The following is a 230,686-nucleotide window of genomic DNA, read 5'->3' as shown; positions in this document are numbered from 1 at the left end:
CACCGAACCGAGGCCCGCCTACAGCGGCTTCATGGAGCGCTTCTCCGACGCCTACGACGCCGAGATCCAGGCGTTCGTGGACATGGTCGCCGGCCGCCGCGCCAACCCGTGCCCGCCCGAGGACGCCCTGGAGGCGTTCTACCTCGCCGAGGCCTGCGAGATGTCGATGCGCGAGGGCAGGATCGTCGGCACCGAGGAAGTGCGCCGATGACCCTCAGCTCCACCACGGGCGACCCCGCCACGGTCTTCGACCTCATCACGATGGGGCGGGTGAGCGTCGACGTCTACCCCGACCAGGTCGGCGTCCCGCTGGAGGACGTCGAGTCGTTCGGCAAGTACCTCGGCGGCAGCCCCACCAACGTCGCCGTGGCGGCGGCCAGGTACGGCCGCCGCGCCGCCGTCATCACGCGCACTGGCGACGACCCGTTCGGACGGTTCGTCCACAAGGCGCTCCGGGGTTACGGCGTAGACGACCGGTACGTCACGGCCGTCCCCGGGCTGCCGACCCCGCTGGCCTTCTGCGAGATCTTCCCACCGGACGACTTCCCGCTGTACTTCTACCGCTATCCGAAGGCGCCCGACCTGGAGATCCGCCGGGACGAGCTGGACCTGGAGGCGATCCGCCGCGCGCGCATCGTGTGGGGCACCGTCACGGGCCTCTCCCAGGAGCCCAGCCGTGAGGCGACCCTGGCGGCGCTGGCCGAGCACCCCGGGCAGACCGTCATCGACCTGGACTACAGGCCGATGCTGTGGGACGACCCCACCGAGGTCCCGCACTGGGCAGGCCGCGCCCTGGAGCACGCGAAGGTCGCCGTCGGCAACCTGGACGAGTGCGAGGTCGCGGTGGGGGAGCGGGAGCCGGACGCCGCCGCCCGCGCGATCCTCGAACGCGGCCCCGAACTCGCCATCGTGAAGATGGGCCCGGACGGCGTCCTCGCCGCGACGGCGGAGGAGAGCGTGCGGGTCCCGCCGGTCGAGGTCGAGGTCGCCAACGGGCTCGGCGCCGGGGACGCGTTCGGCGGCGCCGTCTGCCACGGCCTCCTCGCCGGCTGGGACCTGCGGCGGCTCGTCGGGTTCGCGGGGGCGGCCGGCGCGATCGTCGCGTCCCGCATCGCCTGCTCGGCCGCCATGCCCGCGCAGGACGAGGTCGAAGCACTGCTCAAGGAGACCGGTTGACGTCCTCCCCCGCTTGAAGGCGAGGGATTCCAATCCGTCCCCTACGGAGAGAGGAGAGTGGGTTGAGGTTCGCGGTTCGCCGGCCGGGCCAGGGCCCAGCCTCCCCGCGCGGCTACCGTGCGTCCCACGGCGGTGTCTTTGATGTTGCGTGCGGCGTTGACGTCGGCGTTGGCCCGGTGCCCGCAGGCGACGCATCGGAACACCGCTTGGCTCTCGCGGTTGTCCGGGGCGCGGTGCCCGCAGGCGTTGCAGGTCTGCGACGTGTACGCCGGGTCGACCCGGACCAGGCGCCCGGGTGCCTTGTGCTCCAGGCGGGTGACCAGTTGTCCCCAGCCGTTGGCCAGGATGCCCCGGTTGAGCGCGGCTTTGGCGCGCACACCCGTGCCGGGTGCGTCGATGGTGCCGCGCGCCGACCGGGTCATGGCGGCGATGTTCAGGTCCTCGACGGCGATGACGTCGAACCGGCGCGCCAGGTCCGTCGAGGTCTTCTCCACCCAGTCCTTGCGGCGGTCGGCCTCACGCGCTTTGAGGCGGGCGATGGCGGCCTTGACGCGGGCACGCCTGTTCGACCCCCGGCGCGCGCGGGCCAAGCGGCGCAGCAGCCGCCTCAACCGCTCGGCCTCACCGGCCGTCAGGCCCGGCACGCTGCTGGTCTCGCCCGTGGACAGCGCCGCCGACACCGCCACGCCCCGGTCGACACCGACCGCCGCACCCTTGCCGGGCGCGGGGATGGGGTCGGGGACGGCGGCGAACGCGACATGCCAGCGCCCGGTGCGGTCGCGGGTCACCCGGAACGACTTCACCCCCGGTGGGACGGGCCGGGACCAGCGGAACCGCACCCACCCCACCTTCGGCACCCGCACCTCACCGGTACGGCGCGACAACCGCCGCACATCCCAGGCACGCCCGCGGGCACCGACAATCCGGAACCCCTCATGCACCCCCGCCTTACGCCAGGTGGGGCGCCGGTGCGTGCCGCCGAAGAAGTTCGCCATCGCCTGCGCGAAGTCCTTCAGCGTCTGCTGCTGCACCGTCTGCGACCCCGCCGCCAGCCACCCGAACGCGGCCCGGGCCTCGGTCAGCTGCCGGGCCTGAGCGGCATACCCCGGAGCCGGGCCCCGCCGCGGCGTCCACCACGCCTGCTGCTCCACGGCCAGGTTCCACACAAATCGGGCATGCGAGCAGTGCTCCAGCAGCCCCGCCTCTTGGGCGGGGGTCGGGCACAACCGGTACCGGGACACGCCCGCACCATACCGACCGCCACCGACACAACCCGGAGAGTCATTGTGCCGCATCGTTCCGCGTTTCCTCCCCGCCCTGAAGGACGGGGTTTCCACGCTGCAGGAATCCGATGAACCACCACCTGCCCGCCGGCACCGCCGGAGAGGGCCCCTACGGACTCGTCGTCACGCCCGAGTCGGCCGGCTGGACGCACTCCGCGCTCCGCGTCCTCGACCTCCCGGACGGCGGCGAGCACACCTTCGGCACCGGCGCGTTCGAGACGATCGTGCTGCCCCTGGCCGGGTCGTGCACGGTGGAGTGCGACGGCGCGCGGTTCGAACTGGAGGGCCGCGACGACGTGTTCAGCCGCGTCAGCGACTTCGCCTACGTCCCGCGCGACGCCCGGGTCACCGTGCGGGGGAGGGGCCGGTTCGCGCTGGCCGGCGCCCGCTGCGAGAACCGGCTGGAGCCCCGCTACGGCCCCGCCGAGAAGGTGCCGGTGGAGCTGCGGGGCGCGGGCGCGGCGAGCCGCCAGGTCAACAACTTCGGCACGCCGGACGGCTTCCCGTTCGCCGAGAAGCTGATCGCCTGCGAGGTGCTCACGCCGGGCGGCTGCTGGTCGTCCTTCCCGCCGCACAAGCACGACGAGGACCGGCCCGGCGAGTCGGTGCTGGAGGAGATCTACTACTTCGAGGTCGCCGGGGGCGGCATGGGCTACCAGCGCGTCTACGGCACGGCCGAGCGCCCCATCGACGTGCTCGCCGAGGTCCGCACCGGGGACGCCGTGCTGATCCCGCACGGCTGGCACGGGCCGTCGATGGCGCCGCCCGGCCACGACCTCTACTACCTCAACGTGATGGCCGGCCCGTCCCCGGAGCGGGCCTGGCGGATCTGCGACGACCCCGCGCACGCGTGGATCCGCGGCACCTGGTCCGGGCAGGAGACCGACCCGCGGCTCCCGCTGACCTCGGCGGACGGGCGGCCCTGACGCCCCGGGCGGGCGCGGCGGCCCCGGACGGTGCCGAATTGTGAGCGGGATCGCGCGCACGTCCGCCCCCATCTGTGATCAACTCCTCACACCGACACTTTCGGGGAGAAACGGAGAGCAGCCGATGAGAGGCGTTGTCGCGCGCGGTTCCACCCGGAGGCTCGCGGTCCTGGCCGCCGCCGGCCTGCTGGCGCTGAGCGCCTGCAGCAGCTCGGGCGGGAAGAAGTCCGAGGAGGCCCCCGAGGGCGCCGGCCCCCGGCTGAAGATCGCGATGGTGACCCACTCGGGCGCCGGCGACACGTTCTGGGACATCGTGCAGAAGGGCGCGAAGGCGGCCGCCGCCAAGGACAACGTCGAGTTCCTCTACTCGGCGGACCCGGACGGCGGCAAGCAGGCCCAGCTCGTCCAGGCGGCGATCGACAAGAAGGTCGACGGGATCATCGTCACGCTCGCCAAGCCGGACGCGATGAAGGACGTGCTGGCCCGCGCCACCGCCGCGAAGATCCCGGTCGTGTCGATCAACTCCGGCGCCGCGGAGTCGGTGAAGCTCGGCGCGGTCGCGCACTTCGGGCAGGACGAGTCGATCGCCGGTGAGGCGGCCGGCACCGAGCTCGGGAAGATCGGCGCGAAGAAGGCGCTGTGCGTCGTCCACGAGCAGGGCAACGTGGGGCTGGAGGCCCGCTGCGCCGGCGCGAAGAAGACGTTCGGCGGCGACCTGGAGAACCTGTTCGTCCAGGGCACGAACATGCCGGACGTCAAGTCGTCCATCACCGCCAAGCTCCAGTCCGACAAGGCGATCGACGGGATCCTGACGCTCGGCGCGCCGTTCGCCGCGACCGCCGTCGACTCGGTGAAGGAGACCGGCAGCAAGGCCAAGATCGGCACGTTCGACCTGAACAAGGACCTCATCGCCTCGCTCAAGGCGGGGTCCATCGAGTTCGCCGTCGACCAGCAGCCGTACCTGCAGGGCTACGAGGCCGTCGACCAGCTGTGGCTGCTGAGGAACAACGGCAACGTGCTCGGCGGCGGGCGCCCGGTGCTGACCGGGCCCGCGATCGTCACCAAGCAGAACGCGGGCGACCTGGAGGCGTTCGCGAACCGGGGGACGCGATGACGCAGGCGGTCGCCGAGCCGCCCCCGGTGGCGGGACCCGGCTCCGACGAGCGCCTGGCCCGGCAGTCGCCGCTCCGGCGGCTGCTGGGCCGCCCGGAGCTCGGCGCGCTGCTCGGCGCCGTCGCGCTGTTCGTGTTCTTCTCCGCGGTCGCGGACGCGTTCCTGCGCGCCGGGTCGTTCTCGACCGTGCTGTACGCCAGCTCCACCTTCGGGATCATGGCGGTCGGGGTGTCGCTGCTGATGATCGGCGGCGAGTTCGACCTGTCGGCCGGGGTGATGGTGACGTCGTCGGCGCTCATCGCGGCGCTGACCGCTTACCAGTTCACGCTGAACGTGTGGGCCGGCGTCGCGATCTCGCTGGTGCTGACGCTGGCGCTCGGCATGGTCAACGGCATCCTCTACATCAAGACCAGGCTGCCGAGCTTCATCATCACGCTGGCCACGTTCTTCATGCTCGCCGGGCTGAACCTCGGCGTGACGAAGGCGCTGACCGGCAACGTCGCCAGCGACTCCGTCCGCGACATGGACGGCTTCGGCTCGGCCCGCGCGGTGTTCGCCTCCGACGTCGACGTCCTCGGCGTCAACGTGAAGATCACCGTGTTCTGGTGGCTGCTGTTCACCGCGATCGCGACCTGGCTGCTGCTGCGCACCCGCGCCGGCAACTGGATCTTCGCGGCGGGCGGCGCGGCGGCCAGCGCCCGCGCGGTCGGCGTCCCGGTCGACCGGGTCAAGATCGGCCTGTTCATGGGGGTCGCGTTCTGCGCCTGGTTCTCCGGGATGCACCTGGTGTTCGCGTTCGCGACCGTCCAGTCCGGCGAGGGCATCGGCAACGAGTTCCTGTACATCATCTGCGCGGTCATCGGCGGCTGCCTGCTGACCGGCGGCTACGGGTCGGCGATCGGCGCGGCCATCGGCGCGTTCATCTTCGGCATGACGAACAAGGGCATCGTGTACGCCGAGTGGAACCCCGACTGGTTCCGGTTCTTCCTCGGCGCGATGCTGCTGATCGCGACCGTGGTGAACCTGATCGTGCGGCGCAGAGTGGAGCGGTCGTCATGACGGACGCGAAGGCGGCGCCGCTGCTCCGGCTGGCCGGCGTCGGCAAGAACTACGGCAACGTCATCGCGCTGCGGGACGTCGACATGGAGGTGTCCGCGGGCGAGGTCACCTGCGTCCTGGGCGACAACGGGGCGGGCAAGTCCACGCTCATCAAGATCGTCGCGGGCCTGCACCGGCACGACGCCGGGACGTACGAGGTCCAGGGCGAGGAGGTCTCCTTCGGCTCGCCCCGCGACGCCCTCGACCGGGGCATCGCGACCGTCTACCAGGACCTCGCGGTCGTCCCGCTGATGCCGGTCTGGCGGAACTTCTTCCTCGGCTCGGAGAAGCGCAAGGGCCTCGGCCGCCTGGACACCGGCTTCATGCGCAGGACCGCCCACGCCGAGATGGCCGCGATGGGCATCGACCTGCGCGACGTCGACCAGCCCATCGGGACGCTGTCGGGCGGCGAGCGGCAGTGCGTCGCGATCGCCCGCGCCGTCTACTTCGGCGCCAAGGCCCTCGTCCTGGACGAGCCCACCGCCGCGCTCGGCGTGAAGCAGGCCGGGGTGGTGCTGCGCTACGTCCTCCAGGCGCGCGAGCGGGGCCTCGCGGTCGTGTTCATCACCCACAACCCGCACCACGCCTACCCGGTCGGGGACCGCTTCCTGATCCTCAACCGGGGGCGCGGCATCGGCTACCGCACCAAGGACGCGATCACCCGGGAGGAGTTGACCGGCCTCATGGCGGGCGGCGCCGAACTGGAGGAACTGGCCCACGAACTGGACGCGGCGGTCTCCCCGGCCGAGCCGGCCGAGCCGGCCGACCCGGCCGGCGCCTAGCGGCAGGCCGGGGGTCAGGCGGGGGCGAGCCAGGCGCGGCACAGCCACCAGGCGTTGACGCCGCCGAACGTGTCGGACGCGTCGATCCCCGTCGCCTCCGTGAACCGCTGGACCCTGTTGCGTACCGTGTTGGGGTGCACGAACAGGGCCTCCGCGGCGGCGGTCACGTCGCGGCCCGCCTCCAGCCAGGCGCACACCGCGCGGGCGACCGGCCCGGCGTTCGCGCCGAGGTCCGCGCGGGCGCCCCGGTACCGGTCGAGCAGGATGGACGCGAGGTCGGTGCGGTCGGCCGCCGCCGCGACCACGGCCACCTCGGCGACGTGCACCACCCCGGTCCGCCCGGTGGCCTCGGCGGCGGCGAGCGCGGAGACGGCCAGGCGGCGCGCGGCGGCCAGGTGCTCCGCCTCGGCGGGCCCCGCGAGCCCGGCCGCCGCACCGTCCGGGCCCGCCGGCGGCGCGGCCGTCACCGCGAACAGCAGGCCGTCCAGCAGCGCGGACAGCGCCGGTGGCCGGACGGGCGGCGGGTGCTCGCGGCCGGCGCCGGACGGGCGGGCGGCCAGCACCCGCAGCGCGCCGCCGGCGGGCAGGCCCGCCTCGGCGGCGGCGAGCGCGGCGGCCGAGCCGCCGTCCAGCAGGCGCCGCAGCAGCACCGCGTCCCGCTCGCCCCGCCCCGGCCCGGCCCCGGCCCGCGCCTGCGCCCGCGCCTCCCGGTGCGCCCGGATCAGCCGGGACCGGACGGCCTCGGCCCAGTCGTCGTACAGCTCCCGGGCGTCCAGCAGCAGCTCCGCGCCGACGCCCTCGGCGGCGGCGACCTCCCGGACCCGCGCCCAGATCCCGCGCTCGGCGACGTGGATCGCGCTCAGCACCGCCTCGACCGGCACGCCCTGCCGGGCGCGGGTCACGCCGAGCTCCGCGACGAACGCCAGCTCGCCCTCGGTCGGCCCGCGCCGCGCCGCGATCGCGCGGGTGGCGGCCGCGAGCAGCGCGCGGGTGTGCCCGGCGATGTCGGCGGGCGGCAGGACCGACATCTCGCGTACCACGGACGTCACCCCGCCGACCACCGACGGCAGCAGATCCGGCCGGCCTCGCGACCGGCAAGGCCCTGCGCGACGCGGGCGTGGAGGCCGTGCTGTACGAGCGGGCCGGCCGCGCGGGCGGGCTGTGGGCGCGCGGCGCCGGTCTCTCGCCCGCCTACGCGTCCCTGCACCTCAACACCAGCAAGGGCCGTACCGAGTTCGCCGACTTCCCGATGCCCCGGCACTGGCCCGACTACCCGTCCGCCGACCTGGTCGCCGGATACCTCGCGGACTACGCGGAGCGCTTCGGGATCGTCCCGCACATCCGCTTCGGCAGCGCCGTCGCGTCCGTGGAGCGGGACGGCGCGGACGGCCCCTGGGCGGTGACCACCGAGGCCGGCGACACCGCCCGGTACGACGCCGTCGTGGTCGCCAACGGCCACAACTGGGACCCCCGGTGGCCCGACTCCGCGCCGCCCGGCGAGTTCACCGGCGTCCAGATGCACGCGCACGCCTACCGCGACGCCGAGCAGTTCCGCGGCAGGCGCGTCCTCGTCGTCGGCATGGGGAACTCGGCCATGGACATCGCCGTGGACGCCTCGCACGTCGCCGCCGGCCCGGTGCTGCTGGCGGCGCGGCGCGGCGTCCACATCGTCCCCAAGTACCTGTTCGGACGGCCGTCCGACGCGACCGGCGGCGCCCTCGCCGCGCTGCCGTGGCGGGTCAGGCAGCGCGTCGCCGAGGCGATGCTGCGGCTCGCTGTCGGCCGCCCGCAGGACTACGGACTCCCCGCCCCGGCGGGCGGGCTGTTCCAGAACCACCCCACGATCAGCGACACGATCCTGCACCGCCTGACCCACGGCGAGGTGGCGCCGCGGCCCGGCGTCGCCCGCTTCGACGGGGACGAGGTCGTGTTCACCGACGGCACCGCCGACCCCGTCGACGTGGTCGTCTGGGCGACCGGCTACCGGGTGAGCATCCCGTTCCTGTCCCGCGGCCTGGTGGGCGCCGACCCCGAGCGGCTCCCGCTCTACCAGCGCGTCTTCCACCTGGACGAGCCCGGCCTGGCCTTCGTCGGGCTGATGCAGTCCACGGGCGCGGCGCTGCCGATCGTGGAGGCCCAGGCCAAGCTGGCGGCGGCCTACTTCGCCGGCGGCTACGCGCCGCCGCCCCCGGCGCGGCGGCGGCGCGCGGTCGCCCGCGCCCTGCGCGCCGCGACCGAGCGGTGGGGCGACCGGCGCCCCATGATGCGCGTCGACTTCGACCAGTACGTGGCCGAGCTGCCCCGCGAGCTGAAGGCCGGCCGGGCCCGGCTCGCGCGGGGCGAGGCCCGGCCGTTCACCCCGGCGCACCGCGAGGAGACATCCGCATGAGCACACCCCGCCCGTCCGGCGGCCGCGACCCGCGCGGCCTGCGGGTCCTCGTGACCGGCGCGTCCGGCACGTTCGGCCGCGCGATCTGCGCCCGGCTGAGCGGCGGCGGCGCCCGCGTCGTCGGCCTGGACCTCGCGCCCCGGCCGGACGACCCCGTCGACGTCCTCGCCTGCGACATCACCGACGACGACGCGGTGCCCGCCGCCGTGGCCGCGGCGATCGAGCGGCTCGGCCGCCTCGACCTGCTGATCAACAACGCCGGGATCGGCGGGCCCGCCCCGGCCGAGCTGCCGCCCGGCGAGGAGGTCCGCCGCCAGCTCGACATCAACCTGCTCGGCGCCTGGCGGGTGACGTCGGCGTGCGTGGACGCCCTCGTCGAGTCGCGGGGGCGCGTCGTCATGCTGTCGTCCCGGATGGCCGTCATGCAGCTGCCCCTGGCCGCCGCGTACGGCGCGTCCAAGCGGGCGCTCGTCGCCTACGCGGACGCGCTGCGCATGGAGATCGGCACCCATGTCGGCGTGACGTGCGTGTACCCGTCGGCGGTCCGCAGCCCGATCCACGACTCGACGGCCGCCGCCGGACTGTCCCTTGAGGGCGTCAGCGTCTACGAGCCGCTGGACGGGGTGGTGGACGCGGTGCTGCGTGCCGCCCTGGCCCGCCGCCCCCGCCGGGACGTGACGACGACCCGGCGCGGCGCCGTCGAGTTCTTCCTCGCCCGGCACCTGCCCGCGCTGACCGACCGGATCGTCGCCCGCACGTTCGCCGGGCGCGTCCGCGCGGGCGCGTTCGCGGGCGCGGAGCTGGCGGCCGGCGTCGTCCGCCGGCACGCGGGCCGCCGATGAGCCGCCGATGAGCCGCCGATGTCGCTCGGCGCTGCCGGCCCTCCTCATCGGCGTGACCGCCGTCCCCGCCGCGGTGGCCGCGCCCGTCAGGCCCACTCCGCCTTCGCGAGGATCTTGTCGAGGCCCGGGGTGTTCCACTCGTCCAGGATGAGGAGCCTGGGCTGCGCCAGGTACCAGTACCGCTGGACGTAGGACGGCCCGGCGGGCTGGAACTGCCTGGCGCCGGTCATGAAGACGCAGCTGAGGCGCCATTCGCGGTACTGAGCCTGCCGCGTCCCGACGGCGGCGGTCGCGGAGCGGGCGGGCCGCTCGCGGTCGGCCTCGGTGCCGATGCCGTTGAGGTCGCCCCGGTGCGGGCAGGTGCGGAACGCCTCGGTCTCCGGCCCCCAGGGGCCGTTCAAAGTGAACCCTCTCCAACCGGTCGTCGCGTCGTTGTGCCAGGGCTCCGCGATCACCAGGAATCCGGGGCAGTTGTTCTGGTAGATCCGGGCGTCGCGCCCCTCGGGCGGGGGAGCCCCGATCGTCTGCGGGGAGCACGCGCCGGGGGTGCTCACCCAGTAGTTGCCCCGCGGCCTGCCCGGCACGTTCGTCAGCTCGGTGCGCCGCCATCCCACCGGGACCGTGACCGAGAACCCGCCGAACGACATCCGCTGCCCGGACGGCGACGGAGTGGCCGCGACGGCGGTGCCGTCGCGGTCGGGACGCGTCGCGGCGTAGACGCCGACACCGGCGGCGGCGCTGCCGGCGATCGCGGCGCCCGCGATCGCGACGCCCGCCTTGCCGCCGACCGCGGACAGGAGGCCGCCCGACCCGGACGCCGCGCCGCCCGCCCCGGCCCCCGCCGTCCCGGCCGCTCCGGCCGTGCCCGCGCCCGCCGCCCCGGCGGTGGCCGCGCCCGCTCCCGCCGGGACCAGCCCGGCGGCGGCGAGCGGGAACAGGGCGGCGAGGGCGGCCGCGGCGACGGCGAGGGCGCGCACGCCGCGCTGCTCCCAGTCCCGCCCGTAGGACTCGACGGCGATGCGGTCGAGTTCGGCCACGAACTGCGCCGCGCCCGGCGGCCGGTAGGCGGGGTCCTTGGCCATCCCCTGGAGCACGAGCGTGCGCAGCGGCTCGGGGACGTCGTCCGCCGGGACGGGCGCGGCGGCGTGCTGGCCCATCAGCGCCATCCGGTCGCCGGCGCGGTAGGGCCGCTCGCCGGTCACGCACTCGTAGAAGACGCAGGTCGCGGCGTAGACGTCGGTGGCGGGGGTGGCGGGCTCGCCGCGCCACTGCTCGGGCGCCATGTAGACCGGGGTGCCGGACCGGTCGCCCTCGCCCGTCCACACGGCGATGCCGAAGTCGATGAGCTTGCTGAGGCCGTCCGCGCGGACGACGACGTTGGCGGGCTTGTAGTCGCGGTGGACGACCCCGGCCGCGTGCGCGGCGGCCAGCCCGCTCAGCGACCCCTTCAGCACCAGCAGGGCCGCCTCCGGCCCGAGGGCGCCGTGCTCGGCGAGCACCCGCTTCAGCGAGACGCCCTCGACCGCCTCCATGATGAGCGCCGTGCCGTGCTCGTGCTCCACGAGCCGGTAGAGCCGCGCCACGTGCGGGTCGTCGACCCGGCCGAGCATCCGCGCCTCCTGCCGGAAGGCGTCCTTGGCGGCCGGGTCGGCGTCGGCGGGCAGGTACTTGATCGCGACGGGGGTTCCGGTCCGGGCGTGCCGGGCCAGCGCCACCCGGCCCTGCGCCCCGCGGCCGAGCTCGCGCACCTCGTCGAACTCCGAAACGCGCCACTGCGCCACGGGGCACCTCTTTCCAGTCCGTCCCAGATCGTTCCAGTCATGTGACGCGGCGGAACAGGGGATGGTTGGTCACTCTTTCGACACGAGGATGCCACGCGCGGTGAACGCCGTGTCGGGGTCCGGATGCGCGCGCAGGGCGCGCAGGACGTCCCGCCATTCGGGCGGCCAGCCGGCGCGCGGGCCGTGCCGGCCGGCGAGCGCGCACGCGAACAGGCCGCCCGCCGGGTCGCCGCGCCCGGCGAGCCGCTCCGCGTGCGGGCGCAGCTCGGCGGGCTCGGGGAGCGCGCCGCGCGGTCCGTCCGCGAGGGCGTCGGCCACCCGCTGGACGGCGAGGACCGAGGCGCCCGCGCAGGCGTCGGCGAGCGCGTCCACGGCCGGGCCGTCCCAGCGCAGGGTCGCGGCCGCCAGCTCCCGCGCGAGCTGCGCGGGAAGCCGCTCCAGGACCGCCCGCAGGACGGGTTCGGCACTGTCGCGGCGGTTCGCGGCGGCGCGCCGCAGCGCGTCGGCCAGTGCCGCCAGCCGCTGCGCCGCCGGGAGGTCCCGCTCGGGCTCGGCGTTCGCGGCGTCCCCGGCGCCGGCCAGCGTCGCGGCGGCGTCCGCGAGCGCGCCCGCCCCGGTGCCGCCCACCGCGCAGCCGACGAGCGTGAACAGCGCGGTGCGCCAGCGGCGCGTCTCACCGAGGTCGGTGAGGACGGCCGCCAGCCGCGCCGGGATCTCCGGTGCCCACTGCGCCCACCGGCCCAGCGCCGTCAGCGCCGCGTCGGACGCCTCCGGGTCGGGGGAGCGCGCCACCCGCACGACGAGCCGGGCGTAGTCGGCGCGGAACGCGTTCTCGATCTCGTGCGGCCACGCGCCGAGCACCTGGCGGGCGAGGTCGCGCGGCCCGCCCGCCGCCTCCCCGAGGATCCGCCGGGCGACCGGGTCGGACATGTGCGCCCGGACGGCGGACGCGATCGCCGCGCGCACGTCCCGGTGCTGGCCGGGGTCGTCCCACGCGGCGGCGACGACGTCCATCGCCTCCGGCGCGCGGGTGCGCAGCAGGATCCGCAGCGCCTCCTTCCGCGCGGTGATCTTGCCGCCGGCCAGGACGGGGCGCAGCAGCGCCGCCAGCGCCGGCGGCCGGACGAACCGCGCCGCGCGCCCCGCCGCGTAGACGGCCACGTGCGCGTCGTCGGACGAGGCGTGCGCGAGCAGGTCGGGCAGGACGTCCTGCGGGCGGGCGGTCCAGGGCGCGGCGGTCAGCGCGGCCCGGCGCAGGCGCGCGTCGCCGGACGCCAGGTACGGGCGGAGCCGGGCGGCGTCCACCCCCGGGACCTGCGCGATGGCCGCCACGGCGCGGGCCCGGTCGGCGTCGGGGAGCCGCGCGTCGCCCGCGACCCGGTCGAGGAGGCGCAGGTAGGCGGCGTGCTGCCGGGCCGTCCACCCGCGCGTCCAGCGCGGCTCCATCCACGGGACGTAGGTGACGTCGCCGCGCCGGAACCGCCCCTCGGGCGTGGACTCCGACAGGACGAGGTGCAGCAGGTCGGTCCGCTCCGCCGCGATCGCGGCGAGCACCGGCGGGAGCCCGACCGTGGACGGGTCACCGGCGACGACGCGCTCCACCCGCTCGCCGCGCGTCGCGGGCGGCTCCAGCCAGTGGGCGACGGCCGCGCGGATCACGCCGTCGTCGCGGGCGCCGACGGCCTTCTCCAGCGCGTCCTGGAGCGCCGGGACGCCGTGGGCGCGGCGCCCGAGCGCCCGGACGAGCATCAGCGCGAGCCCGTGGTCGTCGCGGCGCGCGCCCTCGTCGAGCAGCGGGGCGAGCCACTCGACGAGCCGGTGCTCCTGCCCGCGCCGCAGCACGCGGTCCAGCCGGCCGAGCGGGACGGGGGAGGAGCTGCCGATGACGCGCCCCAGCAAACCGATCCCGGTCACCGTCAGCTCGGCGTCGTCGCGGATCGCGCCCTGCCTGAAGAACGCGGTGCCGAGCTGGACGAGCGTCATGCGCGTCGCGTTCGAGCAGTCGCGGGCGTTCAGCGCGTCCTCGGCGAGCCGCTCGACGGCCGGCGCGTGCTCGGCCCCCAGCGCCGCGCCGGGGACCGCCGCCAGCGCGCGCAGCGCGGCGACCCGCACCGGCTCCTGCTCGTTGCGCAGCCGTCCGAGGGACTCCAGCAGCGCGGACAGGACGGCCGGGTCGCGCTCGCGTCCGGCGCACGCGGCGAGCAGCGCGTACCCGGCCGCGCGGTCGTCGGCGCCGGGCCGCCGGGTCAGCTCCTCCAGGACGGGCCGGGCCTCCTCGAACGGCAGGTAGGCCGACATGGCCTGCACCCGCTGCGGGTGCTCGGCGAAAGCGCGCAGGCCCAGCATCCGCCGCGCCTCGCGGACCCGCACGGCGCGCGGCAGGACGTCCATCAGCGCGTCCTCGAGTTCGCGCGCCGCCAGGTCGACGCCGTCCATCGCCGCGTCGAACAGGGCGCCGCGCCGCGCCGGCGGCACCGCCGTCAGCAGCAGCCGCAGCGCGGGCCCGTCCTCCCGGACGGCGCGCGCGACGGCGGCGAGCCCGTCCCCGCCGGCGCGAGCGAGCCGGTCCCGCATCGAGCGCCGCCGGATCAGCGAGACCAGCATCGTCCGGGCGCCGTCCGCCAGCAGCAGCCGCAGCGTCCGCTCCGGCTCGGCCTCCAGCAGCGCGCCGATCCGCGGGCGGAGCGCGTACGGCAGCCCGCCCGCGTGCCAGTAGTCCTCCAGCAGGCCGAGCACCCGCCCGGGATCGTGCCGCACCGCCGCCGCGACGCCCGGCCCGTCCCACTGCCACCAGGTGGAGCGCGCGCCCGGCGTCAGCTCGGCGAGGCTGCGTTCGGCGTGGTCCAGGAACGCCTCGGGGTGGGCGCCGCCCAGCGTGTGCCGGTTCGGGACGGCGTGCGCGAGCGGCCCGAGCCGCTCGGCCGCGCGCTCCGGGGTGCAGGCGGGCAGCAGCGCGGCGGCCTCGTCCACGCCCCACCGCTCCAGGACCGGTCCGATGAGCGCGTCCGCGAGGTCCGCGCGGCGGTGCCGGCGCACCGCCCGGTACGTCGCGGACCTGACCGCCTGCGGGGCGTCCGGGAGCCGCTCGGCGAGCGGTCCCGGCGCGGTCGCGTACCGTACCGCCAGCCGGGTCGCCCGCAGCGCGAGCACCGCGTCCGGGTCGCCGGCCGCCGCGACCAGGTGGGCGAGGGACGCCTCGTCCCGCACGGCGGACGCGATGGACAGCGCGACCGCCCGCTCGTAGTGGCCGCGCCCGCCCAGCTCGGCCAGCAGCGCGGCGAGCTCCGGCGCGCCTGCGGAGGCCCGCAGCGCCGCCAGGCGGCGGACGCGGGCGCGGTACGGGAGGGGCTCGATCTCGGCGAGCAGGTCATCGGCGCGCATGACGCGCCATCGTGCCGGATCCCCCGCCCGGGTTCACCCGCTTTTCCGCTCGTCGGGCACGGGCGCTGGCGCGGGCACGGCGCGGGAGGCGGTGATCTGGTCGGCGAGCATCCGGACGCGGGGCTCGTGCTCGTCGTAGCCGACGACGACCGGCGGCTCGTTGTAGGGCATCGTGTCGGACGAGCGGCGCAGCTTCACGTACTGGCCGCACGCGTCGATCGCGTACGGCTCCATGTCGTCCTGCAGCGCGCCGATGACCGTGATGCCGTGCGTCTCGCCGATCTTGCGGAACAGCGCGACGGCCTCCTTGCGGTGCTCCTTGCCCAGGTTGCGGCCCAGCTCGTCCAGGACCAGGCAGAGCCGCCCGCCGCCGGAGCTGGCGAGCGCCGCCGCGCACACCAGCTTGACGGCCTTCTCGTCCATCAGCGCGGTGTTGGCGCGCCGGTTGTAGGGGACGTACCGCTGCCCGTCCGAGCGGCGCCACTTCGGCGTGACCCGCCACCGCCACTCCTGCTCCGGGTCGCCCGGCTGCTCCGGCGTCGGGAACTCCAGCGTCGCGCCGTAGCCGCCGTAGGCGACGTCCAGCTTCTCGAACTCCTCCGCGACCCGCTGGAGCCGGGTGCGGATCGCGGCGGTCAGCGCGGTGCGGTGCGCCTCCGCGGCGCCCGCCGCCTCCGTCGCGCCCTTCTGCGCCTTGTCCAGGTCGGCGCGGCGTGCCGACAGCTGCACCTCGATCTGCCGCCGCTGGTGCCGCTCGTAGTCCTCCTGCCTGCGCAGATGCCCCTCAAGGGCCTGCGCGAGGCGGGCGAACGTGGCCTGCTCGCGGTCGGTGCGGCGGCCCTCGCCCTCGGCGCGCTCGCGCAGCAGGAACCGGATCTCCTCCGGCATGTCCTCGTCGGACGGCCCGTCCGGGAACACGCGGCGCAGCGCCTCCGACAGGTGCTTCTCGGCGGTGTGCCACCACTCGGCGGGCGTCCAGGTGGCCTCGTCCTCGTCCAGGCCCGACAGCCATTCGGCGGCGGCGTCGCGGGAGCCGCCCCAGTCCTTCTCCAGGGCGTCCAGGCCGAGCGCGGCGCGCTTTTCGGCCAGCTCGGACGACGCCCGGCGGATCCCGCCGCGCTCCCTCTCCCGGGCCTCCTTGCGCCCCCGCAGCCGGTCGATCTCCAGCGCGCGCGTGTCGGCCTTCGCCTGGAGCCGCCTGAGGGTCTGCTCCGCCGACCCGAGCCGCGGGCCCAGCCGCGCCTCCCCGCCCGCCAGCTCCTCAAGGCCCTCCCGCAGCTCCGCCATGCGCTCGCGGACGTCGTCCAGCTCCTCCGCCGCGCGCGCGCCGCTCAGCCGACGGTCGGCGAGCGCCACGTCGGCGGCGGCGTCGGCCGTGGCCTGCCGCGCACCTTCCAGCGCCCCGGCCGCGGCCTCCAGCGCCGTCCGGGCCGCCTGGACGCGGGCGACGCGGCCGGTGACGGGCTCGGCGAAGCCGCCGATGACGACCGTGCCGGTGCCGTCGCCGTCGAGCGCGCCGAAGAACCGCCCCAGCGCCTGCTCGCAGCGCACACCCTCCGGCAGCCCGTCGCCGCCCGCCGGGACGATCATGGAGCCGGGCAGCCCGGCGAGGGCCGCGACGGCGCCGTCCAGGTCGTCCGCCGTGACGACGACGGCCTCCCGGTACGGCCACAGCGCGGCCTCCCAGCGCTCCCGGACGTCCTCGGCCAGCTCGACCGCGTCCAGCAGGCCGACCGCCGCGATGCCGCCCGCCGCCAGCGCGCGGATCTGCTCCGGGGCGCTGCTCTGCCCCGCCTCGGCCTCGGCCAGGGCGCGCTCCGCGCGCGCGACGGCGCCCTTGGCCATCCCGTACTCCTGCTGGGCCTCGTCGCGGCGCGCCTCGGCCTCCTTCAGCTCGGCGCGGGCGGTGTCGGCGTCCCGGCCGTCGGCCTCCCGCTGCCGCTCCTCAAGCGCCGACACCTGCCGGCGCAGGTCGTCCATCCGGCCCCGGGCGACGGCCTTGTCCGCGCTCAGCTTGCCGGCCTGCCCCTTCAGCTCGGCGAGCGCCGCCTGCGCCTCCTGGACCTGCGCGTCCAGCGCGCCGCCGGTGAGCTGCTCGATCTCCCGCTCCGCGGCCTTCGCCGCCTCCGCCAGCTCCGCGCCCTCCCGGCCCAGCCGCTCCTGCTCGGCCGCGTGCGCGGCGTCGGCCTCCGCCGCGTCCACCAGCAGCCGCGCCCGCCGCGTCCGCCAGTGCCGCAGCGCCGCCGCCACCTCGTCGCGCGCGCGGTCGTGCCGGTCGAACGTCTTCAGCAGGCTCGCCGCGTCCCGCTCCCACCCGGCGAGCCGCTCGGCGGCCTCCGCCGCCTTGGCGCGCTCCCGGTGCTCCTCGGCGCGGGACCTGCGCTCGGCCTCCAGCTCCCGGTCCAGCCCCGTCAGCGCCGCGATCGCGCTGAAGATCCGCTCCGGGCTGATCTCGTTCAGCGGCTGCGACAGCAGGTTCGTCGCGACCTTCGACCGCACCGACGTCGACAGGAACGACACGCACCGGACCTGCCCCCCGTACAGGACGCGGGTCAGGTCCTTGGCGAGCAGGTCGCGGCGCCCGGCGCTGCGGGGCAGGCTCGCCCACAGCCGGTCGGCGAGCGCCACCCGGTCGGCCTCGGACGGCGCCGACGCCAGGTACACGCCCTGCCGCCACCGGATCTCCAGGTGCGGCGCGTCCGCGTTGACCCGCAGCCACACGGTCACCGCCGAACCGTCCTCCGCCGGCTCGGGGTGGTCGAACACGCCGATGATGTACCCGTGGTCGGCGCTCGCCCACTGGCTGTCGCCCTGCGCCGCCAGCTCCGCGTTGAACAGCAGCTCCGCGACCGCCCGCGCGCCCGACGCGAACCGCCACTGCTCGTCGCCGAGCAGCGCCGTGATGGCCGCGATGAACGACGACTTGCCCGCGCCGTTGGAGTCCTTCGGCCCCTGCCCGGCCACCACGATCAGCGTCCCCGGCACGGTCGGCACCGGATGCGTCGACAGCCGCGAGATGTTCACCGCCTGCACGGCCACGAGCGTCCGGTCGCCGACCACGTTCTCGGTGTCGCGCGCGGCCATCATCGGTTCGGTCCCGGCCGTCATCCGCTCTCCCCCCGTCCCCGCCGCCGCGCCCGGATCGCCGCGGCGAGCGGCGAGTCCGGCCCGGCGGCCAAGATCAGCTCTTCCTGCAGCCGGCGGCGCGCGGCATCGGTCAGCCGGTGGAACTGCGCCCCCGGCACGAACCCGCCGGCCTCGTCCGGACCCGCCTTCACCTGCGCCACCAGCCCCGCCAGCCGCAGCCGGCGCAGCGACGCCTCCAGCTCGGTGACCGGAAGCTGGGTGCGGCGGCGCAGCTCGTCCATCGGCGTCGGATGCGGCGACAGCCACGAGTCGTCGGCGAGCAGCCCGGCCGCCCGCGGGATCGCCACCGAATGGATCAGCACCAGCGTCAGCACGGCCCGCTCCCGCACCCCCGGGACGCACGCGGGGTCCTCGGCGAGCGCCTCCGCGACCTCGTCCCGGTACCCGGAGATCCAGCGCGTCTGCTCCGACCGGATGAGCGTCCGCCCGTTCAGCGCGAGCATCTCCTCGACCGCCCGCCGCAGCGCCGGCTCCCGCAGCGCCGCGAACCGCACCTCCGGCACCGGCTCCGCCGCGTGCTCGACCGCCATGTACGCCGCCACGACCTCGGCCCGCCGCCGCTCGTCGAACGTCCGCAGCACCCCTTCGAACAGCCCGCTCACGCGTCCCCCTCTCCAGTGCCCGGCTGGGGCAGGCGGGGGAGGAGGTCGCGGAGGGAGGCCAGGGAGGCCTCCGGCCACAGGGCGGTGCGGGGGCCCGGACGGGCGGTGCCGGCGGCCTCGTCCAGGATCAGCCAGCCCGTGTCGGACAGGCGGCGCAGCTCACCGGTGGCCCACCGGCGCGCCAGGTCGGTGTCGCCGCGCGTCATGTTCGCGTAGACCTCCAGGATCTCCGCGACCGGCGCGGAGGAGCCCGGCCAGGGGGCGTCGTCGAGGCGGGTCCAGCAGCAGCGCAGCGCGGCGGCCAGCACGCGGCGGGCCTGGCCCGAGCGGTCCAGCGGCATCGGGGCGGTCTCGTACTCCTCCAGCAGCGCGGGCGTCGCGCCGTCCGGCCACTCGGGGAGCAGCCACACGCGGCCGGCGTCCGCGGCGGCGACCACGCCCGGCGGGACGGGGGCGGACGCGGCGACCGCCGGGCCGCCCAGCAGCCGCGCGCGGGCGCGGGCCAGCACGTGGGGGTCGGCGCCCGCGCCCGGCCGGTCGGCGGTCACCGGCCCGTCCTTTCGAACCAGCCCGGCGACACCCAGGTCGGCGAGCCGTCGGGACGCGCGGCCAGGCCGTCCGACCAGGCGAGCCGGTAGGGCAGCTCGGGATGCTGGTGCGCGGCGGCCAGGTCGGCGAGCATGCGGCGGGCCGCCGCCCAGTCGCGGTCGAGGACGTCCTCGACCGCGACCCGGTCCCGGCCGCGCAGGATCTGCTCGGCGACGTCGCGGAGCCGCTCCACCGCCTCGGTGTCCGCGCCGGTGTCGCCCGACAGCCCCGAGTCGGGCACGGACGGGCGGGGCGGCGCCGGGCGCGGCGGCGCGGCGCGCGGGCCGTCCTCCACGGCCGCCACCACCGCGGCCGGCTCGTGCCAGGGCGCCGGGGCGTCGAACACGAACCCGTCCAGGACGGCGGCGAGCTCCTCCCGGGACGCCGTGCGCGTGAACGTCCGCCACGTCTCCGGCGGCAGCAGGGTGAGGTTGCGGGTGGTGCCCGCCGAGTCCGACAGGCGCGCGGCGGCGCGGCGGGACGCGTCGCCGTAGGCGTAGATGGCGGCGCGCAGGTCGGTGCACGTGCGGTCGAGCTGCGGCCACCGCCGCAGGATCGCGCCGTGCAGCCGCTCGGCGCGCAGCAGGATCTCCTCGGTGCCCCACAGCTTCGGCGCCTGCTCGCGCAGTTCCTCGATCGTGCCGTTGGTGAGGGTCACCAGCTCGACGCTCCACAGCCGGAACGCGCGCGAGAGCCCGTCCGCGCCGTCCCGCGCCTGCTCGGGCGTCATCCGGGGGTCGGCCACGTTGAGCTGCTCCAGCGCGAGCAGCCGGTGCATCTCGCTCTGCCCGCCGTCCAGCATCATGCGGCGGACGAACATCAGCCCGACCACGCTGGTGAACGACGCCCGGTAGCGCAGCTGGTTCGGCTTCGGGAACACCTCCCGGACCGCCCCGAGCCCCTTCAGCACCCGCAGCCGGTTCTCGAACACCTCCGGCGGGTAGCGGCGGCACACGTACCGCATCTGCTCGCGGCTCAGCCCGTCCTCGCCCGCGTCGGCGAACGCGGCGAGCAGCGTCTCGGCGACGTCGACCAGCTCCGGGTCGTCGACGACCGCGCCGCTGTCGCGGGCCAGCGCCGCGAACATCTGCCGGTACACGCCCAGCACGGCCTCGCCGACCAGGACGTCGTCCAGGCTGGCCGCCGCGTTCTCGGAGGTGGGGGACACGGCGAACTACGGTACGGCCCCCGCGCGCCCAACGTGGAATCGAAGCCGCCGCGGGGAGCACCGGGGACGAGTCCGCCGCCTATTTCGACGGCCAGGGCGCCCCGTCCGGCCCCGACAACGGCAGCGGGCTCCTCGTGGCCCTCAAACCGCGATGAGCGTCCATCACGCGTGGGTGGCCGCGCCCACGCCGACCTCGATGCGCCTGTCCACCCGCACGTCGGACGTCGCCTCGCTCCGCTGGGCCGTCTCGGCGTCCCTGGACCTCACCGCGCCCGTCCACTCAGCACCGGTCGTCCCCACCCCGAGGGCCTTGCCAAGCACCCGGTCACCGGCCTGGCACCCGCCACGACCTACCACTACGGCCTGGAGGCGGACGGCATCCTGCTGACCGACCCGCTCGCCCGCGGCCGCGTCACCACCCCGCCACCGGACGGAGAGGAGGCGGGGTTCCGGTTCTGGTTCGGCGGCGACCGCCGCACGAACCCCGACCACCCGGTCTACGACGCGATCCTCGCCCGCGACCCGATGTTCGGGCTGTTCCTGGGCGACCTCGGCTACGACGACCCGCAGCCGGAGGAGGTCACCCGGTACCTGTGGCACACATCCCCGGCGCAGCCCCGCTTCTCCCGCTTTGTCCGCGAGTGCCCGACCCTCTACACCTACGACCAGCACGACTTCTGCGGTAACGGCTCGTGGTCGGGTTCCGCGAACGCGGCCGTGGCCCACCGCTACGCCCGTGAGTACCCGGCCACCTACCCGCTGCCGGCCACCGGCCTCTACTGCACGTGGCGGATCGGCCGCTACCGCTTCGTCCAGCTGGACACCCGGACGCTTCGCAGCGACCCGGCGCTGCCGGACGGGTCGGACAAGACCTACATCGCGGGCATCCCCGGACTGGCCGGCCGGATGGTGTGGCTGTCGGCCGACATGCACACCCTCGCCGCCGACGACGGCTCGCACAGCCCGAACGGCTCCGTCCAGCTGGTGGGCGCGGCCCTCGGCCAGACCGGTTTCGAGGGCGTCGGCGGCCTGTACTTCAACCCCGGATCCTGGAACCGCGGCTGGCGCATCGCGGCGGACGGCGCGTACGGGCCGAGGTCGGAGTCGGTCTGCCGGTCGTTCCAGGCCGAGAAGGGCCTGGCCGTGGACGGGATCGTCGGGCCGGCGACGTGGCGGGCGGCCTGGGAGGCCCCGATCACCTGACCGGGGCCTCCGGCGCGCGTCAGGCGGACGGGGCGGGGTGCGGGATGGACTTGTGCTCCAGGTAGGCGTGCAGCCCCTCCGGGCCCAGCTCGCGGCCCATGCCGCTGTTCTTGTACCCGCCGAACGGGGTGTTCGGGTCGAGGGTGTACATGTTGACGCCGCAGCTGCCGGTGCGGATGCGGCGGGCGACCTCGACGCCGTGGCCGACGTCGGACGTCCAGACCGAGCCGCCGAGGCCGTAGTCGCTGTCGTTGGCGATGCGGACGGCGTCGTCCTCGTCCTCGTAGGGGATGAGGACGAGCACCGGCCCGAAGATCTCCTCGCGGGCGATGCGCATGTCGTTGCCGACGTCGCCGAACACGGTCGGGGCGACGTACCAGCCCCGGTCGTGCGGCCGGTTCAGCCCGCCGGTGATCAGCTTGGCGCCCTCGTCCTGGCCGATCCGGATGTAGTTCTCCACCCGCTCCTGCTGCCGCTTGGCGACCAGCGGCCCGATCTCGGTGCCGTAGTCGGCGGGGTCGCCGACGGCGAGCCCGCCGACCATGGTCGCGAGCGCGTCGGCGACCTCGTCGTAGCGGCGGCGGGACGCGAGGATGCGGGTCTGCGCGGCGCACGCCTCGCCGTTGTTCATCAGCGAGGCCAGCTTGAAGCCCTCGACGGTGGCGGCGAGGTCGGCGTCGTCCAGCACGATCGCGGCGGACTTGCCGCCGAGTTCGAGGGTGCAGCGCTTGAGCTGCTCGCCGCACACCGCACCGATCTTGCGCCCGGCGGCGGTGGAGCCGGTGAAGGAGACCTTGTCGACGTCGGGGTGGGCGACCAGGTAGGCGCCGACCTCGCGCCCGGCCGGGACGATGTTCACCACGCCGTCCGGGATGCCCGCCTCCTTGATCCACTCGGCGAGCAGGTAGCCGTCGAGCGGCGTCTCCGGGGACGGCTTCGCCACCACCGTGCACCCGGCGATCAGCGCGGGCGCGAGCTTGAGCATCAGCGTGAACTGCGGGACGTTCCACGGCACGATCGCCGCGACCACGCCGACCGGCTCCTGGGTGACCGTGACCGGCCCGAGCATGCCCTGCCGCTCCTCCTCCCAGGTGTAGGTGGCGGCGAGGTCCACGTAGTACTGCAGGACCATCTGCGGGATGGCGGCCTGGCCGAACACCGAGAACATGATCGGCGAGCCCATCTGGGCGGTGCAGAGGTCGGCCATCTGCTGCTGCCGCTCGGCGTAGATCGCCGACAGCCGGCCGACGATCTCGGCGCGCTCGGCGGGCGTCATCCGCGGCCAGGGGCCCTCGTCGAAGGCGCGCCGTGCCGCCGCCACCGCCGCGTCGATGTCGCCCTCGGTGCCCTCGGGCACCCGCCCGATGACCTCCTCGGTGTGCGGGGAGATGACGTCGATCGTGGCGGTGCCGGCCGGGGCGGCCCACTCGCCGCCGATGAACAGCCGATCGTGCTCGCGCATGGTGCTGTGCCTCCCTGCCCGACGGGCGAGTTCGGGTAACCGAATGCTTGCTTGGGCACAGCATCGCATGAGGTCCCCGGGCGTTGGCAAGAGCAATGAGACTCGCGTCTCACTCGCCGTCCAGGAGATGCCGGTTGGGTTCGCGGGCGCGCGCGGCGAGGCCGGGCAGCTCGACCACCGCGACGCCCGCCGCCTCCAGCAGCTCCGCGCCCGTCCCGGCGGCGAACAGCTGCGGCTCGCGCCAGGCGAACACGACCCGCGCCGCGCCCGAGGCGATGATCAGCTCGGCGCAGGGGCGGGGCCGGGACGCGCGGTGCCCGCACGGTTCGAGCGAGCTGTAGACGGTCGCCCCGTCCAGCCGGCCGGGCGTCTTGGCGAGCGCGGCCTCCTCGGCGTGGTCGTGCGGGTCCCGCTCGCGGGAGAACCCGCGCGCCAGCTCCCGGCCGTCCGCGCCGACGATGACCGCGCCGACGGAGAACGCCGTCTCGGACGGCGGGCACAGCGCGGCCAGGTCGCAGGCCAGCGCCAGCCAGGCGTGCTCATCCACGCGGGCCTCCGGCCCGGTAGCGCAGCAGGGCCAGGTCGCCGATCCGGGTGACCTCCGCCAGCCGCATCGGACGCTCCGGCGACTGCGGGAACACCCCGGAGCGGACGAAGCGCGGCGCGGCCGGGTCGCCGATGAAGAACGGCGCGACGACCAGCTGCAGCTCGTCCACGGCGTCGGCGGTGAGGAACAGCGTGTGCACCCCGCCGCCGCCCTCGACCATGAGCCGCCGGACGCCCCGCCCCGCGAGGTCGGCGAGCACCGCCGGCAGGTCGAGCGGGTCGCCGGCGGGGACGACCTCGGCCAGCCCCGCCAGCCGCGGCGCCAGCTCCCCGGCCGCGGCCGGCGGGGCGTACACGAGCTTCGGCGACTCGCCCGTCGTGAAGAACCGGGCGCCGGGATCCAGGTCGCCGCTCCAGGTCAGCGTCACCTTCACCGGGTCGGCGGGCAGCCCGCGCGCGACGCGCCGCTCCCGGCGCGCGGCGGAGCGGATCAGCAGCTTCGGGTCGTCGGCCCGCACGGTCCCGGCGCCGACCAGGATGGCGTCGCAGTCCGCGCGCACCGCGTCGACCCGGTCGAAGTCGGCCGGGCTGGACAGCCGCAGCCGCTCCGGCGTCGCGTCGTCGATATAGCCGTCCGCGGACATGGCGCAGCTCAGCAGCACGTAGGGACGATCACTCACGCCGCCACACTACGGGAGCCGCGGCCTGCGGCATTCCAAGATCCTTTGGGGTGGCTCGGCGTTTCTGCGCCGGATGTGTCGGAGGGGGTGCCTATGGTTGCTGCGACATGCGAATCCTGCACACCTCCGACTGGCATCTCGGCAGATCGTTCCACCGGGAGGACCTGCTGGCCGCGCAGGCCGCGTTCGTCGACCACCTGGTCGAGACCGCCGCGGCGGAGGACGTCGACTGCGTGCTGGTCTCGGGCGACGTCTACGACCGGGCGCTGCCCGCCGTCGACGCCGTGAAGCTGTGCGACGAGGCGCTGGTGCGGCTCGCCGAGCACGCCCGGGTGGTGCTCATCGCCGGCAACCACGACTCCGCGCGCCGGCTCGGTTTCGGGTCCGCGCTGATCGACGCCGCGGGCGTGCACGTCCGCACCGACTTCGCCGCCGTGGGCGAGCCCGTCCTCATCGGCGACGCCGCCGTCTACGGCATCCCGTACCTGGAGCCCGAACTCGTCCGCCACCCCTGGGAGCTGGACGAGCGCAGCCACGCCGCCGCGCTGACCGAGGCCATGCGCCGCGTCCGCGCCGACGCGGCGGGCCGCCGCGAGCGCTCGGTCGTGCTGGCGCACGCGTTCGTGACGGGCGGCGAGTCCAGCGAGAGTGAGCGCGACATCTCCGTCGGCGGATCCTCGCAGGTGTCGGCGTCGGTGTTCGACGGCGTCGACTACGCGGCGCTCGGCCACCTGCACGGCGCCTGGCGCATCACCGACCGCGTCCGGTACTCGGGGTCGCCGCTCGCGTACTCCTTCTCCGAGGAGAGGCACGTCAAGGGCTCCTGGCTGCTCGACGTCACCGAGGGCGGGGTGGCCGGGGAGTTCGTGGAGGCGCCGGTCCCGCGCCGCCTCGCGCGGCTGCGCGGCCGGCTCGACGACCTGCTCGCCGACCCCTCCTACGACGCGTTCGAAGACCGCTGGCTGCAGATCACGCTGACCGACCCGCGCCGCCCGTCCGCCGCGATGGAGCGGCTGCGCCGCCGCTTCCCGCACGCGCTCGTCCTCGGCTTCGAGCCCGCGGGCGGCGGGGAGGGCACCGCCCGCACCTGGTCCGAGCGCGTCCGCGAGCGCTCCGAGCTCGACGTCGCCCGCGACTTCGTCGCCGAGGTCACCGACGGCCCCGCGACGCCCGCCGAGCGCGACCTGCTGCACGAGGCGTTCGAGGCCTGCCGCCGCAAGGAGGCGCTGACGTGACGCGCACCGCCGTCCGGGCCGGGCGGCGCGGCGCCGGAGAGGGGATCGCGTGAGGCTGCATCGGCTCGAGATCGCGGCGTTCGGCCCGTTCTCCGGCACGGAGGCCATCGACTTCGACGCGCTGTCGGACGCCGGCCTGTTCCTCATCCAGGGCCGGACGGGCGCGGGCAAGACCAGCATCCTGGACGCGGTGTGCTTCGCCCTCTACGGGCAGGTGCCGGGCGTCCGCAACAACGTGAAGGGCCTGCGCAGCGACCACGCGCCCCCCGGCGCCGGGCCGCGCGTGGTGCTGGAGGCGACGATCCGGGGCCGCCTGCTGCGGATCACCCGGTCGCCGGCCTGGGAGCGGCCGAAGCTGCGCGGCTCCGGGACGACGACCGAGCACGCCAAGGTCGTCCTGGAGGAGTTCGAGCGCGGCGCGTGGACGGGCCTGACCACCCGGCTCGACGAGGCGGGCGACCTGGTGTCGCGCCTGCTCGGGATGAACGCCGTGCAGTTCTGCCAGGTGGTGCTGCTGCCGCAGGGCGAGTTCGCCGGGTTCCTGCGCGCCGGGGCGGACGAGCGCCGCAGGGTCCTGGAGCGGCTGTTCGCCACCGAGGTGTTCACCCAGGTCGAGAAGTGGCTGGCCGAGCGGCGCGCCGCGACCGGGCGCGCGGCCGCCGAGCTGGGCGCCGCCGCGGCCTCCATCGCCGACCGGATCGCCGAGACGACCGGGGCCGCGCCGCCGCGCGGGGAGCGGGCCGCCGTCCCGCAGCCGCGCCGCGGGGAGCCGGCCGTGGAGCCGTTCGCCGAGGTCGAGGCGCTACCCGCGTGGGCGGCGGAGCTGGCCGGCGGGCACGCCGACCTCCGCGCCGCCGTCGACGACATGCGGGCCGGCGTCACGCAGGCGCTGCGGGAGGCCCGCGTAGAACTCGACGACGCGCGGGCGCTCGCCGACCGGCGCCGCCGGCACGCCGAGGCCGTCGCCCGCCGCGACGCGCTGGCCGGCCGGGCGCAGGAGAAGTCCCGGACGGCGTCCCGGCTCGACGCGGCGGCCCGCGCCGACCGGGTCGTCCCCCTCGTGAGGGACGTCCGCGCCCGGCACGAACGAGCGGTCCACGCGCGCCGCTGGGCCGAGGAGACCCGCGGCCGCGTCGCCGCGCTGCTGCCGCCGAAGGCGCCGGAGGACGTCCTCGCCAAGGCCGAGCGCGACCGCCGCGACGAGGCCGCCGCGCTGGAGGGCCGCCGCCGCGACATCGCCCGCCTCAAGCGGATCGAGGCGGAGCGGGCCGGCGCCGCGCGGGAGCTCTCCCGGCTCGAACCCGAGGAGGCCCGGATCGAGGCGGCGCTCGCCGACCTGCCGGGCGCCATCGCCGCGCGGCGGGCCGAGCGCGACGCGGCCAGGGCCGCGGCCGCCGGGCTGGCCGGCGCCGAGGCCGCCGAGAACGCCGCCCGGCAGCGGCTCGACGCGGCCCGGCGCCGCGACCGGGTCGAGCAGCTCCTCGCCGAGGCGGAGGCCGCGCACCGCGACCGGGTCGACGCCGCGCAGGGCGCGCGGCAGCGGGTCCTCGACCTGCGCCAGACGCGCCTCGACGGGATGGCCGCGGTCCTCGCCGGCGAGCTGAAGGACGGCGAGCCGTGCCTGGTCTGCGGCTCGGCGGAGCATCCCGCCCCCGCCGCGTCCCTCGGCGTGCTCCCGACCGAGGAGCAGATCGACGCGGCGCAGGCCGCCGACGACCGCGCGCACGAAGACCGCGAGGAGAGCACGCGCCGGGTGGAGGCGCTGCGCACCGAGCGCGACGGCCTCCTCCAGACCGTCGGCGAGGCCACGGCCGAGTCGCTGAGCGGGGAGGTCGAGGAGGCCGCGCGGACCGTCCGGGAGACGGCCGCGCGCGCCGCGGAGGCCGAGCGGCTGGAGGCGGCCCTCCACCAGGACGAGCAGAGGCTCGACCAGGCCCGCGCCGAGCGCGACGAGGTGTCCGGCCTGCTCACCGAGAACCGCACGCAGGACAAGGAGCTGGCCGCCGAGCAGGCCCGGCTGTCGGCGGAGCTGGACGAGGCGCGCGGCGGCGACCCGACGCTGGAGGCGCGCATCGCCCGCCTCGGCCGCGAGGCCGCCGCGCTGGCCGAGGCCGCCGAGGCGCTGCGCGCGTCCGGCCGCGCCGACGAGGAGCTGGCCGCCGCCCGCGCGAGGGCGCGGCAGGAGGCCGCGGAGCAGGGGTTCGGGACGCCCGACGAGGTCGAGGAGGCCGCGCTCTCCGACGAGGACCAGGGCGTCCTGCGCGACCGGATCCGCCACCTCGACGACGAGGAGGCGCAGGTCCGCGCGCTGCTGGGCGATCCGGAGCTCGCCGCGGCGGCCGCCGCGCCCGCACCCGACCTGCCCGCGCTCGAAGCCGCGGTGACGGCGGCGGAGGCGGCGCACACCGCCGCCGCGAACGCCGCCGACCGCGCCCGCACGCGCTGCGACCGCCTCGCCGAGCTGCGTACGGAACTCGGCGCGGCGGTGCGCGCGTGGCGCCCCGCCGCCGAGCGCCACGAGGTCGCCGAACGCCTCGCCGGGCTGACGTCGGGCAAGCACGCCGCGAACCGGCACGCCATGTCGCTGTCGGCGTACGTGCTGGCCGCGCGCCTGGAGCAGGTCGTCGCCGCCGCGAACGAGCGGCTGTCGCGCATGTCCGGGGGCCGCTACGCGCTCGTCCACACCACCGACAAGGCGGCGGGCGACCGCACCAAGGGCGCGGGCGGCCTCGGCCTGCGCGTCGCCGACGCCTGGACGGGCCTGGAGCGCGACCCCGTCACGCTGTCGGGCGGCGAGTCGTTCATCACGTCGCTGTCGCTGGCCCTCGGCCTCGCCGACGTCGTCACCGCCGAGGCGGGCGGCGCCGAGATCGGCACGCTGTTCGTCGACGAGGGCTTCGGCACCCTCGACGAGGAGACGCTCGACGAGGTCATGGACGTCCTGGACGGCCTGCGCGACGGCGGCCGGGCGGTCGGCATCGTCAGCCACGTCGCGGAGCTGCGCGCCCGCATCCCCGCCCAGCTCCGCGTCACCAAGAACCGCGCCGGCTCCACCGCGGCGACCGTCGTCTGACCCGCCGGCGCCCCGCCCGGGCGGCTACGAGATGTACTGCAGGATCACGTTGTGGACGTGGTGGCTCTTGTCGCTGCCGCGGAACTCGACCTCGTAGGTGTGCGTGCCCACGTTGATCGCGATGGACCCGGTGGAGAAGTAGGACCCGGCCCACGACTTGTTGCTGACCACGCTCACCGAGGTGATCTTCGAGTAGGGCACGCTGGTGATCGCGTACTTCTTGCCGGCGAAGCTCTTGTCCTGGATGATCACGCGCCGGTCGGTGAGGCCGATGAACCCGGTGCCCGCCCCGACCGCGTCGTAGACGGCGATGATCTGCTCGCCGGGGATCAGCCCGCTCTCGATCTGCTTGAGCTGGCCGGACCTGTCGTGTTCGATCTCGTCGCCCATCGGTTCCTCCAGTGCTCGGTGTGCCGGTTCGACGGACGGGCGGTCCGTCCCGTTCCGTAGGGGAGTGTCTCAGCCGTAGGGGAGTGTCTCAGCCGTCGCGCGGGGGGCGGGCCGCTTCGAGGAAGCCGACGCAGCGGCCGAGCAGCGCGACGAGCGCCTCCCGCTCGGCGTCGGTGAACTCGGCGGCCAGCCCCCGCTCGACCTTGATCGCGCGGGCGTCGGCGTCCGCCAGCACCTTCTCGCCCTCGGCGGTGAGCCGGGTCTCCAGGATGTTGCGGTGCCACTCGTGCGGGGTGCGCTCGATCAGCCCCCGCTCCTGGAGGTTCTTCAGGACGGTGTTCATCGTCGGCGGCGTGACCAGGCAGGCGCGGGCCAGTGCGGCGGCGGACATGCCGGGGTTGTCGGACAGGTGGAGGAGTGCGGCGTACTGCGGCACGGTGAGCCCGCTCGGACGCAGCGCGGCGGTCTTGGCCCCGTTGAGCGCCTGGTTGGCGCGTTTGAGGTGGGAGCCGATCCGGTCCGAGGTGGGCATCGAGGTCATCTCCGCATGGTAGCGAGCCGCATGCATGAGCCGGTTGACGAGCATTAGGGTCCTAACTATCGTACGTATCCGTTCTAACGAATCAATCCGAACGGAGGACTCATGTCCCGCCTCCACCGCTCCACCGCGGCCGTCGCGGTCGCCGCCGCCCTGGCGGTCCTGCCCGCGTCCGTCGCGGCGGCCCCGCCCGCCGCCGCCCAGGCGGCATCGCACGGGGCCCGGATCTCCGCGGCCTACGTGCTGCCGGGCGACCGCGTCTACCCGGAGGGCATCGCCGCCGACCCCCGCACCGGCGCGCTGTACGCCGGGTCCTTCGCGGACGGCACCGTCTACCGGACGCGGCCCGGCCGCCGCACCGCCGAGGTCTTCCTCCCGGCCGGCGCGGACGGCCGGCACACCGCCAACGGCCTGGAGGTCGACCGCGCCGGGCGGCTCTGGGTGACCGACTCCTCGTCCGGTGTCGCGGTGTACGACACCCGGACCCGCCGGCTGCTGGCCGCGTTCACCGTCCCCGGCGACGGCTCGCGGTTCGTCAACGACCTCGCCATCGCCCCCGACGGCACCGCCTACCTGACCGACAGCGCCCGCTCCGTCGTCTACCGCGTCACGCCCCGCGACCTGGCCGCGGCCCGGGGGAGGACCGCGACGCTGGCGGTGGCCTTCGACCTGGACGACGTCCTCGACCCGCACGGCCCCGACGACTTCACCCTCAACGGGATCGTCGCGGACCCGGCCGGCCGGTTCCTGCTGACCGACGACATGCTCGGCGGCGACCTCTACCGGCTCGACCCGGCGACCGGCGCCGTCCGCAAGGCCGTCCTCCGGGGCGGCGACATGCACAACGCCGACGGGCTCGAACTCCAGCACGGGCGGCTGTGGACGGCCAACAACACCGACAACGTCATCACCCGCTGGCGCGTGGCGCCCGACGGCACACGGGCCCGGCTCGAACGCAGGCTGGCGGACCCGGCGCTGCAGGTCCCGACGACGCTCGTCCGCCGCCACGGGACGCTCTACGTGGTCCGCTCCCAGTTCGACAAGGGCGGCCCGCTCGGGGACGGCGTCCCTGAGACCCCGTTCACCATCGCCGCCGTCCGCGGCATCTGACCGGGCGGCGCTAAAAAACCAGTGTTTTTGGTGTAAACCCCTCCGGTGTGCGGCGCCTCACAGCGCATACCCCTGGACGCGCTCGATCTTTCTCCAATAAAAACTAGCCTGCTAGTAAAAAATAGGCCCGGAAGGGGTCGGCGGGATGGACGGAGCAAGATCGAGGGTGCTCGTCGCGGCGTTCGCGTTCGCGGTCGCGCTGACCGTGGCGCTGTGGACGCTCCCGCGCGGCAACCCGGCCGAGGCGTCGCACTCGGCCGGGTCCGCGCACGAGGCGGAACCGGCCGGGGCGGCCGCGTCGCCCGCCGCCGAGCACGACGGAACCTCGCACGAGGCGTCGGGCGCCGGCGGAGCGGACGGCTGGAAGGCCATGGACGACGCCATGGCGAAGCGGGACAAGAGCTTCCCCGCTGCGACCGAGGGCCAGGGCGGGCAGGACCTCGCCCCCAAGGTGCTGCAGGACGGCACCAAGGAGTTCCACCTGACGGCCAAGGCCGTGAAATGGGAGGTGGAGCCCGGCAAGGTCGTGGACGCCTGGGGCTTCAACGGCATGGTGCCGGGCCCGACCATCCGCGCCGACGTCGGCGACAAGGTCCGCATCGTGGTGAAGAACGAGCTGCCAGAGCCGACCAGCGTCCACTGGCACGGCATCCAGCTGCCCAACAGGATGGACGGCGTCCCGAACGTCACGCAGGACTCCATCAAGCCGGGGAAGACCTTCGCCTACGAGTTCCCCGTGACCCGGATCGCGGACACCTGGTACCACTCCCACTACAACGGCACCAAGCAGGTGAGCAGCGGCCTATGGGGTGCGATCCAGTTCGGCGACGTCCCCACCCCGCACAAGGAGAAGGTCGCGCAGAAGCAGATCATCCAGATCCAGGACGCGGGCGTGATCGGGATGACGCTGAACGGCAAGTCCTTCCCGGCGACGCGGCCGCTGAAGGCGCGGGTGGGCGACTGGGTGCAGGTCACCTACGTCAACGCGGGCACGATGGCGCATCCGATGCACCTGCACGGCGTGGACCAGGTGATCATCGCCAAGGACGGGTTCCCGCTGGAGCAGACCTACAAGGCCGACACGGTCAACGTCGCGCCCGGTGAGCGCTACACCGTCCTCATCCACGCCGACCAGCCCGGCAAGTGGATCTGGCACTGCCACATCTTCCCGCACTCCGAGGGCTCCCAGGGCATGTTCGGCCTGGTCATGGAGATGCGGATCACCTGATGACGGCCCGGCTCGGACCGCCCGAACCCCCATTCCCCCCGCACACCTGGAGTGAGTCCATGTCCACAACCCCTGAGCCGGAGCGTCCGGCACCGGGCAGACCGCCGGGGCCCGCCCGCAAGCGCTGGACGGCGGCGCTGAACGGATTCATGCCCGCCATCAGCGCGGCGCTCGCGCTCGGCCTGATCGTCGGGCTGCTCATGGTCGGCGCCGCCCCGACGGGCCACCGGCACGGCGCGCTGGCGTCGTCCGAGGACGGCGCCGCGACGTCCTCCGCGGGCGGCGCGTCCCTTCCCGGGAAGGGCAAGAAGGTCACCCTCGACTTCGAAGAGGGCGACATGTACATCAAGCCGAACAAGGTCACCGTCCCGGCCGGCGCCGACGTCACGGTGAACGTCGTCAACAAGGGCAGCCAGGCGCACACCCTGAGCCTGCTGGGCAGGACGAACAAGCAGCTCGAACCGGGCAAGTCCGAGACCCAGCACTGGGGAGTGCTCACCGAGTCCACCCAGGCGTGGTGCGTCATCCCCGGCCACAAGGACGCCGGCATGCTCGTCGAGATCACGGTGACCGGCGGTGCGGGCACCAAGGCGGCGGGCACCACCGCGAACGCGAGCGCGGCGGGGGCCGCCACCGCGGGCGGCACGGCGAACGCCGAGATCGACCCGGCCGCCGAGCCCGCCGCCGGATGGAAGCCGTTCGACCCGGCGGCGCCGGTCAACGACGGGAAGGACGTCCACGAGGCGACGTTCACCGTCACCGAGAAGCAGATCGAGGTCGCCCCCGGCGTCCGGCAGACCCGGTGGACCTACAACGGCACCGCGCCCGGCCCCACGCTGCGCGGCAAGGTCGGCGACACGTTCCGGATCAAGCTCGTCAACAAGGGCTCGATGGGGCACTCCATCGACTTCCACGCCTCGAAGGTCGCGCCGAACGTCCAGATGCGGACCATCAAGCCCGGCGAGACGCTCGTCTACGAGTTCACGGCGCGGTTCTCCGGCATCTTCACCTACCACTGCGGGTCCGACCCGATGATCTACCACATGGGCAACGGCATGCACGGCGCCCTGATCGTCGACCCGCCGGACCTGCCGGCGGTGGACAGGGAACTGGTGCTCATCCAGTCCGAGCTCTACCTCGGGCCGCAGGGCAAGCCGGGCGACCTGAAGAAGATGCAGGCGGGCGAGTACGACGCGGTGGTCTTCAACGGCTACCACAACCAGTACGTCCACGCCCCCATCAAGGTGAAGCCCGGGGACCGGGTGCGCGTGTGGGTGGACGACGGCGGCCCCAACGAGAACATCGCCTTCCACGTCGTCGGGACGATCTTCGACACCGTCTGGAAGGAGGGCGCCTACACGCTGCGGCGCGGCGACAAGGAGAAGGGCGGCGCGCAGGTCCTCGACCTCCAGCCCACCCAGGGCGGCTTCGTCGAGTTCACCCTCCCCGACGCCGGCACCTACCCGTTCCTCGGCCACCGGATGAAGAACATGGCCGCCGGCGGCCTCGGCGTCTTCCAGGTCGGCTGACCCGCTCCCATGGAGGTGACCATGACAACCACGGGCACCGCGACGGCCGTCCCGGCGGCCTCGCCCGCGCTCACGGCGCGGCGCGTCGCCGCCGCCGGATCCGTGCTCGCCGCGCTCATCCACTACGCCGTCGTGCCGGAGCACCTCGACGAATGGTGGGCGTACGGCGTCTTCTTCAGCGCGATCGGCATGTTCCAGCTCATCTGGGCCGTGCTCGTGCTCACCGGCGACGAGCGGCCGGTGCTGCTGTCCGGGCTCGCCGTCAACCTCGGCGTGCTCGCCCTCTGGGCGGTGAGCCGCACCAGCGGCCTGCCGTTCGGGCCCGAGCCGGGGGAGGCGGAGGGGACCGGCGTCCTCGACGTGCTCAGCGGCGCCGCCGAGCTGGTGCTGGTCGCCGGGATCCTGCTCGCCCTGCGCGGCTCGCGCCGCCGGCCCGCCGAGCCCCCGGCGGAACCCGCCGGGAAGGGCGGGTGACCGTACCCGTCCCGGCGCGCGGGCCCGCGGACCCGAAAGGGGCCCGCGGGCCCGCCCGTGTCCGGCCTCTCAGCGCTCGGCGTCGCGGGTGCGGCGCAGATGGGCGAGGCAGAGGTGCGGCTCGACCAGGGGGTCCAGCCGGTCCGCCGCCAGCGGTACGTCCATCTCGGCGAGCGCGCCCTGGATCAGGCCGAGGTGCAGCCGGCACACGACGTCCGCGTGCCGTTCGGCGACGGTGCCGAAGGGGCAGTTGCGGACCCGGACGCGCACCTCCTCCGGATCCGGGTCCGGGTGGGCCGCGTGCTGCTCGAACTCCGGGCTGAAGCCCATGCCGGCCATCATCCGGTCGAGGCGCTCCAGCGCCTCCGCCGTGCCGAGCCGCTGGAACGGGGCGGGCGGATCGGCGAGGTGGCGTCCCCACGCCCGGCCCGCCTCGATCGCGGCCGCCCCCGGATCGGGCAGCATCCCGGAGACGAGGCTCGCCAGCATCTCGGCGAGCAGCCGGTAGCTGTGCCGGCCGTCCGGCGCCTCCGCGCGGTACACCATGCGCGGGCGGCCGGGCCGGTCACGGCCCTCGGGCACCCGCCGCACGAGGCCGGCCTCCGCCAGCCCGTCGAGGTGGAAGCGCGTGGTGTTGGGATGCAGCCCGGCCCGCTCGGCGATCTCGCGCACGCCCAGCGCGGCGGCGCCCGCCTCGCGGATCACCCGCAGCACCCGGGCGCGGCTGCCGCCGAGCCCCGCCTCGGCCGCCGCCGGCTCCGCGTCCACCCATTCGCGGTCGTCCATGGCCCGAGTTTATGCATATCCACTAGTGAAAATCAGCGGCGGCGGGCGGGACGCGGTCAGAGGTAGAGGCCGGTGCCGTGCTCGGGGCGCTCGCTGGCGATCGCGTGCAGGTCGCGCTCGCGCATGACCAGGTAGTTCTCGCCCTGGATCTCGACCTCGTACTGGTCGCCGGGGTGGAACAGCACGCGGTCGCCCGGCTTGACGATGCGCACGTGGTGGCCGACCCCGCAGACCTCGCCCCACACCAGGCGGTTCCCCTGCTCGACGGTCGCGGGGATCACGATGCCGCCGGTGCTGCGGCGCTCGCCGCTGTCCTTCTCGATCTTGATCATGACGCGGTCGTGCAGCATCTGGACTTCGAACTTGGGCTCCGGCACGCCGGTGAGTTTAGCCGTCCGCGAGGGTCAGGGCGTCCCAGGAGCCGGCGATGATCTCCGGCAGCGCGGACCGCCCGGGCCGCCAGCCGAGGTCGCCGCGGATCGCGGCGGCGTCGCAGACCAGCACCGGCGCCTCCGGGCGGGCGGGCCGGCGGCGGACGGGCACCGGCCGCCCGGTCACCTCCTCGACCGCCGCGACGACCTCGTGGACGGCGGCGCCGGCGCCGCTGCCGACGTTGTAGACGCGGTCCTCGCCGGGGCGGACCGCCTCCAGCGCCCGCACGTAGGCGGCGGCGAGGTCGTCCACGTGCAGGTACTCGCGGACCGCCCGGCCGTCGCCGTTGACGTCCAGGCGCGGGGCGTGCCCGGCGGCCACGGCGAGGGCGGCCGGGATCAGCCGGGTCCCGTCGGGGTCGATCCGGCCGTCCACCGACCCGGCGACGTTGAAGGTGCGCAGGACGACCGCGCCGATCGCGCCCGTCCGGGCGTGGTACCGGACGGCCTGCTCGGCGGCCAGCTTCGACGCCCCGTACGGGCTGGCGGGCGCCGTCGCCTCGGTCTCGGGGATGGGCTGCCGCTCCGGCGTCCCGTACACCGCCGCCGTGGAGCCGAACACGACCCGGTCCGCGGCGACGGCCTCCAGCAGGTTCACCGTGCCCTGGACGTTGGCCGTGAAGTAGGGCAGCGGCCGCTCGAACGACTCGCGGACGCGGGTGAGCGCGGCGAGGTGGCACACGCCGTCGTAGGGGCCGCGCGGCAGCCCGTCCGGGGCGAGCAGGTCGCCGCGGACGGCGCGCACCCCGGGCGGCAGCCCGGCGTCCCGCCGCACCAGCCCGTCGACCTCGTGCCCGGCGGCGGCGAGCCGCCGCCCGACCGCGTACCCGATGTACCCCGCCGCCCCCGTCACCAGCACGCGCATGCGGCCAGCATCCAGCGTCGGCGCCCCGGGTTCAAGCTGCGGTCACGGCAGGGAGTCGAGCCGCGCGTACACGCCGGGGTAGCCGGGTTTCGCGCAGCCGTGCCCCCAGGACGTCAGCGCGGCGACGCGGCCGCGGACCAGCAGCGGCCCGCCGCTGTCGAACTGGCACGAGTCGGCGGTGGCGGACCCGGCGCACAGCATGTCGGACGGGTCGAACGCGTCGCCGTAGGCCCGCCGGCACGCCGCGTCGCCCGGCAGCGGGACGTCCGCCGCCCGCAACCGGGTGTTGAACAGGTCGTTCTCGCCGGTGAAGCCCCACCCGGCGATGCGCCCCGCGCGGGCCGCGCCGGGCGGGCCGAGGACGGCGAGCGGGCGGCGCACCGGCCGCGCGAGCGTGAGGACGGCGAGGTCGTGGTGGCCGACGGTCTCGTCCTGGAACGAGGTCTCCCGGTACCGCGGGTGCAGCCGCACCGACCGCACCCCGACCGTCTCGCCGCCCGCCCCGACCAGGTCGTCCCGGCCGAAGGTGGCCGTGAGCAGGCCGGGCAGCGACCGGAACAGCGTGACGCAGTGCGCGGCGGTGAGCACCCGGTCCGGCGCGATCAGCGCGCCGCCGCAGAACTGCCCGGACGGCCGGACGAAGAAGACCGGCGACCCGACCGCCGCCAGCCACGGGTAGGCAGAGGTCGAGGCGGGGGCGCCGCCCACGACGGCGGACGCGGGAGGAGACAGCGGGGGAAGGGCCAGGAGCGGGAGCGCCAGCAGCGCGCCGAGTACCCCCGTCAGGAGGGACCGGCGGGAGTGGAGGGCCATCTGGGCAATGTACGGGGATCGAGGGCGGCGTGCACGGTGTCGCGGGCGGCCGGTTCCGGCTCCTCGTGCCGGGGGAACAGCACGAGCGCGACCAGCGCCAGCACGAAGCCGCAGGCCCGCAGCGCGAACGGGCCCGCGTCGCGCGGCCAGTCCTCGCCGAACAGGACCGAGCTGCTGAGCAGCAGGTACGACCGGCCGATGACGGTGAGCACGACCGCGACGATCGCGATCCGGCAGCGCTGCAGCGCGACCTGGAGCTGCCCGAGCGCGATCGCCGCGAGGCCGATCGTCAGCCACGGGTAGGCCGACTGCAGCACCGCCTGGAGGCTGCCGGTCTCCTGGTAGACGATCGAGATGCCGCGGATGCCAACCTCGGCCAGGCCCGCGCACGCTCCCGCGCCGACGCCGTAGGCGACGCCCGCCAGCTTGCGGGCGTGCCGGCCGCTCGCGCGGCGGTCCCCGACCAGCCACACCAGCGCCGCGATGACCACCGCCGGCGCGCAGATCGCGATCATCAGCCACGGCCGGGCGAGGGTGCCGGTCAGCGTGGCGTCGGCGTGCAGGTCGCCCTCCTCGGTGGCGGAGAGCCCGATCAGCATCGTGGCGAGCACGAACAGCGCGACGCTCGTCCACTCGCGGAGGCTGAGCCGCTCGCCGAGGAAGCGCACCGCGTACGCGACGAGCATCACCAGCGCCACCGCGAAGATCGGCTGCGCGACGGCCAGCGGCATCGCCGAGAACGCCACCACCTCGTAGCCGAGCCCGAGGAACAGCAGCAGCCCGCCGCCGAGCCACACCGGGTCGGTGAGCATCAGCCGGGCGACGCGGAACGGGCGGCTGCCGCGCAGGGGCTCCATCCGGCGGGCGGACGCCCGGAACACCAGGAACGCGATGTAGTAGGCGGTGGTCGCGATCAATGCGAGCGCGGCATAACCCAGGTCGGAACCCATCGGGAGGGACCTCTCGGTGGACGGGGGACGGGGCATGTCGTTCGGCGCGCCATCGAATCGACCTGTCCCTGCAGCCTGCCCCTTCCGCCCCGTCGTTGCAAGTGACTGCTTATTTGACGCTCAGTCGTACCGGCGGCCAGTGGTGGACGACAGCCGGGTGACCAGCCCGCGCGGGACGAGCCGCGCGGCGCCCGCGAGCGCCTTGTACTGCGCGCCCGGGATGCTGACCGGCGCGCCGCGGCGCAGGTCGCGCAGCGCGGCGTCCACGACGTCGTCCTTGTCGAGCCACATGAACTCCGGCAGCGCCGACATGTCCATGTGGGCGCGGTCGTGGAACTCGGTGCGCACGTAGCCCGGGCACAGCGCCATCACCCGGACGCCGCCGCGCGACCGCTGCCGCAGGTCGGCCGCGATGCCCTGGCTGAAGCTCACCACCCACGCCTTGGACGCCCCGTAGGTGCCGCGCGTCGCGAACGCCGCCATCGACGACACGTTGACCACGGCGCCCCGGCCGCGCTCCACCATGCCCGGCAGGGCGGCGTGCGTGAGCCGCAGGACGGCCTCGCAGTGCACCTTCAGCATGGCCAGCTCGTCCGACACCGGGACGTCGAGGAACACGCCCCGGTTGCCGAACCCGGCGTTGTTGACCAGCAGGTCCACGTCCGCGCGGACGCGCTCCTCGGCCGCCGCCAGCCCCTCCTCGGCGGACAGGTCGGCGGGCAGGGCCTCGGCCCGGACGGCGTAGTGGTCGCGCAGTTCGGCGGCGGTGCGGTCCAGGCGCTCGGCGTCGCGGGCCAGCAGGACCAGGTCGAACCCGTCGGAGGCGAGGCGGCGCGCGAACGCGGCGCCGATGCCCGCGGTCGCGCCGGTGATGAAGGCGGTCGGCATGCCCCGAGCCTAGGCCGCCCGCCGCGCGGTGAAGTGCCGCGGGTCGGGGCGGCGCGTCGCGCGGCGGTAGGCGAAGGTGAACCCGGGCCAGTTGTTGACGACCGTGCCGTCGGCCGTCATGTACCAGCTCTGGCAGCCCGCCTCCCACACGGTCGTGCGCATCCGCTCGCGCATCTCGCGGGTGAAGGCGTCCTGGACGTCCGGCTTCACGTCGATCCAGGCGAGCCCGGCGCCGTGCAGCGCCGCCACGCAGCCGAGGACGTACCGGAACTGCGACTCCAGCATGTAGATGATCGAGTTGTGCCCCAGGTTGGTGTACGGCCCGTAGAGCAGGAACAGGTTCGGGAAGCCGCTGACGGTGATGCCGAGGTGCGCCTGCGCGCCGTCGCGCCACGCCTCGTTCAGCTCCCGGCCGTCCCGTCCGACGATCTTCATGGGGGAGAGGAACTCGGTGGAGCGGAACCCGGTCCCGTAGACGATGACGTCGACGTCGTAGGCGCGGCGGGCCGTGGCGACGCCGGACGGCGTGATGCGCTCGACCGGGTCGGTGACGAGGTCGACGTTGGGCCGGGCGAGCGCCGGATAGTAGTCGCTGGAGATCAGGATCCGCTTGCAGCCCATCGGGTAGCCGGGGATCAGCGCGTCCCGCAGCACGGGGTCGTCGATGCCGTCCTTGAGGGTGTTCTTGAAGCGGTTCTCCAGCATCGCCATCAGCTTCGGGTACTTGATGAAGCCCAGCGCGCGCGCCTCGTACGCCAGGTACGTGTAGCCGCGGTTCAGCTCCCAGAGCCCCGGGACGTTCGCCATGGCGGCCTGCTGCCACGGCCGGTACACCCGGTCCGGTTTGTCGATCACGTAGGGCGCGGACCGCTGGAACAGCCGCAGCTCCGCCGCCTCCTTCGCGACCTCGGGGACGAACTGGATCGCGCTCGCGCCCGTCCCGATCACGGCGACGCGCCTGCCGCGCAGGTCGGCGCCGTGGTCCCAGCGGGCGGAGTGGAAGCTCGTCCCGCCGAACGAGCCGCGCCCCTCGATCTCCGGCAGCACCGGCCGGTTCAGCTGCCCGCACGCCGAGACCAGCACCCGCGCCTCCAGGTCGCCACCGGTCGTGGAGATCCGCCAGAGCGCGGCGTCCTCGTCGAAGCGCGCCTCGGTGACCTCGGTGCCGAACCGGACCTTGCCCAGCACCCCGTACTTGCGGGCGCAGTGCCACAGGTAGTCGAGGATCTCCGCCTGCGGCGGGAACCGGCGCGTCCAGTCGGTCTTGCGCTCGAACGAGAACGAGTACAGGTGGGACGGGACGTCGCACGCCGCGCCCGGGTAGGTGTTGTCCCGCCAGGTGCCGCCGAGCCCGGCGGCCTTCTCCAGGACGACCACGTCGTGGACGCCCGCCCGCCGGAGCCGGATCGCCATCCCGATCCCGCCGAACCCGCTACCGATGATCACCACGCTGTGCGCCATGGCCGTCCCGAACCTCGTTCTGTTTGCGGTACCCCGAGCGTAGGTGACCATGAGGTCACTGACCAGGTGTCGTGATCGCCCGGTTTCTGTCGGTCCTGTCTGCCAGCATCGCGCCATGCTCTACGACATTCTCGTCGCCGAGCCTCGTCCGGACGACGGCCTGGACGGCGTGCGGCTCGCCGCCCTCGCCGACGCCCCGCTGGGCGCTCGACCTCCTCGCGCCCGTGGCCCGGCCAGAGCTGCTCGACCCCCGGCTCAGCCCAGACAAGGCGGACGAGCCCTGGTACTGCGGGCTGCCCGACAAGCGGCACGAGAAGCAGCGGGCCTTGATCCGCACGGAGTTCGGGAAGCGGCTGCCGTCCTGCCCGGACGCCGAGGGCAGGGCCTTCGTGGTGGCGTTCCTGCTCGCCGCCGACCACAAGATCACCGACCCGGCGATCACCCGCCGGCTCGACCGCTGAGCACCGCGGAACGATCACCGAAACACCGGCGACCCGCCGCGGCCTTCTGGAAAGATCACCCCATGTCAGACGACTCCGCCGACCTCCGGGCGCATCTGGACGCGCTCAACGCGCCGCGGCCGACCCGCGCCTGGCGCCGCCGCACGCTGGAACTCCTGGCCGCCCCCGCCGCCCGCGACGAGGTGCTGCGCCGGGTGCGCTGGTACGCGACGAAGGAGCCGGACCTCGTCGGCGGCCGGCCGTTCTCCGACCCGTCGCTGCGCGCCGAGCCGGGCGGCCGCGGCCGGGTGTGGGCCGCCGCGCTGCTCGGCGACCCGGGCGTCATCCCGCTGCTGGACGTGATCGCCCGCCGCGCCGCCGGGGTGACCCGCGAGTTCGAGCCGTCCGCCAAGCTCGCGGGCGGGGCCGTCAACGCGCTCGGCGAGTTCACCGACCCCCGCGCCCTGGACGTGCTGCGCGGGCTGAGCCGCGACGTCCGCTACCCGGGCCTCGGCCGGCAGATCGCCGCGGCCGTCGAGGCGGCGGCGGCCCGCCGCGGCATCACCCCCGCGCAGCTGGTGGAGCGCGGCGTCCCCGCGCACGGCCTCGGCCGCGACGGCTCGCTCGCCCGCGACATCGGCGCCTACCAGGCGGTGCTCGTCATCGCCGACCCGCTGACCGTCCGGCTCACCTTCACCGGCGCCGACGGCCGGCCGCTGCGCACCGTCCCCGGCGCGCTCAAGGTCCCGTTCGCCGCCGAGATCAAGGAGCTGAAGTCGCTGGTGAAGCAGGTCCGCGCGACGCTCGCCGCCGAGCGGACCCGGGTCGAGGCGCTGATGGCGGTCGAGCGCTCCTGGCCGTACGCCGAGTGGTGCCGCTACTACCGCGACCACCCCGTCACCGGCGCGGTCGCGCGCGGCCTGGTCTGGGAGTTCGAGGCGCCGGGCGGCGTCTGGCACGCGGCCACCCCCGGCGAGGACGTGCTGGTGACGGTGGACGGCCGGGCGCTGCCCGACCCGACCGCCGGGGCGCGCGTCCGGCTGTGGCATCCCGCGCGGGCCTTCCCGGGCGCCGTGCGGGCCTGGCGCGGCTTCGTGACCGGCAACCGGATGGCGCAGCCGTTCAAGCAGGCGTTCCGCGAGACCTACCGGCACGCCGGCCCGAACGGCCGCGCCGGCGCCGGCCCCGGCCCGGGGTTCGACGGCGAGCTGCGGCGGGTCTTCGCCGAGGGCGAGTGGCGGGTCAGCCACCACGACGGCACCCGGTTCGAGCGCGGGACCGCCGGCCGCTGGCGGGAGGTCCGCCCGGCGGACGTGCCGCCGCTGGTGTTCAGCGAGGGGACCCGGGAGGTGGACCTGTTCCTGCGGGTCACCGCGCTCGCCGAGGAGGAGCCGTTCGGCGCGCCGTCCGCGAGCGCGGAGATCCGCGGCGACGTGCTGCGCCGCGTCCTGCCCGGCACCAGGATCGCCGGCCGCTGCGCGGTCGACGGCCGGTTCCTCGTCGTCCGGGGCGAGCTGCGCACCTACAAGATCCACCTGGGGTCGGCGGGCGTGCTGATGGAGCCCGGCAACACCCGGCTGAGCGCCGAGCCCGCCCGCCTGCCGGGGCCGAAGGGGCTGTTCCTGCCGTTCGAGGACGAGCGGCTCACCCAGATCATCGGCCTCGCCGCGCTGCTCGCCGCCGACCACAGGATCACCGACGAGACGCTGCTGCGGCAGATCAGGAGGGGCGCCTGATGGACCTCGCCGCGCGGCTGCTGCGCGCCATGACCGCCCCGACCGCGGCCGACACCGAGGGGTTCCGCGGCTGGTACGGCGAGATCGGGCGGCTCTCCGACGCCGAACTCGGCGGCCTCCTGCCCGTCGCCTACGGGCTGGGCCGCGCGCCCGACCACGTCTCGACCTGCGTCCGGTTCATGGTGGAGGACGAGGTGAAGAGCCGCCAGCCGCGCTTCACGCCGGAGGCGTGCGAGCGGATGTTCGCGGCGCTCGTCGACGGGCTGACGGCCCGCAAGTGGGCCGACATCGCCCTGGGCGCGGCGGCGCTGGCGCGCTGCCACGGCCCGTGGCCCGATATCGCCGGCCCGGCGGGCACGCTGGTCGAGTTCCTCCTCGACCACGACCGTGCCGACAAGCCCTTCGCCATCCTCGCGGTCGGCGGGCTCGCGGGAGACGACGTCCTGCGGCGCACCGCCGAGCGCCTCCGCCGCGGGAGGAAGGGCGAGATCGCGCTCGACGAGTTCGACGTGGCCGTCCGGCTCGCGCCCGGGGAGCGGGTCCTGCTGGCCGAGGTGGCCCGGAGCCGCGCCTACGACTCCCCGCCGCCCCTCCCGGACGCCTGGGAGCGCGTCGCCGCGATCCCCGCCTACACCCGGTTCGCCCGCGGCGCCCTGGAGACGGCGGGCGCCCGCGCACGCGCGATCCAGGACGGCGAGGTCCCGTACCGGGCCGACCAGGCGTTCACCGCCGACGAGGTCGAGACGCTCGGCCGCGCCGCGCGCCTCGCGCTGCTGGCGGACGAGCCGTGGCTCCCCGCCTTCTTCGACCGCCTCCTCCCCGACGTCTCGATCGCGCCGACCCAGGCGCGGACGCTGCCGTCGCAGGCGCTGCTGTACGAGATCGTCCGGGCCGCGCTGGACTTCCCGACGCCCGAGCTGGTCGCCGCGATCCGGCACGTCCGGCGGAACGTCCGGCACGCGGGCGTGCCCAAGCAGCTCGACAAGATGCTCAAGAAGGCCGACGCGGCCCTGGCCGAACGCGCCGAGGTCGCCCTCCGCCTGCCCGACCCCGGAGTCCTGCGCCGCGATCTCGGCGGCTACACGGCCGAGATCACGGTCGCCGCCAAGGCCGAGCTGACGTTCGAGAAGGACGGCAAGGCGCTGAAGGGCGTCCCCGCGCCCGTCCGCCGCGACCACAAGGACGAGCTGAAGGAGCTGCGCGACCACGTCAAGCGCATCGGCGCCCAGCTCGCCACGCTCGTGCGCGCCCTGGAGGGCGGCTTCACCGCCGACGCGACCCACCCCTTCGGCCGGTGGCGGGACACGCTCGTCCACCACACGATCGCCGGTCCGGCGGTGCGCGGGCTGATCTGGGAGGTCGAGACCGCTCCCGGCGAATGGGAGGCCGTCCTGCCCGAGGCCGGCGGGATCCCGGACGCCGCCGAGGACGCGCCCGTCCGGCTGTGGCACCCGATCAGATCGGAGCCGGACGAGGTGCGGGCCTGGCGCGACCTGCTCGTCGAGCGGCGGATCAGGCAGCCGTTCAAGCAGGCGTTCCGGGAGATCTACCTGCTCACCCCGGCCGAGGAGGAGACCGGGACGTACTCCAACCGGTTCGCCGCGCACCTCGTCCACTACCGGCGGATGTTCGCGCTGTTCCGGGCGCGCGGCTGGACCAGCGCCCTGCTCGGCCCGTGGGACGGCGGCGGCGCGGACGAGGCGGCCCGGACCCTCGCGGCGGGGGAGTGGCGGGTCCGGTTCTCGCACGTCCTCGCCGACGGGGAGCACGAGCAGGAGATCGCCGGCACGAACCGGGTGCTGTTCGACCGCCGCGCGGACGGCGCCTGGCGGACCGCGCGGCTCGCCGACGTCCCGCCGCTGGTGTTCAGCGAGGCGATGCGCGACGTCGACCTGTTCGTCGGCGTGACCTCGATCGCCGCCGACCCGATGTGGGAGGATGGCGAGGCCCGCGACTACTGGGTCCGCGCGTGGTACGCCGAGCCGAACGAGACCACCCGGACCCGCGCCGACGCGCTGGCGCGCATCCTGCCCCGCACGAAGATCGCCGACCGCTGCTCGCTCGACGGCCGGCACCTGGTCGTCCGCGGCGAGCTGCGCACCTACAAGATCCACCTGGGGTCGGCGAACATCGTGATGGAACCGGACGACGCGTTCCTGTGCATCGTCCCAGAGCGCCGCTCGCCCGGCGCGGGGGTGTTCCTGCCGTTCGAGGAGGAGCGGCTCTCGCTGATCCTCAGCAAGGCGTTCCTGCTCGCCGCCGACGACAAGATCACCGACGAGTCGATCCTGACGCAGCTCAAGCGAGGTGCCTGATGGCCGCCGTGACGTTCAAGGACGAGACCGCGACCGGGCGGCCCGTCGCCGAGGTCCGGCTCGACGGGCTGCCGGAGCGGATGACCGTCCGCGAGCTGATCCGGCTCCGGGTCCGCGAGGAGGTCGCCCGGCACAACGCGCGGCCGTCCGACCGGTTCAACGGCCTCGTCCGGCCCGACGGCGCCGAGGCCGAGCTGAACGGCTACCGGCTGCGCGAGCCGCGCCGCGTCGACTGGGAGCGGCAGGCCGAGATCGCCGAGGCGGCGTTCCGCGCCAACGGGTTCTTCGTCCTCGCCGGCGACCGCCAGGTCGAGGACCTCGACGAGGAGATCGACCTCACCGCCGATCCCGACCTGGTGTTCATCAAGCTGGTGGCGCTCGCGGGCGGCTAGCCGCCGGGCCGCCCGCCCAGCAGGCCGAACTCGTGGGCCCGGATGCCGGCCTGGAAGCGGGACTCGGCGTCCAGCAGCGTGAGGATCTCCGCGACGCGGCGCCGGTAGGTGCGCAGCGACATGCCGAGCCGCCGCGCGGCCGCCTCGTCCTTCAGCCCCTCGCCGAGCAGCCGCAGGATGTGCCGGCTCTCGCCGGTCAGCGCGGGCGGCCGGTCGCGGCGGAAGTCGGCGAGGTCGGCCGCCGTCTCCCAGGACGCCTGGTACAGCGACACGACGCCCTCCACGACGCCCGGCGACCGGACCACCGTGTACTCGCGCACGCCCGCCGCGGGCGGGCCCGCCAGGATCGCGACCCGCCGGTCCACGATGATGGTCTCGTGCGCGAGCGGGGCCGTGCAGATCCGCACCTCGACCCCGGCGCGGGCCAGCTCCACCAGCCGCCGCTCGGACGCCTCGTCCGCGAGCGCCGCCGGGGTGTAGAGCTTGCGGACGTCGGGCCCCGGCCCGGCGCGGTGCCGCGCGGCGACGATCGCCTCCCGCGCCTCGGGCATCGCCCACGTGTGCATGTCCGTCGCGGCGCAGGCGAACTCCTCGCACGCCTCGAACAGCCGCCCGGCGCGCTCGACCAGCTCCGCCTCACCGCGCAGCACGACGTTCCGGTCCACATCAACGCTCATCCCCACCGAGTCTGCCACGCCGCCGCTGGCAGCAAGCTGCCAGCGGCTCGCCGCGCCCCCGCCGGCGCGGCACCGTGGAGGGCATGACGACAGACAACACCTTCGACATCGGCGGCGACCTCCGGGTGAAGCGCATGGGCTTCGGCGCGATGCGGCTGCCCGTCAGCTCCCTCAACGGCCCGCCGAACGACCCCGAGACCGGGCGGAAGATCCTGCGCCGCGCCGTCGAGCTGGGCGCCGACCACATCGACACCGCCGCGTTCTACTACCACCAGGACGGCGCCGCGGCCAACGAGCTGATCCGCGAGGCGCTGAGCCCCTACCCGTCCGGCCTGGTCATCGCCACCAAGGTCGGCCCGTACCGGGGACCGGGCGACCCGTACCCGTCCGGTCAGCTGCCGACGTCCGGGCTGCGCGCCGAGGTCGAGCGGAACCTGCGCGAGCTCGGACGCGACCACCTGGACCTCGTCTACCTCCGGCACGGCGGGATGGAGGAGCCGTCGGACGAGTCGATCGGCGAGCGGTTCGCGGTCCTCGCCGACCTGCGTGAGGAAGGTCTCATCCGGCACCTCGGCCTGAGCCACGTCAGCGCCGCGCAGCTCGCCGAGGCGCGGGAGATCGCCCCGGTCGCCGCGCTCCAGAACCGCTTCGACATCACCCAGCCGGAGGACGCCGAGCTGCTGGAGACCTGCGAGCGCGAGGGCATCGCCTACGCGCCGTACTTCCCGCTCGGCGGCTTCGGCATCCCCGACGACGCCCGCGTCAACGCCGTCGCCGCCGCGCACGGCGCGACCGTCCCGCAGGTGCTCCTCGCGGGCCTGCTGGCCCTGTCGCCGGTGATGCTGGCCATCCCCGGCACCGGCTCACCGGACCACCTGGAGGAGAACATGGCCGCCGCCGGCCTCGTCCTCACCGCCGCGGAACTCGCCGCGTTGCGGAGCTGACCCCCCGGCCCCGCCCGCACCGTCTACCCTGGACGGGTTTTGCCGATCAGGGGGAGATGATGTCGACGACGCGGCTGCTGGTGCTCGGCGGGGTACGGCGGTTCGGGCGGGCGCACGGCTACGAGGTGCGCCGCGAGCTGATGTCGTGGGGCTCGGACGAGTGGGCCCACGTCAACCCCGGCTCGATCTACCACGCGCTGAGGCAGCTCGCCAAGGAGGGCCTGCTGCGCGCCCACGACGTGGAGGAGAGCGAGGCCGGGCCGCCGCACACCGACTACGAGATCACCGACGCCGGCCGGGCGGAGTTCCTGCGGCTGCTGCGCTCGGCCCTCGCCACCGTCGACATCCGCCATCCGGAGATGCTGACGGCCGGGCTCGGGTTCCTCACCGAGCTGCCGCGCGCCGAGGCGGTCGCGCTGCTGCGCCGGCGGCTGGACGGGCTGGCCGGCTGGCGCGCGTCCGTCGCGCCGCATCTGGCCGAGCAGGACCCGGCCGACCACCTGCGCGAGCTGCTCGGCTACTGGGTGCACTCCGCCGAGTCGGCCACGGCGTGGACGCGGGGGCTGATCGAGCGGCTGGAGGCCGGCGCCTACACCATGGCGGGGGAGCCGGCGCGGGGGTAGCCGGTCAGGTGTCGCGGAACTCCTGCGGGACGATCACCCGCAGCGCGTTCCCGCGCAGCCTGATCGAGACCGGGGTGCGGCCGCGGATCTCGCCGTCCACGTCGACCGGCATCGGCGGATCGGTCTCGATCTCGACCCGTGCGGTGGTGAGGAACGCGTCCTCGCTCAGCGACCGCCACTGGCCGGTAAGGACGTGCCGGGCCGTCGCCGACGCCAGCCGCAGCCGCCGCTCGTCGCCGAGCCGGTAGACGGCCAGCAGCCGGTCGTCGGGGCTGGCGTCGCGGGCGATCCGCTGCCCGCTGTGGTGCGCGCCGTTGGCGACGTTCAGCTGGTGCGTCGCCAGCTCGCGGGTCTCGCCGTCGATCGTGACGCGGGCCGTGAACGCCTCGTGCCGGGGCAGCAGCCGCGCGGCCGTCAACGCGTAGGCGGGGCGCCCCACGACCCGCTTGAGCGCGTGCGGGACGTTCTCGGCCACCTGCACCGACAGCCCGAGGCTCACCATGTTCGCGAAGATGTGCTCGCGGTCGGCGCCGGGCCCCGCGCCCTGCGGGTCGCCGGTCGACTCGAACCAGCCGACGTCCACGTCCGCGACCTTGCCCGCGCCGGGCCGGCCGACCGCGAGCGTGCGGACCGCGCCCGGCAGGTCGAGCGGGAGCTCCAGGCTGCGGGCGAAGTTGTTGGTGGTGCCGAGCGGCAGCACGCCGAGCGCGATGTCGCGGTGCGCCAGATGGCCGACCGCCTCGGCGACCGTGCCGTCCCCGCCGCCGACGACCACGAGGTCGGGCTCCAGCGCGAGGACGTCGGCGAACAGCTCGCGCAGCCGGGTCGGGTCGGTGACCGGGAACACGTGCAGGAACTCCACACCGGACTCGCGCAGCAGGCGGCGGGCCGTCCCGTACAGCCGGCGGCCCCGCCGCGACCGGGAGTTGATCACCAGCACCGCGCGCCCGCCGCCCGCGATGGCCGACTCCAGCTCCGCCTTGCTCCGCATCTCGGCGCTCCGCATCTCGACCGGTCGCCCTCCCTCGTCCGCGTCACCCTACAAGGGGCGTGGACCGGAACTTCCGGCCCGACATTTTATAAACCGATTACTCAACGTTGAAACATGCCGCCGAGTGGGGATCCTTACAAGGAAAGCACTTCTGGTTGACCCGGGGCGAAAATCATGCGGCTGCGCGGTGTGGCGGGAGCGGGATTCATCGTTGCGGTCGCCGGGCTCGCGGCGTCCATCGCGGCGGGCGGCGCGGCCCCCTCGGCCGGCCGCGCGGGCGGCGCCGCGGTGGTCGGCGAGCGCCGGCGCCGCCGCCGCGTCCTCGACCTCGCCGTCCGCTCGCCCGTCCTGGACGACGTCGCCCGCGTGCGGCTGCTGCTGCCGCGCGGCTGGTCGCGGGACGCGGCCCGCACCTGGCCGGCGCTGTGGCTGCTGCACGGCGCCGGCGCCGGCCGGGACGGCCACACCGCCTGGAGCGACCACACCGACATCGAGGAGCTGACCGAGGACGCCGGCGTGCTCGTGGTCATGCCCGACGGCGGCCCCTGCGGCAATTACACCGACTGGTGGAATCGCGGAAGCGGCGGCGCGCCGCAATGGGAGACGTTCCATCTCGCCGAACTCCGGCAGATCCTGGAGCGCGGATACCGCGCCGGCCCGGACCGCGCCATCGCCGGGAACGCGATGGGCGGGCTCGGCGCGCTGGCCTACGCGGCCCGGCACCGCGGCCTGTTCCGGGCGGCGGCCTCGTTCAGCGGGCCGCTGCACACCCTGTACCGCGACCCGTCCGGGCTCGACGTCGCCGACCTCGTCGAGCTGGGCGTCGCGATCGGCGCCCCCGGCCTCGACTGGACGGACGTCTGGGGCGACCCCGACGAGCAGCGCGTCGTGTGGCGCCAGCACAACCCCTACGACCTGGCGGGCCGCCTCGCCGGCGTCCGCCTGCACATCAGCGCGGGCGACGGCGACCCCGGCGCTTACGACCCGCGGCCCGGGGCCGGGCCGGACGTGCTGGAGCGCCTCGCCCGCACGGTCGGCGAGGAGTTCGCCGGCAAGCTCGGGAAGCTGGGCATCCCGGTCACGACGCACTTCTACCGGGGCACCCACACCTGGCCGTACTGGCGGCGGGAGCTGCGCCGGGCGCTGCCGGGCCTGCTGGCCGAGCTCGGCTGACCGGCCACTAGGGTCGGGGCGTGGCCGAACCCCGTTCTGACGAAGCCGTCCCCGCGTTCTGGCGGGCGCTCGGGCTGCCCGGCATCATCGACGTCCACGTCCACTTCATGCCGCAGCGGCTGATGAGCGCGGTGTGGGAGTACTTCGACGAGGCCGGGCCGCTGATCGGCACCGAGTGGCCGATCACCTACCGGGAGTCGGAGGAGGAGCGGCTGGCGTTCCTGCGCGGCCTCGGCGTGCGCGCGTTCACCTCGCTGGCCTACCCGCACCGCCCCCGCATGGCCGAGTCGCTGAACGACTGGACCGCGCAGTTCGCCGCCCGCGTCCCCGAATGCATCCAGACCGCCACGTTCTTCCCCGAGCCCGGCGTCGAGGAGTACACGGCCCGCGCCCTTGAGGCGGGCGCCCGGGTCTTCAAGGTCCACCTCCAGGTCGGCGGGTTCGACCCGCGCGCCAAGGAGCTGGACGCGGTGTGGGGGATGCTCGCCGACGCGGGGGTGCCGGCGCTCGTGCACGCCGGGTCCGGTCCCGTCGCGAACGGCTACACCGGCCCCGGCCCGTTCGGGGAGGTCCTGGCCCGCCACCCGGGGCTGACGACGATCGTCGCCCACATGGGCGCCCCCGAGTTCGACGGCTTCTTCGCCCTCGCCGACGCCCACGAGGGCGTCCACCTGGACACGACGATGGTGTTCACCAGCTTCGCCCGGCTGGCCGACTTCCCGGACGCGCTGCTGCCCCGGCTCCGCGAGCTGGGCCTGGCGGGGCGCGTCCTGCTCGGCACCGACTTCCCGAACATCCCGTACCCGTACGCGCACCAGCTGGAGTCGCTGGCCGCGCTCGACCTCGGCGACGACTGGCTGCGCGCGGTCTGCCGGGACGGCGCCGCCCGGCTGTTCGGGCTGCCGTAGCGGGCGGCCCGCGCCCGTTTCACGGCCTTTCACGCCGGACGGCTGGTCATCGCGGACGCGGATCCGCGTTCTTGACAGCGTTCGCGGTGCCCGCGACTTTGGGAGCGCTCCCACACGTCGAATGAGGTTCCGCCATGAGAGCGCGTCTGAAGAGCTGTGCCGTCCTTGCCGCGGCCCTGCTGGCGATCCCCCTGTACTACGTGGCCCCCGCGTCCGCCGCGACGCAGCTGTGCGTCGCCACCGACACCACCCCGGTCGGCGGCGGCGCGTACATCGCGCAGAACAACATCTGGGGTGCCGACACCCCGCAGTGCATCACCGTGGACGGGACGTCCTTCACCGTCGACTCGGCCGGGCACAACAACGCCACCAACGGCGCCCCGGCCGCGTACCCGTCCTTCTTCAAGGGCTGCCACTGGGGCCAGTGCACCTCCGACAGCGGCCTGCCCGTGCAGGTCGGCGGCATGCCGGCCGTCACCAGCGACTGGAGCACGACGCAGCCGTCCTCGGGCTCCTACAACGTCTCCTACGACCTCTGGTACGACAGCCACCCGAGCACCGAGACCGACCCGGACGGCGCCGAGGTCATGATCTGGCTCAACCACCGCGGCGGCGTCCAGCCGGCCGGGTCCCGGGTCGCGAGCGGCGTCCAGATCTCCGGCGCCACCTGGGACGTCTGGTACAGCCGGATGAACTGGAACTACATCGCCTTCGTCCGGACCTCCGGCACCACGTCGGTCGACGACCTCGACCTGCGGGCGTTCACGGCGGACGCGGTGTCGCGCGGCTACATCGACAACGCCTGGTACCTCATCGGCGTCGAGGCCGGGTTCGAGCTGTGGCAGGGCGGAGCGGGCCTCGCGACGAACTCCTTCGGCGTCGAGGTCGGCGGCCCCACCACGCCGCCCACCACCGACCCGCCCACCACGCCTCCGCCGTCCTCGGACGGGTGCTCGGCCGCCCTGCGCACCGACAACGCCTGGAACAGCGGGTTCACCGCCACGGTGACCGTGACCAACGACGGGGACGCGCCGCTGTCCGGCTGGTCGGCGGACTGGACGTTCTCCGGTGACCAGCGCGTCGTCAACGGCTGGAACGCCACCGTGACGCAGAGCGGGTCGTCCGTCCACGCCGTCAACGCGAACTACAACGGCGCCGTGCCCGCGCACGGCTCCACCAGCTTCGGCTTCCAGGGCACCGGGTCCGCGCCCGGCGCCCCGGCCATCACCTGCACGGCCCGCTGACGGACCGGGAAGAGGAGAACGACTCATGACCGGATCCTCCACGGCCAAGCGCGCCCTCCTGATCGCCATGGCCGCGCTGCTGGCGCTGGTGTTCGTCCCCGCCGCACCGGGCACGGCCCATGCCGCCGGCACCGGCTACTGGCACACCAGCGGACGGCAGCTGCTCGACTCCAACGGGCAGCAGGTGCGGATGACGGGCATCAACTGGTTCGGCGCCGAGACGTCGAACTTCTCCCCGCACGGGCTCTGGACGCGCGGCTACAAGGACATGCTCGACCAGATCAAGAGCCTGAAGTACAACACGCTGCGGCTGCCCTACACCAACCAGCTGTTCGACTCCGGCAGCGCGCCCAACAGCATCGACTACTCCAAGAACCCCGACCTCCAGGGCCTGACCGGGCTGCAGATCCTCGACAGGATCGTCGACTACGCCGGGCGGATCGGGCTCAAGGTCGTCCTCGACCGGCACCGCCCCGACGCCGGCGGCCAGTCCGCGCTCTGGTACACCGACGCCTACCCCGAGTCGCGGTGGATCTCCGACTGGGAGATGCTCGCCCGGCACTACGCGGGCAACACCACGGTCATCGGCGCCGACCTGCACAACGAGCCGCACGCCCCGGCGTGCTGGGGCTGCGGCGACCAGAGCAGGGACTGGCGGCTCGCGGCCGAGCGGGCCGGGAACGCGATCCTCGCCGTCAACTCCAACTGGCTGATCATCGTCGAGGGCGTGGACGGCTACGACGGCGACAACTACTGGTGGGGCGGCAACCTCCAGGGCGCCGCGCAGTACCCGGTGCGGCTGGACGTCCCGAACCGGCTCGTCTACTCCGCGCACGACTACGCCACGTCCGTCTACCCGCAGCCGTGGTTCGACGACCCCGCCTTCCCGTCCAACATGGCGGCGATCTGGGACAAGAACTGGGGCCACCTCTACAAGAACAACGTGGCGCCCGTGCTGCTCGGCGAGTTCGGGACGACCCTCACCGACGCGCGCGACCAGACCTGGCTGCGCACGCTGATGGCCTACCTCGGCACGGGCGCGAGCGGGATGTCCTTCACCTTCTGGTCGTGGAACCCCAACTCGGGCGACACCGGCGGCATCCTCAACGGGGACTGGACGACCGTCAACACCGCCAAGCAGTCCTACCTCGACCCGTACCTGCTCGGCGCCTTCGACTCGGGCGGCGGCGACCCCGGCGATCCGGGCGACCCCGGTGACCCGCCGGGCGTCTCCTGCGAGGTCGCGTACCAGGTGCAGAACAGCTGGCAGGGCGGGTTCACGGCACAGGTCACCATCACCAACACAGGCTCGGAGGCGCTGAACGGCTGGACGCTCGGCTTCGCCTTCCCCGGCGACCAGAGGATCAGCCAGGGGTGGAGCGCGACCTGGTCCCAGTCCGGGGTCGACGTGACCGCGAAGAGCATGGACTGGAACGGCGCGCTCGCGGCCGGCGCGTCCATCACGGCCGGGTTCCAGGCGACGGGATCGGCGGCCGGCGCGCCCGCCGCGTTCGACCTCAACGACCAGCCCTGCGAGGCCTGACCATGGCGGCCAAGAGCAGGGCGCTGCTGGCGGGCGTCCTCGCGGCGGCGCTGCTGCCGTGGGCGGCGCCCACCGCGCGGGCGGCGGACGGACCGGCGCTGACCGTCGACCCGGCGGCGTCCCGCCACGCGATCAGCCCCGACGTCTACGGGATGAACTTCGCCGACGAGGCGCTGGCGAAGGAGCTGAGGCTCCCCGTGCGGCGGTGGGGCGGCAACGCGACCACCCGCTACAACTACCTCTACGACGAGACGAACCGGGGCTCGGACTGGTACTTCGAGAACGTCCCCGGCCCGGCCCCCGACCCGGCGGCGCTGCCGGACGGCTCCGAGACCGACCAGTTCACCGAGCAGGACCGCAGGACCGGCACCGGCACGATCCTGACCGTCCCGCTGATCGGCTGGACGCCGAAGGCCCGCGACTACACCTGCGGCTTCGGCATCGCGAAGTACGGGCCGCAGCAGGGCGCCGACACCCAGTGGCGCCCGGACTGCGGCAACGGCGTCAGACCGGACGGCACCAACGTCACCGGCAACGACCCGGCGGACACCAGCGTCCCCGCCGGGCCGGAGTACATCACCGACTGGCTGGCGCACCTGACCGGCAAGTACGGCCTGGCGAAGGACGGCGGCGTCCGGTTCTACAACCTCGACAACGAACCCGACCTCTGGCACGCGACCCACCGGGACGTCCACCCCGAGGGCGCGGGCTACGACGAGATGCGCGACCAGACGTACGCGATCGCGGCCGCCGTGAAGGCCGCCGATCCGGGCGCGAAGACGCTCGGCCCGGTCGGCTGGGGCTTCCAGTCGCTGACGATGTCGGGTCTCGACAAGCAGACGTGCGACCGCGAGGGCGGCGACTGCTGGTCGAACCCGCCGGACCGGGCCGCGCACGGCGGCGTGCCCTTCGCCGCCTGGTACCTCCGGCAGATGAAGGCGTACGAGCAGGAGCACGGCACGCGCGTCCTCGACTACTTCGATGAGCACCTCTACCCGCAGCAGAGCGGGGTCGCGCTCGGCGAGGCCGGCGACGCGGCCACCCAGGAGCTCCGGCTGCGCTCCACCCGCCAGCTCTGGGATCCCACGTACACCGACGAGAGCTGGATCGACCAGCCGATCGAGTTCATCCCGCGCATGCGCCGGCTGGTGGAGGAGAACTACCCCGGCACCAAGCTCGCGATCACCGAGTACAACTGGGGCGCCCTCGGCCACCTCAACGGCGCGGTCGCGCAGGCCGACGTCCTCGGGATCTTCGGGCGGGAGGGCCTGGACCTCGCCACGCTGTGGGCGCCGCCGGGCGCGTCCGACCCGGGCGCCTACGCCTTCCGCATGTACCGGAACTACGACGGCGCCGGGGCGTCCTTCGGCGACACGTCGGTCGCCGCGGCGAGCGCCGACCAGGGCGCGCTGGCCGTGTACGCGGCGGAGCGCTCGTCCGACAAGGCGCTCACGCTGATGATCGTCAACAAGTCGCTCACCGACGACCTGACCAGCACCGTCTCGATCACCGGGCGGTCGGGCACGGCGGCCGGGCACGTCTACCGCTACGGCGCGGACGACCTGGCGTCGATCGTCCGCGAGCCGGACGTGGCGCTCGGCCCGGACGGGTTCACCTCGACGTTCCCCGCGTCCTCGATCACGCTCGTCGAGATCCCGGCGGACGCCGGGCCGCCCGCCTCGGCCTGCAAGGTCGGTTACAAGGTGCTGAGCCAGTGGGGGAGCGGGTTCACGGCGGAGGTCACCGTCGCCAACACCGGCACCTCGCCCGTCTCCGGGTGGACGCTCGGGTTCGCGTTCGCCGCCGACCAGCGCGTCACGCACGGCTGGAGCGCGGCCTGGGCGCAGGACGGCGCGGACGTCACCGCGCGCGACCTGTCCTGGAACGCCGCGATCCGGCCGGGACGCTCGGTCGTGATCGGCTTCAACGGGTCGAGCGGCGGGACGAACCCGCCGCCCGCGTCCTTCACCCTGAACGGCACGCCCTGCCGTCAGTGATCACAAGGCGCCCCGTGATCAGGGGTCAATGATCACAGGGCGCGCTGCCCGCGTGATCGTGGGGCCCGCCGGCCTCCGCCACATGGCGGGGGCCGTGCGCGTCCTCGCAGTGCACGTGCGCGCCGCCCGCCCGCTCGGCGACGTGGTCGACCTCCAGCGTCGTGTGCGTGATCCCGTACGCGTCGCGCAGCAACTCCTGGAGGTCGCGGCGGACGGCGTGGCAGTCGCCCTGCGTGTCGACGAGCACGTGCGCCGACAGCGCCGGGTAGCCGGAGCTGACCTCCCACACGTGCAGGTCGTGGACCTCCTCCACGCAGGGGCGGCGGGCCAGCCGGGCGCCGAGCTCGGACGGGTCGAGGCCCGCCGGCGCGGCCTCCATGAGCACCCGGCCGGCGTCCCGCAGCAGCCCGTACCCGGCCTTGACCATCAGCGCCGCCACCACCAGCGAGGCGACCGCGTCGGCGCGGGCCAGGCCGGCCGTCCACACCAGCAGGCCGGCGATCGCCGTGGCGATGAACGCGAACAGGTCGTTGAGGATGTGCTGGAACGCGCCCTCGACGTTCAGGCTGCTCCGGTCGGCCCGGCTGATCAGGAAGGTCGCGGCGACGTTGACGGCGATGCCGGCGAGGGCCGTCCAGAACACGAACTGGCCCTCGACGTCGGGCGGCTCGATCAGCCGGCGGACGCCCTCGTAGCTGAAGTAGGCCGCGAGCAGGATCAGCGTCAGCCCGTTGAGCTGCGCGGACAGGATCTCGGCGCGGCGCAGGCCGAAGGTGTAGCCGCCCTTGGGCGGGCGCGCGGCGATGCGCATCGCGACCAGCGCCAGCGCGATCGCGAACGCGTCGGTCATCATGTGCGCGGCGTCGGAGATCAGGGCCAGCGAGCCGGAGATCAGGCCGATCGCCGTCTCGACCGCCATGAAGACGAGGATCAGCGCCAGCGCGCCGCCGAGCAGCCGCCGGTCGGCGCCCGCCGAGATCGCGTGCCCGTGCCCGTGGCCGTGGCCGCCGCTCCCGTCCGCCCTGCCGTGCCCGCTCATGTGCCTTCCTCCCCGTGGCCGATGTGGGTGAGGGCGAGGTCGAGCAGCATCCGGACGTGCGAGTCGTCCAGCCGGTAGTAGGCCATCCGGCCGGCGCGGCGGACCCGGACGACGCGGTTGGCGCGCAGCAGCCGCAGCGCGTGCGAGACCGCGGACTCCGAGTGCCCGCAGGACGCGGCGATGTCGCACACGCACATCTCGCCCCCTTCGAGCAGCGCGATGATCACCCGCAGCCGGCCGGGGTCGGACAGCAGCCCGAACACCTGCGCCAGCTCGGTGATCGTCTCCGTGCCCGGCAGCGCGGCGGTGACGATCGCGACCTTCTCGGGATCGACCACCCGGACGGCGCACGCGTCGGCGGGGCCCGCGGCGGGCGCGACATCTGACTGACTGCTCATATGAGCAAATGTAGCGCATTGCCCGTCAGGAGATCGCGGGGGCCGGCTCCGTGGCCGGCGGGAGCGAGACCGGGTCGCCCGGCCCGTCCCCGTCCGGTGGCTCCGTCCCGATGCCCGTACCCGGGTCGCCGGACGTCACGCCCGCCGACCCCGGAGAGGTTCCGGGCTCGGGCGAGCCGGTGCCGGGCGGCTCGGTGCCCGGCGATTCGAGGCCCGGCGACTGCGTCCCCGGCGACTCGGTGCCGGGCGACTCGACCCCGGGCGAGCGCGGGCCCGAGTCGGACGGCGACGGCGTGCCGCTCGCGGGGACCTCGGTCTCGGTGGGCGGCAGTTCCGCGGGCGGCCCGTCCGCCTCGCCGGCGGTCGCGCGGGGCCGCTCGAACCCCATCGTCGCGCCCGGGTCCACGAGCACGAAGGCGGTGATCGTCCCCTTCCGGGAATCCCGCGGCGCGATCCTGGTGACATTCCGCCGCTCGAATCCCGGCCAGGACCGGCCAGTATAGGACGCGTTCCCGGTGGAGATCTTTTTCTCGGGCGGGGTGAGCGGATTGCCGCAATTGCACTTCACCGCCGGCACCCCGTAGCCATTGACGAGAACGCCCATTCCGGCCTGGAGGACGGCGGGCCCGCTGGTCGCCCTCCCGTTGCCGTAGCCGTGGTTGGTGACGAGCGTGTCGGTGCGCAGCAGCACCGGCGTCAGCCGCGACACATAGCGCGGGATGTCGCTCACCGGGATGCCCTGCACGCCCGCCCACGCCCGTGCCTTGTCGGGGTTGGCCTGCAAGAACTCGATCAGCTTCCGCTGGTCGCAGGTGGACGCCCGCCGCGTCCCGCCGTAGAGGCCGGGGGAGTCGCCGGTCTTCGTGCCGCCCGCCCGCGGCCGCTCCTTGACGCCCGTCTCGTCGGTGCCGGCGACCAGCGTGTAGGGCTCGGGGCCGGGCGATCCGACGGTCAGCCGGGTGATGGCCGCGCCCGCGTCCCCGCAGCCGGCGAGCGCGCCCGCCGCGAGCGCCAGCGCCGCGACCGCCGCCGCGGCCGCCCGCCGCCGGACAAATGGTGAATGGATCTCACGCATGCGTCTACTCCCGCCCCCGGTTCGCCGTACCTATACTCTTCGATGCCGGGCGGAACGGATTTGTGCGCGGCGGAATGCTCCAGTTTTCGCGGGGGTGCGAAATGGCGGGCCCGGAACCACTCGACGCCGCGGACCCGACCCGGCTCGGCGGCTGGGAGCTGCTCGCCCGGCTCGGCGCGGGCGGGCAGGGGTCGGTCTACCTCGGCCGCCCCGTGGACCCGGCGTCCGGGCCGCCGCGCGTCGCAGTGAAGCTGCTGCACGCCCGGCTGCTCGGCGACGCGGACGCGCGGGAGCGGTTCGTCCGCGAGCTGGCGCTGCTCCAGCGGGTCGCCGGGTTCTGCACCGCGCAGATGCTCGCCGCCGACACCGCCGGCGACCGCCCCTACATCGTCAGCGAGTACGTGCCGGGCCCGTCGCTGCGCGCCCTCGTCCTGGCGGAGGGGCCGCGCGCCGGCGCCGGCCTCGACCGGCTCGCGATCAGCTCGGTGACGGCGCTGTCGGCGATCCACCGCGCGAACGTCGCGCACCGCGACCTCAAGCCGCAGAACGTCCTGATGGGCCCGGACGGCCCGCGCGTGATCGACTTCGGCATCGCCCGCGCGTTCGCCGCCGGCGCCACGCTGACCAGCCAGGTCGTCGGCACCCCCGCCTACATGGCGCCCGAGCAGTTCGCCGGCCGGGCCGGGCCCGCCGCCGACCTGTTCGCCTGGGCGGGCACCCTGCTGTTCGCCGCCACCGGCCGCGACCCCTTCGCCGGCGGCCCGCTCCCCGCCGTCATGTACCGGATCCTGCACGAGACACCCGACCTGCGCGCCCTGCCCGCCCCCTCGCCGAGGTCGCCGCCGCCTGCCTGGCCAAGGACCCGGCCGACCGCCCCACCTCCGAGGACGTCCTCCTCTGGCTCCTCGGCACACGCACCACCCACCCCCCGACCAAACCCCTCCCCACCCCCACCGCGTCGCCTGGCATCCCCGCACCGCCAGAAACCACCGCACCACCCGAGCCCGCCCCCCTGCCGGGGTCTGCCGCGCCACCCGAAACCGCCGCGCTCCCGGGTTCTGCCCCGCCATCCGGAACCGCCGCGCTGCCGGGTTCTGCCATGCCACCCGGTTCTGCCGCATCGCCGGGGTCTGCGGCGCCGCCGGGTTCTGCCGCGCTGCCGGGACCTGGTGCGCTGCCGGGTTCTGCCATGCCACCGGGTTCTGGCGTGCTGCCGGAGTCTGCCGGGCTGTCGGGTTCTGGGGCGGTGCCGGGGTCTGCCGCGGTGTCGGAGGCCGGGGCGCCGTGGGGCTTCGACGCGGCCCCGGGGGAGCCGCGGGCGACCGCGACCGCAGGCGGTGGGCGGGTGCGGCTCGGGGCGGCCCTGGGGAGTGGGCTGGTGCTCGCGGGGGTGCTCGCGGCGCTCGACGTCGCCGCGCTGGCGATCCTCATCGCCCGGCCGTCGCTCAGCGAGGGGCACCGGGGCGGGCTGCTGCCCGTGGTGGCGTCGTCGTTCGCGGTCGTCGCCGTGGTCACGCTCGTCGCGGTGATCCTGGCGTGGCGCGGGTCCCGGGCGGCGGCGTGGACGGTGATGGCCGCGCGCGTCGTGCGCGTCGCGATGTGGGGGGCGTGGGGCGCGCTCGTGCAGGTCCAGGCGTCGGCCCTCGCCGGGCACGCGGTGCTGACCGCCGTCGTCGTGGTGCTGCTGGCGCGGGGGCTGTCGCGCTCACCCCGGTGACGCGTGGCGCTCCGCCCACTCCGCGAGGTCGCGGCGCTCGATCGCGGCGGCCATCAGCTCGGGGAACGCGTCCGGGGTGCACGCGAACGCCGGGACGCCCAGCGCCGCCAGCGCCGCCGCGTTCTCGCGGTCGTAGGCGGGCGCGCCCTCGTCCGACAGGGCGAGCAGCACCACCACCTGCACGCCCGCCGCCGTCAGCGCCCCGATCCGGCGCAGCATCTCCTCCCGGACGCCGCCCTCGTACAGGTCGCTGATCAGCACCATGATCGTGTCGGCCGGACGGGCGACGAGGCCCTGGCAGTAGGCGATCGCCCGGTTGATGTCGGTGCCGCCGCCGAGCTGCGTGCCGAACAGCACCTCGACCGGGTCGTGCAGCTGGTCGGTGAGGTCGACCACCGCCGTGTCGAACACGACGAGCGAGGTGCGCAGCGACCGCATCGACGCCAGCACCGCGGCGAACACGCTCGCGTACACCACCGACGCCGCCATCGACCCGCTCTGGTCGACGGCGAGGACCACGTCCCGCTTCACGGCCTGCCGCCGCCGCCCGTACCCGATCAGCCGCTCCGGGACGAGCGTGCCGTGCTCGGGCAGGTAGTGCCGCAGGTTCGCGCGGATCGTCCGCTCCCAGTCGACGTCGGCGAGCCGGCGCGGCCGCAGCACCCGCGCCGACCGGTCGAGCGCGCCGCCGACCGCCGACCGCGTCCGCTGCGCGAGCCGCCGCTCCAGGTCGCGGACGACCGCGCGCACGACGGCCCGCGCCGACTCCCGCGCCCGGTCCGGCATGACCCGGTTCAGCGACAGCAGCGTCCCGACCAGGTGCACGTCGGGTTCGACGGCGTCGAGCATCTCCGGCTCCAGCAGCAGCCGGGTGAGGTCGAGCCGCTCGATCGCGTCCTTCTGCATGACCTGCACGACGCTGGACGGGAAGTACTCGCGGATGTCGCCGAGCCACCGCGCCACCGAGGGCGCCGAGTCGCCGAGGCCGGCGCTGCGCCGCCCGGGCCGCGGCCGGCCCTCGTCGCCACCGCCGCCGTAGAGCTTCTCCAGCGCCCCGTCCATCCGGGCGTCGTCGCCGGTCAGCGACACCCCGGTCCCGTCGGCGCGCTCGCCGCCGAGCACGAGCCGCCACCGCCGCATGCGGTCGTCCGCACCGTCAGCGCTCACGCCGATCCCTCCGTTCTCGCGCTCTCTCCAACACCGGATGCCCGGAAGGGCCGTGGGCCTTGGCCGCGTCCGGGGCTCATGGGGACCTCCAGCCGAGGATCTGGAGGACCGCGCCGGCCGCCGGGGCGGCGCGTGTCTCGTCGATGTCCTCTGCGGCCGGGGGCGGGCGTCCCGTGCCCGGCTCGGCGCGGCGGCGGAGGCGCTCGCCGATGGAGCGGCGCTCGGCGGACGGGTAGGCGCCGAAGGTGCGGCGCAGCAGCGGCAGGACGTCGGTGAAGGAGCCGGCGGGCAGGCCCGCGATCCAGGCGTCCACCAGGCGGAGCAGTTCGTCGTCGTGCAGCAGGAGCAGGGCGCCGCCGGACAGGAAGCCCTCGACCCACGCCGCGGCGCGGTCGGGCGCGGCGCCGGCGGACACGGCCCGCGCCATCCGGTCGGGGACGTCCGGCAGCCGCCCCGCGTCGAGGAGCAGGCGGGTGAGGCGGCCCTCGATGAGGCCGTGCAGCGCGTCCGGGCGGGCGAGCAGCCCCTCCAGGGTGCGGCGCCAGCGTTCGAGGTGGCCCTCGTCGGCGAGCAGCGACAGCGCGCCGTGCACGGCGTCGACATGGGCGAGGAACTCGCGGGCGGCGTCGTCGTCCAGCCCGGTGATCGCGGGCGGGAAGCCGACGCAGACCCGGACGACCAGGCCGTCGACGACCGTGCGGAGCGGGCCGGTGGAGGTGCCGCGGACGTCGCCGTAGCGCAGCGCCCGGACGAGCGCGGGCAGCGCCGCCATCAGGTGCGCGACGTCGGTGTCGACGGCGGCCCGGTCGGCGAGGGCGCGCATCACGGTCGGGAGCGCGTCGCCGAGGTCGGCGAGCAGGCAGCGCTCGGCCACCGACGTCAGGTCGGCGAGCGCGGTGGCGTGCTCGGCGAGCGCCTCGGCGCGGGCGGTGGTCGCGCCGCGCACGGTGGTGCCCCAGGCACTGGCCTCGATCAGTTCGACGTCGAACTCGGGGCGCCAGGCGAGCGTCCACGTCTCGCGGAACGTGCCCTTCGAGCGGCCCGCGTCGGCGGGCACGCCCCAGTCGACGTCCAGCAGGCGGAGGCGGTGCAGCAGCCGGCTGCGCTCCAGGTCGGTGGGCTTGCGCAGGTCGAGGTCGTGCTCGCGGTCCAGCGCCGACGGCTTGAGCCGGAGCCGCCGCTGCTGGGCCTGCAGGTCGCGCTGCAGCGGCACCATCGGGGTCCGCTCCGGGACGGCGCCGAGCCGCTCCCCGACGACCATCCGCCGCTGGATCAGCTCCACGGGCAGGTCGGCGCCCTCGCACAGCACGGCCCGGGTCGCCTCGGTCACCTCCTCCAGCCCGGCGAGGGGGCGGCCGCGCAGCGCGGCGAGGGCCTCGGCGAGCCGGACCGCCTCGATCACGTGCGCGGACGAGACGTGCAGGTCCTCCTCGCGCAGGACGCGGGCGGCGGCGGTCAGCCAGCGCTCGATCGGACGGTCCGGGGCGGCGAACAGGTGGTGGTACCAGCCGGGGGAGCGGACGCCGGCGCCGTAGCCGGAGTGCCCGGCGAGCCGACCGTGCGTCCACGGCACCCAGGTCATCGCGACCTTGGCCTTCGGGAGCCCGCGCAGCGTCCGGTCGTCGTGGGCCGCCGGGACCTTGGCGCGGACGGCGGGCACGTGCCACGCGCCGCAGACCACGGCGACCCGCTCGTGGCCCTCCTTGAGGGTGCGGCGCAGCGTCCGCCGCATGTGCGCCTCGCGCTGCTCCTCGCGCCGCCGGTGCGCGGCGGGCCCGGCGTCCTCGGGCCGCTCGGCGAGCTGGGCGCGCAGCTCCGCCATGGCCTCCGCGATCGCCGGGAAGGGGGACGGGCCGCCGCCGCGGTGCTCGACCACGTCGTCCCACCAGCGCTCGGCGTCGTCGTAGCCGGCCGCCTTCGCCAGCCAGCCGAGCGGGTCGAGCCGGATCCCCTCGGCGGCGGGCTCCGCCGCCCGCCCTTCGTCCTCGTCCGCGTCCTCGTCCTCCGCCGTGGCCGGGACGAGCTGGTTCGCCGCCGGCAGGTCGCAGAACCGGACGGGCACGCCCGCCGCCAGCCCGTACCGGATCGCCTGCCATTCCGGGCTGAACTCCGCGAACGGCCAGAACGCGGCCTTGCGGTCGCCGTCCCCCGTGCCGGGGGCCGGGGCGGGGGAGTAGGCGAGCAGCGCGACCGGCGGCACCATCCCCCCGTCGCCGGCCAGGCCCACGATCGGGTCGGCCTCGGGCGGCCCCTCGATCAGCACCGCGTCCGGCTTGAACTCCTCCAGGGCGCCGCGCAGCGCCCGCGCCGAGCCGGGCCCGTGGTGGCGGATCCCGTAGACCTCGACGTGGCTCAAGAGACCTCCCGGCAGGCGCGGTAGAAGTCCCGCCACTCGGGGCGGTCGCGGACGACGGCCTCCAGGTACTCCTGCCACACGACCCGGTCGGACACCGGGTCCTGCACGACGGCGCCGACGATGCCGCCCGCGACGTCGGCGGCGCGCAGCACCCCGTCGCCGAAGTGCGCGGCGAGCGCGAGGCCGCTGGTGACCACCGAGATGGCCTCGGCGGTGCTGAGCGTCCCGCTCGGCGACTTCAGCTTGGTGCGCCCGTCGGCGGTGACGCCGCCGCGCAGCTCGCGGAACACGGTGACGACGCGGCGGATCTCCTCCAGCCCCGCCGGGGACTCCGGCAGCTCCAGCCCCGCGCCGATCTGGTCGACGCGGCGGGCCACGATGCCGACCTCGTCCTCGACGGACTCCGGCAGCGGCAGCACGACGGTGTTGAACCGGCGGCGCAGCGCGCTGGACAGCTCGTTCACGCCCCGGTCGCGGTCGTTGGCGGTGGCGATCACCGTGAAGCCCCTGCGCGCCTGCACCTCGGTGTTCAGCTCCGGGACCGGCAGCGTCTTCTCCGACAGGACGGTGATCAGGGTGTCCTGGACGTCGGACGGCATCCGGGTCAGCTCCTCGATGCGGGCGACCGCGCCGCGCCGCATCGCCCGCATGAGCGGGCTCTCCACCAGCGCCCGCTCCGACGGGCCCTCGGCGAGCAGCCGCGCGTAGTTCCACCCGTAGCGGATGGCCTCCTCGGCCGTGCCCGCCGTCCCCTGCACGAGCAGCGTCGAGTCGCCGCTGACGGCGGCGGCGAGATGCTCCGACACCCACGTCTTGGCCGTCCCGGGGACGCCGAGCAGCAGCAGCGCCCGGTCGGTCGCGAGCGTCGCCACCGCGACCTCCATGAGCCGGCGCGGCCCGACGTACTTCGGGGAGACCGCCGTCCCGTCGGGCAGCTCGCCGCCGAGCAGGTACGTGGTGACGGCCCACGGCGACAGCCGCCAGCCGGGCGGCCGGGGCCGGTCGTCGTGCTCGGCCAGCCGCGCCAGCTCGCCCGCGTACTCCTGCTCGGCGTGCGGGCGCAGGACGGCGTTCGCGCCGGAGGGGGAACCCTCCGGACCGCCCGGCATCGAATCCTCGGTCAAGGGGTCAGCTCCTTCAGCATCTCGTCGCGGAAGCCCAGGGTGGCGATCAGGTCGGTGACGGCGCGCGGCGCGGCGGCGTCCGGCGCGGTCAGCGGGGCGAGGCGGGGCGCGGCGGCCGGGTCGAGCCGCTGGTCGGCGAGCCGGCACAGCTGGGTGATCAGGTGCTCGTCGCGGCGGGTGGGCCGCTCGGCGGACGCGGTCAGCGTCGCCACCACCGCCGCCGCGAGCGGCCCCGTCCACGGGCCGGGGACCCGTTCGAGGACGCGCAGCAGCTCCGGCCGCCCCGCCACCCAGCGGATCAGGTCGGCCGCCGCGGCGTCGCGCTCGCCCGCGGGCAGGACGGCCAGCAGGTCGGCGAGCGCCTCCGGCTCGTCGACCATGACGCCGCCCTTCAGCAGCGCCCGCGCCCACCCGGCGTCGCGCTGGCCGAGGGCGGCCTTGGCCCACCCGATGTGGACGTCGCGCCCGTCGGACTCGACGTGTTCATTCTGGGGGGACGACCCCCCAGACCCCCCGGCAACCGCCTCGATCTCATTCTGGGGGGACGACCCCCCAGACCCCCCGGCAACCGCCTCGATGGGCAGGCACACGATCTCCATGGGCGGCAGGCCGAACAGCTCCGTCCAGGTGGACAGCGGGGTGCGGGCGAGGATCTCGCGCAGCCACGCGGCCCGCGTGCCCACCGGCCCGCCCCCGCCGCGCGGCGCGAACGACCCGCTGGGGTGGAAGGGGATGCCGTCGCGGGCCATGTCGTCGCCGTGGGCGTGCGGCGGCTCGACCGTGATCCAGGTCTGCCGCCGGCCCCGCACGGTGCGGGTCTCCGGGGCCAGGCAGCCGCGGGCGCGCGCCGCCATCCGCGCCGCGTAGGCGGATCCGGGCAGGCGGGCGAGCAGGTCGGACGCGAGCTGCCGGACGTCCTTGCCCCGGTCTTCGAGGGCGGATTCGAGGAACTCCTCGTCGGCGGGCGACAGCCCGTGCTCGAACGTGGCGAGGAACGCGGCGCGGTCGGGCGCGGGCTCCTTGCTCCACGTCTCGCGCAGCAGCTCCCGCGCGCGCTCCGGCTCGCTGCCGCGCAGCCTGGTCAGGTACGCCGCGCGGCGGTTGCGGGTCCCGGTCTCCCACACCTCGGGGCCGCCGGCGGGATCGTCGCCGGAGCCGACCAGGTAGGCCCAGTCGGTGTTCTGCAGCGCCAGCCACACGCCGCGCCGCCCGCACGCCCGCGCGATGGACGGCCGCAGCATCCGGTCGCTGCGGCCGCGCTCCAGCAGGTCGGGCAGGGCCTGCACCGGGACGCGGAAGCCGTGCGCCGCCGCCGCGTCCAGCCATTCGGGCAGCACCCGCAGCTGCTCCCCGGCGAGGATCCGCCGCAGCCGCGCCGCCGCGGCGGGCGGCACCACCGGGACGTCTTCGACCGGGGCCAACGCGACGGGCTCCGGCGTCGCGCCCTCCGGGCCCGGGCCGGGCGGCATCCACCCGGCCCGCCGCCGGACGGCCAGCAGCGCGGCCTGGTCGAGCAGCCGGCCGGCCCGGTCGCCGGTCTCGGCCGGGGCCTCCGGCAGGGCCGGCGGGTCGCGCCGCTCGGTGCCGAGCAGCGCGGCCGTGACGTGCTCGTTCCACGCGCTCACAGGACCACCGTCCCCTCGTCGTCGTGCCAGGCCGCCAGCGGGCGCAGCCCGCGCGGACTCCACTCGCCGGACAGCGTGACCGGCCCGCCGCCCGACAGCGCGAGCAGCCGCCACGGGTCGCCCATCCGGAGCGGCAGCGCGTCGCCGGCCGCGTCGACCACCGACAGGCCGCCGCCCTCGGCGCGGGCCAGCCGGACCCCGGCCAGCGTCGCGGGCCAGCGGTCCAGCCACGGGTCGAGCGCCAGGGCGGCGGCGTGCTCGCCCAGGAACTCGCGCACGGACGTCCCGCCGGGCGTACCCGGCTCGGCCGCCCCGTACCGGTCGGCGACCAGGGCCCGCAGCGGCTGCGAGCCCGGATAGAAGGCCAGCTCCGCGTCGACCTCCGTGCCCACCACGAGCGAGGCGTCCAGCGACGTGCCCGGCGCCGCGAACGACAGCACCAGCGCGGGGCGGCCCGTCCGGTGGCCGCGCAGCCACACCCGCCGGGTGGTCAGCAGCTCCTGCGCGGTGTCGTGCGACCCGGTCACCGACCACAGGTCGCGGACGCGCTCCCCGCCCGACAGCACCTCCTCCTGCGGCACGGTGAACCCGACCCGGGAGCGGACGGTGTCGCGCAGCCCGGCGGGCAGCTCGTCGCGCCGCCGGTGGGCCTGGACCAGCAGGCGCAGCAGCGCGTACTCCTCCAGCAGCCGGCCCGGCCACCCGGGGCGGCGCGGCAGCGCGGCGAGGCCCCGGACCTGCCCGGCGAGCGCGCCCGCCTGCGCGTCGACGAGCCGCCGCGCCGCGTCGTCCCAGAGCCGGTAGGGCGCCTTCTCGGCCTGCGCGAGCCCGTGCGCGACCTGGTCGCGGAGCCACTGGTCGAGCTCGGCGAGCCCGTCGCCGACGCGGCGCTCCCGCCGCTCGGCGGTCTTCGGGTCCTTGGTCTTGGCCGCCGCGGAGGCCCGCTTCCGCGCCGCCTTGCCGGCCCGCTCTCGCCTGTCCTCGATCCATTCGGCGGCGTAGCCGGGCCGGGGGCCCTCGTCGACCGTGCCGTCGGACCACAGGAGCAGCAGCCCGAGGGCGTGCTTGCAGGGGAACTTGCGGCTGGGGCACGTGCACCGGAACGCGGGCTCGGCCAGGTCGGCGCACGTCCGGTAGACGGACCTGCCGCTGCCCTGGCACTCGCCCCAGACGGCCTCGCCGTCACACCCCGTCGCGGCCCATTTGGCGGGCTTGGCGACACCGCCGGCGGCCTTCGCGGACGACGCGTCCGGCGCCAGGCCGAGCACCTGCTCCCGAGCCCATCGTTCCCTCACACCACCGAAACTATCGGCGCCCTACGACATTGCGCCCGCCCCGCGCCCGCCCCGCCGGCGGCCGGTCAGAAGCCGGGCGGCCGCGGCAGATCGGGGACGGAGACGTCCGGCACGAGCAGCGCGCCGCCGGCGACGAGGGCGAGCAGCGCGGTCGCGCCGAACAGGCTCACCCAGGCCAGGCCGGGCACCCCGGTCAGGTGGGCGAGCTGGTCGGCGTCGGAGCTCGGCGCCATGTGCCGGGCCCGCATCCGCTGCAGCTCGATCACCGGCCGGGTCGCGGCGAGCAGCAGGAACCAGGCGGCCAGGTAGGCGAACCCGGCCTGGACCTCGGAGCTGCCCAGCCACGACACCCCGAGGATGACCGCGCCGGTCGCGACCACCGACAGCGCGCCGTAGGCGTTGCGGATCATCACCAGCATCGCCGCCAGCAGCGCCAGCGAGAACCACAGCATCAGCGTGATCCGGCCCCAGGCGAGCAGCAGCGCGAAGAACAGCCCGAGCAGCGGCGGCGTGACGTACCCGGCCAGCGCCGTGAAGATCATGCCGGGGCCGTGCGGCTTGCCGCGCGACACCGTCACGCCCGAGGTGTCGGAGTGCAGCTTGATGCCGTCCAGCTTGCGGCCGGTGAGCAGCGCGACCAGCGCGTGCCCGCCCTCGTGCGCGATCGTGACGGTGTTGCGGGCGATCCGCCAGGTGGGGCCGTGGAGCACGGCGCCGAGCGCCACGAGGCCGACGAGGCCGACCAGCCAGAGCGGCGGGTCCGGCTGCGACCCCGTCAACCGGTCCCACATGTCGCCGATGCTCACGTCTTCCACGTCCACCTCGGAGTTCGTCGTCGCGATGCCCAACCTTAGGACGCTCGTGACGATGTCCGCGTTCGGTTCGTGTCCGATCGGGGTTGATGTTGGAGATCGCCCCGTCTCCGGCCCGTATTGCCGTTAGGGTGCCGTCCCGTCGGCAGGGACGGGGGTCCAGGGGCGGATGACCGAGAACACGGGGATGGACGCGGACGCGGTGGCCGGGCGGTTCGCCCGGCTGTTCGCCGCGCTGGCGGGCAACGTCGAGCGGGTCGTGCACGGCAAGCGGGACCGGATCGAGCTGGCGCTGATCTGCCTGCTCGCCGAGGGGCACCTGCTCGTCGAGGACGTCCCGGGCGTGGGGAAGACCACCCTCGCGCGGGCGATGGCGGCGTCGGTCGAGGCGAAGTGGACGCGGATCCAGTTCACCCCCGACCTGCTGCCCGGCGACATCACCGGCGTCTCGGTGTTCCACCAGGGCACCGGCGCGTTCGAGTTCCACCCCGGCCCGATCTTCGCCAACCTCGCGGTCGCCGACGAGATCAACCGGGGCTCGCCGAAGACCCAGTCGGCGCTGCTGGAGGTCATGGAGGAGCGCCGGGTCACCGTGGACGGCGTCCCGCACCCGGTGCCGCGCCCGTTCATGGTCATCGCCACCCAGAACCCGGTGGACATGGACGGCACGTACCCGCTGCCGGAGGCGCAGCTCGACCGGTTCCTGATGCGGATCTCGATGGGCTACCCCGACCACCGCGCCGAGGTGGCGCTGCTGGCGGGCGCGCCCGCCGCCGCGGCGCTGGACCGGCTGCCGCCCGTGCTGGGCGGCGAGGACCTCGCCCGCGCCATCGACTTCGCGCAGCGGCTGCACGTCGCGGCGCCGCTGCACGACTACCTGGTGCGGGTCGTCGCCGCCACCCGCGACCATCCCGACCTGCGGCTCGGCGCGAGCCCCCGGGCCGGGCTGGCGCTGCTGCGCGCCGCGCGGGTGCGGGCGGCGGCGGCCGGCCGGTCCTACCTCGTCCCCGAGGACGTCAAGGCGCTCGCCGTGCCGGTCGTCGCGCACCGGCTGCTGGTGACGCCGGACGCGGAGCTGCGCGGGCGGACCGGTGCCGACGTGGTCGGCGAGGTGCTGCAGAACGTGCCCACGCCGCAGGCCGCCGGGGTCTAGCGGTGCTGACGCCGCTCGGGCGGGGCACGGCGGCGGCCGCGGTGCCCCTGTACGCGGCCGGCTGGTGGCTCGGCTACCCCGAGCCCGCCGCGCTCGCCGCCGCCGGGCTCGCCGCGGTCGCGGGCGCCCTGCTGTGGACGCTGCCGAGGCCGCGGCTGGACGTCCGCCGGGAGATCGCCCCGGCGAAGGTCGCGCGCGGCGAACCCGCCGTCGGCGTCCTGCACCTGGCCAACCGGGGGCGCGGGATCCGCGGGCTCAGCGCGCGGGACGCCGCGGGATCCGCCGAGGTCGCGGTCGCGATCCCGCGCCTGCGCGCGGGCGGCGGGCGCACGGTGACCTACCGGCTGCCGACCGGCCGGCGCGGTGAGATCCCGGTGGGGCCGCTGCGGCTGGTGCGGGCCGACCCGCTGCGGCTGGCCCGCCGGGTGCGGGAGTACGGGGAGCCGCGGGTCCTGCTCGTCCGGCCGAGGACGGTGCCGCTGCCGGTGCTGCCGTCCGGCCGCGCCCACCACCTGGACGGGCCGACGAGCGACCGGTCCCCGGCGGGCACGGCGACGTTCCACGCGCTGCGCGAGTACGTCGCCGGGGACGAGCTGCGCCACATCCACTGGAAGTCCTCGGCCCGCACCGGGACCCTGATGGTGCGCCGGCTGGTGGACGCGAGCCTGCCGACCACGACGGTCGTGCTGGAGACGCGGCCGGCGGCGTGGCCGGAGCCCGACGACTTCGAGCTGGCGGTGGACGCGGCGGCGTCCGTGGCCGCCGGGGCGGCCTCCGCGGGGTTCCCCGTCCGGATCCTGACCGGCGGCGGCCCGCTCGCCGCGACGCGCGGCGGTCCCGGCGACCCGGAGGTCCTGCTCGACGCCCTCACCACCGTCCGGCCGGACGAGGGCGGGCGGCCGGCGGCCGACGCGGTGCGCGGGGTGCGCGCCGGCGGCTCCCTCGTCGTCGTCACGACCGGCGACGCCGAGCTGGGCCGGATCGCGTCGGTGCGGTCCCGGTTCGACCGGGTCGTGGTGCTGCGCGTCCGCCCGGCCGGGCCCGCGCCCGCGCCGCCCGGCGTCCACCCGGTCGACGTCGCCGGCCTGGACGGGCTGGCGGAGTCGTGGCGGCGGCTGGGGAGCGCCCGGTGACCCGGTACCTGTCGCTCGCGGTGACGGCGGGCCTGGCCGCCGTCGCGGGCCTGGCGTTCCAGCGCGTGTTCGGGCTCGGGCCGGTCGTCCCGGTCGCCGCCGTCGCGGCCACCGTCCCGACCGTCCTGTGCGGGCTGCTGTCGGGCCCGCGCAAGAAGAGCCCCTGGCCGCTGTGGATCTCACTCGTGCTGACCGTGCCCGCCTGGGGCGCGACGGTGTCGCTGACCGTCCTGCGTCCGGCCCTGAGCGACGGGACGCTTCCGCAGACGCTCCGCGAGGGCGTGCTCAGCTCGTGGAAGGCGATCCTGACCACACTGCTGCCCGCGCCCGCCGAGCCGGAACTGCTCGTCCTGGTCAGCGTGGCGGTGTGGCTCGCGGCGTTCGGATCCGCCGAGCTGGCGCTGCGCACCTCGGCGCGCGCGGTCCCGGCGCTCCCGGCGCTCGGCGCGTGGGCGGTGGCGCTGCCGCTCGGCGCGGGCGGCCCCGGCTCGAACCTGCCGCTCGCCGCCGCGACGGCCGTGCTCGTCGCCGTGCTCGTCCTCGTCCGCGCGGACGGCCCCGGCGCGGGGATCGCCTGGCGGCCGCTCGCCGCCGGGGTGCCGGCCGCCGCCGCGCTCGGGGCGCTGGCGTTCGCCGCCGGCCCGCTCGTCCCCGTCAGCGCCACCCCCTACGACCCGCGCGAGCAGGTGCAGGCGCCGCCGCCCCGGCTGCGCGACGGCGTCAGCCCCCTCGACCGCGTCGGCGGCTGGCTGCTGGCCCCCGGCCAGGCCATGTTCACCGTCCAGTCCGACCGGACGGAGCTCGAGCGGCTCGCCGTGCTGGACCGGTTCGACGGGGTCACCTGGTCGTCCACGGCCCGGTTCGTCCCGACCGGGAGCCGCGTCCCGGCGGGGCCGGAGCCGGACAGGAGCCACGAGGTCTCCCAGCGCATCACGATCCGCGACCTGCCCGGCGTGTGGGTGCCCGCGCCCGACCGGCCCCGGCGGGTGGACGGCTTGCCCGTCGTCGCCGACCCCGCCAGCGGCGCCCTCGCCGCCGACCGGCCGCTGCGCCCCGGCCAGACCTACCGCGTCCAGGCCGCCGTCCCCGAGTGGACGGCCGCCGACCTGGCCGGCGCGGGCGTCGCGTCCGACGCGGAGGCGGCCGCCGCGCGGGAGCTGCCCTGGGGGCCGGGCGCGAGGAAGCCGCCCGTCCAGATCGCCGAGTTCCGCCGGTTCGCGCAGGCCGCGACGCGCGGCGCGACCACGCCGCTGCAGAAGGCCGCGTCGCTCGCCGAGTACCTCAAGGTCTTCGCCAAGTACGACGTGACCGCGCCGCCGGGCCACTCCTACCGGCAGATCGACTACTTCCTCGGCGAGGGCAGGCGCGGCACGCCCGAGCACTTCGCCACCGCCTACGCCCTGCTCGCCCGGACGATCGGGCTCCCGTCCCGCGTCGTCGTGGGGTTCGAGGGCGGGAAACGCGAGGGCGGGACCGTCCTGGTCCGCTCCGGCGACGTCATGGTCTGGCCGGAGGTCAAGTTCGACCGGCTCGGCTGGATCCGCTTCAACCCGCTCCCCGACAGCGGACGCCCGTCCAAGGGCGGCGAGGGCGTCGCCGCAGGGGAGACCGAGCAGAAGCTGGAACAGGCCCAGCAGAGCGCGGCCGCCCAGCAGAACGACCCTGGCCCGGCCAAGACGACGCAGAAGCAGCAGCAGGGCCCGGCCTCCGCCGAAGAGGCGCCCACACCGTGGTGGGTGTTCGCCTCCATCGCGGTGGGCGCCGCCGTCATCGGCTACCTGTGCGCCGTCCTGCTCGCGCCCGCCCTGCGCAAGCGCCGCCGCCGCACGGGACCGCCCGCCGCGCGCATCACCGGGGCCTGGCACCAGGCGCTCGACCACCTCGCCGACGCCGGCCTGTCCACGGTCCGGACGCTCACCGCGTCCGAGGTCGCGCGCTTCGGCGCGTCCGCCGTGGGGGAGGAGGCCGGCGGGCACCTGCGGCCCCTCGCCGACCTGGTCAACCACAGCCGCTTCGCCGCGTCCCGCCCCGACCCGCGTGCCGCCGACCGGGCCTGGCACCACACCGACGCCCTGGGCCGCCTTGTCACTGCCAAGGCGGGGCGCTTGCGCCGGTTCCGCCGCCGGCTGCACCCCGGCTCGCTGCGCGACCGGCGGCCGGTCAGGCCGCGGGCACGCTGACCGCGATCTCCCCGCCCAGCACCGCGCCCGCCTCCAGCTCCAGGTCGTCCCCGCTCCAGAACCGGCCCGGGTCGAACCAGTTCGGGCGGCGGCCCTTCGGCAGCAGCCCCATCGCCTGGTACGTCACCGCGACGATCTCCGCGCAGAACGCCGTTTCCAGATCCATCTCCCGCTCCGCCGGCCGCCGGATGGGCACGCGTCCCCGCAGCCACCGGGTCGCGAGCTTCGACGTCGAGGGGAACGGGGTGCCGTCCAGGCGCGCCACCGCGCGCAGCGCCGCGTCCTCCATCGGGCGGGTCGGCGGCGGCTCCAGCTGCCGCAGCCACGCCCGCTGCCCGTACCGGTTCCCCCACGCCAGGACGGCCTCGCGCAGGTCGTGCAGCTGCGCGCCGCGGTGGTGCCCGCCCGTCCACATGTCGCGCAGCGAGCGGCCCAGCTCGGCGTGCCACATCAGCGGCGGCATGTCGTCCAGGACCAGCGCCATCCCGACATGGTTCACGGGGCTGTTCGTGGTCATCTGGATCGCGCGGTCGGCGACCGTCCGGCCCCGGAACAGCCACACGTCACCGGTGCGGGTCAGGTCGGCGGCCTCGTCCAGGGAGATGCTGGTGCCCGGCATGGTCGCTACCGTAGCCCGCATGCGACTGTGGAAGAGCCGGGCCCTGTGGAAGGCGCTCGGCGTCGCCGGGTTCGTCGGCGTCGCCGCGACCGGCGCCGTGATCGTGCGCTCGGAGCGGCGCCGCCGCGCCTACACGCCCGAGGAGATCCGGAGCCGGCTGCACGAGCGGATCGCCGGGGGAGCAGGGGAGACCGGCGAGACCGGGGAGCGGCCGTGACGCCGCGCGCCGTCCGCGCGCCCGGCCCGGACGACCTCGACCGCGCCTGGCGCGCCGTGTCCGCCGCGCTCGAACCGACGCCGCTCGTCCCGTCGCCCGGCCTGGCGCCCGGCGCGCTGCTGAAGCTGGAGACGTGCCAGCCGACCGGCTCGTTCAAGGTGCGCGGCGCCCTCGCCGCCGTCGCGGCGCTGCCGGACGGCGCGCCCGCCGTCACGGCCAGCGCCGGCAACCACGGCCTCGGCATGGGCCACGCCGCCGCGAAGGCCGGCGCCGACGTGACCGTGGTCGTGTCGACGCGGGCCTCCCGGATCAAGGTCGAGAAGATCGCCGCGTTCCCGGTGCGGCTCGTCGAGCACGGCCTGACCTACGACCAGGCCGAGGCGCACGCGCTCACCCTGCCCGGCCGGTTCGTCTCCCCCTACAACGACCCCGACGTCATCGCCGGCCAGGGCACGATCGGCCGCGAGCTGGACGCGCAGGCGGCCGGGCCGCTCACCGTCGTCGCGCCGGTCGGCGGCGGCGGGCTGCTCGCCGGGCTGTGCCTGTGGGCCCGCGAGCGCGGGGACGTCCGGGTCGTCGGCGTCGAGTCGGCGGTCTCGCGCGGCGTGTCCGCCTCGGTGGCGGCCGGGCGGACCGTCGAGGTGCCGGTCGGCGAGACGTTCGCCGACGGCCTGCCCGGCAACCTCGAACCCGGCTGCGTCACCCCCGAGGTCATCGGGGACACCGCCGCGCTGACCGCGGTCACCGATGACCAGATCCGGACGGCGCTGCGCTGGCTGCTCCGCGAGCACGGCCTGGTCGCCGAGGGCGCCGGCGCGGCGGGCGTCGCCGCCGTTCTCGCCGGTGAGGTGGCCGTCGAGGGCCGGCTGGCGGTCGTCGTCTCCGGCCGCAACATCACCGTTCCCGGCTACGCCGACGCGATCCGCGAGAACTGAGGCATCCGGGAAAACCCGGGCGGACACGCGCCGCGCCCACTACGGTTCCGTCCGAAACGGGGCAGGTGAACGGGTGTGCGTGTACGTGTGTTCGGGGTCGATCGGCTGACGGGGCAGATCGCGGTGGGGCTCGTCGGGGTGCTCGTCATCGCGGCGGCCGTCTACGGGGTGGGCGTCGCCAGCGCCAAGTACCGGCTCGCCGACGTCGGCGCCTGGCTGACCGCCCGCACCAAGGGCGTGGTCGTGCACGTCAACGGCCCGGCGGGCAAGGTCGACGGCAAGGCGGGCGTCGTCCCGCAGATGCGCGGCCACAACATCAGGATCGTGCAGGACGGCGGCACCGTCCTGATCATCGACGAGGACACCGGCGTCGTCAGCCGGCTCGACCCGTCCCAGCTGGACATCGGCACGAGCCGCCCGCTCGGCAAGGGCATCCAGGTCCTCGCCGGGGCCGGGAAGGCGTACACGGTCGACTCGGTCAAGGGCGTCGTCCAGGAGATCGACCCGGTCGCGCTGACCCCGGTCGGTCCGGCGGCGACGCTGCCGCCCGTCCTCGGGCAGGCGGGCATCGACGCGCGGGGCGCGCTCTGGGTGCCGGTCGCGAAGGACGGGCGGGTCGCGGCGTTCGCCGGCGGCCGGCTCCGCCCGCCCGTCCGCGTCGGCGCGGCGGGCGACGACCTCGCGCTCACCATGGCGGGCGGCGACCCGGTCGTCACCGACTCGACCGCCGGCACCGCCACCGTCGTCAGGCCGTCCGGGGCGAACCTCACGGTGCGGCTGCCCGCGACCGTCCGGCGGGCGGGGCGCGGCGGCGTGCTCGCCCCCGCCGCCACCGACGGCGCCGTCGTCCCGATGCTGGTGCCGGGCACCGGGTCGCTCGTCACCGTCGACACCGGCACCGGGCGGTACTCCAGCACCCGGCTCGCGATGCCGAAGCACCGGTACCGGCCGCCGCAGATGCTCGGCGCGAAGGTCTACATCCCGGACGAGACCGCCGGGGCGCTGCTCGTCTACGACTCGGCCGAGCACCGGTTCGAGGCGCCCGTCCGGGTGACGGGGCGGCCGTCCAAGCTCGACGTGTTCGTCCGCGACGGGATGCTGTGGGCGAACGACCCGTCCGGCCCGCACGCCGTCGTGGTCGACGCGCAGGGCGCCCGCAAGGGCGTCGACAAGTACAAGGACCGGGTGCCGGGCGGCCAGAAGCGCCACGCGATCCCGCTGCCCGGCGACGGGGACGCGCCGCCGCCGCCGTCCCGGCCCCGGCCGCCGTCCCGGAGCCCGGAGCCGCCGGGGCCCGGCGAGCCCCCGAGCGCGCCGTCCAACGTCTCCGTGACGCCCGGCGCGGGCACGATGCGGATCGGGTTCCAGCCGTCGCGGGGCGAGGGCGTCATCGGCTACGTGCTGAAGGACGTCCCGTCCGGGCTGGCCGCGAGCCCGTCCTCGATCCGGCCGGGCGCGGGCCCCTTCACCTTCACCGTGACCGGCGGCGACTGCGGGCGCGAGTACCGGTTCCGCGTCGCCGTCCGCTACCGCGACGCCCGCGGCCGGACCCGCGAGGCGGTGTCGGCGGCGAGCGACCCCGTCCGGCCGTGCGTGACGCCGGGCGCGCCGACCGGCCTCACCGCGCGGGCGTCGACGTCCGGGACGAAGGTGTCGTGGACGCCCCCGCCCGGCGCGGAGAACCTCACCTACCGGCTCGCCTACAGCGGCCCGGTGAAGGGCTCGGTCACGGCGTCGGGCACGTCCGCCGTGCTCGGCGACGTGTGGACGAACGGGACCTACACCTTCACCGTCACCGCCGCGAACGACGCCGGCACCGGCGCGCCCGCGACGGCCCGCATCGGGCTGACCGGCCCGGCCGCCAAGTACCCGGTGGAGCGCAACGGCAACTCCGACGCCTACATCCGGGCGACGCCCGACGGGAAGAACGGCGCGCTCGTCGCCACCATGCACGACAACAACGGCGAGATGGTCACCGTCCACTGCCAGGCGAAGGGCACGTACTACACGCACCCCAAGGACTCCAACCTCGCCGGCGACAAGTACGCCAAGATCACCTACAGCGGCAAGACCGGCTACGTCCTCGGCTACCTGGTCAACACGCCCGGAGACTGGAAGAGCTTCGCCGGCCCTACCGTCTGGAAGTGCGGCTAGCCGCACTTCCAGACGGTAGGGCGGTCCGTCAGCCGCGCGGTGCCGCGCCGCCCTTCGCCGGGCGCAGGCAGGCGGGGGCCGACCAGGCGACGTCCGGCGCCCGGCCCTGGGTGAGGCGTACCACCGCGCCCACCTTGAAGCAGGCGGTCGCCTTCGGCCGCAGGCCCGGCACGGTCGCCGACCGCGACCCGGCCGGGGCCGTCGTCACCGCCTTCGACCCGGCGGGCTGCCGCTGGACGAGCAGCGGCAGGGCCCGCGCGCCGGCCGGCAGCGTCCAGCGGAGCACGGCCGTCCGCCCGGTCTGCCGGACGGTGAGCTTGCGCGGGCGCAGCGCGGCGAGGTCCTCGGCCGTCACCGGCCCGTGCTGGCTCTGCGCCTGCGGGGCGGTCTGGGACGGCTGCGGGGCGGCGCCCTGCTTGTCCTTCTCCGGATCCCCGCCGCGGTTCGCCAGCGCGAGCGCGCCGACGCCGAGCGCGAGCCCGCCCGCGAGCGCGACGCCGGCCGCGACGATCAGCCCGCGGCGCGGCCCGTCGTGCGGCCGCGCGGGAAGCGGCGGCGGGGGCGGGCCCGCCGGGCCGGTGTGCGGGGTCGTCGGGCCCGTCCTGCCGAGGCTGCGCGCGTGCGGGTCGCCCGCCGTGGGCGCCCACTCGGGCACGAGCGGCGGACCGGGCGGACCGGGCGCGGGGGAGGGCTGCGCGCCGGCGCCGTCGATGGCCAGGTCCGTGACGGGCAGGCCCAGTTCGGCCTGCACGCGCTGGAGCGCCCGCGCGAACTCCACGGCGGACGCGAAGCGCTGCTCGGGCGCCTTCGCCATCGCGTGCCCGAGGACGTCCGCGACCTGCGGCGGGACGTCGGCCCGGGGGATCGGCGGCGGCTCGTGCAGGATCCGCAGCATCAGCGGCGCGATGCCCTCGCCGGGCGGGCCCTTGAACGCCGGCCGCCCCGCGAGCAGCTGGTACAGCGTCGAGCCGAGCGAGTAGACGTCGGCGCCGACGCCGGGCGGCCGGCCCTCCAGCACCTCGGGCGCGGCGTGGTTCGGTGTGAACGCCTGGGTGTGCGTGGCGTCGAAGGAGTCGACCAGGCGGGCGATGCCGAAGTCGGCGAGCGCCGGCTCCCCGTACCGCGACAGCAGCACGTTCTGCGGCTTGACGTCCCGGTGCAGGACGTCGGTCTCGTGGGTGGCGGCGAGCGCGCCCGCCGTCTTCACCCCGATCCGCAGCACGTCCGCGACCGGCAGCGGCCCCTCCGCGGCGAGCCGGTCGGTGAGCGCGCCGTGCTCGAAGTACTCCATCGCGATGTAGGGCCGGCCGGCGCGGGTGGTGCCGGTGTCCAGCACGGTCACGATGTTCGGATGCCCGGACAGCCGCCCGGTGATCTTGCATTCGCGCTGGAAGCGCCGCATGGCCGCGGCGTCCACCGCGCCGACCGACAGCACCTTCAGCGCGACCGTCCGGTCGAGGCGCTCCTGGTGCGCGCGGTACACGACGCTGAAGCCGCCCTCGCCGACCTGCTCCAGCACCCGGTAGCCCGGGACGTCCTCCGTCATGGATCCGGGAATCCCTCTCCGTCGCTCGTCTCGTCCCGGACGCGGCGGGGGCGCGCGGGTCCGGCGCCGTGCGGCGCGGGACGGTACCCCGGGAGCCCATCAGCGTAGTGCCTCCCGCCCCGGCGCGGGCCGCATACGGAAATGAGATGACATTTCTTTGCGGCCGGTTAATCGTTCTCCCAATTTCGCGCCGACCGTCGCCCGCAGCGCTCTAACCTCGGATTTCCGCGATCGAGGAACGGCCCAGAGGGAGTGGCCCGCCGTGACGGAAGATGTCATGACGAATGCCCGGACGGAAACGCCGCCGGCCAAATCGGCGTACCCGGACCTTGTCCGGATGGCGTATTTCGTTCTGCCGGGCAAGGGCAGGCGCGTGTACCGGCTGGCGATCGCCCGCCGGATCGTGGACGGCACCGCGCGCGGCGCGCGGGACCGGTCCGCCGCCGGGCTCGCCCGGCGCCGCACCCGCGTGCTGCGCCGCGCGCTGCGCCCCTCCCGCCGCCTCCAGATCGGCCTCGGCCCCTGGCTGCGGGCGCTGCCCGCGCGGCTGCCCGACCCGGCGCTGACCGCGGCGCTGTCCCGGCTCGCGCCGCACGTCCGCGCCGCCTACGTGCTCCGGTACGTGGAGGGGCTGCCCCGGTACGAGATCCGCGACCAGCTGATCCAGCTCGGGGTGCGCGACCCCTGGTCGACGATCCGCGCCGCCGAGGCGGTCCGGGTGCCCGCGCCGCGCGGCGCCGACCGGTTCGACGCCGAGACGCTGCGGCCCGTCCGCACCCGGTCGGTGCTGCCGCTCGCGACCGCCGCGATCCTCACCGCCGGGCTCGTCGGCGCGCTGGTCGCCACCGAGCACGACGACTCCCGCGCGACGTCCGCGCGTCCGCCGCGGCTCGTGTCGGCCGCCCCGGGCGCCTGGACGCGCGGCGCCCGCACCCTGGACGCCTGGCCCGCGCGCGGCGACCTCGCCGGCGACCGGGCGTTCACCCGGCGCGCCGCCGCCGCGTGGGCGGCCGCGCCCGCCGGCCGCCGCGCCGCGGGCGGCACCGCCCAGCTCCTGTACGCGGGCCGCCTCGACGGCACGCCCCTCGCCGTCATGCGCCGCGGCGACCGGCTGGCCCGCTACACCCCGGGACGGCTGGAGGTCACCGCCGCCGGCACCGGCCCGTCCGCCCCGATCGCCCTCGGCGGCGGCCGCTACCTCATCGCCCCCTGGGAGCCGCCGCCCGAGACTTTCGGCGGGGACGCGCTGCCCGTGTCCGGCGGCGTGACCGCGCCCGTCCGCGCGCGCACCGACTGCGGGCGGGGCCCGCTGTTCCACCTCGGCTCCCGCACGGTCGGCGACCTCGGCGGCCCGCGCGCCGCCGACCTCGGCTACCACACGCCGTCGTGGCGGCCGGGCGGCGCCGACCGCCCGGCCCGCCTGGGGAAGGGCGCCCGCGCCACCTGGGACCGGGTGGCCTGCGCGACGCCGCGCCCCGCGCGGCCGGTGGCCGCGGCGACCGCGCACGACTTCTGGTCCGGGCGGCTGCCGCACGGCGGCCCGTCCGCCGACTGGATCTGCGCCCGGCTGGCGTACGCGGCGGGCGGGACCACCGGGCAGGCGGTGCTGCTCGGCGCGGACGACCGCGCCACCGGCGCGTGCGACCCGGCCCGGCCGGTCAGCGGGACCTGGTGGCAGGCCCCCTCGGACCGCTGGTACTACGTGGCGGCGGCGGGGCGCGGCCTGGTCCCGCACGCGGGCGGCGTCGAGCGCTCGACGACGCGCAAGGGCCTGCTCGTCGGCACCGGCACGCCGCGCACACCGGTCGCCCTGACCGCCCGCTGAGCCCGCGTCAGCACGCGCTTACCTGGATGGTGCACACTGGGGGCACACCGAACACGATTCAGGGAGTCGCAGATGGGCAAGGGGCCGCTGTCCGGGGTACGGGTGATCGAGCTGGCCGGGATCGGGCCCGGGCCGTTCGCGGCGATGCTGCTGGCCGACCTCGGCGCCGACGTGATCCGGGTGGACCGGGCCTCCGCCGTCCGGCCGGGCGAGGCGGCCGGCGGCACCGACTTCAGCAACCGCGGCAAGCGGTCCATCGCCATCGACCTGAAGAGCGAGCGCGGCCGGGAGGTCGTCCTCCGCCTGGTCGAGAAGTCCGACGTGCTGCTCGAAGGGTTCCGCCCCGGCGTCACCGAGCGCCTCGGCATCGGCCCGGACGACTGCCTCGCCCGCAACTCCAGGCTCGTCTACGGCCGCATGACCGGCTGGGGGCAGGAGGGGCCGCTCGCCCACACCGCCGGCCATGACGTCGGCTACATCGCGGTGACCGGCGCCCTGCACGCCATCGGCCGCGCGGGCGGCCCGCCGCAGGTCCCGATGAACCTGCTCGGCGACTTCGCCGGCGGCAGCATGTACCTGATCGTCGGCGTGCTGTCCGCGCTGCTGGAGTCGCGGGCGAGCGGCAAGGGCCAGGTCGTGGACGCCGCGATCGTGGACGGCACCGCCCACCTGTCCACCTTCATCCACGGCTTCCTCGCGGGCGGCCTCTGGGAGGACCGCCGCGGCGTCAACATGCTCGACACCGGCGCCCCCTGGTACGACGTCTACGAGACCTCCGACGGGCGGCACATGGCCGTCGGCGCCATCGAGCCGCAGTTCTACGCCGAGTTCATCCGGCTGCTCGGCCTCGACGGCGAGGACCTTCCCCACCAGCACGACCACGACGGCTGGCCCGTCCTGCGGGACCGCTTCGCCGCCGTCTTCCGCACCCGCACCCGGGACGAGTGGACGGAGGTCTTCGTCCCCAGCGACGCGTGCGTGGCCCCCGTCCTGTCCATGAACGAGGCCGCCGAGCACCCCTACAACACGGCCCGGGACGTCTTCCCCGAGATGGCCGGGCACCGCCAGCCCGCCCCCGCGCCGCGCTTCTCCCGCACCCCCGGCGCGACCGACGGCGTCCCCGCCCTGCCCGGCGGCCAGACCCGCGCCGTCCTGGACGACCTCGGCTTCGACGACGCCGACACCCTCCTGAAGGAGGGCGCCGTCGTCCAGTCCTGACCTCGCCCCGGCGGCCGCGCCCGAAGGCGGGCGCGGCCACCGGCGCTTGTCAGGGCGCGTCGGTTCGCCGCTCCTGGCGGGAGCCGCGGCGCAGGCCGATGGACATGATCTCGCTCGGTCCGTCCAGTTCGAGGCGGTGCCAGCGCCCGCGCGGCACGATGACCGCGGTGCCGGGGGCCAGCCGCGCCATCTCCTCCTCGCCGCCCGGCTCCTCGGGGCGGAAGTAGATCCGCAGGCCGCCGGACAGGCAGCACACCGCCTCCTCCGCGGCCGGATGCACCTCCCAGTGGTCGGCGTGCACGTCCGCGTCGGTGCGCACGCGGAAGGCCGCGAGCTGCCAGCCGCCGTCGTCGGTGGTCATGCGCGGCTCGCCGGCGCGGACGGCGCCGCCGGGGTGGAACGCGAGGGCGGACTCGAACAGATCGATCGGATTCATGAGCGTGTTCCTTCCAGTCGGTCTTGCGTGGGTTCGGGTGCGGGCGGCCGCGCGGAGGCGGGAGCGCGGCGGGGGAGCGCCGCCGCGGCGGCGGCCGCGACGAGGAAGAGGGCGGCGGCGACGGTGAGGCTCAGGGCGTAGCCGTCGTTCAGCGCGGACGCGGTCGCGGCGCCGCCGGTGCGGTGGGCGGCGACGGTGGCGAGGGCCGCCAACCCGACGCAGCCGCCGAGCTGGCGGGAGCTGTTGACCAGGCCCGAGGCCATCCCCGCCTCACGGGGCGCGACGCCGGTGGTGGCCGCGACGGTGACCGGGGCGAGCACGAGGCCGGTGCCGACGCTGCAGAGCAGGGACGGGCCGAGGACGTCGGTGAGGAACCCGCCGCCCGGGCTGATGAACGCGAACCAGCCGAGGCCCGCCGCGCCGAGCAGCCCGCCGGGGATCAGCGCCGCGCGCGGGGAGCGGGCCGAGGTGATGCGGGTGGCGGCCACGGTGCCGGCGACCAGCCCGAGGGAGAAGGGCAGGAACGCGGCGCCGGTCGCGGCCGCCCCCATCCCGAGCACCTCCTGCAGGTAGAGCGACACGAAGTAGAAGGCGGAGAACTGGCCGGCGGCGGCGAGGAACACGATGACGTTCGCGCCCGCCACCCAGCGGCCGCGCAGCAGGCCGAGGCGGACGAGCGGCGACGCGGACCGGGACTCGGCGAAGGCGAACGCCGCGAGGAGCACGGCCGCCGCCGCGAGGGTGCCGAGCGTCGCCGGGGACGTCCAGCCGAGCGTGTCGGTGCGGACGACGCCGACCACCAGCAGCCCGATGCCGCCGGTCGCGAGGACCGCGCCGAGGACGTCCAGCCGGTCCCGCGCGGCGGTGCCCGCCGCCGCGGGCACGCCCGCCGGGACGAGCGCCAGGGCCGCCGCGACGATGGGCAGGTTGACCAGCATCACCCAGCGCCAGCCCGCGTACTCGGTCAGCAGCCCGCCGGCGAGGACGCCGAGGGCGCCGCCCGCCGCGTTCACCGCGCTCCAGACGCCGAGCGCGCGGACGCGGGCGCGGCCCTCGAAGGTCGTGGTGAGCAGGGCGAGGGCGGCCGGCGCGACCGCCGCGGCGCCGAGGCCCTGCCCGGCGCGGGCGGCGACGAGCTGCCAGGGCGCCTGGGCGAGGCCGCCGGCGAGGGAGCACAGTCCGAAGACGACGAGGCCGGCGGTGAACAGCCGGCGCCGCCCGTACAGGTCGCCGGCCCGGCCGCCGAGCAGCAGGAACCCGCCGAAGGTGAGCGCGTAGACGTGCACGACCCAGGCCAGGCCGACCGGCGCGAAGCCGAGGCCGGCCCGGATCGCGGGCAGTGCGACGTTGACCACCGCCATGTCCAGGGCGACGACGAACTGTGCGACGGACGCGGCCGCGAGCACCACCCCGGGTCGCCCCCGAGTATTTTTGTACATGTAAGAAAAATAGCCCGAGATGCCGCGCCGTGTCGAGCCCGCGATGATGGGGGCATGCCGCGACAGTCCGCCCAGCGGGGCCGGCCGCCCCGCATCTCCCGCGCGGAGATCCTCGACGCCGCCCGCCGGATCGTGGACGAGGAGGGCGTCGGGAAGCTGACGATGCGCCGGCTCGCGGGGGAGGTCGGCAGCACCCCCATGGCGCTGTACCACCACGTCCGCGACAAGGAGGAGCTGCTCCTGCTGCTGCTGGACGACTACGCCGCGCGGACGCTGCGCCGCCCCGCCGTCCCGGCCGACCCGCGCGAACGCGTGGTCGCCATGGCGGCGGCGATCCGCGAGGCGCTCGCGGCCTGCCCGTGGATCGTCGAGGTGCTCACCGCCGACGACCTGATGGCGACGTCGGCGCTGTGGTTCGTGGACCAGATCCTGGCGGGCCTGGCCGAGCTCGGGCTGAGCCCCGAACGGGCCGTCCACGGGTACCGGGCGATCTGGTACTACACCGCCGGCGAGATCATCGTCCGGTCGGCGGCGGCCCGCCGCCGCGCCGGCGACGACCGGCCCACCTACCGCGAGCGCGTCTTCGCCGAGCTGGACGGCACGGAGCTGCCGAGGCTGGCGGAGGTCGCCGAACGCTGGGGGCCGCTGACCGAGCGGGACACCTACCTCGACGGCCTGCGCGCGCTCGTCGACGGGCTCGCCCGCGGCTGACCGGTCCCGGCCGCAGGGCGGGCGGCATGCCCGGCCTGCTTGTGAGTCGGCTGACAATTTCTCCCCGACAACCGGAGGCCCGCCCACAAGACCGGGCCCCGAGGCGGCCGTACCTTGTGGGAACTCCACCCCGGTCATCACGGCGATGAACGGCCGGGCCGGGCGAAAGGCGCCGGGCCGCGGCCTCTTTTCGCCGTGCCCTCATGAGGGAGAAGCCCATGCGTTTCCGACGACTCCGTACCTGGGCGGTCACGGCCGCGGCGGCGGCCGCCGCCCTCGGCGCGGCCGGCATGGTCGCGCCCGCCGCGCACGCCGAGACCAGCCCGGACGGTGCCAACGACTGGAACTGCAAGCCGTCGTTCTGGCACCCCCGGCCGGTCGTGCTCGTGCACGGCACGTTCGAGAACATGGCGTTCAACTGGCAGAAGCTCTCCCCGGCGCTGAAGAAGGCCGGATACTGCGTCTACGCCCTCAATTACGGCGGCCCGAAGGACGGTCCCATTCAGGGGATCGGCGACATTCCGACATCGGCCGGGCAGCTGTCGGCGTTCGTCGACAAGGTGCTCGCCTCGACCGGTGCGTCCAAGGTCGACATGGTCGGGCACTCGCAGGGCGGCATGATGCCCCGGTACTACATCAAGTCCCTGGGCGGGGCCGCGAAGGTCAACAAGCTGATCGGGCTCGTCCCGTCCAACCACGGCACGAACCTGTCCGGGCTGGTGGCGCTCGGCAGCCTGCTCGGCATCACGCAGGCGGTGGTGAAGGCCGCGCCCGCCGCCGGGCAGCAGATCACCGGCTCCGACTTCCTGAAGGACCTCAACGCGGGCGGCGACACGGTGCCCGGCCCGTCCTACATCGTGCTGGCCACCAAGTACGACGAGGTCGTCACGCCCTACACCTCGGCGTTCCTCAACGAGTCGAACGCGCAGAACGTCCTGCTCCAGGACAAGTGCGCGAACGACACCAACGCGCACGTCGGCATCGCCTTCGACCCGGTGGCGATCAAGTTCGTGCTGAACTCGCTCGACATCTGGGGCCCGTACTGGCCCATCGACTGCGGCAACCCGCTCGGCTGACCCGCCCCCCGCGCGGCGGCGCCCGGCGGACCCTCTCCCCGCCGGGCGCCGCTCCCCGCTAGAGGCCGAGGCGCTTGGCCGCGATCTCGTTCATGATCTCGTTGGTGCCGCCGCCGATGCCGAGGATGCGGGCGTCGCGGTAGTGGCGCTCGACCTCCGACTCGCGCATGTAGCCCATGCCGCCGTGCAGCTGGACCGCCTCGTGCACGACGTGCTCGCAGGCGAGGACGGCGGTGTTCTTGGCGTAGGCGGTCTCGGTGAGCACGTCCTCGCCCGCGGCGTGCCGCTCGGCGACCGCGCGGACGTAGGTGCGGGCCACGTCCGTCTGCCGGGCCATCTCGGCGATCTTGTGCCGGACGAGCTGGCGGGACGCGAGCGGGCGGCCGAAGGTGTCGCGCTCGCGGACCCAGCCGAGCGTGAGGTCCAGGCAGCGCTGCGCCGTCGCGTACGCCTGGACGGCGAGCGAGAGCCGCTCGGTCACGAAGTTCTGCACGATCTGCAGGAACCCGGTGTTCTCCGCGCCGACCAGGTTCGCGGCCGGCACCCGGACGTCGCTGAACGACAGCTCCGCCGTGTCGGAGCAGAGCCAGCCCATCTTGCGCAGCGGCCGCGACACGGTGAAGCCCGGCGCGCCCTTCTCGATGACCAGCAGCGAGATGCCGTCGAAACCGGGGCCGCCCGTCCGCACCGCGGTGGTGACGAAGTCCGCGCGCACGCCCGAGGTGATGAACAGCTTGGCGCCGTTGACGACGTAGTGGTCGCCGTCGCGGACGGCGGTGGTGCGGATGCCCGCCACGTCCGACCCGGTGCCGGGCTCGGTGACGCCGAGCGCGCCGATCGCCTCGCCCGCGAGCACCGGCCGGGCGAACCGGTCGACCAGCGCGTCGTCGCCGGACGCGATGATGTGCGGCAGCGCGATCCCGTGCGTGAACAGCGACGCGACGACCCCGCCGGAGCCGCCCGCCTGGATGATCTCCTCGGCGACGATCAGCGCGTCGAACAGCTCGCCGCCGGACCCGCCGGCCTTCTCCGGGAACCCGGCGCCGAGCAGCCCCGCCGCGGCGGCCCGCGCGTGCAGCTCCCGGGGGAGCTCGCCGGCGTCCTCCCACGCGGGCAGGTGCGGGACGATCTCCCGCGCGGTGAAGTCGCGGACGAGCCGGCGCAGCTCCGCGCGCTCGGGGGTGTGCCAGGGACGCAACGCCGCCTCCAAGATGTCGAATCAGATTCGGAATCTAACAGGAGGCCGGCGGGCGGCGGAGCGGGGGGCGGGCGGCCGCCCGCCCCCCGCCGGGCGGTCAGCCGACGGCGTCCGCCACGGCCCGCGACCAGAGCGCGAGGGCGTCGTCGACCTGCGCCTCGGTCACGATCAGCGGCGGGATCATCCGGACGACGTTGCCGTACGCGCCGCAGGTCAGCAGCAGCAGGCCGTGCTCGGCCGCGGCCTTGTGCGCCCGCTGGGCGGCGGCGGCGTCGGGCTCGCCGTCCGCCCCGGTGAACTCGCTGGCCTGCATCAGCCCGAGCCCGCGCACGTCGCCGATCTCCGGATGGTCGGCGGCGACCTTGCGCAGCCCGTCGTTCAGCCGCGCGCCCTGCCGCTCGGCGTTGCCGACGAGGCCCTCCTCGGCGATGACCTCGAGCGTCGCGAGCGCGGCGGCGCAGGCGACCGCGTTGCCGCCGTAGGTGCCGCCCTGCGAGCCCGGCCGCGCCTTCTCCATCAGCGCGGTCGGCGCCGCGATCGCCGACAGCGGGAACCCGCTGGCCAGCCCCTTGGCGGTGATGAGGACGTCGGGCAGCGCGGCCGCGTGCTGGTGGCCCCAGAACCGGCCGGTCCGCCCGAACCCGGTCTGCACCTCGTCCATGATGAGCAGGATGCCGTGCCGGTCGGCGCGCTCGCGCAGCCCCTCCAGGAACGCGGGCGGCGCCGGGATGTAGCCGCCCTCGCCGAGCACGGGCTCGACGACGAACGCGGCCGTGTCGGACGCGGGGCTCGCGGTGGCGAGCAGGTAGTCCAGCTCGCGCAGCGCGAACCGGGTGGCCTCCTCCTCGTCCCACCCGTACCGGTAGGCCTGCGGGAACGGCGCGATGGCGGCGCCCGGCATCAGCGGCCCGATGCCGGCGCGGAACTTGGTGCCGGCCGTGGTGAGCGCGGCGGCGCCCATCGTCCGGCCGTGGAAGGAGCCGTGGAAGACGACGATGTTCTGCCGCCCGGTGGCGTGCCGCGCGAGCCGGATGGACGCCTCGACGGCCTCGCTGCCGCTGTTGAGGAAGAACAGCGAGTCCAGGCCGTCCGGCAGGACGTCGCCGAGCGCCTCGACGAGCCGCAGCAGGGGTTCGTGCATGACGGTCGTGTACTGCCCGTGGATGAGCGTCCCGACCTGCCTCCGCGCCGCCTCCACCACGCGCGGGTGGCAGTGGCCGGTGTTGGTGACGCCGATGCCCGCGGTGAAGTCCAGGTGCCGGCGGCCCTCGGTGTCGTAGAGGTAGACGCCCTCGCCGCGTTCGGCCAGGACGGGTGTGGCCTGCTTGAGCAGGGGTGACAGCGTCGCCATGCGCGTCCCTCCGGTAGATTGTCGACAATCTGCAATCTAGGTGCCCCCGGGGCCGGTGTCCAGGGGGCGGTGTCCTGGGGGTGTCCTCCTCGGGGCTACGGCCGGGAGGCGCGCAGCCGCTGGATCGAGTCGGTCATGTGCTCCTCGATGAGGACGAGCAGCCGCTCCTCCTCGCCGTCGCCGATCGCGTCGACCAGCCGCCGGTGCTCCTCGACCAGGTCGGACGGCTCGGGGTAGGTGTCCTGGAGCGCGTTCAGGCACATCCGGGTCTCCACCAGCAGGGTGTGCGCCATCCGCTCCAGCCGGGGGCTGCCGGACGAGCTGACCAGCACCTCGTGGAACGCCTGGTCGGCGTCGCTCATCGCGACCCGGTCGCGCTGCTGCGCCGCCTCGACGAGGGCGTCCAGGGCGTCGGTGAGCCGGGCCACCGCCTCGCCGCGGTTGCGCGCCATGATCAGCCGGCACGCCTCCCGCTCGATCGCGAGCCGGGCCAGGTAGACGTCCTCGACGTCGCCCTCGTCCAGCGTGATCACGAACAGCCCGCGGTGCGGCTCGCTGACCAGCAGCCCCTCCTGGACGAGCCGCTGCATCGCCTCGCGCAGCGGGCCGCGGCTGATGCCGAGGCGCCCGGCGAGCTCGGCCTCGCCGAGCTGCGCGCCGGGCTCCAGCGACCCGTACATGATCGCCTCGCGCAGCTCGTCGGAGACGATCTCGACGGTGGACTTGCGGGGGACAGGTTCCAGCTCACCCAATCGGCCCATGCCGCGGGCCCCTTTCGTCATAGCTGCCAGGTATGTCGTCCCTGCCCGGCTCCCTGCCCGGCCCCCTGGCCGGCGGGGACGGCGGAGACGTCGGCGGGCACGGCGAACAGCCGGCCCAGCCCGGTGCGCGGCGCGAGCCCCCGGGGGCCGGACGCGAGCCGCAGCCCCTCCCACACGCTCACCTGGTTCGCGGTCAGCACCGGCTTGCCCACCCGCGCCTCCAGCTCGTCGAGCCAGGACACGGTGTGCAGCGCGGTGTCGGGCACCAGCACCGCCTCGGCGTCCGGATGGTCGTTCGCCGCGACGAAGGCCAGCACCTCCTCGCGCCCGAGGGTGCCGACCTCGGCGGCGGTGACGATGCCCCGGCAGGACAGCGCCACCACCTCGACGCCGGCGTGCGCGAGGAAGGACACGAACCGCTCGGCGACGTCGGCCGGGTAGGTCGCGGCGACCGCGACCCGGGTCAGCCCGAGCGCCGCCGCCGCGTGCACGAACGCGAACGACGTGCTGGACGCGGGCACGCCCGCCGCCGCGCGCACGCCCTCGACCTGCCGCGCGGCGCCGTCCCAGCCGAACACGAAGCTCCCGCTGGTGCAGGCCCAGACCGCGGCCTGGACGCCCATGCCGCGCAGCGTGCGGGCCCCCTCGCCCAGCACGTCGTCGCCCCCGATGTCCAGCAGCGCGTCGACGCGGTGCGCGTCCTCGCGCATCAGCGTGTGGACGACCGGCAGGGCGACCCCGCCGGGCCCCGAGCCGCGCAGGGCGCGCTCGATCGCGGGGTAGTCGTCCTCGGCGCTGTATCCCGGGTACAGGAATCCGGCGCTCACCGTGTTCTGCCGCATATGCCCGCCAACCCTACCTTCGCCGATCTTGGACCCCATGGCGGTCACGCCGCCGTGGACGGCGCGAGCTGCGCCAGCGACTGCCCGGGACCGGCCGCGGAGCGGCCCATCGCGCGCAGCGCCGAGCACATCGTCACCTGGTTGGCGGTCAGCACCGGCTTGCGGATCATCTGCTCCAGCGGCGCGATGATGTCGTAGGTCGGCACGTTCGTGCAGCTGATGAAGACGGCCTCGGCCTCGGGGGCGTCCACCGTCGACACCGCCGCCACGATCTCGCCGTAGCCGACCTTCCAGATGTGGCTGAGCAGCCCCATCCCCACCGACGACACCACCTCGATGCCGTACTCGGCGAGGAACGACACGAGCCGCTCGGTGACCGCGTCGATGTACGGCGTGACGACCGCGATGCGCGAGATGTTCAGCAGCCGCAGCGACTCCACCAGCGCGCCCGAGGTCGTCGTCGACACCGGCGCGCCGGCCGACACCATCGTCTGGTGCAGCTCCAGCTCGCCCGCCTTGCCGCGGATGAAGCTGCCGGACGCGCAGGCGTAGGCGACGGCGAGCGGCTCGGGGGCGAGGACGTCCCGGGTCGCCTGCCGGACGATCGACTGGTCGGACAGCGCGGACGCCATCTCGACGGTGACCGGCACCGGGACGTACGGCAGCCGGGTCATGAAGAGCGAGACGTCGTCGGGCGTCCACCGCCACAGCTCGCGGTCGAGCGCGAAGTCGAACGGCGCGACCACCCCGATGCCGTGCTGGGCCAGCAGCTCGGGGCCGACGACCAGCGTGGGGTCGAATGTCATCTGCGAGGCCACCGCTCTAGGACTCGGCGCGGCGGTAGACGAGGCGCTCGCCGACACCGCCGGATCGCCAGACGTCGTTGCACGCCTCCGCCATCCGGTCGAGCCCGTCGACGATCGTCGCGTACACGTTGCCGGGCACCCAGCCGACGTCCCCGTTGAGCAGCAGGTTGTTGCGGCCGTAGAAGATCGCGAGGTCGATCACGCCGGGCAGCGCGTGGATGTTCTTCTCCTCCTTGAACTTGCGGTCGAGCATCCCGCCCGGGAAGGAGAAGTGGACGACGTCGCCCGGGATGGGGGTGACGGTGGGGTTCTCCAGGCCGACCTCGTCCTCGGAGAACCGTTCGACCATCGTGTACACCTCGTTGCGGGCGTACTTGGCGTGGTACGCCTCGCCCCCGAGGGGCAGGGCTCGCCATACCGCCTCGCAGGTCCGCGGCGCGTCCTTCTCCAGCAGCTCCGCGACGCACGAGACGCCGCGACGCTCCAGGGTGATGGTCATGAGCTTGGGCATGCTGGACCTCCCCGTGAACAGGGGTTGGCGAGAGCGTCGCCACCCGAAGGACTCTCCATGTTTGTGGGAGGCGGACCCCCCACACCCCCGCGAACGAGGGTCTAGTCAGAGCGCTCTGGGATCCGTCCTGGCCTGTGCATGGGCAGCGGTTGCGACGGTCTTGCAGCACACGTTCCAGTGCGGTGAACCGGGGCCGCGGTCCATCGCGCTGATTGTTGACAATCCTACGAACCCTTCCTAGCGTGTCAATGCCTCCGCGAGTTGCCTTCACGTAAACTCCGCCGATCCGGAAGTGACGCCGATGGAGCCTGTCCAGCCCGCACCGGGTGCGCCGCCCGACGTGGTGGTCCTCGTGGGCGACGCCGAGCCGCGCGGGATGGCGGCGGCGGAGCGGCTCGCCCGCGTCCGGTACGTCCGCGAGAACGCCCTGGCGCAGGCGCTTCCCGGCGCCGACGCCGTCTTCATGTGGGACTTCCTCTCCGACGCGCTCGCGGGCGCGTGGCCGGCCGCGGGCGGCCCCCGGTGGGTGCACATCGCGAGCGCCGGCGTCGACCGGCTGCTGTTCCCGGCGCTCGTCGAGGGGGACACGGTTGTCACCAACTCGCGAGGGATTTTCGACGAGCCGATCGCCGAGTACGTCCTCGGCCTGGTGCTCACCTTCGCCAAGGACCTGCACACGACCGTCCGGCTCCAGGGCGAGCGGCGTTGGCGGCACCGCGAGACCGAGCGGATCGACGGCGCCCGCGCGCTCGTGGTCGGCACCGGGCCGATCGGCCGCGCCATCGGCCGCCGGCTGGCCGCCGCCGGGCTCGCCGTCACCGGCGCGGGCCGCACCGCCCGCGACGCCGATCCCGACCTCGGCACCGTCGTCCCGATGGAGCGGCTGGACGCGGCGCTCGCCGCCGCCGACTACGTCGTGCTCGCGGCGCCGCTCACCGCGCGGACGCGCGGCATGATCGACGCCGCGGCGCTGGACCGGATGCGCCCGTCGGCGCGGCTGATCAACGTGGGCCGGGGCGCGCTGGTCGCCGAGCCCGACCTCGTCAAGGCGCTGCGCGCGGGCCGGATCGCGGGCGCCGCGCTGGACGTCTTCGAGGACGAGCCGCTCCCGCCGTCCTCCCCGCTGTGGGAGCTGCCGAACGTCATCGTGTCCCCGCACATGTCCGGCGACGTCATCGGCTGGCGGGACGAGCTCGTCCGGCTGTTCACCGACAACCTCGGCCGCTTCGCGGCGGGGCGCCCGCTGCGCAACGTCGTCGACAAGCGGCTCGGCTACGTGGGTTCCGGCACCGGGCAGGGTCCCGGCATCGAGCGAAGGGGGTAGCCATGGCCGACGCGGCCGACCTGACCGCGACCGAACTGCTGGCGGAGTACCGGGCCGGGACGCTCTCCCCGGTCGAGGCCGCCGAGGCGGTCCTGGCCCGGATCGCGCGCGACGATCCGGGGCTGAACGCCTACTGCCTCGTCGACGAGGAGACGACGCTCGACATGGCGCGGGCGGCCGCCGACCGGTGGCGCCGCGGCGCGACGCTCGGCCCGCTCGACGGCGTGCCCGTCTCCATCAAGGACGTCCTGCTCACCCGCGGCTGGCCGACGCTGCGCGGCTCCACGACGATCGACCCCGCGGGCCCCTGGGACGAGGACTCCCCGGCCGTGGCGCGGCTGCGCGAGCAGGGCGCGGTGTTCGCCGGCAAGACCACCACGCCGGAGTTCGCGTGGAAGGGCGTGACCGACAACCCGCTCACCGGCGTCACCCGCAACCCGTGGGACCCGTCCCGCACGCCGGGCGGGTCCAGCGGCGGGGCGGCGGCGGCCGTCGCGGCGGGCATGGCGCCGCTCGCGCTCGGCACCGACGGCGGCGGCTCGGTGCGCATCCCGGCCTCGTTCACCGGCACCTTCACCATCAAGCCGACCTACGGCCGCATCCCGCACTACCCGGCGAGCCCGTTCGGAACGCTCGCGCACACCGGCCCGATGACGAACACCGTGGCCGACGCGGCGCTGCTGCTGGACGCGGTGTGCGGCCCCGACGGCCGCGACTGGTCGGCGCTGCCGCCCCCGGACGTCCCGTTCGCCGACGCCGGCGCGGACGACCTGACCGGGCTGCGCGTCGCCTACAGCCCCGACCTCGGCTTCGCGCGGGTCGACCCGGAGGTGGCCGCGTCCGTCGCGGCCGCCGCGGAGGTCTTCACCGAGCTGGGCGCCAAGGTCGAGCAGGCCGACCCGGGGCTCGGCGGCGACCCCGCCGGCGAGTTCGAGGTGCTCTGGTTCGCGGGCGCGGCGAAGGTCGTCGAGCACCTGTCCGTGGCGGAGCGGGCACGGCTCGACCCGGGCCTGCGGGAGATCTGCGAGCAGGGCGCGCGGTACTCGGCCGTCGAGTACCTCACCGCCACCGCCCGCCGGATGGAGCTCGGCCGCCGCATGGGCCTGTTCCACGAGCGCTACGACCTGCTGCTCACCCCGACGATGCCGATCGCCGCGTTCGAGGCGGGCCGGGAGGCCCCGGCGGGCTCGCCGTCCCCGCGCTGGACGGGCTGGACCCCGTTCACCTACCCGTTCAACATGACCCAGCAGCCGGCCGCGAGCCTGCCGTGCGGCTTCACCGCGGACGGCCTGCCCATCGGCCTCCAGGTGGTCGGCGCCCGGCACGCCGACGCCCTGGTCATGACGGCCTGCGCCGCCTTCGAGAAGGCGCGCCCCTGGCGCCGGTTCACCCGAAGGTGATGACCGCCCGGCCGTGGTGGGCGCCCTCGTCCATCGCGGCCAGCACGCGCGGCGCCTCCTCCAGCGGGACCGGCGCGACCTCGGGGACGATCCCGTGCGCCACCGCGAAGTCGAGCGTGTCGCGCAGGTCGTGCGGCGACCCGGACGGCACGCCCATCACCCGCAGCCGGCCCATCACCAGGGCGGCCGGCGGCACGCTGACGTTCTCGGCGCCCATGCCGAGGTAGAGCAGGGTGCCGTCGGGGCGCAGGCCGCCGAACGCGGCGAGGCCGGTCGCGGTGTCGGGGGCGGTGTTGACCACCACGTCCGCGCCGCCCCAGGCGCGCAGGGCCTCGGCCGGGTCCTGCTCGCCGGTCGGCACGAACAGCTCGGCGCCGAAGCGGCGCGCCTCCCGCTCGGCGCGGCGCGACCGGGAGACCACGGCGACGCGGGCGCCCATCGCGGCGGCGAACCGCAGGGCCATCGTGCCGACGCCGCCGGTGCCGAGCACGGCGACCCGCGACCCGGCGACCGCGCCCGCGCGCCGGAGCCCGTTGAACGCGGTGATCCCGGCGCACATCAGCGGGGCGCCGGCGACCGGGTCCAGGCCGTCCGGCAGCGGGGTGACGAATCCGGCGCGGCCGACGAAGTACTCGGCGTAGCCGCCGTCGGTGTTGACGCCCGTGACGCGCTTGGGCGCACCGGTGCACAGGATCTGGTCACCGCGCACGCACTGGTCGCAGTGGCCGCAGGAGCCGTGGATCCAGCCCGTCCCGACGGGGGTGCCGACGGCGGGCCAGTCGACGCCCTCGCCGAGCGCGGCGACGACGCCGCTGATCTCGTGCCCGGGGACGGTCGGGAACATCCCGAACGGGTAGTGGCCGCGCAGGTGGTTGACCTCGGAGAAGCACATCCCGCACGCGGTGACCCGGACCAGGATCTCGCCGGGGCCCGGCTCGGGCGCCTCGCGCTCGACGATCTCCAGTGGCTTGCCCGCGGCGGGCAGAACGGCGCTGCGCATGAGCGCATCCCCTCTCGGTAGCGGCGGCGAGCTGCCGCCTAATCAGCGATACAGTCGAGACTATAGCCGCGCTACAGGAGATGTATAGCGGTGGTGCCAAAATTTCTGTAACATCGATGTTGTGACTGCGCAGAAGGACCTCGACACGCGGGACCGGATCGTCCGCGCGGCCGCCGGGCTGCTCGCCGAGGCGGGCGGCGAACCGGTCTCGACCCGTGCCGTGTGCGCCGCCGCCGGGGTCGGGGCGCCGACCCTGTACCACCACTTCGGCGACAAGCGCGGCCTGTTCGACGCCGTCGCCGCGCACGGGTTCGAGCAGTACCTGGCGAGCAAGCGCGCCCAGCCGCCCACCGGCGACCCCGTCGAGGACCTGCGCCGCGGCTGGGACCTGCACGTCGAGTTCGGCCGCACCAACCCCGCGTTCTACACGCTGATGTACGGCACGGCCCGCACGCCGCCCGTCGCGGCGGAGGCGGACCGCATCCTGACCGGCCTGGTCGAGGCCGTCGCCCGCGCCGGGCGGCTGCGCGTCCCCGTCGCGACCGCCGTCCGGATGATCCACGCCGCCGGGGTCGGGGTCACGCTCGCGGTCGTCTCCGGCGGCGCGGACCGGCAAGCGGACCGGCGAGCGGACCGGCAGGGCGACGCGGAGCTGTCCGTCCGCACCCGGGAGGCGGTGCTGGCCGCGATCACCGTCCCGGACGTCCCGGACGGGGCGCCGGGCGACGGCGCGGTCGCGTCCCGCGCCGTGGCGCTGCGCACCGCGCTGGCGGCGGCCCCGCCGCCCGAGCTGACCGCGACCGAGGCGGCGCTGCTCGCCGAATGGCTCGACCGCGTCGCCGCCGGGACGCGCTGACGGTTTCCCGGGGGGCGGCGAGAAGGCCGGCGGCTACTCGCCCTGGCCGAGTTCCTCGCGCCGCTTGTCCGCGCGGCGCTTGCGGCGCTTCACCCCGACGCCGCCCCAGAACGCGAACCCCTTCACCACGACCGTCGGCGAGCCCGGCGCCCCCGGGCCGCTCGCCCGCTGGTCGAACCCGCCCATGATGCCGAGGCCCTTGACGTGCACGGTGATGTCGTCCGGGGCGATGATCTCGACCCCGCCCATGATCGCCAGCGCGCGGATCGTCACCACCCCCTCGGCGAACCGGGCCTCGCGCAGGTCGATCTTGCCGCCGCCCCAGAACGCGAACGCGGTGAACTTGGCGGGGACGTTCCACACGCCCGAGCGCAGGAACCCGCTCATCACGCCGATGCCGATCTTCCAGGACGGCGCGCTCGCCACCGGCCGCCAGTCGGCCCCGTGCGGCGGCACCGCCGGCGCGGACGTGCCCGCCGCCGGCAGGTCGCGGGTGAGCGGCGCCAGCTCCCCGTAGGTCTTCGCCGCGTACACCGCGTCGAGCCGCTCGTCGAGTTCGGCCAGGGTGAGCCGCCCGTCGCCGGCCGCGTCGCGCAGCACCCGCGCGACCTGCTCCCGATCGGCGTCGCCGGCCCGCATCTCCGGAGCTCCGGACATCCCCGACTGCTCGGGCAGGTTCGTCATGCCCGAAGCCTAAACCGCTCCCGCCCGCCCCGCGACCCGCGCGCGGCACGGTCGGGTCACGCCGGTTCGAGGCGGACGACGACGGACTTGGAGGTGGGGGTGTTGCTGACCTCGGCGGTGCTGTCGAGGGGGACGAGGACGTTGGTCTCCGGGAAGTAGGCGGCGGCGCAGCCGCGGGCGGTGGGGTAGGAGACGACGCGGAAGGCGGGGGCGCGGCGCTCGGTGCCGTCCGACCATTCGGAGACCAGGTCGACCGTCGCGCCGTCGGCGACGCCGAGGGCGGACAGGTCGTCGGGGTTGACGAAGACGACGCGGCGTCCCGCCTTGACGCCCCGGTAGCGGTCGTCGAGGCCGTAGATGGTGGTGTTGTACTGGTCGTGGCTGCGGACGGTCTGCAGGAGCAGGCGCCCCTCGGGGACCCGCAGCACCTCCAGCTCGTTGACCGTCAGATTGGCCTTGCCGGTCGCGGTGGGGAACCTCCGCTCGTCGCGGGGCGCGTGGGGGAGGGTGAAGCCGCCCGGCTCCCGGACGCGGGCGTTGTAGCCGGCGAAGCCGGGGACGACGCGGGAGACGTGGTCGCGGATCACGTCGTAGTCGCACTCCATGGCGTCCCAGCCGATGGCGGAGCCGGGGAGCGCGGCCTTCGCGAGGCGGCACACGATGGAGACCTCCGACAGCAGGTGCCCGGACGCCGGTGCCAGCCGCCCCCGGGACGCGTGGACCATGCCCATCGAGTCCTCGACGGACACGAACTGCGGCCCGGACGCCTGCACGTCGCGCTCGGTGCGGCCGAGCGTCGGCAGGATCAGCGCCAGCTCGCCCGTCACCGCGTGCGACCGGTTGAGCTTGGTGGACACCTGCGCGGTCAGCCGGCACCCGCGCAGCGCCGCCTCGGTGACGGCCGAGTCGGGGGTGGCGCGGACGAAGTTGCCGCCCATGCCGAGGAACAGCCGGGCCCGGCCGTCGCGCATGGCGCGGATCGCGTCCACGGTGTCCAGGCCGTGCTCGCGCGGCGGCTCGAAGCCGAACTCGGCGGCGAGGGCGTCCAGGAACGCGGGCTTCGGCTTCTCCCAGATGCCCATCGTCCGGTCGCCCTGCACGTTGGAGTGGCCGCGCACCGGGCAGACGCCCGCGCCGGGGCGGCCGATGTTGCCGCGCAGCAGCAGGAAGTTGACGATCTCCCGGATCGTCGGCACCGAGTTGCGGTGCTGGGTGAGGCCCATCGCCCAGCACACGATGATCTTCTTCGCGGCGAGGACGTCGCCGAGCGTCGCGGCGATCTCGCCGCGGGTGAGGCCGGTCGCCTCCAGGACGTCGTCCCAGTCCAGGGCGAGGGCGTGCTCGCGGAACGCCGCGAACCCGTGCGCGTGGGCGTCGAGGAACTCCCGGTCGAGGGCGCCGGGGGCGTCCGATTCGAGGAGCAGCCGGTTGAGCGCCTGGAACAGCGCCAGGTCGCCGTTGAGCCGGATCTGCAGGAACCGGTCGGCGAGGACGGTGCCCTTCCCGGTGACCCCGGCCGGCCGCTGCGGGTTCTTGAACCGCATCAGCCCCGCCTCGGGCAGCGGGTTCACCGCGACGACGCGGGCGCCCTCCTTCTTGGCCCTCTCCAGCGCCGACAGCATCCGGGGATGGTTGGTCCCCGGGTTCTGGCCGACGACGAAGATCAGGTCGGCCTGGTAGAGGTCGTCGAGGAGGACCGAGCCCTTGCCGATGCCGATCGTCTCGCTCAGCGCGGACCCGGACGACTCGTGGCACATGTTGCTGCAGTCCGGCATGTTGTTGGTGCCGAACGCGCGGGCGAACAGCTGGTAGGCGAACGCGGCCTCGTTGCTCGTCCGGCCCGAGGTGTAGAAGACGGCCTCGTCCGGGGAGCCGAGTGCGGTCAGCTCGGACGCCAGCAGCCCGATCGCCTCGTCCCACCCGATGGGCTCGTAGTGCGCGGACCCGGCCCGCTTCACCATCGGCTCGGTGAGCCGGCCCTGCTGCCCGAGCCAGTGGTCGGAGCGCCCGGCCAGCTCCGCGACGGTGTGCCGGGCGAAGAACTCGCGGGTCACGCGCCGCGTCGTCGCCTCCTCCGCGACGGCCTTCGCGCCGTTCTCGCAGAACTCGGCGATGTGCCGGTGGTCGCCCTCCGGCCACGCGCACCCCGGGCAGTCGAACCCCTGCTTCTGGTTGACGCGCAGCAGCGTCAGCGCCGTCCGCCCGGCGCCCATCTGCGCGTACGACTGGCGCAGCGCGGCCGTGACCCCGGGCACGCCCGCCGCCCACGTCTTCGGCTTCGTGACGTCGAGACCCGAATCGTCGAAGTCATCGGCGGGCGCCTTGCGCGTCATGGGGCAACACATCCTCGGGGTAGGCGGCTGCCTCCACTGTCGCACGGCGGGCGCCGCTATTGGGGCGGCCCTTCCGCCAGCCGGAGGGTGGCCTGCGTGCGGGCGCCCTGCTTGGTCGTCCACTCGACGCGGACGGAGTCGCCCGGGTGGCGGCCGAGCATCAGGGAGGTGAGCGTGGACGGGGCGTCCACGGCGTCGTCGCCGAAGGTGACGATGGCGGCGCCGACCGGGATGCCCGCCGCCTCGGCCGGGGTGCCGGGCACGACCTCGGCGACGAGCGCGCCGGGGGAGCGGCCGTTGGAGCGGACCTTGACGCCGAGCATGGCCGTCCGCCCGATGTGCACGGTCGAGGACGCCTGGCCGCGCTGGATCTGCCGGGCGATCTCCAGCGCCCGGTCGGACGGGATGGCGTAGCCGCGGTGCTCCTTCGCGGGCGTCGCGCCCCGCGTCGACAGGCCCGCGGACGCGGCGGTGTTGACGCCGATGACCTTGCCGCGGGTGTCCAGCAGCGGGCCGCCGGAGTCGCCCGGCTTGATCGGCGCGTTGGTCTCGATCAGCCCGGTGAGCCGCTCGGAGGTGCCGTTGGTGTCGTCGCGGGCGGTGACGGACTGCTCCAGCCCGGTGACCTTGCCGGTGACCACGGTGGGGTTCCCGCCCTTGCCGCCCGCGTTGCCGACGGCGGTGACGACGTCGCCGACGTCCACCCCGGCGGCGGAGCCGAACGCGGCGGTCTTCAGCCGGGCCGCGCCGGTCAGCCGGATCACCGCGATGTCGCCGGCCCGGTCGTAGCCGACGACCTCGGCCCGGTAGGTGCGGCGGTTGTCGGTGTCGGTGCCCTTGATCGCGGTGGCGCCGCGGATCACGTGGTTGTTGGTCAGCACGAGGCCGGCCGCGGTGAGCACGATGCCGGTGCCGGCGGCGCGGGTGCCGTTCAGTTCCTGCTCGGTCTCGATGTTGACCACGCCGGGCCGCCGGCCGCTGGGCTTGGACGGCTTGGCCGCCGCGGTCGTGACGGGCGCGGGGACGTCCTCCGGCCCGCCGTTCTCCATCACCCGGCAGCCCGGCGCGAGCAGGGCCAGGAGCGCGGCCAGGAGCATCGGAACCGCGGCGCGGGCGCCGCGACGCACGGGGTCTTCGCTCACCTCGGTGCCTCCTCCCGCAGATCCCCCAATGATTCCCGATACCGGGGAAATAGTCCGAAAAGTGGAGGAGGTGGCGCCGTGTCGCCGGTCAGCGGGTGAAGTAGCGCCGCGGGTTGCCGACCAGCATCTGGTCGAGCTGGGCCTCGGTGACGCCCGCGGCGCGCAGCGCGGGCAGCACGTCGTCGCTGATGTGCCGGTAGTTCCAGTTCGGCTGCATCGCCGGGACGGTCGCCGGGTCGGGGCCGAACCAGTCGATGAAGCAGCTCGCGTCGTGGCTGAGGACCATCCGGTCGGCGTACCCCCGCCCGCACAGCGCCGCGACGGTGGTGACCCGGTTCCCGGTCGGGTTGATGATGTCGAGGCCGAACCGGTCCATGCCGAGGATCGCGCCGGTGTCGGCCAGCTCCATCAGGTAGTCGAGGTCGTTGCTGTCGCCGGCGTGCCCGATGACGACCTTGGCGAGGTCCACGCCCTCCCCCCGCAGGACGTCCACGACCTCGCGGCCCGCGTGGACCGAGCTCTCGGTGTGGACGGTGATCGGCGCGCCGGTCTCGCGGTGCGTGGCCGCGACGGCCCGCAGGATGCGCTCGACGCCCGGGGTGAGGCCGGGGGAGTCCACGGCGCACTTGAGGAACGCGGCCTTGACGCCCGTCCCGGCGATGCCCTCGGTCAGGTCCCGGGTGAAGTCGGCGATCATCGGGTCGGGGCCGTCGTCCACCAGCGTCCCGGGGCCCCGGTGCAGGAACTGGAACGGGATGTCGTGGTAGGTGTAGATGCCCGTCGCGACGATGATGTCGAGGTCGGGGACCGCCGCGGCGATGCGCTGGATGCGCGGGATGTAGCGGCCGAGGCCCCAGACGGTCGGGTCGGCGATCGTGCGGATGCCGCGCGCGGCGAGCTCCCGGAGCTTGGCGACCGCGTCGGCGACCTTCTCCTCCTCGTCCCACCAGTCACCCGCGCCGTAGTTCTCGACGTTCTCGGTGCCGAGGACGAAGACGTGCTCGTGCATGAGGGTGGGGCCCAGGCCGGTGACGTCGACGGGGCCGCGGACGGTCTCTACTGCGGGCATCGGCTCTCCCTGCGCTGGGCCTGCGCGCCCACCGGAGCGCATACCGACCGGTCGGTTTCTGGCAAGCTAAGACGTGGGACGCGTCCGCGTCAATGCCCCGCTCCGAAGGAGGTGCCCCCCTTGGCGGACACAGAGCAGGCGCCCGGCGCCGCACGGGTGCCGGAGTCGGCCGCGCCCGTGCGGCAGAGCGCGGTCGAGCGGCGGATCCTGGCCGCCGCGCTCCGGCTGTTCGCCGAGCGCGGCTTCGACGGGACGCCCGTCCAGGAAATCGTCGAGGCGGCCGAGGTCACCAAGGGCGCGCTCTACCACTACTTCGACTCCAAGGACGATCTCCTCTACGAGATCTACCACTCGCTGATCGCCCGCCAGCTCGGCGACATGGGTGCCGTGCTGGCCCGCGGGCTGCCGCCGCGCGAGGCGGTCCGGGGGGTGCTGACCGGGCTGATCCGCAGCACCGCCGAGCACATCGACGAGGCGAAGGTGTTCGCCCGCGAGAAGGACCGGCTGGACGACGCCCGGATGCGCGCGCTCCGCGCGGACCGCCGCCGCTACCACGAGACGTTCCGCGGCCTGATCGAGCAGGGCCAGCGCAGCGGCGTGTTCAGCGACGCCACGCCCGCCGAGACCGCGACGATCGTCGCGCTCGGCATGGTGAACCAGATGCCCGCCTGGTACCGGCCGGACGGCCCGAAGACGGCGGAGCGGCTGGCGGAGGAGGTCGCCGGCTTCGTCCTCGCCGCGCTGGTGGCCCCGCCGCCCGCCTAGCGCCGGCGGCGGGCTCGGGGCTCAGACGGTGGTGACGACGTTCTCGTAGTCGAGCCGGGGGTTGCGGGCGAACCACGCGTCCGGGCCGGGCCGGCCCACGTTGATCATGGCGATCGGCCGGACGTCGCCCTGCGGGAAGAACTCCTTCTCGACCGCGTCCGCGTCGAACCCGGTCATCGGCCCGGCGGCGAGCCCGGCGGCGCGGATGCCGAGGATCAGGTAGCCGAGCTGGAGGGTGGCGTTGAACCGGGCCAGCTCGGGCCGCTTCGGGTTGCCCGCCATCGCCTCGCGGGCGCCCTCCCGGTGCGGGAACGTGACCGGCAGGTGCTCGTGGAAGTCCTCGTCGGCGGCGGCGATCAGCGTCAGCGGCGCGGCGGCGGTCTTCGCGCGGTTCCCCTCGCTCATCAGCGGCGCCAGCCGCTCCTTGCCCCGCGGGCTGCGCACCGCCACGATCCGCAGCGGCTGCATGTTCATCGCCGTCGGCGCCCATTTGACCAGGTCGTACACGGCGCGGAGCTGGTCCTCGCCGACGGGTTCGGTGCTGAAGGTGTTCGCGGTGCGGGCCTCGCGGAACAGCAGGTCCTGGGCCGCGGTGTCGAGCGCGAGCAGCGCCTCGGGCGCGGGCGTCGTCATGGAGTGCCTTTCGGAGCGGGGATGCCTTCCGAAAGGCGTCAAGCCGATGACGGTCCGTTATCTTCCATGTCAGGAGGTGGGGTGCGTCACACCGGCATCGGCGGCTCAGAACGGGAAGCGCTCGGCGGCGGCGACGGCCGCCCCGGTGACGGTGGCGACGGTCAGCGCCGACACCCCCGCCAGCACGGCCCAGCGCCCCACCTGGTAGCCGACGGGGACGCGGCCCGCGCCGCGCCCCCGCACCGGCCAGGGGGCGCGCAGCGGCGCGGTGCCCGGCGGGTCCTGCGGCGCGTCGGTGAGCGGCGCGTCGCCGTCCGCCGCCCCGGCGGGGCCGAGCCCGGTCACCCAGCCGAGCAGGCCGGCGACGTCCGCCGGGTCGGTGGCGAGCCCGGACGCGAAGTACCGCACCTGCGCGGCGACCTGGTCCAGCGTGCGGACGGTGTTGCCGAGGCCGACGCGCCCGAGCCACTCGCGCAGGTCGGTGCCCTCGCCGAGGCAGCGGCCGACCTCGGTGCGGACCAGCAGGTCGGTCTTGGTGACGACGACGGCGACCCGCTTCTGCCGCCCCTGGTCGGGACGCGAGCGCAGGTCGTTCAGCACCCGCTGCAGGGTGTCGGCGGGGTCCTCCTCCGAGGACACGGCGGCGTGGTCGACGAACTCGCGCTCGTCGCCGGTCAGCGTGCGGCGCAGGTGGGGGAGGGCGAACGGGTCGACGATGAACAGCAGCGCCTCGCTGTGGTCGAGGTAGCGCAGCGACTCGACCTCCGTCGCGCCCGTGTAGTGCTCGCCGGCGGGGTCGAACAGGTAGAGGATGCGCCGCGCGCGCCCCGGCAGCTCGACGTCCACCATGGTGGCGAGGGGCAGTTCGGGGCCCGTCTTGGCGAGCCGCCCGCCGCGCTGGAACTCGCGGATCGCCCCCGCGTACGCCTGCGCGTGCCGCTGCTCCACGAAGGCGAGCCGCCCGTGGCCGGCGCGGGCCCGCGCGTGCAGCGCCCGGATGCCGAGGACCATGAACGTCGTCTTGCCCGCCGCCGGCCCGCCGACGAACGGCAGCGGCTCCACCCGGACCCGCCCGATCCGCTCCGGCAGCCGCCCGCCGCAGTGCGGGCAGTACGCGGCGAGCCGGAACCGCCCGAGCGGGACGGTGGTGGGCAGCCGCGCCCCGCACCGGCACACGTTCCGGAACGCGCCGCCCGCGCCGGGCGACAGGCGCCGGTGCCGCGCCCCGCATCCCGGGCACTCGTACTCCGGCAGGCCGATCCGCTCGTAGCAGAACGGGTGCGGGCAGGTCTGCAGGATCCGCCCGTACATCATGAAGCCGCGCTCCACCGCCGCGAGGACGAGCACGCACGCCAGCCACACCGCGAGCCCCACCGCCGCGACGATCCCGTACAGCAGGGTCAGCGCCAGCACGAACACCGACGCGGGCACGGCCGCGGCGACGATGCCCGCGCACAGCGCCAGCCACACCGGGAAGACGAAGAACCCCCACGGGCCGCCGAGCAGCGTCCGCGTCAGCCGCGTGACGATGGCGCGGGCCGTCCGGTACACCTGCGGGACGACCGTCCGGCTGATGGTCCACCAGTCGCGCCACACCTGGCCGAGCAGGTAGTGCCGGTACGCGGTGTCCGGCGCGGCGACCGGCGACGGGCCCTCCAGGCTGGACGGCGCCAGCGTCCGGCACGCGTGCAGGTAGTACACCCCGAGCGCGGCGGCCCCGGCGACGACGAGCGTGGCGGCGAACAGCACCGGGAACACGTACATGAACCCGAGCCACATGGCGGCCAGCCACACGGCGATCAGCAGCAGCACGAGGATCGGATGCACGCGGTCACCCCCCGCCTTCGGCGAGGAGGTCGCGGAGCGCGGCGCGCAGCTCGGGGCTGCGCGACAGCCGCGCGTCGAGCTGCCGGCCGGCGAGCCAGCGCCCCGCCGCCGCCCGCGCCCACGCCTCCAGGGACGGCTCGGCGACGCCGCGCTCGCGCAGCCGCAGCACCACCTCGACCAGGTCGTTGCGCTGCTCCATCTCGCGGCCCAGCAGCGGGCCCCGCCCGCCCCGCGCGCGGCCCGCCAGCTCGGCGGTCCACCGCTCGGCGACCCGGGCGCGGACGGGCGCGGGCAGCGCCGCGAGCAGCTCCGCCCGGAACCGCGGCGGCCGCGCGGCCAGCCGCCGCGCCGCCCCGGTGAACGCCTCCCCGGCGAGCTGCCGGGACGCGCCGCCGTCCGCCGCGATCTCGGCCAGGGCGCCGGCCGCGCGTCCGGGATCGGCCGTCACGGCCGCCGCGTACGCCTTCACCACGGCGGCGTCGCGCCCGGCGCGGCCGTCCGGCATGACCTCCCGGACCCGCTCGGCGAGCCGCAGCGCCGCGGTCTCGGTCAGCCGCTCCCCGCCGGGGAAGGCCAGCCGCGTGAACGTGCGGGACGGCAGGCCCGCCAGCGCGGGATGCGGGCCGTGCGCGTCCAGCAGGTCGGTGCACTCGCCGGCGGACGGCGGCGCCTCCCACACCTCGCGGAGCACGTCGTCGAGGCCGTCGCACTCCAGCCGCAGCAGCTCGCCCGTCACCGCGATGCGGCGCCCCGGATGGCGGCGGGCCACCGACGTCAGCACCGTGACCGCCGCGTCGGGCACCGTGCGCAGCCGCTCGGCGTGCCGGTACAGCAGGTCGCAGTGGTCCGGGGTGAGCGCGGCCGCCCGCCCCGCCGCGAGCCCGGCGACCACCCCGTCCAGCACCGCGTCCCGCAGTGCGGCGGGGGCGTGCTCGTGCACGGCGAGCGCCAGGCCCGGCCCCATGGACGGGACGCCCGGCACGAGGTCGCGCCACACCCAGCCGGGGATCGCGGGCCCGCGCCGCGCCAGCAGCTCCGCCGCCGCGCCCTGCTCCGCGGCGGTCACGTCCGCGTCGCCCCGGCACAGCGCCAGCAGCGCGGCGGCGCCCTCCCGCGCGGGGTCGTCCAGGGGCGCCAGCTCGCCGAGCGCGTCGAGGCCGCCGAAGTCGGCGCCGCGCCAGCAGTCCGCGACGGTCCGCGCGAACCGGCTCGCCGTCCCGTCCGCGCCGCCCGCCCGCAGGTCGAACGCGGACGCGTGCGGAGCGTGGTGCCGCACGCCGGCCCAGACCGCCGGCGTCGTGCCGACCAGGCGCTGCGCCGCGCCGTCCGGGTCGGCGGTGTAGGTGACGAACGACAGCCGCGCCGCCGCCGCGACCGGCAGCGAGTACGACACCACCGCGATCCACCGCGCGACCAGCTCGACGTCGTCGGCGACGAGCACGACGCGCCCGTGCCCGCGGGCCAGCACGCCCGCGACCGCGTCCACCAGCCCGGCGAGCAGCGCGTACGGGTCGTCCGGGCCGGACGCGGGGAGCCACGCGGCGAGGGCCTCGGGATCGAGCGCGGCGCCCGGGGCCAGCTCGTCCACCGGGTCCAGGACGGCCTCCGGCGCGGGGGCGTGCGCCCAGTGCGCGGCCCGCCACAGCTCGGCGGGCCGCATCCCCTCCAGCTCGTCGGGCTCGGCCACCACCGCGTGCGCGAAGAAGTTGCCGTACCGGCCCGAGTAGTCGCGGCCGAGGTAGCGGCAGCGCAGCAGCAGCGGGCGGCCGTCGACCCGGTCGTACAGCAGCGACACCGGGAACAGGCCCAGCTCGGCGTCGTCGGGGGAGGGCGGCGCGTCCGGCGGCGGCCGGTACGACAGGTACGGCGTCACGCCCGCCCGGACCCCGTCCGGCAGGCCGGGCGTCTCCGCGACGAACTGGAACCCGGCCCGGCCGGTCGGCCCGCGCCGCGCCGAGGTGTAGTGCAGCTGCCAGGCCACTACCCACCTCCGGGGCGGACGCCGTCCAGCATCCCGAACCGGTACAGCAGCCAGAGCAGCGGGTCTTCGGCGCGGTAGGGGCGGACGCCGCCCGCGCCGACCCGGCCCCGCTCGGGGACGCCGCCGAGCGCCGACAGGCCGAACAGCGCGTGGTCGGCGTACTGCTGCCCGAGGTAGGTGTCGAGCTGCCCCGCCTGCCAGTCGTGCAGCAGCGCCCGGACCTGCTCGTCCACCGCGTCCCTGTCGTCGAGGTCCAGGACGCCCTGCCCGGACCGCGACCGGTGCAGCGCCGACTGCCGCAGCAGCCCCGGCCGCAGCACGTCGATCTTGGTGAGCGCCACCGCGACCGGCACCGGCAGCGGCGCGCCCGGCCGGGTGCCGTGCCGCTGCCGCAGCGCCTCGGTGACCCGCGCGATGATGTTGAGCGGCTCGCTGTCGGGGTCGTCCGCCGCCGCGCGGGGCCCCGGCACCGCGTCCAGCACGCCGGCCCGCGCGCCCGGCAGCTCCAGCGGGTCGACCAGGAAGATGACCGCGTCGGCGGCCTCCAGGTAGCGCAGGTGCAGGTCGGTGGCCTCCCGGCTGCGCAGGTCCTCGCCGGCGGTGTCGAACAGCACCAGCGCCAGCGAGTCGTTGCGCGGCCGCGCGAAGCGGCCCCGCCGCGTCCGCGTGAGCAGGTACACCAGCGGCTCGCGCGGCCCGGTCGCGGCGCTCGCCGTCGTCGGCAGCAGCCGCCGCTCCTCCAGCAGCGGCCGGGCGAAGTCGCGCTTGTACCGCTCGATCGTCCGGTCGTCGCACGCCACGAGCGAGGCGTCCAGCTCCGTCCCGACCCGGTTCATCAGCTCGTGCAGCAGCACCGCGATGTAGGTGCTCTTCCCGGCGTTCTTCGCCCCGACCAGCGCGACGATGCGGCCCGGCGAGTCGCAGTACGCCGACGGCAGCGGGTTGTGGCACTCCGGGCAGGCCCGGTTGCCGGTCGGCAGCCCGCAGTCGGGGCAGTCCGCGCGGCCCTTGCGCCCGGACGCGGCGAACACCGGCGGCAGCGACGCGCCCGCCGTCGAGCCGGTGTACGCGGCGAGGGCCTCGTCCAGCACCGGCGCGCAGCCCTGCCGGCGCCCCACCTGCCCGCGGCACCGGAACAGCACCCGCTGCGGCGCCACCTGCGCGAAGCAGTAGGGGCAGGTGACGCCCTGCCTGGACGGCACCCCGGGGAACCCGGCCCGGGCCAGCGGCCGCGTCATCCCGAGACCTGCAGCCGGCGGACGGGCGGGTCGCTCAGCTCGACGCCGTCGTCGTCGGCGAAGCAGCGCAGCCAGTACGGGCCGGACGCCGCCGGCGCCGCCAGCGACAGCTCGCCCGGCACGGGCACCTGCTCCCACGCGCCGAGCGTGTCGCCGTCGCCGGGGCGGTGCGGCATGACCCGCCCGGCGCGCAGCACCAGCGACAGCCGCGCCACCCGCAGCGGCCGGGACGCGGTGAGCCGGATCGTCAGCGACCGCCGCCACGGCGGCCCCGACCGCCGTACGTCGTAGTGGACGACCGCGCGGGCCGCGAGCGCGGCGGTCACCGCAGGCCCGGTCACCCGCGCGCCGCCGACCATCCCGGCCGCGGCGACCGACAGCGCGACGGCCGCGTCCTCGGGGGCGGGGACGCGGATGCCGCCCTGCGTGTCGTAGGCGGCGCGGGTCACCACCTCCGAGCGCTCGTCGCCGGCGACCGAGTACCCGAGGTCGACCTCGGTGACGTCGGCCGGCCAGTCGAACCCGACGTGCACGTACGCGCCGCGCCGTTCGGCGACCAGCCGGCGCGGCGGCGGCAGGTTCACGTGCCGGTGGTAGGCGCCGACGGCGGCGGTGCCCTCCGCGACCGTCACCGCGAGCAGCCACCCGCCCGCGCCGGGCCGCACGTCCAGCCCGCCGGGGACCGGGGTGCACGCCAGCCGCCGCGTCTCCCGCCGCACCTCCTCCAGCGGGACGACCGCGCTGCGCGGCCACGGCGGCGGACCGTCCGACAGCACCAGCTCCACCGCCCCGTGCGCGGGCGGCGCGAACCGGACCCGCACCAGCCCCGGATCGGCGTCGTCGGCCGCCGCGCTCAGCTCGTACACGGGCTCGGGCGGCGCGGTCGGCGTGACCGAGGCGCGCACCCCGTCCGTCATGACCTCGCGGCCCGCCGCGTCCAGGTAGACGGCGCACACCAGGTAGTGGAGGGTCCGCCCGTTGGGCACCCGCTCGCGGAACCCGTCCCGGCCCGCCGGCACGGCCCGCCCGTCCCGCAGGACGACGACCCGCGCCGCCTCCGCCGGGCACCGCCACCGCCCGGTGACCTGCCCGTCCCCGCCGGTCAGCGCGACGTCCCCGGCCTCCGGCCGCACCACGACGGGCCCCGCCGCCGCGGGCGCCGCGACGCCCTCGCCCCGCACCGCGAACACCCCGTAGTACACGGGGACGTTCACCGGCGGGCGCTCGTCCAGCGCTCCCCCGACGGCCTCCCCGTCGCGCACGTCGCGCGGCGCCCGCCCGACCCGCCGCACCACGTGGTACGAGATCTCACCGGCGGTGGAGGGCGACGCCTCCCACGACAGCTTCACCGCGGCGCCCGCCGAACCGGCGTCGGCGTCAGCGTGGAGGGCGGGGACCGGACGGGGCGGGAGGCGGCGCTGGTGGTGCTCGGCGCCGGGCAGGTCCCGGACGAGGCGCAGCGCGTCGGCGAGCAGCCGGAAGGCGCGGTCGGGGTCGGGTTCGGCGGCGGCGGTCTCGCGGAGGCGCAGGGCGGTGTCGAGCCGGTGCCGGGCCTCGGCGGCGAGCGCCTCCTCCTCCGGCGGCTCCCCGCCGGGGCCGGGCAGCGGGATCTTCGCCGCGTCGGCGAGTTCGGCGGCGGCGTGGACGTCGCCCGCGTCGAGCAGGGCGCGCAGCCGGCCCGCGGGCCCGCCGGCGGCGGCCGGGCCGCTCTCCCGCACGAGCGCGAACACCAGCCGGCGCGCGTCGCCCCGGTCGATGCCGAGGTCCTCGACCGCGTGCCGGAGCAGCGCCCGCTCCGAGGCCCGCTGCCGGAGCCGCTCGCGCAGCCGGTCGGCCACGTCGAACAGCAGCAGGGCGTGCGGGTCGGCGTCCGAGCGGAGCGCGGCGAGGACGGTGTCGGCGTGGGTGGTGCTCGTGTCGCGGCCGCGGCGCGCCCACTCGGCGCCGGCCGCCGCGACGGCGTCCCGGTCCAGGCGCAGGGCGCCGCCCGGCGCGGCGAACCCGTCCAGGACGCGGATCGGGCCGGTCAGCCGCGCGCCGAACAGGAAGTCGGCCAGGTGCCGGTTGCCGAGCACGTCCAGCGACTCGCGCACCTTCCGGTACGCCGGGTAGGGCGCGGCGGACGGCAGCGGGTCGGGTTCGCGGATCTCGATGCCGTCGGCGGCGGCCAGCTCGGCGAGCTGCGCGCGGGGCACGCCGCCGGTGCGGGCGATGCCCTCCAGCTCGGCGGGCGCCGCCATCCGCAGTGCCCCGGCGGCGTCGGCGAGGCGGGCGCGGGCGTCGCCGCGGCGCCGCTCGGTGCGCTCGGCGCCGCCGCGCAGCCGCTGCTCCAGCGGGTGCGGGTCGCCGCGCTCGGCGGCGGCGAACAGCGGCGCCAGCTCGCGGTGCTCGGCCTCCAGCCGGTCGATCAGCTTGCGGTACTTCAGCTGCCCGCGGGCCCGCCGCCAGCACTGCCGCACCTGCTTCACCCGCGCCGGCACGCCCGCGGCCGTGAGCGGCTCGTCCAGCGCGTAGCGGACGCGCAGGTCCTCGGGCGGCTGGTCGCCCGCCGCCCGGGCGGGCTCCAGCACGTCCCGCCGGTAGTCGTCGTCGAACGTCACGGGCGCCTCCGGGCGGCCGGCCGGCCGCTCAGCTCACCTGGACCCGGGAGAGGGCCTTGCGGGACCGCTCGACCTCCTCCTCCGACATGCCGCCGACGTCCACCTTCAGCTCCAGCCGCTCGCCGGTCTCCTTCTCCACGGCCGTGACGTTCAGCAGCCCGGAGGAGTCGAGCGCGAACGTGACGCCGATCGGCCAGCCCGCCTTCTTGCCCGGCGGGACGCGGATCTCCCCGGTCGCGATCTCGGTGTTGTCGATCAGGTCGGCGGACTCGACGACGCCGGCCTGCTCCATCACCCGGATGTCGGCGGACGCCTGGTCGTCGTAGACGGTGAAGAAGTCCTCGGTCTTCGCGGCGGGCAGCGCGTCGTTGGCGTGCACGAGGTGCGCGACGGTCTCGGCGCCGCTCTCCCGGTCGACCACGACGATGCCGAACGCGTGCGAGGCGACCGTCTTGATCTGCCGCCCGGCGATCTGCTTCTGCTGCTCGGCGGACAGGCCCGCCCGGCTCGCCATCTCCTCGGCGCGGTCGGCGGCGCCCTCCCGGACGAGCCGCCGGTAGGTCTCCTCGAACGCGTACAGGGCGGCGCCCTTGGCGACCGCGAGGTCGGGGTCCTGGAGGCGGGGGGACAGGCCGAGCTCGGTCTGCAGCCGCGCCGCGACCACCGGCATCTTCGTGGACCCGCCGACGAGCACGAGGTCGTCGTAGTCGTCCACGCCCTTGTCGGCGGCCGTCGACAGCGTCCGGCCGGTGATCTCCACGGTGCGGTCGAGGAGGTCCTTGGTCAGCTCCTCCAGCTTCTCCCGCGTCACCTCGACCGCCGCGACCCGCCCGGCGTGCATCACCCGCACCGTCTGGGACGTGCGGGTGGTGAGGGCCTTCTTGGCGTCCTCGGCGTCGCGGCGGAGCTGCTGCTCGGTCTGCTTGTCGTCGAGCGGGTCGCCCGCGTCGGGGTGCTCCTCGCGGAACCGCTCGGCGAGGTGCTCCACCAGCCGCGCGTCCCAGTCGGCGCCGCCGAGCTCGTGGTCGCCGTCGGTGCACACCACCTCGATGTGGCCGTCGCGCAGCGTGATGACGGTGGTGTCGAACGTGCCGCCGCCGAGGTCGTAGACCAGGATCGTGCGGTCCTGCTCGGGGTTCAGCACGCCGTAGGTGATCGCGGCGGCGATCGGCTCGGACACGATGTCGATGACGTTCAGCCCGGCGATCCGGCCCGCCTTGCGGGTCGCGTCGCGCTCGGCCGCGCCGAAGTAGGCGGGCACGGTGATGACGACGTCGCGGGCGTCCTCACCGGTGGTGGTGCGCGCGTCCGTCGCGAGCTTCAGCAGGATGAACGCCGACACCTCCTCCGGGGTGAAGTCGATCCCGTGGACGGGCCGCGTCACGTCGCGGCCCATGTCCCGCTTGATCAGGCTGACGACGTTGTCGGGCTCCAGGACCGCGGTGTCCTTCGCGGTGGCGCCGACGACGACGTTCTCGCCGCTCTCGAAGAAGACGACGGACGGCGTGGTGTCGGTGCCCTCCAGGTTCCGCAGGACCGAGGGCCGCCCCACGTCGTCGATGGAGGCAATGCAGGAGTACGTGGTTCCGAGGTCGATCCCGTAGACAGCCATGTCCCTCTCACCTGTCGGTCCCGAGTCCTGAGTTCATCGTCTCGCCGCGCTCCGCCCCGTCGCGGCCCGCCTGGGCGGCCCTGCCGGCGGGCTCCAGGTCCTTCTCGCCGGCGCCGCCGGCGCCCTGGTCGAGCTTGCCGACGCTGACCGCCGCCTTGCGCAGCACCTTGCCGCCCTGCTCGAAGCCGTCGGACTGGACGGCGGTGACGGTGCCGTCGGCCAGCGGGTCGGCGACGGGCGTGACCGCGACCGGGCGGTGCCGGGAGGCGTCGTAGGGGGCGCCGGGCTCGACCGTGAACCGCTCGACGCCGAGCCGCGCCAGCGCGTCCGCGACGTCGTCGGCGAGCGCCGCCAGCAGCAGCGCGGTCTGGCCGGGGTCGGGGGCTTCGGCGGGGCCCGGCGCGGCGAGCCGGCCGGACTCGCGGCGCGCCTGGTCGTGCACCCGGTACAGCGCGGTGCGGACGGGCTCCAGCAGGTGCTGCAGCTCCCCGCGCCGCAGCCGCTGGTTCTCCTCGTGCAGCCGGTCGATCACCGCCTCGCGGTGCGCCGCCCGCTCGTGCTCGCGGTCGAGCCGCGCGGCGAGCCCGGCCAGGGCGTCCCGGACGCCGGCGCGGAAGGCCGCGCCCTCGTCCCCGTCCCCGCCGGAGGCCTGCTCCGGCCCGGCCCCGGAGCCATCGTTGACTGGGGGTTCCCCGTCCCTCGACACGTGCAGTTACCTTAATGCTGGACGGCGTGCGTACGACAGGCCTGACGATGACCTTGTCTGGACTCTAGTTTGACGCGTGCCCGTCATTCCAGCACCGACTCTTGCCGCTTCTCTTTCTCCGGCCGACACGTGGGGGTAACACCGGGGAAACGGCCGTCACCGAGACTGAGGTCTCGCATGGACACTGGAGGTGGCGATGTTGCTGCGGATACGCGTGCGGCTCCCGGACCGGCCGGGGGCGCTCGGGCAGGTGGCCCGCATCCTCGGCGCGGCGGGCGCCGACGTCGTGCAGATGGCGGTGCTGGAGCGCGGCGCCGGCCGGGCGATGGACGACTTCACCGTCGCCTGGCCCGCGGGCGCGGGCATCGAGCGGCTGGTGGAGGGCCTCGGCTCGGTCGCCGGGGTGGACGTCGTCGGGATCTGGCCGACGCTGGAGCCGCAGGGCGCCTTCCCGGACGCGGCCGTGATCGGGCAGGTCGCGGCGGTCCCCGAGCGCGGCATGGAGATCCTCGCCGACGCCGTCCCGGCCCTGCTCAGCGCCGACTGGGCGGGGCTCGCCGAGCCGGCCGGGGAGGGCGCGATGCTGCTCGTGCACGCCAGCGTCGGCGGCGTGCCGGGGGCCGCCCTGCCCGACCTGGAGCCGCTGCGGCCGCGCGCGTTCACCGCGCCGGACGGCACCCAGTACGCGGTGTGCCCGCTCGCCCTAGGCGCGGTCGCGCTGGTCGCCGCCCGCACGGGCGCGCCGCCGTTCCACCGCACCGAGGTGTACCGGCTGGAGCAGCTCGCGGGCGCCGCGGACGCCGTGCTGTACGGGGCGCCCGCCGGGCAGTCCGCGTCCTGACCTGGCCTTTCGGGCGAAGCGGTCCTAGAGTCGCAGAACAGGGCCCTGTCGCGCTCCAGGAGGTGGCCGATGGCCGCACTGCTCCGCCCGTACGCCGACGCCAAGCCGGACGAACCCGCCATCACCGACGAGCACGGAAGCACCACGTGGCGGGAGCTGGACGCCAGGACCGGCCGGCTGGCGGACGCGCTGCGCGGGCTGGGCCTGGGCGCCGGCGACGCGATCGCGATCCACTCCGGGAACCGGCGCGAGTACTTCGAGCTGATGTGCGCCGCCGGCCACATCGGCCTCCGGTACGTCATGGTGAACTGGCACTGGACGGCCGACGAGCTGCGCTACGTCCTGACCGACTCGGGCGCCCGCGCCCTGTTCTCCGAGGACGCGTTCGGCGGCACCGCCCGCGAGGCGTCCGCGGGCCTCGACCTGGCCGCGCGCGTCGCGTTCGGCGGCCCCGTCGAGGGCTTCACCCCGTACGGGGAGTTCCTCGCGACCGGGGAGCGGGAGGAGATCGCCGACCCGCTGATGGGCTTCCCGATGTTCTACACCTCGGGCACCACCGGGCGCCCGAAGGGCGTGAGCCGCAAGCAGCTCGGCGCCGGCGCCCCGATCGAGACGGCGAGCCTGATCGGCGACGTGTTCGCCGAGGTCCTGCGCATCCCGCCGGACGGCCGGTCGCTGCTCGTCGGCCCGGTGTACCACTCGGCGCAGTGGCTGTGGTCGCTGGTGTTCCTGCTCAGGGGCCGGTCGGTGGTGATGCGGCGCGACTTCGACCCGGCCGCGGCGCTGCGGCTCATCGACGAGCACGCCGTCACGAACGTGCACCTCGTCCCGACCCAGTTCGTCCGGCTGCTGCGGCTGGACGAGCAGGCCCGCGCGGCCTTCGACGGGTCGAGCCTCGCGGCGGTCTGGCACGGCGCCGCGCCCTGCTCGCCCGAGGTCAAGCGGCAGATGATCGACTGGCTGGGGCCGGTCGTGCACGAGTACTACGGCTCCACCGAGGCGTCGGTGAACAGCGTCATCACCGCCGAGGAGTGGCTGAAGAAGCCCGGCAGCGTCGGCCTGCCGCTGCCGACGACCGAGGTCCGCGTCCTGCGCGAGGACGGCGAGCCCGCCGCGCCGGGCGAGCGCGGCCGGATCTACTTCCGCTACACCAGCGGCGACGACGTCGAGTACTGGGGCGACGAGGAGAAGACCCGCTCGGTGCACCGCGGCGACGGCCTGTTCACCACCGGCGACGTCGGCTACCTCGACGAGGACGGCTACCTGTTCCTCGCCGACCGCGCCATCGACATGATCATCAGCGGCGGGGTGAACATCTACCCGGCCGAGATCGAGGGGGTGCTGATCACCCATCCGGCCGTCCGGGACGTGGCGGTGTTCGGCGTCCCGGACGAGGAGTTCGGCGAGCAGGTGAAGGCCGCCGTCGAGCTCGCCGACGGCGCCGCGCCGTCCGAGGCGCTCGCCGCGGAGCTGGTCGAGCACGTGCGCGCGTCGCTCGCCGGGTACAAGGCGCCCCGGTCGGTCGACTTCGTCGAGGAGATGCCGAGGACGCCGACCGGCAAGCTCTACAAGCGGCTGCTCCGCGACCCGTACTGGGCGGGCCGGGAGCAGAAGATCTGAGCCGGTCCGCGTCAGTCCGCGTCAGTCCGCGTCAGTCCGCGTCAGTCCGCGTCAGTCCGCGTCAGTCCGCGTCAGTCCGCGTCAGTCCAGCAGGGCGAGGACCGCGTCCAGGCCGGTGAGGCACGCGTCGGAGCCGAGCCCCTGGGCGACGGTCGCCGCCGCGGCCGTGCCCCAGCGCGCCGCCTCCGGGACGTCCTCGCCGTGCGCGAGCCCGGTGATGAACCCGGCGCAGTACGCGTCACCGCAGCCGGTCGTGTCGACGACCTCGACCGGCAGCGCGGGCAGCCGGTGCACGCCGCCGGCGGTCGCGACGAGGCTGCCCTCCGCGCCGAGCGTGACGACCACCGTGCGCGGGCCCTGGCCGAGCAGCGCGGCGGCGGCCTTCTCCGGGTCCTGCTCCCCGGTCATCGCGGCGGCCTGCTCCTCGTTCGGCAGGAAGTGGTCGACGTACGGGAGGAACGCGGCGGCGCCCGCCAGCAGGTCGGGCAGGTTGGACAGCAGGTCCATCGTGACGACGGTGCCGGTGCGGCGGGCGGCGGCGAGCATCTCGAAGAAGGCCGGGTCGTTCAGCCCGAACGTGACGTCCGGCCCGCCGAGGTGCACGAAGCCCGCCGCGCCGAGCAGGCCGGGCCCGACCGCGCCGGTGGTGAGGGTCAGGTTCGCGCCGGGGACGTGGAAGCTCGGCCGCCCGCCGTCCGGCCGGATCGGCAGGACCGACGCGCTGGTCTGGTCGGCGGTCCGCCGGACGAGCCCGGTCGCGTCCACCCCGTTCCGTGTCATGATCGCCACGAGCAGGTCGCCGAGGTCGTCGTCGCCGATGGCGCCGACCGAGATGACGTCGTTGCCGAGCCGGGCGAGCGCCACGGCGGTCCCGGCGGCGGCGCCCGCGGCGGTGGCGCGGATCTGCTCGACGACGACGGTGTCCTGCCCGTCCGGGATGCCCTCGACGGGCCGGGCGAGCACGTCCACAATGTGCGCGCCCACGGTGACAACGGTCATGACGGGCCCCTTAATGATCGTCAGGGCCGTAGCGTACGCAATGCGGCCCAGGAACGTGAGAGGTATTCGCATGTTGTTGAGGGACGAACGGCACCGGATCTGCGCGATCGGCCGGCGGCTGGCCGAGACCGGCCTCGTGACGGGCGCGTCGGGCAACGTCAGCGTCCGCTCGGGCGACCTCGTCGCGGTCACGCCCGGCGGGATGATGCTCGACCGGATGGAGCCCGCCGACTGCCCGGTGGTGAACCTGTCCGCGCAGCTCGTGGAGGGGGAGGCGGCGCCGTCGTCGGAGACGCCCATGCACCTCGCGCTCTACGAGGCGACCCCCGCGGCGGCGATCGTGCACACCCACTCGACCTACGGCGCCGTGGTCGCGACGACCATGACCGAGCTGCCGCCGATCCACTACAACACCCTGCTGCTGGGCGGTGTGGTGAAGGTCGCCGAGTACGCCACCTACGGGACGCCCGAACTGGCGGAGAACGTCCGGAAGGCCATGGCGGGCGGCAAGCGCGCCGCGCTGATGGCCAACCACGGCGGCGTCACCATCGGCCGCGACCTGGACGAGGCGTTCGAGAACGCGCGCCTCCTCGAATGGCTGTGCGGCGTCTACGTGCGGGCCAGGACGATCGGGGAGCCGCGGATCCTGAGCGACGAGGAGCTGGCGGCGGTGGTCGAGCGCGGCCTCACGCCGCCGGAGTTCCCGCGTGTAACCTAACGCTTGTTAGGTTGTCTCCGGGAGGCCCGCTTTGCCCTTCGTCCTGATCGACAAGCCGCGCCCGCACATCACCCTCATCACGCTCAACCGGCCCGAGCGCATGAACGCGATGGCCTTCGACGTGATGGTCCCGTTCCGCGAGGCCCTCGAAGAGGTGGGCCGCGACAACGACACCCGCGCCGTCGTCGTCACCGGCGCCGGGCGCGGCTTCTGCTCGGGCGCCGACCTGGAGAACCCCGGGAACATCCCCGGCATCGACGGGCTGACGCTGCCGACGATCGCGCTGCGCTCCATGGAGCTGCTGGACGACGTGGTCCGGGCGATGCGCCGCGTCCACCAGCCGGTGATCGCGGCGGTCAACGGCCCGGCGATCGGCGGCGGGCTCTGCCTGTCGCTGGCCGCCGACATCCGGCTCGGCTCCGACACCGCGCTCTTTCGCGCCGCCGGGATCAACAACGGCCTCACCGCGAGCGAGCTCGGCCTCAGCTACCTGCTGCCGCGCGCGATCGGCGCGTCCCGCGCCTTCGAGCTGATGCTGTCCGGCCGGGACGTCGACGCCGCCGAGGCCGAGCGCATCGGGCTGCTGTCGCGCGTCGTCCCCGGCGACAAGCTCCTCGACTCCTGCTACGACCTCGCCGAGCGGATCGCCGCGTTCAGCCGCCCCGGCGTGGAGCTGACGAAGCGGATGCTGTGGTCGAGCCTGGACGCCGCGAGCCTGGACGCGCACATGGGCCAGGAGGGCCTCGCCCAGCTGTACGTCCGCCTCACCACCCGCAACTTCGAAGAGGCGATCAAGGCCCGCAAGGAGCACCGCCCGCCGGACTTCGCGGACTGAACGTGGCAGGCTGAGGGGGTGCCGAAGCTTCCACCGGACGAGGCGCGCCGGCTGCTGGCGACCGCCCCCGTCGCGCGCCTGGCGACCGTGGGGGAGGACGCGCGACCCCACCTGGTCCCGGTGACCTTCGCCGTGCACCGGGGCGCCGTCTACACGGCCGTCGACCACAAGCCCAAGAGCAGCCGCGACCTGCGGCGGCTCGCCAACATCCGCGCCAACCCGCGCGTCGCGCTGCTGGCCGACCACTACGAGGACGACTGGGACCGCCTGTGGTGGGTCCGGGTGGACGGCCGCGCCGCCGTCGTCGACGACCCGGCGCGCATGGCCGAGCCCGTCGCGCTGCTCGCGGACCGCTACGCCCAGTACCGCGACCGCCCGCCCGAGGGCCCGGTCATCGCCGTGACGATCGACGCCTGGACGGGCTGGTCCGCCTCCTGAACCGCCCCGGCGGGGTCAGTCCCAGGCCTCGCCGATCTTCGCCAGGGCGTCGGCGTACTCGATGCGGGAGCGCCACTCGTCCGGCCAGGCGTCCAGCCCGAGGTGCGCGCCCGCGAAGGCGCCGGCCAGGCAGGCGATCGAGTCGGAGTCGCCGGAGCTGGCGGCGCCGCGCCAGATCGCCTCGACCGGCTCGTCCGGGAACAGCAGGAAGCACAGCAGACCGGTCGCGAGCGCCTCCTCCGCGATCCAGCCCGCGCCGGTGATCCCGCAGGGGTCGGACGCCCGGTCGCCGCGCGCGACGGCCTCGTCCAGCCGGTCGAGGACGGCCAGGCACTCGTCCCAGCCGCGCGCGATGAACGTCTCCGGGGCGTCCATCCCCGGCTGCTGCCACAGGTTGCTGAGCCAGCGCCCGTGGTAGGTCGTGCGCTGCTCGTGGCAGCGGGCGCGCAGCGCCGCCGGCAGGTCGGCGGGGGCCATGCCGTCGGCCAGCCACCGCACGGCGAACGCGGTCAGCTCACTCGCCGCCAGCCCCGTCGGGTGGCCGTGGGTGAGGGCGGCCTGGAGCTGGGACGCCCCGGCGCGGGTCTCGTCGGTCAGGCCGGGCGCCAGGCCCACCGGCGCGACGCGCATGTTGGCGCCGCAGCCCTTGGAACCCGCCACCGTGGCCTTCACCCAGGGCCGCCCGGCCTCCAGGTTCCGGCACGCGCGCAGGCACGTGTTGCCGGGCGCGCGGTTGTTGTCGGGGCTGTTGAGCCAGTCGACGAAGCGGCGCCGCCACATCGGGATGATCAGGTCGGGCGTGAACGGCGGATTCGCCAGGGCGTCCAGCAGGGCCAGGCCGACCGCGATCGCCATCTGCGTGTCGTCGGTGACGAGCGCCGGGTCGCCGTTGAGCTGAGTGGGCGCGTGGTCGCCGAAGCGCCGGTGGATCTGCTTCATGGTGAGGAACTCGGTCGGCGCCCCCAGGGAGTCGCCGTACGCCAGCCCGAACATCGCCCCGCTCGCCCGTTTCATGGCGGGCATTCTTCCCCAACCAGGCTCAACCGGCCTCAACCGCCACGCTGGAAGCGGCCCGGCGTCATGCCGTAGCAGCGCACGAACCAGCGTGTCAGATGGCTCTGGTCGGCGAAGCCGGTGCGGGCCGCGACGTCCCCGGCGGCCTCGCCCCGGGCGAGGTGGCGGCGCGCGGCGCGCAGCCGGAGCTGGCGCTGGTAGTCGCTCGGCGCCATCCCGTACTCCCGCCGGAACGCCCGGTACAGCGCGAACCGGCTGCATCCCGCCGCCTCGGCCAGCGCGTCGGCGCCGACGTCGTCCAGGTACGCCTCCTCCAGGCGCCGCCTGGCCCGCTCCGCGAAGCCGCCGGCCGCCGACACGCGCGACCGCCGGGTGGCGGCCCGCGCGACCATCGCGCCGACCGTCGCGGTCAGCAGCTCGTCCCGGCGCAGCGCCGTCGCCCCGCCGAGGAGGGCCGCGTGCAGGCCGCGCAGGTTCCGCGCCAGGACGGGGTCGTCGACGACGGGGGAGCCGAACAGCGGGAGCCCGGCCGGACGTCCCGCCATGTCGGCCAGGACGTCCGCGACCAGTTCTGGGCCGATGTGCACGATCCGGTAGGTGAAGCCCAGCTCGTCGGCGGCGTGGCCGTCGTGCGGGTCGTCGGGGTTGAACGCGATGACCATCCCTGCCGCGCTGGTGTGCGCGCCGCCCCGGCAGCGGAACGCCTGGTAGCCGTCCTCGGTCACGCCGAACGAGTACGTCTCGTGGCTGTGCCGGTGGTAGACGTGCCGCTCGAAGTGGGCGTGCATCGCCTCCAGGGGGCGGTCGGGCGACCGCCAGTACCTGCTCCAGTCCACACGTCCAGTGTCGCGCACGAGCGTTCAAGACGGGCCGCCGCCCGGCGCGGCACCCTGTCCGGCATGCGTTTCGACACCAAGATCGGGATCGTGGTCCGGGACGACCTGGCCGCGTGGCAGCGGCTCAACGTGACCGCGTTCCTCGCCAGCGCCGTGGCGGGCGGCGTGCCCGGCGTGATCGGCGAGCCGTACGAGGACGCGTCCGGCAACCCGTACCTGGCGATGTTCCGGCAGCCCGTGCTGGTCTACGAGGCGGACACGGCCGCGATCGCGCAGTCCCACGCGCGCGCCCTCGCCCGCGGGATGGACATCGCCGTCTACATCGAGGACATGTTCAAGACCGGCCACGACGAGGCCAACCGCGCGACCGTCCGCGCCGTCACCGCCGAGGAGATGCCCCTGGTCGGGTTCGCCGTCCACGGCCCGAGGAACGGCGTGGACAAGGTGCTCAAGGGGTTGCGGCTGCACCCGTGAGCCCGGCGAGGGCGGCGAGCCGCTCGCGGTGCCGGTCCGGCGCGCCGAACAGCTGCCGCGACCCCTGGGCGCGCTTGAAGTACAGGTGCGCGTCGTGCTCCCAGGTGAAGCCGATGCCGCCGTGCAGCTGGATCGCCTCGCCCGCCGTGTGGAAGTAGGCGTCCGAGCAGTACGCCTTCGCCAGCGCGGCCGCGGCCGGCAGCTCCTCCGGGGCCTCGTCGGCGGCGGCCGCCGCGTTCAGCACCGCCGACCGCGCCGACTCCACCAGCACGAACATGTCCGCGCACCGGTGCTTGATCGCCTGGAACGACCCGATCGGGCGGCCGAACTGGTGCCGGACCTTCGCGTACTCGACCGTCATGTCCAGGGTCCGCTGCGCGCCGCCGAGCTGCTCGGCGGCCAGCGCGACGGCCGCGATGTCCAGCGCCCTGAGCAGCGCCTCCCGCCCGCCGACCTTCCGCGCCGGGACGCCGTCGAACGCGATCCGGGCCAGCTTGCGCGTCTGGTCGAGCGTCACGACCGGCGTCCGGACGAGCCGCGAGACGTCCTCCACGGCGTAGACCCCGACGCCGTCGGCGTCCCGCGCCGCGACCAGGACCACATCGGCGATGTGCCCGTCCAGGACGAAGCTCTTGGTGCCGCTGAGCAGGCCGTCCTCGAACACGGCCGCCACGTCGCCGGGGTCCCAGGACCCGCCGTCCTCGGCCACCGCCAGCGTCGCGATGGCGGAGCCGTCCGCGATGCCGGCCAGCAGGTCGTGCCCGCCCTCGCCGGCCTCCAGCGCCGCCGCCGCGGTGATCGTCGCGAGGAACGGGGCGCACACGACCGCCCGCCCCATCTCCTCGAACACGACGGCGAGCTCCCGCACCCCGAACCCGGCGCCGCCGTGCTCCTCGGCGATCGCGAGGCCCTGCAGCCCGAGCTGCTCGGCCATCTGCGCCCACACCTTGGGGTCGTAGCCCGCGGCCGTCTCCATGAGGCGCCGCACCTCGGCGGCGGGGGACCGGTCGGCGAAGAAGCGCCGCAGCGCGTCCCGCAGCTCCCGCTGTTCCTCGGTGACGACGAGCTTCATTCCGGCGGCCTCCCACGCGCGTCCCAGTCGTACCGGCCCATGGTGCCGCGCGCCGCCGGTCCGGCTCACCGCCGTTCCCATCCAGCGGGACGGTCAGGGCGCCCAGTCGTGCGGCCCGAGCACGTAGCCCTCGCTGGTCGAGTGCAGGTGGTTGATCGACACCAGGTGGCCGAGCGCGGCCCACAGATCCTCCTCGGGCGCCTCGACCAGCGCCCCGATCGTGTCGAAGTCGGCCGCGCCGCGCTCCTTGTCGATCTCCGCCACGGTCTCGTACACGACCAGCTCGAAGTCCGACAGCTCCTGGACGTCCCCACGCCCGACATCTCGCTCATCCATAACCAGACCGTGCCCATTCGGCCCCGTTCTATCTGCCCTGCGAGGGGCAGGAGCCGCAGGCTGGACATGCACCGCTCGGGAACCACGATCTGTATGCGAAATGTGGCGCTCTGCTCACAGGCCGCATCGGCGAGTCCCTTCCCCTGCCGGAGCCGATCGGGGTGGAGCTGAACACCTCCGGCTTCGCCCGAGCCGCCGGCGGACGTCCCGCCGGGCCCGCGCCGGCCCGCCTGTCACACGCCCCCGTGCAATGTCGTCTTCCTGGGGAAGCCGTCTCCAGGGAGGTCATTCATGAGAGCTGTACGCATACACAAGAGCGCCGACGGTGAGGGCGAGGGCCTGGTCGTGGAGGACGCGCCGCGGCCCTACGCGGCCACGGGCGACGTCGTCGTGCAGGTGCGCGCCGCGGGGTTCGTCCCCGACGAACTCGACTGGCCCGGCACGTGGGTCGACCGGGCTGGGCGCGACCGGACGCCGTCGGTCCCCGCCCACGACGTCGCCGGCGTGGTCGCCGAGGTCGCCTACGGCACCGCCGGGTTCGCCGTGGGCGACCGCGTGTTCGGGCTGACCGACTGGCACCGCGACGGCGCGGCGGCCGAGTACGTCGCCGTCGAGGCGCGCAACCTCGCGCCGATTCCCGGGTCGCTGTCCTTCACCGAGGCGGCCGCGCTGCCGCTCGCCGGCCTGACGTGCTGGCAGGCGCTGTTCGTCCACGGCGGCCTGCGCGCGGGGCGGACGGTCGTCGTGCACGGCGGGGGCGGCGGCACCGGCAGCCTGGCCGTCCAGCTGGCCCGCGACGCGGGCGCGCACGTCATCGCCACCGGCCGGGCCGGCGCCGCCGACGTCGCGAGGCGGATGGGCGCGCACGCCTTCGTCGACCTGGAGAGCGAGCGCTTCGAGGACGCCGTCGAGCCCGTCGACGTCATCTTCGACACCATCGGCGGCGACCTGCTCGCCCGCTCCGCGAGCCGGATCAAGCCCGGCGGCACATTGGTCTCGATCACGGCCCCGCCGCCGGTCGAGCCGCCGGACGGCCGCGCCGTCTACTTCATCGTCGAACCCGACCGCGGCCAGCTCGCCGAGATCGCCGAGCGGGCCGGGGCCGGCCGGCTCCGCGCCCATGTCGGCGCCGTGTACCCGCTGGCCGAGACCCGGGAGGCGTTCGAGGCCAAGCGGCGGGGCGTCCCCGGCAAGGTCGTCATCGAGGTCTGACGCGCCGCCGGGAGTCGTGCTTCGGTAGGTTGCGGGGATGCTGGTTCGGGTCACCGGGATCCTCGTCGAGGACGGGCGGGTGCTGCTGCTCGACCAGGACACCGGTACCGGGCGGTCGTGGTCGCTGCCCGGCGGGAAGGTCGAGGAGGGCGAGCCGCTGGCGGACGCCCTGGTCCGGGAGATGCGCGAGGAGACCGGCCTGGACGTCGAGGCCGGACGGCTGCTCTACGTCTGCGACCACCTGCCGGACGCGGGCGCCCACGTCCTGCACATCACCTTCGAGGCCCGCCGGCTCGGCGGGACGGCCGGGGACATCGCCGGCGGCGACACCAGGGAGATCCGCGCGGTGAGGTTCGTGCCGCTCGGCGGCCTGGTGGCGCTGGGGTTCACCGAGCGGTTCGTGGAACTGGCCCGCGCCGGGTGGCCCGGCGCGGGCTCCTACATGGGCGCCAAGGCCAACATGGCCTGTGACCGCGTGATGGTCTTGGCCCCGCCGGTGGAGGCCGCGGGCCTGGGTCAGCCGTAGCGCTTCAGCTCGTGGAAGAAGTCGGGGACCGTGTGCAGGGTGCCCGCGGACTCGACCTGGTCGTAGACGTACTTCGCCACCGCCAGGTCCAAGACGCCCAGGCCGAAGGGGGAGAAGACCACGGGCTTGTCGGCGGGCGGGGCCGTCGTGCCGGTGAGGACGTCGTAGAGGGTGCCGGCGACGAAGTCGCGGTTGCCGACCTTCTGCTCGGCCAGGTGCGGGGACGTGTTGGCCTTCATGCAGTGCTCGACGTCGTCCACGACGTTGTAGGACGACAGGATGATCTCGGGGGAGAGGTCGCGCAGCGACACGTGCAGCACGAGCGGGTTGTGCGCGAACCAGGCCGGGTCGTGGACGTGCGGCTCGCCGGCGACCGTCGCGAAGACGATCAGGTCGGACGCGCGGATCAGCGACTCCGCCGAGTCGTGGATCGTGATCTCGCCCTTCTCCGAGCGCTCCAGGTACTCCTGGAACCCCTCGGCGTGCTCGCGGGAGAGGTCGTGGACGCCCAGCTCGTCGAAGGCGAAGCCGTTGCCCGCCAGGTAGGTGTGGAGGTAGCGGGCGATGAGGCCGACCCCGATGAAGCCGACGCGGCGGGGCCGGTCGCCGCGGGCGTCGGCGAGGGTGGCGGCGGCGAGCGCGGCGGAGGCGGCGGTGCGGGCCGCGGAGATGATCGAGCTCTCCAGGCACGCGAACGGGTAGCCGGTGTCGGCGTCGTTGAGGACCAGCACGGCCGAGGCCCGCGGGATGCCGTCCGCGACGTTGCCGGGGAAGCTGGAGATCCACTTGATGCCGTGCACGCCGACGTCGCCCTTGACCGAGGCGGGCAGGGCGATGATCCGGTCGGACGGGCGGTCCGGGAACCGCAGGAAGTAGGAGTCGGGGTTGACGGTCAGCCCCTCGCCGTGCAGCCGGTAGGCCGCCTCGACCATCCGGGTGACCTGCTCCTCGCGCCCGGCGACGGCCTCGTGGACCTGGGCACCGGAGACCACGGCGAATGCCGGAACCTGCGTCATGGTGGGAAACTCCGTCTTTTCTCGATGATCAGTCGCCGAGGATACCGGCGGGTTCGGCGGGCAGGTCGCCGAAGTGCTCGCGCACCCAGCCCTCCGCGTAGATGGAGTCCAGGTAGCGTTCGCCGAGGTCGGGGGCGATCGCCACGGCGACCGGGTCCTCGCCGGGGTACTTGGCGTCCAGCCAGCGGGACGCGCCGGACACGACGGTGCCGGTGGAGCCGCCGAACAGGAACCCGCGGGCGGCGAGCGCGTGCACGGTCCGGATGGTGTCGGGCTCGGCGACGTGCACGACGTCGTCGATGAACGACTCGTCCACGAGCGCGGGCCTGCTGCTGGTGCCGAGGCCCGGCACCATGCGCCGCTCCGGGATGCCGCCGAAGGTGACGGAGCCGACCGCGTCGACCGCCACGATCGTGACGGGGCGCCGGTGCTCGCGGAAGTAGCGGGCGCAGCCCATCAGGGTGCCCGTGGTGCCGGCGCCGACGAAGAGAACCTCCAGGTCCGGGAACTCCCGGTCGATCGCCGGCGCGGTCCCGCGGTAGTGCGCCAGCCAGTTGTTGCGGTTGGCGTACTGGTTCAGCCACACGTACCGCTCGTCGGATTCGCACAGGTTCCGGACGTAGGCGATCCGGCCGCCGAGGTAGCCGCCGTTGGCGTCCCGGTCGGAGACGACCCGGACCTCGGCGCCGAGCGCCCGCATGACCCGCATCGACGCGGCGTTGCAGCGCGGGTCGGTCACGCAGACGAACCGCAGGCCGCGGCTCGCGGCGATGAGGCTGAGCGCGATCCCGAGGTTGCCGGACGACGACTCGACGATCACCGAGCCCGCGGTGAGCGCGCCGTCGCGCTCGGCCGCCTCGACCATCGCGGCGGCCGCCTTCAGCTTGACCGAGCCGGCGAAATTGAAGCCCTCGCATTTAAGGTAGAGCGGCCGCTTGATAACGGCCCGCAGATCGACGTAAAGGTCGTCGACGTTGAATTCCTGCGGCGAGGTGATTATCGGCACGCGTCCACCCTCAAATGAAGAAACAATTCCCTCATCTTCCCCCGAGTTCGCCGCCGGGCTTCACGCCAGAGCCATGCGGAGCCTCACCGTACCTGCGAGCAAGTTGCCGTCGCAACCCCCTGATTACTCGTTGGTAGGTTGGAATGCGAGATGCTTCTGGCAGGTGCCGGACATAAGCTATGGCTCCGCTTGTATTGCTGTTACAGCGGAGTGGTTCTACATCACGGAGAGTAATGATGACTGCTCGCGGACCCGCCGCGGACCGGCTGCTGCCCACGGCCGGGCTGCCCGCCCTGGACGTGCCCGCGGCCGAGGCCGGGCGGGCCCGGGAGCTGGCCGCCCGGCACGGGATGCTCCGCGACCTGGAGGTCGACCTGGGCGACCCGGTCATCACGCGGGTGGAGCGGTTCGCCGCCGAGCGGGACCGGTCGGCGGTCGCCGACGGGCGCCGCACGCTCTCCTATGGCGACCTGGCCGCCGAGGCCCGCCGGCTCGCCGCGCTGCTGGCGGCCGAGGGCGTCGAGCCGGGCACCGTCGTCGGCGTCGGCGGCGGCCGCCGCGCCGAGGTCATCGCCGCGTTCCTGGCGATCGAGCTGGTCGGCGCCCTGTACGTGCCGGCGGACGAGACGTGGCCCGCCGGGCGCGTCCGCGACGTCCTCGGCCAGGCGGGCGCGTCCGTGCTGGTCGCGGTGGACGGCCCGCGCACCGCCCCGGCCCTGCTCGCGGGCGCCGCGGAGGCAGGCTGCCGGGTCCTCGACGCGGCCGCCGCGCGCGGCCTGGCGCCCTGGCCGGGCGAGCCCCGCCTCACCGCCCCCGACCAGCCCCGGTACGTGCTGTTCACCTCCGGGTCGACGGGCCGGCCGAAGGGCGCCGTCGTCGAGCACCAGGGCATGCTCAACCACCTCTGGGCGAAGATCGTCGACCTGGAGCTGACCGGCGCGGACGCCGTCGCCTTCACCGCCCCGCTCGGCTTCGACATCTCGATCTGGCAGATGCTGTGCCCGCTGCTGGTCGGCGGCCGGGTCGACGTGATCGGCGACGAGGTCGGGCACGACCCGGCCGCGTTCGCCCGCGCCGTGGACGAGCAGGGCATCACGGTCGTCGAGCTCGTCCCCACCATGGTCAGGCACCTCCTCGACGACCTCGCCCCCGGCTCGTCTCATTCCGGGGGGACGACCCCCCGGCAACGGTCATTGGCGGGGTTGCGCTGGATGATCGCCACGGGCGAGGAGCTGCCCGCCGAGCTGTCGCGCCGCTGGCTGGAGGCCATGCCGCACGCCCGGCTCCTCAACGCCTACGGCCCCACCGAGTGCTCCGACGACGTCACCCACCACACCGTGACGGCCGGCGACCTGAAGCTCCTGCGCCTCCCGATCGGCACCCCCGTCGTCAACGCGCGCCTGTACGTGCTGCGCGAGGACGAGGGCGCCTGGACGGCCTGCGACGTCGGCGAGACCGGCGAGCTGTTCGTCGGCGGGGTCGTCGTCGGGCGCGGCTACCTCGGCAACGACGAGCGGACCCGCGAGGCGTTCTACCGCGACCCGTTCGACCCCGCGTCCCCGACGGGCCGGCTGTACCGGACGGGCGACGCGGTCAAGCTGCTCCCGGCGGGCGCCGGCGGCGAGGACCGGCCCACCCTGCAGTACCTCGGGCGCGTCGACCGGCAGGTCAAGATCGCCGGGGTGCGGATGGAGCTGGGCGAGATCGAGGCCGTCCTGCAGCGGCACCCCGGGGTGCGCGCCGCCGCGGTGGTCGTGCACGAGTACCCGGCCCGCTGACGATCACACTGGGTGACCGGTGTGGGCCGATCCGGTTGTCAACCTTTGTCATCCGATGAGCGTCGCGGCGGTGGCGACCCGCGGCGCGCGGCCGCCGTTTTGTCACTCCCGTTAGCAATGCGACCGGCCAACTTCTACTTATGAGGGGATTGCGAGGCATGTGACAGGCTGGTTGACTGTGACCTCGCTACTCCTGAGTAGAACACGGGTCGAGGGCGGTTCCGGTCGAGCGCGGAAAGCGGCGGCGCTCTGTATTGGCGGGAACACAGGGCGTTGACTCCGGGAAAGTGCGGGCCGATCGCGTTCCCGGCGCAGGCTCGGGGTGAAAGGGGACGGGGCAAGCCCGATCAGTTCTGTGGTCATGCTTTTTGAATTTCCGCCCGCCGGTGCCCGGCCGGTGCCGATGCCGGGCGTAAAGGAAACCCCCTTCGACCGGGAAAGTGCCGCTTGATGCCCACCGAGTACGTTCCCCTTTCGGCCGCTCAGCAGAGCGTCTGGTACGCGCAGCAGCTGGCGCCGGAAACGCCGATTCACATCGCGCAGTACATCGAGATCGAGGGACCGCTCGACCACGCGCTGTTCGACCGCGTCGCGCGGCTCGGCGCGCACGAGGGCCTCGCGATGAACGCGCGGCTCGTGGAGGCGGACGGGGCCGTCCGCCAGATCCTCGACCCGGACGCCTCCGTGTCGGTCCCGCTCGTGGACCTGTCCGGCGAGCCCGACCCGGACGCCGCCGCGCGCGCGTGGATGCGCGCGCGCATGGCCGAACCGCTGCCGCTGGACGGCGAGCGGCTGTTCAGCACCGCCCTGCTGCGGCTCGCGCCGGACCTGCACCGCTGGTTCATCCGCGCGCACCACATCATCCAGGACGGCTTCAGCGGCCCGATGGTCAGCCGCCGCGCCGCCGAGATCTACACTTCGCTGTCCGCCGGCGGCGCGTACGTCCCGGCGGAGCTGGGCGACTACCGGGCGCTGCTCGCCGAGGAGGAGGCCTACCGGGCGTCGGAGAGGTTCGAGCGGGACCGCGCCTACTGGACCGAGCGGTTCGCCGACCGCCCGGCGGCGGTGTCGCTGGCCGAGGGCACCGCCGAGCCCACCGCCGACTACCGGAGCATGATCGGCGTCGTCCCGCCGGCGGAGAGCGCCGCGCTCGCGGCGGGCGCCCGCCGGCTGCGCACCGCGACCCCGGGCCTCGCGATCGCCGCGACCGCCGCGTACGTGGCGCGGATGACCGGCGCCGAGGACGTGATCCTCGGCCTCGCCGTCACCGGCCGCACCACCCGGCTGGCGATGCGGACCCCGGCGATGATGTCGACGATCCTGCCGCTGCGGGTCCGCGTCGCCCCGGACATGACGGTGGACGACCTGGTCCGCGCCGCGACCCGCGCGACCGCGCGGGCGCTGCGGCACCAGCGCTACCGCCGCGACGACCTGGTCCGCGACCTGAAGCTGCTGGGCGAGCGGCACCGGCTGTACGGGCCCGTCATCAACATCATGGCGTTCGACTACCGGCTGGACTTCGCGGGCCTGCCGGCGCGGATGCACGCCGTCACGACCGGGCCCGTCGACGACCTGTCCATCAACGTCTACGACAACTTCGACGGCGCCGGGCTGCGCGTCGACTTCGAGGCCCACCCGGACCTCTACACCGAGGACGAGGTCGCCGCGCACCTGCACCGCTACCTGCGCTTCATGCGGACGCTCGGGGAGGTGGACCCGGCGACCCCGCTCCGCGACGTGGAGCTGCTGGACGCCGCCGAGCGGTCCCGCGTCCTGCACGCGTGGAACGACACGGCGCTGCCGGTCGCGCCCGCCGTCGTCCCGGAGCTGTTCGAGGCGCAGGCCGCCCGCACCCCGGACGCGCCCGCCGTCACGCACGCCGGCACGACCCTCACCTACCGGGAGCTGGACGAGCGCGCCGGCCGCCTCGCCCGCCGGCTGATCGCCCGCGGCGCCGGCCCCGGCGACTTCGTCGCCCTCGCCCTGCCGCGCGACGAGAACCTGGTCGTCGCGGCGCTCGCCGTGCTGAAGTCGGGCGCGGCCTACCAGCCGGTCGACCTCGCCTACCCGCCGGACCGCATCGCGTTCATGCTGGACGACGCGTCCCCGGCCTGCGTCATCACGACCCCGGGCGCCGACCTGCCCGGCGCGGCGCCGCGCCTGGAACTCGACCCGTCCTCCCTCGCCGCCCCGCCCGGTGGCGACACCGCCGGCGCGGCCGTGACCGACGCCGACCGGGTCCGCCCGCTGCACCCGGCCGACGCCGCCTACGTCATCTACACCTCCGGTTCCACGGGACGTCCGAAGGGCGTCGTCGTCTCCCACGCCGGCGCCGCCGACCTGTGCGCGTGGGCGGAGCGGGACTTCGGCCCCGGCCGGCTCGCCCGCGTCCTGTTCTCCACGTCGCTGAACTTCGACGTGTCGGTGTTCGAGTGGCTGACGCCGCTCACCATGGGCGGCCACATCGAGGTCGTCCGGGACCTGCTGGAGGTCGCCGAGCGCGGCGGCTGGTCCGGGACGCTGGTCAGCGGCGTGCCGTCGGCGGTGTCGGCGCTGCTGGCGACGGGGGCCCCGGCGCTGGAGGCGGGCGACGTCGTCCTCGCCGGCGAGGCGCTGCCCGCCAAGCTCGTCCACGATCTGCGGGCCCTGCTGCCGGACGCCCGCATCGCCAACATCTACGGCCCCACCGAGGCGACCGTCTACGCGACGGCCTGGTTCGACGACGGCAACGCCGCCGGCCGCGCCCCGATCGGCGGCCCGATCGCCAACACCCGCGCCTACGTGCTGGACGCCGCGCTCCGGCCCGTCCCCGCCGGCGTGCCCGGCGAGCTGTACCTGGCGGGCGCGGGCCTGGCCCGCGGCTACCTGGACCGGTCCGCGCTCACCGCCGAGCGGTTCGTCGCCTGCCCGTTCGGCGCGCCCGGCGAGCGGATGTACCGCACCGGCGACCTCGCCCGCTGGAACGGCGCCGGGCAGATCGAGTACCTGGGCCGCCTCGACCACCAGGTGAAGATCCGCGGCTTCCGCATCGAGCCGGGCGAGATCGAGACCGCGCTCGCCCGGCACCCCGCGGTGGGCCAGGCGGTCGTGGTGCCCCGGGAGGACCAGCCGGGCACCCCGCGGCTGATCGCCTACGTCGTCCCGTCCGGCCCGGTCGACCCCGGCGAGCTGCGCCGGTTCGCCGCCGAGACGCTGCCCGCGTACATGGTCCCGGCGGCGGTGGTGCCGTTGGACGCGCTGCCGCTGAACCCGAGCGGCAAGCTCGACCGGGCGGCGCTGCCCGCCCCCGACTTCGCGGCGCGGGCGTCGGGCCGCGCGCCGCGCACCCCCGCCGAGGCGCTGCTGGCGGACCTGTTCGCCGAGGTGCTGGGCGTCGCCCGGGTCGGGATCGACGACGGCTTCTTCGACCTCGGCGGCGACTCGATCATCGCGATGCGGCTGGTGTCGCGGGCGCGGCGGGCCGGCCTGGTGCTGTCGCCGCGGGAGGTCTTCCGGTACCCGACCGTGGAGGCCCTCGCCCAGGTGGCGCTGCCCGCCGGCACCGGGGCGGACGGCACCGCCGAGGAGTCGGACGCGGGCGTGGGCGCGTTCCCCGCCACCCCGATCATGCGGTGGCTGCGCGGCCTCGGCGGCCCGAGCGGCGGCTTCAGCCAGAGCGTCCTGCTGCGCACCCCGCCCGGCCTGGGCACCGACCGCCTGACCCGCGCGCTGCAGGCCGTCCTCGACCACCACGACGCCCTCCGGATGACCGTCCCCGCCGGCGGCGACCCGCGGATCACCGCGCCCGGCACCGTCGACGCCGCCGCGTGCGTCCACCGGGTCGACGTCGCCGGAGCGGACGACGCCGCCCTGGCGGAGACCGTCGCGGCGCAGGCCGGCCTCGCGCGCGGCCGCCTGGACCCCGCGTCCGGGACGATGGCGCAGCTCGTGTGGCTGGACGCGGGCGCGCAGGCGCCCGGCCGGCTGCTGGTCGTGCTGCACCACCTGGTCGTGGACGGCGTGTCCTGGCGGATCCTGCTGCCCGACCTCGTCACCGCCTGGGCGGCGAGCACCACCGGAGAGCCCGCCCGGCTCGACCCCGCCGGCACGTCGTTCCGCCGCTGGGCGCAGCGGCTCGCCGAGGAGGCCGCCACCGCGCGGCGGACCGCCGAACTCGGCCTGTGGACCGAGATGCTGCGGACCGGGGACGCCCTCCTCGGCGACCGCCCCCTCGACCCCGCCCAGGACACCCGGGCCACCGCCGGCAGCCTCACCCTGGAACTGGACGAGGCCACCACATCGGCGCTGCTGACCGGCGTGCCCGCCGCGTTCCACGGCCGCGTCAACGACGTCCTGCTCGCCGGACTGGCCCTCGCGGTGACCGAATGGCGCCGCCGCCGGGGCGTCGCCCTCCGCGACTCCGCCGTCCTGGTGGACCTGGAAGGCCACGGCCGCGAGGACCTGCCCGCGTCCCCGGGCGCCGCGGCCCTCGACCTGTCGCGGACGGTCGGCTGGTTCACCAGCATGTTCCCCGTCCGACTCGACGCGGGCGACGCGGGCGACGCGGCGTGGGACGAGGTCCGCGCGGGCGGACCGGCGGCGGGCGAGGCCGTCCGCAACGCCAAGGAGCGGCTCCGGACGCTGCCGGACAACGGCCTCGGCTACGGCCTGCTCCGCCACCTGAACGAGGAGACCGGCCGGGAACTCGCCGCCTTGCCCGCGCCGCAGATCGTCGTCAACTACCTCGGCCGGGTCGAGGACACCTCCGGCGACTGGAGCATCGCCGCCGAGGCCGGCGCCCTGGACGGCGGCGGCGACGCCGCCATGCCGCTCGCCCACACCGTGGAGATCGACGCGGTCGCGCGGGACTCGGCCGCCGGGCCCCGCCTGTCGGCCACCTGGACGTGGGCCGCGAAGATCCTGGACGCCGCGGACGTCCGGGAACTGGCCGACAACTGGTTCGAGGCGCTGCGGGGCATCGCCGCGCACGTCGCGGCGGGCGGGGGCGGGCACACCCCCTCCGACTTCCCGCTGGTCCCGCTGACCCGGACCGAGGTCGCCGAGGTCGCGGCCGCCCGTCCGGGGCTGGCCGACCTCTGGCCGCTCTCACCGCTCCAGCAGGGCTTCTTCTTCCACGCGCTGCTCGACTCCGGCTCCGACGTCTACACCGCCCAGCTCGTCCTCGACTTCGAAGGCCCGCTCGACACCGCCGCCCTGCGCGCGGCCGGGCAGGGCCTCGTCGACCGGCACCCCGGACTGCGCGCCGCGTTCGCCCAGACCGGCGACGGCACCCCGGTGCAGATCGTCCTCGGCGAGGCGGAGGCGCCCTGGCGGGAGACCGACCTCGGCGGCGCGCCGGACGCGCAGGTCCGGGAGGCCATGACCGCCGAGCGGTCCCGCCCGTTCGACCTCGGACGCCCGCCGCTGCTGCGCTTCGCGCTGCTCCGCCTCGGCCCCGGCCGTCACCGGCTCCTGCTCACCGCCCACCACATCGTCCTGGACGGCTGGTCCATCCCGGTGCTGGCCGGTGAACTCCTCGCCCTCTACACCGGCGAGCAGCCGCCGCGCACCGCCCCCTACAAGGAGCACCTGGCCTGGCTGGACGCCCAGGACGGCGACGCCGCCCGCGACGCGTGGCGCACGGCCCTGGAGGGCCTCGCCGAACCGACCGTGCTGGCCCCGGCCGCCGCCGACCGGCCGCCCGTCCTGCCCGAGCACGTCGTCCTCGACCTGCCCGAAGACCTGTCGGACGGCCTGTCCGCGCGGGCGCGGAGCCACGGCCTGACCCCGAACACCGTCGTGCAGGGGCTGTGGGGGCTGCTGCTCGCGCGGCTCACCGGCCGCGACGACGTGGTGTTCGGCGCCACCGTCTCCGGCCGGCCGCCCGAGCTGCCCGGATCCGAGCAGATGATCGGGCTGTTCATCAACACGCTGCCGGTCCGGGTCCGCCTCGACGCCGCCGAGACCCTCATGGACGGCCTCGGCCGCCTCCAGGACGAGCAGTCCCGGCTGTTCGCCCACCACCACCTCGGCCTCGGCGAGATCCAGCGGGCCGCGGGCACCGGCCCGCTCTTCGACACCATGACGGTGTTCGAGAACTACCCGCTGGACGCCGCGCTGCTGGAGGCCGCGTTCGACGGGGTCCGGCTGGCGGGCGCCGACCTGGTCGACGCCACCCACTACCCGCTGACCCTGCTCGCCGTGCCGGGCGAGCGGCTCCGGCTCCGGCTGGAGTACCGGCCCGACGTCTTCGGCCGCGCCACCGCCGAGCGGCTGACCGCGCTGCTGGACGAACTCGTCCAGACCCTCGTCACCGACCCGGACCGCCCCGTCGGCGACATCGCGCTGCCCGGCGCGGGTGATGTGCGCGACGTGCTGGCCGCGCTCAGCGGTCCCGGAACGCCCGCCGCCCGGCGGGGCGCCGCGCCGGGCGGCAGCCGCCTGGTCGCCTACGTCGTCGCCGCCCCCGGCGCCGACCTCGACCCCGAGGAGCTGCGCGCCCACGTCCGGGAGAACCTGCCCGAGTCGATGGTGCCCTCCGCCGTGGTCGTCCTGGACGAGCTGCCGCTCACCCCCAACGGGAAGGTCGACACCAAGGCGCTGCCCAAGCCGGAGCAGGCCGGCCCCGGCACCGCCTACCGGGCCCCGCGCGACGCCCGCGAGGCCGCCGTCGCCGGCATCGTCGCCGCCCTGCTCGGGATCGACGCGCTCGGCATCGACGACGACTTCTTCGAGCTGGGCGGGGACTCGCTCGTCGCCATGCGGGTCGCGACCCGGATCCGCCGGGCCCTCGGCGTCGAGCTGCCCGTCCGCGCCCTGTTCGAGGCGCCCACCGTCGCCGGCCTCGCCGCGCGCGTCGCCGAGCTGGAGGGCGCGGCGTCCGGCCGACCGCAGCTGGAGCCCCGCGAGCGGCCCGCCGTCCTCCCGCTCTCCTACGCGCAGCAGCGGCAGTGGTTCCTCAACAAGTTCGAGGGGCCGTCCGCGACCTACAACATGCCGGTCGCGCTGCGCATCCGCGGCCCCCTGGACGCGGACGCGCTCCGCGCCGCGATCGGCGACCTGGTGGACCGGCACGAGACGCTCCGCACCGTCCTGCCGGACGCCGGGGGAGTGCCGCGCCAGACCATCCTGGACCCGGCCGCCGCCCGCCCCGAGCTGGAGGTCGCCGAGACCACCGGCGCGCAGCTCCCGGCCCGGCTCGCCATGGCCGCCGGGTACGCGTTCGACATCACCGCCGAGCCGCCGCTGCGCACCCACCTGTTCCGGATCGCCCCGGACGAGCACGTCGCGCTGCTCCTGCTGCACCACGTCGGCGGCGACGGCTGGTCGATGGCGCCGCTCGCCCGCGACTTCATCACCGCCTACGCGGCCCGCGCGGGCGGCACGGCGCCGGACTGGGTGCCGCTGCCCGTCCAGTACGCCGACTACACGCTCTGGCAGCAGGAACTGCTCGGCTCCGAGGACGACCCGGACAGCCTGGTCTCGCGGCAGATCGCCTACTGGCGGGACGCCCTGGCCGGGCTGCCGGAGGAGCTGCCGCTCCCGGCCGACCGGCCGCGCCCTGCGGAGGCGTCCTACCGGGGCGCGACCGAGCGGTTCCGGCTCGGCGGCGACGTGCACGCCGCCCTGCTGGGCATCGCGCGGGAGACCGGCGCGAGCCCGTTCATGGTCGCCCAGGCCGCGTTCGCCGCGCTGCTGACCCGGCTCGGCGCGGGGACGGACGTGCCGATCGGCTCGCCGATCGCGGGCCGCACGGACGAGGCGCTGGACGACCTGGTCGGCATGTTCGTGAACATGCTCGTCTTCCGTACCGACACCTCTGGAGACCCTTCGTTCCGGGACCTCATCGGGCGTGTGAAGGAGACCGACCTCGCCGCCTACGCGCACCAGGACGTCCCGTTCGAGCGGCTCGTCGAGGTGCTGAACCCGCCGCGCCACCTGGCCCGGCACCCGCTGTTCCAGATCGGGCTGACGTTCCAGAACAACCCGGAGGCGCGGCTGGAGATGCCCGGCTTCACCGCCGAGCTGGAGCCCCTCGCCGCCAGCGCGTCCCGGTTCGACCTGCTGATGATCCTCACCGAGCGGGAGGACGGGTTCGACGGCGAGCTGGAGTACGCCCTCGACCTGTACGACCCGGCCACCGCGCGGCGGCTCGTCGAGCGGTTCGAGCGGTACCTGTCCGCGCTCCTCGCCGACCCGGACGCGCCCATCGGCCGCGCCGACGTCCTGGCGCCGGAGGAGCGGTCGCTGATCCTCGGCGAATGGGCCGGTGGCGGCGCCGGTGCGGCGGAGCGGGCGACGATCCCGGCGCTGTTCGAGGCGCAGGCCGCGGCGCGTCCGGACGCTCCGGCGGTGACGTTCGAGGGCGTGTCGTGGACGTATGCCGAGGTGAACGCGCGAGCGAACCGGCTGGCGCGCAAGCTGGTCGAGCAGGGGGTTGGGCCTGAGCAGTTCGTGGCGCTGGCGCTGCCGCGCTCGGCCGATCTCGTCGTGGCGATCCTGGCGGTGCTGAAGGCGGGCGCGGCGTATGTGCCGATCGACCCGGATTACCCCCAGGACCGGATCGCGTACATGGTGGACGACGCGCGTCCCGTCCTGACCCTCCGCCCGGAGGACCTGGACGCGGAAGCCTACGACGACGCCGACCTCGATGTCTCGGTCTCGCCGGACCATCCGGCGTACGTGATCTACACGTCGGGTTCGACGGGGCGTCCGAAGGGTGTGGTGATCCCGCATCAGAACGTGGTGCGGCTGCTGCGCTCGACGGAGGAGTGGTTCGGCTTCGGTCCGGACGACGTCTGGACGCTGTTCCACTCCTACGCCTTCGACTTCTCGGTCTGGGAGCTGTGGGGGCCGCTGCTGTACGGCGGGCGTCTCGTCGTCGTCCCGTACCTGACCTCGCGGTCGCCGGAGGAGTTCCTGTCTCTCCTGGCCGCCGAGAAGGTGACCGTCCTCAACCAGACTCCGTCGGCTTTCTACCAGCTGATGGCCGCCGACCGGGACAACCCGGGCAGCGATCTGGCGCTCCGCTACATCGTGTTCGGCGGCGAGGCACTGGAACTGGGGCGCCTGGAGGACTGGTACTCCCGGCACCCCGAGAACGCCCCGACGCTCGTCAACATGTACGGCATCACCGAGACCACGGTGCACGTCTCGTACGTCGCGCTCGACCGTGCCTACGCGGCGACCGCGCCCGGCAGCGTCATCGGCGTCGGCATCCCCGACCTGCGGGTCTATGTCCTCGATGACCGCCTTCAGCCCGTGCCGCCCGGAGTGATCGGTGAGCTGTACGTGGCGGGCGCGGGCTTGGCGCGCGGGTACCTGAACCGGCCGGGACTGTCGGCGGAGCGGTTCGTCGCCGACCCGCACGGCGCGCCCGGCACCCGCATGTACCGGACAGGCGACCTCGGCCGCCGGCTGGACGACGGCCGCCTCGAATACCTCGGCCGCAGCGACCAGCAGGTGCAGCTGCGCGGCTTCCGGATCGAGCTGGGCGAGATCGAGTCGGCCCTCGCCCGCCACGACGCCGTCTCCGACGTCGCCGTGGTCGTCCGCGACGACCGCCTCGTCGCCTACGTCGCCGGCTCGGGCGTCGACTCGTCCGACCTGCGCCGCTTCGCGGGCAAGGAGCTGCCCGACTACATGGTCCCCGCCGTGATCGTCGAGCTGGACGCCCTCCCGCTCACCGTCAACGGCAAGCTCGACCGCAGGGCGCTGCCCGCGCCCGACTTCGCCGCGAAGGTGTCGTCCCGCACCGCGCGCACTCCGCAGGAGGAGACCCTCTCCCGGCTGTTCGCCGAGGTGCTCGGCCTGGAGCGGGTCGGGATCGACGACGGGTTCTTCGACCTCGGCGGCGACTCGATCATCGCGATCCAGCTGGTCTCCCGCGCCCGCCAGTCGGGCCTGGTCATCACGCCGCGCGATGTGTTCCAGCACCAGACCGTCGAGGAGCTCGCCGCCACCGCCCGCCCCGCCGCCGAAGGCGAGGAGGTCGAGGCCGAGGCCCCCGGCACCGGCGTCGGCCCCGTCCCGGTCACCCCGATCGTGGCGTGGCTGCGCGAGCGCGTCGGCGGCGACACCGCGCTGATCGGCGGCTTCCACCAGTCGACGCTCCTGCGCACCCCGCCGGACCTCGGCGCCGAACGGCTGACCGCCGCGCTCCAGACGCTCCTGGACCACCACGACATGCTCCGCCTCCGCCTGGACGGCTGGCAGCCCGTCGTCCGGCCGCCCGGCTCGTGCGACGCGGCCGCCCTGGTGACGCGGGTGGACGTCGCGGGCATGGACGCCGACAAGCTCCAGTCCGTCATCACCGAGCAGGCCACCGCCGCCCGCGACCGCCTCGACCCGGCCGCCGGGACGGTGGCGCAGCTCGTCTGGTTCGACGCGGGCCGCGACCAGGGCCGCGTCCTCCTCGTCCTGCACCACCTGGTCGTGGACGGGGTGTCGTGGCGGATCCTGCTGCCCGACCTCGTCACCGCGTGGGCCGGCGGGACCCTCGAACCCGTCCCGACGTCGTTCCGCCGCTGGGCGCAGAAGCTCACCGCCGCCGAGCGGGACGAGGACGAGCTGGAGGACTGGCTCGACATCATCGACGGCCCCCCGCAGAACCTCGCGAAGCGGCCGCTCGACCCGCGCGTGGACATCGCGGCCCGCGCCCGGTCGGTCGCCCTCGACCTGCCCGCCGACGTGACCGGGCCGCTGCTCACCGACGTCCCGGCCTCGTTCCACGGCCGGGTCAACGACGTGCTGCTCACCGGCCTCGCGCTCGCCGTCGCCCAGTGGCGCCGGCGCCATGGCGGGCGCGGCACCGGCGTCCTCGTCGACCTCGAAGGGCACGGCCGCGAGGACGTGGTCCCCGGCGCCGAGGTGTCCCGCACCGCCGGCTGGTTCACCTCCATCCACCCGGTCCGGCTGGACGCGGGCAGCGCGACCGGCGCCGCCGCGCTCAAGGCGGTGAAGGAGCAGCTCCGCGCCGTCCCGGACGGCGGCATCGGCTACGGCCTGCTCCGCTACGGCGGCGGCGAGGCCGCCGAGGAGCTGGCCGCCGTCCCGCCCCCGCAGATCGCGTTCAACTACCTCGGCCGCGTCGACGCCGGGGACGCGGGCGGCGACTGGACGCTCGCCGCCGAGGAACTGCCCGCCGGCGAGGACCCGGCGATGCCGGTGGCGCATGTCCTGGAGATCAACGCCGTCACCCGCGACCTGCCCGGCGGGCCCGTGCTGTCGGCGACCTGGACGTGGCCGGGCGGCCTGCTGGAGCCCGCCGACGTCCGGGAGCTGGCCGAGGGCTGGTTCACCGCGCTGCGCGCCCTCGCCGCGGACGCCGCCGCCGGCGACGCCGCCGGCTTCACCCCGTCCGACCTGCTCGTGGACCTGGACCAGAGCGAGATCGACAAGCTGCAGACCGCTTGGAGGCAGAAATCGTGAACCGGGGGGACCTTGAGGACATCCTGCCCCTGTCGCCCCTGCAGCAGGGTTTCTTCTTCCATGCGCTCTTCGACGCGGGCGACGCGGACGTCTACACGGCGCAGCTCGTCCTCGATCTGGAGGGGCCCCTGGACGCGGGGGCGCTGCGCACCGCCGCCGGGACGCTGCTGCGCAGGCACGCGAACCTGCGCGCCGCGTTCTGGCACGAGGACCTGTCGCGCCCCGTCCAGGTGATCCCGCGCACGGTCGAGCTGCCGTGGGAGGAGGTCACCGCGTCCGGCGCGGAGGCCGACGCCGTCGTCGCGCGGGAGCGGGCGCGCGGCTTCGACATGACCGCGCCGCCGCTGCTGCGGTTCGTGCTCGTCCGGATGGGGCCGGAACGGTCCCGGCTGATCCTGACGAACCACCACATCCTGCTGGACGGGTGGTCCACGCCGGTCCTCGCGACCGAACTGTTCCTGCTCTACATGCAGGGCGGCCACGACACGGGGATGCCGCGCGTCACCCCGTACAAGAACTACCTGGCGTGGCTCGCGAAGCAGGACCGCGCCGCCGCCGAGGAGGCGTGGCGCCGCGCGCTCGCCGGGGTGGACGAGCCCAGCCTCGTCGCGCCGGAGGCCGTCGGCCGCGCGCCGCAGCCCCCGCGGCCGACCGTCACCGGTCTGGACGAGCGGACGACCCGGCGCCTCACCCGCGCGGCCCGCCGCCACGGCGTCACGCTGAGCACCGTCCTCCAGGGCGCCTGGGGGCTCGTCCTCGGCCGGCTGCTCGGCCGCGACGACGTGGTGTTCGGCTCGACCGTGTCCGGCCGCCCGCCGGAGCTGCCCGGTATCGAGCAGATGATCGGCCTGTTCATCAACACGCTGCCCGTCCGCGTCCGCTACCGGATGGAGGAGCCGCTCGGCGCCCTCATGGAGCGCCTCCAGGACGAGCAGACCGAACTCCTCGCCCACCACCACCTCGGCCTCACCGACATCCAGCGCGCGGCGGGCCACGGCGGCGGCGCCCTGTTCGACACGATGACGGTGCTGGAGAACTACCCGTTCGACCCGTCCTCGATGGACGGCTCCCTCAACGGCGTCCGCGTCGCCGCAGTCGACTCCTATGACGCGACCCACTTCCCCTTGTCGTTCGTCGCCCTGCCCGGCGAGCGGCTGTCGCTGCGCCTGCACTACCGGCCGGACGTCTACGAGCAGGAGGCCGTGGCGGCGATCCTCGCCCGGATCCGCCGCGTCCTGGAGGCGTTCGCCGAGGACTCCGGCCGCCTGATCGGCGCCGTGGACCTCGCGGGGGAGGACGAGCGGTCCCGGCTGGAGCGGTGGAACGACACGGCGGGCGGCATCCCGTCCGGCACCTTGCCCGCGCTGTTCGAGCCGCAGGCCGCGCGCACCCCGTCCGAGGTGGCGCTCGTCTGCGGCGGCGCGCGGCTGACCTACGCGGAGCTGAACGAGCGCGCCAACCGGCTCGCCCACGAGCTGATCGCGCGGGGGATCGGCCCCGAGGACCGCGTCGCGCTCGTCCTGCCGCGCACGCCCGAGATCGTCGTGGCGATCCTCGGCGTGCTGAAGGCGGGCGCCGCGTATGTGCCGATCGACCCCGAGTACCCGTCCGACCGCATCGCCTCCATGCTGTCCGACGCCCGCCCCGCCCTGACGATCACCGCCTCCGACTTCCCGGACGCGAGCGGGCGGCCCGCGCACGACCCGGCCGACGGCGAGCGGGTGCGGGCGCTGCGGCCGGACAACGCCGCCTACGTCATCTACACCTCGGGGTCCACCGGACGGCCCAAGGGCGTGACCGTCCCGCACGTGGGCGTGCTCAACTACTTCGAGGCGCACCGGGACGCGTTCATCGACCCGGCGATCCAGGCCGCCGGCGGGCGCCGGATGCGGTTCGCGCACCTGGCGTCGTTCTCGTTCGACACGTCCTGGATGGGCCTGCTCTGGATGATGTACGGCCACGAGCTGCACCTCATCGACGACGACACCCGCCGCGACGTCGAGGCGTATACCGACTACGTGGCGCGCGCGCGGATCGACCTGGTGAACACCACCCCGTCGCACTTCACCTCGCTCCGCGACGCCGGGCTGCTGGACGCCGACGGGCGCCACCTGCCCTCGCACCTCCTCCTCGGCGGGGAGGCCGTCGGCGAGAAGCTGTGGGCCGAACTCCGCGCGATCCCCGGTGTCACCGCACGCAACTTCTACGGGCCCACCGAGTCGACCATCGACACCATGAACCAGGTGGTCGCGCGCAGCGAGCACCCGTCCATCGGCGGCCCCTACCGCAACACCCGCGCCTACGTGCTGGACGCCGCGCTCCAGCCGGCCCCGGCCGGGGTCCCCGGCGAGCTGTACCTGGCGGGCGTCCAGCTCGCGCGCGGGTACCTCGACCGGCCCGGCCTGTCCGCCGAGCGGTTCGTCGCCGACCCGTTCGGCGCGCCCGGCGACCGCATGTACCGGACCGGCGACCTGGCCCGGTGGCGCCCGGACGGCACGATCGCCTACCTCGGCCGCGCCGACGACCAGGTGAAGATCCGCGGGTTCCGGGTGGAGCCCGGCGAGATCGAGAACGTCCTCGCCGGGTGCGCGGGCGTCGCCCACGCCGCCGTGGTCGTCCGCGAGGACCGGCCCGGCGACCGGCGCCTCGCCGCCTACCTCGTCGGGCCGGACGTCGACGCCGCCGCCGTCCGCCGGTACGCGGCCGAGCGGCTGCCCGACTACATGGTCCCGTCGTTCACCGTCCTGGACGCGCTGCCGCTGACCGTGAACGGCAAGCTCGACCGCGCCGCGCTGCCCGCCCCCGACGCCTCCGCCGCCGGGTCCCGCGCCCCGCGCACCCCGCGCGAGGAGATCCTCTGCGGGCTGTTCGCCGAGGTCCTCGGCGTGCCGCGGGTCGGCGTGGACGACGGGTTCTTCGACCTCGGCGGCGACTCGCTCACCGCGACCCGGCTGGCCGGCCGGATCCGGTCCGCGCTCGGCGCCGAACTGCCCGTCCGGGCGCTGTTCGAGGCGCCGACCCCCGCCGGCCTCGCCGAACGCCTCGCCGGCGCGGACGCCGGGGGCGGCGTGCGGCCGCCGCTGGTGCGGGCCGAGCGGCCCGGCGTCGTGCCGCTGTCGCACGCGCAGCAGCGGCTCTGGTTCCTCAACCGGTTCGAGGGCCCGTCCGCGACGTTCACCATGCCGGTCGCGCTGCGGCTCGACGGCGCCCTCGACCTGGACGCGCTCCGCGCCGCGCTCGCCGACGTGGCGGCGCGGCACGAGCCGCTCCGCACGATCTTCCCGGACGGGTCCGGGACCGCCCGGCAGCTCGTCCTCGAACCGGCCGCCGCGCGCCCCCGGCTCGACGTCACCGAGACCGGGGAGGCCGCGCTCCCGGCGGCGCTGGCCGCCGAGGCCGGGCGCGGCTTCGACCTGTCGGTGGAGCCGCCGCTGCGCGCCCGCCTGTTCGCCCTCGGCGGCGGCGCGCACGTCCTGATGCTCGTCCTGCACCACATCGCGTCGGACGGCTGGTCGATGGCGCCGCTCGCCCGCGACGTGATCCTCGCCTACGCCGCCCGCGCGGAGGGGCGGGAGCCGCAGTGGGCGCCGCTGCCCGTCCAGTACGCCGACTACACGCTCTGGCAGCGCGAGCTGTTCGGGTCCGAGGACGACCCCGGGAGCCTGATCTCGCGGCAGATCGCCTACTGGCGGGACGCCCTGGCCGGGCTGCCGGAAGAGCTCTCGCTCCCGACCGACCGGCCGCGCCCGCCGGAGGCGTCCTACCGGGGCGGGACGCACACCTTCGAGCTGGACGCCGACCTGCACGCCGCGCTCCTGGCCCTCGCCCGCGAGAACGGCGCGACCCTGTTCATGGTCATGCAGGCCGCCTACGCCGCGCTGCTGACCCGGCTCGGCGCGGGGACGGACGTGCCGATCGGCTCGCCGATCGCGGGCCGCACGGACGAGGCGCTGGACGACCTGGTCGGCATGTTCGTGAACATGCTCGTCCTGCGTACCGACACCTCCGGGGACCCCTCGTTCCGGGACCTCATCGGGCGGGTCAAGGAGACCGACCTCGCCGCCTACGCGCACCAGGACCTGCCGTTCGAGCGGCTCGTCGAGGTGCTCAACCCGGCGCGGTCGATGGCCCGGCACCCGCTGTTCCAGGTCGCCCTGTCGTTCCAGAACAACCCGGAGGCGCGGCTGGAGATGGACGGGCTCACCGGCGGCCCCCTTCCCCTCGGCTCGGGCGCCGCCAAGTACGACCTGTCCCTCTACCTGGAGGAACGGCACGGCGACGGCGGCGCGCCCGGCGGCATCGACGCCGGCCTCGAATACGCCCTAGACCTCTTCGACCCGGCCACGGCCGTCTCCATCGCCGACCGCTTCGAACGCCTCCTCCGCGAACTGGTCGCCGACCCCGAGGCGCCCGTCACCACCGCCGAGATCCTCGACCGGAGCGAGCGCCGCACCCTGCTGCGCCGCTGGGCCGGCGGCAAGGGCGCCGACGTCGGGCGCGCGACGATCCCGGCGCTGTTCGAGGCGCAGGCGGCGGCGCGTCCGGACGCTCCGGCGGTGACGTTCGAGGGCGTGTCGTGGACGTACGCCGAGGTGAACGCGCGCGCGAACCGGCTGGCGCACCGGCTCATCGAGCAGGGGGTCGGGCCTGAGCAGTTCGTGGCGCTGGCGCTGCCGCGCTCGGCTGATCTCGTCGTGGCGATCCTGGCGGTCTTGAAGGCGGGCGCGGCGTATGTGCCGATCGACCCGGACTATCCGGAAGACCGCATCGCGTACATGGTGGACGACGCACGCCCCGTCCTGACCCTCCGCCCGGACGACCTCGACGCCACCGGACGACCCGACACCAATCCCGGCGTGGCCGTCTCGCCGGACCATCCGGCATACGTGATCTACACGTCGGGTTCGACGGGCCGTCCGAAGGGCGTGGTGATCCCGCATCAGAACGTGGTGCGGCTGCTGCGCTCGACGGAGGAGTGGTTCGGCTTCGGCCCTGACGATGTCTGGACGCTGTTCCACTCCTACGCCTTCGACTTCTCCGTCTGGGAGCTGTGGGGGCCGCTGCTCTACGGCGGTCGCCTCGTCGTCGTCCCGTACCTGACCTCCCGGTCGCCTGACGACTTCCTCGCCCTGCTGGCGGCGGAGCGAGTGACCGTCCTCAACCAGACTCCGTCCGCGTTCTACCAGTTGATGGCCGCCGACCGGGACAACCCCGGCACCGATCTGGCGCTCCGCTACATCGTCTTCGGCGGCGAAGCCCTCGACCTCGGCCGGCTGGAGGACTGGTACTCCCGCCACCCCGAGAACACCCCGACGCTCGTCAACATGTACGGCATCACCGAGACCACGGTGCACGTCTCGTACATCGCTCTCGACCGCGTCCACGCCGCCACCGCCCCCGGCAGCATCATCGGCGTCGGCATCCCCGACCTGCGGGTCTACGTCCTCGACCACCGCCTCCAGCCCGTTCCGGCAGGCGTCGTCGGTGAGCTGTACGTGGCGGGCGCGGGCTTGGCGCGCGGGTACCTGAACCGGCCGGGACTGTCGGCGGAGCGGTTCGTCGCCGACCCGCACGGCGCGCCCGGCACCCGCATGTACCGTACGGGCGACCTCGGCCGCTGGCGCCGCGACGGCGCCCTCGAATACCTCGGCCGCGCCGACCAGCAGGTGCAGCTGCGCGGCTTCCGGATCGAGCTGGGCGAGGTCCAGGCCGTCCTGACCAGGCACGACGCGGTCAAGGACGCGGCCGTGGTGGTCCGCGACGACCGCCTCGTCGCCTATGTCGTCGCCAACGGGATCGACGCCGCCGACCTGCGCCGCTTCGCTGGCCGGGAGCTGCCCGACTACATGGTCCCGGCGGCCGTCGTCGAGCTGGACGCGCTCCCGCTGACGTCCAACGGGAAACTCGACCGCAGGGCGCTGCCCGCGCCCGACTTCGCCGCGAAGGTGTCGTCCCGCACCGCGCGCACTCCGCAGGAGGAGACCCTCTCCCGGCTGTTCGCCGAGGTGCTCGGCCTGGAGCGGGTCGGGATCGACGACGGGTTCTTCGACCTCGGCGGTGACTCGATCATCGCGATCCAGCTGGTCTCCCGCGCCCGCCAGTCGGGCCTGGTGATCACCCCGCGCGATGTGTTCCAGCACCAGACCGTCGAGGAGCTCGCCGCCACCGCCCGCCCCGCCGGGGAAGGCGAGGAGGCCGAGGCCGAGGCGCCCGGCGCGGGCATCGGACGCGTCCCCGCGACCCCGATCATGCGCTGGTTCCAGGAGCTGGACGGCCCCGTGGACGGCTACAGCCAGCGGATGCTCCTCCAGGTCCCGCCCGGCCTCGGCCTGGACGACCTGGCCAGGGCGCTCCAGACCGTCCTCGACCACCACGACATGCTCCGCCTCCGCGTGGCCGGCGACGAGTTCGAGGTCGCCGAGCCCGGCACGGTCGACGCCGCGCCGCTCGTCCGCCGCGTGGACGTCGCGGGCCTGGACACCGGGGCGTTCCGCGCGGCCCTCGCCGCCGGGGCGGAGGCGGCGCGCCGCCGCCTCGACCCCGCCGCCGGGACGATGGCGCAGCTCGTCTGGTTCGACGCCGGCCCCGGCGCCTCCGGGCGGCTCCTCCTCACCCTCCACCACCTCGTCGTGGACGGGGTGTCGTGGCGGATCCTGCTGCCCGACCTCGTCACCGCGTGGGCCGGCGGGACCCTCGAACCCGTCCCGACCTCGTTCCGCCGCTGGGCGCAGCGCCTCGCCGCCGAGGCGTCCGACCCCGCCCGCACCGCGGAGCTGCCGCTCTGGGAGGACGTCCTCGCCACCCCCGACCCGGTCCTCGGCGCCCGCCCGCTCGACCCGGCCGCCGACACGTTCGGGACGGCGCGGCACCTCACCCTCGGCCTGCCCACCGACGTGACCGGCCCCCTGCTCACCGAGGTCCCCGCCGCCTTCCACGGGCGCGTCAACGACGTGCTGCTCACCGGCCTCGCCCTCGCCGCCGCCGAGTGGCGGCGCGAGCGCGGCACCTGCGACGAGACGGCCGTCCTCATCGACCTCGAAGGGCACGGCCGCGAGGAGGTCGTCCCCGGCGTCGACCTGTCGCGCACCGCCGGCTGGTTCACCTCCCTCTACCCGGTGCGGCTGGACGCCGGGTGGGTCGAGCCCGCCGACGTCCGCGAGGGCGGCCAGGCCGTCGGCACCGCCCTCAAGCGGGTCAAGGAGCAGCTCCGCGAGGTCCCCGACAACGGCATCGGGTACGGGCTGCTGCGCCACCTCAACCCGGCGGCCGGCGAGCGGCTGCGCGGCGCGCACCCGCAGCTCGCGTTCAACTACCTCGGCCGCACCGCCGCGCCCGAGGCCACCGACTGGGCACCGGCCGGACCGGCCGAGAGCGACGCCCTCGGCAGCGGGCAGGACGCCGCGCTCGGCCTCGTCCACGCCATCGAGGTCAACGCGCACACCCGCGACCTGCCGGGCGGACCCGAGCTGTCCGCGACCTGGACCTGGGCCGGCGGCCTGTTCGACGCCGCCGACATCGAGGACCTCGCCGGCCGCTGGTACGCGGCGCTGCGCGGCCTGGTCGCGCACGTCACCGGCGGCGCCGCGGACGGCCCCGTCGGCGGGTTCACCCCGTCCGACCTGTCCCTGGTGGACGTCAGCCAGGACGAGATCGACGAGCTCGCCGCCGAGCTCGACGGTGAATGGGAGCTGGATTGAGCAAGTCGCAGCTAGAGGACATCCTTCCGCTGTCCCCGTTGCAGCAGGGCCTGTTCTTCCACGCCCTCTACGACACCGGCCACGACGTCTACACGGCGCAGATCGTGCTCGACCTGCGCGGCCCGCTCGACGCCGCCGCGCTGAAGGCCGCGGCGGAGACGCTGCTGCGCCGGCACGCGAACCTGCGGGCCGGGTTCCGGCAGCGCAAGGAGGGGTCGCCGGTCCAGGTCGTGCACCGCGCGGTGCGGCTGCCCTGGCGGGAGGAGGACCTGTCCGCCCTGCCCGGCCCCGACCGCGAGGCCAGGGCCCGCGAGCTGGCCGGCGCCGAACGCGCCCGGCCGTTCGACATGGCGAAGCCGCCGCTGCTGCGGTTCATGCTCATCAAGATGGCGGACGACCTGCACCGCATGGTGTTCACCAACCACCACATCCTGCTGGACGGCTGGTCCACGCCCGTCCTGCAGACCGAACTGTTCGCGCTGTACCTCGCCCAGGGCGACGACACCGGCATGCCGCGCGTCGCCCCCTACAAGAACTACCTGGCGTGGCTCGCCGCCCAGGACCGGGCCGCCGCCGAGGACGCCTGGCGCAGCTCCCTCCAGGGCGTCCACGAACCCACCCTCGTCGCGCCGGGCGCACCCGAGCCCGGCACCGGCGCCCCCGGCCGCGTCCGGACGCGCCTCACCGAGGAACTCACCACCGCGCTCAGCGCGCGCGCCCGCGCCCAAGGCGTCACCCTCAACACGGTCTTGCAGCTCGCCTGGGGCACGCTGCTCAGCACCCTCACCGGTTCCGGCGACGTCGTGTTCGGCGCCGCCGTGTCCGGCCGCCCGCCCGAGCTGCCCGGCGTCGAGCAGATGATCGGCCTGTTCATCAACACGCTGCCGATCCGCGTCCGCGTCCGCCCCGCCGACACCGTCGCCGAGGCCCTCGCCCGCCTCCAGGACGAGCAGGCCGCGCTGATGCCGCACCACCACCTCGGCCTGGCCGACATCCAGCGGCTCACCGGCGCCGGGACGCTGTTCGACACGATGACCGTCCTGGAGAACTACCCGTTCGACGCGGACGCCGCCGGCGCCGACCTCGGCGGCCTCACCCTCCGCGACGTGGACGGCTACGACGCCACCCACTACCCGCTGACGTTCGCCGCCGTCCCCGGCCGCGGCCTGTCGCTGCGCATCGACCACCGCCCCGACCTGTTCACCGGCGAGGACGCCGAGCGGCTGATGCGGCGCCTGCTGCGCATCCTCGACGCGATCGCGCACAAGCCCGACCTGCCCCTCGGCCGCGTCCGCGTCCTCGACGACGAGGAGCGCGCCGACGTGCTGGAGAACTGGCAGGGCCCGCGGACCGGCCGCGCGCCCGGCACCCTCACCGGCCGCTTCGCCGAGCAGTGCGCGCGGACCCCGGACGCGACCGCCGTCCGCGCCGCCGGCGCGTCCCTCAGCTACGCGGAGCTGGACGCCCGCGCGAACCGGCTCGCGAACCGGCTGGTCGGGCTCGGCGTCCGCCGCGAGTCCCGCGTCGCGGTCCTGCTCGAACGGTCCGCGGACGTCGCCGTCGCGTCGCTGGCGATCCTCAAGGCGGGCGGCGCCTACGCGCCCCTCCACCCCGGCCAGCCCGCCGACCGGATCGCGTGGGCCGTCGGCGAGGTCGGCGCGCCCGTGCTGCTCGTCGACGGCCCGATGCGCGACCGCGCCGCCGCCCTCGGCACCGCCGCGCAGGTCGTCGCCGTGGACGACCCCGAGACCGCCGCCGCCCCGGACACCGACCCGGCCGTGCCGTGCCATCCGGACCAGCTCGCCTGCGTGTTCTTCACCTCCGGCTCCACCGGCCTGCCGAAGGGCGTCATGGTCGCGCACCGCGACGCCGTCGACCTCGCCACCGACGGCCGCCTCGGCGGCGGCGCCCACGACCGCGTCCTCGTCCACTCCTCGCACGCCTTCGACGCGTCCACCTACGAGCTGTGGACGCCGCTGCTGCACGGCGGCACCGCCGTCTTCGCGCCCCCCGGCCCCCTCGACGGCGCCGCCCTCGAAGAGATCGTCAACGGCGAGGACCTTACCGCCGCCTTCCTCACCACCACCCTGTTCAACCTCGTCGCCGAGGAGCGGCCGCACGCCTTCGCCCGGCTTCGCGAGGTGCTCACCGGCGGCGAGGCCGGATCGCCCGCCGCGATGCGCAAGGTCCTCGCCGCCTGCCCGGACACCGAGGTCGTCCACATGTACGGGCCCACCGAGGCCACCACGTACGCGACCGCCGCGCCGCAGCGCGCGCCCCTCGCCGACCCGGCGGAGCGGACGCCCGTGCTCGGCCGCCCCTACGGCGACATGCGCGTGTACGTGCTGGACCGGGGGCTGCGGCCCGTCCCGCCCGGCGTCGTCGGCGAGGCGTACATCGCCGGGTCCGGCGTCGCCCGCGGCTACCTGCGGCGGCCCGCGCTCACCGCCGAGCGGTTCGTGCCCGACCCGTTCGGCGCGCCCGGCGAGCGCATGTACCGCACCGGCGACCTCGTCCGGTGGCGGCCCGGCGGGGACCTGGAGTACGTCGACCGCGCCGACTTCCAGGTCAAGATCCGCGGGTTCCGGATCGAGCTGGGCGAGGTGGAGGCGGCGGTCGCCGCGCATCCGGACGTCGCCAACGTCGCCGTCGTCGCCCGCGAGGAGGCCCCCGGCCACAAGGCCCTCGTCGCCTACGTCATCGCGCCCGCCACCGATGGGCTGCGCGAGTTCGTCCGGGAGCGGCTGCCGGAGTACATGGTGCCCGCCGCGTTCGTCCGGATGGACACCTTCCCCGTCGGCCCGACCGGCAAGCTCGACCGGCGGGCGCTGCCCGCCCCCGACTACTCCGGGGCCGCCGCCGGGCGCGACCCGCGCACCCCGGACGAGGAGCGGCTGTGCGCGGTCGTCGCCGAGGTCCTCGGCCTCGACCGGGTCGCCGCCGACGCCAGCTTCTTCGACCTCGGCGGCGACAGCATCGCCGCGCTGCGGCTCGTCACCCGCGCCCGGCAGGCCGGGGTCGAGCTGACGCCCCGCGACGTGTTCACCCACCAGACCGTCGAGGCGCTCGCCAGGGCCGGCGACCCCGACGACCGGATCGGCTTCGAGGTGCTCCTCCCGATCCGGACGTCCGGGTCCCGCCCGCCGGTGTTCTTCGTCCACCCCGCCGGCGGCCTCGCCTGGCCCTACCTGCAGTTCCAGCGGCACCTCGGCCCCGACCAGCCCGCCTACGGCCTCCAGGCCCGCGCGTTCACCCAGGCGGACCTGCCCGGCTCCGTCGCGGAGATGGCCGCGGACTACCTGGAGCAGATCCGGTCGGTGCGCCCCTCGGGGCCCTACCACCTGGTGGGCTGGTCCCTCGGCGGGCTCGTCGCCTACGAGATGGCCGTCCGGCTCCAGGCCGCGGGGGAGGACGTCGGGCTGCTCGCGCTCATCGACTCCTACCACGGCCAGGACCTCGCCGGCGACCAGCGCGAGATCCTGCACGAGCTGCTGCAGGGCATCGGCGTCGACGCGAAGGCCCTCGCGCCGGACGGCAACCCCGACATGAGGCAGATCATGGAGATCCTCGCCGCCCGCGACGACGCCCTCGCCACCCTCGGCGAGGACGACCTGGTCAACGTCTACCGCAACTACGAGAACGGGCTGCGGCAGGCCGAGGAGTACCGGCCGGGCCGGTTCCGCGGCGACGTCGTGTTCTTCACCGCGCTCCGGGGCCGCACCGCGGAGTCGCCCACCGGGCGCTCCAACTGGGGCCCGCTCGTCGAGGGCGGGATCGAGGACTACCCGGTCGACATCGAGCACCACCAGCTCCTGGACCCGGAGCCGGCCGCCGAGATGGGCGCCGTCCTGGCCGCCGCACTCGACAAACTGCACAGCGGAACGCGGGACTGAAAGGAAACCCCATGTCGAACCCCTTCGAGGACCCGGACGGCACCTACCTCGTGCTCGTCAACGGCGAGGGCCAGCACTCGCTGTGGCCGTCCTTCGCCGACGTCCCCGCCGGCTGGACCGTGGCCAAGGACGCGGACACCCGCCAGGCGTGCCTCGACCACATCACCGAGAACTGGACGGACATGCGGCCCAAGAGCTTGATCGAGGCCATGGGTGAGTGAGGGGGTCTGGGGGCCGCCCCCAGGAGGCGCCGAACTGGAGATCGCCTCGGTCACCGAGTGGACGATGGAGATGCGGGACGCGGCCGACCTGCGCCCCGCGCCGCTGCCCGCCGTCGAGATGACGTTCACCCTCGCCGCGCTGCCGTCCGCCGACGTCAGCCGCGCCCTGTACGCGGCGGTCGGCGCCCGGGTGTGCTGGACGGACCGCTTCCCGTGGTCCTACGAGCGGTGGCTGGCCTGGGTCGGGCGCCCCGAGCTGTCCACCTGGATCGCGATGGCCGAGGGCACCGTCGCGGGCTTCTTCGAGATCGAGGCGCAGCCGGACGGGGACACCGAGATCCACCTGCTCGGCCTCACGCCGGCGTTCGTCGGCCGCGGCTACGGCGGCTACCTCGTGGAGCAGTGCACGCGCCGCGCCTGGCAGCGCGGCGGGCTGTGGGCGCCGGACGCGGGCCCCGCCTCGCGGGTGTGGCTGCGCACCAGCAGCCTCGACCATCCGAACGCGATCGCGAACTACCGGCGCCGGGGCTTTAAGGTGGCGGCGGAGACCGCCGCGCCCAAGCTCGTGCCGGATCCGCGGGTCGCGCCGTGGCCGCTGCCCCACGACCCCCGGACGACCTCCCGGCGGCACGAGGAGGAGGAGTTGATCACGTGACCTGGTTCCGCTGCGCCGAGACGCGGCCGTGGGCGTCGATGCGGCTGTTCTGCCTGCCGCACGCGGGCGGGTCGGCGGTGTTCTACCGGCCGTGGGCCAAGGAGATCAGCCCGGCCGTGGAGGTGCACGCCGTCCAGTACCCCGGGCGCGCCGACCGGATGGGGGACGCGCTCGTCACCGACGCGCACCAGCTCGCCCGGCTGGTCGCGGGCGCGATGGCGCCGCTGATGGACCGTCCCGCCGCGCTGTTCGGGCACAGCATGGGCGCCGTCCTCGCCTACGAGGTGGCGCGGCTGCTGCAGGAGCGCGGCAGCGCCCCGGTGCACCTGTTCGCGTCCGGGACGCGTCCGCCGGACGACCGCGCCGCCGACCGCCGCGTCTGCGACCTCGACGACGACGGCGTGGTCGCCGAGATGGTCGAGATGGGCGGCACCGACGCGGAGGCGCTGCGGGACCCGGAGCTGCGCGACCTGGTCCTGCCGTACGTGCGCAACGACTTCGCGCTGATCGAGGACTACGCGCACCGGGCGGGGACGCGGCTGACGGTCCCGGTCACCGCGATCGTCGGGGACGCCGACGCGCACGTGTCGCCGGAGCAGGCGCGGGGCTGGGCGCGGGCCACCGACGGGCGGTTCGCGCTGAAGGTGCTGCCGGGCGGCCACTTCTACCTCGCCGACCAGCAGTCCGCCGTCATCGCCGAGGTGCTGCGCACCCTGGAGGTGCCCGCCGGCTGAGCCGGACACGGCGGACGGGCCGCCCCCACGGAGTCCGGGTGGGGACGGCCCGCCCTCTCACGGTGCCGTCTTTCTCAGTGGAGCCGCGTGATCAGTAGACGCTCAGGCCGTAGCGGCTGAGCGGCTCGGTGACCGGCTGGAAGAACGTCGTCCCGCCGGAGGAGCAGTTGCCGCTGCCGCCCGAGGTCAGGCCGAGCGCGGTGGACCCGGCGAACAGGGAGCCGCCGCTGTCGCCGGGCTCGGCGCACACCGTGGTGCGGATGAGGCCGCTGACGCTGCCCTCCTGGTAGTTCACCGTCTGGTTGAGCGCGGTGACGCGTCCGTTGTGCAGGCCGGTGGTGCTGCCGCTGCGGTACACGGTCTGCCCGACCGCGGCGTTGCCGGCGCTGGTGATGTCGCGGGTGCCGGACCCGTACAGGCTGACGCTGCCCTGCGTGTCGGTGGGCGTCGAGCTGTACTGCACGACCCCGTAGTCGTTGCCGGGGAAGCTGCTGGCCACGGTGCGGCCCAGCGTCCGGCCCGAGCTGTCGGTCCAGGTCGTGCCGATGTTGGTGCAGTGCCCGGCGGTGACGAAGTAGTACGTGCTGCCGGACCGGACGTTGAAGCCCAGCGAGCAGCGCGCGCCGCCGGTGTAGATGGCCTCGCCGCCGCGGGTGAACTTCTGGAACTTCCCGGCGACCCGCTCGGTGCGGACGGCCGCGCCCTGCCTGGCGGCGGCGGCCTTGACCTTCGTGAGCTTGGCGCCCGTGACCGTGCTGTCCATGCTGAGGACGACCTGGTTGGACGCCGGGTCGACGGCCCAGGCGGTGCCCGGGACGGTCGCCTCGCGCTTGAGCGCCGCCATGACCTTCGTCAGGTCGGCGCCGCTGCGCGCCACGGTCTGCGGCACCGCGCCGGCGGCGCGGACGGCCTGCGCGGCCTGCGCGCCGGTGACCGTGACGACCAGCTGCCCGCCCTTGAGGTAGGAGCCGGCGGACTGGGTGCCGAGCTGGTGCGCGAGCGAGGTGGCCAGCGTGCCGGGCACCGCGGGAGCGGCGGGCGCGGCGGGGCTGGCGGACGCGGCGGGAGCGGCCGCGAGGGTGGCGGCCACGAGACCGGCCGCGGCCGTGGTGACGGCGGCGGCGGCGACGCGCCTGTGACGGGTGTTCACTTGTGCCTCCAGCGGGGGGGGTGGCGCACCCTTGTGGTGCGCCGGAGGTCCTGGACATGGTGTAAGACCGCCAAGGCGGACGAAAGACGCAGAAGGTGACTAATTACAACCGCGCGCGTTGTCACCCTGGTGACGTGCGGGTGGTCAGTCGGGCAACGTCCGCCCGCGCCCCCGGAAACCGAACGCGATTATGTTTCGGGATGGACCCGGCGCCCGCTGGGCCTCCCCGGCCCGGCGTTGCGCACGTACAGTCGAGGCAACGGGGGATCGGGCCGACGACGCGGATTCCCCCGCCCCCCGGTTCCCCGGCACGGGAGTGCCCATGGGCGTCGAGATCCGGGTGGAAGGGCTGAGGAAGTCGTTCGGGCGGCAGGTCATCTGGGAGGACGTGTCGCTCACCATCCCGGCGGGCGAGATCTCCGCGCTGCTCGGGCCGTCCGGCACCGGCAAGTCGGTGTTCCTGAAGAACCTCGTCGGGCTGCTGCGCCCCGACCGCGGCCACGTCTACGTCGGCGGCGGCGACGTGCCGCGGCTGCGCGAGCACGAGCTCTACGAGATGCGCCGCCAGTTCGGCGTGCTGTTCCAGGACGGCGCCCTGTTCGGCTCCATGAACATCTACGACAACATCGCCTTCCCGCTGCGCGAGCACACCAAGAAGGGCGAGTCGGAGATCCGGCGCATCGTGCTGGAGAAGATGGACATGGTGGGCCTCACCGGGTCGGAGGACAAGCTGCCCGGCGAGATCTCCGGCGGGATGAAGAAGCGCGCCGGGCTCGCCCGCGCCCTCGTCCTGGACCCGCAGATCATCCTGGCGGACGAGCCGGACTCCGGCCTGGACCCCGTCCGCACCGCCTACCTCAACCAGCTGTTCGTCGACCTCAACACCGAGCTCGGCGCCACCTTCCTCATCGTCACCCACGACATCGGCACCGCCCGCGTCCTGCCGGACAACCTCGGCCTGCTGTTCCGCCGCGGCCTGGTCATGTTCGGGCCGCGCGAGATGGTGCTGTCGAGCACGCACCCGGCGGTGCACCAGTTCTTCAACGCCCGCCGCGAGGGCCCCATCGGGATGGCCGAGGAGAAGGACGTCGCCGACGCCGCCGCCGAGCCGCACGCCCCGCCGATGCCGGCGCCGATCCAGCCGCAGCTCATGCCGAGCGACGGCCGGATGCGCCCCGCGATGCGGCGCCCCGGCGCGTGGCTGCGCGAGCACGGCATCACCCCGCCGCCGGGCTCGTTCATCGACGAGCAGGGCCGCGACTGGCTCACCGACTGGGACGCCCTGGCCGCCCAGCGCCAGTGGCGCCCCTGACGCGTCAGTCCCGGCCCTGACGCGTCAGTTCTGGAAGGTGGTGAGGACGACCGGGCCGAGCAGGCCGCAGGTCCGCTGGCCCGGGAAGACGAAGTGGGTGGGGCTCGACTCGTCGAGGTGGGGGGCGAGGGTGCCGTAGACGGTGACCTCGATCTCGTTGCGGCCGGCGCGTAGCGCGGGGCCGAGGTCGAAGGCGTACGGGGAGCAGATCCGCACGCCCGCCGCGCGCCCGTTCACCGCGACCTCGGCGGTGCCGCGGACGCGGCCGAGGTCGAGCGCGGCCGCGCCGGGCGCCGCCGGCAGGTCCAGGACGCGCCGGTAGCGGACGCCGCCGCTGTACCCGGCGAGGCCCGCGTCCTCCCAGTCGCCCAGCTCGATCGTGCCCGGGCCGGCGGTGAACGCGACCGGTCCGGCGAGGGCCGCGCCCGCGCGGTGCTCCGGACGGGTCCGCAGCCGCAGTTCGGCGGTCGCGGCCGGCCGCGCGCCGCCGGGGAGTTCGAGGTCGAAGCGACCGGCGCCGTCGTGCGCGGCGGGGAGCGGTTCGCCGTCGAGGAGGACGGCGGTGACCTCGGCCCGCGCGGTGAAGCGCATCCGCGTCGCGCCCGGCGGCACGGCGAAGCGCAGCCGCTCGGCCCCGGGCGTGGCGCCGGGGTCGGCGAAGGACGCGGGCAGGACGGTGCCGTCGGCCGGGGCGTCCTCCAGCCAGTGCGCGCCGGGCAGCGGGTGCGGGCGGCGCCGCAAGTGGAGGGCGGCGGGGTCGCCGGTCTGCGCCCGCCTGGGCACGACGGGCGCCGCGGCGTCGTCGCGGGCCGCGGTCCAGCCGGCGCCGGACACGACCGGGCCGTCCACCAGGACCGCCGCCGCGCTCCCGCCCTCGGTGAGGACGAGCGTGAGGCGGGCGCCGGGCGCGTCGGGCAGGTCGTAGCGGCCGACGCGGGGCGCCGCCTGCTCGGCGTAGGGGTCGAAGCCGCCCTGCCTGCCGATCTCCGCCCCGTCCAGCAGCACGCGGCACGGGGACGCGGACGCCACCTGGAGGACGGACGGCCCGGTGCCGCGCGGCAGTTCGGCGGTGAAGGCGACCCGCGCGCCGGGGCGCGCCGCCCCGCCGGCGGTGATCCACTCGGGCCGGACGCAGCGCGCCGGGTCGGTCACGACGGACACGTGCCCGCGCAGCCGCACGTCCTCGTCGGGGACCAGGCGGACCTCCAGCGTGTGCTCGCCGGGGGAGAGCGGGTCCCCGGCCACCGCGAGGTAGCCGCGGTCGTCGAGCGGGACCTCGGTCCCGTCCACCAGGAGCGTCTTGGCGGCGGCGAAGCCGAGGACGGGGAAGCCGCCCGGCGCGGGCACGGTCACGCGGGTGCGCAGCACGACCGCCCGCCCGGCCTCGACGTCGCCGAAGTCGAGGAACTCCTCGGGGACGTGCCCCTTCGGGCCGAGCACCGGCCGGTGGACGGGGTCCTTGCGGATGCCGCGGGTGTCGGAGTAGACGGCGGGCCGCCACTCGCCACCGGATGACCAGCGTGCGTGGGGGCCGAACGTCGCGTGGGCCGGGGTCCAGCCGGGGTCGTCCTCCGCCCGGTGCCAGAGCTGCCAGCGCTCCAGCGGCGCCGTCCCACCGGCCGGGCGGGCGAAGTCGCCCCAGGTGTTGTCGAGCGTCGGCACCAGTTCCATGTCCCAGGTGGAGCCGAGGTCGAGTTCGGTCGCGGGGCGGCGCGGGACGGGCGGCGCCGCCTCCTCCGGAGCGGCCGTGCCCGGGAACACCAGCAGCGCGGCGGGGCCGTCGTCGAACGGCACGACGACCTCCGTGTCCGGGCCCGCGGCGGTCGCGGGCAGCTCCCGGGGCGGGCCGCCGAACGGGCTCACCAGGTAGGCGGGGCCCGTCACGCCGCGGACCCGGACCGGCATGTCGCGGTGGTAGCGGCCGGGGTCGAAGTCGTAGGTCACGTCCAGCCAGCCGAGGTCGATGCCGCGCTCGTCGGGGCGGCCGACCGACACACGGGACGCCATCGACTCGGCCGCCGTCACGAACACCACGGTCGCGCCGTCCACCTCGCGGACCAGGGCCGGGACGGGCGCCTCGACCCGCCGCGCGGACTCCAGCACCGGGCCGAGCGCGCCGGCGTCCGGCACCGTCTCCAGCAGCGCGGCCAGCCGGGCGACGGCCTCCCCGGCGCCCGGGTCCCCGACCCCGTGCCGGGGCGGCGGGCCGACGGCCACCACCCGGCCGCCCGCCTCGGCCAGCGCGGCCAGCCGCCGGGCGGTGTCCCCTTCGAGGACGGTGCAGGCGGGGAGCAGGACCGTCCCGTAGGACTCGTCCGCGACGGTCAGCCGGCCGTCCGCGACCGCCGCCCGCCGGACGGAGTCGTCGTCGATGACGTCGGCGTCGACGCGGAGCCGGTCGAGGGCGCCGGGCACCATCTGGAACCACGCCATGTCGCCGGTCAGCGCCCGGTACGTCTCCTGGGCGAGCGCGGCGGAGGCGTCCACGCCGTCGAGCCGCGTGCCCGCCTGGGCGGTCGCGGTCGGGAACAGCACGGCCACGTCGCAGACGTGGCGGCCGAGCGACAGGGCCGCGCACAGCCGCGCGACCGCGTCGGCGAAGACCCGGTGGTGCGGCCAGTAGGGCTGCCGCCAGTCCGTCGAGGGCGGCGCCCACTCCCACCAGCCCGCCTTGGTCGAGTAGTAGACCGCGTGCGGGTTGTACAGCGTCGCGCCGGCGCGCAGCCACGGCAGCAGCCAGTCGAAGGTCTCTTCCAGCGTCCCGCCCCAGCCGCTGGAGTGGAACGCCTCGATCCACACCCGGTCCCGGCCGTAAAGGTGGGCCAGGGACGCGTGGATCCGGGCGTCGCCGTGGTGGTCGGAGCCGGGCGCGCCGAACCAGCGGTGGGTGCGGGCGTAGTCGGCGTACAGGCGCACGCCGTCCACCGGGTGCCCGGCGCGGGCCGGGTCCTGCTGGTCGCAGCCGTGCAGCAGCCCGTGCCGCTCGTGCCACTCGGCCAGCGGCCGGAAGAACGCCTCCTCGGCCAGTTCCGCGCGGGTGAGGTGGTAGTCGCGGCGCACCTCGCCCGCCTGCGCGCCGCCGCCGTCCTTCCACAGGGCCGGCAGGTGCGGGGTCGGGTCGTAGCCGCGGCGGGCCGCGAACTCCGCCGCGAACCCCTCCGTCCAGGTCGGCAGCGCGGGCAGCTCGTCCTGGAACGATCCGGCGATCACGTTGCCGAAGCGGTGCCCGAGCCGCCGCTCGAACTCCCCGTGGACGCGGTCGAGCAGCGCCGCGCACGCCGTCGCCGACAGGTAGTCGAAGCCGCGCGCCGACGTGCCGCCGTCCGGCTCCAGCCACTGCCCCGCGAACCCGGGGACGTCGCGCACCAGCCGCGCCTGGAGGTCGGCTCCGGAGAAGCCGAGCTGGTCGTAGAACCACAGCGACGTCCCGAGCCGGGCGGCGTCCTCGCACACCCCGTCGAGCAGCTCCCACCAGGCGTCGGTGAAGAACGCCGGGTCGTCGGCGTCGGAGCCGAACATCGGGCCGGACGGCGCCAGGTTGAGGATCACCAGGTTGTGCACGCCGCCCGCGGCGAAGCGCTCCAGCTGGTCGCGCAGCCGCCGCCGGTCGAGCCGCTCGCCGCTCCACCACCAGATGGGCGCGGGGGAGTACGCGCGGGGCGGCGCGTCCAGCACCGCCCGGAGCCGTCCCGGAATCACCGGACTCATCCCTTCAGCCCGCTCGCGAAGCCCTTGATGACGTAGCGCTGCAGCACCAGGAACACCGCCAGGATCGGCAGCGAGGCCAGCACCAGCCCGGCGAACACGAGCCCGTTGTCCGAGACGTACTGGCCGACGAAGGAGAAGATCTTCACCGGGACCGTCTCGCGGGTCGAGCCGCCGAGGTACAGCAGCGGCGTGAAGAAGTCGTTCCAGATGAACACCGCGTTGAGGATCAGCACGGTGCCGGTGATCGGCCGCAGCAGCGGGAACACCACCCGGGTGAACGCCCTGACGTGGCCGGCGCCGTCGATCAGCGCGGCGTGCGCGTAGTCGGCCGGCAGCGCCCGGATGAACCCCGTGTAGAGGAAGATCGTGAAGGGCAGCTGGATCCCGGTGTAGAAGATGATCATCGCCGGGTAGGAGCCGAGCAGCCCGGCCCCGTCCACCAGCTTGAACAGCGGGATCATGCCGAGCTGGAACGGCAGCACGATGCCGAGCAGGAACAGCACGTACAGGCCGTAGCCCAGCCGGGACGCCTGGCGCGACAGGAAGTAGGCGGCGAACGAGCCGATCGCGATCAGCGCCAGCAGGCTCACCACCGTGATCACCGTGCTGTTGAACAGCGCCGGGCCGAGCTCCGCGCGCGTCCAGGCCGCGGAGTAGTTGTCCAGCGCCGGGTCCGACGGCAGGGCCAGCGGCGACTCGGCGACCGCCCGCTGGTCCTTGAGCGACAGCGTGACGAGGGCGTACACGGGGAACAGGAAGGCGACGGCGACCGCGATCATCACCAGTTCCAGCCCGAACGTCCGCAGCCCGTACCGCACGTTCACGCGCTCACCTCCCGGCCCCGCAGGTAGTGGATCTGCACCATCGACACCGCCGCGACGAACAGCGCCAGCACCAGCGCGATCGAGGTGCTGTAGCCGTAGTTGCCGAAGACGAACGCCTGCTTGTACAGGACGGTCGACAGCGTCTCGCTGGCGTGCCCCGGGCCCCCGCTCGTGGCGGCGTAGACCTGGTCGAACAGCTTGAGGCCGCCGATCGTCGACAGCATCAGGTTGATCGTGACGGCGGGCGCCAGCATCGGCCACGTCACGTTCCGGAACCGCTGGAACCGGCCCGCGCCGTCGATCATCGCGGCCTCGTGCAGCTCGGCGGGCACGCCCTCCAGCCCGGCCAGGAAGATCACCATGGAGTACCCGGCGAACTGCCAGACCACCATGCCCGCGACCGACCACAGCGCCAGCGACGGGTCGCCCAGCCAGTCCTGCCGCAGCGCGCCGAGCCCGACCGCGCCGAGGACGCCGTTGAGCCCCGCGCCGGGCGCCGGGTTGTAGATGTACTTCCACAGGAACGCCACCATCACCGGGCTGACGACGGCCGGGGCGAAGAACACCACGCGCAGCACGGTCCGCGACTTGATCTTCGCGTGCACGCCGAGCGCCAGCAGCAGCCCGATCCCGTTCTGGACGAACACGATCGCCACGGTCAGCAGCAGCGTGTTGGCCAGCGAGCCGCGCGCGGCCTCGTCGCGGAACAGCCGGGTGAAGTTGTCCAGCCCGTTGAAGCTGCGCTCGCCGAGGCCGTTCCAGTCGGTGAAGGCGTACACGACGCCGCTGACGCTCGGGTACAGCACCACCAGCGCGTAGACGGCGAGGGCGGGCGCCGCGAACCACCACGGCGGGGACAGGAAGCGGGCGCCCCGCCGCCGGCGGCGGCCCGGCGCGCCCGGCGGCGCGGCGGACTTCACCGGGGCGGGGCGGGTGGTCGAGGTCACGGGTCAGTTCTTCCGGTAGGTCTCGTCCAGCTTCTTCAGCGCCGCGTTCACCGACGTCTTGCCGCCCAGCAGCTCCTGGACCACCGCGAAGTGGGCCGGCTGGATCTCGGCGTTCGGCCACCCCTGGTCCATGAACGGCACGGCCTTGTTGCCGTCGATGAACGGCAGGAACGGCTCCAGCACCGGGTCGATCTTGGACGTGGAGTCGCGGCTGAGCGGCACGCAGGCGACGGCCTCCGCCCAGCGGTTCATGTTCCGCTGCTCACCGAGGAACTCCAGGAACGCCTTGGCCTCGTCCACGTTCTTGCCGCGCGCGCTGACCCCGAGCCCGACGACGACGCCCGCCGGGATCCACACCTGGCCCGCGTCGTCGGCCCCGGGCACCGGGAACATGCCGAGGTCGGCGGCGTCGGCGGCGGACTTGCGGAAGTCGGGCAGCACGGCCGACACCTGGATCGCCATCGCGGCCTTGCCGGTGGCGACCATGGCGGTCTGCTGCTCGAACGTCGTGCCGTTGGGGTTGTCGTTGAAGTACCCGCGCTTCTGCAGCTCCAGGTACATCTCGAACGCGTCCGCCCAGCCCGAGCCGGCGAAGCTCGCCGAGCCCGCCTTCATCTGCTCGTCGAACTTCGGGTTCTTGGCGTAGACCGTGGAGGGGACGAGCGCGTAGGTGATCAGCTGGGTGACCCACTGGGTCTGGGCGCCCAGCGCGATCGGCACCTTGCCCTTCTTCTTGATCTTCTCGCAGACGTCCAGGAACCCCGACCAGGTGGTGGGCGGCTCGACGCCGGCCTCCTGGAAGACCTTCTTGTTGTAGACGGCGCCGATGACGCTGGAGCCGGCGGAGTAGATGTAGGTCTTGCCGCCGTTCTCGAACGCCGGCTTCAGCCCGGCCGGGATCCGCTTCGTCCAGGCCTGGCCGCTCAGGTCGGCCAGCAGGCCGGCCTGGGAGATCTGCGCCATGCTCATCGCCGAGCCGTTGCCGGGGTACACCACGTGCACGTCGGGGGCGTTGCCCGCGCCGAGCTGCGTGCGCACCGAGGTCTGCACCTGGTCGGTGGGCGCGTAGGACGCGTTGAACTTGCTCTTGGTGTACTCCTTGATCAGCAGCTCGAGCGGCTTCTGCTGGTCGGCGACGCCGACCAGCCGCAGCGCCCCGCCGCCGCCCGAACCGGACGTCCCGCCGCAGGCCGCCAGCGCTCCCATGGCGGCGACGCCGCCGGTCAGCCCCAGGAAGCCGCGGCGGCTGAGCCCCGTAGACGATGTCATGAGTCCTCCTCGAATCGCGGCCCTGCGCCGCGATGGATGTGCGCCGCCGGGGCCGCCGGTGAGGGCGCGGCCGCCGGGTCCGGCGCGGTGAAGCGGTAGTCCCCCGAGGACACCCGGCAGCGGAGCGTTCCGGGTTCGGTGCCGAGGACGTCGACCCCGGCGGCCTCGGCCACCGGGATCCCGCTCTCGCGCACGCCGCCGGGGTCGCCGGCCGGCACGTGCACGATCGCGGTGGCCCCCGGCGGCACGCTCACCTCCAGCCGCAGCTCGCCGTCCGCCCGCGACCACGCGGTCCGGACGGTGCCGCGCACCGACTCGTAGGCGGCGCGCGCCCAGTCCAGCCCGCCGGGCCGGGGGCGGACCAGCAGCTCGCGGTACCCGGCGGAGCCGGGTGCCTGGCCCAGCCCGGCGACGCCCTGGTAGAGCCATTCGCCGATGGAGCCGAGCGCGTAGTGGTTGAAGGAGTTCATCGCCGCGGCCTGGAAGCCGCGCTCCTCGGTGTAGCCGTCCCAGCGCTCCCAGATCGTGGTCGCGCCGTGCCGCAGCGGGTGCAGCCAGGACGGCGGGTCGGTCCTGCGCAGCAGCGCGTGCGCGAGGTCGGGCCGCCCGCACTCGTCCAGCACCGGGGCGAGCAGCCCCACGCCGAGGAAGCCGGTGGTGGTGCCGGGCCCCGCCGCCTCGACCAGCTCGGCCAGCCGGTCGGCGGCGGGCCGGACCAGGCCGTCCGGCAGCAGCCCGAACGCCAGGGCGAGCAGGTAGCCGGTCTGGGTGTCGCCGCGGACCCGGCCGTCCGGCGTGGTGAACCGCTCGGCGAACACCGCGCGGACGCGCTCGGCGAGCGCGCCGTACCGCTCCGCGGCGTCGCGCCGGCCGAGGACCTCGGCGGCGCGGGCGGTGAGGCCGGCGCTGCGGGCGAAGTAGGCGGTGGCGACGACCTCGCGCGGCGTCGGCGCGGGGGCGAGCCAGTCGGCGAAGTGCGGCCCGACGCGGTGCCGCCACACCAGGTCGGGGTTGTGCCGGTGGACGTGGTCGACCCAGGCGCACATGGCGTCGAGGTTGCTTTCGAGGAAGCGCTCGTCCCCGTACACGCGGTACAGGTGCCAGGGGACGATGACCCCGGCGTCGCCCCAGCCCGGCGCGCCCTCGTCGGCGACGCCGGCGAGCCGCGGCGCCACGTTCGTGAACGCGCCGCCGGGCGACTGGGCGCCGCGGACCTCCCGCAGCCAGCCGTCGAAGAAGGCGGCGACGTCGGCGTTGAGGCAGGCGGTCGGCAGGAACACCTGCGCGTCGGCGAGCCAGCCGAGCCGCTCGTCGCGCTGCGGGCAGTCCGTGGGGACGCTGACGAAGTTGGAGCGCTGCCCCCAGCGGATGGCCCGGTACAGGCGCTCGACGTCCGGGTCGGAGCAGCCGAACTCGCCCGTCCGCGGGGTGTCGTTGTGCAGGACGACGCCGGTGATGTCGGCGGCGTCCAGTTCGGCGAGGCCCGTGACCTCCGCGTAGCGGAACCCGTGGTAGGTGAAGCGCGGCTCGAACACCGCCTCGGCGCCGTCGCCCGCGATGAGGACGTCCGTCGCGTCGGCGGTGCGCAGGTTGCCGGTGTAGAGGGCGCCGTCGTCGTCCAGGGCCTCGGCGTGCCGGACCACCACGCGCGCGCCCGGGGTCAGGCCGCGGGCGCGGAGGCGGACGCGGCCGGCGAAGTTCTGCCCGAAGTCGACCAGGTGCCGGTCGCCGCCGGTGCGGGTGACGGCGCGGGCGGGCAGTTCCTCCACGGCCCGGACGGGCGGTGCCACCGACGCGGTGATCAGGTCGTGGTCGGCGCCGGTGGCCTGCGCGGGCCGCCAGCCGCCGGCGTCGTCGAAGGCGGGGCGGTCCCAGCCGGGGGTGTCGCGGCGCAGGTCGTGGCACTCGCCCTTCAGCAGGTCGGCGTACCGGATCGGGGAGCGGCGGGTGCGCCAGTCCCCGCCGGTGGCGATGACCTCGTGGCGGCCGTCGGCGTGGTCGAGGTGCAGCTCCGCCAGCAGCTCCGGGAACGCTCCATAGTGGGCGCCGAGGCGGCGCGGGTCGAAGCCCACGAAGCCGCTCCACCAGCCGTCGGCCAGCGTGCAGGCGAGGACGTTCTCCCCGGCGGCGACGAGCGCGGTCACGTCGTGGACCTGGTAGTCGACGCGGTCGCGGTAGTCGGTCCAGCCCGGCGCGAGCTCGGCGTCGCCGGCGCGGTGGCCGTTCAGCCGCATCTCGTACAGGCCGCGGGCGGTGACGTACAGGCGTGCGCGGACGGGCGCCTCGGGGGCGTCGAACGCGCGCCGCAGCCGGATCGCGGGCTGCAGGCCGTGGTCGGCGAGGGCCAGCTCGCCCTCCTCGGGCGCGTCCACCACGTCGAGGTCGCCGGTGTCGTGGGTGATCCAGGACGCCCGCCAGGCCGCCGGGCCGAGCAGGCCGGTCTCGAACCAGGAGGACGCGGCGGCGGTCGCGCCGTCCCCGGCGGTGACCGCCACCTCCCAGCGGTAGCGGGTGCGGGGGCGCAGCGGCGCGCCCGCGTAGCGGACGGACACCGCGGCCGGGTCGGCGACCTCGCCGGTGTCCCAGACCTGCGCCGCGTCCTCGGTCTCGTCCTCGGGGGAGCCCGCCGGGACGGTCCAGACGCGCACCCGGTACCGGGCCTGCGCGTCGCCGCGCCGGCTGGAGGACAGCCGCCATGCCAGCGCCGGCGCCGGCTCGTCGATGCCCAGCGGCTCGGTCAGGTGCGCGCAGCGAAGGCCGTAGGGCGCCAGTGCCGCGGTGGGGTCGCCGCTCATGCCTCCGCCTCCGTTCGTTTCGTTGTCATGCGGTTTTAACACTTATCGATGTGAGATGGAGCGTAGAGATACCGGGATTGGGTGTCAAGATGTCAGGTAGATCACATTGGTCCGCGCCGCCGTTTCCGGCATCTGCAACGGTCATACCGCCTGCGACAGGGGATGATCAGGTGCGGCCGACCGCGTACGAGCGCGGTAGATCAGGGTGCGATAACAACGTGAACGAGTGTTATAAGGCGCCGCGCCAGCGCTCGCGGGCGGTCTCCACCCGCGCCAGGTAGTCCCGGTACTCCGCGTCGTGGAAGGCCGCCCGGGCCGCGTCCGGGTCGCGCACCGACGCGGGACGCGTCCACGCCGCCGCGTCCAGCCCGTGGCCGCCCGCGAGCACGGCGCCCCGGGCCCCGGCCTCCTCCGCCGCGACCCGCAGCGGGCGGCCGAGTACGTCGGCGAACAGCTGGAGCCAGCGCGCGCTGCGGGTGCCGCCGCCCGCCACCGACAGCGCGCCGCGCAGCCCGGCGGCGTCCAGGCAGTGCCGCGCCGCGTAGGCGATGCCCTCGCAGGTCGCCCGCACCAGGTCGGCGGTGGTGGTCTCCAGGCTCACCCCGGTGATCTCCGCCCGCGCGGCCGGCTCGACGAACGGCGCCCGCTCGCCCGAGGGGGAGAAGAACGGCAGCACCCGCACGCCGCGCGCCCCCGGCGGGGAGGCGGCGAGCAGCTCGTCCAGGTCGCGGTGGGACGCGCCCACCCGTGCCAGCACCCATTCCAGCGCCGCCGTGCCGACCATCGCGGGCATGCCGCGCAGCCACCGGTCCGGATGCCCGGTGGCGAAGTGGAACCCGGTCGGCGGCCCGTCCAGCGCGGGCTCGTCCACCACGGCCAGGCAGGCCAGCGTCGTCCCGATGATCAGCAGCCCGTCGCCGGGCTCGGTCACCCCCGCCCCGAGGGCGCAGGCGGGCACGTCGAAGGGGCCGGAGGTGACCGGCGTGCCGGCCGGCAGCGGCACCCCGCCGAGCGGGACGCCGCGCGGCAGCGGCGCGGCGACCGGCGCGAGCAGGCCCGCCCGGTGCGACAGCCCGCAGGCCGCGAGGGCACCGGGGTCGTAGTCGCGCGCGCGGGGGTCGAGGAAGGGCACCGAGGCGTCGCTCGCGTCGGTGGCGCGCACCCCGGTGAGCCGCTGGAAGACGACGTCCTTGCAGTAGGCCGCGGTGGCGGCGGCGTCCAGGGCGGCGGGCTCGTGCCGGTCCAGCCAGGCCAGGATCGGGGCCGGGCAGCCGGGGAACAGCGCGTTGCCGGTACGCGCGAAGACCTCCGCCGCCACGCCGCCCGCCGTCCACTCGGTGACGATCGCGGCGGCGCGGCCGTCCATCCAGGAGATCGCGGGGCGCACCGGCCGGGCCCGCGCGTCCACCAGCCACACGCCGTCGCCCTGGCCGGTCACCCCGGCGGCCGCGGGCCACCGCCGCGCGGTGAGCGCGCCGAGCACCTCCAGGGCGGCCGCGACGACCTCCTCGGTGTCCTGCTCGACCCGGGCGTCGCCGCGCAGCGTGCGGGCCGGGCGCGACTCGACGGCCAGCGCGCGGCCGTCCTCGTCGAACGCCGCGGCCTTCACCACGGACGTGCCGACGTCGATCCCGACGTACATCGTCGACCTCCTCGACTGCTCGGAGCGGGGACCGCTCTGCGGCGGCGGGGCCCGGTCAGCCCGGGTTGAGGCAGTGCGCCAGCGGCTCGCCCCGGTGCAGGCGGCCCACCTCGGCGGCGACGATGCGGGCCGCCCGCTCGGCCACCGCGCGGGACGCGCCGCCCAGGTGCGGGGTCATCACGACGCCCGGCAGCCCGAACAGGCGCGAGCCGGCGGGCGGCGGCTCGACGGCGAAGGTGTCCAGGCCGGCGCCCATCAGGCGGCCCGACTCCAGCGCGTCGCACAGCGCGTCCTCGTCCACCAGCGGGCCCCGGGCGCAGTTCACCAGCACCGAGCCGGGCGGCATCAGCGCCAGCTCGCGGGCGCCGATCATGCCGCGGTTCTCCGGGGTGAGCCGGGCGTGCAGGGAGACCACGCGGGAGCGGCGCAGCAGACCGTCGAGATCCGTGTCGCCGCCCGGCAGGTACGGGTCGTAGATCTGGACGTCCGCGCCGAAGCCCTCCAGGATGCGGGCCACCCGGCCGCCGACGGCGCCGCCGCCGATCAGCCCGACGGGCGTCCCCTCCAGCTCCAGGCCGGTGGCCTCGTAGGTGTAGTAGCGCCCGCCCCACTCGCGGCTGCCCGACAGCGCGGCGTGGGTCTCGGGGATGCGGCGCAGCACGGAGAGCATCAGCCCGACGGTGTACTCGGCGGTCGCGGTCGCGTTGCGGCCCGGCGCGTAGCAGACCCGCACGCCGTGCGCGGTGGCCGCCTCCAGGTCGACGTTGACGGGGCCGCCCCGCGCGACGGCCACCAGCCGCAGCCCGGGGGCGTTGCCGAGGACCTTGGCGGTGACGGGGGCCATCTGGGTGACGCACGCCTCCACGCCGGCCAGCGCGCCGATCATGGTGTCCTCGTCGCCGGACGCCTCGTCCACCTCGGCCACCGGGCCGAACGGTACCTCCGGCCACGGCAGTTCCAGCCGGCGGACCTCGGCGGCACCGCCGAGTTCGGCGTCCAGCGCGCCGGCCAGCAGGTCCGGCAGGACGAAGCGGTCTCCCGCGGCCAGGACCTTCATCGCGTCACTCTCATTGGGGGCGTCTCCCGTCGGGGGTCTCGGGTGGGCGGGCGCGGGGCCCGGGCTGTCAGGTGGCGGCCACCTCGTAGGCGACCTTGTGCTCGTCCAGGTCGCGCAGGACCTCGCCGCTCGCGCCGTCGTCGACGATGACGCGCTCGAACGCCGACAGCGGCGCCACCCGGTGCAGGGCCACCCGGCCGAGCTTGGAGTGGTCGACGAGCAGGACGTTGCGCGCGGCGGCGTCGAGCATGGCCCGCTTGACCGACACGATGTGCTGCTCCTGGTGGTAGGCGAACCCGCCGGAGACGGCGGAGGTCGACACGAAGCACAGGTCGACGTGGAGCGAGGTCACGGCGTCCACGCAGGGGACGCCGAGGAAGGAGTCGTGCAGCGAGTCGTACTCCCCGCCGAGCGCCATCAGCCGGATGCCGCGCTCGCGGGCCAGCAGGTTGGTGGTCTCCAGGAAGTTGGTGACGACCGTCAGCGGCGTGATGCCGCCCAGCCGGCGCGCCAGCGCCAGGGTGGTGGTGGAGTCGTCGAGCATCACCGCCATGCCGGGCTCCACCAGTTCGGCGGCCTTGGCGGCGATGGCGTCCTTGGCGGGCCGCATCGACTTCATGCGGTAGGCGACGTTGCTCTCGAACACCCCGGAGGGCTGCGCGGTGACGCCGCCCCGGTACTTGCGGACGATGCCCTGCCGCTCCAGGTCGTCGAGGTCGCGGTGGATCGTCATGAGGCTCACGCCGAACCGCTCGGCCAGGTCCCCGGCGGTGACCGAGCCCGCGGACAGCACATGGTCGGCGATGGCCTGGCGGCGCGCGTCCGGCCCGCGCCGGCCGTTGGTCTCCTTCGTCATGCTGCGATCCTCTCGCGACCGCCCGCCGGGGACCGGCGATCCGCCACCCGCACGGGCGATATCAAGGCCCGTGATCTTAACAACCATCAGCTCAGGTCGATCGAGCTTGTCGCACCGGAACCCGCCACGTCAACCCCGTCATGGCGTCCGCATGTGCCCGTCAGAGCGATAACAAGGGGTTGTTACGATGCTCTGGCGCTATAAGTTAACATCCTAGAACGATAAAAGTAGGGGGAGTGCTGTGCGAACTGGCGCGTCCGGACCGGTGTGGGTCGGCGTGGACGTCGGAACCCAGGGGGTGCGGGCGCTCGCCGTCACCGCCGACGGCCGGGTGGCGGGCCGCGGGTCGGCCCCCCTGTCCGGACGGCGCGACGGCGCGCGGCACGAGCAGTGGCCCGCCGACTGGTGGGCGGCCGTCGTCCTGGCCGTCCGGGAGGCGCTGCGCGACCGCGCCCCGGAGGCGGTGCGGGGCGTGGCGGTGTGCTCCACCTCCGGCACCGTGCTCCTCACCGACCGGGACGGGCGGCCGCTGACCGACGGCCTCATGTACGACGACGCGCGGGCGTCCGCCGAGGCGCGGATCGCGCAGGAGGCCGGGGCGGAGCTGTGGGAGCGGCTCGGGCACCGCATCCAGCCGTCCTGGGCGCTGGCGAAGGTGCTGTGGCTGGCGCGCGACCGGCCCGGCGGCCTGGCCGGCGCCCGCCTTGCCCACCAGGCCGACCTGGTCACCTCCCGGCTGGTCGGGACGCCGGTGGCCACCGACTCCAGCCACGCCCTCAAGACCGGCTACGACCTCCTCGGCGAGCGGTGGCCGCGCGGCCTGCACGACCGGCTCGGGCTGCCCGCCGCCCTGTTCCCCGAGGTCGTCCGGCCCGGGACGGTCCTCGGCGAGGTCGGGGCGCGGGCCGCCGCGGAGACCGGGCTGGCGGCGGGCACGCCGGTGGTCGCGGGCATGACCGACGGGTGCGCCGCGCAGCTCGGCTCGGGCGCGCTGCGCGTCGGCCGGTGGAACTCGGTGCTCGGCACCACCCTGGTCCTCAAGGGCGTGTCGGACGCGCCCGTCCGCGACCCGGCCGGGGTCATGTACAGCCACCGGGCGCCGGACGGGGCCTGGCTGCCGGGCGGCGCGTCCAGCGTGGGCGGCGGCGTCCTCGCCGGCGTCGCGAACCTGCCCCGGCTGGACGCCCTGGCCGCCCGCCACGAGCCGTCGAGCGCGGTCGCCTACCCGCTGGTCTCGCCCGGCGAGCGGTTCCCGTTCCTCGCGCCGCAGGCGGAGGGCTTCATGCTCGGCACGCCCCGCGACGAGGGCGACCGGCACGCGGCCCTCCTGCAGGGCGTCGCGCTGGTCGAGCGGCTGGCGCTGGCCTACGTGCGGGGGCTCGGCGCCGCCGTCGAGGGGCCGGTGACCTTCACCGGCGGCGCGGTGCGCAGCGACTACTGGAGCCGGCTGCGCGCGGACGTCCTCGGCCGCCCGGCCCGGATCCCCGAGCACGCCGACGCCGCGCTCGGCATGGCCGTCCTGGCCGCCTACGGCACCGAGCCGGGGCGCTCGCCGGCGGAGGTCGCCGAGTCGATGGTGCGGATCCGGACGGTCGTCGAGCCGCGGCCCGGCATGGCCGAGCGGTTCGCCGTGCCGTTCCGGAAGCTGGTGGACGAACTGGAGCGCCGCGGCTGGCTACCCTCCGAGGCGGCCGCCCACGCACGGGAGCACGGGTAGCGCACATGGGGGAGAGCATGGGGGAGAAGAGCGTGAGCACCACCTTGTACCTCGTCCGGCACGGCGAGACCGAGTGGCACGCGGAGAACCGGTACGCGGGCGTCAGCGACGTCGGGCTCACCGGGACGGGACGGGAGCAGGCCGAGCGGCTCGGCCGGTGGGCGGCAGGGGCGGGCGTGGACGTGGTGTGGGCCTCGCCGCTGCGCCGGGCGCGGGCGACGGCGGCCCCGGCGGCGGCCGCCCTCGGGCGGACGCTCACGATAGACGGCGACCTGGCCGAGGTGGACTTCGGCGCCGCCGAGGGCCGCACCCTGGCCGAGCTGGCGCCGGCGGAGGTGGCGGCCTTCCGCGCCGACCCGGTGCGCGGCGCGTTCCCGGGAGCCGAGGACCCGCGCAAGGCCGTCGAGCGCGGGACGGCCGTGCTGCGCCGCATCGCCGCCCGGCACTCGGGCGACCGGGTCCTCGTGGTGACCCACAACACGCTGCTGCGGCTGACCCTGTGCGGGTTGCTCGGCATCGCGCCCTCCGCTTACCGCACGGTGTTCCCGCAGGTCCGCAACTGCGCCGTCACCGAGCTGCGGGTGACCGGCGGCACCGCCGCCCTCATGGCCTACAACGTCCCCACCGGGTAGCCACGCGGAGGTGCGGACGGGAAGATGGTCCGGTGACGCTCCTTTTGACCCGTTCCGACCTTGAGGCGCTGCTCGACCCCGCCACGTGCCTCGACGCCCTGCGCCGCGGCTTCACCGCCGAGGCGGACGGGACGGCCGCGCACCGCACGGTCGCCAAGCTGCCGGGCCAGGGCACCGCGACGGCGCTGCTGCCCGGCGTGGTCGAGGACATCCCCGCCTACACGGTGAAGGTCAACGCCAAGTTCCCCGGCAGCCGCCCCGCGCTGCGCGGCGTCGTCTGCCTGCACGACCTCGGCACGGGCGAGCTGCTGGCGCAGCTGGACTCGGCCACCGTGACCGCGTGGCGCACCGGCCTCGCCGCCGCGCTCGGCACCCACGCGCTGGCCCGCCCGGACGCCGGCGCCGTCGCGGTCATCGGCGCGGGAGCGCAGGCCGAGCTGGTCATGCGCGGCCTGGCGGAGCTGCGGGCGGTGAGCGGCCTGACCGTGTGCGACCTGGACGCCGGCCGCGCCGCCGCCTTCGCCGAGCGGCACGGCGCGCTCCTCGGCGTCCCGGCGGGCGTCGCCGCCGACCCGCGCGACGCCGTCCGGGACGCCGGGATCGTCGTCATGGCGACCTGGGCGCGCCGCCCCCTCCTGCACGCCGCCGACGTGGCGCGCGGCACCCACCTCACCTCGCTCGGCGCCGACGAGCCGGGCAAGGCCGAGCTGGGCGCCGACCTGCTGGAGGGCGCGCGGGTCGTCGTCGACGACGTCCCGCTCGCGGTCGAGATGGGCGTGCTCGCCGGCGCGGGCCTCGACGTCAAGCACGCCGCCGGGACGCTCCGCGACCTGCTGCGCGGCCAGGTGCCCGGCCGGGTGCGGCGCGGCGAGGTCACCGTGTACGCGCCGGTCGGGCTGCCCTGGCAGGACCTCGCGCTGAGCTGGACGGCCTACCGCGCGGCCCGCGCCGCCGGCGCCGGCGTGGAGTTCGACTTCCTCCACTGATCAGGTGTGCGCCGGAGATTTCGCGGAATACACCACCGTGGCATGCCCTATCCGCTTCTTTACAATGACGCCGTGAATAGTGTTGACTCCACTCGGTTAGATCTCCGCCGCCTTCCGTCAAGGTGACTCGATGGGACCTGTTTTTCGCGCTGTCCGAATACCCCGATTACCCGCACGACCCCCTCCGTGCGCGGCGACTTCGAATGGCGTTCAGTAATGACGGTTTTCCAGGGCCACTGTGGGTGGCTGGCCAATGGAGACGAAAATGATTCGGATACTTCTCGCCGAGGGGGCACCCCTCCTCCGCGGCGGGCTGGTCGCGATGTTCGAAGGGGTGAGGGACCTCGACGTCGTCGCCGCGATCGGCTGCGGCGACCAGGTCCTGTGCACCGCGCGCAGTCAGCGGCCCGACGTCGCGCTGATCGACGTCGGGCTCCCCGGACTGGACGGCTTCACCGCGGCCCGCGCGCTCCGCGAGGCCGTCCCCGAGTGCAGCACCGTCCTGCTGGCCGGCCGCCGCCGCACCGGTGACCTGCGGCGCGCGGTGGCGGCGCGGGCGTCCGGCCTGGTGCTGAAGAGCACCTCGCCCGGCGACCTGATGGACGCGATCCGGCGGGCCGCGGCGGGCGCCCGCGTCATCGACCCCGACATGGCCTTCACCGAACTGGGCTCGGCGCAGAGCCCGCTCACCGCGCGCGAGGTCGAGGTCCTCGCCCTCGCCTCACGCGGCGCCTCCGCGGCGCAGATCGCCGAGGACCTCGTCCTGACGATCGGCACCGTCCGCAACCACCTGTCCCGCATCAACCGCAAGGTCGGCGCGCAGAACCGGGTGCACGCCATCCGGATCGCCGAGGAGGCCGGATGGCTGTGAGCCCGCCTCCCACCGCCCGATGAGGTCCCGGTAGAGCGGGCACACGGCGGGCAGGTCGGCGTGCCGGCCGAGGTACGGGCGGGTCCCGTCCAGGACGAGGACGCGGCGCGCGCGCACGGCGGAACTGATCCGGTGGGCGATGACGACCAGTGTGCCGCCGCGCCGCGCGAACGCCTCCTCCGCCCGTGCCTCGGCGGCGGCGTCCAGCCGGTAGGCGGCCTCGTCCAGGATGACGAGCGGCTGCGGCGCCAGGTAGGCCCGGCACAGCGCGATGAGCTGCCGCTCCGCGTCGGCCAGCGCGCCCGGCTCCAGCCGCGCGCCGAGGCCGCCGAGGTCCCGGACGAGCTCCGCCGCGCCGAGCGCGTCCACCGCCCGGGCGACCTCCTCCGGCCCGGCCTCCGGCGCGTAGTAGGCGAGGTTGTCGTGCAGGGAGCCGCTGAACACGTACGCCTCCTGCGGGATCAGCACCCGCCCGGCCGGATCGCCGGCCGCCCGCCCCGCCACGAGCACCTCGCCCTCGCCGGGCGCGACGAGGCCCGCGATGAGCGCCGCCAGCGTCGACTTCCCGATCCCGCTCGGCCCCACCACCGCCAGATGGTCCCCCTGCGGCACGACGAGGTCGAGGCCCTCGATCACCGGCCGCGCCCCGGCCCCGTAGGCGAACGTCACCCCGCGCAGCTCCACCGCCGGCGCCCCCGCGACGGCGGCGGCGCGCGGCGGCTCCACCGCCTCCGGCGCGCTGGTCTCCAGGATGCGCCCGAGCGTCACCGCCAGCCGCAGCCCGCTGCCGCCCATGCCCTGCACGAGCGTCCGCAGCGCGGGCTGAAGCCCGTGCAGGACGTACGTCAGCGCGCCGATGACCGTCCCCGGCGTGGCGCCGCGCCGCATCAGCCACGGCGCCGCCGCCAGGACGAGCAGCAGCGGCAGCCACCCGCTCACCGCCAGGGACACCGCCCGCAGCGCCGCGAACCGCGCCACCGCGCGCCCGGCCGCCGCCTGCGCCTCCACCGCGGCGCCCAGCTCCGCCTCCAGCGCCTCCTCGCCGCCGCAGGCCACGGCGTCCCGCAGCCCCTCGGCCAGCGCCGCCGTCCGCTCGGCGATGTCCTCCTCGCCGACCACGAGCGCCCGCTGCCGGACGGCCGCCGCCCCGAACACCGCCCCGAACAGGACCAGCCCCAGCACCAGCGGCGGCAAGACCAGGAGCACCACCTCCGGCATCATCGCCAGCAGCCCCAGCAGCGCCGCGCCCACCGAGAACACGAACCCGCGCGCCACGACGAGCAGCCCGCCGAACGTGTCCCGGACGATCTCCACTTGATGAGTGAGCCGCGCCACCGCCCCGGTGTCGGGCCGCCCCCGCAGCGACCGGTGCAGCGCGCCGTCCGCGACCCGCCGCACCAGGTCGTCGCGGAACGGCTCCACGATCGCCGCCAGCGCCGGGTACAGCCGCCGGCTCCCGACCGCCCCCGCGCAGGCCGCCGCCGCGAGCGCGCCGAGCCACACCAGGGCGTCGCGCGTCCGGCCCGTCCGGAACGCGTCGACCGCCTCGCCGACGGCCAGCCCGAACAGCGCCGTCGGCGCCACCTCGACCACCGACCACGCGCACGCCCGCGCCACCGCCCGCCGCCGCGCCCGGAGCACCTCCCCGACCGTCGCCCGCAGGACCCGCGCCGCCTCCCGCCTGCCGTTCACGGCGACTCCTCGGGGACGGTGAAGACGGCGCGGTAGTCGGGGTCGTGCCAGAGGTCGGCGTGGGGGGCGAGCGCGCGGAGGCGGCCGCCGTCCAGCCAGGCGACGAGGTCGGCGCGGGCGGCGGTGGACGCGCGCTGCGCGATGATCAGGCGGGTGCGGCCGGCGAAGCGGGTCAGCACGGCGTCGGTGATCTCCACTTCGGTGACGGTGTCGAGGCTGGAGGTGGCGTCGTCCAGGACGAGGACGCGGCCCGCGTGCGCGAACGCGCGCGCGAGGCCCATCCGCTGCAGCTCGCCGCCCGACATCGGCGCGTCCGCGAGGGGCGTGGCGTAGCCGGCGGGCAGGCGGCGGATGAAGCCGTCGGCGCGGGCGGCCCGCGCGGCTTCGCGCAGCCGCGCGTCCGGGGGGCGGGACGGGCCGAACGCGAGCGCGTCCCCGACCGTCGCGCCGAACAGCGCGGGGCGGGCGAACGCGTAGCCGATCTCGCGGCGCAGCGCCGCCCGGCTGAGGCGTGGCAGCGGCGTGCCGTCCAGCAGGACCTTGCCCCGGTCGGGGTCGGCGAGGCGCCCGGCGAGCGCGGCGAGGCCGGAGCCGGCGCGGCCGACGACGGCCACCGCCCGGCCGCCGGGGACGGTCAGGTCCAGGCCGTCCAGCGCGCCGCGCGCGGTGACGCCGCGAAACTCCAGGCGGCCGGGGCCGGGCGGCGCGCACTCCGGGCCGTGCGCGGGCGCGGGCAGCGCGAGGACCTCGGCGGCGCGGCGCGCGCCGGCGCGGGCGCGGGCGAGCCGCAGCACCTGGGTGAGGACGGGCCCGAACCCGGCGGCGAGCCCCGCGTACTGGACGGCCGCGACCAGCTCGCCCGGCGTGATGCGGCCCGCCGCCAGCTCCGCCCCGGCGGCGCCGACCGCCGCGACCTGGAGCAGCAGCAGCGCCAGCAGGCCCCGCGCGGCGACCCCGCCCTGGACGCGCCACATCGTCTCGCCCTCCGCGCGGAGCCGGGGAAGGGGGGCCAGGACGCGCGCCGCCTCCCGCCCGGCGGTGCCCGCGGCGGCGATGGTGCGGGCGCCGCCGAGCGCCTCGGCGAGGCGGCCCGCGATCGTGCCCTGCACGGCCAGGTAGCGGGTCGCGGACGCGGTGATGTCGCGGACGAACGCCCGCATCAGCAGCGCCACCGCCGGCAGCGCGGCGCCGACCGCCGCCGCGAGGCGCCAGTCGATGAGGGCGAGCGCGGCGAGCGCCCCGGCGGCGGGCAGCAGCCCGGCGGCGGCCTCGGGCGCGGCGGCGGGCGCGACCCCCGCCTCGGCGGCGCCGCCGACCGCCCGTCCCGCCACGTCGCCCGGCGGGATGCGCAGCGCCGGCCCGACGGCGAGGAGGTGCCGGACGAGGGCGTGCCGGATCCAGGCCGTCGCGCGGGCGGCGGCGCTCCCGGCCGCCAGCTCCGACAGCACCTCGGCGGCGGCCGACACGGCGACGAGCGCGGCGCACGGCCACAGCGCGGCGGCCGCGGGGGAACCGCCGGGCGGGACCGCGTCGATGGCGCGGGCCAGCGCGAACGGCAGCAGCAGCGCCGCCGCCGCGTCCGCCAGCGCCGCCGCCGCGACGAGCGCCGTCCAGCCGCGGGCGCGCCCGGCGGCGCGCAGCAGCAGCCGGTCCGGGCCGGGGGATGCGCTCATGGTCGCCTCCATGCCGAGGGCGGCCACGGCCCCCCGAAGGAGGGGGTCCGTGGCCGCCGGCCGCCGTCACAGGCAGATGGTCACGCTGTGCGAGCTGTGGCAGAGCAGGCTGAGGCTGCTGTTACCGCCGCCACCGCCGTTCTCGCTCACCATTCCCTGAAGGTCGAGAAGCGCCATGTCTTCACCTCCTTTCGGGCTGGGTAGAGGTGGCCACCGCGGGGGTTCCCGCGAGGGGTCGGTGGGCCGTCCCGAAGAACGGCAGCCCGGCCGGGGCGCCGTGCAGGGCCGCGCCGAGCGCGAGCAGCACGCCGGCGGTCCCGGTCGCCAGGTCCATCGACAGCCGGTACATGTGCTCGCCGGGCATCGCCAGGCCGCCGCCGTAGGGGAGCGCGTGCCAGGCCAGGTCGCGGACGTGCCCCGCCACGCGCGGGTCGTCGCGGTCGTGCCGGGCCAGGTAGAGCAGCATCCCGGCGCGCCCGCTGAACAGGCTCGGCTGCGCGTAGTAGCGCGACATCGCGGCGATCCGGACGGCGCGCCGGGCCGTCTCGAACTCCTCGTCCGGGCGGTGCGCGAGGTACTCGTCCAGGACGAGGCCGATGCCGACGCTGCCGCGCCCGAGGTAGGGCAGCACCCGGCTGCCCTGGTCGACGTGCAGCGCGCCGTTGCGGTCGGTGACGCAGGCGGCGAGGTCGCGGCGCAGCGCGGCGGCGGCGAGGTCCAGCAGCCCGGCGTCGCCCGTGCGCTCGTACGCCCGGACGAGCATCAGCGCCGCGCCCGCTCCGCCGTGCATGAGGCCGGGCCGGGCGCTCGGCCCGTCCGGTGCCCGTTCCGCGACGATCGCGAGCGCGCGGCGGGCGGCGTCGCGCAGGGCCGTGTCGCCGGTCGCGGCGGCCAGATCGTCCAGGACGAGCGCGAACCCGGGCAGCCCTCCGTAGAGGTCGTCGCCGAGCCGCTCCCACCTCTCGTTCAGGCAGTGGTCGGCGGCGGCGCGCGCGGCGTCCGCGCGGCCGAGGCGGGCCAGCACGTGGGCGGCGCCCATCAGCCCGTCGTACAGGCCGAGCCCGGTGCCGCGCCTGGGATCGGCGGCGCGCTCGGCCAGCCATTCCTCGTGCGCCGGGTGGCGGCCCGCGCCCGTGGCGTCGAGGGCGTAAAGGACTCCGGCGGCGCCGTGCGCCAGCCCGAGGGACGCACCGGAGAACTGCTCCACGTCGCCCGGGAACAGCCGGTCGGACCGGCCGGGGGTGGCGCTCGCCAGGACGGCCCGCGACAGGGCCTCCCGGGTGCGGCCCCAGCCGGGCGCGTCCGGGACGAACGCGGGCGCCGGCGCGGGCTCGGCGTCCCGCGCGATCTCCGCGACCGCCTCGTCCAGCCACGCGCGCGGCACCGGGAAGTTCTCGGCGATCAGGTCGGCCAGCTGCCGCGCCTTGCCCCGGTCGATGACGAACAGCGTGGTCAGCGGGACGAACAGGGCGAGCCGCAGGCACGCCAGGCCGTACCGGTCGACGGCGGTGCCGCGCCGGTCCGGCGGGGCGAGGAACGCCGGGTTGGCGAGGGTCTGCCGGCCGCCGGCGGCCGCGGGCGCCGCCGTCTCGAAGTCGATCAGCGCGACCGAGTCGTCCGGGCGGACCATCACGTTGAACATGTGCAGGTCGTTGAACGCGACGCCGCGCTCGTGGATCGCGGTCAGCACGCGTTCCACCCCCGCGTGGACGCGCAGCGCCCACGCCGTGTACTCGGCGGTCCGGGCGGGGTCCGGGTCGGGATCGAGCATCGGATGCCGTTCGGCGAAGAACGTGTTGAGCGTGCGCCCCTCGATGAACTCCTGGACGAGGAAATGGTGCTCGCCGAGCGCGAACCAGTCGAGCGCGGCGGGCACGCCGTCGATTCCGCCGAGTTTCCGGAGGACGTCGCGTTCGCGTTCCAGCCGCGTGACCGCGTCGGCCCCGTCGGCGGCGAGCCCGGCGTGCGGGCGCCCTTCCTTCAGCACGACCTTCGCGCCGCTGCGGGTGTCGACCGCCTGGTAGACGCCGCCGCCGTTGGAGAAATGCAGCGCCTTCTCGATGCGGTACGGAAGGCCGGTCGTCGTGGTGGCGCCGCGCGCCTTGAGATGCGGTTCGAGGCAGCCGGGCGGGCGCACCCATGCGGGGACGGTGAACACGGGCTCGCGCCGGTCGGGCACCAGCTCGCCGGCGCCGTTCTCCAGCGCGGGCACGAGCCTGCCCTGCTCGTCCAGGCACCGGCGCTCGGCGAACCCGCCGTACCGCACGTGCAGGGGGCCGGCGCCGATGCGCAGGTCACTGAGGATGTACGGGCCGGGCAGGCCGTCCACCAGAGCGCCGAGACCGGTCAGCACGCGCTCCAGTTCGCGCTCGTCCTCGGGGTAGACCGTGACGAGCTTCCCGCTGGCGCCGCGCGGCGCGTACTTGGCGTTCCGCGTCCGCAGCGTCGCCGGGCCGCGCAGGTGCTTGAACTCGACGCCGGCCCCGACGCAGTACTCCCACGTCCGGGACAGGACGTCCCCGGCGCTTTCCGCGCAGCCGCTCACATGGACTTTCCAGCCCTGCGCCGGAGTGCGCTGAACGGGCGGGACGTAAACGACCCATTCGTCGCCGAAGACCTGCTCCCAGCCTTCCGGAAGGGGGCGGTGGGCGATGTCGAAATCGGTTTTCCGGGTGACCGGGGGAGCGTCGTAGAACACCTCGTCCGCGAGGCAGTAAAGCTCGTACCCCTTGTCCACGCCAGAAATTCCTTCCGCCCGGGCCCGCCGTCGGCGCGCTCTGCGGAAAAGAATGGCAAAGGCGGCGGCGGGCGCCTAGTACCGGAAATAACGACTGACCCGTGAAGATCTACCGGCCGCCGGCACGCGCCCGTCACCGGACCGCCGCACCGACCACGTATTGAAACACGTTCTACTTCCTGCGTAGGCTGTGCCCGCAGTGACGCGACGGCCCGGAGGTGACGCCGGTGATCGGTGACAGGTTCCGCATCGACGGCCGGGCCGCGGTCGTCACCGGCGCGGGCCGCGGCATCGGCGCGGCCACCGCGGTCGCGCTCGCCCAGGCCGGCGCCGACGTGGCGATCTCCGCCCGGACCGAGGAGCAGCTCCGCGAGGTCGCCGCGGAGATCGAGGCGGCCGGCCGCCGCGCGCTGATCGTCCCGGCCGACCTCAGCGACCCCGAGACCGCCGCCGGCCTCGCCGGACGCGCCGCCGCGGAGTTCGGCCGCCTCGACATCGTGGTGAACAACATGGGCGGCGCCATGCCCGCCCCCTTCATGGACACCAAGCCCCGGCACCTGGAGAAGGCGTTCCGCTTCAACGTCGCCACCGCGCACGCGCTGACCCGCGCCGCCGTCCCGCACCTCCTGGAGTCCGAGGGCGGCAGCGTCGTCAACATCTCCTCCGCCGTCGGGCGCATCGCCGGCCGCGGCTACCTCGCCTACGGCAGCGCCAAGGCCGCGCTCGCCCACTACACCCGGCTCGCCGCGTTCGACCTGGCCCCGCGCGTGCGCGTCAACGCGATCGCCGTCGGGTCCGTCGCGACGTCCGCGCTCGACATCGTCATGACCGACGACGGGCTGCGCGCCGAGATGGAGCGCATGACCCCACTGCGCCGCGTCGGCGACCCCGAGGACGTGGCCGCCGCCGCCCTCTACCTCGCCTCGCCCGCCTCCGCCTACGTCACCGGCAGCCTGCTGCGCGTGGACGGCGGCATCGACACCCCGAACCTCGATCTCCACCTGGAGGACCTGTGACCCACCGCGTCGTCCTCTGGAGCACCGGCAACGTCGGCCGGCACGCCATCGCCGGCATCGACGCCCGCCCCGACCTCGAACTCGCGGGCGTCTGGACGTCCACGCCCGCGAAGGCGGGCCGGGACGCGGGCGAGCTGGCGGGCCTCGGCCGCGACCTCGGCGTGACCGCGACCGGCGACGCCGGCGCGCTGCTCGCCCTGCGCCCCGACTGCGTCGTCTACACCTCGATGGCGGACGTCCGGCTGATGGAGGCGATCGACGACCTGTGCCGCATCCTGCGCGCCGGCGTCAACGTCGTGTCCAGCGGCCCGGTGTTCCTGCAGTTCCCGGACGGCGTCGTCCCGCCCGAGATGTCCGACCCGGTGCGGGCGGCCGCCGCCGCGGGCAACGCCTCGATCTTCGTCAACGGCATCGACCCCGGCTTCGCCAACGACGTGCTGCCGCTCGCCGTCACCGGCATCAGCGAGCGCATCGACCAGGTCCGCTGCATGGAGATCCTCAACTACGCCACCTACGACCAGGGCACGGTCCTGTTCGACATCATGGGCTTCGGCCGCTCCCTGGACGAGACGCCGATGCTGCTCCAGCCCGGCGTCCTGACGATGGCGTGGGGGAGCGTGGTCCGGCAGCTGGCCGCCGGCCTCGGCGTCGAGCTGGACGGGATCGCCGAGAGCCACACCCGGCTGCCCGCCCCCGACGCGTTCGACGTCTCCGCCGGGACGATCGCGAAGGGCACCGCCGCCGCGCTGCGCTTCGAGGTGCGCGGCATGCGCGGCGGCGACGCCGTCGTCGTCCTGGAGCACGTCACCCGGCTCCGCGACGACCTCGCCCCGGACTGGCCGCAGCCGTCCGGCGCCGGCTGCTACCGGGTCGAGGTCCGCGGCGAGCCGAACTACACCGTCGACCTGCGGCTGCTCGGCACGGACGGCGACCACAACACCGCCGGGCTGAAGGCGACCGCGATGCGGCTCGTCAACGCCGTCCCCGCCGTCGTCGCGGCGCCCCCCGGCCTGCTCACCGCGCTCGACCTGCCGCTGATCCCCGGCCGCGGCCTGCTCTAGCCGGCGCGCGGGCCGCCCGCCCTAGAGGCCGATCGCGTCGAGCACCGGCACGAGCTGCTCCTCCTCCCGGTCGAGGTGCGCCTCCAGCGCGGCGGTGAGCCGCTCGACCTCGGCGAGGAGCGTCGCCGGGTCGCCGCCGTCGAGGGCGCGGCGCAGCTCCGCCAGCAGTCCCTTGATCGCCTCGTGCTCGCCGCCCAGCCGCGCCAGCACCGGCGCGAGCTCCGGATGCCGCCGCGCCACGAGCGGGAACATCTGCTGGTCCTCGCCCATGTGGTGGTTGCCGAGGCCCTCGCACAGGGTCAGGCAGTTGATCCGCAGCTGCGCCCCGACACCGGCCGCCCCGGAGGCGGCGACCTCCCCGCGGATGAGCCGCAGCTCCCGCCGGAACGCGTCGTGCACCGCGATGAGCATCGCGCTCGGCGTCGCGGGCCCGCCGGGCGGCCCGGCGGCCAGCGGGACGAGGGCGACGACGGGCAGCGTCCGCCCCGACTTCGCCTCGTACTCGCCCCAGCCGGGGTCGGACCCGACGGCCCGCGCGAACGCGGCGTCGCGCTCGGCCCCCGCCAGGACGACGGCGTCCGCCTCGTAGGTGAAGGCGCCGCTCTCGACCGTGACGCGCGGGTTCGCGACCAGGTTGCGGAACCACGCCGGGTCCTCGGGCGCGCCCCCGGCCGAGGCGATGACGAGGACGCGGCCGCCCTCGTCCGGCAGGTAGCCGAGCGGTGTCGTGCGCCGCAGGCCCGACCGGGCCCCGGTGGTGGTCAGCAGGAGCAGCCGCCCGTTCTCGAACATCCCGCCGACCCTGCCGCCGTTGGCACGGAACTCCTCGATGACCTGCCTGTTGAAATCCATGTGTCTCCTGAACTGTTTTCGGGCATGGCGAATCGGCCTTGGAAACGCCATGCGCCATGGCTGGAAGAATGGTGAAAGAAAGGCATGCCGAAGGCACGGGCATGCCCGTTGACCGCACGCGACGCGCGTGCGGAGGAAGAAGAGAGAACGCGAAGAGCGGAGGGCGGGCCGCGTGCCCGCGCCGGCCTCACTCGGAGGCCGGGAACCTCACTCGCTCGTGGCCAATGGCCGACCCGGCAGTCACGAAAAGCAGATTACCGGCACCGTCAATGCGGTGCAAGATCGCGTGAATCCGGGCGCACCGTGCGAACAGGGTCACAGTCCTTCGCGGTGGGCGACGGCGGCGGCCTGCGTGCGGCTCGTGACGTCCAGCTTCGCGAGGATGTTGGAGACGTGCACGCTCGCGGTCTTCGGCGAGATGAACAGCGCCGCCGCGATCTCCCGGTTGTTGCGCCCCTCGGCGACGAGCGTCAGGACCTCGCGCTCGCGGGCGGTGAGGGCGGCGAGCGGCCCGGCCGCCGCGGCCGCCGGGCGGCCCGGGTCCAGCCGGGCGCGGGCGCCGAGGTCGCGCAGCACCCCGAGCAGCGGCCGCGCCTCCAGGCGCTCGGCGGTCGCGACGGCCTTGCGCCACTGCGCCGCCGCGGCCTCCCGGTCGCCGTTCTCGGCCAGCGCCTCCGCCAGCCGCCAGCGGGAGCGCGCCACCTCGTAGACGAAGCCGCCGTCCGGGTCGCCGTAGGTGAACAGGTCGACGGACTCGCGCCACAGCCCGGCGTCGTGGACGCCGTCCAGCCGGCGGCGCTCGGCCTCGGCGCGGGCCACCCACGCCCGGCCCTCGAACCCGAGCCAGTGCCGGGGCTCGCCCTCCTCGGTGAACGCGGCGGCCCGCCGCGCCCGCCGCAGCAGTTCGTCGGCGGCCTCCGCCGCCCGCCGGACGCCCTCGGCGTCGCCGGCGGCGCGGGCCCGCGCCGCCAGTTCGGCGTGCGCCCACAGCCCCGTCGCGGCGATGCGGATGAACGGCGAGCCGTCGCCGTAGAGCGTGTCCGAGATGGCGTCGACATGGGCGAGGACGGCCTGCGGGTCGTCGCGCCACAGGGCGTGCTCGGCGGCGAGGCCGCGCGCGATGTAGTTGGCCAGCTGGTCCTCGTGCCACTGCGGTGCGATCCAGCGCAGCCGCTCGTCGACGACGGGCAGCCCCCGCGCGACCTCGACGAACAGCGCGTACGCCGACACCTGCGCCTCGTGCGGCCGGACGACCTGGAGCGGGAAGCCGGCCGCGATCCGGCTCGCCTCCGCCCAGTCCCCGGTGGTGTAGCGGACGAGGTACCGCAGCGTCCGCAGGGCGCTGCCGAACATGCTCCATTCGACGCCGCTGTCCAGCGCGACCCGGACGCCCTCGTCGGTCGCCGCCGCGGCGCCCGCGAGGTCGCCGCGGTCGAACTTCGAGCGGGCGTACTGGAACCTGGCGCGCAGCGCCGCCTGCGGGCTGTCGCCGGCGGCGTCGGCGAGGTCGCGGGCCCGCGCGAACAGCTCGGCGACGCCGCTGTCGGCCTCGCGCGACTCCCGGTAGAGACCGAGCGTGACCAGCAGGGCGGCCTCGGCGCCGGGCGTGCCGGCCTCCCGCGCGTACGCGGCGGCCTTCTCCGCCATGGCCGGCATCTCGCCGTCCGGGTCCAGGTAGAGCAGCGTCCGGGCGTAGGTGGCCAGGGCCCAGGCCAGATCGGCGCTCGGCGGGTCGGCGGGCGCCATCCGCACCGCCTCCCGCGCCATCACCCGCCCCTCCTCCAGCTCGTCGAGGTCGAGCATGAACGCCGCCAGGTGCTCGCGGATCACCGAGCCGAGCGCGGCGTCCGCCGGGTCGGCGGCGTCCAGGAGCCGGCGCAGCCGGTGCGCCGCGCGCCGCACCTCGCCGGCCCGCGCGGACGCCTGCGCCGCGGCCAGCGACAGCCGGACCCGGTCGGTGCCGGCGGCCTCGCGCGGGGCGGGGACGGCCTCCCACAGCTCCAGCGCCCGCTCGTAGTGCTCGAACGCCTCGGCGGGCGCGCCGAGCCGGTCGGCCTCCCGGCCCGCCCGGACCGAGGCGGCGAACGCGGCGGGCAGGTCGTGCGCGGCGAGGCTGTGGTGGGCCAGCTCCGCCGCCGAGCCGCGCGTCCCGTCCGGGAGGCCGGCCAGGAGGCGGGCGAAGTCGGCGTGCAGCCGGGTCCGCTCGCCCGGCAGCAGGTCGGCGTAGACGGCCTCGCGCAGCAGCGCGTGCCGGAAGGTGTACCCCGTCCCGGACGGGACGAGCAGCTGGTGCGACACGACCTCGCGCAGCGCCTCGCCGGCCGCCGCCTCGTCCAGCCCGGACACCCGCCGCACCAGCTCGTCGTCGACCCGCCGGCCCGCCACCGCCGCGACCCGCACGACCCGCTGCCCGGCCTCCGACAGCCGCTCCACCCGCGACAGCAGCAGGTCGGCGAGACCGGACGGCAGCTCGGCCGCCGCGTCCCGCAGGTCCGGGCCGGCCGAGTACAGCTCGCCCGCGTAGAACGGGTTGCCCTCCGAGCGCCGGTGGACCCGGTCGACGACCTCCGCGGTCACCGGCGCCGCCCCGCGCGACAGCTCGGCCAGGTACGCGGCGGTCTCGCCCGGGCCGAACGGCGGCACCTCGATCCCGGTCACGTTCGGCAGCCGCAGCAGCTCCGCCACCACCGGGCGCAGCGGATGCCGCCGGTGCAGGTCGTCCGACCGGTAGGTGCCGACGAGGCAGACCCGCTCGCGCTGCAGCACCCGGCTGAGGAACGTCAGCAGGTGCCGGGTGGACCGGTCGGCCCAGTGCAGGTCTTCGAGGACGAGCAGCACGGGCCGCTCCCGCCCCAGCTCGCCGAGCAGCCCGAGCACCGCGCCGAACAGCCGCTGCTGGCCGAGCTCCGACGCCGCGCCGGGGTCGCCGTCGCCGTCCGGCATCAGGCTCCGCAGCACCGGCCGGGCGTCGAGCGCCGCGCGGAGCTGCTCGGACTCCGGCGTGCCGGGCTGCGCGGCCGTCCACAGCGCGTCCGCGAGCGGCAGGTACGGCATGCTCTCGCCGAGCTCCGCGCACTGCCCGACGAGCACGGCGCAGCCGTCGGCCCGCGCCGCCCGCACCAGCGCGGACACCAGGTGCGTCTTGCCCACGCCGGCGTCGCCGCTGACCAGCACCACGCCGGCGCTGCCCGCGGCCGCCCGCTCCAGCGCGGCGGTCAGCTCCGCGAGTTCCGCCGCCCGGCCGATCAGCACCCCGCTCATACCGTCGAGTATTCCAGCGGACCGGACATGCGCGGGCCCCGGTTCCGGGGAGGGATACCGGGGCCGCGTCGCAGGGTGAGGTGGGGCTGGAGGACGGTCAGCCGAGCGGAGCTCGTCCCTTGGATGGTGGCGGGTGGGGGCTGGAGGACGGTCAGCCGACGAGGGCGGGGGTCTTGCCGGCCTCCTGCTCCGCCGCCGTCTCCTCCTCGTCCACCGGCTCGGGCTCGGGCGCGGGGAGCACCTTCAGGTAGGCGCGGAGCGTCTCGGCGGCGATCCGCTCCAGCGAGTAGCGGGAGCGGGCGCGGTCGGCGGCGGCGATGGAGTAGCCGTGCAGCGTCGTCTCCTCGGCCAGCAGGTGCCGGACGGCGCGGCCGATCACGACCGGGCGCCCCGCCGGGACGTGCAGCCCGGTGATGTGGTCGAGGACCTCGTCGGCGTTCCCGCCGGCCGGGGTCGCGACGACGGGCACGCCGCACGCCATGGCCTCCAGCGGCACCGACGGGCACGGCTCGTGCGGCGCCAGGCAGAGCACCAGGCTCGCGGTCCGCAGCAGCTTCGGCAGGTTCTTGTGCGGCAGCCGGCCGAGGAAGATCACCCGGTCGGCGACGTGCAGCTCCTTGGCGAGCAGGCGCAGCCGGTGCACGCCCTGGTCGCTCTCCAGGTCCTCGCGCTGCGGGCCGCCGGCGACGGCCAGCTCGGCGTCCGGGACGTGCACGAGGGCGCGCAGCGCGGTGGCGACGTCCCCGGTCTCCAGGTCGTCGCACACCATCACCAGGCGGGGCCGGCCGCCGTGCGGCATCGCCGGGCCGACCTGGGCGAAGTGGTCGCCGTCCACGCCGTAGGGGACGACCGAGACCGACGGGCGCGGCACGCCCATCCGCACGACCTGCCCGGCCTCCTCGGCGTGCCCGGCCAGGACGAGGTCGGCGTCGCGCCCGATGGCCTTCTCCAGCCGGTCGCGGTGCGGGTGCACGCGGCGCCCGGCGCGGCGCTCGGACGCGGCCACCCCGTGGTAGCTCTGCGCGAACGGGATGTCCAGCTCGCGGGCGACGGCGCAGGCGGCGAGCCCGCCGATCCAGCCGTGCGCGTGCACGATGTCGGGGCGGCCCGCACCGGACCAGCGGCGGCGCAGGCCGTCCGCGAAGTCGCGGATGTGCGCGAGCAGCTCCTCGTCCGGCAGCGGGCGGGCGGGCCCGGCGTCGAGGTGGACAAGGGTGGCGCCCGGCGCGAGCCTGGCCCGGCCGCGGGCGGCCTTGTCCTGGCGCCGCGCGTAGACCGTGACCTGGTTCGGCTCCCCGTCCGAGACGAGCGGGCGGGTGAGCGAGCGAGCGAGATCCCGGACGTGGACTGACTCCAGGTGTTCGCCGTCGAGGTCGGAGGCGGACACAAGAGCGATGTTGAGCGAGCGATGCATGACGGATCCTCCGGGACAACACAGGGGAAGCACGGAGGTATCTGCGTCGTAGACACCTGCTCGGCCAGTTTCATTTCCGCCCGCACTCACCGTCAAACCTGGCGAAACGGCATCGGGCCCGGCTCGACCCCATGAAACCACCACCGACCTGCGGTAATACTGGACCAGATGAGTGACGAACCGATCTGGTACGTGGCCTACGGCTCGAACCTCTACCGGGAGAGGTTCCAGTGCTACCTCGCCGGCGGCCGGCCCCGCGGCGCCGCCCGCCGCTACACCGGCTGCCGCGACCCCCGGCCCGCCCGCGCCGAGCAGTCGATCACGGTCCCCGGCGGGATCTACTTCGCGCACACGTCCCTGACCTGGGGCGGCGGGATGGCGTTCTACGACCCGGGCCTGCCCGGCCGCGCCGCCGCCCGCGCCTACCTGCTCACCCGCCGCCAGTTCTGCGACGTCCTGTCCCAGGAGATGCACGGCGAGGCCGGCACCGACCACGACCTCGCCGAAGCCCTGGCGAGCGGACGCCAGCGCCTCGGCCCCGGCCGCTACGAGACGGTCCTGAAGGTGGGCGAGCGGGCGGGCCGCCCGATGCTGACCTTCACCGCGCCCAGCCCGGAGCCGCCGAACGCGCCGACCGCCGCCTACCTGGCCATGCTCGGCAACGGCCTGCGCGAGGCGCACGGCTGGCCCGCCGCCCGCGCCGCGTCCTACCTGGCCGGGCGTCCCGGCGCCCGCGGCGCCTGGTCCCCCGGTGCCATCGCGGAGCTGCTCCGCTAGGTTCCTGCCATGAACGTCGGTGACGTCGTTGACGATTTCGAGCTGCCCGACGAGACGGGCGAGCCCCGCACGCTGACCGGCCTGCTGGACAAGGGCCCGGTCGTCCTGTTCTTCTACCCCGCCGCGATGACCCCCGGCTGCACCGCCGAGGCGTGCCACTTCCGCGACCTGGTCGGCGAGCTCGCCGAGGCGGGCGCCCACCCGGTCGGGATCAGCGCCGACCCGGTCGCCAAGCAGAAGGAGTTCGCCGACCGGCACTCCCTCGGCTACCCGCTGCTGTCGGACCCGTCCGGCGAGGTCCGCGCCCGCTTCGGCGTCAAGCGCGGCGTGGCGCTGCTGCCCACCCGGCGCCAGACGTTCGTCATCGGGACCGACCGCCGCGTCCTCGCCGTGGTCAAGAGCGAGGTCCGCATGAACGTGCACGCCGACAAGGCCCTCGCCGCCCTCCGCGCCCGCTAGGGGCGCCCGTCAGGAGACGACCGGGAGGGTGATGGCGGACGGCCGGCCGGGATCGTGGAAGATCTCCTGGTCGGCGGTGAGCATCTCGGTGGCGGTGCCGATGGGGTCGCCGGTGCCGGGGTTGCGGGCGACCCGCGGGTAGGCGCCGCTCGCGACCTGGACGCGGACGCGGTGGCCGCGCCGGAAGCGGTGCCCGGCGGGCCAGAGCTCGACGGCGACGCGGCGCACCCCGTCGGCGCCGGCCTCCGGCGTGCCGGGGACGAGCCGGCGCATGCCCTCGCACAGGTTCAGCGACACCCCGTCCGGGGAGACGTCGCAGAGCCGGACGACGAAGTCGGTGTGCTCCCGGTTCGAGCGGATGTGCAGGTCGGCGGTGACCGGGCCGATGATCTCCAGGTCGTCGTCCAGGACGGCCGAGGTGTAGGTGAGGACGTCCCGGCGGCGCTCCAGCCGCTTCTGGTCGGTGGACGGGTGGGTCTCGCCGAGCAGCGTCGGCCCGCCGAGGAACGGCGTCGGGTGGTTCGGGTCGTAGCGGTAGGCGTCGGGCTCGGACGCGGGCGGGGCGCCGGTGGACAGCGCCCCGGCCGGGTGCAGGTGCCAGCGCTCCTCGCGCATCCCGGGGACGGGCCAGTCGGGGAACTCGCGCCACTCGCCGGCGCCGGTGACGTAGATCCGGACGGGGTTCTCCCGCAGCCCGGACGGGTCGTCGAGGAGGTGGGCGCGGAACCAGGCGACCGAGTCGGCGACCGAGCCGCGCATCATCCGCTGGTCGGCGTGGAACCAGGGGCCGATCGTCAGGTAGGGGCGGTGGCCGGCGGCGCGCAGGGCCGCGTAGTCCTTCATCTGCCAGGGCAGGAAGATGTCGTACCAGCCGCCGGTCATGTTCACCGGCGCCGTGACCTTCGACACGGTGGGGCTGAAGTCGCGCTTGTCCCAGAACGGGGTGTCGGGCCCGTTGACCAGGAGGTCCTGGAAGAAGCGCTGCTGCGCGCCGGTCGCGAGCCGGTCGAGCTCGGCGATCGGCCGCCCGGACAGGGTGGCGCGGCGGGCCCGGCGCGGCGACATGATGCCGGTCGTGATGCCGGACAGGGAGCTCTTCATCCGCGCGGTCAGGTCGACCCAGATCAGCGCGGACTCCAGCGCGAAGGTGCCGCCGACGTTCACGGCGTCCCGGAACGTGGAGGCGGTGACCTGCATCGACAGGGCCTTCAGCGCCGGCCCGGCCTCGGCGGCGACGGCCCACTGCACGTAGCCGAGGTAGCTCGGGCCGTGCATGGCGAACGTCCCGCCGAACCAGGGCTGCGCCTTCAGCCACGCGATGGTGGCGAGGCCGTCCTCGCGCTCGTCGAGGGCCTCGAAGACGCCGCCGGACCCGAAGCCGCCGCGGACGCTCTGCACCACCGCCTGGAACCCGTGCGAGGCGAACCCCTGCCCGCACATCAGCCCGAACGGGCCGCGCCGCCCGTAGGGGGACCGGACGAGCACGACGGGCGCCTTGTCGACGTCCACCGGGGCGTACCGGTCGGCCAGCAGCGTCACTCCGTCGGCGGCGGGGACGGCGAGGTCGCGCTCGACCGCCACCCGGTGGGGGCCGTTGCGCAGTCCCAGCGCCGTGACCCCCAGCCGGCGCATCATTCCCACGGCTACCACGTGATCGATCGTATCCGCCACATCCGGCGACCCCGCCGCCACATGTCCCGCGATACGCCCCGGAGCACTCCGCGGCTTCACTACGATCGGGACACGCAACTCGGCAAATCGGGATCTTACGGGCCGTGAATGGCCGGCGCCGCCGGTGATGGCCCCCGTTGGGAGAGTTTCACACGTCATGGGTGACCTGGGCGACCTGAGCTGGACGCGCGTCATCGCCGCCGCCGTCGTGATGGCGGCGGCGCTGGCGATCGCCGTCCTCCTGCGGCTGCTGACCGGGCGGCTGACCCGGCGGGCGGGCGACACCCGGTGGGCCTGGGACGACCTCGCCGCCCGCCTGATCCGCGACCTGGCGATGCCGCTGGCGGTGCTGCTCGGCCTGTGGACGGCGGCGAAGGTGCTGGAGCTGCCGCGCGGCACCCTGGACGTCACCGCCAAGATCCTCACCGCGGTGACGATCCTGGTGGTGTCGCTGGCGCTGGCCCGGCTGATCGCCGCGTCGGTGACCTCGATCGCGCTGGCCCGGCAGGGCGTCGCCGCGAACGTCACGATCTTCGCGAACATCACCCGGGTGATCGTGCTCGGCGTCGGCGTGCTGGTGATGCTGCAGAGCATCGGGGTGTCGATCACGCCGCTGCTCGGCGCGCTGGGAGTCGGCGGTCTCGCGGTCGCGCTGGCCCTGCAGGACACGCTCGCCAACCTGTTCGCGGGCGTGCACGTCCTCGCGTCCAAGACGATCGAGCCCGGCGACTACATCAAGCTGGCCACCGGCCAGGAGGGCTACGTCGTCGACATCAACTGGCGCAACACCTCCATCCGGACGCTGTCGGACAACATCGAGGTCATCCCGAACCAACGGTTCTCCGACACGATCCTCACCAACTACCACCGGCCCGCGCAGGACATGTCGGTGATGGTCTACGCGAAGGTGCCCTACGAGGTCGACCTCGACGCGGTGGAGGAGATGCTCGTCAAGGTGGGCCACGACGTCATGAACGACGTGCAGGGCGGCGTCGCCGACTCCAACGTCCTGGTGCGGTTCGACGACTTCAACGACGCCTCGGTCGGCTTCCACGTGATCCTGCGGTCCAGCGAGTTCGGCGACCAGTTCGCGATCAAGCACGAGTTCCTCAAGCGGCTGCACCGCACGCTCCGCGAGGAGGGCGTCGCGCCCCCGTACTGGCACCACCGCGTGGTCGTGGACGAGCCGTCGGCCGCCGCCGCGGCGCTGCGCGCCAACGGCACGGCGCGCTGACGGCACCGCGCGCCGGCGCGTCCGGCCCCGGCGGTCAGGGCCGGACGATCGGCATCAGCACCTCGTCCACGACCGACTCCACGTAGGCCTCGGTGAGGGGACCGCCGCCGATCAGGTGGTTGTAGACGATCACGGCCGGCCCGACGTTGGCGATCTGCCGGGTCGCCGCCTCCGGCCGGATCTCGCCGCGCTCGGCGGCCTCCACGAGCGCCTGGTGGAGCAGCTCCCGGACGGGTCGGGACAGCCGCTCGTGGACGACGTCGTGCACGAGCCCCTTGCCCGCCTCGCTCTCCTCCTTCAGGATCGTGAACGCGGCGCCCCGGCAGGCGAGCAGCGTCTCCCGGGTGCAGCCCAGGATCGCGAGCATGTCCTCGCGCACCGCGCCGGTGCGCGGCGCGGTCGGCGGCTCGGGCAGCACGTGCTTGAGCGCGTCGCCGATCAGCTCGTCCTTGGACTTCCACCGCCGGTAGAGGGCGGCCTTGCCGGTGCGGGCTTCGGACGCGACGCCCTCCATCGTCAGTCTCCGGTAGCCGACCCGCTCCAGCTGCGCGAACACGGCGTCGAAGATCGCCGCCTCCAGGTCGCCGCCGCGGCGGCGGGTGGCCGGGGTCACGACCCGCTCCCCAAAATAGTGAACGCGAGCGTTCTCTTTCGCGCGCATCGGTGGTACGTTCCCCGCATAGTGTACGTCGCCGTTCCTTAATTCTCGGGAAGGACCGCTGTGACCGCGTCCAACGAGCGGACGGCCGCGCCCCCGGAGTCGGCATCTCCGGGGAAGGCCGCCGCCTCCCATCATCGCCCAGGAGCGGTCCTCGCCGTCATCGTGGGCTGCCAGCTCATGATCGGCGTGGACAGCTCCGTCGTCACCATCGCGCTCCCGGAGGTGAAGCAGGGCCTCGGCATGTCGACCGGGGGCCTCGCCTGGGTCCAGAACGCCTACATGCTCGCCTTCGGCGGCCTGCTGCTGCTCGGCGGGCGCGCCGGGGACGTGTTCGGCCGCCGCCGCGCGTTCACCGCCGGGATCGCGCTGTTCACCGCCGCGTCCCTGCTCGGCGGCCTGGCGGGGACGGGCTGGTGGCTGATCGCCGCCCGCGCCGGCCAGGGCGTCGCCGCCGCCGTCGCCGCGCCGAGCGCGATGGCGCTGATCGCGCAGCACTTCACCGGCCGGGCCCGGGTCCGCGCGCTGAGCGTCTTCTCCGCCGTGGCCGGCGCCGGCGCCGCCGTCGGCATGGTCGCCGGCGGGATGCTGACCGAGGCCGGATCCTGGCGGTGGGTGTTCTTCGTGAACATCCCCCTCGGCCTCGTCCTGCTGCCGGCCGCGGCGCGCGTCCTCGCCGAGACCCCGCGCCGTCCCGGCCGCTTCGACCTCGGCGGCGCCGCCGCGTCCACCGCCGGCCTCACCGCGCTCGTCTACGCGCTCATCCGGGCCGGCTCGGACGGCTGGGGCGACCGGCGCGCGCTCGCCGCGTTCGGCGCCGCCGCCGTCCTGCTGGCCGCCTTCGTGCTGACCGAGCGGCGCGCCCGGCAGCCGGTCATGCCGCTGTGGCTGCTGACCGGCCGCGACCGCGCCGCGTCCTACCTCGCCCAGCTCCTGCTGACCGCCGGGATGTACGGCGCGTTCTTCTTCCTCACCCAGTACCTGCAGCAGGTCCTGCACTACGGCCCGCTGCGCGCCGGGGCGGCGTTCCTGCCGATGGTGGGGATGCAGTTCGCCGTCGTCCGGCTGGCGCCGCGGCTCATGGCGCGCGCCGGCGCCCGGCCGCTCGTCGTCGCGGGCGCGCTGCTGCTCGCCACCGGCCTGCTGTGGCTGTCCCGGCTGTCGCCGGGCGACGGCTACGCCGCCGGGCTGCTCGTCCCGTTCCTGCTGATGGGCGCGGGCGGCGGGCTGGCGATCATGCCGCTGAACGCGGCGATCCTCGGCAGCGTCCGGCCCGAGCACGCCGGGGCCGCCTCCGGTGTGGCCCAGACGATGCTGTGGACGGGCGGCTCGGTGGGGTCGGCCGCCATGGTCACCGCCTACGGCGCGGCGGCGTCCGGCCACGGCATCGCGCCGGGGATGGACGCGGCGTTCGCGACCGGCGCGGTGTTCGCCGCCGGCGCCCTCGCCGTGGCCGTGCTCGTGCTGCGCGTGCCCCGCTGACTCACGCGGGCTGACTCACAGGGCGTGACTCACGCGGGCGGGGGAGCGACCTCGTCGAACCAGGCGAGGAACTCGGTGTCGCCGAACATCCGCGCGGTCTCGGCGGCCGACGGCGACCCCGCCCGCGGGTCCGCGCCCGCGTCCAGCAGGGCCCGCACCACCCCCGCCTCCCGCTTGAACACCGCGCCCGCGAGGGGCCGCTGGCCGCGGTCGTTGGCGCGCTCGGGGTCGGCGCCGCGCGCGGCGAGGGCCCGGACCGTCTCCGGGTGGCCGTGGTACGCGGCGAGCATGAGGAGCGTGTCGCCCCGCTCGTTGGACAGGTTCACCGGCGCCCCCGCGTCCACGTAGCCGACGAGCCGCCCGGTGTCGCCGGCCCGCGCCAGGTCGAACAGCCGGTCGGCGAACTCGTCCCCCTCCGGGAAGGTGTCGGCGAGGACGCTGTCCGCGGTGAGCAGCCCGCCGAGGCTGTCCTCGCCGTAGGTCAGCCGCTTCTCCAGCGAGACCAGGGCGCCGTCCTCCGGGAACGAGCTGAACCGCACGTCGTCCGCCAGCGACCGCATGATCAGCAGCCCGCGGCCGTGCTCGGCCGACGGGTCGGGCAGCGGGACGCGCCCCGCGTCGAACCCGGTGCCCGAGTCGATCACCTTGATGGTGCAGCGGCGGTCCTGGATGGTGGCGCGCACCGTGTAGCCGGCGCCGTGCTCGGCGTGCCGGATCACGTTGCTGCACGCCTCGGTCAGCATCATCTCGATGTCGTCCCGGATGTGGTCCTCGACCCCGAGTGCGGCGAGCGCCGCGTCCAGGAGCCTCCGTGTCGCCGGGACGCTCGCGGCGTCCCGGGGGAGCAGGAGGTCCAGGCTGATTTCCACATCATCTCCGTCCGTCCCCCTGAATCGTGCCCTTTCGGTCACGCTCAAACCTGCGGCCGGACGGCGGGGCCGTCACCCGGACTCGGCGGGGCGGGGCGCGTAGTCGTCCACGTACTCCTGGCCCGACAGCGCCTGGATCGCCTCCATGATCTCGTCGGTGACCTGCCGGGCGGCCTTGCCGCGCGGGACGCCCTCGTCCCGGCCCCGAAAGTCCATCGGCGGGCCGACGCGCAGCCCGATCCGGCCGGGCCGCGGGACGGCCCGCCCCCGCGGCTGCACCCGGCCGGTGCCGATGATCCCGACCGGGACGACGGGCGCCCCGGTCCGCATCGCCAGCCGCGCCACCCCCGTGCGGCCCCGGTAGAGCCGGCCGTCGGGGGAGCGGGTGCCCTCGGGGTGGATGGCGAACACGCCGCCGCGCGCCAGCACCGCCGCCGCGGTGTCGAGCGCGTCCAGCGCCGCCCGCCCGCCGGTCCTGTCGACCGCGATCGCCCCGACGCCGCGGAAGAACGTCGCGGTGGCGCGCCCCTTCATCCCCGCCCCGGTGAAGTACTCGTGCTTGCCGAGGAAGTGCACCCGGCGCGGCATGATCAGCGGCACCGCGAACGAGTCGAGGAACGCCAGGTGGTTCGCCGCGATGATCACCGGCCCCGTCCGCGGGACGTGCCGCACGCCGCTCACCCGGGGCAGGAACGCCACGCGCATGGCGGGTCCCATGACGACGTACTTCATCAGCGGATAGACAAGGCGCTCGGGGTCCATGTCGGAGAAGGCTATGGGCCGCGCGGCCCCGGCCGCCGGTGGGGCCCGATACAAACCCCGGCCCCCGAATCTTGTAGGAAACCGCAATGGCGCGCGGGAGGCCGCGCCGGCCCGCCGGTCAGCCGGCGGCGGCCGCCGCGTCCAGGCTCCGGATCAGCTTGCGGACGGCGGGCGCCGCCGGGCCGCTGCGCGCGGTCAGCTCCTCGATCCGCCGCCGGTGCCGGCGCCGGTCGGGGCGCGGCAGCACCGAGCCGAGCCCGCCCGCCGCCGCGAGCGCCACCGCCGCCGCGTCGTAGCTGTTCACATGTGCCACCGGCCGCCCGCGCAGGGCCGACGACGCGCCGCCCCACAGCTCCTTCACGACCCGCGGGTCCTTCACGGCGACCACCTGCCGCGGGACGAGGCCGAGCACCCGGCCGCGGCGCACCCGGATCCAGCCGTCGCGCTCCAGCTCGTCCCGGACCGTCCCCACGATGGCCTTGGCGTCCCTGCGCACCCAGTGCTGCCAGGACCGGGGCCGGGACGCCGCGATCTGCGCCGCCACCCCGTACGGGTCGTCGCCCGGCGTCCCCGGGACGGGGCGGCGGCGCTCCTCCTGCAGCCGCCCGTCCAGGTACAGCTCGGTCAGCGCCGCGCCCCGCAGCACGTAGCCGAGCCGCGCGCCGCCGCTGCTCATCTTCCCCTTCCTCAGGTCGTACGCCAGCAGGTACATGCGCGCCGGCAGCGACTCCGGAACCTCGACCATGGCTAGTCCTCGCTCCCGCCGCCCGGCGGGTCGTCCTCGTCCGCGTTCCCGTCCGCGTCCCCACCGGTGGGCCCCGGCCGCCTGCGCGGCCGCCCCGGCCCCCGCATCCGCTCGGCCGACCCCGGCATCCGGCCCGCGTCGGCCAGCGCCCGCCGCAGCAGGAACTCGATCTGCGCGTTGGTGCTGCGCAGCTCGTCCCCCGCCCACCGGGCCAGCGCGTCGTGCACGGCCGGGTCGAGCCGCAGCAGGATCTTCTTCCGCTCCGCCACTGCTACGCGCGGTCACTGGTAGAGGCTGCCGGCGTTGACCACCGGCTGGGCGTCCCGGTCGGCGCACAGGACGACCAGGAGGTTGCTGACCATCGCCGCCTTGCGCTCCTCGTCCAGTTCCACCACGTTCTCCTCGTCCAGCCGGTCGAGCGCGAGCTGCACCATGCCGACCGCCCCCTCCACGATCCGCTGCCGCGCCGCCACGACCGCGCCCGCCTGCTGGCGGCGCAGCATCGCCTGCGCGATCTCCGGCGCGTACGCCAGCCGGGTGATCCGGGACTCGATGATGTCCACCCCGGCGGACGCGACGCGCTGCGCCAGCTCCTCCGACAGCTGCGCGGTGATCTCGTCGGCGTTGTCGCGCAGCGAGGTGCGGTCGGCGGCGTCGTAGGGGAAGCTGCCCGCGATGTGCCGGACGGCCGCCTCGGTCTGGAAGGCGACGAACTCCACGAAGTCGTCCACCTCGAACACGGCCCGCGCGGTGTCGGCGACCTGCCACACCACCACGGCGGAGATCTCGATCGGGTTGCCGTCCAGGTCGTTGACCTTCGCGAGCCCGGTCTCGTGGTTGCGGATCCGGGTCGACACCCGGCGCCGCTCGGTCAGCGGGTTCACCCACCGCAGCCCGTCCGTGCGGACGGTCCCGGAGTAGCGCCCGAGCAGCTGCAGCACCCGCGCCTCGCCCGGCGCGACCGGGGTCAGCCCGGCCGCGAGCACCAGCCCCGCGATCACCAGCAGGCCGCCCACCGTGCCGCCGACGGCGATGGCGGCGACCCCGCCGGCCGCCACCCCGGCGCCGATCGACGCGCCGCCCACCGCGATCCACAGCACCGCGACGCCCAGCATCAGCCAGCCGCCGCGGTCCCGCGCCGCCCGCTCCTCGATCTTCGGCCTCGGCATCTCCACCCGGGCCACCGCGTCCGCCATGCCGTCCTCCTCCTGCTCGGTTATCACCATCATAGCAAAGTGATATCACATTTTCGGGGAGGCCGGCCGGCGGGGCGGCCGGGCCGGTCAGGGGATCGGGACCAGGTCGGGCTCCTCGGCGTCCTCGATGACCTTGGGCACGTTCCGGAGGGTGACCAGCGCGAAGACGGCCACCGCGGCGGCGAATCCGGCGCTGCACACCAGCGCGGCGTGCATGCCGTCCACGAACGCCTCGCGGGCGGCGGTCGCGACCTGCCCGCCGAGCGCGGCCGGGAGCTGCGCGGCGGCCTGGAGGCCGGCGGCCAGCGAGTCGCGCGCGGCGGCCGCGGCCGGCGCCGGGACGCCGGCGGGCAGCTCCAGGACGTTGCGGTACACGGCGGTCAGCACGCTGCCGAGGACGGCCATGCCCAGCGCGCCGCCCAGCTCGGTCGCCGTCTCGGCGATCGCGGACGCCGAGCCCGAGCGCTCCTTCGGGACCGACGCGAGCACGGTGTCGGCGGTGACCGTCATCGCCAGCCCCATCCCGAGCCCGGCCAGCAGCATGGACGGGAGCATCACCCAGTACGAGGTGTGCAGGCCGATCATCAGGTAGAGGGAGAACGCGCCGGCCGAGATGAGCATGCCGGCGGCGACGACGCGGGCGCGGCCGAGCGCGCTGATCAGCGGCGGGGCCAGCACGGCGCCCCCGATCATGGCGCCCGCCGCGCCCGGCAGGCCCGCCAGGCCCGCCTTGAGCGGCGACCAGCCGAGCGCGAGCTGGAAGAACAGCGAGAAGATCAGCGACTGGGCGACCAGGGTGAACATCGCGATCATGTTCGTGGCGACGGACCCGGCGAACGCGGCGCGGCGGAACAGCCGGACGTCGATCAGCGGCTCGGCCGTCCGGGTCTGCCGGACGACGAACGCGGCCAGCGCGGCCAGCCCGATCGCCAGGGAGACGTACACGCGGGTCTCGTCCAGGCCGTGCGCGGCGGCCTCCTTGACCGCGTACACCGCGCCGAGCACGCCGGCGATCGACAGCGGCACGCTCACCAGGTCCAGCCGGCCCTTGACGGGGTTGCGCGACTCCGGCAGCACGACCGCGCCGGCGACCAGCACCACGGCCATGATCGGCACGTTGATCAGGAAGACGGAGCCCCACCAGAAGTGGTCCAGCAGCGCGCCCGCCACGACCGGGCCGAGGCCGACGGCGAGGCCGGCGACGCCGCTGAACGCGCCGATGACCGCCGTCCGCTCCTTCGGCTCGGGGAACGCCCGGCGGATCAGCGACAGGCCGGACGGCATCAGCGTCGCCCCCGCCACGCCGAGCAGCGCGCGGGCCGCGATCAGCAGTTCGGCGCTCGGCGCGTAGGCGGTCACCGCGGAGGCGGCGGCGAACAGCGCGGTGCCGATCAGCAGCAGCTTCTTGTGCCCGATCCGGTCGCCGACGCCGCCCATGGTGATCAGCAGGCCGGCGAGCGTGAACCCGTAGGCGTCGGCGATCCACAGGATCTGGGTGGCCGAGGGGTCCAGGTCCGCGCTCAGGTGCGGGACGGCCTGGTTCAGCGCGGTCAGGTCGATGTTCGGCACGAGCGCGGCCAGCAGGCAGATCGCGAACGTGCCCCATTTGCGGGCTGAGGTGTTCATGCCCGCAACGCTCGCGGGCCGCGCTGACCGTTCCCGCACCGCCCGCTGACGGCCGGGCGCGCGGCCCGTCAGCGCCCGCTCAGCGACTGTTCAATGGCCGCTCAGCGCCCGCTCAGTGCCCGCTCAATCGGTGCCGGCGAGGATCGCGCCGGCCCGGTCGCGGGGGAGCGCGGCGGCCGCGGCGAAGGCCCGTTCGAAGGCGTCGCCGCCGAGCAGGCCGCGGGCGGCGTCGGCGACGCGCTCGGCGTCGGCGCCGCCCGCGGCGTGGACGCCGCGCAGCGCCTCCGCCACGCCGAGCAGCAGCGCCGCGCGCTCCCCGTCCCCGTCCGCGGCGGCCGCCCCGGCCAGCCCGGTCGCCACGGCCGTCCGGTAGACGAAGACGGGGTGGTCCAGCGACATGTCGAGGGCCTCGCGGAACAGCGCGCGGGCCCGCCCGGTGTCGCCCTCGGCGACCGCCAGCCAGCCCAGCCCGACGAGCGCCGAGCCCCGCGTCGCGGCGGCGATGAACCGCTCGGAGGCGAAGCCGGTGAGGGCCGTCTCGTACAGCCGCCGCGCCTCGGCGAGGTCGCCGCGCAGCCGCGCGATCTCGCCGAGCCCGTAGTGGCCGGCGGCGACCTTGTCGGGGGCGCCGGCCCGGCGCCCGAGGTCGATGCCGCGCTCCAGGTCCGCCCGCGCCGCCTCCGGCGTCCCGCCGCGGATCAGCACGTACGCCCGCTGGTACAGCAGGTCGGCGGTGTCCTCCAGCGCGCCGAGCGGCGCGAGGACGTCCAGCGCCTCGTCCAGCATCGCCAGGGCGCGGGCGTGGTCGCCGCGCCAGCCGGCCGCCTGCGCGAGGGTGTCGAGCACGTTGGCGATGCCCCACTGGTCGCCGCAGGACCGGAAGAGCCGCAGCGCCTCGCCGCAGTGCCGCTCCGTCCCGGCGATGTCCCCGGCGTGCTGGGCGACGAACCCGTCGCTCATCGCGACCAGCGCCCGCGTCCACGGGTCGTCCCCGACCTGCCGGGTGAACGCCGCGTAGTCGGTGCGCTCGGGCCCGGCGGTGAGCGCCCACAGGACGATCACGACCGGGTACCGCACCGCCCGGTCGACGCGCCGCAGCAGCACCGCGGCCCGGTCGAGCCACGCCACCGCCCGCTCGCCGGCGATCCCGCCGGCCACCGCGTTGGTGACGCAGAGGACGTACTCCTCCTCCATCCCCGCCGGCGGTTCGGGGCCGAGCGCGTCGAGCAGCTCGGACGCCAGCGCCGCGCCCTCCACCCGGCCGCGCAGCCACCAGTACCACGACAGCGCCGCGACCGTCCGCAGCGCGAGCGCCGGGTCGCCGCGCACGCCCCACCGCAGCGCCGCGTGCAGGTTCCCGTGGTCGGCGGCGAGCAGCTCCAGCCACTCCAGCTGCCCGGCCCCCCGCAGGTGCGGCTCGGCGCGCGCGGCCAGCGCGGCGAAGTACTCCGCGTGGGCCCGCGCGAACCGCTCCCGCTCGCCCGCCTCCTCCAGGCGCTCCGCGCAGAACGCGCGGACGGTGTCGAGCATCCGGTACCGGGACCCGTCGCTCTGCACCAGCGACTTGTCGGCCAGTTCGACCAGCAGCTCGTCGGCGTCGTCCAGGTCGCAGACGCCCGCCGCCGCCCCCAGCGTGAGCCCGCCGGAGAACACCGTCAGCCGCCGGGCGAGGGTGCGCTCGGCCTCGCCGAGCAGGTCCCAGCTCCACTCGACGACCGCGCGCAGCGTCTGGTGGCGCGGCGCCGCCGCCCGGTCCCCGCGCGACAGCAGCCGGAACCGGTCGTCCAGCCGCGTCGCGACCTCGGCGACCGGCAGCGACCGCAGCCGCGCCGCCGCCAGCTCGATCGCCAGCGGCAGCCCGTCCAGCGCCCGGCAGATCCGCAGCACGTCCCCGGCGTTGCCCGCGTCCACCGCGAACCCGGGACGGACCGCCTCGGCCCGGTCCAGGAACAGCCGCACCGCCGGGTAGTCCTGGACCGCCTCGACCGGGGCGCCGTCCGGCGGCAGCTCCAGCGGCGGCAGCGGCCGCAGCGCCTCACCGGTGATCGCGAGGGCCTCCCGGCTCGTGGCCAGCACCCGCAGCTCCGGGCACGCGCTCAGCAGCCGCCGCGCGAGCGGCGCGACGGCCGCCACGACGTGCTCGCAGTTGTCCAAAACGAGCAGCACGCGCCGCCCGTCCAGGGCCGTGACGAGCCGCTCCACCGCGTCCGGGGACGGCTCGCCGGGGGCGGGCAGCATCCCGCCCTCGCGCAGCCCCAGCGCGCCGAGCAGCGCCTTCGGCACCTCGGCCGCGACCGCGGGCGCCAGATCGACGAAGCAGACCTCGCCGCCCTCGCGAGCGGCCGCCTCGATCGCCAGCCGCGTCTTGCCCGCGCCGCCGGGCCCGAGCAGCGTGACGAGCCGCCCGTGCGCGAGCATCCTGCGGACGCGCCGCAGCTCCTCCTCGCGCCCGACGAAGCTGGTGAGCTGCGCGGGCAGGGCCGAGCGGACCGGCTCGGGGCCGGTCTCGCCGCGCAGCACGCTCAGGTGCGCGTCCGCGAGCTCCTTCGACGGGTCGGCGCCCAGCTCCTCGGCCAGCGCCCGCCGCCCGTCCTCGAACACCGCGAGCGCCTCCGCCTGCCGCCCGCCGGCGTGCAGCGCCCGCACCAGCAGCGCCCGCGCCCGCTCCCGCAGCGGCTGCGCGGCCACCAGGTCGCGCAGCGCCGCGACCACCGGCTCCGGATCGCCGGCCTTCAGTCGCGCCTCGGCGAGGCCCTCGACGGCGCAGGCCCGCGCCTCCTCCAGCCGGGCCGCCTGCGCAGCCGCGAACGGCGCGTCCAGGTCGGCCAGCGCGGCGCCGCGCCACAGCCCGAGCGCCTCCTCCAGCAGCCCGGCCGCCTCCCCGGCCGCCGCCGCCCGCCGCGCGCCGGCGGCGAGCCGCTCGAACCGGTGGACGTCGACGTCCTCGCGCTCGACGGCGATCCGGTAGCCGGCGGGCAGCCCCTCGACCGGCGCCGCGTCCCCGAGCGCGCGGCGCAGCCGCGACACCTGCGACTGGAGCGCGTTCGCGGCGCCGCTCGGCGGGTCCTCCCCGTAGAGCCCGTCGATGAGCCGCTCCACCGGGACGACGCGTCCCGCGTCCAGGAGCAGCATCGCGAGCAGCGCGCGGACCCGGGGCCCGCCGATCGGCACGGCGGCCCCGCCGGCCCGGACCTCGACCGCTCCAAGGATGGCGAACTGCATGCCCGGATTCTCCCGCACTACCGTGGTGCTCCCGACCCCGGAGGAGCGCCATGACCGAGATCCAGACCGTCACCGACTTCCTCTCCGCGCTCGAAGCCCTGGACGTCGACCGCGCCCTGACCCACGCGGCGCCCGGCATGGTCTACCAGAACGTCCCGCTGCCGCCCGCCCGCGGCCTGCCCGCCGTCGAGAAGACGCTCCGCTCCATGACCCGCTACGGGACGGGGTTCGAGGCCCGCGTCCACAACATCGCCGCGAACGGCCCGGTCGTCCTCACCGAGCGCACCGACGTCCTGGAGTGCAAGGCGTGGCGCGCGGAGTTCTGGGTCTGCGGCACCTTCGAGGTGCACGACGACCGCATCACCCTCTGGCGCGACTACTTCGACTGGACGACGTTCCTCGCCGCCTCCGCCAAGGGCCTCGGCGGCGTCCTGCGCGCCGCCCTCGCCTCCCGTCCGCACCGGCGGCCCGCGCCCCGCTGACGCGGCGGGGCGCCCCGCGGATCACACCTCCGCCTGTTCCGGACAACCGCTGGTGAAACGATCTAGCCACTGCCATGATCGTCGCGCGGAGGTGGTGGATCATGGCGGATCCGGGGGCCGGCGGTGCCGGAGTCGGACCGGGCCCCGCGCGGGGGAGGCTCGCCGGGGGGCGCAGGAGGCTCTTCGTCCTCGGCGGGGCCGTCCTCGCGGTGCTCGTCCTGGCCGTGGGCGGGACCGTGGTGTGGACGGTGGTCCTGCCGGGCGTGAACGGGCGCGGCGAGCACACGAAGGTGCCCGCCGCCCTGTCGGTCCTGGACTCGACGAAGGGCATCGACCAGCGCATCACGTCCAAGCTGGAGGTCCAGATGGACACTGGCTGGCGCCGCGCCGGCGGCGGGCACTACACCGACAAATCGGAGGCGATGTGGTCGGCGTTCGCCGGACGGGTCCAGGTGAACGTGAGCCTTCACCGCTATAAGGCGACCGCGCTGAAGCCGGGTGCGGTCGCAGCGTCCGAGGCCATGGGCAAGGCCGGGGGCGGCGGGACGCGGCAGCCCATCGCGGGGCTGGGGGACGAGGCGTTCGGCGTTCCCGTCACCAGCGGCTACGAGATCCACGTCCGGCACCGGAACGTCACCGTGCACACGTCGTTCGTCGCCCCGGCCACGTCGTTCGACGATCTGAAGGCCTACGCCCGGCCGATGGCCGAGACCGCCCTGGCCCTTCTCGAGGAGGCCGACCGCTAGCTCGCGGGCGGCGCGGTGACCGCCCGCGCCGGGGGTCCGCCCGCGCCGGGGGACCGCGCGGACCGGCGCACCGTAGCGCAAACTTGCCAGTATTTTCTGTCATGGTTGCTACAAGTGCCGCTGCCGCGCGGTTTGCGATCCTGCCCGGCATGAGACGCGCATGGATGATCGGAGCGGTGGCGGCCCTCGCCGCCGGGCTGGCGGCCGCGCCGGCCCGTGCGGACGAGCGCCCCTGGCGGACGGCGGACGCGCCGGGAGGGCTGTGGCCCGAGAGCGGCCTGAGCGAGGTGGCCGCGCTCGGCCCGCGGGACGTGTGGGCGGCCGGCTTCGAGGGGCTGGCCTGCGTCGACTGGTCGTGGCCCGGCGTGGGCGCGGGCTCGGTGTGCAGCTCCAACGCGGTCGTCCGCCACTGGAACGGCTCCGGATGGGAGAACCGCAACCCGCCCGGCGCGTGGAACCTGGAGACCGCGGACCTCGACGCGTCCTCGCCCGGGAACGTCTGGCTCTCCGGCGCCAGGATGGGCGAGGGGTACCTCGCCCGCTGGGACGGCTCCCGGTGGACGCGGATCGCGCTGCCCGAGGAGTGCAAGACCGCGACGTACCTGGATCTCGAAGCCGTGGGCGGCGGCGTCTGGGCGACCAACGGCTGCCTGGCCCGCTGGGAGAACGGCACCTGGACGACCTACGACGACAGCATCGGATTCCTCTACCGGACGTACGCGGTCAGCGACACGGAGCTGTGGGCCAGCGGCAGCATCCTCAACCCCTACCGGACGAGCATCGCCCGCTGGGACGGCGCCAAGTGGGAGGTGCCGGAGGACATCCCGGACGGTTACACCCAGCTGAGCGTGGCGGGCCCCGGCCACGTCTGGGTGGACGGTCCGGGCAAGAGCGAGCTGATGCACCGCACCGACGCGGGCTGGACCGCCGCCCCGAAGCCGCCGTCCGACTACCTCGGCTACCGCCTCGGCGACGACGGCTCCCTCTGGACCGGGACGGACCCACGCAAGCCCGGAGCCGTCTTCTACCGCTTCGACGGCGACCAGTGGCAGACGATCCCGATGCCCGCGCAGACCGGCACCGGGTCCCGCAACCGGGGCGGCTTCGACTACACCGCCGTCCCCGGGACGGGCACCGGCATGTTCGCGGCGGGCACGGCACCGGGCGGCGGCCCCCTCATCATGACGAACCAGCCGGCCTCCTGACCCGCGCGCGGGTACTGCGGGCGCGGTAGCCGGGCTCTCGTCCGCGCGCAGGAGTCGCGCGCGCCGAGACCCGGCTAGCGTGCGCGTATGAGCACAGCTTTGCCCGGTGCCTGGCGGCGGGCCAGAGGATGGGTGGCCGCGGCCGGCGTGGCGGCGGTGCTGCTGATCACCGCGCTGGCCGGGGAGCGCCCCGGCACGGGTCTCGACGCGCTGGGGTACGCGCTGGTGGTGGCGAGCGGCCTGGTGCTGGCCGCCGGGCGCCGCGCCCCGATCACCGTCCTGGCCGTCACCGGGCTGTGCGCCGTGGGGTACAAGGCGGTCGGCTTCGACGTGCCCGCCGTCGCGTACCTGGTCGCGGTCTACACCGCCGTGCGCTCCGGGCACCGGACCGTCACCCTCGCGGTCAGCGTCGGCCTGCTGCTCGCGCTGCCCGTCGCGGCCATGGCCTCCCCGGCGGACGGCCCGGTGAGCGAGGCGTTCGCGCAGGCGCGGGGCGTCCTGGAGCTGGCCTGGCTGATCGCCGCCGGCGCCGCGGGCGAGGCGCTGCGGCAGGCCGAGCTGCGGGCGGACGAGGCCGAGCGCACCCGCGAGGAGGCCGCCCGGCTGCGCGCCACCCAGGAGCGGCTGCACATCGCGCGGGAGCTGCACGACTCGCTCACCCACCAGATCTCCATCATCAAGGTGCAGGCCGGCGTCGCCGTCCACCTGGCCCGCAAGAACGGCGAGCGGGTGCCGGAGTCCCTCCTCGCGATCCAGGACGCGGGCCGCGAGGCGACCCGCGAGCTGCGCGCCACCCTGGAGACCCTGCGGGAGGACGCCGCGCCCCCGCCGCACGGCCTCGACCGCGTCCCGGACCTGGTGGAGCGGGCGCGCACGACGGGCCTGGAGGCGACGCTGACGATCGAGGGCCGGCGGCACGAGGTGCCCGCCGCGGTCGACCTGACCGCCTACCGGATCGTCCAGGAGTCGCTCACCAACACCGTCCGGCACGCCGCCGCCGCGACCGCGTCGATCCGGATCGACTACCGCCCGGGCGTCCTCGCCGTCCGCGTCGACGACGACGGCAGGGCCCGGCCGGGCACCGCCCCGGTGCCGGGCGTCGGGCTGCTCGGGATGCGCGAGCGCGTCACCGCCCTCGGCGGCCGGCTCCGCGCCGAGCCGCGCGACGAGGGCGGCTTCAGCGTCCAGGCCGAGTTCCCCGTGGGACGGCCCTCGTGATCCGCGTCGTGCTGTGCGACGACCAGCCGCTCCTGCGCCGGGGCTTCCGGGCGCTGCTCGACGCCGAGGACGACATCGAGGTGGTCGCCGAGGCGGCCGACGGCGCGCAGGGCCTGGAGCGGATCGCCGAGCACCTGCCCGACATCGCCCTCATCGACATCCAGATGCCGGTCATGGACGGCATAGAGACGACCCGCCGCATCGCCGCGGACCCGGCGCTGTCCGGCGTGCACGTCGTCATCCTCACCAACTACGGCCTGCACGAGTACGTCTTCAACGCGCTGCGCGCCGGCGCCGCCGGATTCCTCGTCAAGGACATCGAGCCGGAGGACCTCCTGCACGCGGTGCGGGTCGCCGCGCGCGGCGACGCCCTGCTCGCCCCGTCCATCACCCGGATGCTGATCAGCCGCTACGTCGCCCGGCCGCTCGACGCCGTCGGCGGCACCGGGCTCGAAGAGCTGACCAACCGCGAGCGGGAGGCCGTCGCGCTGGCCGCACAGGGCCTGTCCAACGACGAGATCGCCCGCGCCATGGTGATCAGCCCGCTGACCGCCAAGACCCACATCAACCGGGCCATGACGAAGCTGGGCGCCCGCGACCGCGCCCAGCTCGTCGTCCTCGCCTACGAGTCCGGCCTCGTGGCCCCCGGGGGCCGCTGAGGGATCAGACCCGCACCTGCTCCCCGGCCCGCTCGGGCGGCGCGGCCACCGCCGCCCGCCGTCCCGGCATCCACCAGTTCGCCTTGCCGCACAGCTCCATCACCGCGGGCACGAGCACCATCCGGACCACGGTGGCGTCGATGAGCACCGCGACCGCCATGCCGAGGCCGATCTGCTTGACCGAGACGTCCGGGCCGAGCAGCGAGGTCGTGAAGACGGCGATCATGATCGCCGCCGCGGCCGTGATGACCTTGGCGGTCCGGGCCAGCCCCCGCGTGACGGCCCGCCGGGTGTCGCCGCACCGCTGGTACTCCTCCCGGATCCGCGAGACCAGGAAGACCTCGTAGTCCATGGACAGCCCGAACAGCAGCGGGAACATCATCATCGGCACCCACGTCGTGACGGGCATCTCGGTGGGGAAGCCGATGAGCGAGCCGAGCCACCCCCACTGCACGACCGCGACCAGCACGCCGTAGGCGGCCCCGATCGACAGCAGGTTCAGCACGGCCGCCTGCAGCGCGATCGTGACCGACCGCACCAGCGCGACCAGCAGTACCAGCGACAGCGCGATGACGACCCCGATCATCAGCGGCAGCCGCGCGCCGACGTCCTCGGAGAAGTCGATCGTGCCCGCGTTCGGCCCGCCCACGTAGACCCCGGCGGGCAGCACCTCGTCCCGCAGCTCGTGCACCAGCTCCGCCGTCGCCTCGTCCTGGTACCCGGTCTCGGGGAAGGCGATGAACGTGGCGGCCTTCCCGTCCCGGCTGACCTCCGGCGGCGTGACGTAGGCGATGCCCTCCCGTCCGCCGACGGTCCCGGCGACGGCGCGCAGGTCCGTGTTCCCGGACGCGAACACCAGCGGCGCCCCGAACCCCGGCCCGAAGCCCTCCGTGAGGATCTCGTGCGCCGCGTAGCTGCTCCGGTCGTGGGGCTGGACGCTGGCGTCCGGCAGGCTCAACCGCATCGACAGCGCCGGAGCGGCCAGCACCAGCAGCCCGGCGACGCCCAGCACCACGGCGACGAGCGGCCTGCGCTGCACCGCGCCGGCCCACCGCTCGGCGAGCGGCCGCCGCTCCCGGACGCGGCGCACCGACCCGATCCGGCGCCCGGTGAAGCCGAGGAACGCCGGCACCAGCGTCACCGAGGCGGCCATCGTCACCAGCACGGTCACCGACGCGGCCACGGCCACGCCGGTCATCAGCCGCTGCCCCATGGCGGTCAGCCCCAGCAGCGCGATCACGACGGTCAGGCCGGCGAACAGCACCGCGTGCCCCGCCGTCGTGATGGCCTTGACCACGGCCCCCTCCGGCTCGTCGCCGTCCGCCAGTCCCTCCTTGTACCGGGTGACGATGAACAGCGCGTAGTCGATCCCGACCCCGAGCCCGACCAGCGCCGCGACGAGGACCGTGAAGTCCGGCGACGGCACCGCGTGCCCCACCAGCTTGATCAGGGCGATCCCGCCGGTGATCGCCATCAGCGCGGTCACGATCGGCAGCCCCATCGCCACCAGCGACCCGAACGCGATGAACAGGATCACCGCCGCCGCCAGCACCCCCACGCTCTCCGCGGGCCCCTGCGGCGGCGTCTCGGCCTTCTCCGCCATGTCCCCGGCCAGCCCGAGCACGACACCGCCGCCGGACGCCTCCTTGACCGCGTCCACCAGCGGCTTCACGTCGGACTTCGCCGGGTCGACGTCCGTCAGCGGAACGGTCGTCCGCGCGATCCGCCGGTCCTTCGTCACCAGGTTCGCGTCCTCGTACGGCGACACGACGGGCCCGGTGACGGGCGATGCGTCCAGCGTCGCGACGACCTTCTCCACCGTCCTGCGCGCCGCGGGGTCGTCGATCCCCTTCTCCGCCTTGACCGCCAGCGTGAGCGTGTCCCCCTGCCGTTCGGGGAAGTGCGCCTCGATCAGCGCCTGCGCCTTGGCCGACCCGGAGTCACCCCCGGAGAAGTCGTTGTCGGGGGCGGCGCCGTAGCCGAAGCCGGCGAAGGCCACGGCGATCACCCCGGCCACCCACATCAGCAGCACCAGCCGGCGGCGCCGGTAACAGAACCGGGCGAGCCTCGCCAGAGCCCCGCCCGCGGCGGAAGCCTCGGTCGGCATCATCATCTCCTCGAGTCATTGAACGTCCCGCCCAATGCTCGCGATCAGACCGCCCCCCGTCGTCGTCCCCGAGCAGGCAAAACCCGCCCCGCCCTACCGCCCCTGAAGTACTCCACCCGTGGTACTCCCCGATCCGCCGCCCCGAGCGGGCGGCCGGGGAATGCGTCACCTCCGCATCGGCCGCGCCCTCTCAAACTGCCCATTCCTGACATTTCCTCAAGCGAATCCGAAACGGATAACACCGCCGGTGATGGGCGCCGGTCATTTCAAAGCCATGCCCATCCCAAGATCAGAACAATAGGATCGGCGATATGTCTTTCTGGCGCCGACGGCGGACGCAATGGGGCCTCCTCACCTTTCTTCTCGTCGCTCCGCCCTGCGGGGCCGCGCTGCTGGTGGGCGGGAAGACCACCGAAGTGGTGACGCTGTTCATGGGGCTGGCGGGCCTGGTGGTCGCGGTCGCGACGTACCAGCAGGGGCAGCGGACGCCCGAGCTCTCCCCGGGCCAGATGGCCGACGACCTCGCGATGACGCTGCGGGAGCAGTGGCTGGAAGAGGCGGCCGAGCGCGGCCTGCGCGACGACCGGGTCCTGCCGCTGTCCTGGACCGCGGCCGACGCCGGGCTGGGGGACCCCGCCCTGTTCGGCCGGCGCGGCCGGCGGACGCGGCTGCGGCTGGACGGCCGGATGGAGGGCGGTTTCGGCGCGGCCGTGCGCGGCCTCGCGGCCGAGTACGGCGACGTCCGCACCGACCGGCGGCTGGTGGTGCTGGGCGCGCCCGGCAGCGGGAAGAGCGTCCTGGCCCTGCTGCTGGCCCTCGGGCTGCTGGAGACGCGGGGCCGCGACGGCGGCGACCGGGTGCCGGTGCTCCTGCCCGCCTCGACCTGGGATCCGGTGACCGAGTCGATGGACGACTGGATCGCCCGCCACCTGGGCGTGCTCTTCGGGGACCAGCGCAACGCGCGGCGGCTGCTGTCGCACGGGCTGATACTGCCGATCGTCGACGGACTGGACGAGGTCTCCGAGCAGGCGCGCCGCAAGGCCGTCGACCAGATCAACGCGGCGGTGCGGCACGACCGGCCGGTGGTGGTCACCTGCCGGCTGGCCGAGTTCACCGACGTCATCGCGGACGGTGCGGCACCGCTCCGCCGGGCGGCGGTGGTCGAGGTCGCGCCGGTGGCGACGGCGGACGTCGTCGACTACCTCGACCACGTCCGCTGGCCGTCCGGGACCGACTGGGCGCCGGTGTACGGGCATCTGCGGTCCGCGCCCGAGGACGACGTGGTCTCGGCGACCCTGTCCACCCCGCTGATGGTGTCGCTGGTCTGCCGCATCTACCGGCGCCGGGGCGGGGATCCGGCCGAGTTGCTGACCAGTGCCGACAGCCGGACCGGCCTGGAGGAGTTCCTGATCGGGCGGGCGCTCGAAGCGGCCTACCTGCCGCCGGCTCCGGACTCGGGCACGCCGCCCGCGGAGCCGAGCGGGCCCTGGGACGCCGCCACCGCCCGCCGTTACCTGACCTTCCTGGCCGAATACCTGCACACGTATCGCGAACGCGAGTTCGTGTGGTGGATGGTCAGCAGGCGGCTGGTCTCGGTCTGGGCCGGCTTCATCGTCGCGTGGACGGTCGGCACCGTGATGATGATGGTGATGGGGGTGTTGTCGCCGGCGTTCGAGGACGACTCGGGCGGCAGCGGGGACTTCCTCGCGATGAGCGCGGTCTTCTCCGGTGTCTGCGCCGTGCTGGCGATGATCGTCTGGTACGCCGGAGGGACCCGGATGCCGGGGCGCCTCCCGCGGTCGTGGCGAGGCTCGGGGGAGCGCCTGCGGAAGGGCTTCGCCACCGGCGTCACACTGACCCTGCTGCCCAGCCTTCCGGTGCTGATCGGTCTCGCCCTCGTCAACACCTTCCGCAGTAACTGGACCGCGCATACGTTCGATGACTACGTGACGGCCGTGATGGCGATGTTCGGCCTCGGGGCGGTCATCGCCTGCGCGATCGCGGTGCAGCACTGGCTCGACTCCCCGTCGAGCCGTTCGGAGCGGTCGGGCCCGGTCGAAGTGCTCCGCCGGGACCGCTGGTCGGCGCTGGTCGGCGCCGCCGTCTCGGGCGCGGTCGTCGCCTCGCTCTCGATGGCGGGGCTCACCGCCGGAGCCGTTCTGGCCTGGTACACCATGAGCGCGCTGTCCGGCTGGTCCGGCGAGCCCGCGCCCCGGGTGCTGCTGTCGGCGACCGCCGACGGATTCGAGTCCGGGCTCACGACGGGTCAGACCGTCATCTTCTTCGGCCTGCTGCCCGGCGTGGTCTTCGCGATCCTGGTCCTGCTCAACCGGGCCTGGCCGAGGCTGGCACTGGCGCGGCTGTGGCTGGCCGCGCAGGGCCGGTTCCCGCTGCGGATGCTGGAGTTCCTGGAGGACGCCGTGCGGCGGGGTGTGGTCCGCCAGGCCGGCCCCGCCTACCAGTTCCAGCACGCGCGTCTGCAGGAGTGGCTGCTCAACAACAGCCAGGGGGTGGCTCCGCGCGCCAGGGCGATGCCGCGGCGCCGGTGGTCGGCGCTCACGGTGGCCGGGCTGGCGGTGGTGGCGCTGATCTCGGCCCCGACGGCCGATGACACCTCGATGTCCACCGTCCCCACCGGGCCGTACGAGCTTGCGGCGATCAGCCGGAACGGTGACTTCATCGCCTTTCTGAGAGGCGACGAAACGATAATCGTGTGGGACGTCGCGCGCCGGAAAGAGCGCTATCGGGTGAGCATGAAGGACATGGGCGACGTCTGGGCGACCAAGCTGGCGGTATCGCCCGACGGGAATATGGTCGCGGTCGACGACGGCGGGGGCGAAGCGTATCTGATCCTGGACGGGCACGGAAAGAAGAAGACGGTTTCGGCGGGCAGCGGGCCGCTGGTCTTCGGTCCCCGCGGCGACCGGGTCATTTCGGCGTCGACCCTGTGGAAGATAGGGGAGCGGGGTACCGAGGGCGGAGTGTCCGTCGGCGAGGGCGTGGTCTCCTTCAGCGAGGACGGCACCAGGCTCGCGACAGAGTCCAACGTGCTGGACGTGAGGACCGGAAGGGGCATTCTGACCGAGGAGTCCGTCGCCGCGATGGGCGAGGCCTTGGCGGCCGGAACGGCGAACGTGCGACGGCTGCTGGCGCTGTCCTCCGATGGCCGCGGGCTCGTCGGCGGGTACTGCATGGCCGACGTCAGGGGCGACATCGTCATCAAGATCCGGCGATGGGACATCGGCAAGGCCGCACACGGGAAGTTCGAACTCGTCCCCCGGGGAGGAGAAATGGATTTCCCGGCGGGCTCCGTACCGCCGGAGGGCGGCGGATGCCCGGTCGAAGTGGCCTTTCGCGACTCCATCATGGCCTACACGAGTGCTTCCCGTACCGATGAGACGAACACCATCAACGTGCGGGACCTGGACGACCCGGTCGACATTCCTCCGTTCACCGGCCACAACGGCGACATCGAGGCGCTGGCCATCAGAGAGGGAGGCTCCGCCGCGGCGGCCGGTCCGGGCTCCGGAGGCGGGCGAACGCTCGTCTCGGTGGGCAGGGACGGGACGATTCGCCTCTGGAAGATCCCGCGAACCGCCCGCGGCCCGGCCTCCCCGCGCCCCGCCGAAGGACGTGCCCTGCGGCATTGACCGCCCTGTGCCGCGGTGATCGGATGGGGGTCTCCCGTCCCATGCCTCTCGGCGCCGACCGCCGGGGGCGGTTACGGAGCGCGCGATGGGCTGGTGGCGGAGGCTGCGGCTGTCCGGCACGGCACGGGCGGCCGGGAACGGGGATTCCGCCGCGATAGACGAGTTGTGGTGGACCTGGTTCTTCCACCCGGACCCCTGGCTGCTCCGCCTCCTGACGAAGCTCGGCGTGCCGCCCACCGAGAAGCAGTGGCACGGCTTCGCCCACGGAATGGGCCGGGTGGTGCTGGGCCAGGCCGATGACACCGAACCGGACATCCGGGCGGCGCTGCTCGAAGCACTGGGGTTCTACAACGATTCTTCCCTGAAAAGACTCGGCGACCATCCGATGAAGATGATCGCCCGCGACCGCGTCCTGGCCGGCGGTGACCGCGAGCTGATGTGCGATGCGGCCATGCGGGACGCCGCGGTGGCGCGGCACTGCCTGGACCGCGGCCTGGAACCCGCCGACCCGGCGCGCCGGGCGGCCTTCCGCCTCCTGGCCGGGGAACACGCCCGCTTCGCCGAGCTGGACCCCGACGGCACCCGCCTGGCCGCCGCCCACGCGCACCTCGACGACCGCCTGCGCGTCCGCGTGAACGAGGCCCTGCTCGACTCGGGCCGCCTGGCGTTCCTCGCCCCCGAGCGGGTGCCCCGCTCCCAGGCGGCGAAGCTCGTGGACGCCCTCGCCGCGCGAGGGGAGTGGTCGCACCTGTGCCGGATGCTGGACGCCCTCCCGCTGGCCGCCGCGGTGAAGGCGGCCGCCGCCGTGCCGGAACCGGCCGGACGAGGCGGCGGCCCGCTCTTCGACCTGCTGGCCGGTCAGGACCCCGCCGTCCTCGACGGGCTGGTCCGCCTCACCGGCGGCACGTTGCGGAGCCCGGGGTACGACGAGCAGAGCACCTGGTTCACGGGGCTCGGAGCCATCAGCCCGGACGGCCGCCGGCTCGTCGCCTGGTGCGAGGACCTCTACCGGACGCGCGGGGGCCCTTCCGAGCTGGTGAGCTACGCACTGCTCAAGGGCGAGGTCAGCGACCATCGCAGCGGGACGACGCCGCCCGGGTACGTCATTGGCGGCGGCGGGACCCTCCTGGACACCGGTGAGGCCATCTGCTACAAGGAGCCGGCGCGGGGAGGGCTGTACCGGCTCGACGACCGCGGGTGGAACGAACTGCACCGGTCGTCCGGGCCGATCATGGGCCATGGCGCGGGTTTCGTCACCGTGGACTCGGCTCGGCTGCGCCTGCACGACGCGCACGGCGACGTCGTCGCGCACCACTCCCTGCCCTTCGGGGCGGACTGGACACCCCTCGCCGGGGATCCGATCAGCGGCCGGATGGCCTGGTACGGCGAGTCCGGACGCGGCGGCCACCTGATGGTCACGGATCCCGACGGCGCTCCGGTCGCCCGCTCGGACGAGCTCCCCTCGCACGTCGTCCTGGCCGTCTTCCGCGACGCCGACCAGGTGATCGGCGTCGGCGAGGACGGCCTGCGCGTCTGGCACGTGGAGGGCCGGCTGCTGCGGCGGGCCTTCCACCACCCCATGGCCTACCCGGGCGCGCTCATCATGCTCCGCCCGCGTGACGAGGTCGTCATCGGCCGCCGGCTCGTCGACGCGGGCGCTCTCGTCTCGGACCTCGCGCGCCCGGCGCAAGCCGGCAGGTCCTTCGGGCGGGTCCTCGGCTGGCACTCCGACTGCGGCCTGGTCGCGGTGGCCGGCGACCCCGGGGACGACGACGAGCTCAACCTGGTCTCCGGCCACTCGGACGCGATCATGGAAACCGCGACACGCCGCCTGACGGCCATGACCCGGGACGATCTGGCCACCGTCCGGCACGAGCTGACCTCCACCCCGCCCTATGCCTCGACCAGGCCGTTCCTCGACCTCCTGCACGCCGCGATCTCCCTGCGCCTGGACGGCGCCGGACAGACCTGACGGCCCGACCGCGCCGCGTGCGGGGGAGGGGCCGGCGGAGCCGTTCAGGCCGCAGCGGCCGGGCGCTTCGTGAACCGCACGAAGGGGATGTGCCGTCCGACCTCGCGGTAGTCCTCGGTGCTGCCGTCGACGGCGAAGCCCATGAGCTTGCACAGCCGCCGTGCGGCGGACGGGTGGCGGACGGCGTACCGGGCCATGATCTCGGCGCCCTCGTCGGTCGCGATCGGGGCGGCCGTCGCCTGGGTCCTCGTCCCGGCGACCTGGATGGTGACCTCGGGGGTGGCCATGACGTTGCGGTACCAGTCCGCCCGGGGGCCGAATCCGGAGGCCGCCACATAGCCGTCCTCCTCCTTCTGGACGACCTCGATGACGACCTGCCGCGGCAGGCCGGAGACGCGGCCGGTGTGCGTGAGCAGCATGATGCGGCGGCCCAGCAGCGGCCCCAGCCCCATCCGGTACAACCTGATCGGCAACCGCCACAGCCGGCGGCGCAGGCCGGTCGGTGGAGCGGGCCTCTCAACGATCTCCATGAATCACTCCTTGGCGGGGTTCGGGGTTCTGCGGGGGCAGGAAGCTGCTCGCGCCGAACTGGCGGCGCAGCAACGGCGCGAAGGCCTCGCGCATGATCAGGCGCTGTATGAGGCTCTGCGCGACCAGGCCGGGCCTGGTGCCGGGCACCAGGGTCCGGATGAACATCTGCGCGTTGCGCTGGCGGTGGGCCACCTCCGCGCGCACCCGCTCCTGGTAGCGGGTGAACGCGCCGACGTGGTCGCCGTGGCGCGCCAGCTCCTCGGCGAGGACGTAGGCGCCCGCCATCGCCATGGACACGCCCTGCGCCGAGACCATGGTCATGCAGCCGCACGCGTCGCCGACCAGCGCCACCCGGCCGCGATGCCAGGCGGGCATCACGATCTGGGTCATCGTGTCCATGAAGATCGGCTCGTCGGCGGGCGCCTCGGCCAGGAGCGAGGGCGTGAGCCAGCCCATGCCGCCGAACGTCGAGCGGAGCAGGCCGGGGCGTTCGGCGCGCGGCACGTTGCCGGTGTGCGACGACCTGAACAGGAACAGGGCGATCAACTCGCCCGTGCGGCCGGTGGGGTAGACCACCACCTGCCGGCCGGGCTCGGTGTAGTGGACCCTCGCCCGCCCCCAGTCGTACCGGTCGGCGACCGGGAAGCACGCCAGTCGGCAGCCGAGGTACCGGGCGAACTCCGGCTCCGGCCCGAAGGCCAGCTCCCGCGTCCGGGAGTGGATCCCGTCCGCGCCCACCAGCAGGTCGAAGCGCTCGGTGGTGCCGCCCGCGAACTCCGCCTCGACCGCCGAGCCGGTGTCGCGCACGGCGGTGACGGTCTCCCCGAAGCGGATCTCCACGTCGCCTTCGACGGCGTCCAGCAGCGCGCCTTCGAGGGTGGTGTGCATCAGCGCGAGATGCGGCCCCTGGATGACCTTGTCCAGGAGCGGTGCCGTCAGCCGGGCACCGGGGCGGCCGGCGGCGTCGACGAAGTCGACGGAGTCGACCGGCAGCCGGTGCGGCGCCAGCCGGTCGACGATGCCCATGCGGGCCGCGACGTCGTACCCGGTGCCGAAGAAGTCGATGCCGTACCCGCCCAGGCGGCCGTGCGCGGCACGTTCCACGACCACCGGCTCGATCCCGTGGCGCCGCAGCCAGAACGCCAGCGTGAGCCCGGCGACTCCGCCTCCGTTGATGAGGACCCTCATGCCTCCCCCTCCAGCAGTTCCTCCACCGCGGTCAGGGCGTCGCCGACCGGGAGCTCGCCGTCGATCATGTAGTGCAGCATCAGCCCGTCGATCGACGCGGCGATCAGCGCGGCCACCCCGGCCGGCCGGGATCGCGGCCACCCGGGATGCAACTCCCGGAGGCGGCCCGCGATCTGCGCGCGGGCTCGGCGGAGCTCGTCGCGCAGCACCGCGCCCAGGGCGGGATCGCGCATCGCGCCCACGATCAATTCGGCGGCCAGCCTGGTCGACTGCTCGTCGGCCGGGGTCCGGGCCAGCATGCTCCGCATGGTCTCCAGCGCCGCCCGCTCGTCCGGCGCCGACAGGAGTTCGGCGAGCATGGGCCCGAGGACGAGGTCCGTGGCCTGCCGGAAGACCTCCGCGTGCAACCCCGCCAGCCCGCCGAAGTGGTAGTGGATCAGGCCGGGGTTGGTGCCCGCCTGCTCGGCCACGGCGCGCGTGGAGACTCCGGGCCACCCCTCCCGGCCCAGCAGGGCGATCCCCGCCCGCACCAGCTGCTGCCGGCGGCGGTCCCCGCGCGGCGAAGTTGGTCGATCGGCCAAGTTGGTCATATGAGCAAGTTAGCACACGGGCGCATGCCGCGCTCCGGGCCCGGTCAGCGGTCGCCGAGGGGGACGGTGACGCCGCCGGACCACATCGAGTCGTGCAGTTCGATGGCCTTGAGCCTGGTGCCGCGCGGGACGTCGAAGATGAGCCGGCCCTTGACGGAGTTGCCCGGGTTGATCTGCTGGAGGAAGGACTTGTTGTCCTTGTCGGTCCACAGCGACGCCTCGGGGTCGGCCTCGAACTCGCGGCCCTTGGTGTCGACGAGCGTCTGGTTGTGGTGGGTGAACGTCCGCGACCTGTCGCCGATGTTCTTGACGGTCACGGAGACGATGACGAACTGGCCCTGGGCGGTGTCGCCGAACCACTGGTCGCCGACCTTCCGTACGCCCTTCTTCACCTTGGTGACCGTGAAGCCGAACTTCCCGTCCCGGTACTGGCGGCCGATCCCGTTCGTCACCTTCTTCTCCCGGGTCGGCTTCTTCGCCGCCTGCTGCTTCTTCTCCGGCTTCTCGTCGGCCGTCGCCGTTCCTCCGGCGGCCTCCGGCCGCGTCCCCGCCGGGGTGGACGGCTCGGACGAACTGGCCACCACCGCCACGCAGGACACCATCATGAACAGCCCCGCCGCGGTGCCGATGACCGCGATGAGGCATCCGTTGCCGCGCTTGCGCGGCGGCGGGACGGCGAAGGGCGGCATGGCCGGCGGGACCGGCGGGACCGGCGGAACGGGCGGGGCCGGGCGCCGGCCGTGGGGCTGGTTGGGGTTCACGTCGTTCTCCAGGAGGTTCAGGCGGCGAGCCCGGTGTCGGCGGTGTCGGCGGTGTCGGCGGTGTCGTGCCAGGCGCGCAGGAAGGCGTCGACGAGGCCCTCGGCGCGGGCGGTGAAGTCGAAGGGGTCGGTGGCGTTGCGGCGGGCGATGGAGGCGAGCGAGTCGGCGGTCTCGTTCAGCGGATGGCCGGAGTGGCCCTTGACGTGCGCGAACCGCAGGTTCGGGCGGCCGGCGACGCGGGCGGCCAGCCGGACGAGGGACGGCGGTCCGCAGCGGCGCGGCCGCAGGTCGTAGCCGTCCGGCAGCAGGCCGGTGTCGCCGCGCCGCCACGCCCGCAGGAAGCGGAGCGCGGTCAGGCTGTCGACGAGCAGCGTCAGCTCCGGGCCGTCCCCGACGCGGTCGAGCAGGAGCCCGACGGCGCGCAGCTCGCTGACCAGTACCCGGCTGGGGCCGGTCGGGTCCTGCGGGCCGAACGTCCAGCCGCGCATGCCCCACCGGCCGTCGTCGGCGACGTAGCCGAGCCCGCAGGTGCCGCGCTTCCAGCTCGCGTCGGTCGCGGCGACGAGCGGGCGGCCGGCGGCGCCGGACCAGCCGGGCACCCGGCCCTGCGCCGGGCGCCGCACGGTGCGCGCCGGGCGCGGCGGCGGGTACGGGCAGTTCGGGTGGTGCCCGCCCGTCTCGGCGTAGTGCTCCGCCTCGCCGGCGAGCATCGCCGCGATCTGCTCGTCGCCGTGCCGGACGGCGGCGAAGCACAGCCACAGCAGCCGGCGGGCGACCCCGCAGCAGGCGCACATCGGGGCCCGTGTCGCGCAGGCGCGTAACCGCTGGGTACGGCCGGCGAGGCTCGCCGGCATCCGCTCCTGCGCCTCGTCGAACTCGTGCAGCGGCATCGTCGGGACGGGCACGGGTCATCAGCTCCGCTCTCTGACCAGGGGGAAGGGGGAAACCCTCCGGCGTCTCCACCGGATCGGCTGTACACAGCAAACCATACGAAGCTCTGTGAATACAATCAACCTGCAAAGTGAAACGCGCATGTGTGAGATCGGATAATGTCGGCGCCGTCGACGTGAATCAGATCAACCGGCGTGGTAGGCACTAGGGTGATGCCGATCCTGAACGTCGGCTGAAGGGAGCGCTGGTGCCGAACGACGCGACGGTGACCGCGGCGGACATCGCCCGCCTGGCCGCGGTGGGGCGCGCGGCCGTGAGCAACTGGCGCCGCCGGCATGACGACTTCCCCCAGCCCGTCGGCGGGACGGCGGTCAGCCCGACGTTCTCCCTGACCGAGGTGGAGGACTGGCTGCGCGGCCAGGGCAAACTCTCCGACTCGCCCGTCCGCGAACGCGTCTGGCAGACGCTCCGCGCGGCCGCCTCCGAGGGCATGGACCTCGCCGACGTCCTCACCTTCGCCGGCGCGTTCCTGCTCCAGCTGCGCGCGCGCCCCGGCCGCTGGGCGGAGCTGTCGGACGCCCCGGACGAGGAGATCGCGCGCGTCCTGCCCGACGAGATCGCGCACGCGCTGCCCGGCGCCGTCCGCGCGCCCGCCGGCGTCGCGCCGGCGTCGCCCGTCCCGCTCGTCCGCGCCCTCGCCCCGCTCGTCGACGAGCTCGGCGTCGCGGAGACCTTCGAGTTCCTGCGCACCCGCTACCTGGAGCACCACAGCCGCCGCGTGTACGTGACGCCGGAACCGGTCGTCCGGCTGATGCTCGAACTCGGCGGGCCCGCGCGCACCGTCCTCGACCCCTCCTGCGGGACGGGCGCCTACCTGAAGGCCGCCCACGCGCTGTTCAAGGACGTCGAGCGGCTCCTCGGCCAGGAGATCGACGACACGACCGCGCGCATGTCCGCGATCCAGCTCGCGCTGCGCGGCGCGCCCGCCGAGGTCTGCCCCGGCGACTCGCTCCTCGCCGACGCCTTCCCCGGGCGGACGGTCGACCTCGTCGTCTCCAACCCGCCCTTCAACGACCGCGGCTGGGGCTACGAGCAGCTCACGGGCGACCCGCGCTGGGAGTACGGCCTGCCGCCGCGCATGGAGTCAGAACTCGCGTGGCTCCAGCACGGCCTCGCCCATGTCGAGCCGGGCGGGCACGTCGTCATGCTCCTGCCGCCGGCTGTGGCGGTACGCCGATCGGGGCGCCGCGTCCGCTCCGAACTGCTCCGCCGCGGGACGCTCAGGGCCGTCATCGGCCTGCCCCCGGGCGCGGTGCCGAACATGGCCGTCGCGCTGGCCGTGTGGGTTCTCCGCCGTCCGGCCCCTGGCGACACACCCGCCGACGACGTCCTGATGGTCGACACATCATCGGACCCGGACAACTTCCGGCGAACCGCCCTGGACGCCTGGCGCCGCTACGCGAAGGGCAAGGCCCCCGGGACGGACTCCAGCGTCGTGGTGCGCATCATCGACCTGCTGGACGACGAGGTCGATCTCACCCCAGCCCGCTACCTCCCGCAGCGCAGCGCGCCCGCAGCCGAAGGCTCGTTCGTCGCCGCCCGCGAACGCCTGGAGGAGCAGGCCGCCGAACTACCGCGCGTGGTCGCCGAACTGTCGTCCCTAACGCAGGCTCGCGCGCGCGCCGACGTCCCCATGACCACCATCGGTGAGCTGGCCAAAGCGGGCGTGGCGGAGATACTCCGTCCCCCCGCCAAGGTGCGGATGGGCGAAGGAGACGTGCCCGTCCTGACCCTGGACGACATCGCCCTGGGGCGCCAGCCCTCGGGGACGGCCGCCCCCGACCCCGACCACGCCGAGGTGGCCCCCGGCGACGTCGTCGTCTCGCTGTCGGCACGCCATCCCGTGGCCCGCGTCATCACCGAGGAGGGCCCGGTACTCGGCCCCGGGCTCGCCCTCGTGCGCGCCGACCCGTCCCGCACCGACCCCGACTTCGTCGCCGGCTGGCTGCTGCTCGGCGCGCAGGGCGCCCGGCTGCGCAGCTCGACCTCCTCCGCCCGCTTCGACGTCCGCCGCGCCCGCCTGCCCCGCCTCACCCTGGACGAGCAGGCCGAACTCGGGCGGGCGTTCCGCAGGCTCACCGACCTGGAGGCCGCCCTCCGCGACACCCACCGCCTCGGCGCCGACGTGCTGCGCCTCGGCCTCGAAGGCCTCGGCGCCGGCGCCCTCCGCCCGTCCGGCTGACGCCGGTACGTCCCCGCGCCCGCCGCCGATGGGTGGCCGCGTTCGCTGCCGGTGCGTCCCCGCGCCCGCCGCCGGTACCCTGCCTGGACGGGCCAGTGGAGGTGGGCGTTGCGGCGGGGCGATCTCCTCGGAGAACGCGAGCGGTACGAGCTCGATCAGGCGATCGGGCGCGGCGGGATGGGCGAGGTGTGGCGCGCCTACGACCGCTTCCTCGACCGGCGCCTGGCCGTCAAGTTCACCCGCGTCTCGGACGAGTCCCTCGTCGGCCGGTTCGAGCAGGAGGCCCGCAGCACGGCGTGGTTCGAGCACCCCGGCGTCCCCACCGTCTACGACTTCGGCAGCCACGAGGGCTGCTTCTACCTGGTCATGCAGTACGTCGAGGGCACGACGGTCGACCACGTCCTCGACGCCGAGGAGAGGCTCTCCGTCTCCTGGGCGTCACTCATCGCCGCCCAGGTGTGCGCGGTGCTGAACGTCGCGCACCGCCGTCCGCTCGTCCACCGCGACCTCAAACCCAGCAACCTGATGCTGTGCCCGGACGGATCGATGAAGGTCCTCGATTTCGGTGCCGCAGTGGGTCTCGGGCCGGGCGACGTACGCCGCACCACCACCGGCCTAGGCGCCCCCTACACGCCGGGCTACACGTCCATGGAGCAGGTGTACGGCAGCCCAGGCCCGCAGAGCGACCTGTACTCCCTCGGCTGCGTCCTCTACGAGATGCTCACCGGTCGCCAGGTCTTCCCGGGCGTCACCCCCTACGAGGTGCTGCGCCGCCATGAAGACGAGGCCCCGACCCCACCGAGAGCACTCAACCCGGCCGTCCCGCCCGCACTGGACGCCCTCGTCCTGCAACTCCTCGCGAAGCAACCGGCAGACCGTCCAGCCAACGCCGACGAGGTGTACCACCGTCTCCTGGAATTCGTCTCGTCCCTGGAGCCGCTGCCAGGGATCGTCGACACGATCGCCCCACAGCACCTTTACGCGACGGCCGTCAGCCGCATCCGCCTCACCGGCAGAACCCAGACCACCCGCCCCGAAGAACCCACCGAACCGCCAGAACCGGTCGAACTCCCGACCTTCGACGAAGTCGTCCAAGCGCGCGCGGAAGCAGGCGACCTGGCCGACGCGGGCCGCTACACGCAGGCGGCCGAACTCCTGTCCGGCCTGACCGAACCCGCCCGACTCGCCCTGGGCGACGACGACCCCGAGTACATGGGCCTCCGCCTGGACCTCGCCGAAGCCCTCTTCCAGGGCGGCGACTACCGCCGCGCCATCCACGCCTACCGCGCAGCCGCCGTCACCCTGTCCGAGGTCTCCGGACCTGACGACCCCGACGTCCTGAAATGCCGCGAGCAGGAGGCCGTCAGCCAGGCCCACCTCGGCGCCACCGGCACGGCCCTGACCCACCTTCGCGAACTCCTGGACGACCTCACGCCCGGCAGCCCCTACGACCCCCTCACACTGCGCGTCCGCGAACGCATAGCCCGCCTCGAACTGGCCGCGGGCCGCACCGGCGAAGCCCGCAAGGACCTCACCGATCTCCTGGCCGACCTCACGGGTCTGTACGGCGACGACCACCCGCAGGCCGTCGGCCTACAGGCCCTCCTGCACGACCTCAGCCAGGCAGGAACGGGCTAGGCGATCCCGAGTACGACACGTACAGGTGGTCCCGCGCGCGCGTGGACGCCACGAACAGCAGGCACCGCTCCTTCTGGACGTCCTGCGCATGCGCCTTCGGGTCCTCGCCCTCCGGCGTGACGGCCTTCGCCGACGGCAGCGACTTGTCATCGGCCCCGATGACGGCGATGCACCGGAACTCCAGCCCCTTCATCTTGTGCATCGACCCGACCTGCACACCCGGCGTCTTGCTGGGCACCTGGTAGGCGGTGACGCCGGCCTCCTTCAGCCTCTTGGCCGCCTTGCGCGCCACCCACACGTACCGCGCCGCGACCCCGATCGCGCCCGCCTCCACATCGGCGTCCAGCCAGGCCCGCACCTGCTCGACGAGCCCGTCCAGTTCGGCGTCCATGTCCGGATACGCCTTCACCACGGGCCGCCGCCCGTGCATCGGCGACCGGTACCCGTCCAGCGTGTCGGCCGAATCGTCGAGCCCCTGCGCCGGCGCGTGCCCGAGCAGCGGCACCGACCACGCGAGGATCTCCTGCGTCGTCCGATAGTTGATCTTCAGCTTCGTGCTCCGGCCCCGGACGTTGATGCCGAGGCTGGTCAGCGACACGTGGCTGTCGTAGATGCGCTGGTGCGGGTCCCCGACGATGAACAGGTCATCGGGCCCCACCGTGACGAGCCGCCGCAGCAGCCGCCACTGCGCCGTATGGATGTCCTGCGCCTCGTCGATGACCACATGGTCGTACTCGGGGCCGTCCACCAGCTCGGCGGCCTCGTTGGCCAGCTGGTGGAACGTCGACTTGCCCTCCGCGGCCAGCCCGTCCACCACATGCCCGATCGCCCGCCACACCACCGCCCGCTGCGCCTTCCCCAGCGGCACCCCGCGCCCCGCCCGCGTGCACGCGAGATACTCCTCCTCGCTCTCCAGCCCCTGCGCCAGGACGATCTGCTCCCATTCCCGCTCCAGGAACGTCGGCGAGAACGGCGTCCCCTCCGCCGCCTCCTCCCACAGCGGCTCCAGCACATCCGCACTCGCGATACCGGGCTTGTGATGCCGCCCGACGATCGAGTACGAAAGCGCATCCACGTTCTTCACCTGGATCCGCTCGCGCACCCCGGCGTCATCGACGAGCAGATCGAGCTGCTTCTCCAGCGCCTCCGAGAGATTCCGCGTGAACGTCGTCAGCAGGACGCGCCCGCCCTTGCCCGCGAGGAACTTCGCCCGATGCAACGCCGTCACGGTCTTCCCGGTGCCGGCACCGCCCGTAACCTGAACCGGCCCGCTGTAAGAAGGCCGGAGCGCGACGCGGCGCTGCACGGGATGCAGAAAAATGCGCCACGTGTCGAAGGGATGCTCGAGAATGTCGCGCAGTTCCTCGGGCCCATTGACGAACACGACCTGCCCCGGTGTCCGCCGCATCGCCGTCACGAGGTCGTCCGGGTCGACCGCCGCGGGCTTCTCCTCGGCCGGCAGGTACTTCGCGACCTCGTCCCACGCCTGCTGGACGCTCATGCCCTGTGCCAGCGCCAGCAGTGCCATGTACTGCGGCTCCGGCAGCAGCTTCTCCAGGGCCAGCAGATGCGCGTCCTCCGTCAGCAACCGGACGAGGGGGAGCACGTCCTTGTCCACTCCGAGCCGCACCAGGTCCTTCTCGAACACGTGCCCGAGCAGCCGGAAGACCTTCCCCTCCGCGGCCTGCTCCAGTGCCGGCGACAACTCCTCCAGCGCGACCTGGTCGCGCACCTCCAGCACGCCGATCGCCTGGTTGACCGAGAACCTCCTGCTCCGCGCCCACGCGATGGCCTCGTCATGCGCCTTCACGGCCAGCAGGCAGTAGACGTCCCCCGTCTCGGGCGCCAGCACCACCCCGCGCCAGAACTGGTCGATCCGGATCGTCCGGATCCGCGGATCCTTGGCATTGTTGAGCTTCTCCAGATGCAGCCCCGCATGCCTGTGCTCCGCGAACTTCCCGATGGCCGCCTCCACACCCTTGCGCACCTTCGGCTCGAGCTTGGCGTACTGCGGCATGAACGAATTCGCAATGGCCAGCTGGGCCACCCCTGCACCGCCCTTTCACCCCACCTGACCCCGCGTCAGGTCCGAACATCCTAGAAGCGCCCCGCACCCGGAATAATTGAACCGCGTACAACGCCCCGTCCGCCTCCGGACAACCACGGAACCTCACACCCGGGCAGCCGCCACCGGTGCGGCACCGCCCACCGGGCTCACCGTCGGCGGGCCTCCTCAGAACGGGGGTGGATCATCGTCCGCCTCCGGATCGGCGATGTCGTCGGACACCGCTTCGGCGCGGTCGCTCACCGGACCGGACGCGCTCAGGACCTCTCCGGTGCGGGGGTCGATGCGCACGCCGTCCACGACGATCGGCGCCTTCGGGTCGCTCGGCGCGCGGTCGGGGCACCACTGGGCGACCGGGCAGGTCCCGCACCACGGCCCCGGATCGGGACGGAACACGCTGTCGGCGTGCCACCTGGCCGCCATCCGCGTGATCACCCGCGCGGCGGCCTCCCGCACGGCGGGGTCCCCGGCGTCGAACGACAGGACCACCGCTGCGTCCGGCGTCATCGTCTCCAGCTCGACGGCGCCGGTCCCGTCCCCGCCGAGCACGCCGTGCTCGATCAGCCGGACGGCCAGCGCCAGCTGCGGCACCCGCGTGAACACCTCGTCGGCCTCGCCGCCCGGCGCGGCCATCCGGGTCGTCTTCTGCTCCCGGTAGACGACGCGCCCGCCCACCTCGCGGACAAGGTCGGGGTAGGCGACGACGACAACCTCCGCCGCCGGGTCGTACGCCGCCACGTTCGGCTCCACGACGACATCGCCGACCGCGCCCGCCATGGGGCAGACGGCAAGGTGCGAGACCAGGTAAGGCCGAGCCTCCCGGTACTCCTCGGGCGTCATCACCTGCGCGGCCAGGCCGAGGTCGCCCGCGTCCGCGCTCGGAAGATCAGCGAGGTCGCACCCCCGCGCCGGTCGCCGGCCGTGCGCCGCCTCCAGCCACCGGTGGACGGCCCGGCCGCGCCGCGCCGCCGAACCATCGGACCACGCCGCCGCCGGCAAGTGAAGCTCCCTCAGGTGCGCCTGCGCCGGGCAGATGAGGTACTGACGCCCAGTGGTGACCGACCACGTCCGGCGATGGGTCCCGCCGCCCTCGATGCCCAGCAGCCCCGGAGCGTGCGGCAGCGCGTCGCAGGACGACCGCGCCTTGCAGCCGACGCAATCGGAGCCCGGCTTGCGGACGTCGGCGAAGACGATGCCTGTGACGAGGTGCCGGGTCTTCTCCCGGTAGACGCGGCGGATGTCGGCGGGCGGCGCGTCCATGACGACCCGTGGCGGAACCCCGGCGGCCAGGACGACCTCCACCACGCGTACTCGCGAGGCCTCGCGCTCGTCGGGAACGACACTGACCGGCATGTCCCGATAGACGTTCCCCTCGGCACGCTGGCCCGCCGCCGCCACGAAGGCCAGGGCGTCATTGGACGGGGCATCGCGCTCACCCGCGCGCCCCATCCTGAGCCGCCGGAACTCGCGGACGCCGCCGTCCGGCGACGCGTACCAGCGCCCCCACGCGGTGAGCATCCGCCGCTCCGCCGCCGACTCGTACTGGACGATGCGGGGGAGCCGGTCGGGAACGAGCACGACGTCCTGCTCTTCAAGGTCGTCCGCGATCCACTCGGCGGCCTCAAGGTAGGCGTCGCACGCATGCCCCACCCACACCGCAACACCGGCATGAACGGTCGCCCGGTTCCCGCTGACAACGCTGGCCACGGCGTCCTCAACGGGCATGTCCCGGTACTCGACCAGGTCCAGTGCGGCCTGCACCAGGCCCAGCGGAAACGTCTCCCATGGCGCGTACCGCCGCTTCTCGTAGACGCGCGGCCAGAGCTGGGGCCGGGCCTTGAGAGCGGCGTGCGCGGGGCAGCGCCGCCCGTCCTGGTCCAGCGCGCTCGCCGAAAGCCGGATGACCTGAGCCTCACCGCGGAGCCCGGCGGGTGGAGTCCAACTGTGCGATGTCACGGCGCCAAGTAGAGCACATGTGAACTCAATCAACCCATAGTTCGAGCAAAAATGCACACTGACGCCGCGCCGGCATGCAAGACTTCAGCCGGTTGGTCGCCTGCCGTCGCACGGTGGCCGACACCGACTGCCCTCGGCAGCGCCGGTGAGGTCATCACCACCCGCGAGCTGCTCGACACCCCGCGCATCCAGCCGGCGGGCCTGCCTGCAGCGGCGTCGACGGCCTTGCCGAACCGCCGCCACCCCGGTAGCCGCGCCTCGGCGGAAGGCGCGCAGAACGGCACCTTCCGCCGAGGCCGGGCAGCCCGATCAGTAGCAATCGGGGAGGCCGGGAATGCGCTCGTTCTGACCACCCACGGTGAACACGGTGGCAGACACCCACACCTTCCGGTTGCCGCTGTCGTCGTCGGTCTGGGCCCACCACGTATTGGTGTTGCCGTACTTGTCCGTGTGCCGGATGCCCCAGTCGTTCTGGCAGTAGAAGTAGTTCCGGCCCGCGAACAGCTTGCCTCCGGTCTTCCACCAGTGGGGGTGGCCGTTCCCGACCCAGTGGTAGCTGTCCGCGGTGATCCAGGTGTTGTAGTAGTACTTCGAAGCGGCCGCGGGAGCCGCCGCATCTGCGAACGCGCTTCCGACCGGCGACAGAACCGCCCCGGCGACTCCGACGGCCACAGCGGCCCGAACGGCTGCCCTGCGAATGTTCATGGTGCCTCCCCGATATGCGTCGAGTGCTTGCTGAAAGGACAGTACTCGGACGCGTTATCGTTCTCTTATCGGCACCCCGATACCATCCGGCGTAACTCTCGAACGCCGGCCCCGGAGCACGAGTGCCGCGTCACAAGGGCCGACGGTTAGTGGACATTTGAATTCGCCGATTGATTGCGGGCAACCGGTGGGCGATGATCCAGCTTTCGCTCTCTCCTCGGAATCGACCAGCCATTGCAGCATCGCCGACGATCGGAGCCCGTTCGCCGGCCCGGAGGCGTGCGGGCACGTCGACGATTTTGTAGCGCCTTCGTCCGCGCTGTCGGCGTCGGCGAGATGCTCGGCGGCCAGCTCTCGGAGGGCCGCCGCCGACCGAATGACGATGGCTTAATGCATCCCGGCCCCTCGCATCGGGACGGTCGCCGTACTGGACGGCGTCCATGAGGAGGTCGCGGAGCAGGGTCTCCGTAATGGTCTTACCGAGGACACGACGAGGTTTCACAGGCGGCAGGCCCTCCTGCGCGGCTGCGACATCACGAACCAACGCCTTCTGTCGGCCACTCGCTTCCTCACCGAACTCAAGACAAGACCGGCTCAAGACCATTCTTGCCCCGATCACCGAGGAGCATGCCAAGTCCGGAAAACCCCGACGACCTCCTGAAGATCACCGTCTGCGACCTCGGCTGCGGCTCCGGACACTTCCTGGGTGCTGGCGGGCGCCGCATCGCCAAGAAGTACGCGGCCGTGTGGAGCGGCGACGGGGGAAGCGACACCGGAAGCGATCCGCTAAGCGATTCACAAGGTCGTCGAACGGTGCGTCTGCGGCGTCGCCCTGAACGCCATGGCTGCCGCGTTCGTAAAGTTCTCTCTGGCTCGAATTGCTGGTATCCGGGCCGGTCCCTCGCATTCCTTAGCGCCAACATCAAGGTTGGCCACACCCGCCGGGGCCGATACCAAAACTGCTGCTCCAGGGAATTGTGGACGAGGTACTCAAACCCGTCGGCGACGGCGACAAGAAGATCGCGGCGGAGTTTTCCCAAGGACAACGCCAAGGAACGCCGCCGACACACAAAACGATCATCGATCCGCACCCGAGAGAAGGGCCTCGCCCCCGGACAGGTGAGTGTGAGGGCTTTAGAATTGCCAGCGGCCTTGAGACGGGAGGGGGCGTCTCAAGGCCGATGATGTCTCTAGGTCAGTGACCGTCCGCGCGGATCCTGCGGACGAAGGTACGCCACTCGTCTCTGGTGAATTCCAGAGTGGGGCCGGTGCCGTTGAGCTTGGTGTCTCGGACGCCGATCGTGCCGTCGTCAGCCCGACCGGCCTCGATGCAGCCACCGTTTGGTTCGCTATGACGTGACTTGCGCCAGCCGTAGAAGTTCTTGGTCATGTCCTCGATCCTGTCTGGTCGGCGAGCCTGTTGGCTACCCGATCCAGGAAGGTCATGCTGTCTTCGCGGGATAGGGCGGCCTCGCGGAGACGATCGTAGATTCCCTCGTAGCGGGCCACCTCGCTTCGCTGGGGTAGGACGAGATCAGTGGTGGCGGTGTCGATCACCGCGATTGGCGAGTCGCCTGACTCCGCGAAGGTGTAGAGGTAGAACGCCGACTTGGGGAGAAAGCCTCCCAGGACGATGGCATCGTGCCGGAGTACACGGACCGTGATCCGCTCATCATCGGAGACGACTCCGATCATGTGCCGTAGCTGGGCGACCTTCGCCTGTGGCGGTACGGCCAACCGGTGGATCACGCACTCGTCCAAGACGGTCTCGTAGGACGGTCCGCCGGGCCGCAGCAGTTCGCTCTGCCGCCGCATACGGGCTTCGGTCATGCGTTCCGGAACGTAGTCGAGCTTTCCCTGGCACTCGTCCAGGTCGACGAGCGCGGAGATGAACTCGGGAGCCTGTAGGACGGCAGGCATCACGGTCTGGTTGTACTCGCGGACGGTGTCGGCGTTGTACTCCAGGTCGGCGTAAAGCTTCTGGCGGGGGCCCATGGAGACGCCGTACTTGTCCCACCACCCCTTCTGTGCGGCCTCTCGGGCGAGCTGGAAGAGCCTGTCGTACTGGCTGCCGGTGACTTCGAGGGCTTCGAGCATGTTGATGATCTCGCCGACGTCCGGGCGGACGGCGGCGTTCTCCAGGCGGGAGATCTTCGCGCGGTTGTAGTACATGAGGCGGGCCAGGCCATCGGTGGTGAGGCCGCGGCTCTCGCGGAGTTTGCGTATCTCGGCCGCCAGTTGCCGGCGGCGGACGTAGGGGCTCGGCATCGACCGTCCTCCCGATATCGCGTCGGACACGATCCGTGCCGATCATCGACTCTGCGTGATCGGCCACTATCGAGTATCGGACAAACACTCGATCCGTGCGCCGAATTGGGCCGCCCTCCGCGATATCGCCACGTGCAAATTCTGCACGTGCGTACTTTGCGCGTCCGATCCGTCCAGAGAAGTCAGAATCGAAGAGCCCGGGATGCCGGTAAACGCCACCGGATTTGCGAGGCTGCATCGCGGGACCAGACGCCGCCTTACCTTCTGACGCTTCGCCCTCGATCGTCCGCAGGAGAAGGACCGAAGGGTGAGTGCGGACGGGTCTCAGTACGAGAATGCGACCAGCCTTGAGGCGAGGGGGGCTCGTCTCAAGGCTGGTGACGGTCCGGAGGGATCAGAGGGAGTCGGTGCGGATGTTGGTGAGGAGGTTCCGCCATTCCTCCTTGGTGAACTCCAGGACAGGGCCATTGCTGTGAAGCTTGGTGTCACGGATGCCGATCGTGCCGTCAGTGGCCCGGCCGGCTTCGATGCATTCGCCGTTCGGTTCGCTCTGGCGTGACTTGCGCCACCTGTGGAAGTCCTTGGTCATGTACCCGATCCTGTCTGGTCCGTGAGCCGGTTGGCTACCCGTTCGAGGAAGGCGATGCTCTCCTGGCGGGGGAGCGCGGCATCTCTGACGCGGTCGTACATCTCGGTATACCGCGCCACTTCACCGTGTTGGGTCAGTAGGAGATCGGTGGTGACCGTGTCGACCACTGCCAATGGCGAGTCGCCTGGTTCGGGGAACTTGTACAGGTAGAACGATGATTTCGCGAGGAAGCCGCCAGGAATTCGGGCGTCGTGCAGCAGCACACGGACGCTGATCCGCTCCTCTGCCGTGACCACGCCGACCATGTGCCGGAGCTGTGTGATCATGGCCCGAGGCGGTACGGCCAGCCGATGGATCACGCACTCGTCCAAGACGATCTCGTAGGAGGGACCGTCTGGCCGGAGGATCTCGCGTTGCCGCCGCATGCGGGCTTCGGCCATGCGCTCGGGGACGTAGTCGAGTTTGCCCCGGCATCGGTCTAGGGTGACGAGCGCGTCGATGAACTCGGGGGCCTGTAGGACCGCTGGCATCGCGGTCTGGTTGTAGGCACGGACGTTCTCGGCGTTGTACTCCAGGTCGGCGTAGAGTTTCTGGCGCGGTCCCATGGAGACGCCGTACTTGTCCCACCATCCCTTCTGCGCGGCCTCATGGGCGAGCTTCAGGAACTTGTCGTACTGGCTGCCGGTGATTTCAAGGGCGTTGAGCATGTTGATGATCTCGGCGAGGTCCGGGCGGACCTGTGCGTTCTCCAGCCGGGAGATCTTCGCGCGGTTGTAGTACATGAGGCGGGCCAGGCCATCGGTGGTGAGGCCGCGGCTCTCGCGGAGTTTGCGTATCTCGGCCGCCAGTCGCCGGCGGCGGACGTAGGGGCTCGGCATCGACCGTCCTCCCGATATCGCGTCGGACACGATCCGTGCCGATCACCGACTCTGTGCGATCGGCCACTATCGAGTAATCGTACGGTCACGCTTGGACAAACAGTCGATCCGTGCGGCCGAAAAGGAACACGCCTCCGACATCAGCACACGCAAATTCTGAACGTGCGACTTTTGTGCGCCCTCTTCGTCCGGTATGGTATATATTGCAAATCTCGCCTATCCGGATGTGTCGGATTTGTGAGTCAGCGTCCCGATTTGAGGACGGGCGTATGGCGGTGGGTGTTCGGTAGCGGGCAACTGACCGGCGGGAGTGCGTGGACTTGCGGTTGTTGGGAATGAGCTCAACGGAAGTATCGACTCGCCGCAAGGCAACGACGTGGCGATCCGTCCAAGGAGTCGATGGCCGCGTAATCCTCAGCCGGGCTGGTCGCGGGCGGCCGAGTGCGGAGACCGGTCTGTCTCGGGGCGGGCGGGAGCGCCAGGTGCGGCGGTCGCCTGTCGCTGCTCGGCCTGCTCGCTTCGCCGTGCGGCGAGCCACTGCTCGGTGTAGCCGGTGGTCTCGTCGATGAACTGCTCCAGCCCCGCCCGGTCGAAGTCCGCCTCGCCGACGAGGTACAGCAGGATGCAGACCTGGGCGTTCAGCGTGGCCGTGAGGTCGTCCGGCACGTCGGCCTTGAGCGGGGGAGCATCGACGGCACGACGGATCATGTCCTCGGCGACGATCGGGTTGACCGCGTCCGCGTCCTCGCCGAGCCTGATCCGCAGGTCGGCGACGAGGCGGACGATCTGGCCGACGGTGTAGGTCGGCGCGAACCTCCGCCGCACCGCAACCTCGAACGCCCCGAACAGCAGCCAGTTGTATCCCGCCGCCGTCTCATCGTCCTTCTGCATCTCGTCTTGCAGAGGGATCCAAGCCTGCGGACCTTCCAATAGAAACGACCGTAACGCGAAGATGTTCTCCTCGCCGATCCTGACGGCAGATATGTCCATTACGCAAGAATCTGGTCGGCCAGGGACCTCGCTTCGGTCATGAAAGTGTCGAGCTCGGAGTCGTTGAGTTGGGCTTGACCGACCAGTGCGGCGAGCAGGATGATCTGGTGCTCAAACTTGGTGTTCTCGTTTATTCCGGCTACAGACCCTCTGCCGAGCAGGTGGAGGATCATCGTTTCTGCTATCTCGGGATCGATGATATCTGCTGAGTCGTCGCTTCGTTCGCGGGCGCTTGCCACGAAGTCGATCACCTCTGCGTCGTCTGAAATCCGACCATCTTTCATGAAGCGTCGCTCAACGGCCACGATGAAGGCTGCGGCTACCAGGGCGGCGTATCCAAGTTTGGCCTGCTCGGGATCGAGTTGCTTTGTAAGGCGCCGATGCTCGTCGACCCGCCCCGCAAGTTGGGCGCGCAACGTTGCAGCCTGATCATCAGTTACGGTCATAGTTTCTCCTTAGTATGTTGCGGACCAGTCTCATGCCCCTGCGCCCGGCTTCCACCGCCAAGACCCCGGTGGTGAAAATGCCGATCGCGGCATTCCCTATTTGCAGTGGAGAATCTCCTGTCTTTATGTGATCGAAATTTGGGCGAGCGCCGCATTTCTGTCCGGTAGGCTGCACTCGTTCCAGGTGCTTTTGGGATGGGTCGGTGAGTTTGTCTATGGAATCCTTGATGTTATCGGCATCCGCGAAGGCCTCGCGGGCCAGATCGAGTCGTCTCGAAGGCTTATCGGCATCGCCTTCTCGGTAGTCGCGGTTTTCGGGGTCGTTCTCAGGGTCGCGGAGTTCGCCGCGTCCGGCCTCGCCGCCTTCTGCCCCTACCGGGTCAAGATCTTCGCGGTCGGGAAGTTGTGCGGGTTCCGTTGTCTCCGGTTGGTTCCGGGCTAGTTCTGTGCCCGGCTCGCCAGTGTGCTCCCGCCCATATCGAGGCTCGACGTGGACTTGGCCGCGGCTGTCGGTGTGGACATCGGAGATAATGGGATTGCCGGGAACCTCCGGTTTTATCTGATTGGTTTCGTCCGGGTTCTGTTCGGGGCCGTCGTCCTGGCCTTTCTTACCATGGTCGCCGTCGTGTTCGCCGGAGGGTTCCGGCGCCCCCTCGCTCTGGTCGGTTTCTCCGGACGGGGGCGACGCGTCATCGGTGCTGCGCTGGTCGTCCGTTGCACTATCGGGGGCGGTGCCGCCTGCTGAGGCGTCGTGGGGCTCTGTGCCGGGCTGGACGGGCTCGTCTTCCCGGGAGGCGGCCGGGGCATCGCCGGTGGTTGCGCCATCGGGGACGTCGGTGGCGGACTCGCCCGGCTGCTCGGTAGCGGACTCGCCGGTCTTGTCGGTGTTGGTCGGTTCGGGTGCCTCGGGCGGGGTCGCCTGGCCGCTGTCGGCGGGCCCGTCCGACGCCTGCGGACTCGCCCCGGTCTCCCGCACGGGTTCGGCGACCTGGCCTGCGGGCTCAGGGGCGCCGTGCGTGCGGTCCGGTGGGGTTTGCGCGGGGCCGGTGGTCCGGTCGCCGGTCTCGGCGGACGGTTCGGGACGGAGTCGGCTGTCGCCCTGCTCGTCCGCACCCAATTCGTCCGAGCCTTGCGGGTTCTGCTCGGTCCCCGGCGGTGTGCCGCTGTCGGATGGTGCGGCGGCGTCGTCCTGGCGGGGGAGCGGCGGGTGCTCTCGGTCCTGCGGGCGCGCGGTCTCCGGCGTAGGTAGGCCGGGCTGCTCGCCGGACGGCTGAGAGACGGGCCGGTCTCGCTCGCCGCCCGACGCGCCGCCGGTCTCCGTCCGGCCGGGCGGCTGTGCTGTGTCGGCTCGGTTCGCTTCCTGCGGTGGGGCGGGACGGTTGTCGCGTGCCTCGCCCGGCTGCGCTCCGGTGCCTTCGGTGTTCTGCGCGGTCCCCTGCTGCTGGAGTTCGCGGGTGCGGGCGCGGCTCTCCAGCCGGGACGGCTGGGTGGGCGCCCCGGGGTTGTCGGCCGGCAGCCTGCACTGCCGCCCTGGCGGCGCGGCCCGATCGGCGGGTTCGGCGCGGGCGTCGGTGTCCTGTTCGGACGGTGGGCCTTGGGGGCGGTCGCGTCCGCCGGACGCGGTGGCGCTCCCGGCTCCGCCGTTCCGTGATCGCGGTTCCCGGTCCCGCTGACCGGCCTGCCCGGTCTCCGCTTTCCCGGACGTCTCCGCTTTCCCGGACGTCTCCGCATTCCCGGCCGCGCCGCCCTGGGCGGAGCCGGACCTGGCGTCACGCTGCCCGCCGGTCCGGTCGCCACCGCCGTTGCCCTCGGCGGGCGGCGACCCGTTGCCTTCCTGCCTCGACCGGGCGCGGCTTTCCAGGCGGGACTGCTGGCGGGGCGAGCCGGGGTTGTCGGGTGGCGGTGCGGGGGAGCGGTCGCGGTTCGCGGGGGTGTCCGCGTCCTCGGTGCGGGTGTCGGTCCCGCCGCCCTTCTCCACGCCCACGCCGAGGGCCCTTCCGCTGAGGGAGGCGAGCCGGCCCGTCGCACGGCTCGCGCGGCGTGTCCGGTGACGCGCGGGGCCGACGTCACACCACACCTGCCCCTATGAAATCGTGCACGACCGAACTGTGCACGTGCGGATATTCGCTCAGGGCGTCCCCGCCTGCATATCGCTGCCTCAGATCTTGATCGTCCGACGACTTCATCCGTCAGACGGGACACCGCAGAACAATGCGACCTGGAAGACAGGGATATCCAGGCGATAGGAACATGCCCTATTGGTCCTAAAGTGGGCGATATGGGAGTCTAGGTGGCTCCCGCGTCGTCAGTTCACCGGCCCAAGCTGTGCGTCCGCTGACCGCCACCCCTGACACCAGCGGGCCTCGACCGGCCAATCGACCATCTCCGTACGGAGCGCGACCCTCACAGCGGGGACGGTCGGCCTGCGGCCGGTGGAAGGATCCGCTGCGCACGGCGCCCGGTCCTCGTTCCGCTCCGACGGTTCCGCGTCGCCGCCTCACTGGGTGGTGCTGCACGGAAGGCATAATCGGCCGGGTCCGCGGTCACCGCCTCGGTAGGCTGCCAGGTGATCCCCCCGGCGGTACGTCCCCAATTG

General features: G+C 74.7%; 175 protein-coding genes and 4 pseudogenes (1 of these 179 cut by a window edge). 77 read left to right on the top strand and 102 right to left on the bottom strand.

Annotation, left to right across the window (positions count from 1 at the left end):
- On the top strand, positions 1-211 hold the 3' portion of the coding sequence (locus HUT06_RS28420; protein WP_176198508.1) for a Gfo/Idh/MocA family oxidoreductase. Its footprint begins 794 nt before the window's first position; 211 of the gene's 1,005 nt are visible here — the last part of the coding sequence; the start codon falls outside the window, past its left edge; its stop codon occupies positions 209-211.
- On the top strand, positions 208-1,176 hold the full coding sequence (gene iolC, locus HUT06_RS28415) for a 5-dehydro-2-deoxygluconokinase (protein ID WP_176198507.1): 969 nt from the start codon (positions 208-210) through the stop codon (positions 1,174-1,176). The genes HUT06_RS28420 and iolC overlap by 4 nt, the downstream gene beginning before the upstream one ends.
- A gap of 41 nt (positions 1,177-1,217) precedes the next feature.
- On the opposite strand, the gene HUT06_RS28410 is transcribed toward iolC, so the two are convergent.
- Complete coding sequence (locus HUT06_RS28410; RefSeq protein ID WP_176198506.1) at positions 1,218-2,417, bottom strand: RNA-guided endonuclease TnpB family protein; 1,200 nt, start codon at positions 2,415-2,417, stop codon at positions 1,218-1,220.
- A 110-nt stretch (positions 2,418-2,527) separates the two neighbouring features.
- Here HUT06_RS28410 and iolB point away from each other — a divergent pair, with 110 nt between their 5' ends.
- The 4 genes from iolB to HUT06_RS28390 all read left to right on the top strand — a co-directional run bounded on the left by iolB (position 2,528) and on the right by HUT06_RS28390 (position 6,378).
- Positions 2,528-3,385 carry a 5-deoxy-glucuronate isomerase gene (gene iolB, locus HUT06_RS28405; protein ID WP_176198505.1) on the top strand — a complete coding sequence of 286 codons (858 nt, stop codon included), beginning with the start codon at positions 2,528-2,530 and terminating at the stop codon, positions 3,383-3,385.
- A 124-nt stretch (positions 3,386-3,509) separates the two neighbouring features.
- A complete protein-coding gene (locus tag HUT06_RS28400) occupies positions 3,510-4,499 on the top strand; it encodes a sugar ABC transporter substrate-binding protein (protein ID WP_176198504.1) in 990 nt (329 codons plus the stop codon).
- Positions 4,496-5,557: an ABC transporter permease gene (locus HUT06_RS28395; protein ID WP_176198503.1), complete on the top strand. Its 1,062-nt coding sequence runs from the start codon at positions 4,496-4,498 to the stop codon at positions 5,555-5,557. The genes HUT06_RS28400 and HUT06_RS28395 overlap by 4 nt, the downstream gene beginning before the upstream one ends.
- The gene (locus HUT06_RS28390) at positions 5,554-6,378 is read left to right on the top strand and encodes an ATP-binding cassette domain-containing protein (protein WP_176198502.1); all 825 of its coding nucleotides are present in this window, start codon (positions 5,554-5,556) and stop codon (positions 6,376-6,378) included. The genes HUT06_RS28395 and HUT06_RS28390 overlap by 4 nt, the downstream gene beginning before the upstream one ends.
- A gap of 14 nt (positions 6,379-6,392) precedes the next feature.
- Here HUT06_RS28390 and HUT06_RS44070 read toward each other — a convergent pair whose 3' ends face one another.
- Positions 6,393-7,427 carry a helix-turn-helix domain-containing protein gene (locus HUT06_RS44070; protein WP_254715434.1) on the bottom strand — a complete coding sequence of 345 codons (1,035 nt, stop codon included), beginning with the start codon at positions 7,425-7,427 and terminating at the stop codon, positions 6,393-6,395.
- A gap of 41 nt (positions 7,428-7,468) precedes the next feature.
- Here HUT06_RS44070 and HUT06_RS28380 point away from each other — a divergent pair.
- Positions 7,469-8,767, top strand: a pseudogene (locus HUT06_RS28380) (flavin-containing monooxygenase); the annotation flags it as partial.
- Positions 8,764-9,609, top strand: a complete 846-nt coding sequence (locus HUT06_RS28375; RefSeq protein WP_176198499.1) for an SDR family oxidoreductase — start codon at positions 8,764-8,766, stop codon at positions 9,607-9,609. The pseudogene HUT06_RS28380 and the gene HUT06_RS28375, both read left to right, overlap by 4 nt.
- An 86-nt stretch (positions 9,610-9,695) precedes the next feature.
- Here the strand turns inward: HUT06_RS28375 and HUT06_RS44065 are convergent, their stop codons facing one another.
- The 6 genes from HUT06_RS44065 to HUT06_RS28345 form a co-directional block, all read right to left on the bottom strand.
- Positions 9,696-11,390 carry a serine/threonine-protein kinase gene (locus HUT06_RS44065; RefSeq protein WP_217711495.1) on the bottom strand — a complete coding sequence of 565 codons (1,695 nt, stop codon included), beginning with the start codon at positions 11,388-11,390 and terminating at the stop codon, positions 9,696-9,698.
- Positions 11,391-11,459: 69 nt separating this feature from the next.
- A complete protein-coding gene (locus tag HUT06_RS28365; RefSeq protein ID WP_176198498.1) occupies positions 11,460-14,771 on the bottom strand; it encodes a hypothetical protein in 3,312 nt (1,103 codons plus the stop codon).
- A gap of 33 nt (positions 14,772-14,804) precedes the next feature.
- The gene (locus HUT06_RS28360) at positions 14,805-17,879 is read right to left on the bottom strand and encodes a chromosome partitioning protein ParA (RefSeq protein WP_176198497.1); all 3,075 of its coding nucleotides are present in this window, start codon (positions 17,877-17,879) and stop codon (positions 14,805-14,807) included.
- The gene (locus tag HUT06_RS28355; protein ID WP_217711494.1) at positions 17,876-18,520 is read right to left on the bottom strand and encodes a hypothetical protein; all 645 of its coding nucleotides are present in this window, start codon (positions 18,518-18,520) and stop codon (positions 17,876-17,878) included. Before HUT06_RS28355 ends, HUT06_RS28360 begins: the two co-directional genes overlap by 4 nt.
- Positions 18,517-19,068: a hypothetical protein gene (locus HUT06_RS28350; RefSeq protein WP_176198496.1), complete on the bottom strand. Its 552-nt coding sequence runs from the start codon at positions 19,066-19,068 to the stop codon at positions 18,517-18,519. Before HUT06_RS28350 ends, HUT06_RS28355 begins: the two co-directional genes overlap by 4 nt.
- The gene (locus HUT06_RS28345) at positions 19,065-20,276 is read right to left on the bottom strand and encodes a hypothetical protein (RefSeq protein ID WP_176198495.1); all 1,212 of its coding nucleotides are present in this window, start codon (positions 20,274-20,276) and stop codon (positions 19,065-19,067) included. Before HUT06_RS28345 ends, HUT06_RS28350 begins: the two co-directional genes overlap by 4 nt.
- A gap of 168 nt (positions 20,277-20,444) precedes the next feature.
- Between HUT06_RS28345 and HUT06_RS28340 the strand changes: the two genes are divergently transcribed.
- Positions 20,445-21,479, top strand: a complete 1,035-nt coding sequence (locus HUT06_RS28340) for a peptidoglycan-binding protein (RefSeq protein WP_254715432.1) — start codon at positions 20,445-20,447, stop codon at positions 21,477-21,479.
- Between the two features lie 19 nt (positions 21,480-21,498).
- On the opposite strand, the gene HUT06_RS28335 is transcribed toward HUT06_RS28340, so the two are convergent.
- The 3 genes from HUT06_RS28335 to HUT06_RS28325 all read right to left on the bottom strand — a co-directional run bounded on the left by HUT06_RS28335 (position 21,499) and on the right by HUT06_RS28325 (position 24,167).
- The gene (locus HUT06_RS28335) at positions 21,499-22,941 is read right to left on the bottom strand and encodes an aldehyde dehydrogenase (protein ID WP_176198494.1); all 1,443 of its coding nucleotides are present in this window, start codon (positions 22,939-22,941) and stop codon (positions 21,499-21,501) included.
- Positions 22,942-23,050: 109 nt separating this feature from the next.
- Positions 23,051-23,488 (bottom strand): deaminase, encoded by a 438-nt coding sequence (locus HUT06_RS28330; RefSeq protein WP_176198493.1) that lies wholly within the window; start codon positions 23,486-23,488, stop codon positions 23,051-23,053.
- Positions 23,481-24,167: a dihydrofolate reductase family protein gene (locus HUT06_RS28325; RefSeq protein ID WP_217711493.1), complete on the bottom strand. Its 687-nt coding sequence runs from the start codon at positions 24,165-24,167 to the stop codon at positions 23,481-23,483. Before HUT06_RS28325 ends, HUT06_RS28330 begins: the two co-directional genes overlap by 8 nt.
- Before the next feature lie 107 nt (positions 24,168-24,274).
- On the opposite strand from HUT06_RS28325, the gene HUT06_RS28320 reads away from it, so the two are divergent.
- Together HUT06_RS28320 and HUT06_RS28315 are read left to right on the top strand one after the other, a co-directional pair.
- Positions 24,275-25,402, top strand: coding sequence for an exonuclease SbcCD subunit D (locus HUT06_RS28320; RefSeq protein ID WP_176198492.1), 1,128 nt, complete (start codon positions 24,275-24,277; stop codon positions 25,400-25,402).
- Between the two features lie 49 nt (positions 25,403-25,451).
- The gene (locus tag HUT06_RS28315; RefSeq protein WP_176198491.1) at positions 25,452-28,475 is read left to right on the top strand and encodes an AAA family ATPase; all 3,024 of its coding nucleotides are present in this window, start codon (positions 25,452-25,454) and stop codon (positions 28,473-28,475) included.
- Positions 28,476-28,499: 24 nt separating this feature from the next.
- Here HUT06_RS28315 and HUT06_RS28310 read toward each other — a convergent pair whose 3' ends face one another.
- Both HUT06_RS28310 and HUT06_RS28305 read right to left on the bottom strand, forming a co-directional pair.
- Positions 28,500-28,865 (bottom strand): PH domain-containing protein, encoded by a 366-nt coding sequence (locus HUT06_RS28310; RefSeq protein WP_176198490.1) that lies wholly within the window; start codon positions 28,863-28,865, stop codon positions 28,500-28,502.
- An 88-nt stretch (positions 28,866-28,953) separates the two neighbouring features.
- Complete coding sequence (locus tag HUT06_RS28305; RefSeq protein ID WP_217711492.1) at positions 28,954-29,406, bottom strand: MarR family winged helix-turn-helix transcriptional regulator; 453 nt, start codon at positions 29,404-29,406, stop codon at positions 28,954-28,956.
- Positions 29,407-29,508: 102 nt separating this feature from the next.
- Here HUT06_RS28305 and HUT06_RS28300 point away from each other — a divergent pair, with 102 nt between their 5' ends.
- From HUT06_RS28300 to HUT06_RS28285, 4 genes are all read left to right on the top strand, one after another.
- Positions 29,509-30,513: an SMP-30/gluconolactonase/LRE family protein gene (locus HUT06_RS28300; RefSeq protein WP_176198489.1), complete on the top strand. Its 1,005-nt coding sequence runs from the start codon at positions 29,509-29,511 to the stop codon at positions 30,511-30,513.
- 145 nt (positions 30,514-30,658) lie between these two features.
- Positions 30,659-31,741: a multicopper oxidase family protein gene (locus HUT06_RS45325; protein WP_176198488.1), complete on the top strand. Its 1,083-nt coding sequence runs from the start codon at positions 30,659-30,661 to the stop codon at positions 31,739-31,741.
- 59 nt (positions 31,742-31,800) lie between these two features.
- The gene (locus HUT06_RS28290) at positions 31,801-33,270 is read left to right on the top strand and encodes a multicopper oxidase domain-containing protein (RefSeq protein ID WP_176198487.1); all 1,470 of its coding nucleotides are present in this window, start codon (positions 31,801-31,803) and stop codon (positions 33,268-33,270) included.
- A gap of 21 nt (positions 33,271-33,291) precedes the next feature.
- Positions 33,292-33,744 (top strand): hypothetical protein, encoded by a 453-nt coding sequence (locus HUT06_RS28285; RefSeq protein WP_176198486.1) that lies wholly within the window; start codon positions 33,292-33,294, stop codon positions 33,742-33,744.
- 69 nt (positions 33,745-33,813) lie between these two features.
- Here HUT06_RS28285 and HUT06_RS28280 read toward each other — a convergent pair whose 3' ends face one another.
- From HUT06_RS28280 to HUT06_RS28250, 7 genes are all read right to left on the bottom strand, one after another.
- Entirely contained in the window at positions 33,814-34,530 is a 717-nt protein-coding gene (locus tag HUT06_RS28280) for a metalloregulator ArsR/SmtB family transcription factor (protein WP_176198485.1), read from the bottom strand.
- Positions 34,531-34,586: 56 nt separating this feature from the next.
- Positions 34,587-34,907 (bottom strand): co-chaperone GroES, encoded by a 321-nt coding sequence (locus HUT06_RS28275; RefSeq protein ID WP_176198484.1) that lies wholly within the window; start codon positions 34,905-34,907, stop codon positions 34,587-34,589.
- Positions 34,908-34,917: 10 nt separating this feature from the next.
- On the bottom strand, positions 34,918-35,826 hold the full coding sequence (locus tag HUT06_RS28270; protein ID WP_176198483.1) for an NAD-dependent epimerase/dehydratase family protein: 909 nt from the start codon (positions 35,824-35,826) through the stop codon (positions 34,918-34,920).
- Positions 35,827-35,868: 42 nt separating this feature from the next.
- Complete coding sequence (locus tag HUT06_RS28265) at positions 35,869-36,639, bottom strand: serine protease (protein WP_176198482.1); 771 nt, start codon at positions 36,637-36,639, stop codon at positions 35,869-35,871.
- Positions 36,609-37,589 carry a DMT family transporter gene (locus HUT06_RS28260; protein WP_176198481.1) on the bottom strand — a complete coding sequence of 327 codons (981 nt, stop codon included), beginning with the start codon at positions 37,587-37,589 and terminating at the stop codon, positions 36,609-36,611. Before HUT06_RS28260 ends, HUT06_RS28265 begins: the two co-directional genes overlap by 31 nt.
- Positions 37,590-37,709: 120 nt before the next feature.
- Positions 37,710-38,477: an SDR family oxidoreductase gene (locus HUT06_RS28255; protein WP_176198480.1), complete on the bottom strand. Its 768-nt coding sequence runs from the start codon at positions 38,475-38,477 to the stop codon at positions 37,710-37,712.
- Between the two features lie 9 nt (positions 38,478-38,486).
- Positions 38,487-39,938: an NAD(P)/FAD-dependent oxidoreductase gene (locus HUT06_RS28250; RefSeq protein WP_176198479.1), complete on the bottom strand. Its 1,452-nt coding sequence runs from the start codon at positions 39,936-39,938 to the stop codon at positions 38,487-38,489.
- 71 nt (positions 39,939-40,009) lie between these two features.
- On the opposite strand from HUT06_RS28250, the gene HUT06_RS28245 reads away from it, so the two are divergent.
- From HUT06_RS28245 to HUT06_RS28230, 4 genes are all read left to right on the top strand, one after another.
- Positions 40,010-40,399, top strand: a complete 390-nt coding sequence (locus HUT06_RS28245; protein ID WP_176198478.1) for a hypothetical protein — start codon at positions 40,010-40,012, stop codon at positions 40,397-40,399.
- 62 nt (positions 40,400-40,461) lie between these two features.
- A complete protein-coding gene (locus tag HUT06_RS28240) occupies positions 40,462-42,114 on the top strand; it encodes a DUF4132 domain-containing protein (protein WP_176198477.1) in 1,653 nt (550 codons plus the stop codon).
- Positions 42,114-44,429, top strand: a complete 2,316-nt coding sequence (locus HUT06_RS28235) for a DUF4132 domain-containing protein (protein ID WP_176198476.1) — start codon at positions 42,114-42,116, stop codon at positions 44,427-44,429. The genes HUT06_RS28240 and HUT06_RS28235 overlap by 1 nt, the downstream gene beginning before the upstream one ends.
- Positions 44,429-44,821, top strand: a complete 393-nt coding sequence (locus HUT06_RS28230; RefSeq protein WP_176198475.1) for a hypothetical protein — start codon at positions 44,429-44,431, stop codon at positions 44,819-44,821. Before HUT06_RS28235 ends, HUT06_RS28230 begins: the two co-directional genes overlap by 1 nt.
- Here HUT06_RS28230 and HUT06_RS28225 read toward each other — a convergent pair.
- Positions 44,818-45,498 carry a DNA-binding response regulator gene (locus tag HUT06_RS28225; protein WP_176198474.1) on the bottom strand — a complete coding sequence of 227 codons (681 nt, stop codon included), beginning with the start codon at positions 45,496-45,498 and terminating at the stop codon, positions 44,818-44,820. The two genes, HUT06_RS28230 and HUT06_RS28225, sit on opposite strands and share 4 nt — an antisense overlap.
- 83 nt (positions 45,499-45,581) lie before the next feature.
- Here HUT06_RS28225 and HUT06_RS28220 point away from each other — a divergent pair, with 83 nt between their 5' ends.
- Entirely contained in the window at positions 45,582-46,442 is an 861-nt protein-coding gene (locus tag HUT06_RS28220) for an aldo/keto reductase (protein ID WP_176198473.1), read from the top strand.
- Positions 46,443-46,498: 56 nt separating this feature from the next.
- A complete protein-coding gene (locus HUT06_RS28215; protein WP_368406992.1) occupies positions 46,499-47,065 on the top strand; it encodes a PadR family transcriptional regulator in 567 nt (188 codons plus the stop codon).
- Between the two features lie 4 nt (positions 47,066-47,069).
- On the opposite strand, the gene HUT06_RS28210 is transcribed toward HUT06_RS28215, so the two are convergent.
- On the bottom strand, positions 47,070-48,056 hold the full coding sequence (locus tag HUT06_RS28210; protein WP_176198472.1) for a diacylglycerol kinase family protein: 987 nt from the start codon (positions 48,054-48,056) through the stop codon (positions 47,070-47,072).
- Between the two features lie 174 nt (positions 48,057-48,230).
- Between HUT06_RS28210 and HUT06_RS28205 the strand changes: the two genes are divergently transcribed.
- The 5 genes from HUT06_RS28205 to HUT06_RS28185 all read left to right on the top strand — a co-directional run bounded on the left by HUT06_RS28205 (position 48,231) and on the right by HUT06_RS28185 (position 54,921).
- The gene (locus tag HUT06_RS28205) at positions 48,231-49,229 is read left to right on the top strand and encodes an alpha/beta hydrolase family protein (protein ID WP_176198471.1); all 999 of its coding nucleotides are present in this window, start codon (positions 48,231-48,233) and stop codon (positions 49,227-49,229) included.
- A gap of 20 nt (positions 49,230-49,249) precedes the next feature.
- Entirely contained in the window at positions 49,250-50,137 is an 888-nt protein-coding gene (locus tag HUT06_RS28200) for an amidohydrolase family protein (protein ID WP_176198470.1), read from the top strand.
- A 134-nt stretch (positions 50,138-50,271) separates the two neighbouring features.
- The gene (locus HUT06_RS45320; protein ID WP_176198469.1) at positions 50,272-51,381 is read left to right on the top strand and encodes a cellulose binding domain-containing protein; all 1,110 of its coding nucleotides are present in this window, start codon (positions 50,272-50,274) and stop codon (positions 51,379-51,381) included.
- A 25-nt stretch (positions 51,382-51,406) separates the two neighbouring features.
- Positions 51,407-52,924: a cellulase family glycosylhydrolase gene (locus tag HUT06_RS28190; protein ID WP_176198468.1), complete on the top strand. Its 1,518-nt coding sequence runs from the start codon at positions 51,407-51,409 to the stop codon at positions 52,922-52,924.
- A 2-nt stretch (positions 52,925-52,926) separates the two neighbouring features.
- Positions 52,927-54,921: a glycoside hydrolase family 44 protein gene (locus tag HUT06_RS28185; protein ID WP_176198467.1), complete on the top strand. Its 1,995-nt coding sequence runs from the start codon at positions 52,927-52,929 to the stop codon at positions 54,919-54,921.
- A gap of 25 nt (positions 54,922-54,946) precedes the next feature.
- Here the strand turns inward: HUT06_RS28185 and HUT06_RS28180 are convergent, their stop codons facing one another.
- Genes HUT06_RS28180 through HUT06_RS28170 form a run of 3 tightly spaced genes read right to left on the bottom strand, consistent with a single transcriptional unit; the run spans position 54,947 to position 57,433 of the window.
- Positions 54,947-55,960, bottom strand: coding sequence for a cation diffusion facilitator family transporter (locus HUT06_RS28180; RefSeq protein ID WP_176198466.1), 1,014 nt, complete (start codon positions 55,958-55,960; stop codon positions 54,947-54,949).
- Positions 55,957-56,358 (bottom strand): helix-turn-helix transcriptional regulator, encoded by a 402-nt coding sequence (locus tag HUT06_RS28175; protein WP_176198465.1) that lies wholly within the window; start codon positions 56,356-56,358, stop codon positions 55,957-55,959. Before HUT06_RS28175 ends, HUT06_RS28180 begins: the two co-directional genes overlap by 4 nt.
- Before the next feature lie 25 nt (positions 56,359-56,383).
- Entirely contained in the window at positions 56,384-57,433 is a 1,050-nt protein-coding gene (locus HUT06_RS28170; protein WP_176198464.1) for a DUF6777 domain-containing protein, read from the bottom strand.
- Here HUT06_RS28170 and HUT06_RS44815 point away from each other — a divergent pair.
- Together HUT06_RS44815 and HUT06_RS44810 are read left to right on the top strand one after the other, a co-directional pair.
- A pseudogene (locus tag HUT06_RS44815) lies at positions 57,412-58,167 on the top strand (serine/threonine-protein kinase); the annotation flags it as partial. The gene HUT06_RS28170 and the pseudogene HUT06_RS44815 overlap by 22 nt on opposite strands.
- A gap of 473 nt (positions 58,168-58,640) precedes the next feature.
- Positions 58,641-59,150, top strand: a complete 510-nt coding sequence (locus HUT06_RS44810; RefSeq protein ID WP_254715859.1) for a hypothetical protein — start codon at positions 58,641-58,643, stop codon at positions 59,148-59,150.
- Here HUT06_RS44810 and HUT06_RS28155 read toward each other — a convergent pair.
- The 6 genes from HUT06_RS28155 to HUT06_RS28130 form a co-directional block, all read right to left on the bottom strand.
- Entirely contained in the window at positions 59,139-60,290 is a 1,152-nt protein-coding gene (locus tag HUT06_RS28155) for a VWA domain-containing protein (RefSeq protein WP_176201675.1), read from the bottom strand. The two genes, HUT06_RS44810 and HUT06_RS28155, sit on opposite strands and share 12 nt — an antisense overlap.
- A 103-nt stretch (positions 60,291-60,393) precedes the next feature.
- Entirely contained in the window at positions 60,394-62,673 is a 2,280-nt protein-coding gene (locus tag HUT06_RS28150) for a DUF5682 family protein (RefSeq protein WP_254715431.1), read from the bottom strand.
- Entirely contained in the window at positions 62,670-63,782 is a 1,113-nt protein-coding gene (locus HUT06_RS28145) for an AAA family ATPase (protein WP_176201673.1), read from the bottom strand. Before HUT06_RS28145 ends, HUT06_RS28150 begins: the two co-directional genes overlap by 4 nt.
- A gap of 11 nt (positions 63,783-63,793) precedes the next feature.
- A complete protein-coding gene (locus HUT06_RS28140; RefSeq protein ID WP_176198461.1) occupies positions 63,794-65,422 on the bottom strand; it encodes a DUF5691 domain-containing protein in 1,629 nt (542 codons plus the stop codon).
- Complete coding sequence (locus tag HUT06_RS28135; RefSeq protein ID WP_176198460.1) at positions 65,419-66,717, bottom strand: SWIM zinc finger family protein; 1,299 nt, start codon at positions 66,715-66,717, stop codon at positions 65,419-65,421. Before HUT06_RS28135 ends, HUT06_RS28140 begins: the two co-directional genes overlap by 4 nt.
- Before the next feature lie 65 nt (positions 66,718-66,782).
- Positions 66,783-67,508, bottom strand: coding sequence for a M50 family metallopeptidase (locus HUT06_RS28130; RefSeq protein ID WP_176201672.1), 726 nt, complete (start codon positions 67,506-67,508; stop codon positions 66,783-66,785).
- 190 nt (positions 67,509-67,698) lie between these two features.
- Here HUT06_RS28130 and HUT06_RS28125 point away from each other — a divergent pair, with 190 nt between their 5' ends.
- The 3 genes from HUT06_RS28125 to HUT06_RS28115 are packed head-to-tail and all read left to right on the top strand — an operon-like array spanning position 67,699 to position 71,995.
- Positions 67,699-68,682 carry a MoxR family ATPase gene (locus HUT06_RS28125; protein WP_254715430.1) on the top strand — a complete coding sequence of 328 codons (984 nt, stop codon included), beginning with the start codon at positions 67,699-67,701 and terminating at the stop codon, positions 68,680-68,682.
- Between the two features lie 2 nt (positions 68,683-68,684).
- Positions 68,685-69,815 (top strand): DUF58 domain-containing protein, encoded by a 1,131-nt coding sequence (locus tag HUT06_RS28120; protein ID WP_176198459.1) that lies wholly within the window; start codon positions 68,685-68,687, stop codon positions 69,813-69,815.
- Complete coding sequence (locus HUT06_RS28115; protein ID WP_176198458.1) at positions 69,812-71,995, top strand: DUF3488 and transglutaminase-like domain-containing protein; 2,184 nt, start codon at positions 69,812-69,814, stop codon at positions 71,993-71,995. Before HUT06_RS28120 ends, HUT06_RS28115 begins: the two co-directional genes overlap by 4 nt.
- Here HUT06_RS28115 and HUT06_RS28110 read toward each other — a convergent pair.
- Complete coding sequence (locus HUT06_RS28110) at positions 71,976-72,614, bottom strand: hypothetical protein (protein WP_176198457.1); 639 nt, start codon at positions 72,612-72,614, stop codon at positions 71,976-71,978. The two genes, HUT06_RS28115 and HUT06_RS28110, sit on opposite strands and share 20 nt — an antisense overlap.
- Positions 72,615-72,633: 19 nt before the next feature.
- Here HUT06_RS28110 and HUT06_RS28105 point away from each other — a divergent pair, with 19 nt between their 5' ends.
- From HUT06_RS28105 to HUT06_RS28095, 3 genes are all read left to right on the top strand, one after another.
- Positions 72,634-72,831: a hypothetical protein gene (locus HUT06_RS28105; protein ID WP_176198456.1), complete on the top strand. Its 198-nt coding sequence runs from the start codon at positions 72,634-72,636 to the stop codon at positions 72,829-72,831.
- Complete coding sequence (locus HUT06_RS28100) at positions 72,828-73,766, top strand: threonine/serine dehydratase (RefSeq protein WP_176198455.1); 939 nt, start codon at positions 72,828-72,830, stop codon at positions 73,764-73,766. Before HUT06_RS28105 ends, HUT06_RS28100 begins: the two co-directional genes overlap by 4 nt.
- A gap of 75 nt (positions 73,767-73,841) precedes the next feature.
- Positions 73,842-75,920 carry a fibronectin type III domain-containing protein gene (locus tag HUT06_RS28095; RefSeq protein ID WP_176198454.1) on the top strand — a complete coding sequence of 693 codons (2,079 nt, stop codon included), beginning with the start codon at positions 73,842-73,844 and terminating at the stop codon, positions 75,918-75,920.
- A gap of 28 nt (positions 75,921-75,948) precedes the next feature.
- Here the strand turns inward: HUT06_RS28095 and HUT06_RS28090 are convergent, their stop codons facing one another.
- The gene (locus HUT06_RS28090) at positions 75,949-77,466 is read right to left on the bottom strand and encodes a serine/threonine-protein kinase (protein WP_176198453.1); all 1,518 of its coding nucleotides are present in this window, start codon (positions 77,464-77,466) and stop codon (positions 75,949-75,951) included.
- Positions 77,467-77,803: 337 nt separating this feature from the next.
- Between HUT06_RS28090 and HUT06_RS28085 the strand changes: the two genes are divergently transcribed.
- Positions 77,804-79,291 carry a hypothetical protein gene (locus HUT06_RS28085; RefSeq protein ID WP_176198452.1) on the top strand — a complete coding sequence of 496 codons (1,488 nt, stop codon included), beginning with the start codon at positions 77,804-77,806 and terminating at the stop codon, positions 79,289-79,291.
- Between the two features lie 72 nt (positions 79,292-79,363).
- On the top strand, positions 79,364-80,509 hold the full coding sequence (locus tag HUT06_RS28080; RefSeq protein ID WP_176198451.1) for a CaiB/BaiF CoA-transferase family protein: 1,146 nt from the start codon (positions 79,364-79,366) through the stop codon (positions 80,507-80,509).
- Positions 80,510-80,558: 49 nt separating this feature from the next.
- On the opposite strand, the gene HUT06_RS28075 is transcribed toward HUT06_RS28080, so the two are convergent.
- Both HUT06_RS28075 and HUT06_RS28070 read right to left on the bottom strand, forming a co-directional pair.
- Complete coding sequence (locus HUT06_RS28075) at positions 80,559-80,945, bottom strand: cupin domain-containing protein (RefSeq protein WP_176198450.1); 387 nt, start codon at positions 80,943-80,945, stop codon at positions 80,559-80,561.
- Positions 80,942-82,384: an MFS transporter gene (locus HUT06_RS28070; protein WP_176198449.1), complete on the bottom strand. Its 1,443-nt coding sequence runs from the start codon at positions 82,382-82,384 to the stop codon at positions 80,942-80,944. Before HUT06_RS28070 ends, HUT06_RS28075 begins: the two co-directional genes overlap by 4 nt.
- Before the next feature lie 54 nt (positions 82,385-82,438).
- Here HUT06_RS28070 and HUT06_RS28065 point away from each other — a divergent pair, with 54 nt between their 5' ends.
- Positions 82,439-83,095: a TetR/AcrR family transcriptional regulator gene (locus HUT06_RS28065; protein WP_176198448.1), complete on the top strand. Its 657-nt coding sequence runs from the start codon at positions 82,439-82,441 to the stop codon at positions 83,093-83,095.
- Positions 83,096-83,313: 218 nt separating this feature from the next.
- Complete coding sequence (locus HUT06_RS28060) at positions 83,314-84,171, top strand: triacylglycerol lipase (RefSeq protein ID WP_176198447.1); 858 nt, start codon at positions 83,314-83,316, stop codon at positions 84,169-84,171.
- 58 nt (positions 84,172-84,229) lie between these two features.
- On the opposite strand, the gene HUT06_RS28055 is transcribed toward HUT06_RS28060, so the two are convergent.
- The 6 genes from HUT06_RS28055 to HUT06_RS28030 all read right to left on the bottom strand — a co-directional run bounded on the left by HUT06_RS28055 (position 84,230) and on the right by HUT06_RS28030 (position 89,628).
- Positions 84,230-85,369: an acyl-CoA dehydrogenase family protein gene (locus HUT06_RS28055; protein ID WP_176198446.1), complete on the bottom strand. Its 1,140-nt coding sequence runs from the start codon at positions 85,367-85,369 to the stop codon at positions 84,230-84,232.
- 97 nt (positions 85,370-85,466) lie between these two features.
- On the bottom strand, positions 85,467-86,720 hold the full coding sequence (locus tag HUT06_RS28050) for an aspartate aminotransferase family protein (protein ID WP_176198445.1): 1,254 nt from the start codon (positions 86,718-86,720) through the stop codon (positions 85,467-85,469).
- A gap of 95 nt (positions 86,721-86,815) precedes the next feature.
- Positions 86,816-87,481 (bottom strand): GntR family transcriptional regulator, encoded by a 666-nt coding sequence (locus HUT06_RS28045; protein ID WP_176198444.1) that lies wholly within the window; start codon positions 87,479-87,481, stop codon positions 86,816-86,818.
- A gap of 17 nt (positions 87,482-87,498) precedes the next feature.
- Positions 87,499-88,323, bottom strand: coding sequence for a maleate cis-trans isomerase (locus HUT06_RS28040; RefSeq protein ID WP_176198443.1), 825 nt, complete (start codon positions 88,321-88,323; stop codon positions 87,499-87,501).
- Between the two features lie 44 nt (positions 88,324-88,367).
- Positions 88,368-89,129, bottom strand: coding sequence for an Asp/Glu racemase (locus HUT06_RS28035; protein ID WP_176198442.1), 762 nt, complete (start codon positions 89,127-89,129; stop codon positions 88,368-88,370).
- Positions 89,130-89,145: 16 nt separating this feature from the next.
- Entirely contained in the window at positions 89,146-89,628 is a 483-nt protein-coding gene (locus HUT06_RS28030) for a DUF3830 family protein (RefSeq protein WP_176201670.1), read from the bottom strand.
- 313 nt (positions 89,629-89,941) lie between these two features.
- Here HUT06_RS28030 and HUT06_RS28025 point away from each other — a divergent pair, with 313 nt between their 5' ends.
- Complete coding sequence (locus HUT06_RS28025; protein ID WP_217711491.1) at positions 89,942-90,964, top strand: D-2-hydroxyacid dehydrogenase; 1,023 nt, start codon at positions 89,942-89,944, stop codon at positions 90,962-90,964.
- A gap of 2 nt (positions 90,965-90,966) precedes the next feature.
- A complete protein-coding gene (locus tag HUT06_RS28020; RefSeq protein ID WP_176198441.1) occupies positions 90,967-92,364 on the top strand; it encodes an amidase in 1,398 nt (465 codons plus the stop codon).
- Here HUT06_RS28020 and HUT06_RS28015 read toward each other — a convergent pair.
- Entirely contained in the window at positions 92,351-93,364 is a 1,014-nt protein-coding gene (locus HUT06_RS28015) for an alcohol dehydrogenase catalytic domain-containing protein (RefSeq protein ID WP_176198440.1), read from the bottom strand. The two genes, HUT06_RS28020 and HUT06_RS28015, sit on opposite strands and share 14 nt — an antisense overlap.
- Positions 93,365-93,485: 121 nt before the next feature.
- Here HUT06_RS28015 and HUT06_RS28010 point away from each other — a divergent pair, with 121 nt between their 5' ends.
- The gene (locus HUT06_RS28010) at positions 93,486-94,220 is read left to right on the top strand and encodes a TetR/AcrR family transcriptional regulator (RefSeq protein ID WP_176198439.1); all 735 of its coding nucleotides are present in this window, start codon (positions 93,486-93,488) and stop codon (positions 94,218-94,220) included.
- Positions 94,221-94,253: 33 nt separating this feature from the next.
- On the opposite strand, the gene HUT06_RS28005 is transcribed toward HUT06_RS28010, so the two are convergent.
- The 4 genes from HUT06_RS28005 to HUT06_RS27990 form a co-directional block, all read right to left on the bottom strand.
- Positions 94,254-94,904, bottom strand: a complete 651-nt coding sequence (locus tag HUT06_RS28005) for a DUF1707 domain-containing protein (RefSeq protein WP_254715429.1) — start codon at positions 94,902-94,904, stop codon at positions 94,254-94,256.
- 56 nt (positions 94,905-94,960) lie between these two features.
- The gene (locus tag HUT06_RS28000; protein ID WP_176198438.1) at positions 94,961-97,237 is read right to left on the bottom strand and encodes an FdhF/YdeP family oxidoreductase; all 2,277 of its coding nucleotides are present in this window, start codon (positions 97,235-97,237) and stop codon (positions 94,961-94,963) included.
- Positions 97,238-97,293: 56 nt separating this feature from the next.
- Entirely contained in the window at positions 97,294-98,379 is a 1,086-nt protein-coding gene (locus tag HUT06_RS27995; protein WP_254715428.1) for a S1C family serine protease, read from the bottom strand.
- A gap of 88 nt (positions 98,380-98,467) precedes the next feature.
- Positions 98,468-99,448: a phosphotriesterase gene (locus HUT06_RS27990; protein ID WP_176198437.1), complete on the bottom strand. Its 981-nt coding sequence runs from the start codon at positions 99,446-99,448 to the stop codon at positions 98,468-98,470.
- A gap of 120 nt (positions 99,449-99,568) precedes the next feature.
- Between HUT06_RS27990 and HUT06_RS27985 the strand changes: the two genes are divergently transcribed.
- A complete protein-coding gene (locus HUT06_RS27985) occupies positions 99,569-100,213 on the top strand; it encodes a TetR/AcrR family transcriptional regulator (RefSeq protein ID WP_254715427.1) in 645 nt (214 codons plus the stop codon).
- A gap of 21 nt (positions 100,214-100,234) precedes the next feature.
- On the opposite strand, the gene HUT06_RS27980 is transcribed toward HUT06_RS27985, so the two are convergent.
- The 7 genes from HUT06_RS27980 to grpE all read right to left on the bottom strand — a co-directional run bounded on the left by HUT06_RS27980 (position 100,235) and on the right by grpE (position 110,810).
- On the bottom strand, positions 100,235-100,846 hold the full coding sequence (locus HUT06_RS27980; protein ID WP_176198436.1) for a malonic semialdehyde reductase: 612 nt from the start codon (positions 100,844-100,846) through the stop codon (positions 100,235-100,237).
- 105 nt (positions 100,847-100,951) lie between these two features.
- Positions 100,952-102,673 carry a hypothetical protein gene (locus HUT06_RS27975; RefSeq protein ID WP_176198435.1) on the bottom strand — a complete coding sequence of 574 codons (1,722 nt, stop codon included), beginning with the start codon at positions 102,671-102,673 and terminating at the stop codon, positions 100,952-100,954.
- 4 nt (positions 102,674-102,677) lie between these two features.
- On the bottom strand, positions 102,678-104,654 hold the full coding sequence (locus tag HUT06_RS27970) for a hypothetical protein (protein ID WP_176198434.1): 1,977 nt from the start codon (positions 104,652-104,654) through the stop codon (positions 102,678-102,680).
- On the bottom strand, positions 104,654-105,892 hold the full coding sequence (locus HUT06_RS27965; RefSeq protein ID WP_176198433.1) for a GTPase: 1,239 nt from the start codon (positions 105,890-105,892) through the stop codon (positions 104,654-104,656). The genes HUT06_RS27970 and HUT06_RS27965 overlap by 1 nt, the downstream gene beginning before the upstream one ends.
- Positions 105,889-108,492 (bottom strand): hypothetical protein, encoded by a 2,604-nt coding sequence (locus HUT06_RS27960; RefSeq protein ID WP_176198432.1) that lies wholly within the window; start codon positions 108,490-108,492, stop codon positions 105,889-105,891. The genes HUT06_RS27965 and HUT06_RS27960 overlap by 4 nt, the downstream gene beginning before the upstream one ends.
- Before the next feature lie 28 nt (positions 108,493-108,520).
- Positions 108,521-110,104, bottom strand: coding sequence for an Hsp70 family protein (locus HUT06_RS27955; protein WP_176198431.1), 1,584 nt, complete (start codon positions 110,102-110,104; stop codon positions 108,521-108,523).
- A 7-nt stretch (positions 110,105-110,111) separates the two neighbouring features.
- The gene (gene grpE / locus HUT06_RS27950) at positions 110,112-110,810 is read right to left on the bottom strand and encodes a nucleotide exchange factor GrpE (RefSeq protein WP_176198430.1); all 699 of its coding nucleotides are present in this window, start codon (positions 110,808-110,810) and stop codon (positions 110,112-110,114) included.
- 196 nt (positions 110,811-111,006) lie between these two features.
- Here grpE and HUT06_RS27945 point away from each other — a divergent pair, with 196 nt between their 5' ends.
- Both HUT06_RS27945 and HUT06_RS27940 read left to right on the top strand, forming a co-directional pair.
- Positions 111,007-111,651, top strand: coding sequence for an ACT domain-containing protein (locus HUT06_RS27945; protein WP_176201665.1), 645 nt, complete (start codon positions 111,007-111,009; stop codon positions 111,649-111,651).
- Positions 111,652-111,720: 69 nt separating this feature from the next.
- Positions 111,721-113,271 carry an AMP-binding protein gene (locus tag HUT06_RS27940; RefSeq protein ID WP_176198429.1) on the top strand — a complete coding sequence of 517 codons (1,551 nt, stop codon included), beginning with the start codon at positions 111,721-111,723 and terminating at the stop codon, positions 113,269-113,271.
- An 81-nt stretch (positions 113,272-113,352) separates the two neighbouring features.
- Here the strand turns inward: HUT06_RS27940 and HUT06_RS27935 are convergent, their stop codons facing one another.
- Entirely contained in the window at positions 113,353-114,270 is a 918-nt protein-coding gene (locus HUT06_RS27935) for a carbohydrate kinase family protein (RefSeq protein ID WP_176198428.1), read from the bottom strand.
- A 70-nt stretch (positions 114,271-114,340) separates the two neighbouring features.
- On the opposite strand from HUT06_RS27935, the gene HUT06_RS27930 reads away from it, so the two are divergent.
- From HUT06_RS27930 to HUT06_RS27920, 3 genes are read left to right on the top strand one after another with little or no spacing between them, the layout of a single operon-like run.
- Positions 114,341-114,988, top strand: coding sequence for a class II aldolase/adducin family protein (locus tag HUT06_RS27930; RefSeq protein WP_176198427.1), 648 nt, complete (start codon positions 114,341-114,343; stop codon positions 114,986-114,988).
- A gap of 31 nt (positions 114,989-115,019) precedes the next feature.
- Positions 115,020-115,823 (top strand): enoyl-CoA hydratase, encoded by an 804-nt coding sequence (locus tag HUT06_RS27925; protein ID WP_176198426.1) that lies wholly within the window; start codon positions 115,020-115,022, stop codon positions 115,821-115,823.
- An 18-nt stretch (positions 115,824-115,841) separates the two neighbouring features.
- Positions 115,842-116,261 (top strand): TIGR03668 family PPOX class F420-dependent oxidoreductase, encoded by a 420-nt coding sequence (locus HUT06_RS27920; RefSeq protein WP_176198425.1) that lies wholly within the window; start codon positions 115,842-115,844, stop codon positions 116,259-116,261.
- Positions 116,262-116,276: 15 nt separating this feature from the next.
- Here HUT06_RS27920 and HUT06_RS27915 read toward each other — a convergent pair whose 3' ends face one another.
- Both HUT06_RS27915 and HUT06_RS27910 read right to left on the bottom strand, forming a co-directional pair.
- Positions 116,277-117,275 carry an ADP-ribosylglycohydrolase family protein gene (locus tag HUT06_RS27915; protein WP_254715426.1) on the bottom strand — a complete coding sequence of 333 codons (999 nt, stop codon included), beginning with the start codon at positions 117,273-117,275 and terminating at the stop codon, positions 116,277-116,279.
- Between the two features lie 35 nt (positions 117,276-117,310).
- Positions 117,311-118,111: an AraC family transcriptional regulator gene (locus HUT06_RS27910; RefSeq protein ID WP_254715425.1), complete on the bottom strand. Its 801-nt coding sequence runs from the start codon at positions 118,109-118,111 to the stop codon at positions 117,311-117,313.
- A gap of 63 nt (positions 118,112-118,174) precedes the next feature.
- Here HUT06_RS27910 and HUT06_RS27905 point away from each other — a divergent pair, with 63 nt between their 5' ends.
- Complete coding sequence (locus HUT06_RS27905; RefSeq protein WP_176198424.1) at positions 118,175-118,585, top strand: DUF2000 domain-containing protein; 411 nt, start codon at positions 118,175-118,177, stop codon at positions 118,583-118,585.
- On the opposite strand, the gene HUT06_RS27900 is transcribed toward HUT06_RS27905, so the two are convergent.
- Both HUT06_RS27900 and HUT06_RS27895 read right to left on the bottom strand, forming a co-directional pair.
- Complete coding sequence (locus HUT06_RS27900) at positions 118,560-119,657, bottom strand: acyl-CoA dehydrogenase family protein (protein ID WP_176198423.1); 1,098 nt, start codon at positions 119,655-119,657, stop codon at positions 118,560-118,562. The two genes, HUT06_RS27905 and HUT06_RS27900, sit on opposite strands and share 26 nt — an antisense overlap.
- A gap of 93 nt (positions 119,658-119,750) precedes the next feature.
- Positions 119,751-119,993: a hypothetical protein gene (locus HUT06_RS27895; RefSeq protein WP_089324922.1), complete on the bottom strand. Its 243-nt coding sequence runs from the start codon at positions 119,991-119,993 to the stop codon at positions 119,751-119,753.
- A gap of 291 nt (positions 119,994-120,284) precedes the next feature.
- Here HUT06_RS27895 and HUT06_RS27890 point away from each other — a divergent pair, with 291 nt between their 5' ends.
- Together HUT06_RS27890 and HUT06_RS27885 are read left to right on the top strand one after the other, a co-directional pair.
- On the top strand, positions 120,285-121,205 hold the full coding sequence (locus HUT06_RS27890; protein ID WP_176198422.1) for an NADP-dependent oxidoreductase: 921 nt from the start codon (positions 120,285-120,287) through the stop codon (positions 121,203-121,205).
- 37 nt (positions 121,206-121,242) lie between these two features.
- Entirely contained in the window at positions 121,243-121,731 is a 489-nt protein-coding gene (locus HUT06_RS27885; RefSeq protein ID WP_176198421.1) for an NUDIX domain-containing protein, read from the top strand.
- Here the strand turns inward: HUT06_RS27885 and sbnB are convergent.
- Positions 121,722-122,747 carry a 2,3-diaminopropionate biosynthesis protein SbnB gene (gene sbnB, locus HUT06_RS27880; RefSeq protein WP_176198420.1) on the bottom strand — a complete coding sequence of 342 codons (1,026 nt, stop codon included), beginning with the start codon at positions 122,745-122,747 and terminating at the stop codon, positions 121,722-121,724. The genes HUT06_RS27885 and sbnB overlap by 10 nt on opposite strands.
- A 28-nt stretch (positions 122,748-122,775) precedes the next feature.
- Positions 122,776-123,753, bottom strand: coding sequence for a 2,3-diaminopropionate biosynthesis protein SbnA (sbnA, locus tag HUT06_RS27875; RefSeq protein WP_176198419.1), 978 nt, complete (start codon positions 123,751-123,753; stop codon positions 122,776-122,778).
- Between the two features lie 233 nt (positions 123,754-123,986).
- Here sbnA and HUT06_RS27870 point away from each other — a divergent pair, with 233 nt between their 5' ends.
- From HUT06_RS27870 to HUT06_RS27840, 7 genes are all read left to right on the top strand, one after another.
- Entirely contained in the window at positions 123,987-125,531 is a 1,545-nt protein-coding gene (locus tag HUT06_RS27870; RefSeq protein WP_254715424.1) for an amino acid adenylation domain-containing protein, read from the top strand.
- A gap of 450 nt (positions 125,532-125,981) precedes the next feature.
- A complete protein-coding gene (locus tag HUT06_RS27865) occupies positions 125,982-136,940 on the top strand; it encodes a non-ribosomal peptide synthetase (RefSeq protein WP_217711489.1) in 10,959 nt (3,652 codons plus the stop codon).
- Entirely contained in the window at positions 136,937-144,637 is a 7,701-nt protein-coding gene (locus HUT06_RS27860) for a non-ribosomal peptide synthetase (protein WP_176198416.1), read from the top strand. The genes HUT06_RS27865 and HUT06_RS27860 overlap by 4 nt, the downstream gene beginning before the upstream one ends.
- A complete protein-coding gene (locus HUT06_RS27855) occupies positions 144,634-148,530 on the top strand; it encodes an amino acid adenylation domain-containing protein (RefSeq protein WP_254715423.1) in 3,897 nt (1,298 codons plus the stop codon). The genes HUT06_RS27860 and HUT06_RS27855 overlap by 4 nt, the downstream gene beginning before the upstream one ends.
- Before the next feature lie 11 nt (positions 148,531-148,541).
- Entirely contained in the window at positions 148,542-148,751 is a 210-nt protein-coding gene (locus HUT06_RS27850) for an MbtH family protein (protein ID WP_138635693.1), read from the top strand.
- A complete protein-coding gene (locus HUT06_RS27845; protein ID WP_254715422.1) occupies positions 148,744-149,406 on the top strand; it encodes a GNAT family N-acetyltransferase in 663 nt (220 codons plus the stop codon). The genes HUT06_RS27850 and HUT06_RS27845 overlap by 8 nt, the downstream gene beginning before the upstream one ends.
- Positions 149,403-150,140, top strand: a complete 738-nt coding sequence (locus HUT06_RS27840) for a thioesterase II family protein (RefSeq protein ID WP_176198414.1) — start codon at positions 149,403-149,405, stop codon at positions 150,138-150,140. The genes HUT06_RS27845 and HUT06_RS27840 overlap by 4 nt, the downstream gene beginning before the upstream one ends.
- 91 nt (positions 150,141-150,231) lie before the next feature.
- Here the strand turns inward: HUT06_RS27840 and HUT06_RS27835 are convergent, their stop codons facing one another.
- A complete protein-coding gene (locus HUT06_RS27835) occupies positions 150,232-151,290 on the bottom strand; it encodes a S1 family peptidase (protein WP_176198413.1) in 1,059 nt (352 codons plus the stop codon).
- A 322-nt stretch (positions 151,291-151,612) separates the two neighbouring features.
- Here HUT06_RS27835 and HUT06_RS27830 point away from each other — a divergent pair, with 322 nt between their 5' ends.
- Complete coding sequence (locus tag HUT06_RS27830; protein ID WP_176198412.1) at positions 151,613-152,602, top strand: ABC transporter ATP-binding protein; 990 nt, start codon at positions 151,613-151,615, stop codon at positions 152,600-152,602.
- A gap of 24 nt (positions 152,603-152,626) precedes the next feature.
- Here the strand turns inward: HUT06_RS27830 and HUT06_RS27825 are convergent, their stop codons facing one another.
- From HUT06_RS27825 to HUT06_RS27790, 8 genes are all read right to left on the bottom strand, one after another.
- Positions 152,627-156,310: a glycosyl hydrolase gene (locus tag HUT06_RS27825; protein ID WP_176198411.1), complete on the bottom strand. Its 3,684-nt coding sequence runs from the start codon at positions 156,308-156,310 to the stop codon at positions 152,627-152,629.
- Entirely contained in the window at positions 156,307-157,134 is an 828-nt protein-coding gene (locus HUT06_RS27820) for a carbohydrate ABC transporter permease (RefSeq protein WP_254715421.1), read from the bottom strand. Before HUT06_RS27820 ends, HUT06_RS27825 begins: the two co-directional genes overlap by 4 nt.
- Positions 157,131-158,081, bottom strand: a complete 951-nt coding sequence (locus tag HUT06_RS27815; RefSeq protein WP_254715420.1) for a carbohydrate ABC transporter permease — start codon at positions 158,079-158,081, stop codon at positions 157,131-157,133. The genes HUT06_RS27820 and HUT06_RS27815 overlap by 4 nt, the downstream gene beginning before the upstream one ends.
- 3 nt (positions 158,082-158,084) lie before the next feature.
- A complete protein-coding gene (locus HUT06_RS27810; protein ID WP_176198410.1) occupies positions 158,085-159,350 on the bottom strand; it encodes an ABC transporter substrate-binding protein in 1,266 nt (421 codons plus the stop codon).
- Positions 159,347-162,145: a glycoside hydrolase family 78 protein gene (locus HUT06_RS27805; RefSeq protein ID WP_176198409.1), complete on the bottom strand. Its 2,799-nt coding sequence runs from the start codon at positions 162,143-162,145 to the stop codon at positions 159,347-159,349. The genes HUT06_RS27810 and HUT06_RS27805 overlap by 4 nt, the downstream gene beginning before the upstream one ends.
- 229 nt (positions 162,146-162,374) lie before the next feature.
- Positions 162,375-163,787, bottom strand: coding sequence for an FGGY-family carbohydrate kinase (locus HUT06_RS27800; RefSeq protein ID WP_176198408.1), 1,413 nt, complete (start codon positions 163,785-163,787; stop codon positions 162,375-162,377).
- Between the two features lie 55 nt (positions 163,788-163,842).
- Positions 163,843-164,844 (bottom strand): NAD(P)-dependent oxidoreductase, encoded by a 1,002-nt coding sequence (locus HUT06_RS27795; protein ID WP_176198407.1) that lies wholly within the window; start codon positions 164,842-164,844, stop codon positions 163,843-163,845.
- A gap of 67 nt (positions 164,845-164,911) precedes the next feature.
- Positions 164,912-165,700 (bottom strand): DeoR/GlpR family DNA-binding transcription regulator, encoded by a 789-nt coding sequence (locus HUT06_RS27790; protein WP_176198406.1) that lies wholly within the window; start codon positions 165,698-165,700, stop codon positions 164,912-164,914.
- 277 nt (positions 165,701-165,977) lie between these two features.
- Here HUT06_RS27790 and HUT06_RS27785 point away from each other — a divergent pair, with 277 nt between their 5' ends.
- The 4 genes and pseudogenes from HUT06_RS27785 to HUT06_RS27770 all read left to right on the top strand — a co-directional run.
- Positions 165,978-167,417 carry an FGGY-family carbohydrate kinase gene (locus HUT06_RS27785; protein WP_254715419.1) on the top strand — a complete coding sequence of 480 codons (1,440 nt, stop codon included), beginning with the start codon at positions 165,978-165,980 and terminating at the stop codon, positions 167,415-167,417.
- Between the two features lie 32 nt (positions 167,418-167,449).
- Positions 167,450-168,049 (top strand): histidine phosphatase family protein, encoded by a 600-nt coding sequence (locus HUT06_RS27780; RefSeq protein ID WP_176198404.1) that lies wholly within the window; start codon positions 167,450-167,452, stop codon positions 168,047-168,049.
- A 32-nt stretch (positions 168,050-168,081) separates the two neighbouring features.
- On the top strand, positions 168,082-169,035 hold the full coding sequence (locus HUT06_RS27775) for an ornithine cyclodeaminase family protein (protein WP_176198403.1): 954 nt from the start codon (positions 168,082-168,084) through the stop codon (positions 169,033-169,035).
- A gap of 253 nt (positions 169,036-169,288) precedes the next feature.
- A pseudogene (locus HUT06_RS27770) lies at positions 169,289-169,825 on the top strand (DNA-binding response regulator); the annotation flags it as partial.
- On the opposite strand, the gene HUT06_RS27765 reads toward HUT06_RS27770, so the two are convergent.
- From HUT06_RS27765 to lanKC, 4 genes are all read right to left on the bottom strand, one after another.
- A complete protein-coding gene (locus tag HUT06_RS27765; RefSeq protein WP_254715418.1) occupies positions 169,757-171,598 on the bottom strand; it encodes an ABC transporter ATP-binding protein in 1,842 nt (613 codons plus the stop codon). The pseudogene HUT06_RS27770 and the gene HUT06_RS27765 sit on opposite strands and share 69 nt — an antisense overlap.
- The gene (locus HUT06_RS27760) at positions 171,595-173,271 is read right to left on the bottom strand and encodes an ABC transporter ATP-binding protein (protein ID WP_217711488.1); all 1,677 of its coding nucleotides are present in this window, start codon (positions 173,269-173,271) and stop codon (positions 171,595-171,597) included. The genes HUT06_RS27765 and HUT06_RS27760 overlap by 4 nt, the downstream gene beginning before the upstream one ends.
- Before the next feature lie 66 nt (positions 173,272-173,337).
- Complete coding sequence (locus HUT06_RS27755) at positions 173,338-173,448, bottom strand: SapB/AmfS family lanthipeptide (protein ID WP_131732834.1); 111 nt, start codon at positions 173,446-173,448, stop codon at positions 173,338-173,340.
- Between the two features lie 4 nt (positions 173,449-173,452).
- A complete protein-coding gene (gene lanKC / locus HUT06_RS27750; protein ID WP_176198401.1) occupies positions 173,453-176,008 on the bottom strand; it encodes a class III lanthionine synthetase LanKC in 2,556 nt (851 codons plus the stop codon).
- Between the two features lie 227 nt (positions 176,009-176,235).
- On the opposite strand from lanKC, the gene HUT06_RS27745 reads away from it, so the two are divergent.
- Together HUT06_RS27745 and HUT06_RS27740 are read left to right on the top strand one after the other, a co-directional pair.
- Positions 176,236-177,024, top strand: a complete 789-nt coding sequence (locus tag HUT06_RS27745; RefSeq protein ID WP_176198400.1) for an SDR family oxidoreductase — start codon at positions 176,236-176,238, stop codon at positions 177,022-177,024.
- Positions 177,021-178,085: a diacylglycerol kinase gene (locus HUT06_RS27740; protein WP_176198399.1), complete on the top strand. Its 1,065-nt coding sequence runs from the start codon at positions 177,021-177,023 to the stop codon at positions 178,083-178,085. The genes HUT06_RS27745 and HUT06_RS27740 overlap by 4 nt, the downstream gene beginning before the upstream one ends.
- A 21-nt stretch (positions 178,086-178,106) precedes the next feature.
- Here the strand turns inward: HUT06_RS27740 and HUT06_RS27735 are convergent, their stop codons facing one another.
- The 3 genes from HUT06_RS27735 to HUT06_RS27725 all read right to left on the bottom strand — a co-directional run bounded on the left by HUT06_RS27735 (position 178,107) and on the right by HUT06_RS27725 (position 183,612).
- Positions 178,107-178,937 (bottom strand): nitroreductase/quinone reductase family protein, encoded by an 831-nt coding sequence (locus HUT06_RS27735; RefSeq protein WP_176198398.1) that lies wholly within the window; start codon positions 178,935-178,937, stop codon positions 178,107-178,109.
- A gap of 315 nt (positions 178,938-179,252) precedes the next feature.
- The gene (locus tag HUT06_RS45315) at positions 179,253-182,198 is read right to left on the bottom strand and encodes a helix-turn-helix transcriptional regulator (RefSeq protein ID WP_176198397.1); all 2,946 of its coding nucleotides are present in this window, start codon (positions 182,196-182,198) and stop codon (positions 179,253-179,255) included.
- A 151-nt stretch (positions 182,199-182,349) separates the two neighbouring features.
- On the bottom strand, positions 182,350-183,612 hold the full coding sequence (locus tag HUT06_RS27725) for a glycosyltransferase (RefSeq protein ID WP_176198396.1): 1,263 nt from the start codon (positions 183,610-183,612) through the stop codon (positions 182,350-182,352).
- Positions 183,613-183,780: 168 nt separating this feature from the next.
- Between HUT06_RS27725 and HUT06_RS27720 the strand changes: the two genes are divergently transcribed.
- Positions 183,781-184,389, top strand: a complete 609-nt coding sequence (locus HUT06_RS27720) for a histone deacetylase (protein ID WP_176198395.1) — start codon at positions 183,781-183,783, stop codon at positions 184,387-184,389.
- 9 nt (positions 184,390-184,398) lie between these two features.
- Positions 184,399-184,848 (top strand): peroxiredoxin, encoded by a 450-nt coding sequence (locus tag HUT06_RS27715; RefSeq protein WP_176198394.1) that lies wholly within the window; start codon positions 184,399-184,401, stop codon positions 184,846-184,848.
- A gap of 9 nt (positions 184,849-184,857) precedes the next feature.
- Here HUT06_RS27715 and HUT06_RS27710 read toward each other — a convergent pair whose 3' ends face one another.
- Positions 184,858-186,498, bottom strand: a complete 1,641-nt coding sequence (locus HUT06_RS27710; protein ID WP_254715417.1) for a CocE/NonD family hydrolase — start codon at positions 186,496-186,498, stop codon at positions 184,858-184,860.
- 178 nt (positions 186,499-186,676) lie between these two features.
- Here HUT06_RS27710 and HUT06_RS27705 point away from each other — a divergent pair, with 178 nt between their 5' ends.
- On the top strand, positions 186,677-187,753 hold the full coding sequence (locus tag HUT06_RS27705; RefSeq protein WP_176198393.1) for a mechanosensitive ion channel family protein: 1,077 nt from the start codon (positions 186,677-186,679) through the stop codon (positions 187,751-187,753).
- Positions 187,754-187,787: 34 nt separating this feature from the next.
- Here the strand turns inward: HUT06_RS27705 and HUT06_RS27700 are convergent, their stop codons facing one another.
- Complete coding sequence (locus tag HUT06_RS27700) at positions 187,788-188,366, bottom strand: TetR/AcrR family transcriptional regulator (protein WP_176198392.1); 579 nt, start codon at positions 188,364-188,366, stop codon at positions 187,788-187,790.
- A 108-nt stretch (positions 188,367-188,474) separates the two neighbouring features.
- Between HUT06_RS27700 and HUT06_RS27695 the strand changes: the two genes are divergently transcribed.
- Positions 188,475-189,893, top strand: a complete 1,419-nt coding sequence (locus tag HUT06_RS27695; RefSeq protein ID WP_254715416.1) for an MFS transporter — start codon at positions 188,475-188,477, stop codon at positions 189,891-189,893.
- Between the two features lie 29 nt (positions 189,894-189,922).
- Here HUT06_RS27695 and HUT06_RS44060 read toward each other — a convergent pair whose 3' ends face one another.
- From HUT06_RS44060 to HUT06_RS27660, 8 genes and pseudogenes are all read right to left on the bottom strand, one after another.
- Entirely contained in the window at positions 189,923-190,348 is a 426-nt protein-coding gene (locus HUT06_RS44060) for an ankyrin repeat domain-containing protein (protein WP_254715807.1), read from the bottom strand.
- A gap of 45 nt (positions 190,349-190,393) precedes the next feature.
- A pseudogene (locus HUT06_RS44795) lies at positions 190,394-190,762 on the bottom strand (ATP-binding protein); the annotation flags it as partial.
- 72 nt (positions 190,763-190,834) lie between these two features.
- The gene (locus tag HUT06_RS27685) at positions 190,835-191,524 is read right to left on the bottom strand and encodes a 1-acyl-sn-glycerol-3-phosphate acyltransferase (protein WP_176198391.1); all 690 of its coding nucleotides are present in this window, start codon (positions 191,522-191,524) and stop codon (positions 190,835-190,837) included.
- A gap of 118 nt (positions 191,525-191,642) precedes the next feature.
- On the bottom strand, positions 191,643-192,269 hold the full coding sequence (locus HUT06_RS27680; protein ID WP_176198390.1) for a GPP34 family phosphoprotein: 627 nt from the start codon (positions 192,267-192,269) through the stop codon (positions 191,643-191,645).
- Between the two features lie 2 nt (positions 192,270-192,271).
- Positions 192,272-192,538 (bottom strand): hypothetical protein, encoded by a 267-nt coding sequence (locus HUT06_RS27675; RefSeq protein ID WP_176198389.1) that lies wholly within the window; start codon positions 192,536-192,538, stop codon positions 192,272-192,274.
- 12 nt (positions 192,539-192,550) lie between these two features.
- Complete coding sequence (locus HUT06_RS27670) at positions 192,551-193,498, bottom strand: SPFH domain-containing protein (RefSeq protein ID WP_254715415.1); 948 nt, start codon at positions 193,496-193,498, stop codon at positions 192,551-192,553.
- Between the two features lie 54 nt (positions 193,499-193,552).
- Positions 193,553-195,091 carry an MFS transporter gene (locus HUT06_RS27665; RefSeq protein WP_176198388.1) on the bottom strand — a complete coding sequence of 513 codons (1,539 nt, stop codon included), beginning with the start codon at positions 195,089-195,091 and terminating at the stop codon, positions 193,553-193,555.
- 123 nt (positions 195,092-195,214) lie between these two features.
- Positions 195,215-198,313 (bottom strand): BTAD domain-containing putative transcriptional regulator, encoded by a 3,099-nt coding sequence (locus HUT06_RS27660; RefSeq protein ID WP_176198387.1) that lies wholly within the window; start codon positions 198,311-198,313, stop codon positions 195,215-195,217.
- 50 nt (positions 198,314-198,363) lie between these two features.
- On the opposite strand from HUT06_RS27660, the gene HUT06_RS27655 reads away from it, so the two are divergent.
- From HUT06_RS27655 to HUT06_RS27635, 5 genes are all read left to right on the top strand, one after another.
- On the top strand, positions 198,364-198,795 hold the full coding sequence (locus tag HUT06_RS27655) for a limonene-1,2-epoxide hydrolase family protein (protein ID WP_176198386.1): 432 nt from the start codon (positions 198,364-198,366) through the stop codon (positions 198,793-198,795).
- 101 nt (positions 198,796-198,896) lie between these two features.
- A complete protein-coding gene (locus HUT06_RS27650; RefSeq protein ID WP_176198385.1) occupies positions 198,897-199,541 on the top strand; it encodes a hypothetical protein in 645 nt (214 codons plus the stop codon).
- 149 nt (positions 199,542-199,690) lie between these two features.
- On the top strand, positions 199,691-200,746 hold the full coding sequence (locus HUT06_RS27645) for a hypothetical protein (RefSeq protein WP_176198384.1): 1,056 nt from the start codon (positions 199,691-199,693) through the stop codon (positions 200,744-200,746).
- An 87-nt stretch (positions 200,747-200,833) separates the two neighbouring features.
- Positions 200,834-201,964, top strand: a complete 1,131-nt coding sequence (locus HUT06_RS27640) for a sensor histidine kinase (protein ID WP_176198383.1) — start codon at positions 200,834-200,836, stop codon at positions 201,962-201,964.
- A complete protein-coding gene (locus HUT06_RS27635; protein WP_176198382.1) occupies positions 201,961-202,623 on the top strand; it encodes a response regulator transcription factor in 663 nt (220 codons plus the stop codon). Before HUT06_RS27640 ends, HUT06_RS27635 begins: the two co-directional genes overlap by 4 nt.
- 4 nt (positions 202,624-202,627) lie before the next feature.
- Here the strand turns inward: HUT06_RS27635 and HUT06_RS27630 are convergent, their stop codons facing one another.
- Complete coding sequence (locus tag HUT06_RS27630) at positions 202,628-204,730, bottom strand: MMPL family transporter (protein ID WP_176198381.1); 2,103 nt, start codon at positions 204,728-204,730, stop codon at positions 202,628-202,630.
- A gap of 311 nt (positions 204,731-205,041) precedes the next feature.
- On the opposite strand from HUT06_RS27630, the gene HUT06_RS27625 reads away from it, so the two are divergent.
- Together HUT06_RS27625 and HUT06_RS27620 are read left to right on the top strand one after the other, a co-directional pair.
- Positions 205,042-208,380 carry a WD40 repeat domain-containing protein gene (locus tag HUT06_RS27625; RefSeq protein WP_176198380.1) on the top strand — a complete coding sequence of 1,113 codons (3,339 nt, stop codon included), beginning with the start codon at positions 205,042-205,044 and terminating at the stop codon, positions 208,378-208,380.
- An 85-nt stretch (positions 208,381-208,465) separates the two neighbouring features.
- On the top strand, positions 208,466-210,352 hold the full coding sequence (locus HUT06_RS27620) for a hypothetical protein (protein ID WP_176198379.1): 1,887 nt from the start codon (positions 208,466-208,468) through the stop codon (positions 210,350-210,352).
- 44 nt (positions 210,353-210,396) lie between these two features.
- Here HUT06_RS27620 and HUT06_RS27615 read toward each other — a convergent pair whose 3' ends face one another.
- From HUT06_RS27615 to HUT06_RS27595, 5 genes are read right to left on the bottom strand one after another with little or no spacing between them, the layout of a single operon-like run.
- On the bottom strand, positions 210,397-210,882 hold the full coding sequence (locus tag HUT06_RS27615) for a nitroreductase family deazaflavin-dependent oxidoreductase (RefSeq protein WP_176198378.1): 486 nt from the start codon (positions 210,880-210,882) through the stop codon (positions 210,397-210,399).
- A complete protein-coding gene (locus HUT06_RS27610; protein WP_176198377.1) occupies positions 210,869-212,071 on the bottom strand; it encodes an FAD-dependent monooxygenase in 1,203 nt (400 codons plus the stop codon). Before HUT06_RS27610 ends, HUT06_RS27615 begins: the two co-directional genes overlap by 14 nt.
- The gene (locus HUT06_RS27605) at positions 212,068-212,661 is read right to left on the bottom strand and encodes a TetR/AcrR family transcriptional regulator (protein WP_176198376.1); all 594 of its coding nucleotides are present in this window, start codon (positions 212,659-212,661) and stop codon (positions 212,068-212,070) included. The genes HUT06_RS27610 and HUT06_RS27605 overlap by 4 nt, the downstream gene beginning before the upstream one ends.
- Before the next feature lie 44 nt (positions 212,662-212,705).
- Positions 212,706-213,422 carry a DUF4352 domain-containing protein gene (locus tag HUT06_RS27600; protein ID WP_176198375.1) on the bottom strand — a complete coding sequence of 239 codons (717 nt, stop codon included), beginning with the start codon at positions 213,420-213,422 and terminating at the stop codon, positions 212,706-212,708.
- 17 nt (positions 213,423-213,439) lie between these two features.
- Positions 213,440-214,327, bottom strand: coding sequence for an RNase H family protein (locus tag HUT06_RS27595; protein ID WP_176198374.1), 888 nt, complete (start codon positions 214,325-214,327; stop codon positions 213,440-213,442).
- 233 nt (positions 214,328-214,560) lie between these two features.
- Between HUT06_RS27595 and HUT06_RS27590 the strand changes: the two genes are divergently transcribed.
- Both HUT06_RS27590 and HUT06_RS27585 read left to right on the top strand, forming a co-directional pair.
- Positions 214,561-216,555 (top strand): N-6 DNA methylase, encoded by a 1,995-nt coding sequence (locus HUT06_RS27590; protein WP_217711487.1) that lies wholly within the window; start codon positions 214,561-214,563, stop codon positions 216,553-216,555.
- 108 nt (positions 216,556-216,663) lie between these two features.
- A complete protein-coding gene (locus tag HUT06_RS27585) occupies positions 216,664-218,193 on the top strand; it encodes a serine/threonine-protein kinase (RefSeq protein WP_217711486.1) in 1,530 nt (509 codons plus the stop codon).
- Here the strand turns inward: HUT06_RS27585 and HUT06_RS27580 are convergent.
- The 10 genes from HUT06_RS27580 to HUT06_RS27535 form a co-directional block, all read right to left on the bottom strand.
- Positions 218,171-220,240 (bottom strand): UvrD-helicase domain-containing protein, encoded by a 2,070-nt coding sequence (locus HUT06_RS27580; protein WP_176198373.1) that lies wholly within the window; start codon positions 220,238-220,240, stop codon positions 218,171-218,173. The two genes, HUT06_RS27585 and HUT06_RS27580, sit on opposite strands and share 23 nt — an antisense overlap.
- A gap of 186 nt (positions 220,241-220,426) precedes the next feature.
- Positions 220,427-222,214 carry a PD-(D/E)XK nuclease family protein gene (locus HUT06_RS27575; protein ID WP_176198372.1) on the bottom strand — a complete coding sequence of 596 codons (1,788 nt, stop codon included), beginning with the start codon at positions 222,212-222,214 and terminating at the stop codon, positions 220,427-220,429.
- Positions 222,215-222,523: 309 nt separating this feature from the next.
- Positions 222,524-222,919, bottom strand: a complete 396-nt coding sequence (locus HUT06_RS27570) for a hypothetical protein (RefSeq protein WP_176198371.1) — start codon at positions 222,917-222,919, stop codon at positions 222,524-222,526.
- A gap of 1,195 nt (positions 222,920-224,114) precedes the next feature.
- Positions 224,115-224,309 (bottom strand): DUF397 domain-containing protein, encoded by a 195-nt coding sequence (locus tag HUT06_RS27565; protein WP_176198370.1) that lies wholly within the window; start codon positions 224,307-224,309, stop codon positions 224,115-224,117.
- Positions 224,306-225,187 (bottom strand): helix-turn-helix transcriptional regulator, encoded by an 882-nt coding sequence (locus HUT06_RS27560; protein ID WP_176198369.1) that lies wholly within the window; start codon positions 225,185-225,187, stop codon positions 224,306-224,308. The genes HUT06_RS27565 and HUT06_RS27560 overlap by 4 nt, the downstream gene beginning before the upstream one ends.
- Positions 225,188-225,581: 394 nt before the next feature.
- Positions 225,582-225,776: a DUF397 domain-containing protein gene (locus HUT06_RS27555; RefSeq protein ID WP_176198368.1), complete on the bottom strand. Its 195-nt coding sequence runs from the start codon at positions 225,774-225,776 to the stop codon at positions 225,582-225,584.
- The gene (locus HUT06_RS27550; RefSeq protein WP_176198367.1) at positions 225,773-226,654 is read right to left on the bottom strand and encodes a helix-turn-helix transcriptional regulator; all 882 of its coding nucleotides are present in this window, start codon (positions 226,652-226,654) and stop codon (positions 225,773-225,775) included. Before HUT06_RS27550 ends, HUT06_RS27555 begins: the two co-directional genes overlap by 4 nt.
- A 414-nt stretch (positions 226,655-227,068) precedes the next feature.
- Positions 227,069-227,545 (bottom strand): hypothetical protein, encoded by a 477-nt coding sequence (locus tag HUT06_RS27545; RefSeq protein WP_176198366.1) that lies wholly within the window; start codon positions 227,543-227,545, stop codon positions 227,069-227,071.
- 98 nt (positions 227,546-227,643) lie between these two features.
- Complete coding sequence (locus HUT06_RS27540) at positions 227,644-228,090, bottom strand: hypothetical protein (RefSeq protein ID WP_176198365.1); 447 nt, start codon at positions 228,088-228,090, stop codon at positions 227,644-227,646.
- On the bottom strand, positions 228,077-230,074 hold the full coding sequence (locus tag HUT06_RS27535; protein ID WP_176198364.1) for a hypothetical protein: 1,998 nt from the start codon (positions 230,072-230,074) through the stop codon (positions 228,077-228,079). Before HUT06_RS27535 ends, HUT06_RS27540 begins: the two co-directional genes overlap by 14 nt.
- Positions 230,075-230,686: the final 612 nt, after the last annotated feature.

It is taken from the genome of Actinomadura sp. NAK00032, from assembly GCF_013364275.1.
Taxonomy (GTDB): domain Bacteria; phylum Actinomycetota; class Actinomycetes; order Streptosporangiales; family Streptosporangiaceae; genus Spirillospora.
The sequence above is the reverse complement of the archived record's forward strand: the minus strand, read 5'-3'. Positions and strand labels throughout refer to the sequence as shown.

Coding starts and splice junctions, on each gene's coding strand:
- HUT06_RS27895 (WP_089324922.1), bottom strand. CDS start 119,993: ATGGATGAGCGAGATGTCGGGCGTGGGGACGTCCAGGAGCTGTCGGAC.
- HUT06_RS28290 (WP_176198487.1), top strand. CDS start 31,801: ATGTCCACAACCCCTGAGCCGGAGCGTCCGGCACCGGGCAGACCGCCG.
- HUT06_RS28045 (WP_176198444.1), bottom strand. CDS start 87,481: ATGGGCCGATTGGGTGAGCTGGAACCTGTCCCCCGCAAGTCCACCGTC.
- HUT06_RS28310 (WP_176198490.1), bottom strand. CDS start 28,865: ATGGGCGACGAGATCGAACACGACAGGTCCGGCCAGCTCAAGCAGATC.
- HUT06_RS27915 (WP_254715426.1), bottom strand. CDS start 117,275: ATGAAACGGGCGAGCGGGGCGATGTTCGGGCTGGCGTACGGCGACTCC.
- HUT06_RS45315 (WP_176198397.1), bottom strand. CDS start 182,198: ATGAGCGGGGTGCTGATCGGCCGGGCGGCGGAACTCGCGGAGCTGACC.
- HUT06_RS28250 (WP_176198479.1), bottom strand. CDS start 39,938: ATGGCGCACAGCGTGGTGATCATCGGTAGCGGGTTCGGCGGGATCGGG.
- HUT06_RS28020 (WP_176198441.1), top strand. CDS start 90,967: ATGGCCGACGCGGCCGACCTGACCGCGACCGAACTGCTGGCGGAGTAC.
- HUT06_RS27905 (WP_176198424.1), top strand. CDS start 118,175: ATGCGTTTCGACACCAAGATCGGGATCGTGGTCCGGGACGACCTGGCC.
- HUT06_RS27545 (WP_176198366.1), bottom strand. CDS start 227,545: ATGCAGAAGGACGATGAGACGGCGGCGGGATACAACTGGCTGCTGTTC.
- HUT06_RS28320 (WP_176198492.1), top strand. CDS start 24,275: ATGCGAATCCTGCACACCTCCGACTGGCATCTCGGCAGATCGTTCCAC.
- HUT06_RS27620 (WP_176198379.1), top strand. CDS start 208,466: ATGGGCTGGTGGCGGAGGCTGCGGCTGTCCGGCACGGCACGGGCGGCC.
- HUT06_RS28190 (WP_176198468.1), top strand. CDS start 51,407: ATGACCGGATCCTCCACGGCCAAGCGCGCCCTCCTGATCGCCATGGCC.
- HUT06_RS28105 (WP_176198456.1), top strand. CDS start 72,634: ATGCGACTGTGGAAGAGCCGGGCCCTGTGGAAGGCGCTCGGCGTCGCC.
- HUT06_RS27890 (WP_176198422.1), top strand. CDS start 120,285: ATGAGAGCTGTACGCATACACAAGAGCGCCGACGGTGAGGGCGAGGGC.
- HUT06_RS27550 (WP_176198367.1), bottom strand. CDS start 226,654: ATGCCGAGCCCCTACGTCCGCCGCCGGCGACTGGCGGCCGAGATACGC.
- HUT06_RS28070 (WP_176198449.1), bottom strand. CDS start 82,384: ATGTACAAAAATACTCGGGGGCGACCCGGGGTGGTGCTCGCGGCCGCG.
- HUT06_RS28110 (WP_176198457.1), bottom strand. CDS start 72,614: ATGCCGGGCACCAGCATCTCCCTGGACGAGGCCGCCGACCTGACCCGC.
- HUT06_RS28175 (WP_176198465.1), bottom strand. CDS start 56,358: ATGAGCAGTCAGTCAGATGTCGCGCCCGCCGCGGGCCCCGCCGACGCG.
- HUT06_RS28125 (WP_254715430.1), top strand. CDS start 67,699: ATGACCGAGAACACGGGGATGGACGCGGACGCGGTGGCCGGGCGGTTC.
- HUT06_RS27955 (WP_176198431.1), bottom strand. CDS start 110,104: ATGGCTGTCTACGGGATCGACCTCGGAACCACGTACTCCTGCATTGCC.
- HUT06_RS28090 (WP_176198453.1), bottom strand. CDS start 77,466: ATGACGGAGGACGTCCCGGGCTACCGGGTGCTGGAGCAGGTCGGCGAG.
- HUT06_RS27830 (WP_176198412.1), top strand. CDS start 151,613: ATGGGCGTCGAGATCCGGGTGGAAGGGCTGAGGAAGTCGTTCGGGCGG.
- HUT06_RS27865 (WP_217711489.1), top strand. CDS start 125,982: ATGCCCACCGAGTACGTTCCCCTTTCGGCCGCTCAGCAGAGCGTCTGG.
- HUT06_RS27680 (WP_176198390.1), bottom strand. CDS start 192,269: ATGGTCGAGGTTCCGGAGTCGCTGCCGGCGCGCATGTACCTGCTGGCG.
- HUT06_RS28230 (WP_176198475.1), top strand. CDS start 44,429: ATGGCCGCCGTGACGTTCAAGGACGAGACCGCGACCGGGCGGCCCGTC.
- HUT06_RS28085 (WP_176198452.1), top strand. CDS start 77,804: ATGGCGTATTTCGTTCTGCCGGGCAAGGGCAGGCGCGTGTACCGGCTG.
- HUT06_RS28280 (WP_176198485.1), bottom strand. CDS start 34,530: ATGGACGACCGCGAATGGGTGGACGCGGAGCCGGCGGCGGCCGAGGCG.
- HUT06_RS28065 (WP_176198448.1), top strand. CDS start 82,439: ATGCCGCGACAGTCCGCCCAGCGGGGCCGGCCGCCCCGCATCTCCCGC.
- HUT06_RS28400 (WP_176198504.1), top strand. CDS start 3,510: ATGAGAGGCGTTGTCGCGCGCGGTTCCACCCGGAGGCTCGCGGTCCTG.
- HUT06_RS28040 (WP_176198443.1), bottom strand. CDS start 88,323: ATGCGGCAGAACACGGTGAGCGCCGGATTCCTGTACCCGGGATACAGC.
- HUT06_RS27790 (WP_176198406.1), bottom strand. CDS start 165,700: ATGACGAAGGAGACCAACGGCCGGCGCGGGCCGGACGCGCGCCGCCAG.
- HUT06_RS27735 (WP_176198398.1), bottom strand. CDS start 178,937: ATGGATTTCAACAGGCAGGTCATCGAGGAGTTCCGTGCCAACGGCGGC.
- HUT06_RS28155 (WP_176201675.1), bottom strand. CDS start 60,290: ATGCGGCGGTGGCGGCTCGTGCTCGGCGGCGAGCGCGCCGACGGGACC.
- HUT06_RS27685 (WP_176198391.1), bottom strand. CDS start 191,524: ATGGACCCCGAGCGCCTTGTCTATCCGCTGATGAAGTACGTCGTCATG.
- HUT06_RS27570 (WP_176198371.1), bottom strand. CDS start 222,919: ATGAACATTCGCAGGGCAGCCGTTCGGGCCGCTGTGGCCGTCGGAGTC.
- HUT06_RS28235 (WP_176198476.1), top strand. CDS start 42,114: ATGGACCTCGCCGCGCGGCTGCTGCGCGCCATGACCGCCCCGACCGCG.
- HUT06_RS28395 (WP_176198503.1), top strand. CDS start 4,496: ATGACGCAGGCGGTCGCCGAGCCGCCCCCGGTGGCGGGACCCGGCTCC.
- HUT06_RS28000 (WP_176198438.1), bottom strand. CDS start 97,237: ATGACGCGCAAGGCGCCCGCCGATGACTTCGACGATTCGGGTCTCGAC.
- HUT06_RS28375 (WP_176198499.1), top strand. CDS start 8,764: ATGAGCACACCCCGCCCGTCCGGCGGCCGCGACCCGCGCGGCCTGCGG.
- HUT06_RS28035 (WP_176198442.1), bottom strand. CDS start 89,129: ATGACATTCGACCCCACGCTGGTCGTCGGCCCCGAGCTGCTGGCCCAG.
- HUT06_RS27870 (WP_254715424.1), top strand. CDS start 123,987: ATGATGACTGCTCGCGGACCCGCCGCGGACCGGCTGCTGCCCACGGCC.
- HUT06_RS27850 (WP_138635693.1), top strand. CDS start 148,542: ATGTCGAACCCCTTCGAGGACCCGGACGGCACCTACCTCGTGCTCGTC.
- HUT06_RS28360 (WP_176198497.1), bottom strand. CDS start 17,879: ATGACGGCCGGGACCGAACCGATGATGGCCGCGCGCGACACCGAGAAC.
- HUT06_RS28255 (WP_176198480.1), bottom strand. CDS start 38,477: ATGCCGACCGCCTTCATCACCGGCGCGACCGCGGGCATCGGCGCCGCG.
- HUT06_RS28240 (WP_176198477.1), top strand. CDS start 40,462: ATGTCAGACGACTCCGCCGACCTCCGGGCGCATCTGGACGCGCTCAAC.
- HUT06_RS27645 (WP_176198384.1), top strand. CDS start 199,691: ATGAGACGCGCATGGATGATCGGAGCGGTGGCGGCCCTCGCCGCCGGG.
- HUT06_RS27900 (WP_176198423.1), bottom strand. CDS start 119,657: ATGAAGCTCGTCGTCACCGAGGAACAGCGGGAGCTGCGGGACGCGCTG.
- HUT06_RS27720 (WP_176198395.1), top strand. CDS start 183,781: ATGAGTGACGAACCGATCTGGTACGTGGCCTACGGCTCGAACCTCTAC.
- HUT06_RS27560 (WP_176198369.1), bottom strand. CDS start 225,187: ATGCCGAGCCCCTACGTCCGCCGCCGGCAACTGGCGGCCGAGATACGC.
- HUT06_RS27605 (WP_176198376.1), bottom strand. CDS start 212,661: ATGACCAACTTGGCCGATCGACCAACTTCGCCGCGCGGGGACCGCCGC.
- HUT06_RS27930 (WP_176198427.1), top strand. CDS start 114,341: ATGTTGTTGAGGGACGAACGGCACCGGATCTGCGCGATCGGCCGGCGG.
- HUT06_RS27990 (WP_176198437.1), bottom strand. CDS start 99,448: ATGCCCGCAGTAGAGACCGTCCGCGGCCCCGTCGACGTCACCGGCCTG.
- HUT06_RS27825 (WP_176198411.1), bottom strand. CDS start 156,310: ATGAGTCCGGTGATTCCGGGACGGCTCCGGGCGGTGCTGGACGCGCCG.
- HUT06_RS28215 (WP_368406992.1), top strand. CDS start 46,499: ATGATGTCGACGACGCGGCTGCTGGTGCTCGGCGGGGTACGGCGGTTC.
- HUT06_RS28005 (WP_254715429.1), bottom strand. CDS start 94,904: ATGACGAACCTGCCCGAGCAGTCGGGGATGTCCGGAGCTCCGGAGATG.
- HUT06_RS28025 (WP_217711491.1), top strand. CDS start 89,942: ATGGAGCCTGTCCAGCCCGCACCGGGTGCGCCGCCCGACGTGGTGGTC.
- HUT06_RS27565 (WP_176198370.1), bottom strand. CDS start 224,309: ATGACCAAGAACTTCTACGGCTGGCGCAAGTCACGTCATAGCGAACCA.
- HUT06_RS27705 (WP_176198393.1), top strand. CDS start 186,677: ATGGGTGACCTGGGCGACCTGAGCTGGACGCGCGTCATCGCCGCCGCC.
- HUT06_RS27540 (WP_176198365.1), bottom strand. CDS start 228,090: ATGACCGTAACTGATGATCAGGCTGCAACGTTGCGCGCCCAACTTGCG.
- HUT06_RS27660 (WP_176198387.1), bottom strand. CDS start 198,313: ATGCAGTTCGCCATCCTTGGAGCGGTCGAGGTCCGGGCCGGCGGGGCC.
- HUT06_RS28390 (WP_176198502.1), top strand. CDS start 5,554: ATGACGGACGCGAAGGCGGCGCCGCTGCTCCGGCTGGCCGGCGTCGGC.
- HUT06_RS28180 (WP_176198466.1), bottom strand. CDS start 55,960: ATGAGCGGGCACGGCAGGGCGGACGGGAGCGGCGGCCACGGCCACGGG.
- HUT06_RS27940 (WP_176198429.1), top strand. CDS start 111,721: ATGGCCGCACTGCTCCGCCCGTACGCCGACGCCAAGCCGGACGAACCC.
- HUT06_RS28305 (WP_217711492.1), bottom strand. CDS start 29,406: ATGACCTCGATGCCCACCTCGGACCGGATCGGCTCCCACCTCAAACGC.
- HUT06_RS27980 (WP_176198436.1), bottom strand. CDS start 100,846: ATGACGACGCCCGCGCCCGAGGCGCTGCTCGCGCTCGACACCGCGGCC.
- HUT06_RS27665 (WP_176198388.1), bottom strand. CDS start 195,091: ATGAACACCTCAGCCCGCAAATGGGGCACGTTCGCGATCTGCCTGCTG.
- HUT06_RS28210 (WP_176198472.1), bottom strand. CDS start 48,056: ATGCGGAGCAAGGCGGAGCTGGAGTCGGCCATCGCGGGCGGCGGGCGC.
- HUT06_RS28205 (WP_176198471.1), top strand. CDS start 48,231: ATGCGGCTGCGCGGTGTGGCGGGAGCGGGATTCATCGTTGCGGTCGCC.
- HUT06_RS27640 (WP_176198383.1), top strand. CDS start 200,834: ATGAGCACAGCTTTGCCCGGTGCCTGGCGGCGGGCCAGAGGATGGGTG.
- HUT06_RS27760 (WP_217711488.1), bottom strand. CDS start 173,271: ATGAGCGCATCCCCCGGCCCGGACCGGCTGCTGCTGCGCGCCGCCGGG.
- sbnB (WP_176198420.1), bottom strand. CDS start 122,747: ATGACGCAGGTTCCGGCATTCGCCGTGGTCTCCGGTGCCCAGGTCCAC.
- iolB (WP_176198505.1), top strand. CDS start 2,528: ATGAACCACCACCTGCCCGCCGGCACCGCCGGAGAGGGCCCCTACGGA.
- HUT06_RS27800 (WP_176198408.1), bottom strand. CDS start 163,787: ATGTACGTCGGGATCGACGTCGGCACGTCCGTGGTGAAGGCCGCGGCG.
- HUT06_RS27935 (WP_176198428.1), bottom strand. CDS start 114,270: ATGACCGTTGTCACCGTGGGCGCGCACATTGTGGACGTGCTCGCCCGG.
- HUT06_RS27650 (WP_176198385.1), top strand. CDS start 198,897: ATGGCGGATCCGGGGGCCGGCGGTGCCGGAGTCGGACCGGGCCCCGCG.
- HUT06_RS28335 (WP_176198494.1), bottom strand. CDS start 22,941: ATGCGCGAGCACGATCGGCTGTTCATCGGCGGCGAGTGGGCCGCCCCG.
- HUT06_RS28015 (WP_176198440.1), bottom strand. CDS start 93,364: ATGCGCAGCGCCGTTCTGCCCGCCGCGGGCAAGCCACTGGAGATCGTC.
- HUT06_RS27805 (WP_176198409.1), bottom strand. CDS start 162,145: ATGAGCGGCGACCCCACCGCGGCACTGGCGCCCTACGGCCTTCGCTGC.
- HUT06_RS28080 (WP_176198451.1), top strand. CDS start 79,364: ATGGGCAAGGGGCCGCTGTCCGGGGTACGGGTGATCGAGCTGGCCGGG.
- HUT06_RS28265 (WP_176198482.1), bottom strand. CDS start 36,639: ATGGCCCTCCACTCCCGCCGGTCCCTCCTGACGGGGGTACTCGGCGCG.
- HUT06_RS27945 (WP_176201665.1), top strand. CDS start 111,007: ATGTTGCTGCGGATACGCGTGCGGCTCCCGGACCGGCCGGGGGCGCTC.
- HUT06_RS28030 (WP_176201670.1), bottom strand. CDS start 89,628: ATGACCATCACCCTGGAGCGTCGCGGCGTCTCGTGCGTCGCGGAGCTG.
- HUT06_RS27555 (WP_176198368.1), bottom strand. CDS start 225,776: ATGACCAAGGACTTCCACAGGTGGCGCAAGTCACGCCAGAGCGAACCG.
- HUT06_RS27755 (WP_131732834.1), bottom strand. CDS start 173,448: ATGGCGCTTCTCGACCTTCAGGGAATGGTGAGCGAGAACGGCGGTGGC.
- HUT06_RS28050 (WP_176198445.1), bottom strand. CDS start 86,720: ATGGCGACGCTGTCACCCCTGCTCAAGCAGGCCACACCCGTCCTGGCC.
- HUT06_RS28300 (WP_176198489.1), top strand. CDS start 29,509: ATGTCCCGCCTCCACCGCTCCACCGCGGCCGTCGCGGTCGCCGCCGCC.
- HUT06_RS28270 (WP_176198483.1), bottom strand. CDS start 35,826: ATGCGCGTGCTGGTGACGGGGGCGGCGGGGTACATCGGGTACGCGGTC.
- HUT06_RS28260 (WP_176198481.1), bottom strand. CDS start 37,589: ATGGGTTCCGACCTGGGTTATGCCGCGCTCGCATTGATCGCGACCACC.
- HUT06_RS27630 (WP_176198381.1), bottom strand. CDS start 204,730: ATGCCGACCGAGGCTTCCGCCGCGGGCGGGGCTCTGGCGAGGCTCGCC.
- HUT06_RS45325 (WP_176198488.1), top strand. CDS start 30,659: ATGGACGGAGCAAGATCGAGGGTGCTCGTCGCGGCGTTCGCGTTCGCG.
- HUT06_RS28130 (WP_176201672.1), bottom strand. CDS start 67,508: ATGTGGGACCGGTTGACGGGGTCGCAGCCGGACCCGCCGCTCTGGCTG.
- HUT06_RS28145 (WP_176201673.1), bottom strand. CDS start 63,782: ATGCCGGGCGGTCCGGAGGGTTCCCCCTCCGGCGCGAACGCCGTCCTG.
- HUT06_RS28225 (WP_176198474.1), bottom strand. CDS start 45,498: ATGAGCGTTGATGTGGACCGGAACGTCGTGCTGCGCGGTGAGGCGGAG.
- HUT06_RS28170 (WP_176198464.1), bottom strand. CDS start 57,433: ATGCGTGAGATCCATTCACCATTTGTCCGGCGGCGGGCGGCCGCGGCG.
- HUT06_RS27610 (WP_176198377.1), bottom strand. CDS start 212,071: ATGAGGGTCCTCATCAACGGAGGCGGAGTCGCCGGGCTCACGCTGGCG.
- HUT06_RS27670 (WP_254715415.1), bottom strand. CDS start 193,498: ATGATGGTGATAACCGAGCAGGAGGAGGACGGCATGGCGGACGCGGTG.
- HUT06_RS27725 (WP_176198396.1), bottom strand. CDS start 183,612: ATGCATCGCTCGCTCAACATCGCTCTTGTGTCCGCCTCCGACCTCGAC.
- HUT06_RS28220 (WP_176198473.1), top strand. CDS start 45,582: ATGACGACAGACAACACCTTCGACATCGGCGGCGACCTCCGGGTGAAG.
- HUT06_RS27715 (WP_176198394.1), top strand. CDS start 184,399: ATGAACGTCGGTGACGTCGTTGACGATTTCGAGCTGCCCGACGAGACG.
- HUT06_RS27885 (WP_176198421.1), top strand. CDS start 121,243: ATGCTGGTTCGGGTCACCGGGATCCTCGTCGAGGACGGGCGGGTGCTG.
- HUT06_RS28185 (WP_176198467.1), top strand. CDS start 52,927: ATGGCGGCCAAGAGCAGGGCGCTGCTGGCGGGCGTCCTCGCGGCGGCG.
- HUT06_RS28060 (WP_176198447.1), top strand. CDS start 83,314: ATGCGTTTCCGACGACTCCGTACCTGGGCGGTCACGGCCGCGGCGGCG.
- HUT06_RS45320 (WP_176198469.1), top strand. CDS start 50,272: ATGAGAGCGCGTCTGAAGAGCTGTGCCGTCCTTGCCGCGGCCCTGCTG.
- HUT06_RS27655 (WP_176198386.1), top strand. CDS start 198,364: ATGACCGAGATCCAGACCGTCACCGACTTCCTCTCCGCGCTCGAAGCC.
- HUT06_RS28365 (WP_176198498.1), bottom strand. CDS start 14,771: ATGCGCGCCGATGACCTGCTCGCCGAGATCGAGCCCCTCCCGTACCGC.
- HUT06_RS27965 (WP_176198433.1), bottom strand. CDS start 105,892: ATGACGCGGCCGCTGGCCCGGGCCGGGTTCCCCGGGGTGCCGTCCAGG.
- HUT06_RS28285 (WP_176198486.1), top strand. CDS start 33,292: ATGACAACCACGGGCACCGCGACGGCCGTCCCGGCGGCCTCGCCCGCG.
- HUT06_RS27810 (WP_176198410.1), bottom strand. CDS start 159,350: ATGACATCGTCTACGGGGCTCAGCCGCCGCGGCTTCCTGGGGCTGACC.
- HUT06_RS28075 (WP_176198450.1), bottom strand. CDS start 80,945: ATGAATCCGATCGATCTGTTCGAGTCCGCCCTCGCGTTCCACCCCGGC.
- HUT06_RS27795 (WP_176198407.1), bottom strand. CDS start 164,844: ATGAAGGTCCTGGCCGCGGGAGACCGCTTCGTCCTGCCGGACCTGCTG.
- HUT06_RS27625 (WP_176198380.1), top strand. CDS start 205,042: ATGTCTTTCTGGCGCCGACGGCGGACGCAATGGGGCCTCCTCACCTTT.
- HUT06_RS27615 (WP_176198378.1), bottom strand. CDS start 210,882: ATGGAGATCGTTGAGAGGCCCGCTCCACCGACCGGCCTGCGCCGCCGG.
- iolC (WP_176198507.1), top strand. CDS start 208: ATGACCCTCAGCTCCACCACGGGCGACCCCGCCACGGTCTTCGACCTC.